213 protein-coding genes, 2 tRNA genes and 3 pseudogenes (1 of these 218 running past the window's edge) are annotated in these 223,673 nt (G+C 61.5%); 129 read left to right on the top strand and 89 right to left on the bottom strand.

All coding sequences use genetic code 11. The annotated features are described in order from the left end of the window. The 9 genes from AB5Y59_RS15680 to AB5Y59_RS15640 all read left to right on the top strand — a co-directional run. On the top strand, nucleotides 1–650 hold the 3' portion of the coding sequence (locus AB5Y59_RS15680) for a helix-turn-helix transcriptional regulator (protein ID WP_368212302.1). Its footprint begins 103 nt before the window's first position; only the last 650 of its 753 coding nucleotides appear in the window; its start codon lies off the left edge, out of view; the stop codon is at nucleotides 648–650. 30 nt (nucleotides 651–680) lie between these two features. Then, the gene (locus AB5Y59_RS15675; RefSeq protein WP_368212300.1) at nucleotides 681–1,892 is read left to right on the top strand and encodes an acyltransferase family protein; all 1,212 of its coding nucleotides are present in this window, start codon (nucleotides 681–683) and stop codon (nucleotides 1,890–1,892) included. Continuing rightward, nucleotides 1,889–2,935 carry a tyrosine-type recombinase/integrase gene (locus AB5Y59_RS15670; RefSeq protein WP_104452397.1) on the top strand — a complete coding sequence of 349 codons (1,047 nt, stop codon included), beginning with the start codon at nucleotides 1,889–1,891 and terminating at the stop codon, nucleotides 2,933–2,935. Before AB5Y59_RS15675 ends, AB5Y59_RS15670 begins: the two co-directional genes overlap by 4 nt. Nucleotides 2,936–3,044: 109 nt before the next feature. Then, nucleotides 3,045–3,512 (top strand): xanthine phosphoribosyltransferase, encoded by a 468-nt coding sequence (gene gpt, locus AB5Y59_RS15665; protein WP_039040347.1) that lies wholly within the window; start codon nucleotides 3,045–3,047, stop codon nucleotides 3,510–3,512. Nucleotides 3,513–3,686: 174 nt separating this feature from the next. After that, nucleotides 3,687–4,955: an esterase FrsA gene (gene frsA / locus AB5Y59_RS15660; protein ID WP_368212299.1), complete on the top strand. Its 1,269-nt coding sequence runs from the start codon at nucleotides 3,687–3,689 to the stop codon at nucleotides 4,953–4,955. Nucleotides 4,956–5,017: 62 nt separating this feature from the next. Beyond that, complete coding sequence (gene crl / locus AB5Y59_RS15655; protein ID WP_042883291.1) at nucleotides 5,018–5,410, top strand: sigma factor-binding protein Crl; 393 nt, start codon at nucleotides 5,018–5,020, stop codon at nucleotides 5,408–5,410. A gap of 145 nt (nucleotides 5,411–5,555) precedes the next feature. Continuing rightward, entirely contained in the window at nucleotides 5,556–6,659 is a 1,104-nt protein-coding gene (gene proB / locus AB5Y59_RS15650) for a glutamate 5-kinase (RefSeq protein WP_010675460.1), read from the top strand. Nucleotides 6,660–6,694: 35 nt separating this feature from the next. Further along, nucleotides 6,695–7,948: a glutamate-5-semialdehyde dehydrogenase gene (locus AB5Y59_RS15645; protein ID WP_368212298.1), complete on the top strand. Its 1,254-nt coding sequence runs from the start codon at nucleotides 6,695–6,697 to the stop codon at nucleotides 7,946–7,948. Between the two features lie 156 nt (nucleotides 7,949–8,104). Further along, nucleotides 8,105–8,740 (top strand): murein L,D-transpeptidase catalytic domain family protein, encoded by a 636-nt coding sequence (locus tag AB5Y59_RS15640; protein ID WP_042016892.1) that lies wholly within the window; start codon nucleotides 8,105–8,107, stop codon nucleotides 8,738–8,740. 157 nt (nucleotides 8,741–8,897) lie between these two features. Here the strand turns inward: AB5Y59_RS15640 and AB5Y59_RS15635 are convergent, their stop codons facing one another. Continuing rightward, a complete protein-coding gene (locus AB5Y59_RS15635; RefSeq protein WP_010675457.1) occupies nucleotides 8,898–9,329 on the bottom strand; it encodes a universal stress protein in 432 nt (143 codons plus the stop codon). Between the two features lie 194 nt (nucleotides 9,330–9,523). On the opposite strand from AB5Y59_RS15635, the gene AB5Y59_RS15630 reads away from it, so the two are divergent. Further along, on the top strand, nucleotides 9,524–10,267 hold the full coding sequence (locus AB5Y59_RS15630; protein ID WP_042016889.1) for a hypothetical protein: 744 nt from the start codon (nucleotides 9,524–9,526) through the stop codon (nucleotides 10,265–10,267). A gap of 105 nt (nucleotides 10,268–10,372) precedes the next feature. Here the strand turns inward: AB5Y59_RS15630 and AB5Y59_RS15625 are convergent, their stop codons facing one another. Further along, complete coding sequence (locus AB5Y59_RS15625) at nucleotides 10,373–10,876, bottom strand: RNA methyltransferase (protein ID WP_323887227.1); 504 nt, start codon at nucleotides 10,874–10,876, stop codon at nucleotides 10,373–10,375. Between the two features lie 285 nt (nucleotides 10,877–11,161). Here AB5Y59_RS15625 and AB5Y59_RS15620 point away from each other — a divergent pair, with 285 nt between their 5' ends. The 11 genes and pseudogenes from AB5Y59_RS15620 to AB5Y59_RS15570 all read left to right on the top strand — a co-directional run. Beyond that, complete coding sequence (locus AB5Y59_RS15620) at nucleotides 11,162–13,786, top strand: molybdopterin-dependent oxidoreductase (RefSeq protein WP_368212296.1); 2,625 nt, start codon at nucleotides 11,162–11,164, stop codon at nucleotides 13,784–13,786. A gap of 28 nt (nucleotides 13,787–13,814) precedes the next feature. Continuing rightward, nucleotides 13,815–14,573, top strand: a complete 759-nt coding sequence (cobA, locus tag AB5Y59_RS15615; RefSeq protein ID WP_010675453.1) for a uroporphyrinogen-III C-methyltransferase — start codon at nucleotides 13,815–13,817, stop codon at nucleotides 14,571–14,573. Between the two features lie 125 nt (nucleotides 14,574–14,698). Then, on the top strand, nucleotides 14,699–15,283 hold the full coding sequence (locus tag AB5Y59_RS15610; protein WP_010675452.1) for an ANTAR domain-containing response regulator: 585 nt from the start codon (nucleotides 14,699–14,701) through the stop codon (nucleotides 15,281–15,283). A 344-nt stretch (nucleotides 15,284–15,627) separates the two neighbouring features. Next, nucleotides 15,628–16,983, top strand: a complete 1,356-nt coding sequence (locus AB5Y59_RS15605) for a CmpA/NrtA family ABC transporter substrate-binding protein (protein ID WP_368212294.1) — start codon at nucleotides 15,628–15,630, stop codon at nucleotides 16,981–16,983. A 14-nt stretch (nucleotides 16,984–16,997) separates the two neighbouring features. After that, nucleotides 16,998–17,957 (top strand): ABC transporter permease, encoded by a 960-nt coding sequence (locus AB5Y59_RS15600; RefSeq protein WP_049636599.1) that lies wholly within the window; start codon nucleotides 16,998–17,000, stop codon nucleotides 17,955–17,957. A gap of 31 nt (nucleotides 17,958–17,988) precedes the next feature. After that, on the top strand, nucleotides 17,989–18,810 hold the full coding sequence (locus AB5Y59_RS15595) for an ABC transporter ATP-binding protein (protein ID WP_257707368.1): 822 nt from the start codon (nucleotides 17,989–17,991) through the stop codon (nucleotides 18,808–18,810). Nucleotides 18,811–18,836: 26 nt separating this feature from the next. Then, complete coding sequence (nirB, locus tag AB5Y59_RS15590) at nucleotides 18,837–21,419, top strand: nitrite reductase large subunit NirB (RefSeq protein WP_368212292.1); 2,583 nt, start codon at nucleotides 18,837–18,839, stop codon at nucleotides 21,417–21,419. Continuing rightward, nucleotides 21,416–21,775, top strand: a complete 360-nt coding sequence (gene nirD / locus AB5Y59_RS15585) for a nitrite reductase small subunit NirD (protein WP_010675447.1) — start codon at nucleotides 21,416–21,418, stop codon at nucleotides 21,773–21,775. The genes nirB and nirD overlap by 4 nt, the downstream gene beginning before the upstream one ends. Before the next feature lie 144 nt (nucleotides 21,776–21,919). Beyond that, a complete protein-coding gene (locus AB5Y59_RS15580; protein WP_319869585.1) occupies nucleotides 21,920–23,011 on the top strand; it encodes a PfkB family carbohydrate kinase in 1,092 nt (363 codons plus the stop codon). Further along, on the top strand, nucleotides 23,005–23,913 hold the full coding sequence (locus AB5Y59_RS15575) for a pseudouridine-5'-phosphate glycosidase (RefSeq protein ID WP_039040336.1): 909 nt from the start codon (nucleotides 23,005–23,007) through the stop codon (nucleotides 23,911–23,913). The genes AB5Y59_RS15580 and AB5Y59_RS15575 overlap by 7 nt, the downstream gene beginning before the upstream one ends. Nucleotides 23,914–24,030: 117 nt before the next feature. Next, nucleotides 24,031–24,129 (top strand): annotated as a pseudogene (locus AB5Y59_RS15570) (pseudouridine-5'-phosphate glycosidase); the annotation flags it as partial. Nucleotides 24,130–24,202: 73 nt separating this feature from the next. Here AB5Y59_RS15570 and AB5Y59_RS15565 read toward each other — a convergent pair. Next, nucleotides 24,203–24,928 (bottom strand): carbonic anhydrase, encoded by a 726-nt coding sequence (locus AB5Y59_RS15565; RefSeq protein ID WP_039040335.1) that lies wholly within the window; start codon nucleotides 24,926–24,928, stop codon nucleotides 24,203–24,205. Between the two features lie 643 nt (nucleotides 24,929–25,571). Here AB5Y59_RS15565 and AB5Y59_RS15560 point away from each other — a divergent pair. Continuing rightward, on the top strand, nucleotides 25,572–26,327 hold the full coding sequence (locus AB5Y59_RS15560) for a DNA/RNA non-specific endonuclease (RefSeq protein ID WP_368212290.1): 756 nt from the start codon (nucleotides 25,572–25,574) through the stop codon (nucleotides 26,325–26,327). A gap of 207 nt (nucleotides 26,328–26,534) precedes the next feature. After that, nucleotides 26,535–26,882: a DUF2541 domain-containing protein gene (locus AB5Y59_RS15555; protein WP_368212309.1), complete on the top strand. Its 348-nt coding sequence runs from the start codon at nucleotides 26,535–26,537 to the stop codon at nucleotides 26,880–26,882. Nucleotides 26,883–26,913: 31 nt separating this feature from the next. Here AB5Y59_RS15555 and mog read toward each other — a convergent pair whose 3' ends face one another. Next, nucleotides 26,914–27,444 (bottom strand): molybdopterin adenylyltransferase, encoded by a 531-nt coding sequence (mog, locus tag AB5Y59_RS15550; RefSeq protein ID WP_041212474.1) that lies wholly within the window; start codon nucleotides 27,442–27,444, stop codon nucleotides 26,914–26,916. A gap of 407 nt (nucleotides 27,445–27,851) precedes the next feature. Here mog and AB5Y59_RS15545 point away from each other — a divergent pair, with 407 nt between their 5' ends. The 8 genes from AB5Y59_RS15545 (at nucleotide 27,852) to proX (ending at nucleotide 34,255) form a co-directional block, all read left to right on the top strand. Continuing rightward, nucleotides 27,852–28,190, top strand: coding sequence for a DUF3135 domain-containing protein (locus tag AB5Y59_RS15545; protein WP_010675440.1), 339 nt, complete (start codon nucleotides 27,852–27,854; stop codon nucleotides 28,188–28,190). A gap of 232 nt (nucleotides 28,191–28,422) precedes the next feature. Beyond that, nucleotides 28,423–29,220, top strand: a complete 798-nt coding sequence (locus AB5Y59_RS15540) for a threonine/serine exporter ThrE family protein (protein WP_042014428.1) — start codon at nucleotides 28,423–28,425, stop codon at nucleotides 29,218–29,220. Beyond that, nucleotides 29,217–29,342 (top strand): hypothetical protein, encoded by a 126-nt coding sequence (locus AB5Y59_RS15535; RefSeq protein WP_263639559.1) that lies wholly within the window; start codon nucleotides 29,217–29,219, stop codon nucleotides 29,340–29,342. The genes AB5Y59_RS15540 and AB5Y59_RS15535 overlap by 4 nt, the downstream gene beginning before the upstream one ends. 118 nt (nucleotides 29,343–29,460) lie before the next feature. After that, nucleotides 29,461–29,928, top strand: a complete 468-nt coding sequence (locus AB5Y59_RS15530) for a threonine/serine exporter family protein (RefSeq protein WP_010675437.1) — start codon at nucleotides 29,461–29,463, stop codon at nucleotides 29,926–29,928. 23 nt (nucleotides 29,929–29,951) lie between these two features. Then, nucleotides 29,952–30,443 carry a type 3 dihydrofolate reductase gene (folA, locus tag AB5Y59_RS15525; RefSeq protein WP_039040330.1) on the top strand — a complete coding sequence of 164 codons (492 nt, stop codon included), beginning with the start codon at nucleotides 29,952–29,954 and terminating at the stop codon, nucleotides 30,441–30,443. Nucleotides 30,444–30,915: 472 nt separating this feature from the next. Continuing rightward, nucleotides 30,916–32,112: a glycine betaine/L-proline ABC transporter ATP-binding protein ProV gene (gene proV / locus AB5Y59_RS15520; RefSeq protein WP_010675435.1), complete on the top strand. Its 1,197-nt coding sequence runs from the start codon at nucleotides 30,916–30,918 to the stop codon at nucleotides 32,110–32,112. Next, nucleotides 32,109–33,257, top strand: a complete 1,149-nt coding sequence (gene proW / locus AB5Y59_RS15515) for a glycine betaine/L-proline ABC transporter permease ProW (RefSeq protein WP_368212288.1) — start codon at nucleotides 32,109–32,111, stop codon at nucleotides 33,255–33,257. Before proV ends, proW begins: the two co-directional genes overlap by 4 nt. After that, a complete protein-coding gene (proX, locus tag AB5Y59_RS15510; RefSeq protein WP_368212286.1) occupies nucleotides 33,254–34,255 on the top strand; it encodes a glycine betaine/L-proline ABC transporter substrate-binding protein ProX in 1,002 nt (333 codons plus the stop codon). Before proW ends, proX begins: the two co-directional genes overlap by 4 nt. A 96-nt stretch (nucleotides 34,256–34,351) precedes the next feature. Here proX and AB5Y59_RS15505 read toward each other — a convergent pair whose 3' ends face one another. From AB5Y59_RS15505 to AB5Y59_RS15495, 3 genes are read right to left on the bottom strand one after another with little or no spacing between them, the layout of a single operon-like run. Further along, the gene (locus AB5Y59_RS15505) at nucleotides 34,352–35,158 is read right to left on the bottom strand and encodes a phosphoadenylyl-sulfate reductase (RefSeq protein WP_045525747.1); all 807 of its coding nucleotides are present in this window, start codon (nucleotides 35,156–35,158) and stop codon (nucleotides 34,352–34,354) included. Beyond that, on the bottom strand, nucleotides 35,148–36,860 hold the full coding sequence (gene cysI, locus AB5Y59_RS15500; RefSeq protein WP_039040326.1) for an assimilatory sulfite reductase (NADPH) hemoprotein subunit: 1,713 nt from the start codon (nucleotides 36,858–36,860) through the stop codon (nucleotides 35,148–35,150). Before cysI ends, AB5Y59_RS15505 begins: the two co-directional genes overlap by 11 nt. Beyond that, a complete protein-coding gene (locus tag AB5Y59_RS15495; protein WP_268451395.1) occupies nucleotides 36,860–38,647 on the bottom strand; it encodes an assimilatory sulfite reductase (NADPH) flavoprotein subunit in 1,788 nt (595 codons plus the stop codon). The genes cysI and AB5Y59_RS15495 overlap by 1 nt, the downstream gene beginning before the upstream one ends. Before the next feature lie 197 nt (nucleotides 38,648–38,844). On the opposite strand from AB5Y59_RS15495, the gene AB5Y59_RS15490 reads away from it, so the two are divergent. Further along, entirely contained in the window at nucleotides 38,845–39,657 is an 813-nt protein-coding gene (locus AB5Y59_RS15490; protein WP_268451346.1) for a PhzF family phenazine biosynthesis protein, read from the top strand. Nucleotides 39,658–39,763: 106 nt separating this feature from the next. Here the strand turns inward: AB5Y59_RS15490 and lysS are convergent, their stop codons facing one another. Together lysS and prfB are read right to left on the bottom strand one after the other, a co-directional pair. Next, a complete protein-coding gene (gene lysS / locus AB5Y59_RS15485; RefSeq protein ID WP_223302609.1) occupies nucleotides 39,764–41,242 on the bottom strand; it encodes a lysine--tRNA ligase in 1,479 nt (492 codons plus the stop codon). 77 nt (nucleotides 41,243–41,319) lie between these two features. Further along, nucleotides 41,320–42,418 (bottom strand): peptide chain release factor 2 gene (prfB, locus tag AB5Y59_RS15480; RefSeq protein ID WP_368212284.1). Its coding sequence is split into 2 segments (ribosomal slippage): nucleotides 41,320–42,342 and nucleotides 42,344–42,418, totalling 1,098 coding nucleotides; the frame shifts between segments, so codons are not numbered across the junction. Nucleotides 42,419–42,670: 252 nt separating this feature from the next. Between prfB and AB5Y59_RS15475 the strand changes: the two genes are divergently transcribed. After that, the gene (locus tag AB5Y59_RS15475) at nucleotides 42,671–44,542 is read left to right on the top strand and encodes a methyl-accepting chemotaxis protein (protein WP_139738049.1); all 1,872 of its coding nucleotides are present in this window, start codon (nucleotides 42,671–42,673) and stop codon (nucleotides 44,540–44,542) included. 174 nt (nucleotides 44,543–44,716) lie between these two features. On the opposite strand, the gene gltS is transcribed toward AB5Y59_RS15475, so the two are convergent. Next, complete coding sequence (gene gltS, locus AB5Y59_RS15470; RefSeq protein ID WP_041215692.1) at nucleotides 44,717–45,916, bottom strand: sodium/glutamate symporter; 1,200 nt, start codon at nucleotides 45,914–45,916, stop codon at nucleotides 44,717–44,719. A gap of 489 nt (nucleotides 45,917–46,405) precedes the next feature. Here gltS and ansA point away from each other — a divergent pair, with 489 nt between their 5' ends. Then, the gene (gene ansA / locus AB5Y59_RS15465; RefSeq protein ID WP_010675424.1) at nucleotides 46,406–47,413 is read left to right on the top strand and encodes an asparaginase; all 1,008 of its coding nucleotides are present in this window, start codon (nucleotides 46,406–46,408) and stop codon (nucleotides 47,411–47,413) included. A 224-nt stretch (nucleotides 47,414–47,637) separates the two neighbouring features. Here ansA and AB5Y59_RS15460 read toward each other — a convergent pair whose 3' ends face one another. Next, nucleotides 47,638–47,931, bottom strand: coding sequence for a YeaC family protein (locus AB5Y59_RS15460; protein WP_010675423.1), 294 nt, complete (start codon nucleotides 47,929–47,931; stop codon nucleotides 47,638–47,640). A 60-nt stretch (nucleotides 47,932–47,991) separates the two neighbouring features. Continuing rightward, nucleotides 47,992–49,425 carry a glyceraldehyde-3-phosphate dehydrogenase gene (locus AB5Y59_RS15455; RefSeq protein WP_139738048.1) on the bottom strand — a complete coding sequence of 478 codons (1,434 nt, stop codon included), beginning with the start codon at nucleotides 49,423–49,425 and terminating at the stop codon, nucleotides 47,992–47,994. A 211-nt stretch (nucleotides 49,426–49,636) separates the two neighbouring features. Here AB5Y59_RS15455 and AB5Y59_RS15450 point away from each other — a divergent pair, with 211 nt between their 5' ends. Continuing rightward, nucleotides 49,637–50,440 (top strand): DUF2989 domain-containing protein, encoded by an 804-nt coding sequence (locus AB5Y59_RS15450; RefSeq protein ID WP_139738047.1) that lies wholly within the window; start codon nucleotides 49,637–49,639, stop codon nucleotides 50,438–50,440. Continuing rightward, complete coding sequence (locus AB5Y59_RS15445) at nucleotides 50,437–50,994, top strand: NUDIX domain-containing protein (RefSeq protein ID WP_103243631.1); 558 nt, start codon at nucleotides 50,437–50,439, stop codon at nucleotides 50,992–50,994. The genes AB5Y59_RS15450 and AB5Y59_RS15445 overlap by 4 nt, the downstream gene beginning before the upstream one ends. A gap of 62 nt (nucleotides 50,995–51,056) precedes the next feature. Here AB5Y59_RS15445 and sppA read toward each other — a convergent pair whose 3' ends face one another. After that, the gene (gene sppA / locus AB5Y59_RS15440) at nucleotides 51,057–52,901 is read right to left on the bottom strand and encodes a signal peptide peptidase SppA (protein ID WP_103243630.1); all 1,845 of its coding nucleotides are present in this window, start codon (nucleotides 52,899–52,901) and stop codon (nucleotides 51,057–51,059) included. Between the two features lie 320 nt (nucleotides 52,902–53,221). Here sppA and AB5Y59_RS15435 point away from each other — a divergent pair, with 320 nt between their 5' ends. From AB5Y59_RS15435 to AB5Y59_RS15425, 3 genes are all read left to right on the top strand, one after another. Next, nucleotides 53,222–55,249, top strand: coding sequence for an FAD-dependent oxidoreductase (locus tag AB5Y59_RS15435; protein WP_368212282.1), 2,028 nt, complete (start codon nucleotides 53,222–53,224; stop codon nucleotides 55,247–55,249). A 107-nt stretch (nucleotides 55,250–55,356) separates the two neighbouring features. Then, on the top strand, nucleotides 55,357–55,905 hold the full coding sequence (locus tag AB5Y59_RS15430; protein WP_010675416.1) for an NAD(P)H nitroreductase: 549 nt from the start codon (nucleotides 55,357–55,359) through the stop codon (nucleotides 55,903–55,905). A gap of 538 nt (nucleotides 55,906–56,443) precedes the next feature. Further along, on the top strand, nucleotides 56,444–57,523 hold the full coding sequence (locus tag AB5Y59_RS15425; protein WP_368212280.1) for a methyl-accepting chemotaxis protein: 1,080 nt from the start codon (nucleotides 56,444–56,446) through the stop codon (nucleotides 57,521–57,523). 20 nt (nucleotides 57,524–57,543) lie between these two features. Here AB5Y59_RS15425 and AB5Y59_RS15420 read toward each other — a convergent pair whose 3' ends face one another. The 3 genes from AB5Y59_RS15420 to AB5Y59_RS15410 all read right to left on the bottom strand — a co-directional run bounded on the left by AB5Y59_RS15420 (nucleotide 57,544) and on the right by AB5Y59_RS15410 (nucleotide 60,946). Next, a complete protein-coding gene (locus AB5Y59_RS15420) occupies nucleotides 57,544–58,092 on the bottom strand; it encodes a sugar O-acetyltransferase (RefSeq protein ID WP_368212279.1) in 549 nt (182 codons plus the stop codon). A 427-nt stretch (nucleotides 58,093–58,519) separates the two neighbouring features. Continuing rightward, a complete protein-coding gene (gene prmA, locus AB5Y59_RS15415) occupies nucleotides 58,520–59,398 on the bottom strand; it encodes a 50S ribosomal protein L11 methyltransferase (protein WP_221436636.1) in 879 nt (292 codons plus the stop codon). Nucleotides 59,399–59,929: 531 nt separating this feature from the next. Continuing rightward, entirely contained in the window at nucleotides 59,930–60,946 is a 1,017-nt protein-coding gene (locus tag AB5Y59_RS15410; RefSeq protein ID WP_368212277.1) for a zinc-binding alcohol dehydrogenase family protein, read from the bottom strand. A 100-nt stretch (nucleotides 60,947–61,046) separates the two neighbouring features. Here AB5Y59_RS15410 and AB5Y59_RS15405 point away from each other — a divergent pair, with 100 nt between their 5' ends. Further along, entirely contained in the window at nucleotides 61,047–61,919 is an 873-nt protein-coding gene (locus AB5Y59_RS15405) for a LysR family transcriptional regulator (protein WP_042014452.1), read from the top strand. On the opposite strand, the gene AB5Y59_RS15400 is transcribed toward AB5Y59_RS15405, so the two are convergent. The 11 genes from AB5Y59_RS15400 to AB5Y59_RS15350 all read right to left on the bottom strand — a co-directional run bounded on the left by AB5Y59_RS15400 (nucleotide 61,920) and on the right by AB5Y59_RS15350 (nucleotide 73,482). Beyond that, the gene (locus tag AB5Y59_RS15400) at nucleotides 61,920–63,344 is read right to left on the bottom strand and encodes a PTS transporter subunit EIIC (protein ID WP_104452427.1); all 1,425 of its coding nucleotides are present in this window, start codon (nucleotides 63,342–63,344) and stop codon (nucleotides 61,920–61,922) included. It lies immediately after the preceding gene. Nucleotides 63,345–63,431: 87 nt separating this feature from the next. After that, nucleotides 63,432–64,889 (bottom strand): sodium/pantothenate symporter, encoded by a 1,458-nt coding sequence (panF, locus tag AB5Y59_RS15395; protein ID WP_042883223.1) that lies wholly within the window; start codon nucleotides 64,887–64,889, stop codon nucleotides 63,432–63,434. Beyond that, a complete protein-coding gene (locus AB5Y59_RS15390; protein ID WP_039040309.1) occupies nucleotides 64,879–65,127 on the bottom strand; it encodes a YhdT family protein in 249 nt (82 codons plus the stop codon). Before AB5Y59_RS15390 ends, panF begins: the two co-directional genes overlap by 11 nt. A 269-nt stretch (nucleotides 65,128–65,396) precedes the next feature. Further along, nucleotides 65,397–66,737 (bottom strand): acetyl-CoA carboxylase biotin carboxylase subunit, encoded by a 1,341-nt coding sequence (gene accC, locus AB5Y59_RS15385; protein WP_039040308.1) that lies wholly within the window; start codon nucleotides 66,735–66,737, stop codon nucleotides 65,397–65,399. A 15-nt stretch (nucleotides 66,738–66,752) separates the two neighbouring features. After that, nucleotides 66,753–67,214 (bottom strand): acetyl-CoA carboxylase biotin carboxyl carrier protein, encoded by a 462-nt coding sequence (accB, locus tag AB5Y59_RS15380; protein ID WP_010675405.1) that lies wholly within the window; start codon nucleotides 67,212–67,214, stop codon nucleotides 66,753–66,755. A gap of 36 nt (nucleotides 67,215–67,250) precedes the next feature. Further along, complete coding sequence (aroQ, locus tag AB5Y59_RS15375; protein ID WP_039040307.1) at nucleotides 67,251–67,700, bottom strand: type II 3-dehydroquinate dehydratase; 450 nt, start codon at nucleotides 67,698–67,700, stop codon at nucleotides 67,251–67,253. 283 nt (nucleotides 67,701–67,983) lie between these two features. Beyond that, nucleotides 67,984–69,930 (bottom strand): acetate--CoA ligase, encoded by a 1,947-nt coding sequence (gene acs, locus AB5Y59_RS15370; protein ID WP_180911416.1) that lies wholly within the window; start codon nucleotides 69,928–69,930, stop codon nucleotides 67,984–67,986. A gap of 175 nt (nucleotides 69,931–70,105) precedes the next feature. After that, on the bottom strand, nucleotides 70,106–71,893 hold the full coding sequence (locus AB5Y59_RS15365) for an EAL domain-containing protein (RefSeq protein WP_368212274.1): 1,788 nt from the start codon (nucleotides 71,891–71,893) through the stop codon (nucleotides 70,106–70,108). Between the two features lie 106 nt (nucleotides 71,894–71,999). Next, nucleotides 72,000–72,368 (bottom strand): hypothetical protein, encoded by a 369-nt coding sequence (locus tag AB5Y59_RS15360; protein WP_045525778.1) that lies wholly within the window; start codon nucleotides 72,366–72,368, stop codon nucleotides 72,000–72,002. A gap of 7 nt (nucleotides 72,369–72,375) precedes the next feature. Beyond that, the gene (gene torD, locus AB5Y59_RS15355) at nucleotides 72,376–73,044 is read right to left on the bottom strand and encodes a molecular chaperone TorD (RefSeq protein WP_167824688.1); all 669 of its coding nucleotides are present in this window, start codon (nucleotides 73,042–73,044) and stop codon (nucleotides 72,376–72,378) included. A gap of 150 nt (nucleotides 73,045–73,194) precedes the next feature. Then, nucleotides 73,195–73,482, bottom strand: coding sequence for a hypothetical protein (locus AB5Y59_RS15350; RefSeq protein ID WP_010675399.1), 288 nt, complete (start codon nucleotides 73,480–73,482; stop codon nucleotides 73,195–73,197). A gap of 341 nt (nucleotides 73,483–73,823) precedes the next feature. Between AB5Y59_RS15350 and glyA the strand changes: the two genes are divergently transcribed. The 14 genes from glyA (at nucleotide 73,824) to AB5Y59_RS15280 (ending at nucleotide 88,060) form a co-directional block, all read left to right on the top strand. Continuing rightward, entirely contained in the window at nucleotides 73,824–75,077 is a 1,254-nt protein-coding gene (gene glyA / locus AB5Y59_RS15345; protein WP_010675397.1) for a serine hydroxymethyltransferase, read from the top strand. 87 nt (nucleotides 75,078–75,164) lie between these two features. After that, nucleotides 75,165–75,599 carry a hypothetical protein gene (locus AB5Y59_RS15340; protein ID WP_214002476.1) on the top strand — a complete coding sequence of 145 codons (435 nt, stop codon included), beginning with the start codon at nucleotides 75,165–75,167 and terminating at the stop codon, nucleotides 75,597–75,599. Nucleotides 75,600–75,733: 134 nt separating this feature from the next. Next, nucleotides 75,734–76,183: a transcriptional regulator NrdR gene (nrdR, locus tag AB5Y59_RS15335; protein WP_010675395.1), complete on the top strand. Its 450-nt coding sequence runs from the start codon at nucleotides 75,734–75,736 to the stop codon at nucleotides 76,181–76,183. A gap of 277 nt (nucleotides 76,184–76,460) precedes the next feature. Next, on the top strand, nucleotides 76,461–77,570 hold the full coding sequence (gene ribD, locus AB5Y59_RS15330; protein WP_039040300.1) for a bifunctional diaminohydroxyphosphoribosylaminopyrimidine deaminase/5-amino-6-(5-phosphoribosylamino)uracil reductase RibD: 1,110 nt from the start codon (nucleotides 76,461–76,463) through the stop codon (nucleotides 77,568–77,570). 55 nt (nucleotides 77,571–77,625) lie between these two features. Then, nucleotides 77,626–78,279, top strand: a complete 654-nt coding sequence (locus AB5Y59_RS15325) for a riboflavin synthase (protein ID WP_041212973.1) — start codon at nucleotides 77,626–77,628, stop codon at nucleotides 78,277–78,279. Nucleotides 78,280–78,415: 136 nt separating this feature from the next. Then, nucleotides 78,416–79,525: a bifunctional 3,4-dihydroxy-2-butanone-4-phosphate synthase/GTP cyclohydrolase II gene (gene ribBA / locus AB5Y59_RS15320; protein ID WP_039040299.1), complete on the top strand. Its 1,110-nt coding sequence runs from the start codon at nucleotides 78,416–78,418 to the stop codon at nucleotides 79,523–79,525. A gap of 133 nt (nucleotides 79,526–79,658) precedes the next feature. After that, nucleotides 79,659–80,129, top strand: a complete 471-nt coding sequence (ribE, locus tag AB5Y59_RS15315) for a 6,7-dimethyl-8-ribityllumazine synthase (protein ID WP_010675391.1) — start codon at nucleotides 79,659–79,661, stop codon at nucleotides 80,127–80,129. A 14-nt stretch (nucleotides 80,130–80,143) separates the two neighbouring features. Further along, complete coding sequence (gene nusB / locus AB5Y59_RS15310) at nucleotides 80,144–80,557, top strand: transcription antitermination factor NusB (RefSeq protein WP_010675390.1); 414 nt, start codon at nucleotides 80,144–80,146, stop codon at nucleotides 80,555–80,557. Nucleotides 80,558–80,614: 57 nt separating this feature from the next. After that, nucleotides 80,615–81,574, top strand: coding sequence for a thiamine-phosphate kinase (gene thiL, locus AB5Y59_RS15305; protein WP_039040298.1), 960 nt, complete (start codon nucleotides 80,615–80,617; stop codon nucleotides 81,572–81,574). Next, nucleotides 81,571–82,059, top strand: a complete 489-nt coding sequence (locus AB5Y59_RS15300; RefSeq protein ID WP_010675388.1) for a phosphatidylglycerophosphatase A — start codon at nucleotides 81,571–81,573, stop codon at nucleotides 82,057–82,059. The genes thiL and AB5Y59_RS15300 overlap by 4 nt, the downstream gene beginning before the upstream one ends. Nucleotides 82,060–82,704: 645 nt before the next feature. Then, a complete protein-coding gene (locus tag AB5Y59_RS15295) occupies nucleotides 82,705–84,429 on the top strand; it encodes an ABC transporter ATP-binding protein (protein WP_010675387.1) in 1,725 nt (574 codons plus the stop codon). 58 nt (nucleotides 84,430–84,487) lie between these two features. Next, nucleotides 84,488–86,044, top strand: a complete 1,557-nt coding sequence (locus AB5Y59_RS15290; RefSeq protein ID WP_010675386.1) for an ABC transporter substrate-binding protein — start codon at nucleotides 84,488–84,490, stop codon at nucleotides 86,042–86,044. A gap of 96 nt (nucleotides 86,045–86,140) precedes the next feature. Beyond that, nucleotides 86,141–87,115 carry an ABC transporter permease gene (locus tag AB5Y59_RS15285; protein ID WP_039040297.1) on the top strand — a complete coding sequence of 325 codons (975 nt, stop codon included), beginning with the start codon at nucleotides 86,141–86,143 and terminating at the stop codon, nucleotides 87,113–87,115. Nucleotides 87,116–87,118: 3 nt separating this feature from the next. Next, nucleotides 87,119–88,060, top strand: coding sequence for an ABC transporter permease (locus AB5Y59_RS15280; protein WP_029314771.1), 942 nt, complete (start codon nucleotides 87,119–87,121; stop codon nucleotides 88,058–88,060). Nucleotides 88,061–88,280: 220 nt separating this feature from the next. Here the strand turns inward: AB5Y59_RS15280 and dxs are convergent, their stop codons facing one another. From dxs to xseB, 3 genes are read right to left on the bottom strand one after another with little or no spacing between them, the layout of a single operon-like run. Further along, the gene (gene dxs, locus AB5Y59_RS15275; protein WP_183148836.1) at nucleotides 88,281–90,146 is read right to left on the bottom strand and encodes a 1-deoxy-D-xylulose-5-phosphate synthase; all 1,866 of its coding nucleotides are present in this window, start codon (nucleotides 90,144–90,146) and stop codon (nucleotides 88,281–88,283) included. A gap of 21 nt (nucleotides 90,147–90,167) precedes the next feature. Further along, entirely contained in the window at nucleotides 90,168–91,058 is an 891-nt protein-coding gene (gene ispA / locus AB5Y59_RS15270; RefSeq protein WP_041215676.1) for a (2E,6E)-farnesyl diphosphate synthase, read from the bottom strand. Next, a complete protein-coding gene (xseB, locus tag AB5Y59_RS15265) occupies nucleotides 91,059–91,310 on the bottom strand; it encodes an exodeoxyribonuclease VII small subunit (RefSeq protein WP_010675381.1) in 252 nt (83 codons plus the stop codon). A gap of 234 nt (nucleotides 91,311–91,544) precedes the next feature. On the opposite strand from xseB, the gene pomA reads away from it, so the two are divergent. From pomA to greA, 3 genes are all read left to right on the top strand, one after another. Then, nucleotides 91,545–92,303, top strand: a complete 759-nt coding sequence (gene pomA / locus AB5Y59_RS15260; RefSeq protein ID WP_029314770.1) for a flagellar motor protein PomA — start codon at nucleotides 91,545–91,547, stop codon at nucleotides 92,301–92,303. 10 nt (nucleotides 92,304–92,313) lie between these two features. Beyond that, nucleotides 92,314–93,207, top strand: coding sequence for a flagellar motor protein MotB (locus AB5Y59_RS15255; protein ID WP_042878323.1), 894 nt, complete (start codon nucleotides 92,314–92,316; stop codon nucleotides 93,205–93,207). A gap of 145 nt (nucleotides 93,208–93,352) precedes the next feature. Continuing rightward, nucleotides 93,353–93,829 carry a transcription elongation factor GreA gene (gene greA / locus AB5Y59_RS15250; RefSeq protein WP_010675378.1) on the top strand — a complete coding sequence of 159 codons (477 nt, stop codon included), beginning with the start codon at nucleotides 93,353–93,355 and terminating at the stop codon, nucleotides 93,827–93,829. Nucleotides 93,830–93,876: 47 nt separating this feature from the next. Here the strand turns inward: greA and AB5Y59_RS15245 are convergent, their stop codons facing one another. Both AB5Y59_RS15245 and yhbY read right to left on the bottom strand, forming a co-directional pair. Next, the gene (locus AB5Y59_RS15245) at nucleotides 93,877–94,470 is read right to left on the bottom strand and encodes a PilZ domain-containing protein (RefSeq protein WP_139738036.1); all 594 of its coding nucleotides are present in this window, start codon (nucleotides 94,468–94,470) and stop codon (nucleotides 93,877–93,879) included. A 105-nt stretch (nucleotides 94,471–94,575) separates the two neighbouring features. Continuing rightward, on the bottom strand, nucleotides 94,576–94,872 hold the full coding sequence (yhbY, locus tag AB5Y59_RS15240; RefSeq protein ID WP_010675376.1) for a ribosome assembly RNA-binding protein YhbY: 297 nt from the start codon (nucleotides 94,870–94,872) through the stop codon (nucleotides 94,576–94,578). 97 nt (nucleotides 94,873–94,969) lie between these two features. Between yhbY and rlmE the strand changes: the two genes are divergently transcribed. The 16 genes from rlmE to AB5Y59_RS15160 all read left to right on the top strand — a co-directional run bounded on the left by rlmE (nucleotide 94,970) and on the right by AB5Y59_RS15160 (nucleotide 111,748). Next, nucleotides 94,970–95,599: a 23S rRNA (uridine(2552)-2'-O)-methyltransferase RlmE gene (gene rlmE / locus AB5Y59_RS15235; RefSeq protein WP_048207067.1), complete on the top strand. Its 630-nt coding sequence runs from the start codon at nucleotides 94,970–94,972 to the stop codon at nucleotides 95,597–95,599. A gap of 45 nt (nucleotides 95,600–95,644) precedes the next feature. Beyond that, a complete protein-coding gene (gene ftsH, locus AB5Y59_RS15230) occupies nucleotides 95,645–97,597 on the top strand; it encodes an ATP-dependent zinc metalloprotease FtsH (protein ID WP_010675374.1) in 1,953 nt (650 codons plus the stop codon). Between the two features lie 84 nt (nucleotides 97,598–97,681). Then, the gene (gene folP / locus AB5Y59_RS15225; RefSeq protein ID WP_368212272.1) at nucleotides 97,682–98,527 is read left to right on the top strand and encodes a dihydropteroate synthase; all 846 of its coding nucleotides are present in this window, start codon (nucleotides 97,682–97,684) and stop codon (nucleotides 98,525–98,527) included. Between the two features lie 18 nt (nucleotides 98,528–98,545). Further along, nucleotides 98,546–99,880, top strand: coding sequence for a phosphoglucosamine mutase (glmM, locus tag AB5Y59_RS15220; protein WP_039040289.1), 1,335 nt, complete (start codon nucleotides 98,546–98,548; stop codon nucleotides 99,878–99,880). 131 nt (nucleotides 99,881–100,011) lie between these two features. Continuing rightward, nucleotides 100,012–100,776 carry a triose-phosphate isomerase gene (tpiA, locus tag AB5Y59_RS15215; protein ID WP_368212270.1) on the top strand — a complete coding sequence of 255 codons (765 nt, stop codon included), beginning with the start codon at nucleotides 100,012–100,014 and terminating at the stop codon, nucleotides 100,774–100,776. Continuing rightward, nucleotides 100,777–101,103: a preprotein translocase subunit SecG gene (gene secG / locus AB5Y59_RS15210; RefSeq protein WP_010633113.1), complete on the top strand. Its 327-nt coding sequence runs from the start codon at nucleotides 100,777–100,779 to the stop codon at nucleotides 101,101–101,103. It begins immediately after the preceding gene. Nucleotides 101,104–101,110: 7 nt separating this feature from the next. Then, a tRNA-Leu gene (locus tag AB5Y59_RS15205) sits at nucleotides 101,111–101,195 on the top strand. A gap of 91 nt (nucleotides 101,196–101,286) precedes the next feature. Then, nucleotides 101,287–101,363, top strand: a tRNA-Met gene (locus AB5Y59_RS15200). Between the two features lie 166 nt (nucleotides 101,364–101,529). Continuing rightward, a complete protein-coding gene (rimP, locus tag AB5Y59_RS15195) occupies nucleotides 101,530–101,988 on the top strand; it encodes a ribosome maturation factor RimP (RefSeq protein WP_010675370.1) in 459 nt (152 codons plus the stop codon). 14 nt (nucleotides 101,989–102,002) lie between these two features. Beyond that, nucleotides 102,003–103,505 (top strand): transcription termination factor NusA, encoded by a 1,503-nt coding sequence (nusA, locus tag AB5Y59_RS15190; RefSeq protein WP_039040286.1) that lies wholly within the window; start codon nucleotides 102,003–102,005, stop codon nucleotides 103,503–103,505. 20 nt (nucleotides 103,506–103,525) lie between these two features. After that, nucleotides 103,526–106,228 (top strand): translation initiation factor IF-2, encoded by a 2,703-nt coding sequence (gene infB, locus AB5Y59_RS15185; RefSeq protein ID WP_043153231.1) that lies wholly within the window; start codon nucleotides 103,526–103,528, stop codon nucleotides 106,226–106,228. A 55-nt stretch (nucleotides 106,229–106,283) separates the two neighbouring features. Next, the gene (gene rbfA, locus AB5Y59_RS15180; RefSeq protein WP_010675366.1) at nucleotides 106,284–106,718 is read left to right on the top strand and encodes a 30S ribosome-binding factor RbfA; all 435 of its coding nucleotides are present in this window, start codon (nucleotides 106,284–106,286) and stop codon (nucleotides 106,716–106,718) included. Nucleotide 106,719: 1 nt separating this feature from the next. Further along, nucleotides 106,720–107,670 (top strand): tRNA pseudouridine(55) synthase TruB, encoded by a 951-nt coding sequence (gene truB, locus AB5Y59_RS15175; RefSeq protein ID WP_010675365.1) that lies wholly within the window; start codon nucleotides 106,720–106,722, stop codon nucleotides 107,668–107,670. 135 nt (nucleotides 107,671–107,805) lie between these two features. Next, nucleotides 107,806–108,075, top strand: coding sequence for a 30S ribosomal protein S15 (gene rpsO, locus AB5Y59_RS15170; protein WP_010675364.1), 270 nt, complete (start codon nucleotides 107,806–107,808; stop codon nucleotides 108,073–108,075). A gap of 180 nt (nucleotides 108,076–108,255) precedes the next feature. Continuing rightward, entirely contained in the window at nucleotides 108,256–110,394 is a 2,139-nt protein-coding gene (gene pnp / locus AB5Y59_RS15165) for a polyribonucleotide nucleotidyltransferase (RefSeq protein WP_103243615.1), read from the top strand. 142 nt (nucleotides 110,395–110,536) lie between these two features. Further along, a complete protein-coding gene (locus AB5Y59_RS15160) occupies nucleotides 110,537–111,748 on the top strand; it encodes an MFS transporter (RefSeq protein ID WP_045525802.1) in 1,212 nt (403 codons plus the stop codon). 3 nt (nucleotides 111,749–111,751) lie between these two features. On the opposite strand, the gene AB5Y59_RS15155 is transcribed toward AB5Y59_RS15160, so the two are convergent. Next, on the bottom strand, nucleotides 111,752–112,105 hold the full coding sequence (locus AB5Y59_RS15155) for a DsrE/DsrF/TusD sulfur relay family protein (protein ID WP_010675361.1): 354 nt from the start codon (nucleotides 112,103–112,105) through the stop codon (nucleotides 111,752–111,754). 160 nt (nucleotides 112,106–112,265) lie between these two features. Here AB5Y59_RS15155 and AB5Y59_RS15150 point away from each other — a divergent pair, with 160 nt between their 5' ends. Next, on the top strand, nucleotides 112,266–112,658 hold the full coding sequence (locus AB5Y59_RS15150) for a DUF1090 domain-containing protein (RefSeq protein WP_039041125.1): 393 nt from the start codon (nucleotides 112,266–112,268) through the stop codon (nucleotides 112,656–112,658). Between the two features lie 308 nt (nucleotides 112,659–112,966). Here AB5Y59_RS15150 and AB5Y59_RS15145 read toward each other — a convergent pair. From AB5Y59_RS15145 to yegQ, 3 genes and pseudogenes are all read right to left on the bottom strand, one after another. After that, nucleotides 112,967–113,062, bottom strand: a pseudogene (locus AB5Y59_RS15145) (ferredoxin); the annotation flags it as partial. 14 nt (nucleotides 113,063–113,076) lie between these two features. Then, on the bottom strand, nucleotides 113,077–113,325 hold the full coding sequence (locus AB5Y59_RS15140; RefSeq protein WP_010675358.1) for a YfhL family 4Fe-4S dicluster ferredoxin: 249 nt from the start codon (nucleotides 113,323–113,325) through the stop codon (nucleotides 113,077–113,079). Between the two features lies 1 nt (nucleotide 113,326). Beyond that, nucleotides 113,327–114,691, bottom strand: a complete 1,365-nt coding sequence (yegQ, locus tag AB5Y59_RS15135) for a tRNA 5-hydroxyuridine modification protein YegQ (RefSeq protein WP_010675357.1) — start codon at nucleotides 114,689–114,691, stop codon at nucleotides 113,327–113,329. Between the two features lie 443 nt (nucleotides 114,692–115,134). Between yegQ and AB5Y59_RS15130 the strand changes: the two genes are divergently transcribed. Next, nucleotides 115,135–116,061 carry a L,D-transpeptidase family protein gene (locus AB5Y59_RS15130; RefSeq protein WP_041212511.1) on the top strand — a complete coding sequence of 309 codons (927 nt, stop codon included), beginning with the start codon at nucleotides 115,135–115,137 and terminating at the stop codon, nucleotides 116,059–116,061. A 72-nt stretch (nucleotides 116,062–116,133) separates the two neighbouring features. On the opposite strand, the gene AB5Y59_RS15125 is transcribed toward AB5Y59_RS15130, so the two are convergent. The 6 genes from AB5Y59_RS15125 to fldB all read right to left on the bottom strand — a co-directional run bounded on the left by AB5Y59_RS15125 (nucleotide 116,134) and on the right by fldB (nucleotide 120,843). Then, nucleotides 116,134–116,439: a type 1 fimbrial protein gene (locus AB5Y59_RS15125; RefSeq protein ID WP_174219044.1), complete on the bottom strand. Its 306-nt coding sequence runs from the start codon at nucleotides 116,437–116,439 to the stop codon at nucleotides 116,134–116,136. A 223-nt stretch (nucleotides 116,440–116,662) separates the two neighbouring features. Beyond that, complete coding sequence (locus AB5Y59_RS15120) at nucleotides 116,663–117,040, bottom strand: VOC family protein (protein ID WP_043153219.1); 378 nt, start codon at nucleotides 117,038–117,040, stop codon at nucleotides 116,663–116,665. A 142-nt stretch (nucleotides 117,041–117,182) separates the two neighbouring features. Further along, the gene (locus tag AB5Y59_RS15115) at nucleotides 117,183–118,523 is read right to left on the bottom strand and encodes a TldD/PmbA family protein (protein WP_368212268.1); all 1,341 of its coding nucleotides are present in this window, start codon (nucleotides 118,521–118,523) and stop codon (nucleotides 117,183–117,185) included. After that, the gene (locus AB5Y59_RS15110; protein ID WP_010673741.1) at nucleotides 118,523–118,630 is read right to left on the bottom strand and encodes a hypothetical protein; all 108 of its coding nucleotides are present in this window, start codon (nucleotides 118,628–118,630) and stop codon (nucleotides 118,523–118,525) included. The genes AB5Y59_RS15115 and AB5Y59_RS15110 overlap by 1 nt, the downstream gene beginning before the upstream one ends. After that, nucleotides 118,630–120,030, bottom strand: a complete 1,401-nt coding sequence (locus AB5Y59_RS15105) for a TldD/PmbA family protein (protein ID WP_103243612.1) — start codon at nucleotides 120,028–120,030, stop codon at nucleotides 118,630–118,632. Before AB5Y59_RS15105 ends, AB5Y59_RS15110 begins: the two co-directional genes overlap by 1 nt. Nucleotides 120,031–120,324: 294 nt before the next feature. Beyond that, a complete protein-coding gene (gene fldB / locus AB5Y59_RS15100; RefSeq protein WP_049636563.1) occupies nucleotides 120,325–120,843 on the bottom strand; it encodes a flavodoxin FldB in 519 nt (172 codons plus the stop codon). 183 nt (nucleotides 120,844–121,026) lie between these two features. On the opposite strand from fldB, the gene xerD reads away from it, so the two are divergent. Further along, nucleotides 121,027–121,926, top strand: a complete 900-nt coding sequence (gene xerD / locus AB5Y59_RS15095; protein ID WP_042014490.1) for a site-specific tyrosine recombinase XerD — start codon at nucleotides 121,027–121,029, stop codon at nucleotides 121,924–121,926. A gap of 72 nt (nucleotides 121,927–121,998) precedes the next feature. On the opposite strand, the gene mscL is transcribed toward xerD, so the two are convergent. After that, nucleotides 121,999–122,409: a large-conductance mechanosensitive channel protein MscL gene (mscL, locus tag AB5Y59_RS15090; protein ID WP_010673746.1), complete on the bottom strand. Its 411-nt coding sequence runs from the start codon at nucleotides 122,407–122,409 to the stop codon at nucleotides 121,999–122,001. Between the two features lie 259 nt (nucleotides 122,410–122,668). Here mscL and AB5Y59_RS15085 point away from each other — a divergent pair, with 259 nt between their 5' ends. The 6 genes and pseudogenes from AB5Y59_RS15085 (at nucleotide 122,669) to nqrE (ending at nucleotide 128,344) form a co-directional block, all read left to right on the top strand. Further along, a complete protein-coding gene (locus tag AB5Y59_RS15085; RefSeq protein WP_039041117.1) occupies nucleotides 122,669–123,373 on the top strand; it encodes a disulfide isomerase DsbC N-terminal domain-containing protein in 705 nt (234 codons plus the stop codon). Further along, nucleotides 123,339–125,069: a single-stranded-DNA-specific exonuclease RecJ gene (gene recJ, locus AB5Y59_RS15080; RefSeq protein ID WP_139737768.1), complete on the top strand. Its 1,731-nt coding sequence runs from the start codon at nucleotides 123,339–123,341 to the stop codon at nucleotides 125,067–125,069. The genes AB5Y59_RS15085 and recJ overlap by 35 nt, the downstream gene beginning before the upstream one ends. 151 nt (nucleotides 125,070–125,220) lie before the next feature. Next, nucleotides 125,221–126,398 (top strand): annotated as a pseudogene (locus AB5Y59_RS15075) (MerR family transcriptional regulator). A gap of 39 nt (nucleotides 126,399–126,437) precedes the next feature. Next, nucleotides 126,438–126,941, top strand: a complete 504-nt coding sequence (locus AB5Y59_RS15070) for a GNAT family N-acetyltransferase (RefSeq protein ID WP_139737766.1) — start codon at nucleotides 126,438–126,440, stop codon at nucleotides 126,939–126,941. 306 nt (nucleotides 126,942–127,247) lie between these two features. Then, entirely contained in the window at nucleotides 127,248–127,541 is a 294-nt protein-coding gene (locus AB5Y59_RS15065) for a hypothetical protein (protein WP_010673751.1), read from the top strand. A 203-nt stretch (nucleotides 127,542–127,744) separates the two neighbouring features. Beyond that, the gene (nqrE, locus tag AB5Y59_RS15060) at nucleotides 127,745–128,344 is read left to right on the top strand and encodes an NADH:ubiquinone reductase (Na(+)-transporting) subunit E (protein WP_052816016.1); all 600 of its coding nucleotides are present in this window, start codon (nucleotides 127,745–127,747) and stop codon (nucleotides 128,342–128,344) included. 33 nt (nucleotides 128,345–128,377) lie between these two features. Here the strand turns inward: nqrE and AB5Y59_RS15055 are convergent, their stop codons facing one another. From AB5Y59_RS15055 to leuS, 15 genes are all read right to left on the bottom strand, one after another. Next, nucleotides 128,378–128,866 (bottom strand): GNAT family N-acetyltransferase, encoded by a 489-nt coding sequence (locus AB5Y59_RS15055; protein WP_167824706.1) that lies wholly within the window; start codon nucleotides 128,864–128,866, stop codon nucleotides 128,378–128,380. A 146-nt stretch (nucleotides 128,867–129,012) separates the two neighbouring features. Next, nucleotides 129,013–129,978, bottom strand: a complete 966-nt coding sequence (gene lipA, locus AB5Y59_RS15050; RefSeq protein ID WP_214002485.1) for a lipoyl synthase — start codon at nucleotides 129,976–129,978, stop codon at nucleotides 129,013–129,015. An 85-nt stretch (nucleotides 129,979–130,063) separates the two neighbouring features. Then, entirely contained in the window at nucleotides 130,064–130,756 is a 693-nt protein-coding gene (lipB, locus tag AB5Y59_RS15045) for a lipoyl(octanoyl) transferase LipB (protein ID WP_010673755.1), read from the bottom strand. A gap of 93 nt (nucleotides 130,757–130,849) precedes the next feature. Then, nucleotides 130,850–131,113 carry a DUF493 family protein YbeD gene (ybeD, locus tag AB5Y59_RS15040; RefSeq protein ID WP_010673756.1) on the bottom strand — a complete coding sequence of 88 codons (264 nt, stop codon included), beginning with the start codon at nucleotides 131,111–131,113 and terminating at the stop codon, nucleotides 130,850–130,852. A gap of 279 nt (nucleotides 131,114–131,392) precedes the next feature. Then, nucleotides 131,393–132,622, bottom strand: coding sequence for a D-alanyl-D-alanine carboxypeptidase family protein (locus tag AB5Y59_RS15035; protein ID WP_010673757.1), 1,230 nt, complete (start codon nucleotides 132,620–132,622; stop codon nucleotides 131,393–131,395). 165 nt (nucleotides 132,623–132,787) lie between these two features. Then, nucleotides 132,788–133,717, bottom strand: a complete 930-nt coding sequence (locus tag AB5Y59_RS15030) for a septal ring lytic transglycosylase RlpA family protein (protein WP_219596688.1) — start codon at nucleotides 133,715–133,717, stop codon at nucleotides 132,788–132,790. Next, nucleotides 133,659–134,657, bottom strand: coding sequence for a lytic murein transglycosylase B (mltB, locus tag AB5Y59_RS15025; protein ID WP_268451327.1), 999 nt, complete (start codon nucleotides 134,655–134,657; stop codon nucleotides 133,659–133,661). The genes AB5Y59_RS15030 and mltB overlap by 59 nt, the downstream gene beginning before the upstream one ends. Further along, complete coding sequence (gene rodA, locus AB5Y59_RS15020) at nucleotides 134,657–135,760, bottom strand: rod shape-determining protein RodA (RefSeq protein WP_010673760.1); 1,104 nt, start codon at nucleotides 135,758–135,760, stop codon at nucleotides 134,657–134,659. The genes mltB and rodA overlap by 1 nt, the downstream gene beginning before the upstream one ends. Next, nucleotides 135,757–137,670 (bottom strand): penicillin-binding protein 2, encoded by a 1,914-nt coding sequence (gene mrdA, locus AB5Y59_RS15015; protein ID WP_010673761.1) that lies wholly within the window; start codon nucleotides 137,668–137,670, stop codon nucleotides 135,757–135,759. Before mrdA ends, rodA begins: the two co-directional genes overlap by 4 nt. A gap of 64 nt (nucleotides 137,671–137,734) precedes the next feature. Continuing rightward, nucleotides 137,735–138,202 (bottom strand): 23S rRNA (pseudouridine(1915)-N(3))-methyltransferase RlmH, encoded by a 468-nt coding sequence (rlmH, locus tag AB5Y59_RS15010; protein WP_005298242.1) that lies wholly within the window; start codon nucleotides 138,200–138,202, stop codon nucleotides 137,735–137,737. Nucleotides 138,203–138,223: 21 nt separating this feature from the next. Further along, on the bottom strand, nucleotides 138,224–138,565 hold the full coding sequence (rsfS, locus tag AB5Y59_RS15005; RefSeq protein ID WP_010673762.1) for a ribosome silencing factor: 342 nt from the start codon (nucleotides 138,563–138,565) through the stop codon (nucleotides 138,224–138,226). 212 nt (nucleotides 138,566–138,777) lie between these two features. Next, nucleotides 138,778–139,431, bottom strand: coding sequence for a nicotinate-nucleotide adenylyltransferase (nadD, locus tag AB5Y59_RS15000; protein ID WP_268451326.1), 654 nt, complete (start codon nucleotides 139,429–139,431; stop codon nucleotides 138,778–138,780). Beyond that, complete coding sequence (holA, locus tag AB5Y59_RS14995; RefSeq protein WP_342040911.1) at nucleotides 139,425–140,459, bottom strand: DNA polymerase III subunit delta; 1,035 nt, start codon at nucleotides 140,457–140,459, stop codon at nucleotides 139,425–139,427. Before holA ends, nadD begins: the two co-directional genes overlap by 7 nt. A 27-nt stretch (nucleotides 140,460–140,486) precedes the next feature. After that, the gene (gene lptE / locus AB5Y59_RS14990) at nucleotides 140,487–140,969 is read right to left on the bottom strand and encodes an LPS assembly lipoprotein LptE (protein ID WP_043153202.1); all 483 of its coding nucleotides are present in this window, start codon (nucleotides 140,967–140,969) and stop codon (nucleotides 140,487–140,489) included. A 112-nt stretch (nucleotides 140,970–141,081) separates the two neighbouring features. Continuing rightward, the gene (gene leuS / locus AB5Y59_RS14985; RefSeq protein WP_268451323.1) at nucleotides 141,082–143,658 is read right to left on the bottom strand and encodes a leucine--tRNA ligase; all 2,577 of its coding nucleotides are present in this window, start codon (nucleotides 143,656–143,658) and stop codon (nucleotides 141,082–141,084) included. Between the two features lie 251 nt (nucleotides 143,659–143,909). Here leuS and AB5Y59_RS14980 point away from each other — a divergent pair, with 251 nt between their 5' ends. Next, nucleotides 143,910–144,398, top strand: a complete 489-nt coding sequence (locus AB5Y59_RS14980; protein WP_103243597.1) for a zinc ribbon-containing protein — start codon at nucleotides 143,910–143,912, stop codon at nucleotides 144,396–144,398. Nucleotides 144,399–144,483: 85 nt separating this feature from the next. On the opposite strand, the gene lnt is transcribed toward AB5Y59_RS14980, so the two are convergent. The 5 genes from lnt to miaB form a co-directional block, all read right to left on the bottom strand. After that, complete coding sequence (gene lnt / locus AB5Y59_RS14975; RefSeq protein ID WP_042014505.1) at nucleotides 144,484–146,013, bottom strand: apolipoprotein N-acyltransferase; 1,530 nt, start codon at nucleotides 146,011–146,013, stop codon at nucleotides 144,484–144,486. A 180-nt stretch (nucleotides 146,014–146,193) separates the two neighbouring features. Continuing rightward, complete coding sequence (gene corC, locus AB5Y59_RS14970) at nucleotides 146,194–147,075, bottom strand: CNNM family magnesium/cobalt transport protein CorC (RefSeq protein WP_010673769.1); 882 nt, start codon at nucleotides 147,073–147,075, stop codon at nucleotides 146,194–146,196. 95 nt (nucleotides 147,076–147,170) lie between these two features. Then, nucleotides 147,171–147,635: an rRNA maturation RNase YbeY gene (gene ybeY, locus AB5Y59_RS14965; protein WP_039041101.1), complete on the bottom strand. Its 465-nt coding sequence runs from the start codon at nucleotides 147,633–147,635 to the stop codon at nucleotides 147,171–147,173. Beyond that, nucleotides 147,632–148,690, bottom strand: coding sequence for a PhoH family protein (locus AB5Y59_RS14960; protein WP_128344219.1), 1,059 nt, complete (start codon nucleotides 148,688–148,690; stop codon nucleotides 147,632–147,634). The genes ybeY and AB5Y59_RS14960 overlap by 4 nt, the downstream gene beginning before the upstream one ends. Nucleotides 148,691–148,740: 50 nt before the next feature. Next, nucleotides 148,741–150,174: a tRNA (N6-isopentenyl adenosine(37)-C2)-methylthiotransferase MiaB gene (miaB, locus tag AB5Y59_RS14955; RefSeq protein WP_010673772.1), complete on the bottom strand. Its 1,434-nt coding sequence runs from the start codon at nucleotides 150,172–150,174 to the stop codon at nucleotides 148,741–148,743. A 224-nt stretch (nucleotides 150,175–150,398) separates the two neighbouring features. Here miaB and AB5Y59_RS14950 point away from each other — a divergent pair, with 224 nt between their 5' ends. After that, on the top strand, nucleotides 150,399–151,562 hold the full coding sequence (locus AB5Y59_RS14950; RefSeq protein WP_368212266.1) for an FAD-dependent monooxygenase: 1,164 nt from the start codon (nucleotides 150,399–150,401) through the stop codon (nucleotides 151,560–151,562). A gap of 139 nt (nucleotides 151,563–151,701) precedes the next feature. Beyond that, on the top strand, nucleotides 151,702–152,277 hold the full coding sequence (locus AB5Y59_RS14945) for a cysteine hydrolase family protein (RefSeq protein ID WP_039041100.1): 576 nt from the start codon (nucleotides 151,702–151,704) through the stop codon (nucleotides 152,275–152,277). Nucleotides 152,278–152,313: 36 nt separating this feature from the next. Here the strand turns inward: AB5Y59_RS14945 and AB5Y59_RS14940 are convergent, their stop codons facing one another. Continuing rightward, entirely contained in the window at nucleotides 152,314–153,195 is an 882-nt protein-coding gene (locus AB5Y59_RS14940) for a LysR family transcriptional regulator (RefSeq protein WP_368212264.1), read from the bottom strand. Nucleotides 153,196–153,309: 114 nt separating this feature from the next. Here AB5Y59_RS14940 and AB5Y59_RS14935 point away from each other — a divergent pair, with 114 nt between their 5' ends. Both AB5Y59_RS14935 and AB5Y59_RS14930 read left to right on the top strand, forming a co-directional pair. Next, nucleotides 153,310–153,534, top strand: a complete 225-nt coding sequence (locus AB5Y59_RS14935; protein ID WP_010673776.1) for a hypothetical protein — start codon at nucleotides 153,310–153,312, stop codon at nucleotides 153,532–153,534. Beyond that, nucleotides 153,531–154,196, top strand: a complete 666-nt coding sequence (locus AB5Y59_RS14930; protein WP_368212262.1) for an HAD-IA family hydrolase — start codon at nucleotides 153,531–153,533, stop codon at nucleotides 154,194–154,196. Before AB5Y59_RS14935 ends, AB5Y59_RS14930 begins: the two co-directional genes overlap by 4 nt. A gap of 21 nt (nucleotides 154,197–154,217) precedes the next feature. Here AB5Y59_RS14930 and AB5Y59_RS14925 read toward each other — a convergent pair whose 3' ends face one another. Beyond that, nucleotides 154,218–155,678, bottom strand: coding sequence for a diguanylate cyclase (locus AB5Y59_RS14925; RefSeq protein ID WP_368212261.1), 1,461 nt, complete (start codon nucleotides 155,676–155,678; stop codon nucleotides 154,218–154,220). A gap of 107 nt (nucleotides 155,679–155,785) precedes the next feature. After that, nucleotides 155,786–156,388 (bottom strand): nitroreductase family protein, encoded by a 603-nt coding sequence (locus tag AB5Y59_RS14920; RefSeq protein ID WP_010673779.1) that lies wholly within the window; start codon nucleotides 156,386–156,388, stop codon nucleotides 155,786–155,788. Between the two features lie 290 nt (nucleotides 156,389–156,678). Here AB5Y59_RS14920 and AB5Y59_RS14915 point away from each other — a divergent pair, with 290 nt between their 5' ends. Continuing rightward, on the top strand, nucleotides 156,679–158,223 hold the full coding sequence (locus AB5Y59_RS14915) for a diguanylate cyclase (RefSeq protein ID WP_368212259.1): 1,545 nt from the start codon (nucleotides 156,679–156,681) through the stop codon (nucleotides 158,221–158,223). Nucleotides 158,224–158,464: 241 nt separating this feature from the next. Further along, nucleotides 158,465–158,938, top strand: coding sequence for a YMGG-like glycine zipper-containing protein (locus AB5Y59_RS14910; protein ID WP_039041096.1), 474 nt, complete (start codon nucleotides 158,465–158,467; stop codon nucleotides 158,936–158,938). An 87-nt stretch (nucleotides 158,939–159,025) separates the two neighbouring features. Here the strand turns inward: AB5Y59_RS14910 and AB5Y59_RS14905 are convergent, their stop codons facing one another. Beyond that, on the bottom strand, nucleotides 159,026–159,982 hold the full coding sequence (locus AB5Y59_RS14905) for a D-2-hydroxyacid dehydrogenase (RefSeq protein WP_368212258.1): 957 nt from the start codon (nucleotides 159,980–159,982) through the stop codon (nucleotides 159,026–159,028). 119 nt (nucleotides 159,983–160,101) lie between these two features. Then, complete coding sequence (locus AB5Y59_RS14900) at nucleotides 160,102–160,872, bottom strand: DUF3530 family protein (RefSeq protein ID WP_368212256.1); 771 nt, start codon at nucleotides 160,870–160,872, stop codon at nucleotides 160,102–160,104. Nucleotides 160,873–161,181: 309 nt separating this feature from the next. Between AB5Y59_RS14900 and AB5Y59_RS14895 the strand changes: the two genes are divergently transcribed. Genes AB5Y59_RS14895 through AB5Y59_RS14880 form a run of 4 tightly spaced genes read left to right on the top strand, consistent with a single transcriptional unit; the run spans nucleotide 161,182 to nucleotide 164,503 of the window. Next, on the top strand, nucleotides 161,182–162,222 hold the full coding sequence (locus AB5Y59_RS14895) for an isopenicillin N synthase family dioxygenase (protein WP_368212255.1): 1,041 nt from the start codon (nucleotides 161,182–161,184) through the stop codon (nucleotides 162,220–162,222). Nucleotides 162,223–162,243: 21 nt separating this feature from the next. After that, nucleotides 162,244–163,056, top strand: a complete 813-nt coding sequence (locus AB5Y59_RS14890) for a MetQ/NlpA family ABC transporter substrate-binding protein (RefSeq protein WP_010673785.1) — start codon at nucleotides 162,244–162,246, stop codon at nucleotides 163,054–163,056. Then, a complete protein-coding gene (locus tag AB5Y59_RS14885) occupies nucleotides 163,053–163,847 on the top strand; it encodes a methionine ABC transporter ATP-binding protein (protein ID WP_128273433.1) in 795 nt (264 codons plus the stop codon). Before AB5Y59_RS14890 ends, AB5Y59_RS14885 begins: the two co-directional genes overlap by 4 nt. After that, a complete protein-coding gene (locus tag AB5Y59_RS14880) occupies nucleotides 163,832–164,503 on the top strand; it encodes a methionine ABC transporter permease (protein WP_323917356.1) in 672 nt (223 codons plus the stop codon). The genes AB5Y59_RS14885 and AB5Y59_RS14880 overlap by 16 nt, the downstream gene beginning before the upstream one ends. Before the next feature lie 94 nt (nucleotides 164,504–164,597). Here AB5Y59_RS14880 and efp read toward each other — a convergent pair whose 3' ends face one another. From efp to AB5Y59_RS14865, 3 genes are all read right to left on the bottom strand, one after another. Further along, nucleotides 164,598–165,164, bottom strand: a complete 567-nt coding sequence (efp, locus tag AB5Y59_RS14875; RefSeq protein WP_010673788.1) for an elongation factor P — start codon at nucleotides 165,162–165,164, stop codon at nucleotides 164,598–164,600. 45 nt (nucleotides 165,165–165,209) lie between these two features. Continuing rightward, a complete protein-coding gene (earP, locus tag AB5Y59_RS14870) occupies nucleotides 165,210–166,406 on the bottom strand; it encodes an elongation factor P maturation arginine rhamnosyltransferase EarP (protein WP_368212253.1) in 1,197 nt (398 codons plus the stop codon). A gap of 92 nt (nucleotides 166,407–166,498) precedes the next feature. Further along, nucleotides 166,499–167,542 carry a GMP reductase gene (locus tag AB5Y59_RS14865; protein ID WP_039041089.1) on the bottom strand — a complete coding sequence of 348 codons (1,044 nt, stop codon included), beginning with the start codon at nucleotides 167,540–167,542 and terminating at the stop codon, nucleotides 166,499–166,501. A gap of 409 nt (nucleotides 167,543–167,951) precedes the next feature. Here AB5Y59_RS14865 and AB5Y59_RS14860 point away from each other — a divergent pair, with 409 nt between their 5' ends. Beyond that, the gene (locus AB5Y59_RS14860) at nucleotides 167,952–168,413 is read left to right on the top strand and encodes an ATP-dependent zinc protease (protein ID WP_368212307.1); all 462 of its coding nucleotides are present in this window, start codon (nucleotides 167,952–167,954) and stop codon (nucleotides 168,411–168,413) included. Nucleotides 168,414–168,480: 67 nt separating this feature from the next. Here the strand turns inward: AB5Y59_RS14860 and AB5Y59_RS14855 are convergent, their stop codons facing one another. From AB5Y59_RS14855 to AB5Y59_RS14825, 7 genes are all read right to left on the bottom strand, one after another. Further along, nucleotides 168,481–169,920 carry an ATP-binding protein gene (locus AB5Y59_RS14855; RefSeq protein ID WP_368212251.1) on the bottom strand — a complete coding sequence of 480 codons (1,440 nt, stop codon included), beginning with the start codon at nucleotides 169,918–169,920 and terminating at the stop codon, nucleotides 168,481–168,483. Then, nucleotides 169,917–170,609: a response regulator gene (locus tag AB5Y59_RS14850; protein ID WP_201894349.1), complete on the bottom strand. Its 693-nt coding sequence runs from the start codon at nucleotides 170,607–170,609 to the stop codon at nucleotides 169,917–169,919. The genes AB5Y59_RS14855 and AB5Y59_RS14850 overlap by 4 nt, the downstream gene beginning before the upstream one ends. Before the next feature lie 81 nt (nucleotides 170,610–170,690). Further along, the gene (locus AB5Y59_RS14845) at nucleotides 170,691–171,338 is read right to left on the bottom strand and encodes a tetratricopeptide repeat protein (protein ID WP_052814486.1); all 648 of its coding nucleotides are present in this window, start codon (nucleotides 171,336–171,338) and stop codon (nucleotides 170,691–170,693) included. Nucleotide 171,339: 1 nt separating this feature from the next. Continuing rightward, on the bottom strand, nucleotides 171,340–172,188 hold the full coding sequence (locus tag AB5Y59_RS14840) for an SDR family oxidoreductase (RefSeq protein ID WP_052814487.1): 849 nt from the start codon (nucleotides 172,186–172,188) through the stop codon (nucleotides 171,340–171,342). Further along, nucleotides 172,185–172,841 carry a TenA family transcriptional regulator gene (locus AB5Y59_RS14835; RefSeq protein WP_368212250.1) on the bottom strand — a complete coding sequence of 219 codons (657 nt, stop codon included), beginning with the start codon at nucleotides 172,839–172,841 and terminating at the stop codon, nucleotides 172,185–172,187. Before AB5Y59_RS14835 ends, AB5Y59_RS14840 begins: the two co-directional genes overlap by 4 nt. Continuing rightward, complete coding sequence (locus AB5Y59_RS14830; RefSeq protein ID WP_182935359.1) at nucleotides 172,838–174,319, bottom strand: AMP-binding protein; 1,482 nt, start codon at nucleotides 174,317–174,319, stop codon at nucleotides 172,838–172,840. Before AB5Y59_RS14830 ends, AB5Y59_RS14835 begins: the two co-directional genes overlap by 4 nt. Beyond that, a complete protein-coding gene (locus AB5Y59_RS14825; protein ID WP_368212248.1) occupies nucleotides 174,316–174,981 on the bottom strand; it encodes a thermostable hemolysin in 666 nt (221 codons plus the stop codon). The genes AB5Y59_RS14830 and AB5Y59_RS14825 overlap by 4 nt, the downstream gene beginning before the upstream one ends. A 187-nt stretch (nucleotides 174,982–175,168) precedes the next feature. On the opposite strand from AB5Y59_RS14825, the gene AB5Y59_RS14820 reads away from it, so the two are divergent. Next, nucleotides 175,169–175,810 (top strand): class I SAM-dependent methyltransferase, encoded by a 642-nt coding sequence (locus AB5Y59_RS14820; RefSeq protein WP_279989865.1) that lies wholly within the window; start codon nucleotides 175,169–175,171, stop codon nucleotides 175,808–175,810. Nucleotides 175,811–175,884: 74 nt separating this feature from the next. After that, nucleotides 175,885–177,105, top strand: a complete 1,221-nt coding sequence (locus AB5Y59_RS14815; protein ID WP_223955683.1) for a winged helix-turn-helix domain-containing protein — start codon at nucleotides 175,885–175,887, stop codon at nucleotides 177,103–177,105. Nucleotides 177,106–177,115: 10 nt separating this feature from the next. Here AB5Y59_RS14815 and AB5Y59_RS14810 read toward each other — a convergent pair whose 3' ends face one another. Further along, the gene (locus AB5Y59_RS14810) at nucleotides 177,116–177,757 is read right to left on the bottom strand and encodes a TetR/AcrR family transcriptional regulator (RefSeq protein WP_319892490.1); all 642 of its coding nucleotides are present in this window, start codon (nucleotides 177,755–177,757) and stop codon (nucleotides 177,116–177,118) included. Nucleotides 177,758–177,850: 93 nt separating this feature from the next. Between AB5Y59_RS14810 and AB5Y59_RS14805 the strand changes: the two genes are divergently transcribed. After that, on the top strand, nucleotides 177,851–178,549 hold the full coding sequence (locus AB5Y59_RS14805; RefSeq protein ID WP_368212246.1) for a hydrolase: 699 nt from the start codon (nucleotides 177,851–177,853) through the stop codon (nucleotides 178,547–178,549). 109 nt (nucleotides 178,550–178,658) lie between these two features. Here AB5Y59_RS14805 and frdD read toward each other — a convergent pair whose 3' ends face one another. The 7 genes from frdD to mscM form a co-directional block, all read right to left on the bottom strand. Beyond that, complete coding sequence (gene frdD / locus AB5Y59_RS14800; protein WP_010673803.1) at nucleotides 178,659–179,015, bottom strand: fumarate reductase subunit FrdD; 357 nt, start codon at nucleotides 179,013–179,015, stop codon at nucleotides 178,659–178,661. 112 nt (nucleotides 179,016–179,127) lie between these two features. Then, nucleotides 179,128–179,526, bottom strand: a complete 399-nt coding sequence (locus tag AB5Y59_RS14795; protein ID WP_049636550.1) for a fumarate reductase — start codon at nucleotides 179,524–179,526, stop codon at nucleotides 179,128–179,130. 16 nt (nucleotides 179,527–179,542) lie between these two features. Then, entirely contained in the window at nucleotides 179,543–180,277 is a 735-nt protein-coding gene (locus AB5Y59_RS14790) for a succinate dehydrogenase/fumarate reductase iron-sulfur subunit (protein ID WP_042065016.1), read from the bottom strand. Further along, the gene (gene frdA, locus AB5Y59_RS14785; protein WP_010673806.1) at nucleotides 180,270–182,054 is read right to left on the bottom strand and encodes a fumarate reductase (quinol) flavoprotein subunit; all 1,785 of its coding nucleotides are present in this window, start codon (nucleotides 182,052–182,054) and stop codon (nucleotides 180,270–180,272) included. The genes AB5Y59_RS14790 and frdA overlap by 8 nt, the downstream gene beginning before the upstream one ends. A gap of 516 nt (nucleotides 182,055–182,570) precedes the next feature. Then, nucleotides 182,571–184,448, bottom strand: coding sequence for a methyl-accepting chemotaxis protein (locus AB5Y59_RS14780; protein ID WP_010673807.1), 1,878 nt, complete (start codon nucleotides 184,446–184,448; stop codon nucleotides 182,571–182,573). 156 nt (nucleotides 184,449–184,604) lie between these two features. Next, nucleotides 184,605–185,282, bottom strand: a complete 678-nt coding sequence (locus tag AB5Y59_RS14775; RefSeq protein ID WP_368212244.1) for a glycerophosphodiester phosphodiesterase — start codon at nucleotides 185,280–185,282, stop codon at nucleotides 184,605–184,607. A gap of 29 nt (nucleotides 185,283–185,311) precedes the next feature. Beyond that, nucleotides 185,312–188,587 carry a miniconductance mechanosensitive channel MscM gene (gene mscM, locus AB5Y59_RS14770; protein WP_045525588.1) on the bottom strand — a complete coding sequence of 1,092 codons (3,276 nt, stop codon included), beginning with the start codon at nucleotides 188,585–188,587 and terminating at the stop codon, nucleotides 185,312–185,314. Between the two features lie 153 nt (nucleotides 188,588–188,740). Here mscM and AB5Y59_RS14765 point away from each other — a divergent pair, with 153 nt between their 5' ends. Next, nucleotides 188,741–190,075 (top strand): MATE family efflux transporter, encoded by a 1,335-nt coding sequence (locus AB5Y59_RS14765; protein ID WP_368212243.1) that lies wholly within the window; start codon nucleotides 188,741–188,743, stop codon nucleotides 190,073–190,075. A gap of 87 nt (nucleotides 190,076–190,162) precedes the next feature. Here the strand turns inward: AB5Y59_RS14765 and AB5Y59_RS14760 are convergent, their stop codons facing one another. After that, nucleotides 190,163–190,990 carry a M23 family metallopeptidase gene (locus AB5Y59_RS14760; RefSeq protein WP_039039573.1) on the bottom strand — a complete coding sequence of 276 codons (828 nt, stop codon included), beginning with the start codon at nucleotides 190,988–190,990 and terminating at the stop codon, nucleotides 190,163–190,165. A gap of 137 nt (nucleotides 190,991–191,127) precedes the next feature. Between AB5Y59_RS14760 and AB5Y59_RS14755 the strand changes: the two genes are divergently transcribed. Then, nucleotides 191,128–191,442, top strand: coding sequence for a hypothetical protein (locus tag AB5Y59_RS14755; RefSeq protein WP_368212241.1), 315 nt, complete (start codon nucleotides 191,128–191,130; stop codon nucleotides 191,440–191,442). 40 nt (nucleotides 191,443–191,482) lie between these two features. Beyond that, nucleotides 191,483–192,265, top strand: a complete 783-nt coding sequence (locus AB5Y59_RS14750) for a BPSS1780 family membrane protein (RefSeq protein ID WP_368212239.1) — start codon at nucleotides 191,483–191,485, stop codon at nucleotides 192,263–192,265. 61 nt (nucleotides 192,266–192,326) lie between these two features. Here the strand turns inward: AB5Y59_RS14750 and AB5Y59_RS14745 are convergent, their stop codons facing one another. Further along, nucleotides 192,327–193,241, bottom strand: coding sequence for a LysR family transcriptional regulator (locus AB5Y59_RS14745; protein ID WP_041215629.1), 915 nt, complete (start codon nucleotides 193,239–193,241; stop codon nucleotides 192,327–192,329). 120 nt (nucleotides 193,242–193,361) lie between these two features. Here AB5Y59_RS14745 and AB5Y59_RS14740 point away from each other — a divergent pair, with 120 nt between their 5' ends. From AB5Y59_RS14740 to oxyR, 3 genes are all read left to right on the top strand, one after another. Next, nucleotides 193,362–194,219 carry a Vmh family MBL fold metallo-hydrolase gene (locus tag AB5Y59_RS14740; protein WP_368212237.1) on the top strand — a complete coding sequence of 286 codons (858 nt, stop codon included), beginning with the start codon at nucleotides 193,362–193,364 and terminating at the stop codon, nucleotides 194,217–194,219. 75 nt (nucleotides 194,220–194,294) lie between these two features. After that, the gene (locus AB5Y59_RS14735; RefSeq protein ID WP_368212235.1) at nucleotides 194,295–194,939 is read left to right on the top strand and encodes a DsbA family protein; all 645 of its coding nucleotides are present in this window, start codon (nucleotides 194,295–194,297) and stop codon (nucleotides 194,937–194,939) included. 129 nt (nucleotides 194,940–195,068) lie between these two features. Continuing rightward, on the top strand, nucleotides 195,069–195,965 hold the full coding sequence (gene oxyR, locus AB5Y59_RS14730; protein WP_010673817.1) for a DNA-binding transcriptional regulator OxyR: 897 nt from the start codon (nucleotides 195,069–195,071) through the stop codon (nucleotides 195,963–195,965). Nucleotides 195,966–196,033: 68 nt separating this feature from the next. Here the strand turns inward: oxyR and AB5Y59_RS14725 are convergent, their stop codons facing one another. Then, nucleotides 196,034–198,523: a penicillin-binding protein 1A gene (locus AB5Y59_RS14725; protein WP_039039577.1), complete on the bottom strand. Its 2,490-nt coding sequence runs from the start codon at nucleotides 198,521–198,523 to the stop codon at nucleotides 196,034–196,036. Between the two features lie 298 nt (nucleotides 198,524–198,821). On the opposite strand from AB5Y59_RS14725, the gene tapM reads away from it, so the two are divergent. The 26 genes from tapM (at nucleotide 198,822) to AB5Y59_RS14595 (ending at nucleotide 223,576) form a co-directional block, all read left to right on the top strand. Further along, entirely contained in the window at nucleotides 198,822–199,883 is a 1,062-nt protein-coding gene (gene tapM / locus AB5Y59_RS14720) for a PilM family type IVa pilus assembly protein TapM (RefSeq protein WP_041212565.1), read from the top strand. Then, entirely contained in the window at nucleotides 199,871–200,440 is a 570-nt protein-coding gene (gene tapN, locus AB5Y59_RS14715) for a PilN family type IV pilus biogenesis protein TapN (protein WP_010673820.1), read from the top strand. The genes tapM and tapN overlap by 13 nt, the downstream gene beginning before the upstream one ends. Then, on the top strand, nucleotides 200,437–201,033 hold the full coding sequence (tapO, locus tag AB5Y59_RS14710) for a PilO family type IV pilus biogenesis protein TapO (protein WP_041212566.1): 597 nt from the start codon (nucleotides 200,437–200,439) through the stop codon (nucleotides 201,031–201,033). The genes tapN and tapO overlap by 4 nt, the downstream gene beginning before the upstream one ends. Before the next feature lie 2 nt (nucleotides 201,034–201,035). Next, complete coding sequence (locus AB5Y59_RS14705; RefSeq protein ID WP_201984985.1) at nucleotides 201,036–201,563, top strand: pilus assembly protein PilP; 528 nt, start codon at nucleotides 201,036–201,038, stop codon at nucleotides 201,561–201,563. Nucleotides 201,564–201,579: 16 nt separating this feature from the next. Further along, on the top strand, nucleotides 201,580–203,805 hold the full coding sequence (locus AB5Y59_RS14700) for a type IV pilus secretin PilQ (protein ID WP_368212233.1): 2,226 nt from the start codon (nucleotides 201,580–201,582) through the stop codon (nucleotides 203,803–203,805). A 191-nt stretch (nucleotides 203,806–203,996) separates the two neighbouring features. Next, nucleotides 203,997–204,515, top strand: coding sequence for a shikimate kinase AroK (aroK, locus tag AB5Y59_RS14695; protein WP_010673824.1), 519 nt, complete (start codon nucleotides 203,997–203,999; stop codon nucleotides 204,513–204,515). Between the two features lie 17 nt (nucleotides 204,516–204,532). Then, on the top strand, nucleotides 204,533–205,615 hold the full coding sequence (aroB, locus tag AB5Y59_RS14690) for a 3-dehydroquinate synthase (RefSeq protein ID WP_323913724.1): 1,083 nt from the start codon (nucleotides 204,533–204,535) through the stop codon (nucleotides 205,613–205,615). Further along, on the top strand, nucleotides 205,605–207,161 hold the full coding sequence (locus AB5Y59_RS14685) for an SPOR domain-containing protein (RefSeq protein WP_368212231.1): 1,557 nt from the start codon (nucleotides 205,605–205,607) through the stop codon (nucleotides 207,159–207,161). The genes aroB and AB5Y59_RS14685 overlap by 11 nt, the downstream gene beginning before the upstream one ends. Before the next feature lie 70 nt (nucleotides 207,162–207,231). After that, on the top strand, nucleotides 207,232–208,104 hold the full coding sequence (locus AB5Y59_RS14680) for a Dam family site-specific DNA-(adenine-N6)-methyltransferase (RefSeq protein WP_029314124.1): 873 nt from the start codon (nucleotides 207,232–207,234) through the stop codon (nucleotides 208,102–208,104). Nucleotides 208,105–208,306: 202 nt separating this feature from the next. Next, entirely contained in the window at nucleotides 208,307–208,981 is a 675-nt protein-coding gene (gene rpe / locus AB5Y59_RS14675) for a ribulose-phosphate 3-epimerase (protein WP_041212569.1), read from the top strand. Next, nucleotides 208,968–209,633 (top strand): phosphoglycolate phosphatase, encoded by a 666-nt coding sequence (locus AB5Y59_RS14670; RefSeq protein ID WP_049636543.1) that lies wholly within the window; start codon nucleotides 208,968–208,970, stop codon nucleotides 209,631–209,633. The genes rpe and AB5Y59_RS14670 overlap by 14 nt, the downstream gene beginning before the upstream one ends. 39 nt (nucleotides 209,634–209,672) lie before the next feature. Next, nucleotides 209,673–210,677: a tryptophan--tRNA ligase gene (gene trpS / locus AB5Y59_RS14665; protein WP_010673830.1), complete on the top strand. Its 1,005-nt coding sequence runs from the start codon at nucleotides 209,673–209,675 to the stop codon at nucleotides 210,675–210,677. A 119-nt stretch (nucleotides 210,678–210,796) separates the two neighbouring features. After that, nucleotides 210,797–211,012, top strand: a complete 216-nt coding sequence (locus tag AB5Y59_RS14660) for a hypothetical protein (RefSeq protein WP_010673831.1) — start codon at nucleotides 210,797–210,799, stop codon at nucleotides 211,010–211,012. 321 nt (nucleotides 211,013–211,333) lie between these two features. Next, nucleotides 211,334–211,915: an aminodeoxychorismate synthase component II gene (locus tag AB5Y59_RS14655; RefSeq protein ID WP_041215622.1), complete on the top strand. Its 582-nt coding sequence runs from the start codon at nucleotides 211,334–211,336 to the stop codon at nucleotides 211,913–211,915. Between the two features lie 278 nt (nucleotides 211,916–212,193). After that, complete coding sequence (locus AB5Y59_RS14650) at nucleotides 212,194–213,411, top strand: aspartate aminotransferase family protein (protein WP_039039586.1); 1,218 nt, start codon at nucleotides 212,194–212,196, stop codon at nucleotides 213,409–213,411. Nucleotides 213,412–213,486: 75 nt separating this feature from the next. Continuing rightward, complete coding sequence (gene astA, locus AB5Y59_RS14645; protein ID WP_039039587.1) at nucleotides 213,487–214,506, top strand: arginine N-succinyltransferase; 1,020 nt, start codon at nucleotides 213,487–213,489, stop codon at nucleotides 214,504–214,506. Between the two features lie 67 nt (nucleotides 214,507–214,573). Further along, nucleotides 214,574–216,043, top strand: a complete 1,470-nt coding sequence (gene astD / locus AB5Y59_RS14640) for a succinylglutamate-semialdehyde dehydrogenase (RefSeq protein WP_368212229.1) — start codon at nucleotides 214,574–214,576, stop codon at nucleotides 216,041–216,043. Between the two features lie 69 nt (nucleotides 216,044–216,112). After that, nucleotides 216,113–216,910: a DUF1338 domain-containing protein gene (locus AB5Y59_RS14635; RefSeq protein ID WP_368212228.1), complete on the top strand. Its 798-nt coding sequence runs from the start codon at nucleotides 216,113–216,115 to the stop codon at nucleotides 216,908–216,910. 226 nt (nucleotides 216,911–217,136) lie between these two features. Continuing rightward, the gene (locus AB5Y59_RS14630; RefSeq protein ID WP_368212226.1) at nucleotides 217,137–217,559 is read left to right on the top strand and encodes a hypothetical protein; all 423 of its coding nucleotides are present in this window, start codon (nucleotides 217,137–217,139) and stop codon (nucleotides 217,557–217,559) included. A gap of 234 nt (nucleotides 217,560–217,793) precedes the next feature. Continuing rightward, nucleotides 217,794–218,660: a leucine-rich repeat domain-containing protein gene (locus AB5Y59_RS14625; RefSeq protein WP_342040879.1), complete on the top strand. Its 867-nt coding sequence runs from the start codon at nucleotides 217,794–217,796 to the stop codon at nucleotides 218,658–218,660. Between the two features lie 546 nt (nucleotides 218,661–219,206). Then, the gene (locus tag AB5Y59_RS14620; RefSeq protein WP_139737942.1) at nucleotides 219,207–219,866 is read left to right on the top strand and encodes a hypothetical protein; all 660 of its coding nucleotides are present in this window, start codon (nucleotides 219,207–219,209) and stop codon (nucleotides 219,864–219,866) included. A gap of 140 nt (nucleotides 219,867–220,006) precedes the next feature. Beyond that, nucleotides 220,007–220,375 carry a hypothetical protein gene (locus tag AB5Y59_RS14615; protein WP_139737943.1) on the top strand — a complete coding sequence of 123 codons (369 nt, stop codon included), beginning with the start codon at nucleotides 220,007–220,009 and terminating at the stop codon, nucleotides 220,373–220,375. A gap of 105 nt (nucleotides 220,376–220,480) precedes the next feature. Next, nucleotides 220,481–220,726 (top strand): hypothetical protein, encoded by a 246-nt coding sequence (locus tag AB5Y59_RS14610; RefSeq protein ID WP_139737944.1) that lies wholly within the window; start codon nucleotides 220,481–220,483, stop codon nucleotides 220,724–220,726. A gap of 570 nt (nucleotides 220,727–221,296) precedes the next feature. Beyond that, nucleotides 221,297–221,962, top strand: a complete 666-nt coding sequence (locus AB5Y59_RS14605) for a hypothetical protein (protein WP_319859109.1) — start codon at nucleotides 221,297–221,299, stop codon at nucleotides 221,960–221,962. A 323-nt stretch (nucleotides 221,963–222,285) separates the two neighbouring features. Further along, on the top strand, nucleotides 222,286–222,933 hold the full coding sequence (locus AB5Y59_RS14600) for a hypothetical protein (protein ID WP_139737946.1): 648 nt from the start codon (nucleotides 222,286–222,288) through the stop codon (nucleotides 222,931–222,933). A 292-nt stretch (nucleotides 222,934–223,225) separates the two neighbouring features. Beyond that, complete coding sequence (locus AB5Y59_RS14595; RefSeq protein ID WP_342040877.1) at nucleotides 223,226–223,576, top strand: hypothetical protein; 351 nt, start codon at nucleotides 223,226–223,228, stop codon at nucleotides 223,574–223,576. Nucleotides 223,577–223,673 lie beyond the last annotated feature (97 nt).

Below are 223,673 nucleotides of genomic sequence, written 5' to 3'. Positions count from 1 at the left end.
GCGTGAGTGATGCGGTTGTCAGGAAATATTGTCTAGGTGAAACGATGCCCTCCATCGGGCTGGTTTCTCAAATCTGCGGGCACGAACCGCGGCTGTTCCTCTGGCTCTGCCTTGGTTTGGGAGAGCAACCTGAACAGGCGACAGAGCACCCCGAAGTCCCCATCTATGCACGTGCAGCTCAGGGTGACGATACGACTGGGCTCGCAGAATCCAGCGCTGCTTACCACCAGATGCAGGATTACACCCTGGTCGACTGCTACCAGGTGTTTGCTTCGGCCGGGTTCGGCGCCACCGTCTCCGACGAGCTGAAAACCGAGCCCATGGCGTTTCGCACCGACTGGCTCAAGAAAGAGGGGTTGGCACCGGAGCGGCTGGCGGTCATCCGGGCCAAGGGCGACAGCATGGAGCCCACCATCAGCAATAACGACATCATCCTGGTGAGCCTGTGCAACGGCGATGCCCTGCGCGATGGCCTCTATGTGCTGCGCATTGGCGACAGCCTGCTGGTTAAGCGGCTGCAATTCGACGTGCTCGGCGGGATCAAGGTCATCTCTGACAATCCTGGCTATGAAACCCAGGTGGTGACCAAGGACCAACGGGCCGATGTGCATATCGTCGGCCGCGTGGCATGGGCAGGGAAGAAGTTTTGATTCAAACCAACATATGGAATCACTGAGTCGATGAAATATGAATTGAGTGCAGCAACATTTTACCTATCATTGCTTATACCATTTTTATTTTATTTTTTGCTGTCTAAAACAAAAGTTGCAAAGAAAGACTTAGGCGCTACTGAAAAATACAAATACTTAGATGGTTTGCGGGGGCTGGCTGCGACAGCTGTGTTTATACATCATTCAAGAATGATCTATAACTATCACTTCAATGGTTCCTTTAGTCCAAACGGACTGTTTGAGTATGGGCACTCTGTAGCTTCAAAATTATATGTGCATGCTGGGCAGTCATCAGTGCTATTCTTTTTCATGATTACTGGTTTTCTATTTTATGGGAAACTGGTTGATTCAAAGGGGATTATAAATTCGATAAGCTTTTATACGGGGCGCCTGCGTCGAATCGTTCCCGGATATATTACATGCGTTGTCTTGGCGTTCATAATTGGTATAGCATCCGGTACTAATGATGGATGGGGCATTAAGAATATTGCTGCATTCCTCACATCATCTATCAGCTTTGGCTATTTTGGCTTTTATAGTGTCGGCGTGATACCCGGGTGGGTTATCGTTTCTGGAGTCCTGTGGACTCTTACCTTAGAGTGGTTCTTCTATTTTCTAGTCCCATTTATGGGTGTCTTTTCCACCTCTAGGAGGAAATCTTTTGTTTTCATTGTCTGTTTAATATCGTGGCTGTTTCTTGCAAATAAGTTCGGATATATCACTGTAAAAACTCTTGCCATATCACTTTCATTTGCGCTTGGGTTCATTATTGCCGAACTGGTTAGATCTGAAAGCAAAATAATAACTTCTTTCTTGAAAAACCCATTTGTCGGCATCATCCCCCTTGTTTTATTTGGGGTGTATATTTGCGACTACGCGACCTCTTATGAGTTAGTCCCAGTTCTGCTAATTTCGCTTGTTCTTTTGTTTATATGCTCAAACAACTCGATTTATTCCTTTTTATCTCTTCGGTTGTTCAGGCTAGGTGGGAAGGTAAGTTATAGCGTTTACATTCTTCACGGGGTGGCATTGAATTTAGTTGGGTTGATGTTTTCATCTGCGCCATCTTACCCACTTTATTTTGTTATCTCATCGCTCTTAATGGTAATGCTAAGTTTCTGTAACTACTTTCTTGTGGAAAAAACGTTTATAAAAAAACCAGTGCAAATTAATTCAGATGAAACCTCCAAAGAAATACTATTAACAGCTAACTTAAAATGACCGTCCGAAAACTCGACGACGGCAAGCCACGCCTCTGGCTTGCCGAAGTCTACCCCCAAGGCCGTGAGGGTCCGCGCAAGCGCAAGCGCTTCGCCACCAAGGGCGAGGCGCTGGCCTGGGAAAAGTGGTTGCTGGAAGAGAGCAACAGCAACCCTTGGCTCACCGCCAACAAGGTGACCGAAGACAAGCGGCGCTTGTCCGACGTCATCGACCTCTGGTTCCGTTTGCATGGGCAGACACTGGTCTCTGGCGAACAGGTCAAGCGCAAACTCGACTTGATGGCCGAGGCGATGGGCAACCCCTATGCGGTCGATCTCAACAAGGGGCATTTCGCCACGTACCGGGAAGGGCGGCTCACTGGAGCCATCATCTTCCCTGGTCGCTGCCGTGACCGGGCCGCTGGGCCCAAAACGGTGAACGACGAACAGCGCTTGCTGAATGCGGTGTTTGGGGAGCTGATCCGATTGGGGGAGTGGGTGAACCCCCACCCATTGACTGGCTTGCGGCAGGTCAAAACCCATGAATCGGAGATGACCTACCTCACGGCAGCGCAAATCGACATGCTGCTGGCCAGTTGCGCGACCTCCCGGGTGCCGGCATTGACCACGGTGGTCAAACTCTGTCTGGCCACCGGGGCGCGTTGGTCTGAGGTGCAGGGGCTGACCAGCGCCCAGGTGAGCAAGTATCGGCTGACGTTCACCCAGACCAAGAGCAAGCGCAATCGCTCGGTCCCCATCTCGCCAGAGCTCTATGAACTGATCCCCAAACGCGGCATCCATGAAGGCAGGTTGTTCCCTCCCTGCTATGACGCATTTGAGTATGCCGCGCAAAAATCCGGGGTGAACCTGCCGGAGGGACAACTTTCTCATGTGCTCAGACATACGTTTGCCAGCCATTTTATGATGAATGGTGGTAATATCCTTGTCCTACAGCGAATCCTCGGTCACAGCACCATCACCATGACCATGAGGTACGCCCATTTTGCCCCCGAACATTTGGATGACGCGGTCAGATTAAACCCTCTGATCAGCCCTCACTCATAGGTGAAAAATGGCGGCAAAGTGGCGGCAGAGCTCCGCATGGAATGCGTGATACCGCGTGATGTTGCGCGCTAACCCTTTGTTTTAACTGTAAGTCGTTGAGCCAATTACTATGCCTAAGAAATTCTATGTATCGTGGGATAACCTGCAACGCGAAGCGCGCCGTCTGGCCCGTCGTCAACTGCCTGTCAGCCAGTGGAAAGGGATCATCGCCGTCAGCCGCGGTGGTCTGGTGCCTGCGGCCCTGATGGCCCGCGAACTTGGCATTCGCAATGTCGAAACCCTCTGCATCTCCAGCTATGACCACGACAACCAGCGCGAGCTGGTGGTGGTGAAGGCTGCCACCACCGCAGGTGACGGCGAAGGCTGGCTGGTGGTGGACGATCTGGTGGACACCGGCGGCACCGCCAAGGCGATCCGCGAGCTCTACCCCAGAGCCAAGTTCATCACCATCTTCGCCAAGCCCATGGGCGAACCCCTGGTGGACGACTTCGAAGTCGCCATTCCGCAGGACACCTGGATTGAACAGCCCTGGGACATGGCGCTGGAGTTCGCCAAGCCGATCTGCGACGAAGCGTAATCGCCGCACCGGTCGCGACCAGTGACTCCCCGGCATTTGGGAGCGGACTGATCCGTCGTGATGCAAGGTTGACCACATTGAGCCCCTTTTGGGGCTCAATGCGTTTCTGGTGTGGCTGCTCGATGTGAAAAGTGGTTAAGATGGGACATTGTTTGAGACAGAAGAGCCACTATTTTGGAACCAAACGACGATACCAATCTGACGGAAAAGCTGTTTACCCGGGTCAAAAAGGTATTGGAAACTTCCGAAGTCTCCAACTCGAGCCCCGTCGACGAGCAAGACAGCGCACTGTCTGACAGCTTCATCGATGGCGCCCTGTCGCCCCGCTGGTATCGCCTGCTGCGCAGACCGACCTGGGCCTGGCAGGGGGCCGATCCCGTCGAGGTGGAGCAGACCCTGGCGCACATCGCCATGGGGCAGGGGGAGCGCAGTCACGAACGCTATCTGGACACCATCAAGGGCTATGTGCCCGGCAACTGGGTCTATGAGTGGAGCCAGCTCGCCGGCCATTATTTCAATACGGGGCGGATGCTGCTGGGGGAAGGGGATCGCGCCGCGGCACTGAAGAGCCTGCTCAAGGCCGTGCGCTACTACTCCATCGCAAGCTACCCCCACCTTAAGCACGACGAGCTGGCGGATCAGGCCCAGTTGCTTGGCAACATGGCCTATCGCGAGGCCGGACGCCTGTTCAAGGTGCCCCTCAAGGAGTTGCAGGTCCCGTTTCGGGGCAAGACCATCCAGGGCTATCTGCATCTGCCCACCACCGAGAAACCTGTGCCCCTGGTCATCGTCAGCGGTGGCATCGATTCGCTTCAGGTGGACTTCCTCAACTTCTATTTCAAGTGTCTCGAGCCCCACGGCATCGGGATGCTCTCACTGGACATGCCGGGCACCGGCTATGCCGAGCACTGGCCCCTGGTGCAGGACACCAGCCGCCTGCACCAGGCGGTGCTCAACTACCTCTCGGAGGTGGCCTGGGTCGATCACCAGCGCATCGCCATGGTGGGGTTCCGCCTCGCCGGCAATGTGGCGGCCCGTCTCGCCTTCGTCGAGCCATTCAAGCTTCGGACTGTGGTCTGCATCGGTGCCGGCATCAACCAGGTGTTCACCAATCAGGAGATGTTCGCCCGCTGCCCGCGCATGATGCGCGACGGGCTGGCGAACCGGCTGGGGGCGGACGCGGCCCAGTGGGATCTGCTGCGCACCAAGTGTCAGGTCTTCTCCCTCAAGACCCAGGGATTGCTGGGGAGTCGCACTTCCGTGCCGATATTGAGTATCGGGCACAAGAAAGATTTTATTTGTCCCGAGCAGGATGTCCGGGCATTGGCCGCTGCGAGTCGCAACGGCAAGGCGGTGGTGTTTGACAAGCAGCCACTGCTCGAGGTCTATGACGAGGCACTGAAAGAGACGGTAGATTGGCTCAAAAAGCACTTATGTACATGATATAAAACTAAAAATGTAACATCACCATGTGATGGTATGGCTTGTTCAACAGGGAGGTTAGCATGTCAGAAAGAGTGACTTACAAGCGATTGCTGCGGCAGTTCGCGGCCATTGGCCCCTATTTGCGTGAAGACCTGTGCGAGGAGGGCCGCTACCGCTTTGACTGCCTGTCCGTCTGTGTCAGCGCCAAGCCTGCCCCGGACAAGCGGGAGTTCTGGGGCTGGTGGCTGGTGCTGGAGCAGGAGGATCACAGCTTCAGCTACCACTATCAGACGGGGTTCTACAACGCGGACGGGGAGTGGATCGACAAGGCGCTGCCCAAGAAGCATCAGGCGGAAGTGGAACGCACCCTGCAACATTTCTACAAGCTCATCAGCGGCAAGTTGACCCAGCTGGAGTGTACTCTCTCCCCCGCGAAGCAAGTGACTGCCGAACTGAGCGTGACGGCAGCCTGATCCCCAAGCCCCGCATCTTCCCGGTGCGGGGTACCCCGATGCTTTGTCACCGAGCCCGCAACTGCCTGGCGAGGCTTAATTGCCTTGCAGGGCAGGGGGGCCGTGGGTATAAAGGGATTCCTTACTTTTCTAACCCTTCGTTCCCATGGAAAACAGAACCATAGTCGTCAAACTGGGCACCAGCGTGCTCACCGGGGGATCTGCCCGCCTCAACCGTGCCCACATGGTCGAGCTGGTCAGACAATGTGCCGCCTTGCATCGACACGGGCACCGTGTCGTGCTGGTCACGTCGGGGGCCATCGCCGCCGGTCGTGAGCATCTGGGCCACCCTCCGCTGGCGCCTACCCTGCCGAACAAACAGATGCTGGCGGCGGTGGGTCAGACCCAGCTCATCCGGGTATGGCAGGACCTGTTCAACCTCTACGGGCTGCACATCGGCCAGATGCTGCTGACCCGCGCCGACCTGGAAGACAGGGAGCGCTACCTCAATGCCCGCGACACCCTGCGCACTCTGCTCGATCACCGCATCATCCCCGTCATCAACGAGAACGACGCCGTGGCCACCGCCGAGATCAAGGTGGGGGACAACGACAACCTCTCCGCCCGTGCCGCCATCCTGGCGGATGCGGACTTGCTGATCCTGCTCACGGATCAGAAGGGGCTCTTCACCGCCGACCCGCGCACCAACCCGGATGCCCAGCTCATCGAAGAGGTGCAGACCATAGACGACACCCTGCGCTCCCTTGCCGGTGACAGCGTGAGCGGCCTTGGCACCGGTGGCATGGCCACCAAGCTGCAGGCGGCCGACGTGGCGCGCCGGGCCGGGGTGGACGTGGTGATCGCCACCGGCCAGATCCCGGAAGTGATCGGCCGACTCGCCGCCGGGGAGCGGGTGGGGACCCTGTTCCCGGCCCTGGCATCTCCCCTGGAAGGGCGCAAGAGCTGGATCCTGGCAGGGCCCCCTCCTCACGGCGAAGTGCAGGTGGATCAGGGGGCCGTGGCCGCCATGCAGGAGAAGGGCTCCAGCCTGCTGCCCAAGGGCATCGTCGCGGTGAAGGGTGATTTCGTGCGTGGCGACGTGGTGCGTATCCTGGATCCCAAGGGGAGCGAGCTGGCTCGCGGTATCTGCCGTTACGACCATCTGGAGCTGGATCGGCTGCGGGGTGTCCACTCGGATCAGATTGAACAGGTATTGGGTTACGGCTATGGGGCCGTGGCCATCCACCGTGATGACATGGTGCTGCTCTGAAGAGGGCGGCACCGCATGAACAAAAGGGAACTGTGATGAGTCTGGAGAAAATGGGGCAGGCGGCCCGTGAAGCCGCCTATCAACTGGCCACCGTCAGCACGGCACAGAAGAACCGGGCGCTGGCGGCCATCGCCGATGAACTGGAAGCACGCAGTGCCCAGATCCTGGCGGCCAACGAGAAAGACATCGCCGCCGGGCGCGAGGCGGGGCTCACGGAAGCCATGCTGGATCGCCTGCTGCTCAACCCGGCGCGCCTTGCCGGCATCGTGGCGGATGTGCGCAAGGTGATCACCCTGGATGATCCGGTCGGGGCCGAAATCGACAGCCGGGTGCTGGAGAATGGCCTGCGCCTTTCCCGTCGCCGGGTGCCCATCGGTGTCATCGGCGTCATCTACGAGGCGCGCCCCAATGTCACCATCGACATCGCCAGCCTCTGCCTCAAGACCGGCAACGCCAGCATTCTGCGCGGCGGTCGCGAGACCTTCCACTCCAACCTGGAGCTGGTGCGGGTGATCCAGCATGCCCTGGCAGCGTCCGGCCTGCCCGAGGCGGCGGTGCAGTACATCGACAATCCGGACAGGGCGCTGGTGGCCGAGTTGCTGCGCCTCGACCGCTACGTGGACATGATCATCCCCCGCGGCGGCGCGGGTCTTCACAAGATGTGCAAGGAGAACAGCTCCATCCCCGTCATCATCGGCGGGTTCGGTATCAGCCATATCTTCGTGGACGAGAGCGCCGATCTGGCGCGTTCCCTGGCGGTCATCGAGAACGCCAAGGTGCAGCGCCCCTCCGCCTGCAACGCCCTCGATACCCTGCTGGTACACGAGAAGGTGGCGGCTACCTTGCTGCCGCAACTGGTGGCTCTGATGAACGAGCGCAAGGTGACTCTGGTGGGGGCGCCCAACGCCATGGCGCTGCTGGCTGGCAGCGACAACCTGTGCGACGCGGGGCCGGAAGATTTCGACACCGAGTGGCTGGGGCTGACCCTGGGGGTCAAGGTGGTGGCGGACGTCAACGAGGCGCTCGCCCATATGCGCGAGCACAACGCCGGCCACTCCGATGCCATCCTGACCAACTCCCTCACCAATGCCGAGCGTTTCGTCAACGGGGCCGGTTCGGCGGCGGTCTATGTCAACGCCTCCACCCGCTTCACCGACGGCGGCCAGTTTGGCCTCGGGGCCGAGGTGGCGGTCTCGACCCAGATGCTTCACGCCCGTGGCCCCATGGGGCTGACCGAACTCACCAGCTACAAGTGGGTGGGGCAGGCGGATTATCTCAGCCGTGCCTGATCCAGGCACGCTCAGCAAGCAGGACAATGCCGACTCAGGTCGGCATTTTTGTGCTTTTTTATTGCTCGCAATCAATGGCTTGCATATAACTATCCAGCAGGATGCGGTGTCACCCGGGGCATCAGGCCAGCGACAGCAAGGGGAGCAACTTCAAGGATGAAGGGACAGGATAGGAGTGCGTGGTGGGGCAGCCTCTGGCTGAGCCTGCCACTGCTGCTGGGGGCGCTCTGTTTCAGCGGCGCCAGCCACGCCAGCTGGGACCAGGATCTCTATCGTCAGCTCGGGCTGGCGGGCAAGCTCGACAGCCGCGTGTTTCGCAAGGCCCTGGACGGTTACCAGAGCGTGCGCCACAAGCGAAAACCCATTCTCACTATCATCGACTACAGCAAGCCCTCGACCATGCGCCGGCTGTTCGTCATCGACGTCAAGCGCCACAAGCTGCTCTACCACACCTGGGTCAGCCACGGCCGCAATTCGGGGGAGCTGGCCGCCCGCCAGTTCTCCAATCAGATGAATTCCCGGCAAAGTTCCCTGGGGGTCTACCGCACCGCCGAGACCTATCAGGGCAAGCACGGTTACTCCCTGCGTCTCGACGGCCTCAGTCCCGGCAAGAACAGCAATGCCCGCAAGCGCGCCATCGTGGTGCACGGGGCGGATTATGCCAGCCCCAGGCATCTGCAGAAGTTTGACAAGCTGGGGCGCAGCTGGGGATGCCCGGCCCTGCCAAGGGAGCAGTCCAGGGCGATCATCGACACCATCAAGGGAGGGAGCGTCATCTATGCCCATGGCTGAGACCCTGCTGCTAGGGCGTTACCAGGGCTGGTGGGTGGCGCTCTACCTTGCCGACGACCTCTCGTTATCCCTCGTGCACCGGTTCTGAGATGAGCATCCCATGGCAATCAACAGCAAAAAGGCCAGCATATGCTGGCCTTGGCGCATCAGGCGGGGATTATTTGCGGACCACCAGCACGGGGCAGGGTGCGTGGCGCACCACGGATTCTGCCACGCTGCCCACCAGCAGGTGGCTGATGCCGGAGCGGCCATGGCTGCCCATGACCACGAGATCCACCTTGTCTTCCTTCGCCTGGAGGACGATTTCATCGGCGGCGCGGCCAAAGCGGACCTCGAACTTGGCCGGAATGGGCAGGCAGGCGACCAGTTCCTTGAGCTGACTCTTGGCCTGGCGTTCCATCTCGTGGGTGATCTCGATGGCCGTCATGTGCAGGATCTTGTAGCTGTCGAAGCCGTGCAGCTGATCCACCACGTGGACCAGTTTGAGCTCGGCCTGGTGGGTGTTGGCCATGAAGACGGCGTAGTCGAGTACCGCTCTGGACATCTCGGAGAAATCGACGGGGCAGAGCAGGGATTTGATGGTTGGCATGAGAATCTCCCCTCAAGTTGGGCTACTAATGAATCTTGTTTGCCATGATACGCTGTGGGGCGACAATAACCCTCGACCCGCTCGCAAAATGGGGAAAATGTCGGCCGGGACTCTGTTTTTCTATGCTATCTGTATGCCTGAACGGGCCGTCCGGCGGTGAGCATCTGCCGAGTGCCATATCACTGAGGATATTCATGGTTCGTCTTTTTCTGTTCTGTTGCCTGCTGATCACCTCGTTCGTGCGGGCAGACACCATACACGTCTATTGCGACGACTGGCCCGGCTTCTGTCACCGGGACGGCAAGGGGGTCTATCTGGATGTGGTTCGAGCCATCTATGAACCCCTGGGGCACGAGGTGAAGCTTCACATGGTGCCTTACAAACGGGCACTGGCGGTGGTGTCGCAAAAGGAGGGGGACATGGCGATGGGGGTCTATCGGGGAGAAGTGCCCGGGGTCCATCAGCCCGACTACCCCGACTCGGCGGACTACGTGAGCGTGGTGATGCAAAAGCGCTGGCTGCCGCACTGGGCAGGGGAGCACAGCCTCAAGGAGCAGGAGGTGCTCTGGCTGAGGGGGTGGGCCTTTGACAAGTTCATCCCGGAGCCGATGCGCTGGTTCGAGATAGACAGCCACGAGATGGCGCTGCAATTGCTGATCAAGGGGCGTTACCGCTACTACCTGACCGACGGCGCCCTCTACCCCGAAGGCTCCCTTCCCCCCGAGCTGGTACAGGTATTCCTGCGCTGGATCCCGACCTACCCCATCTTCGCCGATACCCCGAAGGGCAGGGAGTTGCACGGGCTCTGGGATCCCGGCATGCGTACCCTGATAAGGCAGGGCAAGCTGGCGGAGATCTATCGGCAGAACAAGCTCTACGACTACTACCAGGACTTTCTCAGGGAGCAGGTGGTGCGGGCGAACAAGCCACAGCCCTAGCTGTCGGGCCTGATGCCGTCATCGGGCCCCTCTTGCCCCGCCCTTAGTCTTTGGCTCTGAGCGTCTTGGCCAGCCGGTCGTAATAGATAACGTCTTGCCCCGCCCTTAGTCTTTGGCTCTGAGCGTCTTGGCCAACCGGTCATAGAGGATGACGTTGACCGAGGCGGCCAGGTTCATGCAACCCTGAGTCGGCACATAGATGACCTCCTTCACCGCCGCGAAGCGGGCGGGTTCCAGGGTGCCATCCTCCGGGCCGAAGATGTAGAAGGCTCTCTCGGGGTGCACGTAATCCGGCAGGGGCGTGGCCCCCTCGATCAAATCCACCAGCACAGGGATGCAGCCCTCGGGCACGAAGTCCAGCAGCTCCTCGACCCCGAGCAGGGGGATCTTCTCCACCATCTGCTTGGTGTCGGTGACAAAACGCCTCGCCAGCTCGAAGCGCTGCCCCGTGTAGTAGACTTCGTCCGCCCCGTAGCAGCCGGCGGCCCGCATCACGGCACCCACGTTCTCCGGGGATTTGGGATTGACCAGCCCGATGGCGCAATAGTCCCCTCTCTCCCGGGCATCTGCCCGGTGCTGCCCGGCAGCGTCTTCATCTGACACTTTCATCTCTCTCTCCTGTGTGGCGGCGCATTATACCCCCGGTGGGCCCCTTGCCCAGTGTGCGGGGCGGATTCCCGCAAGGCGGGCCCAACAAGGGGGCGGCTGCACCGTGGCGGCGCAGCCCGACACCCTGATACGCAATGGCGGCGCCCCTTGCATCCTGGCGCGGGGTTTGCAGTCACTTCCCCATACAAGACGATGAGGCATCCGGACAAAGGCGTCCGTCCCCGCAGGGGGGCGGACGCTTTTTTTTATGGGCCCCTCGTCAGACACATGACAAGGAGCAAGGGAATGAAGACCACCTGTGCCTATTGCGGAGTGGGGTGCGGCATCCGGCTGAGCCGGGAGGGTGACAACTGGCAGTTGCAGGGGGATGAGCAGCATCCGGCCAACGGCGGCGCCCTGTGCGTCAAGGGGGCCAGCCTGCTGGAGAGCCTGGCCTTTCCCGACCGCCTGCTCTATCCGCGCTGGATGGGGCAGCGCATCGGCTGGGAGGAGGCCCTGGACACCCTGGCGGAGCGCTTTGCCGCCATCCTGGCCGAGTCCGGGCCGGATGCCATCGGCATCTATCTGTCGGGCCAGCTCACCACCGAGGATTACTACGTCGCCAACAAGCTGATGAAGGGGTACCTCGGCAGTGCCAACGTGGACACCAACTCCCGGCTCTGCATGTCGTCGGCGGTGGTGGCCCACCAGCGCGCCTTCGGGGAGGATCTGGTGCCCGCCTGTTACGAGGATCTCGAGCTCGCCGATCTGGTGGTGCTCACCGGTGCCAACACCGCCTGGACCCATCCCGTGCTGTTTCGCCGCCTGCAGCAGGCCAGGGCGCGGCGCCCCGAGCTCAAGCTGGTGGTGCTGGATCCTCGCCGCACCATGACGGCGGAGCAGGGGGATCTGCATCTGGCGCTCAAACCCGGCAGCGACGTGACGCTCTGGAACGGCCTGTGCCGCTACCTGCTCGATGTAGATGGCTGGGACAAGGCCTATGTGGCGCAGCACGTGAGCGGTTTCGAGGAACTTGCGGGCGCGCTGGACGACCCCGCCTGGCAGTTGGACGAGGTGGCCCGCAGCTGCGGCCTCTCCCGCAGCGATCTGCTCGGTTTCTACCAGCTCTTTGCCCGTACCCCCAAGACCGTCACCCTGTTCTGCCAGGGGATCAACCAGTCCAACCAGGGGGTGGACAAGGCCAACGCCATCATCAACGCCCACCTGATGTGCGGTCGCATCGGCAAGCCGGGGGCGGCTCCCTTCTCCATGACGGGGCAACCCAACGCCATGGGAGGGCGTGAGGTGGGAGGGCTCGCGACCCAGCTCGCCGCCCACATGGGCTTTGGCGAGGCCGAGTGCGATCGGGTACAGCGCTTCTGGGGAAGCCCGACCATGGTGCGCGGGCCGGGGCACAAGGCCGTCGAGCTGTTCGAGGCAGTGCACCGGGGGGAGATCCGCGCGCTCTGGGTGCTCGGCACCAACCCGGCGGTCTCCCTGCCGGACGGCAACCGGGTGCGCGAGGCCCTGAGCCGCTGCGAGCTGCTGGTGGTCTCCGAGGTGACGGCCAACACCGACACGGCGCGCCTCGCCCACCTGCTGTTGCCTGCCGCCGCCTGGGGGGAGAAGAGCGGGACCGTCACCAACTCCGAGCGCACCATCAGCCGCCAGCGCGCCTTCCTTCCCCTGCCGGGGGAGGCCAGGCCCGACTGGTGGGCCCTGACCCGGCTCGCCCGTCGGCTCGGCTTTGGCGAGGGGTTCGCCTATGAGCACGAGCACGAGATCTTCTGCGAGCATGCCGCCCTCTCCGGGTTTGAGAACGACGGATCCCGCCAGTTCGACATCTCCGGGCTGGCGGGTCTCACCCGTGCCGAATTCGAGGCGTTGGAACCCCTGCGCTGGCCCGTCAACGCTGACTGGCCCCAGGGGAGGGCCCGCCTGTTTGAGGATGGGCGCTTTGCCACCCCGGATGGCCGGGCCCGCCTGCTGGCCCTGGCCCAGCGCTTCCCCGAGCAGCCAGAAACGCTCCCGCTTGCAGGGGCTGTCTCCCTGCTCCTCAACAGTGGCCGCCTGCGGGATCAGTGGCACACCATGACCCGCACCGGCCATGTACCCCGGTTGCAGGAGGCCGAGCCCTGGCCCAGGGTGCGGATGGGAGCCGCCAGCCTGCTGGCGCTTGGCGTGAAGGAGGGGGATCTGGTGCGCCTTTGCAACGGGCTCGGGGAGGCGCTGCTGCTGGTGGGGCTGGATGAGGGGCTCAGGGAGGGGGAGGCCTTCCTGCCCATGCACTGGACCGACAGCCAGTGCAGCCAGGGGGCGGTCAACCGCCTCATCGCCCCCGTGGTGGATCCCCTTTCCGGCCAGCCGATGTTCAAACAGGGGCGTGTGCAGGCCAGGGCGCAGCTCACCCGCTGGCAAGGGATCTGGTGTGGCCGTGGTGAGTGGCGCGAGCCGGTGGACTGGTGGGCCAGGCGTCCCCTGCCCGAGGGGAACTGCACCCTGCTGGCCTCCTGGTCAGAGAGCACAGAGAGCCTGTGGCAACGGCTGGGGGCCGAGGGGCACTGGCTCAGGCTGCCCATGAAGGAGGGGTGGCTGGCCGTGGCCCTGGCCGGAGATCGTATCGAGGGGATCCTGCTGGTGGGGGTGCGGCGCCCGGACATCAAGGTCGACCTGCTGGCCAGTCTGCTCGGCACGCCGCTCCAGGCGGGGGCCCTGAGCCAGACCCTGAGCCAGGCCCTGGCCGGGGAGAGCCGGCTGGTCTGCTCCTGCCTGCGGGTCTCGGAGCAGCGCATCGTCGATGCCATCACCCGGCAGGGAGTGAGCGAGCTGGCGGGGCTGCAGGCCCTGCTCGGCTGTGGCAGCAACTGCGGCACCTGTCTGCCCGAAATCGACAAGCTGTTGATCAAACATGTTTTCCTGGCATCCGCTTAGTGCGGTGCCAGGACACAAGGAGCCTGAGATGAGCCAAATCAGTCTGGTGGGAGCGGGCCCCGGGCCCCTCGAATTGTTGACCCTGCGCGCCCTGCACCGTCTGGAGGCGGCAGAGGTCGTGGTCTATGACCGCCTGGTGGGGAGCGAGATCCTGGCCCGCATTCCCCACGGGGCGGCCCGCTTCGACGTGGGCAAGCGCTGTGGTGAGCCGAGCCCGACCCAGGAGGAGATCAACGCCCTGCTGCTGGCCCTGGCCCGCACGGGCAAGCGGGTGGTGCGCCTCAAGGGAGGGGATCCCCTGGTGTTCGGGCGCGGTGGCGAGGAGGCGCTACACCTGGCCCGGCACGGCATCGAGGCCGAGCTGGTGCCGGGGATCACGGCGGCCCTGGGGTGCGCCGCCAGCAGCTTCATTCCCCTGACCCACAGGGGGCTGGCCCGCTCCCTGACCCTGGTGACGGGGCACCTGATGGACGAGCGCGACTATCAGGGCTGGCAGGGGCTGACCCGGGCGGGCCACACCCTGGTGTTCTACATGGGGCTGGAGCGGGCGGCCCGCATTCGGGAAGGGATGTTGAGGGCTGGGGCTCCGGGCGCGCTGCCGGTGGCCCTGGTGGTGGCTGGCTGCAGCCCCCGCCAACAGGTGCACGAGGCCACGCTCGATGGCCTGGAGCAGGCCGCCCGTGCCCTGCTGGGCCAGAGCCCGGTGCTGATCATCATGGGGGAGGTGGTGCGGCTGCGCGCCGAGCTGCAGGGGCTGCTGACGGAGGCCCTGGAACGGGTCGCCTGAGGGGCGATTTTCCCTCTACCCCCACTACCTCCTGATAGATAAAAAGGAGGTAGATTCAAAGAGTTGGCCTTCATGTTGCGGCATTTTCGCCAGACAGAACGCGATCGTCGCCGGCAAGGAGCGCCATGACCACTTTTTCCACCCGGGGCCAGGACGGCCCCGCTTCCCGGCTGTTGATCCACGCCGATGACCCGGGCCAGGCGAACCGCCTGGCCCTGCTGGTCAGTCACTACGGCCATCAGCCCGGGATCCTCGATACCCGCCAGTTGCTGACGCCGACGCAGAGGGGGGATGCCCTGCTCGTCAGTTGCCGCCAGTTCAGCGCCGAGGTACGCCTTGGCCTCTCCCTTTGGCCCGACATGCCGCGCCTCTTGTTCTGCGAGCGGCTGGGGGGCGATACCCAGCTCGCCCTGTTGCAGCAGGGGGTGTTGCTGGTGCCCCACCCTTGCGGCGAGCGTGAGCCGGTGGAGCAGTGGCTGCGCCTGGCCCGCAGTCAGCTCGCCATGGTGCAGGCCCTGATGCAGACCGAGAGCGAGCTGCGCCAGAAGCTGGAGGATAGGCGGCTCATCGAGCAGGCCAAGGGACGCCTGATGCGCCATCAGGGGCTGGACGAGGACGAGGCCTATCGCCTGATGCGCAGCACCGCCATGAGCCGTCACCTGAGCCTGGGGGAGCTGGCGCGGCAACTGCTGCAGGCTTTGCCCGCCTGAGCGCTCCCGTGGCCAACCGTTTTGGTGCAACTGCGCCTAATTGAGGCAAATTTGAGGGAGGATCAGGGCACCACAGACCGCAAAGGGCCGCCTGATGCACCCTGGACGAGCTGGCACGGAAAGTGAATAACAAAAACACGATAGCAATGAAGTAACGATGCGCAGTGAGGGGCCGGTCAGGTCACTCACCCGCAACAGGGCAAAGAAGCCCCGCCGATCCCGGATCGGCGGGGCTTTTTTTTGGTCGCGACGCACCTTGGGTCGCAGCGCTGCAACGAGGTGGCACTGCGATTCCAGGCAGCCTGGCGCCATGGCCCTGACCCGGAACCGAGGGAGGAGATGCAATGAACGGACGACAAGGATGTGCGGGGATGCTGCTGGCGGCGCTGTCGCTGCCGGTGCTGGCACTGGGAGCCCCGGAGCAGGAGGAGCTCAGGCTCGGCTTCATCAAGCTGACCGACATGGCGCCGCTGGCGGTGGCCTACGAGCGTGGCTATTTCGAGGATGAGGGACTCTACGTCACCCTCGAAGCCCAGGCGAACTGGAAGATCCTGCTGGATCGGGTGATAGACGGCGAGCTGGACGGTGCCCAGATGCTGGCGGGCCAGCCCCTGGCGGCCCACATCGGTATCGGCACCCAGGCCGAGCTGGTGACGGCGTTTGCCATGGATCTCAACGGCAACGCCATCACGGTGGCCAACAGCGTCTGGGCCGCCATGGCGCCCCAGTTGCCCAGGCCGCAGGCGGGCCAGGTGCCGCCCCCGGTGAGCGCCGCCGCCCTCAAGCCCGTGGTGGCGGAATATCGTCAGGAGGGCAAGCCCTTCAACATGGGAATGGTTTTCCCCGTCTCCCCCCACAACTACGAGCTGAGGTACTGGCTGGCGGCAGGTGGCCTGCATCCCGGTTTCTATGCGCCCAAGCTTGGGGACAACTCGGGCCAGCGCCAGGCGGACGTGCTGCTGTCGGTGACGCCGCCCCCCCAGATGCCCGCCACCCTGGAGGCGGGCACCATCGCTGGCTACAGCGTGGGGGAGCCCTGGAACCAGCAGGCGGTCGCCAGGGGCATAGGGGTGCCCGTCATCACGGATAACGAGATCTGGCGCAACAACCCGGAGAAGGTGTTCGGCGTCACCCGGCAGTGGGCCGAGCGTCATCCCAACACCCATGTGCGGCTGGTGAAGGCGCTGCTGCGGGCGGCCTGGTGGCTGGATGCAGACGACAACGGCAACCGGCGCGCGGCGGCCAAGCTGCTGGCCAAACCCGAGTACGTGGGGGCGGACGAGCAGGTGATCGCGAACTCCATGACGGGCACCTTCGAGTACGCCAGGGGGGACAAGCGCCAGGTGCCGGATTTCAACGTCTTCTTCCGCCACCACGCCACCTATCCCTACTACTCCGACGCCATCTGGTATCTGACCCAGATGCGGCGCTGGGGCCAGATCCCCGAAGCCAGGCCGGATGCCTGGTTCGAGCAGGTGGCCAAGGCCGTCTATCAACCGGACGTCTATCGCCAGGCCGCCGAGGCCCTCATCGCCGAGGGCAAGCTCAAGGCCAGTGACTTCCCAGACTTTGCCAGCGAGCAGGGCTATCGCGGCCCCCAGGATGGCTTCATCGACGGCCTCATCTACGACGGCCGCCACCCCAACGCCTACCTGCAACAGTTCGCCATCGGCCTCAAGGGCGATGAGCGGGTGCAATGAGCAAGGAGATCCCGATGAAACGACACACATGGCCCCTCATCCATTTAAAAGCCATCAACTGGAAAATCATGGTGCAGCCCCTGCTCGGCGTGCTGCTCTTCCTCGGCCTCTGGCAGTGGGGGGCGAGCCAGGTGCAGACCAGTCTGGGCACCCTGCCGGGGCCGCTCGCCACCGCCAGCCAGCTCTGGTCCCTCGGGCAGGAGCATCTGCAGGAGCGGGAGAAGGCGGCGGCTTTCCTCGAACGCCAGCAGGTGCGCAACGCCGAGCGACTAGCGGCGGATCCGGCGGCCGAGGTGAAGCTGCGCCCCTACACAGGACGTCCCACCTTCTTCGATCAGATAGCCACCAGCCTGCTCACCGTGCTGTGCGGCTTCGCGCTGGCGACTCTGATCGCCATTCCGTGCGGGGTGCTGCTCGGCATGAATCAGGGGCTCTATCGCGCCGCCAACCCGGTGATCCAGCTGCTCAAGCCGGTGTCGCCGCTGGCCTGGCTGCCCCTCATCACGCTAGTGGTGAGCGCCCTCTACGCCAATCCCGCCCCCTGGCTCGCCAAGTCCTTCCTCACCTCGGCCCTGACGGTGACCCTCTGCTCCCTCTGGCCGACCCTGATCAACACGGCGGTGGGGGTGGCGGGGCTGGATGGGGATCTGCACAACGTCAGCCGGGTGCTGCGCCTCTCCTTTGTGACCCACGTGCGGCGCATCGTGCTGCCCGGGGCCCTGCCCATGATCTTCACCGGGCTGCGGCTCTCACTGGGGGTGGCCTGGATGGTGCTGATCGCGGCGGAGATGCTGGCCCAGAACCCGGGGCTCGGCAAGTTCGTGTGGGACGAGTTCCAGAGCGGCGGCTCTGCGTCTCTGGCCCGCATCATGGTGGCGGTGATCACCATAGGCCTCATCGGCTGCGCCCTGGACAGGGGCATGCTGGCACTGCAGCAGTGGTTGTCCTGGGACAAGCGCCAGGTGCTGCGTTAATCACATTTCTATTCAGGCAGGAGAAGAGCCAATGAAGAGTTATCTGGAGATAAGCGACGTCGGCATCTCGTTCGAGACGGAGCAGGGCAGCTTCGAGGCCTTGAGCCGGGTCAACCTGCGCATCGAGAAGGGGGAGTTTGTCTCCCTCATCGGTCACTCGGGCTGCGGCAAGAGCACCGTCCTCAACCTGGTGGCCGGGCTGCTGGAGCCGACCCTGGGCGGCATCATTCTCGATGGCCGCGAGGTGGCGGGCCCGGGGCCCGAGCGCGCCATGGTGTTCCAGAACCACGCCCTGCTGCCCTGGCTCAGCGTCCAGCAGAACGTGGCGCTGGCGGTGGCCCAGGTGGAGTCTGACAAGCGGGTGGTGGCGGAGCGGGTGGACTACTACCTCTCCCTGGTGCAGATGGATCACGCCAGCCAGAAGATGCCCCACGAGCTGTCGGGGGGCATGAAGCAGCGGGTCGGCATCGCCCGTGCCCTCTCGCTCTCCCCCAAGGTGTTGCTGATGGACGAACCGTTCGGCGCCCTCGATGCCCTGACCCGGGCCCATCTGCAGGACGCGCTGATGGCGATCCAGGCGGAGCTTGGCAACACCGTCATCATGATCACCCACGACGTGGACGAGGCGGTGCTGCTCTCCGATCGCATCGTCATGATGACCAATGGCCCCAGCGCCACGGTCGGTGAGATCCTGACCGTCGACCTGCCAAGGCCCAGAGACAGGGTCGCCCTGGCGGACGATCCCCACTACCACAAGCTGCGTCAGCAGGTGCTGCGCTTCCTCTACGAGAAGCAGCGCAAGGTGACCCCCCTCAAGGCAGCCGGGCAGGTGCGCAGCAAGCTGCGCGCCTGAGCCCGCCGGATTCAAGGAAGAGAGACATGACTGACAAAGAGCAACAGTGGGTGACAGAGGACGGCATGGGCCTGCTCGGTTGCCAGAACAGTGGTTCCGCCGAACAGACCGCAAAGCAACGGCTGCTGGTGGTGGGCAACGGTATGGTGGGTCACCACTTCGTCGAACAGCTGGTGGCGGCCGGTGGCCTGAGCCGGTTCGAGGTGACGGTGTTTGGCGCCGAGCCTGATGCCGCCTACGACAGGGTACACCTCTCCGAGGTATTCGGCGGCAAGGCGCCCCAGGCCCTGCGCATGGCGGATCCTGCCTGGTATGAAGAGAGCGGCATTGCGCTGCGGCTGGGGGCCGAGGTGGAGGTGCTCGACCGGGCCACCCGCACCCTGACGCTGGCCAACGGCGAGCAGTTCCCTTACGACCGTCTGGTGCTGGCGACCGGCTCGGTCCCCTTCGTGCCCCCCATCCCCGGTCATCAGCGAGAGGGCTGCTTCGTCTATCGCACCCTGGGAGATCTCGCCGCCATCCGCGATGCCTGCGCCCAGGCCCGCAGCGGCGTGGTCATCGGTGGCGGCCTGCTGGGGCTGGAGGCGGCCAACGCCCTGCGCTTGCTCGGCCTCAAGACCCAGGTGGTGGAGTTCGCCCCAAGGCTGATGCCGGTGCAGCTCGACGAGAGCGGCGGCGCCGTGCTGCGGGACAAGATCCAGGCCCTCGGGGTCGAGGTGCTGGTGGAGAAAGCCACCGAGTGCATCGAGCAGGGGGAGCAGGCCCGTCATCGCCTGCGTTTCAAGGACGGTTCCCACATTGAGACCGACGTGCTGCTGTTCTCGGCGGGGATCCGCCCCGCCGACACCCTGGCCCGGCAATCCGGGCTGGAGGTCGGGGAGCGCGGCGGCATCTGCATCGACGACGGCTGCCACAGTTCGGATCCCGCCATCCTCGCCATCGGCGAGTGCGCGCTCTGGCAGGGGCGCATCTTCGGCCTGGTGGCTCCCGGCTACCAGATGGCCCGGGCCGCAGTGGCCAGTCTGTGCGGCGGCGAGACCCGCTTTATCGGGGCCGACATGTCCACCAAGCTCAAGCTGATGGGGGTGGACGTGGGCTCCATCGGCGATGCCCACGCCAGCACCGCCGGCGCCCAGGAGTTGCTGCTGCTGGACAGGGTCAACGGCATCTACAAGAAGCTGGTGACCGACGGCGAGGGCAATCGCCTGCTCGGCGCCATCCTGGTGGGGGACGGGGCCGATTATGAGCGGCTGCTGCAGTACTACCAGAACGGGGTGGCGCTGCCCCAGCCGCCGCTCTCCCTGCTGGTGGGGGAGGTCGGGGCCGCCCCCGCGCCCCTGGTGCTGCCGGACAGCGCCATCCTCTGCTCCTGCCACAACGTGAGCAAAGGGGACGTGGTGGCCGCCGTTCGGGCGGGCAATCACGAGCTCTCGGCGGTGAAGAGCTGCACCAAGGCCGGCACGGGTTGCGGCGGTTGCAGCAACCTGCTCAAGCAAGTGGTGGATCAGACCCTGGCGGATCTTGGCGTCGAGGCGGACAAGGGGTTGTGCGAGCACTTCGCCTACGGCCGTCAGGAGCTCTATCACCTGGCCCGGGTGGGCGAGCTGAAGAGCTTCGAGGCGCTGCGGGACAAGCACGGCCAGGGGCTGGGGTGCGACATCTGCAAGCCGACGGTGGCCTCCATCCTGGCGTCCCTCTGGAACGAGCACGTGCTGGAGAAACCGCACCGCGCCCTGCAGGACACCAACGACGCCTTCCTTGCGAACCTGCAAAAGGACGGCACCTATTCGGTGGTGCCGCGCATCCCGGGGGGGGAGATCACCCCGGAGGGGCTCATCACCATCGGCGAAGTGGCGCGCAAGTACGGCCTCTACACCAAGATCACCGGCGGCCAGCGCATCGATCTCTTCGGCGCCCGGGTCGACCAGCTGCCCGCCATCTGGGGCGAGCTGGTGGCGGCGGGCTTCGAGACCGGTCAGGCCTACGGCAAGTCGGTGCGCACCGTGAAGTCCTGCGTGGGCTCCACCTGGTGTCGTTACGGGGTACAGGACTCCATGACCCTGACCCAGACCCTGGAACACCGCTACAAGGGGCTGCGGGCCCCCCACAAGCTGAAGTTTGCGGTCTCAGGCTGCACCCGGGAGTGCGCCGAGGCCCAGAGCAAGGACATCGGCGTCATCGCCACCGAGCGGGGCTGGAACCTCTATGTGTGTGGCAACGGCGGCATGCGGCCGCGCCACGCCGACCTGTTCGCCACGGATCTCGACGAGCAGACCCTGATCCGCTACATCGACCGGCTGCTGATGTTCTACGTGCGCACCGGGGACAGGCTGCAACGTACCTCGGTCTGGATGGAGAACATGGAAGGGGGGCTCGACTACCTAAAGTCGGTGATCATCGAGGACAGGCTCGGCATCGGTGCCGAGCTGGAGGCCATGATGGAGGGGATCGTCGGCACCTGGCAGTGCGAGTGGAAGAGCACATTGGCGGATCCGGACAAGCTCAAGCTGTTCGAGGCCTTCGTCAACCGGCCCGAGGACGAGACGCCGCCGCGCCGTGAGGAGCGGGGGCAATGGGTGCCGGATATCGCTATCAAGGAGGTGGTATGAGCGACATAAAAGAAGAGACCTTACAGTCAGAACCTGGAGCCTGGCATAGGGTATGCGAGCTGGCGGCGCTGCCGGAGCAGGCCGGGCGCAGCGCCTGGCTGGAGGGGCGGGTGCTGGCGCTGTTTCGCCTCGGGGAGCATGTCTATGCCCTGGACGGGGTGGATCCCCTGGCCGGCGTGGCGGTGCTGGGGCGTGGTCTGGTGGGGGATGCCGGTGGGGAGCCCGTGGTCGCCTCGCCCCTTTACAAGCAGCGCTACGCCCTGATGGACGGTCGCTGTCTGGACGATCCTGCCCTGAGCGTCGCCTGCTGGCCGGTGCGACTGGAGGGGAGCGAGGTCTGGGTACAGCTGGGGTGAGTGGCCCATCTGAAAACCATGTTGTGATCGCCGGGCACTGCCCGGTGATTTTTTGTGCGCGACCCGACATTTCTTGTACGAGAGGATGGCGGGAAAACGTTTTTCGGAAATAATGGACAAACGTTTGCAACTGGATGTTTGTCTATGACGGAACGTGAGCAAGAGATCCTCGCCCTGCTGCGCCAGGATCCCATGATTGCCCAGCAGGAGCTGGCGGACAGGCTCGGCATTAGCCGCTCCGCGCTGGCGAGCCACATCTCCAGCCTGATGCGCCAGGGCTATGTGCAGGGGCGCGGCTATGTGCTGCGCGAAGGCCCCTACGCCGTGGTGATCGGCGGCGCCAACATGGATATCTGTGGCTGCAGCCACGACAACCTGCGCATCGGGGATTCCAACCCGGGCCGGGTACGCACCTCCGCCGGCGGGGTGGGGCGCAACATCGCCGAGAACCTGGCGCGCCTTGGCACCGATACTCGCCTGCTGACTGCGGTGGGCAACGATCAATACGGCCACCACCTGCTGGAGGTGAGCCAGCGCGCCGGGGTCGACGTGCGCCAGGTACTGGTACTGGAGGGTCAATCGACCTCCTGCTACCTCAGTCTGCACGATGGCAGCGGCGAGATGAGCTGCGCCGTCAACGACATGGGGATCATCGAGCAGCTCACCCCGGCCCGGCTCACCCCCCTGATCGGTTTTCTCGGTGCGGCCCGGCTCTGGGTGCTCGACACCAACCTCGCCACCCACACCCTGGACTGGCTGTTCGAGCGCCAGGGGGAGCACATCATCTTCGTGGACACCGTGTCGGTGGCCAAGGTGGAGAAGATCCGCCCCTGGCTGCACCGCATCCACACCCTCAAACCCAATCGCACCGAGGCGGAGCAGCTGTGCGGCTTCACCATCGGGGGGCCCGACACCTGGCCCATGGCGGCGGCCTGGTTCCACCGCGCCGGGGTGCAGCGGCTCTTCCTGAGCCTCGGCGATCAGGGGATCTTCTATAGCGACGGGGCCTGCCAGGGCCATCTGCCCGTGCTCGGCAGCCCGGTCGTCAACGTGACCGGCGGCGGCGATGCCTTCATGGCAGGGCTGGCCCACGCCTGGTTGCAGGATCAGGGCATCATGGAGACAACCCGGTTCGCCCTCGGTTGCGCCGCCCTCACCGTCAATTGTTCCGATACCGTCTTTTCCGGCCTATCCAAGGCCGCCGTTGAACGCATGCTGGAGGAGTACCCATGTTGAACGCTTACCTCGATATCCAACCTGAAGTTGCCGCCGCGCTGGCTGCCGGCAAGCCGGTGGTGGCCCTGGAGTCCACCATCATCTCCCACGGCATGCCCTATCCGCAGAACGTGGAGACGGCGCGCCAGGTCGAGCAGGTGGTGCGGGACAACGGCGCCGTGCCGGCCACCATCGCCATCATCGATGGCCGCCTCAAGGTGGGTCTGGATGCGGGGGCCCTGGAGGCGCTGGGCCGGGCCGGTCATGCCGCCACCAAGTGCAGCCGCCGCGACATCCCCTTCGTGCTGGCCAACAAGGGGCTGGGGGCGACCACGGTGGCCTCCACCATGATAGTGGCCGCCATGGCCGGGATCCGGGTGTTCGCCACCGGCGGCATCGGCGGCGTGCATCGCGGCGCCCAGGAGACCTTCGACATCTCCGCTGACCTGCAGGAATTTGCCCAGACCCCGGTGGCCGTGGTCTGCGCCGGCGCCAAGTCGATCCTCGACATCGGTCTGACTCTGGAGTACCTGGAGACCCAGGGGGTGCCGGTGATCGGCTACCAGACCGAGGAGCTGCCCGCCTTCTACACCCGGGAGAGCGGCTTCAAGGTGGATTACCGCCTGGAGAGCCCGGCGGCGATCGCCGAGGCGCTGCGTCTGAAGTGGGAGCTGGGGCTGGCCGGGGGCGCCGTGGTGGCCAACCCGATCCCGACCCAGTTTGCCATGCCCAAGGCCGACATCGACGCCGCCATTGCCCAGGCACTGCGTGAGGCGGACGAGCAGGGGGTCAAGGGCAAGGCGTCCACCCCCTTCCTGCTGGCCCGGGTGTGCGAGCTGACCGGTGGTAACTCCCTGGCAGCCAATATCCAGCTGGTGCTGAACAACGCCGCGCTGGGGGCGCGCATCGCTGCCAGCCTGTGATCGGTTGTCCGGGTGTGCGAGCTGACCGGTGGCAACTCCCTGACAGTTAATAGCCAGCGGGTGCTGAGCAACGCCGCGCTGGGGGCGCGCATCGCTGCCAGCCTGTGATCGGTTGTCAGGGTGTGCGAGCTGACCGGTGGTAACTCCCTGGCAGCCAATATCCAGCTGGTGCTGAACAACGCCGCGCTGGGGGCACGCATCGCTGCCAGCCTGTAAACACCTTTGCGAAAGATGCAAAAGAGGGCCAACAGGCCCTCTTTTTATTGCGCTAATCGGTGAGATAACCCCCTTATTCCAGCACCAGTCGCCCGTTGAGAGGCTGGACGGGGCGGTTGTTGGGGTGGTGCATCACCGCCTTGAAGGCATCGATCTGGGCCTGGCTGGCCTGGACCGGCTCCTTCATCACCAGCCAGCGCACTCCTTCCGAGCAGGGTGGGGTGGTGAGGGACCCGCTGAAGCGGTAGTAGTCGTGCTGGGCGGGCAGCAGTTGCTCTGCCGAGATGGGTTCCTTGAAGGCATGGATCTCCCCCGCCTTGGCTGGCAGCACCTGCCAGGCCTGGCTCAGGGCCCCATTGGCCTGGCCCGGCTCGAACATCACGGCGACCACCGCCAACTCCCCCTTGTCATTGGCATGGACCAGGTGACCCTCCAGGGGGTAGGACCTGCCCTCGATGAGGTTTTCGCTGGGGGCGTGGAAGTGGAACTGCTTGAGTTCGAAGTGCATGCCGTCGAGCTCAAGGGTGCTGCCGGGGGCATAGTTGACCTGCACCGTGTGGCCGTTGTTGACCAGCGTCTTGCCACCCGCCTGATAGTGGAACTGCAGGGGGGCCAGATCGGCCTTCACCAGACCCGAGAGGTTGACCGGCGACTGGTTGCTGCCGGCACACTGGCCATATTCCGGGGTCAGGCTGGCCCATTTCGCCGGGCCGGCCTCGCCGCTGTATTCCCAGTGTGTGGTGGCGGCAAAGGCGGCAGGGCAGAGCAGCAGGGCGCCAGCCAGCAGGGACTTTTTCATCATGCATCCTTATCCTGATTGAAAAGCACGACCATTCCTGGCCTTCCGGCAGGAAGGCCAGGAATGGCATCGTTGGAAACGCAGGGTACGCGGTGCCAGACCGGATTAATTGTTATGAAAGGTCTGTCGTCATCGTTATTTGAAGCGTGGCATGAGGCTGCGTCATGATGTATTCCGGCAACGGGGCACGCTTATTCATGAAGGAGAAATCCTGCGGGCATTTTCGCAATGAACGGCCCCCTTTCATGGCGCCCCAAATAGATGACGGGCTGATTCTAGAGGGCTTTTCATGGCTCCGTTTGATCTCGAGCAAACAAGCGCGGACTAATTATCGGGCTTGAGGATCCCTTATTTCGTTGGGATTTTTTCGATATTCCCTGACCCGGCCAGGGGCGTGCGTGGCGGGAGCCGGGCGCTGCGCTGACAGAGTGCCTCGGTGTTGACCCCTTATCTCTCTGATAGTGCTGGAGAAATTCCCCCCTCAGCACAGTGACGGCGGGATGACAATCCCCCGGTTGGCGGCGCCTTGTTTGCGGTTTTGCCGTCCTCTTCACATTTCCGGATTGCTCGCTATTTGTGCGATTGCCTTACTCATCCGACCTGGTGTCAAATCACTCCGCCTAACACAAGGAGTGGCATAATAATGAATAATATCAATAAATTAGTTCTGGCTATCGGATTCACTCTCACCACCTTCCCGAGCCTGGCGGCGGGCTTCCAGTGCGGGGAGCACGTCACCCTGGGGGTACCCGGTCAATCCAGTCAGCTGTTGTGCCGGGAGGGCTATGCCGCCGGGTACAACTACGACACCAAGGTCTCTGACTGGGTCTCTTACCGGATGACGGCCGCCAGCGCCCAGGGCCAGGTGCCGCGCAAGGATGCCTTCGCCGAGGACAAGGAGGTGCCGGTGCAGTTTCGCGCCACCCTGTCGGACTACAAGGGCTCGGGCTATGACCGCGGCCACCAGGCGCCGGCGGCGGACATGCGCTCCACCGCCAACACCATGAAGCAGAGCTTCCTGCTGACCAACATGACCCCGCAACTGCCGGCGCTCAACCAGGGGGCCTGGCGCATCCTGGAGGAGAAGACCCGGCAGTGGGCCATCACCTACAAGAGCGTGCAGGTGATCACCGGCCCCATCTTCACCTACTCCGATGGCGCCATCGGCAACGGCGTGACCGTGCCCCACGCCTACTACCGGGTGGTGATGGATCTGGCGGGCAAGCGGGCCATCGCCTTCATCCTGCCGCAAGAGAACGTCTCGGCCAGTCGGCTGGCGGACTATGTGGTGACGGTGGATGAGGTGGAGGAGCAGACCGGACTCGACTTCTTCACCGAGCTGCCGGATGAGCAGGAAGAGGCCATGGAGTCGCGGCTGTCGGCCATGTGGGGCGGTTAGCGCGTCCGGCAGGGGTAACGGGGGCCCAGGCCCCCGTTACCCACACGGGCCTCCTGCCATTGTCATGGCCCCTGGTACAGGGCCAGTACAGCTTGGGTCTGGCATCGGGCCCTTATCATGACTCCTTTTTCAGGAGGCATCATGTCAGCGCTGTTTTCCCTTTACTCCTTGTCCACTCTTGCCCGCGCGTTGCGCATCTGCGTACCCATGGTGCTGCTGGGGGCTGCTGTTCCCCCCGCCATGGCAGACGAGGATATCCGCTTGGGGCAGACCATTCTGCTCGGGGTCGGCGATCATCCCGCCATCATTCCCATGCTCGCCTGCCGACCGACCAAATCCATCATGGTCAAGGCAGGGCGGGAGTTGACCCTGGAGCGGGTCAAGGTGTTCTACGGCAACGATCGCAGCAAGACCCTCTATTTCGACAAGGTGTTGAGAGAGGATCAGGAGTCGGGGTGGCAATCCCTCGGCAGCCGACTCTGCATCAAGCGCATCGAGGTGTACGGCAATTCGGAAGGGAGCAGGGCGGGGGTCAAGGTGTACGGGCGCAAATGAGCAAAGGGCGGGGGAAATCCCCGCCCAGTGCTTATTTCTTCGGGCGGAACGGTTTGATGATGGCCTCGTCGCACTCGAGATAGGGCCCTTCCATCAGGTCGATGCAGTAGGGAATGGCGGGGAAGACCGCATCCAGGCACTCGCGGATCGATTTGGGCTTGCCCGGCAGGTTGACGATGAGCGAGCTGCCGCGCAGGCCGGCGGTCTGGCGCGACAGGATGGCGGTCGGCACGAACTTGAGGGACTCGGCCCGCATCAGCTCGCCAAAGCCCGGCATCATGCGATCGCACACCGCCTCGGTGGCCTCCGGGGTCACATCCCGCCTGGCCGGCCCTGTGCCCCCCGTGGTAACGACAAGGCAGCACTGCTCATCGTCCACCAGCCGAACCAGGGTCGCCTCAATCTGATCCTGCTCGTCGGGGATCACCTGATAGACGGGCTCCCATTCCGAGGTCAGGTAGGCGTTCAGGGTGTCGATGATGGCCTTGCCGGAGAGATCTTCGTAGATGCCTGCACTGGCGCGATCGCTGACGGTGACGATACCGATTCTTGCCTTGCTCATGGTCTGCCCTTGGTTGCCGCAATAAAGTGGTAAATAAAATAACATAATCAGTGAGATATGTTAAACCGCAGGATGAGGCAAGGGGAGGGCGTCGAGCCAGGGAGAGAGTCGAATGAAAAACAATTTTGAGGAAAGTCCCTTAATAAGGCATAAGGCCGATAAAAATGGTGCTGAAATTTTATAAAAAAACTGACGCAGACCGGATTCGGTTAATTTCATGAATCATAAGGAATAAATGATTTTTTCCGCCAACGATGCGCAATCCGTGCCAAAAACCGGACTCCTGTGGCTCGGCGGTGAATGGCCCAAAATCGCCACCATCCTATATAACCTTCCCTAGGGACAGTGAAATAGTGATGTGCCCGGCGTCGTTCCATTCCATGGGCGAGGTCCGGCCAGGAGGGTATATGGAGCTGCCTGATTTCGATACCCTGAAGTACTGGGCGCTGGCCGAGCCGGAGCGACTCGACGCGCTGCTGCACCAGCAGATAGAGACCCTGATCGCCCAGGTGGGGCCAGAGCGGCAACGTCGGTTGCGAGGTCTGCAATTTCGCATCGACTGCCAGCGCCGCCTGGCAAGAAACAACCTCGACAGCTGCATCCGGATAGCCAACATGATGCATGACTCCGTCTACGCCATGCGCCAGCACATTCTGGATCTGCAGAACGAATCTTGTCAGGAAATGGCAGAGCCCCCGCTGCCGGATAATGTGATAGCGTTTTCCAGTTATCTGAAACGGAAATAATTCACGGCCCTGTTCAAGGTATAAAAAAACAGGGTATTTATTAATTTGTTTCACCCCTTCTCAAACAAGTTGTTAAGCAAGTTGGGTGAATTGTTTTTTATTTGCTGCAAATATTCCCCGGGCGGCTGAATAATAGTGACCAGTGCCCGCAGTCCGATAGAGATGGATGAAGGTGTATTTATTTTGGGGTAATATCCAGACACATTTCATCTTGCTATGACTCAAAGGGATCATGAGAAGCATCACACCAGGAAGGGTGCTGTCGCGAGAGCAGCAGACGGAGATCACCCGGATCATCGTCAAGGCGGGCCAGATGCTGGCCCAGTTTGGGGCGGAGAGCCGCATCATCGAGCAGACCACGGTCCGCCTGGGCATGGCGCTCGGGCTGGAGAGCGTCGAGATGGCCATCTCTTCCAGCGCCATCGTCCTCACCAGCCTCTACCAGGGCAGTTGCGTCACCACCACCCGCCGGGTGCGGGAGCACGGCATCAACATGCAGGTGGTGTGCGAAATCCAGCGCATCTGCATCATGACGGAAAAGTCGCTTATCGGCGCACGCGAGGTACGTCAGCGCCTCGAGGCCATCACGCCGTTCCACTATCACCCCTGGCTGGTGGTGCCCATGGTGGGGCTCTCCTGCGGTGCCTTCAGCCTGCTGTTTGGCGGTGACTGGCCCATCTTCCTGGTGACCTGCTGCTCGGCCTCGGTCGCCATGCGGGTGCGCCAGCTCATTGCCCGCCATCACCACAGTCCCCTCATCAACTTTGCCGCCACCGGTTTCATCGCCACCCTGCTCGCCTCCAGCGCCACCTTCTTCGGCTGGGGCGAACAACCCTATCTCGCCATGGCCGCCAGCGTGTTGCTGCTGGTGCCGGGGTTCCCGCTCATCAATGCGGTCTCCGACATGGTGAAGGGTTACTTCAACATGGGGCTGGCCCGCTGGGGCACGGCGACACTGCTGACCATCAGCGCAGCCATAGGGATCATTCTCGCCATGTCGGTGACCGGCATCTGGGGGTGGAAAGTATGAAGATCTTTGACGTTGTATCGACCCTGTTGATCGGGGCAAACCGGCTATCCATCAGCGCGTGGAACCATATCGGGATCATGCTCGCCATGTCGGTGACCGGTATCTGGGGGTGGAAAGTATGAAGATCTTTGACGTTGTATCGACCCTGTTGATCGGGGCAAACCGGCTATCCATCAGCGCGCGGAACCATATCGGGATCATGCGCGCCATGTCGGTGACCGGTATCTGGGGGTGGAAGGTATGATGGAACTGCTCTGGCTGCTGGCCAAGGATGCCTTCTGGTCGGCCATTCCGGCGGTGGGCTTTGCCATGCTGTTCAACGTGCCGCCACGGATGCTCAAATATTGCGCCATGGGGGGCGCGCTGGCCCACAGCCTGCGTACCCTGCTCATCCACTACGGCATGCCCATCGAGTGGGCCACCCTGGCAGCGGCGACCACGGTCGGTTTTGTCTGTGTCTACTGGTCGCGCCGCCTGCTGGCACCGCGCCCGGTGTTCAGCGTCGCCTCCATCATCCCCATGATCCCGGGCAGCTATGCGTTCAAGACCATGATCGCCATCGTGGAGCTCAATATCTCCGGGGTGACCATGGAGCTGCTTCAGAGCGCGGTGGAGAACGGCCTCAAGGCGCTGTTTATTGTGGGGGCCCTGAGTTTCGGTTTGGCGATCCCCTCTCTGGTCGTGTACCGTAACCGCCCCATTATCTGACGACGGTGCGAGAGGTTGACCCCATGATGATTTCCATGATTGCCGCCATGGCCCAGGATAGGGTGATCGGCCTGGACAACCAGATGCCCTGGCACCTGCCGGCGGATCTGGCCCACTTCAAGCGGGTCACCCTGGGCAAGCCGGTGCTGATGGGGCGCAAGACCTTTGAATCCATCGGACGACCGCTGCCCGGGCGCCGCAACCTGGTGATCAGCCGCAACCCCGACTACCGGGCCGACGGCGTGGAGGTTATCGACTCGGTGGAGGCCGCACTGGCCCTGCTGGCGGATAGTGACGTCGCGGAGCTGATGGTGATCGGGGGCGGTCATCTCTACGGCCAGCTGCTGCCACGGGCCGACAGGCTCTATCTGACCCGCATCGATCTGGCGGTGGAGGGGGATACCCGTTTCCCGGCCTTCGACGAGGGCGACTGGTCGTGCATCGAGCGCGAGTTACATCAGCCTGACGAGAAGAATCCCCATCCCTACTGTTTCGAGACCTGGCAGCGGCGCTGAGCCCTCTGATGCCATGAAGAGCCCCTTGCGACAGCAGGGGGCTTTTTTGTGCCCTGTTGCTGCAAAGAGAAGGGGGCTGAACCGGCATGGTTGAAGGTGCCTGAAGCAATACCGGGATGCGTGACATCAAAATAGTTAGTTATGTAATGAATTGGCCATTCATTGCTCCGATGGGCGCAGTCATCCCCTTCCTCTCTTTTTGCCTGCTGCTAACGCCTTTTAATCATTAATGAAATGTGCTGAAAGTGCATCGATACTGTGGTGGCCCTGTCTGTTATAGGCGTTTTTATCGTGATTTAATGGATTTTTATGAATAAAAATAACTAATAAAAATCAATGGCTTAAATTTAATCTTTCCTGCTCAGCTTCAATTGGTTCTTTTGTTTGGGTGTGAAATTGCTTAGTGTTAAAAGTAATTGGCTCACGTTCGACGGTTTGCCAGGCAAGGCGTCGGCCAAGAAAAAAGGACAATATGACAGTCAAACTCGAGGTCAAATCCCTCTACAAAATCTTCGGCGATCAGCCGGATAAAGCGTTCAAATTGCTGGCGAAAGGGCATGATCGCGCCAGTATCCTGAAAAAGACCGGACAGACCCTGGGGGTCCAGGATGTCAATCTGGCCATCAACGAAGGGGAGATCTTCGTGGTGATGGGCCTCTCCGGTTCGGGCAAGTCCACCCTGGTGCGTCTCTTCAACCGGCTGATCGAGCCGACCCGCGGCCAGGTGCTGATCGATGGCGAGGACATCGCCGCCATCTCGGAGCGCGAGCTGCGCCGGGTGCGCCGCAAGAAGATCAGCATGGTATTCCAGTCCTTCGCCCTGATGCCGCACCTGAGTGTGCTGGAAAATACCGCCTTCGGGCTGGAGCTGGCCGGTGTACCGCTGGCGGAGCGCCAGCAGAGCGCCCGTCAGGCGCTCCATCAGGTGGGGCTGGGACAGTGGATAGAGGCTTATCCGGATGCCCTCTCCGGCGGCATGAAGCAGCGGGTCGGGCTGGCCCGGGCCCTTGCCAATGACCCCGACATCCTGCTGATGGACGAAGCTTTCTCCGCGCTGGATCCCCTGATCCGCACCGAGATGCAGGATGAGCTGCTCAAGCTGCAGGCCAGCCAGCAGCGCACCATCGTCTTCATCTCTCACGATCTGGACGAGGCGATGCGCATCGGCGATCGCATCGCCATCATGCAGGATGGCCAGCTGGTGCAAGTGGGCACCCCGGACGAGATCCTGAACCAGCCCGCCAACGACTATGTGCGCGCCTTCTTTCGCGGGGTGGATCTGGCCCATGTGTTCAGCGCCCGCGATGTGGCCAGCCGCAAGCAGGTGCCCCTCATCAAGAAACACACCACCGACGGGCCGGGCAACGCCCTGCGCCAGCTCAAGGAGCTTGAGCGGGAGTTCGGCTACGTGGTGGATCGCAGCCGCCGCTTCCTCGGGGTCGTCTCGGTGGAGTCGCTCGGTCAGGCGGTCAGGGCCAAAGGCAGCCTGGAGCAGGCGTTGCTGGCGGACATCCAGCCCATCCTGGCGGACACCGCCCTCAATGAACTGATCAGCCAGGTGGCGGCCGCCCCCTGTCAGGTGCCCGTGGTCGAGGAGGATGGCACTTACCTCGGCCTCATCTCCAAGGCCAATCTGCTCAACACCCTGGACAGGAGTACTCCGGCATGAAGCTGATGAATCCCCATTTGTTGCTGAGCGGGCTGCTGGCCCTGGTGCTGCTGGCGAGCCCTTCCCTGCGGGCCGATGAGGTGGCGGCAGATCCCTGGAGCGCGCCTGCGTCCACCGAGGTGTCCGATCCCTGGGGCAGTATCGACACCCAGGCCACCTACTGGCAGAACCAGATCGAAGCCGCCGACACCACAACCGCCATCGACTGGCTGGATCCTTTCCAGCAGGCGCTGGTGCCGCTGGATACCTGGGTGGAAGGGGGCATCGGCTGGCTGGTGGAGAACCTGCGGCCGCTGTTCCAGCTGATCCGCGCACCGGTGGAGCTGACCCTGAACGCCATGACCCATCTGCTGCAGACGGTGCCCTCCACCCTGATGATGGGGCTCCTGGCCATGCTTGCCTGGCAACTGGTGAACGGCCGCATGGCGCTCGGTACGCTCGCGTCTCTTGTGGGGATCGGGCTCATCGGGGCCTGGTCCGATGCCATGGTGACCCTGTCCCTGGTGCTGACCTCGCTGTTCTTCTGCGTGCTGCTGGGGTTGCCCACCGGCATCCTGCTGGCCCGCAGCGAGCGGCTCTCCACCTGGACCCGGCCGCTGCTGGATGCCATGCAGACCACCCCGGCGTTCGTCTACCTCATCCCCATCGTGATGCTGTTTGGCATCGGCAACGTGCCCGGGGTGGTGGTGACCGTCATCTTCGCCCTGCCGCCCATGATCCGGCTCACCATGCTGGGTATTCGCCAGGTGCCCACGGATCTGGTGGAGGCGGCCCACTCGTTCGGTGCCAGCCCCTCCCAGTTGCTGTTCAAGGTACAGCTGCCGCTCGCCATGCCCACCATCATGGCCGGGGTCAACCAGACCCTGATGCTGGCGCTCTCCATGGTGGTGATCGCCTCCATGATCGCGGTGGGGGGCCTCGGCCAGATGGTGCTGCGCGGCATCGGCCGGCTCGACATGGGGCTCGCCTCCATCGGCGGCCTCGGCATCGTGCTGCTGGCCATCGTGCTCGACCGCCTCACCCAGGCGATGGGGCAACCGGATCGCACCCGTACCGGCCGCTGGTATCAGCACGGCCCCGCCGCCCTGCTGCTGCGCCTGGCCGGTCGTGACAAGAAAATCGATTACAAAGGAGTAAATGCATGAGACAGATCACCAAAGGATTGACCCTGGGCACATTGCTGCTGAGTACCCAACTGCTGAGCCCGCTCGCCATGGCCAGCGCCGAGTTGCCGGGGGAGGGGGTGCGCGTTCAGCCCCTGCAGAGCTCCTTGCCGGAAGAGGCCTTCCAGAGCCTGCTGGTGAGCAAGCTGATGGCGCGTCTGGGTTACGATGTCCAGCCCGCCCAGGAGGTGGACTACAACGTGGCCTATGCCTCGGTTGCCCAGGGAGACGGCACCTTCCTCGCGTTCAACTGGGTGCCGCTGCAGGACAACAAGTACGAGCAGGCGGGGGGGGACAAGGTGTTCTTCCGTGAGGGCACCTATGTGGCCGGTGCCGCCCAGGGGTACCTCATCGACAAGCAGACCGCGACCCAATACGGCATCACCAACCTGGGCCAGCTCAAGGATCCCGAGGTGGCGGCGCTGTTTGACGGGGATGGCGACGGCAAGGCCGACCTCATCGGTTGCAACCCCGGCTGGGGCTGCGAGGGGGCGATCAACCATCACCTCGACGCCTTTGGTCTGACCCCCACGGTGGCCCACAAGCAGGGCAACTACGCGGCGCTGATCGCCGATACCCTGGCTCGCTACCAGGCCGGCAAGCCGGTGCTCTATTACACCTGGACCCCCTACTGGCTCAGCAGCGAACTGGTGCCGGGCAAGGATGTGGTGTGGCTGGAAGTCCCCGCCGACGCCCCGGATGCGGCCAAGACCCGTTTGCCGAACGGCAAGAACTACGGCTTTGCGGTGAACACCATGCACATCGTTGCCAACAAGCGGTTTGCCGAGGCCAATCCGGCCGCCGCCAAGCTCTTCTCCATCGTCAAGCTGCCGCTCAATGACATCAACGTGCAGAACGGCCTGATGAACAAGGGGCAGAACAAGCCGGCGGACGTGGAACGTCATGCCGATGCCTGGCTCAAGGGCCACGAGGCGCTGGTGAACGACTGGCTGAATCAGGCGCGCGCCGCCGCCATGTAATGAGGGGTACGTCGCCCTTCTGCACAAAGAAAAACGCCCGGCAGTTGCCGGGCGTTTTTTTGTGGGCGGGGCGCAGCACATGGCCGGACCGGGGGATCAGATGCCGGAGCCGTCGCTCTCGCCACCTTCCTCATGCAGGCCACACTCGCGCTTGAGGCCGAAGAAGCGGGTCTGCTCCTCGCTCATGCCGGGCTCCCACTTGGCGGTGGTGTGCACGTCGCCGACCGAGAGGTAACCCTGCTCCCACAAGGGGTGGTAGGGGAGGTCGAACTCCTTGAAGTAGTAGAAGACGTCCTTGTTGCTCCAGTCGATCACCGGCAGGAACTTGAAGCGACCGCGCTGGATGGCCAGCACCGGCAGCTTGCCCCGGCTGCCGGACTGCTCACGGCGCAGGCCCGAGAACCAGGTGCGGGCACCCAGCTCGTTCAGGGCGCGGTCCATGGGCTCCACCTTGTTGAGCTGGTTGTAACGGGTGATCCCCTCCACCCCCTGCTCCCACAGGAGGCCGAAGCGGGCCTCCTGCCAGGCCGGGCTGAGTTCGGCCCGGTAGATCTTGAGGTTGAGCGCGAGACGCTCGGTCAGCTCGTCGATGAAACGGTAGGTCTCGGGGAAGAGATAACCGGTGTCGGTCAGCACCACGGGCACGTCGGCCCGCTCGCGGCTCACCAGGTGCAGCATGAGCGCCGCCTGGATACCGAAACTCGACGACAGCACATGCTCCCCCGGCAGGTTGGCCAGGGCCCAGCGCACCCGCTCGGGGGCGCTCATGGCGTCCAGCGCCCGGTTGAGGGGGGCCAGCGCCTCGACCTGCTCCTCCCGGCCCAGGGCCAGGAGGGCGTCGAGGTCGAGCCGGCCGTCGGCGGTGCGCGCCAGCCGGGCTGTATCAGTCTGTTCAGGCTGCATAGAAGTCCCTCGCGGAGTCGATAACCGGGGCGATGATGCCGGCGCGAATGACAAAATCGCCGAAGCACTCGTCCGGGTTGCGTTCGCTCGCCCAGCGGCCGATCAGGGCGTCCAGTTCGGCCAGGATCTGCGGCTCGGTGATGTTCTCCAGGTGCAGGCGCGGGATGCGGGTCCCCTCGAGGTTGCCCCCCAGGTGCAGGTTGTAGCGACCCGGCGCCTTGCCCACCAGACCCACTTCCGCCAGCATGGCGCGGCCGCAGCCGTTGGGGCAGCCGGTGACCCGGAAGATGATGGCGTCATCCGCCAGGCCGTGCTTGGCCAGCAGCCCCTCGATGTCGGTGACGAAGGCAGGCAGCATGCGCTCGGCCTCGGCCATTGCCAGGGGGCAGGTGGGCAGGGCTACACAGGCCATGGACTGCTTGCGCTGCTCGCTCACGCCGTCATCCAGCAGACCGTACTGGCGTGCCAGCGCCTCGATGCGTGCCTTCTCGCCGGCAGGCACGCCCGCGATGATGAGGTTCTGGTTGGCGGTGAGGCGGAAGTCCCCCTGATGCACCTTGGCGATCTCCAGCATGCCGGTCTTGAGGGGCTTGCCCGGGAAGTCCAGCAGGCGGCCGTTCTCGATAAACAGGGTCAGGTGGTGTTTGCCGTCGATCCCCTCCACCCAGCCGAAGCGATCGCCACGACTGGTGAATTCATAGGGGTGAACCGGCCCGAACTGGATGCCGGCGCGGTTCTCCACCTCGGCCTTGAAGGCCTCGACCCCCACCCGTTCAAGGGTGTACTTGGTCTTGGCGTTCTTGCGGTTGACCCGGTTGCCCCAGTCGCGCTGGGTGCTGACCACGGCGGCCGCCACCTCCAGCACGTGGGAGAGCGGAATGAAGCCAAAGTCGCTCGCTTTGCGCGGGTAGGTGGTGGTGTCGCCGTGGGTCATGGCCAGACCGCCCCCCACCAGCACGTTGAAGCCCACCAGCTTGCCGTGATCGGCAATGGCCACGAAGTTGAGATCGTTGGCGTGGATGTCCACATCGTTGTGGGGCGGGATGACCACGGTTGTCTTGAATTTGCGCGGCAGGTAGTTGGAGCCCAGGATCGGCTCCTCGTCACCCCCCAGCTTCTCGCCATCCAGCCAGATCTCCACGTAGGCGCGGGTCTTGGGCAGCAAGTGTTCGGAGATCTTCTTGGCCCACTCGTAGGCCTCCTGGTGCAACTCGGACTCCACCGGGTTGCTGGTGCAGAGCACGTTGCGGTTTACGTCCCCCGCGGTGGCGATGGAGTCGATACCTGTGCTGTTGAGGGTCTGGTGCATCAGCTTGATGTCGCGCTTCAGTACCCCGTGGAACTGGAAGGTCTGGCGGGTGGTCAGGCGGATGCTGCCGTACATGCTGTGTTCTTCGGCGAACTTGTCGATCACCTGCCACTGGGCCGGGGTGATGATGCCGCCGGGCAGGCGGGCGCGCAGCATGACGTTGTGCAGGGGCTCCAGCTTCTGGGCGGCGCGCTCCGGGCGGATGTCGCGGTCATCCTGCTGATACATGCCGTGGAAGCGGATCAGCTGGAAGTTGTCGCCGTTGAAGCCGCCGGTGAGCGGGTCCTGCAGATCTTCGGCGATGGTGCCGCGCAGGAAGTTGCTCTCGCGCTTGAGGCGTTCGTTGTCAGCCAGCGGCCCTTCGACCGGTCCCGGAATAAGTTGTTTGCTCATCAATAGACATCCCTTTGATAACGTTTGGCACGACGCAATTCGCTCAGATACTCTTCTGCTTCCTCACGGCTCTTGTGGCCGTGTTCCGCAATCACTTCCAGCAGGGCTTCCTGCACATCCTTCGCCATGTGGTTGGCGTCGCCACACACATAGAAGTGAGCGCCTGCTTCCAGCCACTGGTAGAGCTCAAGCCCTGCCTCGCGCAGGCGGTCCTGCACATAAATCTTGTTGGCCTGATCCCGGCTGAAGGCCAGGGAGATCTTGGACAGCAGGCCCGATTTCACATAACGCTGCCACTCCACCTGATAGAGGAAGTCCTGGGTGAAGTGGGGGTTGCCGAAGAAGAGCCAGTTCTTGCCCTCTGCCCCCTGTGCTTCCCGCTCCTGCAGGAAGGCGCGGAACGGGGCAATGCCGGTGCCCGGGCCGACCATGATGACGGGGGTGTCGGGATTGGCGGGCAGGCGGAAGTTGTCGTTGTGCTCCACGAACACCCGGACCTCGGCATCTTCCGGCAGACGGTCCGCCAGATAGGAGGAGGCGCCGCCGCTTCGCACTGTGCCATCTTCCTGGCGGTAGCGCACCACGCCGACGGTCAGGTGCACCTCTTCTTCCACCTCGCTCTGGGCGGAGGCGATGGAGTAGAGGCGGGGGGTGAGGGGGCGCAGCAGTGCGATCAGTTGATCGGCACTCAAGGAAGCCGGGAAGCGTTTCAGTACGTCCACCACTTGAGCAGAGGCGACCAGGGCGTTGACCTGGGCCTTGTCACCGGCCAGATCCTTCAGCGCCGCGTTGTCCGTGATCTCGGCGAGGCCAGTGATCAGGCCCCCGTGCAGCCGGGTCAGCTCGTAGTGACGGGTCAGCGCCTCACGCAGGCTGCCATGGGGGGTGGCCTCGTCACCGGTCAGACCGGTCAGGGCCAGCACTTCCCCCACGAGATCGGCGTCGTTGTCGAACCAGATACCGAGCGCATCCCCCGGTTGATAGGTGATGCCGGACTCTTCCAGGTTGATCTCGATGTGACGGATGTCCTTGGTGGAGTCGCGGCCGGTGATCTTCTGGTTCACCGAGAGTCTGGCCGGGAAGGGGTTCTCCTTGTTGTACTGGCTGTGGCCGACGGCGGCCTGCACCGAGCCCGCCACGCTGGCGGTCGCGGCGCCGGCAGAGAGGGTGGCGGCGACCGCCGCAACGGCCTGCTCGCCCCAGGCCTTGGCGGCATCCTGATAATCCACATCGAGGCTAGCTAGCTCATGGATGCGCTCGGCCCCCGCTTTGGCGAGGAAACCATCGAAATCCTTGCCGGTCTGACAGAAGAACTCATAGGAGCTGTCACCCAGCCCCAGCACGGCAAACTTGAGGCCCTCGAGTTTGCCAATCTTGCCTTTTTTAAGCTGCTCGAACAGATCGACGGCGCTCTCGGGGGGCTCCCCCTCCCCGTAAGTGCTCACTACCACCAGCAGGTGGCTCTCTTTCTTGAGCTGCTTGGGTTTGTAGTCCGCCATGGAGGTGAGGGTCACCGGCAGGCCGCGGGCCTCGGCCTGGGCCTTGATGGCGCTGGCCACGCCCTTGGCATTCCCGGTCTGGGAGCCGTAGAGAATGGTCAGGCTGCCGCCGGGTGCCGCGGCTTCTGCACCTGCGCTCGCCACGGGTTGGACGCCCGCCTGGGAGAGGCCGTAGAGATAACCGCTGACCCAGGCCAGTTGCTGGGTATTGAGGGTGGTGAGAACTTGGTTGAGCTGGCGCTGCTGTTCGTCAGAGAGCGGGCTCAGGGTGGGGGCTGTCAATGGCATCACACATGTCTTCCATGGTCTGATTTTTGGTCAGGGTAAGGGGTGTAATGAATAACAACAAAGAATAAAAATATCTTCTTTATGCGATTTATGAATTTATAAAGCCAAAATCCATCTCAGCCCCGGGGCGCCCGTGATATAAAAATGGCCTTGCCGAGCCCCTGTCCCGGGGATCTCTCATGCCCCAAGGAGCAACCATGTCCCGTCTCTATCATGTCAACGCCTTCAGCCATCACCCCTTCGGAGGCAACCCCGCCGTGGTGGTGCTGGGGGAAGCGCGGCCCGACGCCGAGCTGCAGGCCATGGCAGCGGAGTTCAACCTCTCTGAGAGTGCCTTTCTGACCCAACTGGGGGAGGGGCATTACGGGTTGCGCTGGTTCACTCCGCAAGTGGAGGTGGACTTGTGCGGCCATGGCACCCTGGCGGCGGCCCATGTGCTGTGGCAGACGGGGGAGGTGTCAGGGGAGCTCCCCATCCGCTTCGCGACCCGCAGCGGCGAGCTGGTGGCCCGGCGGGAAGGGGAGTGGATCTGGCTCGATTTTCTGCGCATTGCCCTGGCGCCCCTCGAGCTGGACCCTGCCTATGGGGCTGCTCTTGGCTGCCAGCCGCTGCAAACCCTGGCGGCCGGGGCCAAGTTCCTGCTTGAGCTCGGTAGCGAGGAAGAGGTCCGCGCGCTCACCCCCGATTTTCACGCCCTGCGGGCGCTGCCGGGCCGGGGGATCATGGTGACGGCGCCATCGAGCCGGAAGGAGGACGACTTCGTCTCCCGCTACTTCGCCCCCTGGGTCGGGGTGGACGAGGATCCGGTGACCGGCTCCAACCACTGCGCCCTGGTGCCCTTCTGGGCCGAGCGGCTCGGCAAACGGCAATTGCGGGCCCGCCAGATCTCGGCCCGAGGCGGGGATCTCAGGCTGGAATTGCAGGAGGAGCGGGTGCTGATGGCGGGCCGGGCACTGACCCTGTGGCAGGGGGAGTGGCTGCTGCCGCCTGTCGCACCAGCGGACCGATGACCGTTCGTCACTGTGTGACTTCTGCATAAAAAAACGCCCCGCAATTGCGGGGCGTTTTGATTGCCATGGACGGCAGCGTTTTGCTACGGCCCTGTTTCTGCGGCGCTTACTTTTGTGGACGCAAGGCCGGGAACAGGATGACGTCGCGGATGGTGTGGCTGTTGGTGAACAGCATCACCAGACGGTCGATGCCGATACCTTGACCGGCGGTCGGCGGCAGACCGTGTTCGAGCGCGGTGACGAAGTCGGCGTCGTAGAACATGGCTTCGTCGTCCCCTGCGGCTTTCTGGTCAACCTGGGCCTGGAAGCGCTCGGCCTGATCTTCCGCATCGTTCAGCTCGGAGAAGCCGTTGGCCAGCTCGCGGCCGCCGATGAAGAACTCGAAGCGGTCGGTGACGTCCGGGTTCTGGTCGTTGCGACGGGCCAGCGGGGAGACGGCGGCCGGGTACTCGGTGATGAAGGTCGGTTGCAGCAGCATGTGTTCCACGGTCTCTTCGAAGATCGCGGTGATCACGTGGCCCAGCTCCCAGCTCTTCATCAGCTCGATCTTCAGACCCTTGGCGACGGCGGTGGCCTTCTCCAGGGTGGCCAGATCGTCACGGGTCACACCCGGGTTGTACTTCAGGATGGAGTCGACCATGGAGAGGCGCTGGAACGGCTGACCGAAATCGATGGTCAGGCCCTCTTCGCCCTCTTTGGCGTAACGGATCCTGGTGTCGCCCAGGATGTCTTGCGCCAGAGTGCGCAGCATCTCTTCGGTGAGATCCATCAGATCGATGTAATCGGCGTAGGCCATATAGAACTCGAGCATGGTGAACTCGGGGTTATGGCGAACGGAGATGCCTTCGTTGCGGAAGTTGCGGTTGATCTCGTAGACACGCTCGAAACCACCGACCACCAGACGCTTCAGATAGAGTTCCGGAGCGATACGCAGGTACATGTCGATGTCCAGCGCATTGTGGTGGGTGATGAAGGGACGTGCGGAGGCGCCACCTGGGATGACTTGCATCATGGGGGTTTCCACTTCCATGAAGCGCTTGTCGTTCAGGAACTTGCGAATGCCGGCCACCACCTTGGTGCGGGTCACGAAGGTCTTGCGGGACTCTTCGTTGGCGATCAGGTCCAGGTAACGCTGGCGGCAGCGGGCTTCCTGGTCGGTCAGACCCTTGTGCTTCTCGGGCAGCGGGCGCAGGGCCTTGGTCAGCAGGCGGATGGTGGAGACGTGTACGGAGAGCTCACCGGCGTTGGTGCGGAACAGGGTACCCTCGACACCGACGATGTCACCCAGATCCCACTTCTTGAACTGCTCGTTGTAGAAGCCTTCCGGCAGATCGTCACGGGTCACGTAGATCTGGATCTTGCCAGCCATGTCCTGCAGGGTCGCGAAAGATGCCTTGCCCATGATCCGGCGGGTCATGATGCGACCGGCAATCTTCACCTGTTTACCCAGGGCGACCAGCTCGTCATTGCTCTTGTCGCCGAATTCGGCGTGCAGATCGCCGGAGAGGCTGTCACGACGGAAGTCGTTGGGGAAGGGGTTGCCCTGGGCGCGCAAGGCGGCCAGCTTGGAGCGACGCTCAAGCATCTCGTTGTTCAGTTCGAGAGTCTGGTCGACTTCCGGGGTGGTGGTTTGTTCAGACATGGTGATTCCTGCTGCTCTGTTTACAGGCCTGATTTCAGGCTGGCTTCGATAAACTTGTCCAAGTCGCCGTCGAGTACCGATTGGGTATTGCGGGTTTCGACGCAGGTGCGCAGATCCTTGATACGGGAATCATCCAGTACGTAGGAGCGGATCTGGCTGCCCCAGCCGATGTCGGACTTGGTCTCTTCGAGGGCTTGCTTCTCAGCGTTCTGCTTTTGAATTTCCAGCTCGTAGAGCTTGGCCTTCAACTGCTTCATACACTGATCTTTGTTCTTGTGCTGGGAACGGTCGTTCTGGCACTGCACCACCACGCCGGTCGGCACGTGGGTGATACGCACCGCGGACTCGGTCCGGTTGACGTGCTGACCACCCGCACCGGAGGCTCGGTAGACGTCGATGCGAAGATCAGCCGGGTTGATCTCGATCTCGATGTCATCATCGATCTCGGGGTAGACGAACACGGAGCAGAACGAGGTGTGGCGACGGCCGCCGGAATCGAACGGCGACTTGCGTACCAGACGGTGCACGCCGGTCTCGGTGCGCAGCCAGCCGAAGGCATACTCGCCGGTGAACTTGATGGTGGCGGACTTGATGCCGGCCACGTCGCCCTCGGAGCATTCGATGAGCTCGGGCTTGTAGCCGTGGGCATCGCCCCAGCGCAGGTACATGCGCAGCACCATGTTGGCCCAGTCCTGGGCCTCGGTGCCACCGGAACCGGACTGGATGTCGATGTAGCAGTCGGAACCGTCGTGCTGACCGGAGAACATGCGACGGAACTCGAGATCCACCAGCTTGGCCTCCAGCTCGTCCGCTTCGACCACGGCTTCGTTGAAGGTCTCTTCGTCTTCACCTTCGACGGCCAGGCTGACCAGCATCTCGACGTCATCGACGCCCTGGGTCAGGGTATCGATGGTGCTGACGACGTTCTCCAGGGAGACGCGCTCCTTGCCCAGCGCCTGTGCGCGCTCGGGTTCGTTCCAGACATCCGGCTGTTCCAGCTCGGCATTGACCTCTTCTAGACGCTCTTTCTTGGCGTCATAGTCAAAGGTACCCCCTAAGCAGCTCGGTCCTCTCAGACAGCTCCTTAAGCTTGTTTAATACAGGATTGACTTCAAACATCGTGAAAACTCTCGGGGTCGATGTGATTTAAAAACGGGATATTCTAGCCAATTGCAGAAGGAATAAACAGGGTTGGCTGGCCCCGCTCTTTTTCCTGCTCCAATTTTCCGCAGCATTTTTAAAATTTCCGCGTAAAATATCGTCACTCACGCCATTCTCCGCTTCAGTTTTGCGCGGATTGGCCGCTAACAACACACAGTGCCACGCACTCCCGATTGATCCTGTTCCCGACCCCCACAAGAAGAAAACACGATGAAAAACCTATCACTCAAGCAGAAGATACTGTTGTCTGTGGTCATCGCCTTGTCACTGGTGATCCTGCTGCTCTCCTGGCAGAGCTACACCAGCCAGAAGTCCATGCTGCTGCAAGGCAGTCAGGAACAGGTGCAGCGCCTCGGCAGCCAGCAGGCCGCCAGCGTCAGCGACTGGCTCGCGGCCCGTCGTGACGTCATCCAGGCCCTTGGCAACAAGGCCGGTGCCGAGCCCCTCAACGCCCTGCAACAGGCTCAGGTGTCCGGCCGTTTCCAGCTCACCTATTTCGGTGAGGGCAGCGGCAAGATGAACGACTCCGACCCCTCCATCAACCGCGACGGTTACGATCCCCGCTCCCGTGGCTGGTATCAGGAAGCCATGGCCAAGGGCGGCATGATCGTCACCAAACCCTACCTCGACGTGGCCTACAACATTCTGGTGGTGACCCTGGCCCAGCCTGCCCAGGGCGGCGTGGTGGGGGGGGATCTCTCCATTGCCTCCCTGGTGGATGACATCACCAAGATGAAGCTGCCGGCGGACGGCTTCGCCATCCTGATGCACAAGGATGGCACCGTCATCGCCTACAAGGATGCGGCCAAGGCGATGAAGCCGGCCAGCGAGATCGACAACGATCTGACCAATGCCCTGATCGATCAGAGCAAGGCGAGCAACAGCCTGGTGCCTGCTTTCTTCGACAGCGAGGGGCGTGACAAGCTGCTGTGGGCGACGGACATTCCGGACACCGACTGGGAGCTGGTGCTGGTACTGGACAAGAGCACCCTGGAGGCGCCGCTCTCCTCCCTGCTGATGACCCAGCTCGGCCTGGCCCTGCTGGTGCTGGTGGGCAGCATCCTCGCCATCTCCTGGCTGGTCAGTCTGCTGCTCGGCCCCCTCACCAAGGTGTCCCAGGCCCTGGCCCGCATCGCCGACGGTAACGGCGATCTGACCCAGCGCATCAAGATCGACGCCAATGACGAAGTGGGCCAGCTCGCCGGCAGCTTCAACCGCTTCGTGGGCAGCCAGCATCAGCTCATCGCCAACATCCGTCAGCTTGCCAACGAGCTGAACGCCGATGCCGAACGCAGTCTGGTGACCAACCAGGCCGCGGTGGAAGAGCTGCAACGCCAGCAACAGGAGGTGACCATGGTCGCCACCGCCGTCACCGAGATGGCGAGTGCCACCATGGAGATCGCGGGCAACGCCGAGAACACCGCTGCCGCCGCCCAGCAATCCGCCCAGAGCAGTGAACAGGGCAAGATCCTGGTGAACCAGACTCGCCAGTCCATCAACAACCTGGCCGAGGAAGTGGGGCAGGCGACCGGCGTCATCGGTGAGCTGAGCCGTCACGCCCAGGCCATCTCCGGCATCCTCTCCACCATCCAGGGCATCGCCGAGCAGACCAACCTGCTGGCGCTGAACGCGGCCATTGAAGCGGCCCGTGCCGGTGAACAGGGTCGCGGTTTCGCCGTGGTGGCGGACGAGGTGCGGGTGCTGTCACGCCGTACCCAGGATTCCACCCAGGAGATCCAGTCCACCATCGAAACCCTGCAACAGACCACGGCCCGCGCGGTGAGCCTGATGCAGACCAGCCAGGGGTTGGCGGACAACAGCGTGAAGGATGCCGACGCTGCCGCTGCGGCTCTGGAGGAGATCACCCAGGCCGTCAGCCTCATCTCCGACATGGCGGGCCAGATCGCCACCGCCGCCGAGGAGCAGACCCAGGTGACCGGTGAAATCACCCAGAACACCACCGCCATCAAGGATGTGAGCGACGAGATCACCGCTTCCGCCATGCGCGACCTGGATCAGGCGCACAACCTCAAGGGGCGTGCCACCAACCTGAACCAGCAGGTGTCGACCTTTATTTTGTAAGGAAGGTCAGGCCGCAGTTCTACCGTGGCGTCAGTAAAAAGCCCCGCACCTTGGTGCGGGGCTTTTTGTTGCCTGCAGTCGGCCCCTTGGTGAGGGTCGGGGCAGCGTCCAGGGGCCAGCAAGCAAAGAGCCCACCGCAAGGTGGGCTCTGTCATACGGGGCCTGCGTCCGGGATCACAGGAAGGGCAGGGCCAGGAACAGCTTGATCACCACAGCGTTGATGATGTCGATGAAGAAGGCTCCGACCATGGGCACCACCAGGAAAGCCAGGTGGGAGGGGCCGAAGCGCTGGGTAATGGCCTGCATGTTGGCAATGGCCGTGGGGGTGGCGCCGAGGCCGAAGCCGCAGTGACCCGCCGCCAGCACGGCCGCATCATAGTTGCGCCCCATGACCCGGAAGGTGACGAAGATGGCGTAGAGCGCCATCGCTACCGTCTGCACGGCCAGCAGGATGAAGATGGGCAGGGCCAGGCTTGCCAGCTCCCACAGCTTGAGGCTCATCAGCGCCATGGCGAGGAAGAGCGACAGGCTGACGTTGCCGAGCAGGGAGACCTCACGGTCGCTCACTTCGTGCCAGTTGAGCAGGGTGAGCAGGTTGCGCAGCAGCACGCCGACGAACAGCACGCAGACGAAGATCGGCAACTCGAAGACGCCGCCCTTGAGGTAGAGGGCCAGCATTTCGCCCCCTTTCAGGCTGATGGCGATGAGTGCCAGGGTCTCGATCAGGCTGAAGGTGGTGAGCGGGCGCTCCATGTCCGGCATCTCGAAGCCCTGGGGGGCGCCGTCACGGTTGTGCTCCTCACCGGGCACCTGCACTTTCTTCACCAGATAACGGGCCACCGGGCCGCCGATGAGGCCCCCCAGCACCAGGCCGAAGGTGGCACAGGCAATCGCCAGCTCGGCGGCGGATTGCACGCCGTATTTCTCGGTGAAGATGGAGCCCCAGGCCGCCCCGGTGCCGTGGCCGCCGGAGAGGGTGATGGAGCCGGCCAGCAGCCCCATGTGGGGATCCAGCCCCAGCAGGGTGGCCAGACCCACCCCCAGGGTGTTCTGCACCAGCAGCAGGCCGGTGACCACCAGCAGGAAGGTGGCCACCGCCTTGCCGCCGCGCTTGAGGCTGCCCAGATCGGCGGAGAGGCCGATGGAGGCGAAGAAGGTCAGCATCAGGGCCGTCTGCAGGCTGGTATCAAATTGCAGTTCGATCTGCAGGGTGGAACGCAGCACCAGCAGCACCAGGGCAACCACCAGGCCACCGGCCACGGGTTTGGGGATGTTGAAAGTGCGCAGGGGTCCTATCTTGTTGACCAGCAGGCGGCCAAGCAGCAGCACCAGGGTCGCGGCGACCAGGGTGGCGTAGGCATCAAGTTGTAGCATTCAGTGCTCCCATGTTGATCGGCTGTGTCTTTGGCGAGAAAGACTCACGGATCCAGCCGGGATGAAACAGAGTGGCGAACGCGCCAGTGACAGAGGGGCCGCAGCCCCGTCCCTCTGCAAAAGAGGGGGTCGACACGAGCCCGTGTTCGTCGGGCGTCCAGATGAGATTTGTGAAAAATCCGCCGGATACTAGCAAAAAACACCAAGTACATCCACATATGTCACATTAATGATTAAAACATGGTGTTAACATGGCATTTAAAACTGCCTTGCCGAGTGTGCTCCGGATCGCAACAATGCTGCTGCGGCTGTCATTTGCAGCGGCACTCTTTATAATTCGCCCGGTTCCGCCCCCACGGGAGGACACAGACCCTCAAGAGGTCTGCTGATGACCGATATTGAGCCCGCCCGCACCATCTGAAGGACGGGGGCTGTATCGGTTGAGCCCTGTTTGATTTGCCGGTTTCCAGTCCAGAGAGAGGAGAGGGTGTGAAGAAGTCCATCTACATTGCCTACACAGGCGGCACCATAGGGATGCAGCGTTCCGACCACGGTTATGTACCGATGGCGGGCTTCATGGAGGACTGTCTGGCACGGATGCCCGAGTTCCATCGACCGGAAATGCCCGATTACCATATCCACGAATATGCCCCCCTCATCGACTCTTCCGACATGACGCCGGCAGACTGGCAGCGCATCGCCGAGGATATCAAGGGCAACTACGACAAGTACGACGGTTTCGTCATTCTGCACGGCACCGACACCATGTCGTTCACCGCGTCTGCGCTCTCCTTCATGCTCGAAGATCTGCACAAGCCGGTCATCATCACCGGCTCCCAGATCCCCCTGGCCGAGCTGCGCTCGGACGGTCAGCAGAACCTGCTCAACGCCCTCTATATCGCGGCCAACTACCCGATCCACGAGGTGACGCTCTTCTTCAACAACCAGCTCTATCGCGGCAACCGCAGCAAGAAGGTGCATGCCGACGGCTTCCACGCCTTCGACTCGCCCAACTACCCGCCCCTGCTCAATGCCGGTATCGCCATCTCCCTGGAGGCAGGTGAGCTGGGCGTGCCGTGCGATCGCCCCCTGGTGCTGCACGACATCACCCCCCAGCCCATCGGGGTGGTGACCCTCTATCCGGGGATATCGGCGGAGGTGATAGCGAACATCCTGCAACAGCCGGTGCGTGCGCTGATCCTGCTCTCCTTCGGGGTGGGCAATGCGCCCCAGAACCCGGCCATGCTGGCGCTGCTCTCCGAGGCATCTGCCCGAGGCGTCATCATCGTCAACCTGAGCCAGTGCCTGCACGGCAAGGTCAACATGGGGGGCTATGCCACCGGCAACGCCCTCTCCCGTGCGGGAGTCATCTCGGGCTTTGACATGACCGCCGAGGCGGCGCTCACCAAGCTGCACTTCCTGCTGAGCCAGGATCTGCCGGCGCCGCGCATCCGCGAGCTGATGCAGCAGTCTCTGCGGGGTGAACTGACCCCCTGAGAAACTGTCCACGACCTTACTGCGAAGCCGTGGTCAAGGCTCATGTGCTGCTCGGAATCCTCACGTATATCTATACGCTCCGGTTCCTGCGCTGCTCTTCACCTTGCTGACGTCTTCTCGCGACAGGTCGTGAACAGCTGCTGACCTCCCTACCATGGGGGAGAGGGGAAAAGAGAGGGGAGCCATACTGGCTCCCCTTTTTAGTCGTGGCGGGCGGGTCAGTCTCAGTGGCTAAGGTCTACCCGTACTATCTCTTCCTCATCGCGATACTGGCGCTTGAGCTCGCTCTTGCTCTTCATCACGATCTCGCCGTCACGGCCGATGTTCATGTGCTCGGGGTTCTCAAGGTGCATCGCCTGCCAGGCCATCACGGCCTGCAGGGAAGTGGCCTTCTGCTCCTCGGTGAGGGGCTTGCCATCCGGCCATTTGCCGAGCTCGACCGCAGTCTTGAGCCGCTCGTACACCTCTTTGGGCATCTGCGCTATCGCTTGTTGAAACGTCACTTGCTGAGACGACATCCGGCCTCTCCTTGAAAATTGAGCCATGAACACGGGTTCCGGCGGGCAGATCCTGTCGGACTATACCGGTAGATCCTGGCGGACTACGCCAGCCATCTGCTCCATCACCCGTACTACCTGACAACTGTACCCGAACTCGTTGTCATACCACACGTAGAGCACGCAGTGATCCCCCTCGGCGATGGTGGCCTGGGAGTCGACGATGCCCGCAAAACGGGAGCCCACCATGTCGGAGGAGACCAGCTCGGTGCTGGCGCTGAAGTCGATCTGGCGATGCAGGGCCGAGCTCAGCGCCATCTGCTGCAGATAGGCGTTGAGGCTCTCCCGATCGGTGGTCTGTTCCAGCGACAGGTTGATGATGGCCAGGGACACGTTGGGTGTGGGCACCCGGATGGCGTTGCCGGTCAACTTGCCCTTGAGCTCCGGCAGCGCCTTGGCCACCGCCTTGGCGGCACCGGTGCTGGTCATCACCATATTGAGGGCTGCGCTGCGACCGCGGCGCTCGCCCTTGTGATAGTTGTCGATGAGGTTCTGATCGTTGGTGTAGGAGTGGACCGTCTCCACGTGGCCATGGCGGATGCCGTACTTGTCCTGCATCACCTTGAGCACCGGGGTGATGGCGTTGGTGGTGCAGGAGGCGGCGGAGACTATCTTGTCATCCGGACCTATCACCTCGTGGTTGACCCCGAACACCACGTTCTTCATCTCCCCCTTGCCGGGGGCGGTCAGCAGTACCCGGGCGGCGCCGCGGGCCCTGAGGTGCTCGGACAGGCCCGCCTCGTCACGCCAGACGCCGGTGTTGTCAACGATCAGCGCATTGTCGATGCCGTAGGCGGTGTAGTCGATGTCGGCCGGGCTGTTGGCGTAGATCACCTGGATGAAGGTGCCATTGGCGATGATGGCGCTGCGTTCCACATCCACCTCGATGGAGCCGTTGAAGGGGCCGTGCACCGAATCGCGGCGCAGCAGGCTGGCACGCTTCTCCAGATCCCCGTCGCGACCGCCGCGCACCACGATGGCGCGCAGGCGCAGGGAGTTGGCGGCGCCGGTGCGCTCGATGAGCAGACGGGCCAGCAGGCGGCCGATGCGACCGAAGCCGTAGAGCACCACGTCGGTCGGGGCGGGCACGGCACTGCGGTTCAGGGCCGGTGCCAGCTTGGCGCGCAGATAGTCCTCGATGCCGGCTTCATCCTGGTGATCCTGCCAGTAGCCCACGGCCAGTTTGCCGAGATCGACTTCGGCGGCGGTCGGGTTCAGGGCCAGGATGGCTTGCAGCAGGGGAAAGCTCTGTTGGATAGGGAGGGGGGCTCCCTGGTGGCGGCGAACGACCCGGTGGGCCTTGAGGATATCGATGGTGGAGGCGTTTTGCAGGGGGCGTCCGTAGAGGGTGATCTCTATCCCTTGCTGTCGGTAGAGGCGACCTATCAAGGGTTGCATGGCTTCGGCGAGCTCCTGGCTCTCCTGCCACGCCTGCAAGTAGTGCTCGTGGGTCATTAACCAGATCCTTTTATTTCACGTTGTTGAAGCAAGTTGCCTGGGCAAATTGAAATTCGTCGAAGGCAGATCAGTGTAGGGCTGATGGTTTCGTTATATTATTCTGCAATCGCGGCCTTATACGGCGCGCGCATTGTAATGGATATGTAGCCTGTTTGCTAGTTGGCGGTGGCCGGTGCGGGTTGCGATTGTTATCAACCAGATGTGAACCATGACCCTATTCTCACAGCGTCCGTTACTGCTTTCCCTCGCTTGTTGCCTGACGTTGACGGCCTGCGACGACGACAGGATCCACAACATCTGCTCCCAATATCCCGCCCTGTGCGCGGACCTGGTGGACGACGGCTGGTGTCGCTATGAGCGCAGCGACGTCATTCGCGGTCGTTACTATCTCCAGGAAGAGGGGACGGACAGGCGCAAGTACGATCTGATGCGCGGCCTGGAGCGTTATCTGCAGTGCGCCGAGCACTCCACCAACATCGAGTACAAGCGGGCCAGGGAGCAGAAGAGCCCCAGAGTGGAAGGGATGCTGGCCGCCGGCCGTCAACTGGAACAGCTGGATGCGCAAACCCGGAACTCCCGGGATCCCTACCTGCTGCTCTGGCACTGGACCAACAACACCAGTCCCGAGGCCCGCGCCAGCTTCCTCGCGCAGGAGGGGACGCCGAGCCTCGAGGAGCCCGAGCTGCAACTGGCGCTCGGCGGCATCTATGCCAAGAGCGAGCCCGAGAAGGCCATCAGGCTGATGCACCATGCGCTCTCCCTCTATCGGGAGGGGGACAAGGTCAACAGCCGGATCCTCACCGCCCTCAGCACCCTCTACATGGGGCAGAAGCGATTTGATCAGGCCTATCTGTGGGGCAAGGTGAGCGAGTCATTCCAGGAGAGCCCCGAGGTCTCCGCCACCCGGCTCGGCATTTACCATGCCATCGGCAAGGAGGAGCAGGAGACGCTGGACGACCAGGCGGCCACCATCGTCGATGCACTCAGGCAGGGGAGCTACCGCACACCATGAATTCGACCCTGACAGAGGTCCGGGAGTGGGCCCATCCCTTCGATATCCGTCTCGTGCACGGCCAGATCCGCGGCGAGGACAGGGTGCTTGAACGGGCCACGGTGAGGGCCGTGGTGATGCGTGGTGATCGACTGCTGCTGGTGCACTCCCGCGTCAACGGGGATCTCATGTTCCCCGGTGGCGGCATCGAGCACGGGGAGGCGCACGATGCGGCCCTGGCCAGGGAGCTGCGGGAAGAGTGTGGCGCCGAGCTGGTGGCCGTGGGCCCCCTGCTGGGAGAGACCCGGGAGTATCGTGCCGCGCGCGAGCCGGATTACGATGCCTACTGCATCCGATCGTCCTATTACCTCTGCCGGGTCGGGGAGGACTGGAGTGCGCCGCGCCCCCAGCCCTACGAGATCCGCCTCGGCTTCACGCCGGGCTGGTTCCCCCTGGCCGAGGCCCTGCAGACCAACAAGACCCAGCTGGCGGGTCCCTGTCCCCAGTGGACGGCGCGAGAGACCCGGGTGCTGGCAGAGTTGCACCGCTGGCAAGCGTCCGGCTTGCTGACCTGACAAGGCCGCTTGCCCCATAAAAAAACCGCCTGTCGGCGGTTTTTTTATGGCTGTCCCCGGCGTCAGGGGAGACAGACCGGGCAGAAGGCGTAGGTGCCCTGGGGATCGTTGAAGCGGGTCAGCGGGTCCAGACCGCGGTTCATCTCCAGCAGCGCCTTGCCAAGCCCGGCGGGCAGCCAGCTTTGCAGGTGCGGGGCCAGCGCCTGGGCGCTGCTGTCAAACAGCTCGCGCAGGAACTTGTCCCTGGCCGACTCTTCCGGTGCGATGGGGGTGACCTGCCAACTTTTGAGGTTGGCGAGATCGGCGGCCGCCTTGAGGGCGTCATCCAGATTGCCGAACTCGTCCACCAGCCCCAGTGCCTTGGCATCCTGCCCGGTCCAGACCCGGCCTTCGGCGGCTTTTTCCGCCTCTTCCGGGCTAAGGCCCCGGCCCTTGCCCACCAGGCCGACAAAGCGCTGATAGGTGTCTTCCACGCTCAGTTGAATGGCTTCACCCACGTGATCCGGCAGGGCACGGGTCAGCCCGACCCCCACGAAGTCGGTGGTGCCGACGCCGTCGGTGTGTACCCCGTACTGGGAGAGCGCCTTGTCGATGGTGGCGAACATGCCGAACACCCCGATGGAACCGGTGAGGGTGGTGGGGGAGGCGAAGATCTTGTCCGCATCGGCGGAGATCCAGTAGCCACCGGAGGCGGCGTAGCTGCCCATGGAGATGACCACCGGCTTGCCTGCCTGTTTCAGGGCCAGCAATTCGGCGCGGATCTGCTCGGCCGCAAAGGCGCTGCCGCCGGGGCTGTCCACTCGCAGCACCACGGCTTTCACCTGATCGTCACGGCGGGCCTCGGCCAGCAGATCGGCAAGGCTGTCGCCGCCAATGGTGCCGGCAGGCTGGACGCCATCCATGATGGCGCCGCTGGCGGTGATGAGGCCTACCTCATCCTTGCCGCTCTGGGGGTACTGTTCCGGGATGGCGGCCAGATACTCTTTCAGGCCCACGCCCTTCCAGCCGTGATCATCGGCCTCGCCCACTTCCTTGATCACCGCCTGGGTCATCTCGTCGCGGGTGGCGAGCTGATCCACCAGACCGTTGTCGAGGGCGTAACTGGCCGCATTGCCGCCGGCCTTGCGCAGCAGTTCGAGGAAGTGATCCTTGTTCGGTGCGACGGCATCCGGCTCGATCTCCCGCTGCTCCGCCACGTCGGCCACATAGGATTGCCATAGCTGATCCAGCCAGCGCTGGTTCGCCTCCTTGCTCTCGGGGGACATCTCGTCCCGGGTGTAGGGCTCGACGAAGGACTTGTAGGTGCCGACCTTGAAGACGTGCGGGGTGATATTGAGCTTCTCCAGCGCCGACTTGAAATAGGTCTGGTAGACACCCAGCCCCTCGATCAGCACGGCACCACTCTGGTTGAGCAGCACGTGGTCGGCGTGGGCGGCGAGCAGATAGGCCCCCTGGCTGTAGTAGTCCGCCATGGCGATGACCGGCTTGCCGCTCTCCTTGAAGGCGTCGATGGCGGCCGTCACCTCCTGCAGTTTGGAGAGGCTGGCCCCTTGCAGACCCTGGGGCTTGATCACCAGTGCCTTGATGCGATCGTCATTCCCCGCGCTCTTGATGGCCCACAGCAGATCGGAGAGGACGATTTCGCTTGGCTGCTCGTCCCCCTTGTCCATCTGCCTGAGCAGTTGCACCGTGGGATCGGTCTGGGTGCGCTGTTCTACCAGCACACCGGAGAGATTGAGGGTGAGCGCCCCCTCGATGGGGGTGCTTGGGGTCTCGCTCTGGCTGACGCTGAAGACAATGACCAGCACGACGAGAAGAAACAGCAGGTTGACCAGCATCAAGCGGGTAAAGTTGAGCAGGCGCCAGAGGCTGCGAAAGAGCCATCCCAGACCTTTGAAAATAGACATAGCTGCGTTGTCGCCCTGTTAATGGGTTGAGAGCAGCCATTATTAACCAGTTGCGCAGCCAATTGCCATTTCCCCTTGAGTCGACTGCCCCCCGCCACTTCGGAACACGGCTGTTCGCTGAAAAAATGTCCAAACATTTGTTTGAAAAAGAGTTTTCGATTCTTTACTCTAGCTCCAGTTTGATAACAAAAAATTAACTGAAAGGCCCGATGAGCCGGCCCCACCTCCACCTACCCCTTCTTTTTACTGCCCGTCACCCGAGGCAGCCAGGAAGGCTGGAGCATGACCCCGTGCACATCGACCTCGACAAGGAGTGCATCATGAGCCGTTATCCCACGCTGCTGACCCCCCTCGATCTGGGTTTTACCCAGTTGCGCAACCGCGTACTGATGGGGTCCATGCACACCGGCCTCGAGGAGGAAAAGGGGGGCTTTGACAAGCTGGCCGCCTTCTATGGTGAGCGGGCCCGTGGCGGGGTCGGTCTCATCGTGACCGGCGGTATCGCCCCCAATTTGCGGGGGCGGCTGGTGCCCCACGGCTCCCAGCTGAGCTTTCCCTGGCAGGTAGCCAAACACCGCAAGGTGACCGAGGCAGTGCACCGGGAAGGGGGCAAGATAGCGCTGCAGATCCTTCATGCGGGCCGCTACGCCTACCATCCGTTCAGCCTGGCGCCGAGCGCCCTCAAGGCTCCCATCTCCCCGTTCAAGCCGCGGGCCATGAGCGAGCGGCAGATCCGCGGCACCATCCGCGACTTCGCCGCCACTGCGGCGCTGGCCAAGGCGGCCGGTTATGACGGGGTCGAAGTGATGGGGTCGGAAGGCTATCTCATCAACCAGTTCATCTGCGAACGCACCAACAAGCGCACCGATGGCTGGGGCGGCAGCAGCGAAAACCGCATGCGCTTCCCGGTGGAGATTGTCCGCGCCATCCGTGAGCGGGTGGGCACGGATTTCATCATCATCTTCCGCCTCTCCATGCTGGATCTGGTGGAGCAGGGCTCCTCCCTTGAGGAAGTGATCGCACTTGGTCGGGCACTAGAGCAGGTGGGGGTGACCCTCATCAACACCGGTATCGGCTGGCACGAGGCGCGCATTCCCACCATCGCCACCAGCGTGCCGCGCGGTGCCTTCAGCTGGGTGACCGCCGAGCTGAAAAAGCACCTCAAGGTGCCCCTCATCACCACCAACCGCATCAACACCCCCGAGGTGGCGGAGCGCATCCTGGCGGGCGGCGAGGCGGACATAGTCTCCATGGCGCGCCCCTTCCTGGCGGACCCCGAATTCGTCATCAAGGCGGCTGAAGACAGGGCGGACGAGATCAACACCTGCATCGCCTGCAACCAGGCCTGCCTCGACCACGTGTTCAAGCAAAAGCGTGCCTCCTGCCTGGTCAATCCCCGCGCCTGTTTCGAGACCGAGTTGACGTTTGGCCGGGTGCCCCAGCCCAAGAAGCTGGCGGTGGTGGGGGCGGGTCCTGCGGGGCTGGCGTTTGCCTGCTACGCCGCCGAGCGGGGCCATCAGGTAAGCCTGTTCGATCAGGCGAGCGAAATCGGCGGCCAGTTCAACTTTGCCAAGCAGATCCCGGGCAAGGAGGAGTTTCACGAGACCCTGCGCTACTTCGCCAAACGGCTTGAGAAGTGCGGCGTCGAGCTCTATCTGGGCCAGCGCCAGAGTGCTGAGAGCCTCTTGGGCGGCGGTTTTGACGAGGTGATCCTCGCCACCGGCATCCGCCCGCGCACTCCCAACATTCCGGGTATCGAGCACCCCAAGGTGTTGAGCTACCTCGATGTCTTACGTGATCACAAGCCGGTGGGCGAGAAGGTGGCGGTGATCGGCGCCGGCGGTATCGGCTTCGATGTGGCCGAATACCTGGTGGAAAAGAGAGGATCGCCGGATGCTGAAAACCATCGCGATCACTGGCTCAAGGAGTGGGGTATCGACAAGCAACTGGGTGAGCGCGGCGGCCTGACTACCCCCGAAATCGATGCCCCCGAGCGCCAGATCTGGTTGCTCCAGCGCAAGGAGAGCAAGGTGGGCGACGGCCTTGGCAAGACCACCGGCTGGATCCATCGCACCGTGCTCAAGAATCGCAAGGTGCAGATGCTCTCCGGCGTCCAGTACCTGCGTATCGACGATGCCGGGCTTCACATCCAGGTGGGCGACCAACAGCAGTGCCTGCCGGTGGATCAGGTGATCATCTGTGCCGGACAGGAACCCCTCAAGGAGTTGCAGGCTGGTCTGCAGGCTGCTGGCAAGCCGGTGCACATCATCGGCGGTGCCGACGTGGCCGCCGAGCTGGATGCCAAACGCGCCATCCGGCAAGGGGCGGAGCTGGCTGCCGTCATCTAGCCTCCCGACCCTTTCGTATCCTGACAAACCCCTGAACCCCAGGGGTTTTCTTCATCCAGTGCTGTGCTAAGGTAGCTCCATCATCGCCTTTGACAAGGAACTGCCCCATGGATGCCCTCCATCTGTTACTCAATCGCCACTCCTGTGGTCGTCTGGCCGAGCCTGCCCCGAGTGGCGAAGTGCTCGACAATATCCTCAAGGCCGGGCTGCGGGCGCCGGATCACGGCACTCTGACCCCCTGGCAGTTCATCCTGTTCGAAGGGGAGGGGCGTGAGCGCCTGGGGACATTGCTGGCCGATGCCGCCCATGCCCGTGGCGAGGATGCGGACAGTGTCGAGAAGTGCCGCGCCGCGCCACTGCGTGCTCCCCTGGTGATCGCGGTGGCGACCCGTTATCAGGCGCACCCCAAGGTACCGAAACTGGAGCAGGAGCTCTCTGCCGGTTGCGCCCTGATGGCGATGCAGATGGCGGCCCAGGCCCAGGGCTTCAACGGCATCTGGCGTTCCGGCTGGTTCATCTTCGACGAGCAGATCCATGGTGCACTGGGGCTGGCACCGGAGGATCAACTGGTGGGCTTCCTCTACCTTGGCACCCCCATGCTGGAGGCCCGCAAGCTGCGCGAGTTGCCCATTCAGGACTTCGTGCGCAGCTTCTGAAGCACAGAACGCCAAAAGCCCTGATTATTCAGGGCTTTTTTGTTTTCTGACAAAGCCGTCAGGCTGTACTGATAAATACGCACTTGCCAAGAGGGTAGAAGGGGGTTGGCCGGACATTTTTTGAATTGTGAGAGATTCTTCTCACTCCTGGTTTATTACGCTATGTAAAACGTTTGCGCCACGTTATTATCCCACTGCCAGTTTAGAAGGTGACCCCTTCTAATTTTCTGCGATGAGAGTCGCAATTCCGTAGCACCTTTTTAGAGCCCAACGTCTTGATGACATTGGGCTTCATTTTTTGCGGGATCGGCACGTCAGCGTTCTTTCTCCTCTGCCTCTTCTCTACCTCACCCGGCCTCTTTGTGGCGATCTTTTGCACAGTCATTGATGTGGCCTCGATTGGAATCAGGATCAGGTTCAAATATCCTGCATTTGTAGGTGAAATCCGGCCCGGGATCCGCCAGCATCGGCAGAGACAAGAGAGTCAGAGGCTTCCCTTTGACATCGACTGTCCGCACCTTTGCCATCCGGAGGCCATATGTGGTTCAACCGCAAGCTTGAAAAAGAGAATCAACAGCTCAGGGAGGCGATGCTTCTCAAAGAGCAGCAGCACCAGAGCGAGCTGGCCGAATTGCGTGCCACCATCGGTGAATACGAGCACATGCAGCGCACTAGCCGGGAACGTGGCGATCTCTTCAATCAGGTGATCTCCTGCCAGAATCAGGGAGGTGAGATGCTGCAGAGCGTGCGGGAAGCGCTGGCCGGCAGTGCCGAACACCTGATGGCGGAAAAGGGAGCGCTCTGCGAGCTGGATCAGCTCTTTGCCCAGACCCGTGGCGCCATCACCCGTCTCTCCGATCGCGCCCATGCCATCACGGATGAGGCGGCTCGCAGCCTCGCAGCCGTCCATCAGCTCGATGCCAGCACATCCGCCATCAACCAGTTCGTGACCGCCATCCAGGGCATTTCGGATCAGACCAACCTGCTGGCACTCAATGCGGCCATCGAGGCGGCCAGGGCCGGTGAAGCTGGTCGAGGATTCGCCGTGGTCGCCGATGAGGTGCGTCAGCTGGCGAGCAAGGCTCATGAAGCCAGCAGCCAGATCGAGGTGCTGGTCAGGCAGATAGTGGCCCAGGCGCAGGAGATCAAGTCCATCATCGATGACAACCAGGCCAGTGCCGCCGAGGTGGCGACCTCCTCCTCCCAGATCGATGTGGTGGTGACCCAGGTGCTGGCACAATCAGGCCGGATGCAGCAGGTGATCCACAGCGCGGCCTCCACCTCCTTCCTCAATACCACCAAGCTGGATCACGCCGTCTGGAAGAACACCATCTATCGGCTCATCGATCAGCAGCATTTTCACGAGCCGGTGAGCGACCACGCTCAGTGCAGGCTGGGCAAATGGTATTTCGAGGGGCAGGGTGCCGAGCTCTTCGCCCACAAGCCGGGCTTTCGTGAACTGGACGGGCCCCACAAGCGGGTCCATGAGAGCGGCAAGGCCGCCCTGCACGCGCGCGAGCAGGGGGATATCAAAAGCATGGTCGAGCAGCTCAAGACCATGGAAAACGCCAGCATGCAGGTGGTGCACTGGATCGACCGCTTGCTGGAAAGCGCCTGAGCGAGCCTCGGGCCTTCCGCTCAACCTTTGACTGGCAGCAGCCGTGCCGGGTTGCCTGCCACCCTGGCACCGGCCGGTACATCTCTGGTCACGACCGAGCCCGCACCCACGACGGCTTCCCGCCCTATGGTGACGCCGGGCAGCAGAATGGCGCCGCCGCCTATCCAGACCCTGTCTTCGATGGTGACCGGCAGCGCCGTCTCAACCCCCTGAATGCGCTCATTGGCGTCCAGCGCATGGGCGGCGGTGTAGACCTGCACGTTCGGCCCAATCATCACCTCGGCACCGATGTGAATGGGGGCATTGTCCAGCAGGGTGGCCCCCATGTTGATGTAGCTACCCTTGCCAAGGTGGATGTGGCGGCCATAGGTGCAGTAGAAGGGTGGGCAGATGAAGGCACCCTGTGCCAGCTCGCCGACGATCTGCAGCAGCAGCGCCAGCTGTTCATCCTCCTCGTCGCTACGATTGAAGCGGCGGTACAGGCGGGCCGTCTCCCGGCGCAACAGCTCCAGCTCTGGCGCTATGCAGTTGTAAGGCTGGTTGGCGATCATCTTCTCGTATTCGGTCATGGCTGGGCCTCGATGGGGTGGAGGAAGAGAGGATAAGCCATCGGGGGGCAGAGAAGCGTGAGGCTCTCCCCAGAGTGGGCAGAAGGAGAACGGCGTCCGGAAACGACAAGGGCACCCTGGGGTGCCCTTGTCGTTCAGCGACCTAAGTGTTGCCGCCGTGGCTTGTTGTTTATCAGCCGAGTTTGCGGCCGATGGGTTGGTTGCCACAGTAGCTTGTTGCTTATCAGCCGAGTTTGCGGCCGATGGGTTGGCAGCCACCGTGGCTTGTTGCTTATCAGCCGAGTGTGCGGCCGATGGGTTGGCAACTGCCGTGGCTTGTTGCTTATCAGCCGAGTTTACGGCCGATGGGTTGGCAGCCACCGTGGCTTGTTGTTTATCAGCCGAGTGTGCGGCTGATGGGTTGGCAACTGCCGTGGCTTGTTGCTTATCAGCCGAGTTTGCGGCCGGAGAGGCGGCACCACTCTTCCTTCACCGCAGTCGGGTCCATCTCGAACCACTGGCCATAGATGGTCTCCAGCTCTGGCGCCTGGCTTTCCAGCACGCCGGAGAGGGCCATCAGGCTGCCCGCCTTGCCGTGGCCGGCGATAAGCGGCGCCAGCTCCCGCAGCGGGCCGGCCAGGATGTTGGCGACCACCACGTCCGCTTCGACGTCTTGCGGTTGATCCTCCGGCAGGTAGAGTTCAATTTGGTCGGCTACGCCATTTCGCTCGGCGTTGTCACGGCTGGCCTGGATGGCCTGAGGATCGATGTCGATACCGATGACACGGGCGGCCCCCAGTTTCAGGGCGGCGATGCCGAGGATGCCGGAGCCGCAACCAAAGTCGACTACGGTTTTGCCGGCCAGATCCAGCCCGTCCAGCCACTGCAGGCAGAGCGCCGTGGTGGGGTGGGTACCGGTACCGAAGGCCAGGCCCGGGTCCAGCATGACGTTGACCGCATCGGGGTTCGGCACGTCGCGCCAGCTCGGACAGATCCAGAGCCGCTCGCCGAACTGCATGGGGTGGAAGTGATCCATCCACTCGCGCACCCAGTCCTTGTCTTCCAGCTGTTCGACCTTGTAGCCCACGTCTTCACCGAAGATCTGCTGGAAGAAGGTGATGGTGGGAGCCGGATCGGTTTCGGCATCGAACAGTCCCATTACTTCGGTCTCGCCCCAGAGCGGGGTTTCACCGGGCATGGGCTCATAGACGGGCACATCCTTGGCATCCATAAAGGTCACCGCCTGGGCCCCACGCCCCAGCAGCATGTTGCTCACCTTGTCTGCGGTCTTGGCAGTGGCGTTGATTCGAATTTGTATCCAGGGCATGGCGTCGGCTCTTCATAAATGTGAAACCGCGGGATTCTATCATCATGGGCCCGTGCTGTCGTGGTTTGACCATGGCCTCATGGGGAAGGGAGGTAACTCTGCCAAGTTGGCACGGTTAATGTATTCCTTCATGGGTGACGGGAAGCAACTTGTTCCCGCTGAATGCTTTGCTCTATGAAGTTCCGTCATCTTTTTTCAGCCACCTTCGGGTGGCTTTTTTTATGCCGGTGCGCTGAAAAGCGGTTAATTGGGAGGGAAAAGCAGAGATTGGCACGCTATCTGCAAAGTTACAGATGTCCTGCATAAGGATATGTGTGTGATTGTTACCCCAACGTTCAGGTTTTTAGGGCCATCCCGACGGGATGGCCTCTTTTTTATGGTTTTTTCGGGAGAGATGCCCCGTCAGGGACAAAGGTCACCTGCGGGGCTGTGCACTCTTGGGGCTTGTCACTGGTGATTTCACCCCATGATGGTGCATTTATTTACCTACAAGGGAATAGTCAGGACGACGATACCCGCTCTGGCGGCACCTCAGCGATGGAAACCGCTCATGTCGATCACCAGCTTGCCCACCATGCGACCCGCTTCCAGTTCGGCATGAGCCCGGGCCAGGGTGAGGGGCGTCAGTTCGGGCACCACCTTGCTGAGGGTGGTCTTGAGCACCCCTTCATCGATCAGGGCCGCGACCCGGCCGAGCAGGTTGTGCTGCTCGATCATGTCCGGGGTCTGGAACAGGGAGCGGGTAAATATGAACTCCTGGCTGAAGGTGACGCTCTTGGGTTTGAGCAGACCCAGATCCCAGGGGTCACTGGACTCGGCGATGGTGCAGATGTGGCCAAACGGACGGATGAGGCTGGCCATGGTGTTCCAGTGCTGCTCGGTGGCGTTGGTGCAGAAGATGGCATCCACCTCGCTGATGCCGAGCGCCTTGAGCTCCGCCTGCAGATGGTGATGGCTCACCACCTGGTGGGCCCCCATGTCCAGGCACCACTCCCGTGTTTCGGGGCGCGATGCGGTGGCGATCACCTCCATGCCGGTGAGCTGGCGGGCGAGCTGGATGGCGATGGAACCGACTCCACCGGCGCCCCCGATGATCAACAGTCGCCCGGTGCTTTCGCGGGTGAGGCTCATGCGCTCGAACAGGGTTTCCCAGGCGGTGATGGCGGTGAGCGGCAGGGCGGCAGCTTCCAGATCGGTCAGGGTGACTGGGGCGATGGCGGCAATGCGCTCGTCCACCAGTTGCAGGGCGCTGTTGCTGCCCGGGCGGCTGATGTCGCCGGCATACCAGACCCTGTCACCGGCCTTGAACAGGGTGACGTCGCTACCGACGGCGATCACCTCGCCCACGGCGTCCCAGCCCAGCACGCGGGGGCTGCTTTCGACCTTGTCCTTGGGGGCGCGTACCTTGGTGTCGACCGGATTGATGGAGGTGGCGTTGACCCGTACCAGCAGATCCCGCGGGCCCGGTGTCGGATCGGGCAGATCGCTCTCGATGAAGCAGTGGGGGTGGTTGCTTGGCAGATAGTGAGTCAGGGCGATGGCTTTCATGGCTTCTCCTTTCAAATAGCAGTGTTCGGGATTGCCACTCACTCTAGTCTGGATGATTATCAAGATTAAGATGGGTAATTGGTAAAGACTGTTTGAATATATGAACAATGTCGAACTGGAGTTGATGGGACTGTTCGCCACCGTGGTGGAGCAGGGGAGCTTCACCGGAGCGGCCGAGGTGCTCGGCATGCCCAAGTCCTCGGTGAGCCAGAAGATCTCGCGCCTCGAATCCCGGCTCGGGGTGAGGTTGCTGCAACGCACCACCCGCAGGCTCAGCCTGACGCCCCAGGGGGAGGTCTATGTGGCCCATTGTCAGGAGCTGCTGGCACTGGCGCGCAGCGCCAATCTGGCGATGGCGCGGTTGCGCGCGGCTCCTGGAGGGCGGGTGCGGATCACTGCTCCCGAAGCCACGGGAACCTTGCTGCTTGGTAGGATACTGGCCGAATTTCGCGCCCTCTACCCCGAGGTGGTGCTGGAGCTGACCCTTTGCGATGAACAGCTGGATCTGGTGGGGGAAGGTTACGATCTGGCGCTGCGGGCGGCGCCGCTGAAAGATTCCAGCCTCATCTGCCGGCGCATCGGCCAGGTGGCGCGCCATCTGGTGGCATCTCCCGGTTACCTGGCGGCCAACGGGACGCCGCTCCAACTCTCGGAGCTGGCCGGACACGCCTGCCTGGTACATGGCTCCTTGCCGGTGTGGCCATTGCAGGAGGGGGGCTGGCGCCCTCGCGGGGCCTGCCAGAGCAACAGCCTGTTGGCGCTGCGGGAGCTGGCACTCCATGACGGGGGGATTGCCCTGCTGCCGGCCCATGTCTGCGGCGACGATCTGGCGGCGGGGCGACTGCTCAAGGTGCTGCCGGATCTCCTGGTTCCGGTGAACCCCTTCTATCTCATCTACCCGAGCCGGGAACACCTGGCCCCCGCCCTTCGCAGCCTGATGGACTTCGTGGCCGAGCGTCTTCCCTTTGCCTGATCACTGGTGCTGGCCAAGGGGAGCCTGAGCCGGTTCGAGACCGAGCGGGACCGACTGGCGTTCCGCCAGCATGCGGATCTGCCCTTCGATGAGGCCGGCATGGGGGCCGAGCACCAGCACCAGCTGATGTTCGTTGAGCACGACCCAGGAGAGGCAGCCCAGTCTGGCCAGGCAGGATTGATCCACCAGGGCCATGTCGCGAACCCGCAGGCTGAGGCGGGTCAGGCAGACGCTCATGGCCTGCAGGTTGTCCATGCCCCCCAGCATCTTGAGGTACTGGATAGCCAGCATCTGGGGATCGGTGGGGGCCACGGTCGCGAGCCGGGAGAGATCCTCGGCGATGGGCTTGCCCGGCAGACTGAGGGGGGCGTGTTCCAGCAGCCGGGAGAAGAGCAGGGCATAGACGACGAAGAAGAGGATGCCCAGGGGGATGAGCCAGAAGCTGTGCAGACCGGCGTGGTAGCTCAGCACCAGATCCAGCAATCCGGCAGAAAAGTAGCTGCCCACCTGGATGTCGAGCCCGCTGCAGATGGCCAGCGACAGCCCGGTCAGCAGGGCATGGGCCAGAAATAGCCAGGGAGCGGTGAAGGCAAACAGGAACTCGATGGGCTCCGTGATGCCCACCAGTGCCGAGGTGAGCGCCAGGGTGAGCAGCAGCCCTCCCTGGGGCAGTTGCTGCATCCGCTGGCGATGGATCCAGATGGCAAAACAGGCACCGGGCAGGCCGAACATGATGACCGGATAGAGCCCGGCCACATAGCCTTCATGCAGTGGCTGGGCGGTCGAGAGGGCTTGCAGGTTGCTCTCCCCGAGCCCGATGAGGCTGCCCAGCACCTGGTGCAGACCGAGGGGGATCAGCAGCCGGTTCAGCACGCCGTAGCAGAAGGCGCCAAATGGCGTGGTGAGCAGATCGGAGGCGAGCAGGGTGAGCCCCTGTTCCAGCAGCGGCCAGAGGATGGAGAGGGGGATCACCAGCAGCAGGCAGGCCAGCGCCGAGAGCAACATGCCCGGCAGATCTTCCTGCAGGGGGCGCAACCAGCCCGGCAGCCGCAGAGCGCGGGCCCGGGAGCAGACCATGGCGGTGACGAGCCCGGCCAGCAGGCCGCAGATCATGTCCGCATGCAGCCCGGGCACCAGGGTGCCCAGCGCCGAGCTCAGCAGCAGGAAGTTGACCGCACCGGCGAGCGCCTGAGCTCCTTGCCCCTGGCGACTCAACCCGAAGGCGATGGCCACCGCATAGATGAGCGGCATCTGGCTGAACAGGGCGCGACCGGCGAGGGAGAGCACGGCGAGATCCAGCACGTCCGGCTGGCCGAGCCGGTGGAGCAGGGCGGCCAGGGGCAGGATGGAGACGGGCAGCAACAGGGCATAGCCGAGGCGCTGCAAGGACTGGGTCAGGATCTTTCTGGCGTTCTGGACTGGCATGGGGGCACGGTATTTGTGACGTGGCGCACATTTTACCCGTGAGCCCCCATTTGGGAATAGGCGAGCCTTCCTTTATTGATCCTTTTCTTAATTTTGATCAAACAATCGACGGACACGCTGATCCGGGGCAGGAGTGAGCAGGCTGACCAGGACAAAGGCTGCCAGGCCAAGGGTCAGGCTCGGGACGATGGCGTGCAGGCCGGCCACCTTGATCCCCCACTGGCTCAAGGTACCGTAACAGAGGATGCCGCAGACCATGCTGGCCAGGGCTCCCGGGCCGTTGGCCCTGGACCAGTAGAGGCCGAGCACCAGGGGCCAGAGGAAGACCGCCTGCAGGCCGCCGAAGGCGAGCAGGTTGAGCCAGATGATCATCTCGGGGGGCTGGAGCGCCGCCAGCAGCACCAGGGTACCCAGGATCAGAGTGCAGAGCAGGGAGAGGCGCGGCACCCGGACCTCCAGCTTCTCCTGCCTGGGGTTGAGGTAATTGAGGTAGAGATCTTTCACCAGGGTGGCGGAGGCCTGGATCAGCTGGGAGTCGATGGTGGACATGATGGCCGCCATGGGGGCGGCCAGGAAGACCCCGGCCAGCCAGGGGGGGAGCACCTCCATCATCAGGGAGGGCATGATCTTGTCCGGGCTGTCCATGCCGGGCAGGATGGCGCGGCCCAGTGCCCCGGCCAGGTGCATGCCGAACATCAGCAGGGCGCAGACGATGGTGCCGATGAGGATGCCCCGGTGCAGCGCCTTGCTGTCCCGGTAGCCAAAGCAGCGCAGCGCCGAGTGGGGCAAGCCCACCACCCCGATGCAGACCAGCACCCAGAAGCTCAGCATGAAGGGCTGGGTCAGCATGTCGCCAGCCCCCTGGGGGCTCACCAGCTTGGGATCTATCTCCTTGAGCTGGTGGACAAGATTCGGCAACCCGTCACCGGCGATGAGGATGCCCGCCAGCAGGGCGCCAGTGCCGATGAGCATGACGATGCCCTGCAGGGCATCCGTCATCACCACGGCGCGAAAGCCGCCGATCACCGTGTAGAGCAGCACGCAACTGGCAAACAGGAAGAGCCCCTGCTGATAGCTGAGGCCGGTCGCCGTTTCCAGCAGGCGGGCGCCGCCGATGAACTGCACCACCATGGTGGCGATGAAGGCGAGGATGATGGTGACCGAGCCCAGCACGACCACCGCCCTGCTCTGGTAGCGGGCCCACAGCATGTCGTTGATGGTCACCGCGTTGACCCGGCGGGCGATGATGGCGAACTTCTTGCCAAGCACCCCCAGAGTGAGCCAGACGGTGGGCAACTGGATCATCGCTAGCAATACCCAGCCGAGGCCGACCTTGTAGGCGGCACCCGGCCCGCCGATGAAGGACGATGCAGAGGTATAAGTGGCCACCAGGGTCATGGCGAGCACCAGCCCCCCCATGCTGCGGTTGCCGATGAAGTACTCCTGCATGAAGTTGCCGCCGGTCCGGTGGCGACTGGCCCAGAAACCGACCCCCAGTACCAGCACCAGGTAGATGCAGAGCGGCAGCATCAGCTCAAGATTCATGGGGTGGTACCTCGCTATCCAGGGGAATATCGACAAACAGGCGATCCACCATGAGGGCGCAGAGGCCGATGAACAGCAGCGGCATCAGGATGCAACTGAGCAGGAACCAGAGAGGCAGGTCCCACAGCTCGAGATCCTCGGGGATGAAATAAGCCGAGCCATACCAGGCGACAAAGTAGAGCAGGGTCAGCAGCAGGCAGAAGGCTGCTTCCCGACGGGCGAGTGCGAAACGGTTCACTGTGGCCTCCGACGAGTGAGCGGGGCGCAAGAATAACAAAAAAGGGCCATGTCGCCATGGCCCTTTTTTACGTTGGCGATCCGGGTGGATCACGCAATATCCCGATGAAAGGGGTCTTTGCAGACCCGACTTCTTGTGCAGGTAGTGGCTGTTCTGTGTTGCCACCGTGCTCAATGGGTCGGGCCTCAAGCCATTACAGACCCAACTTCTTGTGCAGGTGGTGGCTGCTCTGTGCTGCCACCGTGCTCAATGGGTCGGGTCTCAAGCCATTACAGACCCAACTTCTTGTGCAGGTAGTGGATGTTGGTGCCACCGTGCTGGAAGTTTTCGTCCTTCATGATCTCTTTTTGCAGGGCGATGTTGGTCTTGATCCCTTCCACCACCAGCTCGTCGAGGGAGTGACGCATGCGGGCGATGGCCACGTCGCGGTTCTCCCCGTAGCAGATCAGCTTGCCGATCATGGAGTCGTAGTAGGGGGGGACCTTGTAACCCGCATAGATGTGGGATTCCCAGCGCACGCCCAGGCCGCCCGGCGCGTGGAAGCGCTGGATGAGACCGGGAGAGGGCAGGAAGGTGGCCGGATCTTCGGCATTGATCCGGCACTCGATGGCGTGGCCACGGATGCGGATGTCCTGCTGGGTGATCGACAGGGGCTGACCGGCGGCAATGCGCAGCTGCTCCTTGATGAGGTCGACGCCGGTGACCATCTCGGTGACCGGATGTTCCACCTGGATACGGGTGTTCATCTCGATGAAATAGAACTCGCCGTTCTCGTACAGGAACTCGAAGGTACCCGCACCGCGGTAGCCGATCTCGAGACAGGCGCGCACACAGCGCTCACCGATGAACTTGCGCATCTCCTCGGTGATGCCGGGGGCCGGCGCCTCTTCCACGACCTTCTGGTGACGGCGCTGCATGGAGCAGTCCCGCTCACCCAGATAGAGGGCGGTACCCTGACCGTCAGCCAGCACCTGGATCTCGATGTGGCGCGGATTCTCCAGGTACTTCTCCATGTAGACCATGTCGTTCTTGAAGAACTGGCCCGCTTCGGATTTGGTCAGCGCGATGGCGGAGGCCAGTTCGGCCTCGTTGCGCACCACGCGCATGCCGCGACCACCACCGCCACCGGCGGCCTTGATGATCACCGGATACCCGATCCGCTTGGCGATGGCGGCGTTGCGCTTGGCATCGTTGTCCACCGGGCCGTCGGAGCCGGGTACGCAGGGCACGCCCGCCTTCTTCATCGCCTCGATGGCAGAGACCTTGTCACCCATCAGGCGAATGGTCTCGGCGCGCGGGCCGATGAAGATGAAGCCGGATTTCTCGACCACTTCGGCGAAGTCGGCATTCTCGGAGAGGAAGCCGTAGCCCGGGTGGATGGCGACGGCACCGGTCACCTCGGCGGCGGCGATGATGGCCGGCACATTGAGGTAGGACTCACCGCTGGCAGGTTTGCCGATGCAGATGGTTTCGTCCGCCAGGAGCACATGCTTGAGCTCCCGATCGGCAGTGGAGTGAACGGCCACTGTCTTGATCCCGAGCTCTTTGCAGGCGCGCAGGATCCGCAGGGCAATTTCACCGCGGTTGGCGATGACAACTTTGTCCAACATGGGTGGCATTTTCCCTTATTCGATGATGAACAGCGGCTCGTCAAACTCGACGGCCTGACCATTTTCAACCAGGATCGCTTTGATCACGCCGGCCTTGTCAGACTCGATTTGGTTCATCATTTTCATGGCTTCGACGATGCACAGGGTGTCGCCGACATTGACGTGCTGACCGACTTCCACGAACGGCTTGGCTTCCGGGCTGGAGGAGCGGTAGAAGGAGCCCACCATGGGGGAGCGCATCAGATGACCGCTCGGGGCGGCATCGGCAGCAGGCGCAGCGGCTGCTGCCGGAGCAGCGGCAACCGGTGCGGCAACCTGAGCTGCGGCCTGGGGCATGATCATCTGCGGGGCAACGCTAACCTGGCCGGAGAAATTACGGCTGATGCGAACGGACTCTTCCCCTTCGGAGATTTCCAGCTCGGCGATGCCGGACTCTTCAACCAGTTCAATCAGCTTCTTGATTTTGCGGATATCCATTAGCATTCTCTTTCTTCTTTATCTGATCAGTGATTATCAAGCCGCGCGCAACTGATGCACGGCCGCGGTTAAAGCGAATTGGTAACCATCGGCACCCAACCCGCAGATCACCCCCTTGGCGACATCAGACAGATAGGAGTGATGGCGGAAGGGCTCCCTGGCATGAACGTTTGACAGGTGAACCTCGATAAAGGGGATGGCCACACCCAGCAGGGCATCGCGCAGGGCAACGCTGGTATGGGTGAAGGCGGCGGGATTGATGATGATGAAATCCACCTGGCCCATGGCCTGATGGATGCGGCCGATCAGCTCGTGCTCGGCATTGGATTGCAGATGTTCCAGGGTGACACCGAGTTCGCTGGCGCTGCGCGTCAGATCGGCGACGATCTCATCGAGCGTCTTGCTGCCGTAGATTCCCGGTTCCCGCTTGCCCAGCAGATTCAGATTGGGGCCGTTAAGCAGGAGGATTCGGTGATGTTGCGACATATTGAGTACATCCTCGATGATTATGCTGCTATCTATCAGCTATCTTTGGACTACCAAAAATCTAGCCAATTTTTGCACAAATCGGTGTGCCCTGACACACAGATTTCGCAATTATATTGATTTCGTGAAAATTAGCAGCATTTTACTGGTCTAATCTCTACATCTGGCTATTTATTGGCCTTGTTTGCCCGCAAGCCCTGCCTACCACCGAACTCTGCCCTGTCCGGATCCCGAAGACAACAAAGCCGGCACGTGGCCGGCTCTGTTGACGTGGGGAAGAGACTCACGCAGCTTCCGACTTCTCGCGGATCAGCTTGTCCACGACCCCCGGATCCGCCAGGGTGGAGATATCCCCCAGGCTGTCGGTTTCGCCGGTGGCGATCTTGCGCAAGATGCGGCGCATGATCTTGCCGGATCGGGTCTTGGGTAGCCCTTCGGCCCAGTGGATCACGTCCGGGGTCGCGATGGCGCCAATCTCCTTGCGCACCCACTCCTTCACTTCCTTGTGCAGCTCGCGGCTCGGCTCTTCCCCGGCGATCAGGGTGACATAGGCGTAGATGCCCTGTCCCTTGATCTCGTGGGGAACACCCACCACCGCCGCTTCGGCGATCTTCGGATGGGCCACCAGAGCGGACTCGATTTCGGCGGTGCCCATGCGGTGGCCGGAGACGTTGAGTACATCATCCACCCGGCCGGTGATCCAGTAGTAGCCGTCCTCGTCGCGACGGGCACCGTCGCCGGTGAAGTAGCGACCCGGGAAGGTGGAGAAGTAGGTCTGCTCGAAGCGCTCGTGATCTCCGAACACGGTACGCATCTGGCCGGGCCAGGAGTCGGTGATCACCAGGTTGCCCTCGGTGGCGCCCTCCAGCGGCTCACCCAGGTTGTCCACCAGAGCAGGCTGTACTCCGAAGAAGGGACGGGTGGCCGAGCCGGGCTTGAGGGCGGTGACGCCGGGCAGCGGAGTGATGAGGATGCCGCCGGTCTCGGTCTGCCACCAGGTGTCGACGATGGGGCAGCGCTCGTCGCCGATGGTGCGGTAGTACCACTCCCAGGCTTCCGGGTTGATGGGTTCACCCACCGACCCCATGATGCGCAGGCTGGTGCGGGAAGTGCCTTCGACAGCCTCCTTGCCCTTGGCCATCAGTGCGCGAATGGCGGTGGGGGCGGTATAGAGGATGGTGACCTGATGCTTGTCAACCACCTGGCTCATGCGGTTGGTAGCCGGGTAGTTGGGCACCCCTTCGAACATGACGGTGGTGGCGCCGTTGGCCAGCGGCCCGTAGACCAGATAGGAGTGACCGGTGACCCAACCCACGTCGGCGGTACACCAGTAGATGTCCTCTTCGTGGTAGTCGAACACGTATTTGAAGGTGAGGGCGGCATAGACCAGATAGCCGCCCGTGGTGTGCAGCACACCCTTGGGTTTGCCGGTGGAGCCGGAGGTGTAGAGCACGAACAGGGGATCTTCGGAGCCCATGGCTTCGGGCGGACAATCCGGGCTGGCGGCGTTGACCGCATCATGCCACCAGATGTCTCTGTGCTCGTGCCAGGCCACGTTGCCACCGGTGCGCTTGAGGACGATCACCTTGCTGACCTTGGTATCCGGGTGGGTAAGGGCCTCATCCACGTTCTTCTTGAGGGGGATGGGGCGACCGCCTCGCAACCCCTCATCGGCGGTGATGACGACGGAGGCGCCGGAGTCGATGATGCGGCCCGAGAGCGCCTCCGGCGAGAAGCCGCCGAAGACGATGCTGTGCACGGCCCCGATGCGGGTACAGGCCAGCATGGCGATGGCCGCCTCCGGCACCATGGGCATATAAAGGCAGACCATGTGGCCACGCTTGACCCCCTGGGCTTTGAGCACGTTGGCAAACTTGCATACTTCGGCGTGCAGTTCGCGATAGGTGATCTTGCGATCTTCGGCCGGGTTGTCCCCTTCCCAGATGATGGCGACCTTGTCGCCGCGCTCGCTCAGATGGCGGTCCAGGCAGTTGGCCGAGACGTTGAGCAGGCCATCCTCATACCACTTGATGGAGACGTGGCCCGGATCGTAGGAGGTGTTCTTGACGCGGGTGTAGGGGGTCATCCAGTCGAGGATCTTGCCCTGCTCCCCCCAGAAGGCGTCCGGATCCTGCACCGATGCCTGATACATGGCTTCATAACCTTCCTTGTCCAGCAGGGCGCCGTTGCCGATGTGGGCCTTGACCGGGTAGACCTTGCTCTCGCTCATCTCTCACTCCTGTGAATACATTTTCTTAATGATTGAGTAACAACTTATACCTTTGGTTCCCGAGGGCAATTAGACTTTTGGATAGCGACGAAGATAGCGGGCGGGAAGCCATGATGATGAAGCAGAAGGGAGCCATGGGCTCCCTTCTTTGCTTGCGTGGTGGCGCGGCCAAGGCTCAATGGCGGAGGGGGAGCAGGGGAGGCAGGCTGGGTTCTGGCAGGGGATGGCTGAACAGGTAGCCTTGTCCCTCTTCGCAACGCAGGGATTGCAGGAACTGGCGCTGGGGCTGGGTTTCTATGCCTTCCGCCGTGACGGCCATGCCGAGGGAGCTGGCCAGCTGGACTATGGTACGGCACAGCTCGCGGCTGTGCTTGTCGTCGGGCAACGCCTGGACGAAGGCTCTGTCTATCTTGATGCGATCGATGGGCAGGCTCCTGAGCAGGCTCAGGGAGGAGAAACCGGTGCCGAAGTCGTCGATGGCGATCTGCACCCCCAGCGCCTTGAGACGGGTGAAGAGCCGCAGACTGTGATCCACGCTCTGGATGATGCTCTCGGTCACCTCGATCTCCAGCCGTTCGGCAGGAAAACCGGTCTCGGCCAGAATGGCTGTCACCCGCTCCACGTAGTCGTGGGAACGCATCTCCCTGACCGACACATTGACCGAGAGCCGGGGCACGGCGAGCCCTTCGGCTAGCCACTGCTGCCCTTGCCGGCAGGCGGTGCGCATCACCCATTCGCCCAGTGGTTCGATGAGACCGCACTCCTCTGCCACCGGAATGAAACGGTCCGGGGATATCATGCCAAGGCTGGGATGCTGCCAGCGGATCAGGGCCTCCAGGCCGCTGAGATGACCATCCGCCAGATCCGTCATGGGTTGGTAGAGCAGGCGAAACTGTTGCTGCTCAATGGCCTTGAGCAGTCCCTGCTCCAGCAGCATCCGCTCCCTGGTCTGTGCCGTCATGTCGGGGGAGTGGAACAGATAGCCGTTGCGGCCACGGCGCTTGGCTTCATGCATGGCGTTGTCCGCCGCGCTGATGAGGCTGTCCGGGGTCTGGCCATGCTCCGGATAGAGGGAGACGCCGATGCTGGCGGAGAGCCTCACCCGCTCCTGGCCGATGTCGGCGGGATCGTGCAGCCTGCGTTGCAACCCCTCGATGAGACCCAGCAGATCCTGGGTCTCCCTGATGGCGGGCAGCAACACCAGAAATTCGTCTGCCCCCAGCCGGATGGCGATGTCTCCGGGGCGCAGACAGTGGCGAATGCGGTCTGCCGACAGCTTGAGCAGCAGATCGCCGGCACTGTGCCCCAGGTTGTCGTTGATGAGCTTGAAGCCGTCGAGATCGATGAACAGCAGCGCCAGGACGTGGTGGTTCACCCTGGCCGTCTCTATCTCCAGGGTGAGGCGCTCTTGCAGCAGATGGCGATTGCCGAGATCGGTGAGGGGATCGTAATAGGAGAGGTGCTGCAAGCGGGCTTCGGCCTGATAGAGACGCAGTGCATGGCGGTGGGTCATCTCCTGCAGGCCGGGTGACGCGGGTGCGTCGAGGTGGGGGCCTGTCTGCGCGGATTCCCTCATCACGAGGAAGATGCCGCTGAAGGTGCCCTCCTCATCCAGCACGGAGCTGACGCTCACTTGCCAGCGTGCCGGGGAGGCCGCGCGGGAGAGACCGACCATTTCCACCTCAAATGTGCATCGGGGGGGACCTTGCCGCAGTTGCTGAAACAGCGGGAGCAGCTGGGGAGTCTGGGCAGGGACAATGTCGAACAGCGTCTTGCCCGGGTGCTCTGCCCGCGCGAGGCCGGTCAGTTCGGCAAAGCGTCCGTTGACGTCGCGACACCTGAATTCGTGATCGAAGACCCCAATCCCGACGGGCGCCTGGGCGAACAGCTGTTGCAACTCGTGGGGAGAGAGCGGGCCTGACAAATGCCGTGTCGGAACCGATTCGGGTAGCACTTTTTCCATGGAGGCTCCTGAATTGATTGCTTTGTCATTTGGACGACTGTGTCAGTATGGCAGGAAGTGTCAGGAGAGAAAGAAAGTGTGAGAAGGGTGTGAAATCAACGAGATGTCAGCCTTTCTGGCGGCCAAACGCCTGGATCCCGCGAACAAATACCAGCCAGCCCACCAGATGAAACGGCAACGCCATGGCGTAGAGCACCAGCCAGTGGCTCTCGGTGCCGCTGCTGTTGATGAAATCTGTCCAGGCGGCGAGCAGGGCCAGCATGCCCGCTATCTGGAAGCGGCGACGCAGCACCACTTCCACCCCGAGATTGGCGAGGTAGAGGGTCAGCAGGATGCCGGCAAAGCCGGTGAGCTGGGCGGTGCCGTAGAGCGCGCGGTCCGGGTTGAACAGCAGCGTCACGAGGGGAGTGAGACCCTGATCCAGCGGGATCAGGGCCAGCAGCCAGCATGCGATAAGAAGCAGGGCTGTCTTCATGCCGGGCTCAGTCGGCGGACGGTGCCGGTTTGACCAGGGAGAGGTAGTTGGCGTCCATCTTGAGGAACACCCCCAGCAGGCGGGCACTGGCACCGTAGAAGCCAAACTTGTCGGCGGCCCGGCAGGCCTGCTCGAAGCGCTCGAACCAGCCCAGCAGGTGGCCGTGCAGCAGGGACTCCTGCTCGCCAAGCCACGCCTCGCGCTGGTCGGCGGTGGTCGACTCGGCGGCGCGGATGATGAGGCTGCCCATCAGGTCCAGCTCGATGGCCAGATGATCGGCAGGCTCATTGTATTTGTCGCTGACATTGATGCCGAGGCGATCGAGGCGTGCCTGCATCTCGGTCATGGGTGCCTGCATCAGCTGCTTGTCTTCGCCCCGGTAGAGGGATTCGTAGGGCAGGGCACCCTGCCCGGGAGCGCTCAGGAACAGGCCGGCGAAGTCGGCGGCCAGGGCCGTCTGGCGCTCGGGGCGCACCAGCAGGCGGGCGATGGCGTCGTTGAGCTCGGCCACGGCTTCGCGCATGGGATCGAGGGTGGAGAGGCTCTTCAAGAAGCTGCGCACGTCATAGGTGTCGTATTCAGCGATCTGTGCATCACTGAGTTCGGCAGCAAACAGGGTGGAAAACCACCAGTAAAGCTCGGCCCGGCGTTCGCTGGTCGCCATGAATTCCTGCATTTTTCCTCCGTGGATGACAATCGGGAGCCTTGATGGCCCCCGATTCTAACGACTTTAAAAATAAAGGAAACTCATGGGGCCTTTTGGCCGGATAGCGCCAGGAGAGGGGGGCGCTATCGCGGGATCGCCGTGGGCGACGAGGAGGCCGACCTACTCCTCGACGCGATAGAGCACCTGCTTGCAACGGGGGCAGATGTGCTGGCGGCGGTAATCCATCTGGTGCACCAGGCCGACCTCCCGCTGCTGATGATGACCGCAATGGATGCAGAAAATGAGATCCCCGTCGGCGGCGCCGGGATGGGCCGCCAGGTACTGCTCCCGGGTGGGAAGTGTCTCCCAGTTGGCGGTGCAGGCACCCTTGCGGCTGGCGGTGTAGTAGACCCAGTAGAAGAGAGCGAAGACCGCGACAATCACGAACAGCATCAGATGATCCATCATGGCGTTTCCCCTTGTGTTCCGGGATGGCAGGGAGCGACACCCGCTCGTGCAGATGTCCCATGGCCTAAAGATGTTATCTGTTAGTAAATGCTATATCCATGATCTGGCTCTGGTTTTCATCGCCTTGCCCGGGAAGCGGGGACGATGGCTGGAGCCGGATTGCTGGTGTGGGGAGGCCGGGGGGATGAGCGAAGCCAGGGGGCGGGATTCGAAATTTGCGACGTATTTTACATTTTATAAACAATTTTTTGGGTGGTTGGACTGTCTCTTTGATCCAGCTCACGTTACAATGCGCGGGCCCACTTCACCTATCGCGCAAACGATTTTCAGGAGATAAACGGATGTTGAAACGTGACATGACCATCGCCGGCTATGATCCAGAGCTGTGGCAGGCCATCACAGACGAGACCCGTCGTCAGGAAGAGCACATCGAGCTGATTGCGTCCGAGAACTACACCAGCCCCCGCGTCATGGAAGCCCAGGGCTCCCAGTTGACCAACAAGTACGCCGAAGGCTACCCGGCCAAGCGTTACTACGGCGGTTGCGAGTATGTGGATGTGGTTGAAACCCTGGCCATCGAGCGCGCCAAAGAGCTGTTCGGTGCCACCTACGCCAACGTGCAGCCGCACTCCGGCTCCCAGGCCAACAGCGCCGTCTACATGGCCCTGCTGCAACCAGGCGACACCGTGCTCGGCATGAACCTGGCCCACGGCGGTCACCTGACCCACGGCTCCCCCGTCAACTTCTCCGGCAAGCTGTACAACATCATCCCCTACGGCATCGACGAGTCCGGCAAGATCGACTACGACGAGATGGAGCGCCTGGCCGTTGAGCACAAGCCGAAGATGATGATCGGCGGCTTCTCCGCCTACTCCGGCATCGTCGACTGGGCCCGCATGCGCGAGATCGCCGACAAGATCGGTGCTTACCTGTTCGTGGACATGGCCCACGTAGCCGGTCTGATTGCCGCCGGCGTCTACCCGAACCCGGTGCCCCACGCTCACGTGGTCACCTCCACCACCCACAAGACCCTGGCCGGTCCGCGCGGTGGTCTGATCCTCTCCGCCGCCGACGACGAAGATCTGTACAAGAAGCTGAACTCCGCCGTCTTCCCGGGTGGTCAGGGCGGCCCGCTGATGCACGTCATCGCCGGCAAGGCCGTGGCCTTCAAGGAAGCGCTGGAGCCCGAGTTCAAGACCTACCAGGCCCAGGTCGTGAAGAACGCCAAGGCCATGGCGGCGACCTTTATCGAGCGCGGCTACAAGATCGTCTCCGGCGGTACCGACAACCATCTGATGCTGGTTGACCTGATCGGTCGCGAGCTGACCGGCAAAGATGCTGACGCAGCCCTCGGCAAGGCCAACATCACCGTCAACAAGAACTCCGTACCGAACGACCCGCGTTCCCCGTTCGTGACCTCCGGCGTGCGTATCGGCACCCCGGCCATCACCCGCCGCGGCTTCAAGGAAGCCGAGTCCATCCAGTTGGCCAACTGGATCTGCGACGTGCTGGACAGCCACGACAACGAAGAAGTGCTGGCGACCGTGCGCGAGAAGGTGCTGGACATCTGCCGCCGCTTCCCGGTCTACGCATAATCAGCCTGACCTTCAGGTTGAAGACCAATGCCACCCTCGGGTGGCATTGTTTTTTGCAGCGTCTGGCAAGATGAGACAGAGGTGATCATGTGCGATGACATGGAAGAGGACGTGCTGGAGGCGTCACTGCGGCAGACGGTTCGCGCCCAGTACCACCTTCGCGCCAGCGAACAGGGGCTGCTGGCCTGGGATGTGCGCCGCTTGATCCGGCTGAGCCGCAACCTGCCGGTGCAGGCGGTGCCGCTTGGCGAGATTGCCGAGCTCGATCAGGTGCACTGGTACGGCCATAACGCCGCCAGTCCCACGGTGCGCAGCGTGGTGGCGCATTGCCAGCTCATGATGGCGGCGGATCTCGCCTATCCCATCCTGCTGGACAGCGCCGGTCGGGTGATGGATGGCATGCACCGGGTGGGCAAGGCGCTGATGCTGGGTCACAGCCATGTGGCTGCTCGCCGGTTCGCGGCGGATCCTGCCCCCGATTACCAGGATTGCGACCCCGAGGCGTTGCCCTATGACGACTGAGTCCTGCCCGAAGGTCTGTCTGGTTGTCCCTTGTTTTCATGGGCTTTTACCGGTTCTGGATGGCCGTGTTACACTGGCCGGCCTAGCGCCAGCCCCCGGGGCTCGCGCCCATTTTCATCCACGCCGGAGGTCAGATGCATTGCCCTTTCTGTAGTGCCGTTGATACCAAGGTGATCGATTCCCGTCTGGTGGCCGAGGGCCATCAGGTGCGCCGCCGTCGCGAATGCCTGCTCTGTCACGAGCGTTTTACCACCTTCGAAATGGCCGAACTGGTCATGCCCCGCGTCATCAAGTCCAACGGCTCCCGCGAGCCCTTCAACGAAGACAAACTGCGTGCCGGCATTCTGCGGGCGCTGGAGAAGCGGCCGGTGAGCATGGAGGCCATCGAGAAGGCGGTCAACCACATCAAGTCCCGCCTGCGGGCCACCGGTGAGCGGGAGGTGGCCTCCCAGCTGGTGGGCAATCTGGTGATGGATGAGCTCAAGAGCCTGGACAAGGTGGCCTACATCCGCTTTGCCTCCGTCTACCGCAGCTTTGAAGACATTCGCGAATTCGGGGAAGAGATCGCCAAGCTGGAGAAGTAACGCCGGCCTGTCGCTCCCTATGTGAATAAGAGAGGGCCTGCCGTCGCGGCAGCGCCAGTTGTTACACCAGTGAGATATCTAGATAGCGCATCGTTGCACTGGTGAAAAAGTATGAAGGCGTGCGGCCGCATCCTGCGATGTGTGTGCCCGTCGCCATGGCGTCAGATGCCATGGCCGATCTGCCCGAGAAGGCGTGCTGCAAGCGCGTACACCCTATTTTCTTGTCCCATCGGATGGCCGTGCCACGGGGGACAGGTTGCTGGACACAGGAGCCCGGATGTTTAGTCAAGACGATTACCAATGGATGAGCCGGGCCCTCGAACTGGCCCGGCGCGGCCGTTACACCACGGCTCCCAACCCCTGCGTCGGCGCCGTGCTGGTGAAGGCCGGCGTGGTGGTGGGGGAGGGCTGGCACAAGCGGGCCGGTGAGCCCCATGCCGAGGTCTATGCCCTGCACGCGGCAGGGGAAGAGGCCCGCGGTGCCACCGCCTATGTGACCCTGGAGCCCTGCTCCCATCATGGTCGCACGCCGCCCTGCGCCGAGGCGCTCATCAAGGCCGGGGTGACCCGGGTGGTGGCTGCCATGGTGGATCCCAATCCCCAGGTGGGCGGGCGCGGCCTGCGGATGCTCTCCGAGGCGGGGATCAAGACCGATTTCGGCCTGCTGGCCGCGGAAGCCGAGGCCCTCAATCCCGGTTTCTTCAAGCGGATGCGCACCGCGTTTCCGCTGGTGACGGTCAAGCTGGGGGCGAGCCTGGATGGTCGCACCGCCATGGCGAGTGGCGAGAGCCAGTGGATCACCTCTCCGGAGGCGCGCCGGGACGTGCAGCGGCTGCGGGCCCGTCACGATGCGGTCCTCTCCAGCGCCGAAACCGTGCTGGCGGATGGTGCCTCCCTCACCGTGCGCTGGGACGAGCTGCCCCCCTCGGTCAAGGCGGTCTATCCCAAAGAGACCCTGCGCCAGCCACTGCGGGTCATCGTGGATTCGCAAAACCGGCTCACCCCGGATCTGCCCCTGTTCCAGAGCGAGAGCCCGGTACTGCTGGCCCGCCACAAGGCATCCGGTGAGTGGCCCGCCTGGGTGCAGCAGTTGGAAGTGCCGCTGCTGGATGGCAAGCTGGATCTGGTCAGTCTGTTCATGCTGCTGGCCAAACAGAACGTCAACTCGGTACTGGTGGAGGCGGGGCCGCGGCTGTGCGGCGCCCTGCTGGAGAAGGGGCTGGTGGACGAGCTGGTGCTCTATCAGGCGCCCAAACTGATGGGGGATGAGGGGCGCGGCCTGTTCCATCTGCCGGGGCTGACCCGGCTGTTCCAGGCCCCCAAACTCAACCTCAAGGATGTGCGCATGCTTGGCCAGGATATTCGCATCACTGCGAAAATAGCCTGATTTTTCAATGTTCACGGGGGCATCCATCGCCCCCGTCATCAGCAAGGTGATCTGCATGTTTACCGGAATTATCGAAGCGGTGGGAACCCTGGCCGAGCTGCGTCGCCAGGGGGAGGACATGGCCCTCACCGTGCACGCGCCGACCCTGGACTTCAGTGACGTCAAGCTGGGCGACTCCATCGCCACCAACGGCGTCTGTCTCACCGTGGTGGCGCTTGGGGATCACAGCTACACCGCCGACGTCTCCCTGGAAACCCTCTCCCGCACCGGTTTTTCTGCCGCCAAGGTGGGGGATCCGGTCAACCTCGAGAAGGCGTTGATGCCCACTTCCCGCCTCGGCGGCCACCTGGTCTCTGGCCACGTGGACGGCATCGGCGAGGTGAAGAGCAAATCGTCCAGCGGCCGCGCCATCGAATACTGGATCAAGGCGCCGGGGGAGCTCTCGCGCTACATCGCCGAGAAGGGCTCCATTGCGGTGGATGGCATCAGCCTCACCGTCAATGCGGTTCAGGGGGATCTGTTCCGGCTGACCATTGTGCCCCACACCGCCCAGGAGACCACCATCGCCCGCTGGAAACCCGGCTACCGGGTCAATCTCGAGGTGGACCAGATAGCCCGCTATCTGGAGCGGCTGATGACGGGCAAGCGCGAGCAGAGCAGTGCCTCTACCCTGACCCTGGAAAAGCTGGCCCAGTCCGGATTCTTGTGAGCCGTTTTACGGGAAAACGCGGTTCTGTGATCCCGCGCGGATTGAAACGGGGCCGCGTGCCCCCATCTAGAGCACAATACGCAGTATCAAGTCGAGCCGACTGGCTCAATCCCCAAGCATGTTGATGGAGTAGCCCATGGCGCTGAGCACGACCCAGGAAATCATTGCCGATATCAAGGCTGGCAAGATGGTGATCCTGATGGATGACGAAGACAGGGAGAACGAAGGGGACCTGATCATGGCCGCCTCCTGTGTCCGCCCGGAAGACATCAACTTCATGGCGCGCTACGGTCGTGGCCTCATCTGCCTGACCCTGACCCGGGATCGCTGCAAGCAGCTGGCGCTGCCGCTGATGGTCGATCGCAACAATGCCCAGTTCTCCACCGCCTTCACCGTCTCCATCGAGGCGGCGGAAGGGGTGACCACTGGCATCTCCGCCGCCGACCGCGCCGTCACTGTACAGGCCGCGGTGGCGCCCCATGCCAAGGCCGCTGATCTGGTGCAGCCCGGCCACATCTTCCCGCTGATGGCGCAGGATGGCGGTGTGTTGACCCGCGCCGGCCACACCGAAGCGGGCTGCGATCTGGCCCGGCTGGCTGGCTTCGAGCCTGCCTCCGTCATCGTCGAGATCCTCAACGAAGACGGCACCATGGCCCGGCGCCCGGATCTCGAGATCTTCGCCGAGCAGCACGGCATCAAGCTCGGCACCATTGCCGACCTTATCGAATACCGCAACCAGCACGAGACCACGGTAGAGAAAGTGGCCGAGTGCAAGTTGCCCACCGAATACGGCGAGTTCGACCTCGTCACCTTCCGCGACACCATCGACAACCAGGTGCACTTCGCCCTGAAGAAAGGGGACGTGAAGGCCGACCAGCCGACCCTGGTACGGGTGCACCTGCACGACGTGCTGAGCGATCTGCTGCTCACCGACCGCCACAGCGCCCGCAGCTGGCCGCTGCCCAAATCCATGGCCCGCATCGCCGACGAGGGCGGGGTGCTGGTGATCCTGGGGGCGGAAGCCCATGGCGCCGAGCTGCTGGCCAGGGTCAAGGGTTTTGAAGCCGCCGACAAGGGGCTGGCACCGGAAGGGGCCAAGTGGCAGGGTACCTCGCGCCGGGTCGGCGTCGGCTCCCAGATCCTCAAGGCGCTGGGGGTCGGCAAGATGCGCCTGTTGAGCTCTCCCAAGAAGTACCATGCCCTCGGTGGCTTTGGTCTGGAAGTGGTGGAGTACGTCGGCGAGTAAGCGCTGCGTACGGTTGAATTCATCACCATGGCCGCCCGTTGCGGCCATGGTTTTTTGTCGCGGCTCTGTTGTGCTAGAATGCGTGCACTTTTGAGCCCGGCCCCTAATTGATTGCACAGAGACAGGATTTCCAATGAAGATTATCGAAGGAAATATCGCCGCTCCCGAGGCGCGTGTTGCTATTGTCGTTGCCCGTTTCAACAGCTTCATCAATGACAGCCTGGTGAACGGCGCGCTGGACGTGCTGAAGCGTCAAGGTCAGGTCCAGGAGAGCAATCTGACCCTGGTGCGTGTACCGGGGGCCGTCGAAATTCCCCTGGCGGCCAAGAAGCTGGCCAAGAGCGGTCAATACGACGCCATCGTCGCACTCGGCACCGTCATCCGCGGCGGTACCTACCACTTCGAACTGGTAGCGAGCGAGAACGGCAAGGGTCTGGCCCAGGTAATGATGGAATACGACATTCCCGTTGCCTTCGGCGTGCTGACCACCGAAAACATTGAACAAGCCATCGAACGCGCCGGTACCAAGGCGGGTAACAAGGGTGCAGAGGCTGCACTGAGCGCGCTCGAAATGATCAACGTCCTGAAACAACTGGACGTGTAACGAGGAGAAATGCATTGAAACCGTCCGAGCGCCGTAAGGCCCGCCATTGCGCCACCCAGGCCATCTACCAGTGGCAGATGACCCAGGCCAACGTGGGCGACATCGAAGAGCAGTTCAAGATCGATCAGGACACCAAGGGTGTGGACCTGAACTATTTCCGCGATCTGCTGTTCGGGGTAGCGGTCCACTGCAACGAGCTGGACAAGGTGTTCGCGCCTTTCCTCTCCCGTCCGCTGGAAGAAGTGGACATGGTGGACAAGGCGATCCTGCGTCTGGCGACCTACGAGCTGACCCGTCGTGAAGATGTGCCGCCGCGCGTGGTGATCAACGAAGCGATCGAGCTGGCCAAAGCCTTCGCCGCCGATGACAGCCACAAGTTTGTCAACGGCGTCCTGGACAAGGTGATCAAGACGCTGCCCAAGCGCTGATCCTGCTGTCCGTCAGCAATTAAGAGAGGAGCCAGCTTATTGCTGGCTTTTTACTGTATGGGTGAATTTGAGCTGATTGAGAAGTACTTCAAGGTCCCCCACGCCCGCAAGGACGTGGTGATGGGCCCTGGAGATGACTGTGCCCTGCTGACCCTGCCCCCCGACGCCCAGTTGGCGGTGAGCACGGACACCCTGGTGAGCGGCGTGCACTTCTTCCCCGACATGGATCCGGTGGATCTCGGCTACAAGGCGTTGGCGGTCAATCTCTCCGATCTGGCCGCCATGGGTGCCGAGCCGCGCTGGGTCTCCCTGGCCCTGACCCTGCCCGCCATCAACGAGCGCTGGGTCGCCGGTTTCGCCGAAGGGTTCCTCGAGCTCGCCGAGTACTACAACGTGGCGCTGGTGGGGGGAGACATGACCCGCGGGCCCCTCTCCATCACCGTCTCGGTGAAAGGATCGGTCCCGGCAGGTCGCGCCCTGATGCGCAGCGGCGCCAAGGCCGGTGACGGGGTCTACGTGACCGGTACCCTGGGAGATGCCGCCCTGGCGCTCTCCCACCTGCTGGGCAAGCGCACCCTCAACGAGAACCAGCTGGCGGCCGTGTTGCCGCGCCTCGACCATCCCCATCCCCGCATCCTGGCCGGTCAGGCCCTGCGCGGGCTGGCCAGCAGCGCCCTGGATCTCTCAGACGGCCTGGCGTCCGATCTCGGCCACATCCTCAAGGCGTCCGGTGTGCGGGCCCAGATCGATCTCAATCTGCTGCCCCTCTCCCCCGTGTTGCAGGATGCGGTGCCGGCCATGGATGCCTGGCAGCTGGCCCTGGCCGGGGGCGACGACTACGAGCTCTGCTTCACCGTGCCTCAGGAGCATCACGGCGCCCTGGACACGGCGCTGGCCAATTGTGGCGTGAAGTTCACCCGCATCGGCCGCATCCTGGCCGGGGAGCCTGGCATCGACTACCTGCAGGACGAACAACCCGTCGAACTGCACCTCAAGGGCTGGGATCACTTCGCATGATGTCTTTCAAGATAAAGCCCGAACTGACGCGGCTGAACCTTAAAAACCCGCTCCACTTCCTGGCGGTGGGCTTTGGCTCCGGTCTCTCCCCCAAGGCGCCGGGCACCATGGGGACCCTGGCAGCCATCCCGCTCTATCTCTTGGTGAGCGGGCTGCCGACCTCCTGGTTCATCGCCCTGCTGGTGGTGGGTTTCGTGGCGGGCATCCGCATCTGCCAGAGCGCCACCGACGCCATCGGGATGCCGGATCACGGGGCCATCGTCTGGGACGAGGTCATCGGATTCGGGGTCACCATGATTGCGGCCCCGGCCGGCTGGGAGTGGGTGCTGGCGGGCTTCGTGCTGTTTCGCCTGTTCGACGTGCTCAAGCCCTGGCCCATCTCCTGGTTCGATCGCCGCATTCACGGCGGGCTTGGCATCATGCTGGACGATCTCATCGCCGGCCTGTTCGCCCTGGCCTGCATGCAACTGCTTGCCCACTGGTGAGGGGAGGCGGCTCCCGAACGCCCGTCTCGTTGTTTTTCACTCCTCTCCCTTGCAAAGAGGTCGGATATACCGCACACGCAGGCCCTGAGGGGCCTGCGTTTTTTTGTATGCAATCCCTCCCGGCTTGCCGTGCCGGCGGGTCTGTGGCCCAGGTTGATCCTTCTGCATTGTCCCTATTTAGCTCTGCCTATTTTTCCTTACTCCGGATATGCTGCCGTCAAAAAATCATTTCACATAAATATTCACTACTCATTCGAAGCTGGTCAGCATAATGCTGATAGTGAATAAGATGGTTTGTTGCTATTTTGTTGAAACATAATTGGTTGATGGTCTCGCAATGCCAGCGTAATCTCTGGTAATGTGACTTTTATCGACATTTTAACCCCAGGGTGTCGGCATTCTCTGGGCAAAGTATTGCGAAATTGTATAACTGGATCATTTACACCCGCGGGCAAACCGACTAACTTACTCGCGGGTTATTCCAAAAAAATGCAAAAAACCCGCCCGGATCGCTGGTTTGGCTGCCTCATGGATTGAGCGTTAATTACACAACAACGGCTCTCGAGCAGTACCAAGGCACAACCAGCATCTGCGGCTGATTTACGGACGAATTATTTGGGACGGATGTCCCCCGCAGAGGTAACCATGTCCTTGCTTGAAGTCAAAAACTTGCGGATCGAGTACCCCTCCCGCTACGGGGTGCTTGCCGCGGTCAAGGATCTCTCTTTTTCTGTTGAAAAGGGCGAGATCGTCGGCGTCGTCGGTGAGTCCGGCGCTGGCAAATCCACCATCGGCAACGCCGTCATCGATCTGTTGAGCCCGCCCGGTCGCATCGCCCGTGGTGATATCTACCTCAACGGCGAGCTCATCTCCGGGAAGAGCCAGAACGAGATGCGGGCCATTCGCGGCTCGCGCATCGGTTTCATCTTCCAGGATCCCATGACCTCCCTCAACCCGCTGTTCACCGTGGAGCAGCAGCTGGTGGAGACCATCCTCGCCAACACCGACCTGTCCCGCGAGGCGGCCTTTGCCAAGGCCCTCGAGCTGATGGGGGCGGTGGGGATCCCGAACCCGGACGTGCGCATCAAGCAGTATCCTCACCAGTTCTCCGGTGGCATGCGCCAGCGGGTGGTGATCGCCATCGCCCTCTCCGGGGATCCCGAGCTCATCATCGCCGATGAGCCGACCACGGCGCTGGACGTCTCCATCCAGGATCAGATCCTCCAGCTCATCCGCAACCTGTGCAAAGAGCGTCAGGTCGGCTGCATGCTGGTGACCCATGACATGGGGGTGGTCTCCAACGTCACCGACAAGGTGGCGGTGATGTACCGCGGCGATCTGGTGGAGTTCGGCACCACGGAACAGGTACTGGGCCGCCCCAATCACCCCTATACCCGCAGCCTCATCTCGGCGGTTCCCCGCTCGGATGTCAAGCTGGTGCGCTTCCCCCTGGTCTCCTATATCGAGGATGCCGGTGCGGCGGATACCAGCATCGATCTCAAGACCCACTGGCTCGGCCAGAGTCAGGACGAGCGCACCTATGAAGGCGCGCTGTTGCGGGTGGAGAACGTGGATCTGAAGTTCGTCACCAAGGATTCCATCTTCCCGAGCCGCCGCCAGTACGTGCGCGCCTGCAACAACATCAGCTTCGAGATCTTCGAGGGTGAGACTTTCGGTCTGGTGGGGGAGTCGGGCTCCGGCAAGTCCACCATCGCCCGTGCCATCACCGGGCTCTATCCGCCCGACACCGGCAAGATTGTCTTCGAGGGGATCGATCTCACCGCCCTGAAAGGGGAGCACGAGCGTCGCCCCCTGCGCCGCCAGATGCAGATGGTGTTCCAGAATCCCTACTCTTCGATGAACCCGCGCATGAAGGTGCGTGACATCATCGCCGAGCCGATCCGCTTCCACCGCCTCGCCGAGAGCGAGCGGCAGATAGAGCAGATCGTCGGGGACCTGCTGGATCACGTGGGCCTGGGCCGCGGCGCCGGGGTCAAGTATCCCCACGAATTCTCCGGTGGTCAGCGCCAGCGCATCTCCATTGCCCGCGCCCTGGCGACCCGCCCGCGCTTCCTCATCTGCGACGAGCCGACCTCGGCGCTGGATGTCTCGGTGCAGGCCCAGATCCTCAACCTGCTCAAAGACTTGCAACAGGAGCTTGGGCTCACCATGCTGTTCATCAGTCACGATCTGCCGGTCATCCGCCAGATGTGCGACCGCATCGGTGTGATGCAGCACGGTCATCTGGTGGAAGTGGCCGAGACCGAGAAACTGTTCACCAATGCCGAGCATGAGTACAGCCGCAAGCTGATCTCCCTCATGCCGGAATTCAAGGGAATGTCCCGCGAGGGGCTGGAAATCGCAAGCTAGGAAAGCACCGGTTCGCCGGTTTGTCTGTCAATAAAAAGCCAAAAGCATGGAGAAAGACATGAAGAAAGGATTATCCAAGATCGCCATGGCGCTGTTCGCCGCTGGTCTCGCGTTCAACGTTTCTGCTGCCGACATCAAGGTCGCCGTCGCGTCCGACGCCACCTCGCTGGACCCGCAGGAGCAGCTCTCCGGTCAGACCCTGGAGATGTCTCACCTGGTGTTCGACCCCCTGATGCGTTACACCCAGGATCTGCAGTTCGAGCCGCGTCTGGCCGAGAAGTATGAGCGCATCGACGACAAGACCGTCCGTTTCCACCTGCGCAAGGGTGTGAAGTTCCACTCCGGCAACGACTTCACCGCCGATGACGTGGTATGGACCGTCAACCGTCTGAAGGCCTCCCCGGACTTCAAGGCGATCTTCGACCCCATCGCCGAAGCCAAGAAGGTGGATGATTTCACCGTGGATCTCGTCACCGCCAAGCCGTTCCCGCTGGTGCTGCAGACCGTCACCTACATCTTCCCGATGGACTCCAAGTTCTATAGCGGCAAGACAGAGGCGGGCAAGGACAAGGCCGAGATCGTGAAGAACGGTGACTCCTTCGCCTCTACCAATGTCTCCGGTACCGGTCCGTTCAGCGTCAAGTTCCGCGAGCAGGGCGTGAAGCTGGAATACGTGCGCAACGCCAACTACTGGGACAAGGCCTCCAAGGGCAACGTCGAGAACCTGACCGTGGTACCGATCAAGGAAGACGCCACCCGTGTTGCAGCCCTGCTGGGCGGCGACGTGGACATGATCTACCCGGTTGCCCCGAACGATCTGGAGCGCGTGAAGAACGGCAAGGATTCCCAGCTGGTCACCCTGTCCGGTACCCGTGCCATCATCATCGAGCTGAACCAGAACACCAACCCTGCGCTGAAAGACAAGCGCGTGCGTCAGGCGATCAACTACGCCATCAATCAGGTGGGCATCGTCGACAAGATCAACAAGGGCTTCGGTACCCCGGCCGGCCAGCTGAGCCCGAAAGGCTACGCAGGCTACAACGAGGCCCTCAAGCCCCAGTATGATCTGGCCAAGGCCAAGGAGCTGATGAAGGAAGCCGGTTACGAGAAGGGCTTCAAGATGAGCTTCATCTCCCCGGCTGCCCGCTACGTCAACGACGTCAAGATTGCCCAGGCCGTCTCCGCCATGCTGTCCAAGATCAACATCAAGGTGGATCTGAAGACCATGCCGGTGGCCCAGTACTGGCCGGAGTTTGACAAGTGCGCCGCTGACATGCAGCTGATCGGCTGGCACTCCGACACCGAAGACAGTGCGAACTTCTTCGAGTTCCTGACCTTCACCAAGGATGCCAAGACCGGCATGGGTCAGTACAACTGCGGCGGTTATGCCAACGCGGAAGCTGACAAGATGGTGATGGAAGCCAACACCGAGACCGATCCTGCCAAGCGTGCCGCCATCCTGCAGAAGGTGGAAGCCATGCTGATCGACGACGCTGCCTATGTGCCGCTGCACTGGGAAGACCTGGCCTATGGCGCCAAGAAGAACGTCGACATCAAGCCGGTGGTCAACGTGATGAACTTCCCTTATCTGGGTGACCTGGTGGTCAACAAGTAAGCGAAGCGTTTAAGGAAGGACCCGGCGGGGCACCCATGGTTGCCCCGCCATTAACAGAAGCCTGTGCCAAGACACAGGCCACGTAGAAGGACAAGCATGTTTACATTCCTGCTGAAACGGTTCTATCAGGCCGTGATAGTGATGTTCGTCATCAGCCTGGTCGCCTTCTCCATCCAGGACAACCTGGGGGATCCGCTGCGCGAACTGGTGGGACAATCCGTCTCCGAGTCCGTGCGCCAGGAGCTGCGCGACAAGATGGGACTCAATGATCCCTTCCTCGTGAAATACAGCCGCTTCTTGAAGAACGCGGTACACGGGGATCTGGGCACTTCCTATTTCTTCAAGCGACCAGCCCTCGAGGTTATCCTCGACAAGCTGGTGGCTACCCTTGAGCTGGTGTTTGCCGCCGCGCTCATCATCGTCGTGGTCTCCATTCCGCTGGGGGTTTATTCGGCGATAAGACCGCGCAGCATCCTCACCAAGGTCATCATGGCGGTGAGCAGCATCGGCATCTCGATCCCGGTCTTCCTGACCGCCATCATGCTGATGTACCTCTTCTCCATCCAGCTGGGCTGGCTGCCGGCCTATGGCCGTGGCGAGACCTACAACCTGCTGGGCTGGGAGTCGGGCTTCTTTACCTGGGACGGTATCCTGCACCTGGTGCTGCCTGCGGTCTCCCTCTCCTCCATCATGCTGCCGCTGTTCATCCGGCTGGTGCGCTCGGAGATGCTGGAGCAGCTCTCCTCCGAGTACGTCAAGTTTGCCCGTGCCAAGGGGCTGGACAACAACAAGGTCTACTACCAGCACGCCCTGAAGAACACCATGCTGCCGGTCATCACGGTGGGCGGTGTGCAGATCGGGACCATGGTGGCCTACACCATCCTGACCGAGAGCGTGTTCCAGTGGCCGGGGACCGGCTTCCTCTTCCTTGAGGCGATCCACCGGGTCGATACGCCGCTGATCACCGCCTACGTCATCTTCGTGGGCCTGATCTTCGTGGTGACCAATACCCTGGTCGACCTGCTCTACGGGCTGATCAACCCGACCGTCAACCTGACCGCCAAGGGGTAACAGATGACTAATGCTGTAACTGCAAGCCCAAGCCGTTGGGCACGCTTCAAAAATTCCGACATCGTCTACTACTTCCTGCGGGACAAGGTAGCCATGTTCAGCTTTGCGGTGTTTGTGGTCTTCGTGCTGGCGGCTCTGCTGGCACCCTGGATCGCACCGCACAACGTCTATGACCAGACCAGCTTCGATCTGATGGATGCGGAGCTGCCCCCCTCCTGGCTGGAAGGGGGCGAGGCCCGCTTCTGGCTCGGGACCGACAACCAGGGACGCGACATCTGGAGCACCATCCTCTATGGCGCCCGCATCTCGCTGACCATTGGTCTGTTCGCGGTGGGGCTGCAGCTGGTGCTCGGTATCGTCATCGGTCTGATGGCCGGTTACTTTGGTGGTCGCATCGACAACCTGCTGATGCGCTTTGCCGATGTGCAGCTGTCGTTCTCCACCATGATGGTGGCGATCATCATCTCCGCCATCTTCCAGGCGACCTTTGGCTCCGAGTTCTACTCGAAGTTCGCCATCCTGATGCTGGTGGTGATCATCGGTATCGCCGAGTGGCCCCAGTATGCCCGGACGGTGCGCGCCTCCGTGCTGGCGGAGAAGAAGAAGGAGTATGTGGAAGCCGCTCAGGTGATGGGGTTCCGCGCCCCGCGCATCATGTTCCGCCACATTCTGCCGAACTGCCTGTCACCCATCTTGGTCATCTCCACCGTGCAGGTGGCGAACGCCATCATGAGCGAGGCGGCCCTCTCCTTCCTGGGTCTGGGGATGCCGGTGGATCAGCCGTCGCTGGGGTCGCTCATCAGCGTGGGCTTCAACTACATCTTCTCCGGCTCCTGGTGGATCACCGCCTTCCCGGGCCTCTGCCTGGTGGTGCTGGTGCTGGTGATCAACCTGCTGGGTGACTGGCTGCGGGATGTGTTCAACCCGAAGATCTACAAGGGCTGATAAACCTCTCCACGAACTGGCTGCGAGGCCGTGATCAAGGTTCATGTGCTGCTCACTTATGTGGAATCAGGAGTGCTCATGTATGTCTCGGTTCCTGAGCGGCTTGTAACCTTGTTGACGGCTTTCTCGCGACAGTGTGTGAGCAGGTTTGGTTTGGCACAGTGAATAACAAAAAAAGGGCGCCATCAGGCGCCCTTTTTATTGCTTGCAATAACCCTTGTCAGGCCTGCAGCCAGCTCTCGATGCGGGTCTGAATGCCCACGCTGTCCAGCCCCAGCAGGGCGTAGATCTCATCCTGGGTGCCCTGCTCGATGAAGCGGTCCGGCAGGCCGAGGTTGAGCACCGGTTTGCACTGCTTGCAGCCCATCAGCAGCTCGTTCACCGCAGAGCCTGCACCGCCCATGATGGCGTTGTCCTCAAGGGTGACGAACTGATCGTGGGAGGCGGCCAGAGAGAGCACCAGCGCCTCGTCCATGGGTTTGACGAAGCGCATGTCCACCAGGGTGGCATCCAGCGCCTCGGCGGCTGTTCTGGCCTGTTGCAGCAGGGTGCCGAACGCCAGGATGGCGGTCCCCTTGCCCTCACGAACGACACGTCCCTTGCCGAGGGGCAGGGCCTGCATCTCGCTCTCGGCCTGGATACCGGTGCCGCTGCCACGAGGGTAGCGCACCGCCGCTGGCCCGTTGCACAGATAGCCGGTGTAGAGCATCTGGCGGCACTCGTTCTCGTCGGACGGGGTCATCACCACCATGTTGGGCACGGTGCGCAGGAAGCTGATGTCGAACGCCCCCTGATGGGTCGGGCCGTCGGCCCCCACCAGACCGGCCCGGTCGATGGCGAACAGCACCGGCAGGTTTTGCAGCGCCACGTCGTGGATAAGCTGGTCATAGGCCCGCTGCAGGAAGCTCGAATAGATGGCGACCACGGGTTTCTGGTCGGCGATGGCGAGACCGGCGGCGAAGGTGACCGCATGTTGCTCGGCGATGGCCACGTCGAAGTAGCGATCCGGATATTGCTGGCTGAATTTCACCAGACCGGAGCCTTCGCGCATGGCGGGGGTGATGCCGACCACGCGCTCGTCCTTGGCGGCGATGTCGCACAGCCACTGACCGAAGATGGCGGAGAAGGTGGGTTTGCCACCGGCGCTCTTGGGCAGGGCACAGTCATCCGGGTTGAATTTGGGGACGGCGTGATAACCGATGGGATCTTTTTCCGCCGGCTCGTAGCCCTTGCCCTTCTTGGTCTTGACGTGCAGCAGCTGGGGACCCTTGAGGTTGCGCATGTTGCGCAGGGTTTCGACCAGGGCGTGGATGTCGTGACCGTCGATGGGGCCGATGTAGTTGAAGCCGAACTCCTCGAACAGGGTGCCCGGTACCACCATGCCCTTGAGGTGCTCCTCGGCCCGCTTGGCGAGCTCCTTGACCGGCGGCAGCCCCGCCAGCACCTTCTTGCCCCCCTCGCGAATGGTGGTGTAGAGCTTGCCGGACATCAGCCTGGCGAGGTGATTGTTCAGGGCTCCCACGTTCTCGGAGATGGACATCTCGTTGTCGTTGAGCACCACCAGCATGTCCTTGTGGACGTCGCCGGCGTGATTCAGGGCCTCGAAGGCCATGCCGGCGGTGATGGCGCCATCACCGATGACCGCGACCACCTTGCGGCCAAGCCCTTCGCTCTCGGCCGCCACCGCCATGCCGAGCGCTGCCCCGATGGAGGTGCTGGAGTGGCCCACGCTGAGCACGTCGTACTCGCTCTCTTCCCGCCAGGGGAAGGGGTGCAGGCCATCTTTCTGGCGAATGGTGTGAATGCGCTCCCGTCGTCCGGTCAGGATCTTGTGGGGATAGGCCTGGTGGCCCACGTCCCACACCAGCCGATCGAAGGGGGTGTTGTAGACATAGTGCAGGGCGACCGTCAGCTCGACAGTGCCAAGGCCGGAGGCGAAGTGGCCGCTGGAGCGGCTCACCGAGCGCAGCAGATACTCGCGCAGCTCGTTGCACACCACGGGCAGCCGCTCGAAGGGGAGGGATCGCAAATCGACCGGCGTGTCCGCGAGGGCCAGGTTGGGGAAATCGCTAATATCAACGCTCATATTGTTACTGTTATCCAGCGTTTAGTGGGTTCGCTCGATGATGTAATCGGCAAACGCTTCCAGAATGTCGGTATTGTAGGGCAAGGATTGCAGGGCTGTTAAGGCCTTGTCATGCAGTTCGCGAGCCAGCTCACGGGCATTGTCGAGTCCGAGCAGGGCCGGATAGGTACTCTTTTCCAGCGCCAGATCCGAGCCTTGCGGCTTGCCCAGGGTGGCGGTATCGCCCGTGATGTCGAGGATGTCGTCCTGCACCTGGAAGGCGAGTCCGATGGCGGCGGCATAGGTTTGCAGGGCGGTGAGGGTGGCGGGTTCCACGTCAGCCTTGCACAGGGCGCCGAGGGTCACGGCGCACTCGATGAGGGCCCCGGTCTTGTGGCGGTGCACCTGCTCCAGCTCGGCGAGGCTGATCCGGCGCCCTTCGGCGTCCAGATCCAGTGCCTGACCGCCGCACATGCCGAGATAGCCGGACGCGCGGGCCAGGGCACTCAGCATCCGCACCCGGTTGGCCATCAATGTATCGGGCATGGGGTGGTCGGCCAGAATGGAAAACGCCAGGGTCTGCAGGGCATCGCCCGCCAGGATGGCTGTGCCTTCATCGAAGGCCTTGTGTACGGTGGGCTGGCCACGACGCAGGTCGTCGTCGTCCATGGCGGGCAAGTCGTCGTGCAGGAGGGAGTATGCGTGAATGCACTCCACGGCGGCGGCGGGGCCATCCAGCAGTTCGCTCTTGACGCCCAGCATCTCGCCAACGGCATAGACCAGGAAGGGGCGCACCCGTTTTCCACCGAGCAGCAGGCCGTATTTCATCGCGTCCCGCAAACGTGGCGCCATGGCGGGCAGGGCGTCAAGCTGTGCCGAGAGGCAATCGTCGATGCGGCGCCGATGCAGGCGGGAGAAATCGTCCAGGGTCACTCACTCCTCTCCTTGTTCTGCTCGAAAGGGGACCGCTTGCTCGCTGCCATCGGCCTGGGTCAGGAGGATCTGGATCTTCTGTTCGGCCTGTTCCAGCTTCTGCTGGCCGGCGCGCACCAGATGGATGCCCTGTTCGAATTGTTTGAGTGCCTCCTCGAGGGGGAGCGAGCCCTGTTCGAGTTGATGCACTATGGTTTCCAGCTCTTCCAGGGTGGCATCAAAACTCAGACGGTCGATTTTTTTACTGGCCATGTCCATCCTCGGGGATTGAAAAAAACGGCTCATCTTAACATCGACCGGCCACAGGGGGGAGGCAGAAAAACGCGGCGTCCTCAAACTATCCTGACCCTGGCCGATAAGAACGGGCATGCAACCACGCATTGCCGATCGGCGATTGCGGTGTACCGGGCTTGCTGCCGGGGACGCAATAGCAGAAAATTCAACGCAATATAATGAGACGGCACGTTCGGCGACAGGAGTAGGGATGTGGATTTAGGGAGTCTGATAGGCTTGGTGCTGGGGTTCGGGGTCGTAGTGTACGGCATGTTGCTGGGCGGCCCCATGAGCATGTATGTGGACATGCCATCGGTCTACATCACCATACTGGGGTCCGTGTTCATCTGCATGATGAAATTCAACCTCGGCCAGTTTCTGATGGCCTTCAAGGTCGCGGGCAAGGCCTTCATGTACAAGGGGGACAAGCTCGACGATCTCATCACCAAGGCGGTGGAACTGGCGGATGCGGCCCGCAAGGGGGGCTTTCTGGCTCTGGAGGCGGCGGAGATCCCCAATACCTTCATGAAGAAGGGCATCGACATGCTGGTGGACGGTCATGATGCCGACGTAGTGCGTGCGGTGATGGAGAAGGACATCGAACTGACGTCCGAGCGTCACGCCACGGCCATCAAGGTGTTCCGCTCCCTGGGGGATCTCGGTCCGGCCATGGGCATGATCGGTACCCTGGTGGGGTTGGTGGCCATGCTGGCCAACATGAGCGACCCCAAATCCATCGGTCCGGCCATGGCGGTGGCCTTGCTGACGACCCTGTATGGCGCCATCGAGGCCAACATGATTGCCATCCCCATCGCGGACAAGCTGGAACTGCGCAGTGGCGAGGAACAGTTGAGTCGCACCCTAATCCTCGACGCCATCATGGGGATCCAGGATGGACAGAACCCGAGGGTGATCCAGGCCATGTTGCAGAACTACCTGAATCAGTCCAAACGCAACAACGGGACCGAATAGGAGCGCACAGATGGCAAAGTGCAAGTGCCCGCCTCCCGGATTGCCCGGTTACATGGGAACCTTCGCGGATCTCATGTCTCTGCTGATGTGCTTCTTCGTGCTCTTGCTCTCCTTTGCCGAGATGGATGTGCAGAAGTTCAAGCAGATCGCCGGTTCCATGGAGAAGGCGTTCGGGGTACAGAACATCCTGGAGGTCAAGGATATTCCCAAGGGAACCTCCGTCATCGCCCAGGAGTTTCGTCCTGGTCGCCCCGAGCCGACGCCTATTGACACCATCATGCAGCAGACCATCGACATGACCCAGACCGAGCTGGATTTCCAGCCTGGGGATGCGGACAAGGCGGGTGGACATGACAAGACCGAAGGTCAGCAGAGCGGCGGCGATACCGCCCAGGAAGCCCAGAAGGCGCAGGAACAGTCCAACACCCTGGCCAAGGCACTGGCGGAGCAGATGCAGGCCCAGATCCAGGATGGGGCCATCGAGATAGAGGCGCTGGGTCAGCAGATCATCATTCGCATTCGCGAGAAAGCGGCGTTCCCGGCGGGATCCGCCTTCCTGCAACCCCAGTTCTGGCCGGTGATCCGCAAGGTGGCTGCGCTGCTCAAGGATGTGCCGGGGGAGATCACCGTCTCCGGCCACACCGACAATGTGGCCACCGAGGACGAGTTGTTCCAGTCCAACTGGGAGCTTTCATCCCAGCGGGCGGTAGCGGTTGCCCACCAGATGATCAAGGTGCCCGGTTTTGACGGCAATCGTCTGGTGGTGCAAGGGATGGCGGATTCTCAGCCGCTGGTGCCCAACAACAGCCCGGAGAATCGGCGCATGAACCGACGTGTCGAGATCGCCATCATGCAGGGCAAACCGACGGTATCGGCTCCGCTTGGCGTCTCGGAATCCAAGTAACGCTGGCCCAAAGCGGGATCCCGCTCGCAGGGGCTGACATGGATTTTGTGGCGGCTTCATATTAAGATGCCCCATCCGAACCGATAGCTGCGGCTCTCTTTTGATTGCCGCAGCTTCTCTTTATAAAGCAACCCAGGTTTCGACTATGAATCATACTCCGATGACTGTTCGCGGCGCTGAAAAGCTGCGTCAAGAGCTCGATTATCTCAAGACCGAGCTGCGTCCCCAGATTATCGAAGCGATTGCTGATGCCCGTGAACATGGCGATCTGAAAGAAAATGCCGAATACCATGCCGCCCGCGAGCAGCAGGGTTTCTGTGAAGGCCGCATTCAGGAAATCGAAGGCAAGCTCTCCAATGCCCAGATTATCGATGTCACCAAGATTGCCAACAATGGACGCGTTATCTTCGGCGCAACCGTGACCCTGCTCAAAAGTGAAACGGAAGAGGAAGTGGTCTACCGCATCGTGGGAGACGACGAGGCGGACATCAAGCAGAACATGATTTCTGTGAACTCCCCCATTGCCCGTGCCCTGATCGGCAAGGAAGTGGATGACGTTGCCATCGTCAAGACGCCGGGTGGCGATGTGGAGTACGAGATCCTGGAAGTTGCCTATCTCTGATTGAACGTCGGGGAAAGAGACAGGGGAGCCGGGCTCCCCTGTTGTCTTTAGTCACCCTGATAGGCCTGGACGAAGGCGTCCTGGTGGCGCTGGAAGAGCCAGTCCCGCAATTGTTCCTGATCCTCCTTGCCCAGCCGGAACTGGACGGCCCAGTCATGGTGATGTTGATTGGCATCCACGTGCCTGATGAGGGTGCCTGTCATGGCCAGGGGAGGGAGACCCTCGATGCGAAGGTATCCGCCAAGTGGATCTCCCTTGGCAGAGGAGTCCGGCAAGCCGGCCACGATGAGACCGCCAAGGGAGAGGCTGTATACCTCGTACTCCGCGTCTTCGGTGCAGAGCACGGCCGTTTCGTCGAGTCGCCAGGCGCGCAGATGGGGCGAACCCAGCTCGGTAATGGTCGGTGCGGCGATGCGCAGCTCGGCGTGGCCCTCCTCTGCCTGGGTGCAGTGGAGCGGGAAACGCAATTGGTAGCCGGCAATGCGGGCTTCGAGTGTCAGAGGCTTGGCTCGCTGCAACAGGCTTTGGAGAGGAAGGGGCAGGGTGCCGCGCAGGTATTGGCTGGTGGCAATGTCTTCATCGTTTCCCAGGTCCCGCAGCATGGCCAGTTCTTCATCGGTGAGGAGCTGATGCTTGTCCATAGTGGGTGTCCACGGCTATTCATCGCAGGTTAAGGGCCTGGCAACTATTTTGGCAAGCGACTTGGGAAGAAGGGAAATGAAGGAAAGAGCGAATGCTCTTTCCTGTTACTTGCGCGGCAACTGGATCTTGGGCTCTTTGGCCTGACGGTAGATGGTCAGTACATGGCCCATACTCTGTACCTTGATGGCGCCGGTCTCGCGAACGATGGCATCCATCACCAGCTGTTTCATCTCACGATCTTCAGACGCAACCTTAACCTTGATCAGCTCGTGGTGGTTCAGCGCCAGATCGATCTCGGCCAGCACCCCTTCGGTCAGACCGTGTTGTCCCAGCAGGACGACCGGCTTCAGACTGTGGGCCAGGCCCTTGAGGTACTGTTTCTGTTTATTGTTGAGAATCATGGCAATTTCTTCATAAGTCAGGGTTGAAAGGGGCGTATTCTACCCCCACTTAGCCCTTAATACTAATAACCCTTGTGGTTTTTTAAAGTCGACAATCATGACCCAGAAAAAACGTTCCCCCAGTTCAACCCGCTGGTTAAAAGAACATTTCGACGACCAATACGTCAAGAAAGCCCAGAAGTTGGGACTGCGCTCTCGCGCCGTTTTCAAGATCGACGAGATCCAGGGCAAAGACCGGCTGCTCAAGCCGGGGATGACGGTAGTGGACCTGGGGGCTGCTCCCGGTGGCTGGTCCCAATTTGCTATCGACCAGGTCGGTGACAAGGGGCGCGTCATTGCGTGTGATATTTTGCCGATGGATTCCATTGCCGGTGTCGATTTCCTGCAAGGGGACTTTCGGGAGGAAACTGTACTCGGCACCTTGCTGGAGCGAGTCGGCCCCGACAAGGTGGATGTCGTCATGTCCGACATGGCGCCCAACATGAGCGGTACCCAGCAGGTGGATCAAGCACGTGCCATGTACCTGGTGGAACTGGCGCTGGACATGTGCAATCAGGTCCTGAGCAGTAATGGCAGTTTTGTAGTCAAGGTGTTCCAGGGGGAAGGGTTTGATGCCTATCTCAATGAAATACGTAGACTTTTCTCTGTCGTCAAGATTCGAAAACCAGACTCGTCCCGTGCCCGTTCACGAGAAGTCTACATTGTGGCTACCGGTTTTAAACTGTAGTACCCTAACCCTCATCGTTAACTGTCAGTCTGCGAGGTCATTGATTTGAGTGACATGGCGAAAAACCTAATCCTGTGGCTGGTCATCGCCGTCGTGCTGATGTCGGTGTTCAATAGCTTCAGCCCCAGCGATACTACCAGTCGCCAGCTGGACTATTCCAGCTTCGTGAAAGAAGTGACCCAGGAGCAGATCCGTGAAGTGCGGATGGATGGCAAGGTCATCAATGGCGTCAAGCGCACCGGTGAACGTTTCACCACCATCATTCCTGCGCCGGATCCCCAACTGCTCAACGACATGCTCAACCATAACGTCAAGGTGATGGGTGAGAAGCCGGAAGAACCATCTCTGATCACGTCCATCTTCATCTCCTGGTTCCCGATGCTGTTGCTGATCGGTGTCTGGGTCTTCTTCATGCGTCAGATGCAGGGCGGCGGCGGCAAGGGTGCCATGTCGTTCGGCAAGAGCAAGGCTCGCCTGATGAGCGAAGATCAGATCAAGACTACCTTCGCCGACGTAGCCGGTTGTGACGAGGCAAAGGAAGAGGTCAAGGAGCTGGTCGACTATCTGCGTGACCCGACCAAATTCCAGAAGCTGGGTGGCAAGATCCCGACCGGCGTCCTGTTGGTAGGTCCTCCCGGTACTGGTAAGACCCTGCTGGCCAAAGCCATTGCAGGCGAGGCCAAGGTGCCGTTCTTCACCATTTCAGGTTCGGATTTCGTGGAAATGTTCGTGGGTGTCGGTGCCTCCCGGGTGCGTGACATGTTCGAACAGGCCAAGAAATCCTCCCCCTGCATCATCTTCATTGATGAGATCGATGCGGTCGGTCGCCAGCGTGGCGCCGGTCTGGGTGGTGGTCACGACGAACGTGAGCAGACCCTGAACCAGATGCTGGTTGAAATGGATGGTTTTGAAGGCAATGAAGGCATCATCGTCATCGCCGCCACTAACCGTCCCGACGTACTGGATCCTGCTCTGCTGCGTCCAGGTCGTTTCGACCGCCAGGTCGTGGTCGGCTTGCCGGATGTTCGCGGTCGTGAGCAGATCCTGAAAGTGCACATGCGCAAGGTACCGCTGGCGGATGACGTCAATCCGGCGCTGATTGCCCGTGGTACCCCTGGTTTCTCCGGTGCCGATCTGGCCAACCTGGTGAACGAGGCTGCCCTCTTCTCTGCTCGCGAGAGCCGCCGAGTGGTCTCCATGCTGGAGTTCGAAAAGGCGAAGGACAAGATCATGATGGGGGCGGAACGTCGCTCCATGGTGATGAAAGAGTCCGAGAAGGAGATGACGGCCTATCACGAAGCGGGTCACGCCATCATTGGTCGCGTGGTGCCGGATCATGACCCTGTCTACAAGGTCTCCATCATTCCGCGCGGCCGTGCGCTGGGTGTGACCATGTACTTGCCGGAGCAGGACCGCTGGAGCCACTCCAAGCAGCATCTGGAGTCCATGATCTCCAGCCTGTATGGCGGTCGTCTGGCGGAAGAGTTGATCTACGGTGCCGAGAAGGTATCGACCGGTGCATCCAACGACATCGAACGTGCCACCGACATCGCTCGCAAGATGGTCACCCAGTGGGGCATGTCCGAGCGTCTCGGCCCCATGCTTTACGCAGAAGAGGATGGTGAAGTCTTCCTCGGCCGCAGCATGGCCAAGGCCAAGCACATGTCTGACGATACCGCCCGCATCATCGATGCAGAGGTCAAGCAGGTCATCGATCGCAACTACGATCGTGCCAAGCAGATCCTGCTGGACAACATGGATGTGCTGCACACCATGAAAGATGCATTGATGAAGTACGAGACCATCGATGCCAAGCAGATCGATGATCTGATGGCGCGTCGCGAGGTCCGTGCTCCCAGCAACTGGCATGATGAGCATGGTGACACCCCGCAAGGTGGTGCCAGTGTGAACAACGGGCCGGAGGCCACGGCGCCGGCTGAAGAGGGCAGTGCACCTCTGAGTGACATCGACAAGGCGAACGATGTCCCGGCCAAATAAGTTGTCATGATACAAACCCCGGGCTTGCCCGGGGTTTTTCTTTGCACGAAGAGTTTGCCGCTCTTGTTGGAGGTAGTTGAAGCAATGCAGTTAATCAGCAAGGGACGTCCCCTTTCTCTCGACCGTCCCCATGTCATGGGCATTCTCAATGTGACGCCGGACTCCTTTTCAGATGGTGGCCGCTTCAAGCAGATCGATCTGGCGTTGGGTCATGCCCGCGACATGGTGGCCGATGGGGCCACCCTTATCGATATAGGTGGCGAGTCGACCCGCCCGGGCGCCCCCGACGTGAGCGAGCAGGAGGAGCTGGACAGGGTCATCCCCGTGGTGGAGCGCATGGTCGCCGAGCTGGATGTGATGATCTCCCTCGATACCTCCAAGGCGATTGTCATGCGGGAGGGTTGTGCTGCAGGTGGTCACCTCATCAATGATGTCCGCGCCCTGCAAGAGCCGGGAGCGCTGGGCGCGGCGGTCGAGGCTGGCGTACCGGTATGCCTCATGCACATGCAGGGGCAGCCCCGTACCATGCAGGTGGAGCCGCACTATGACGATTTGCTGGGGGAGGTGAGAGCCTTCTTTGACGAGCGGATTGCCGCTTGTCTGGGGGCCGGTATCCCGCGTGAGCATCTGGTACTGGATCCAGGCTATGGCTTTGGCAAGACGCTGGCGCACAACTATCAGCTGCTGGCACAGCAGGCGTCACTGCTCGATTACCAACTTCCGCTCTTGGTGGGCATGTCACGAAAGTCTATGATAGGCAACCTGCTTGACCGCCCGGTAGCCGAGCGGTTGGCTGGTAGTCTGGCCTGTGCCCTGATCGGGTTGCAACATGGCGCCAGGATCATCCGGGTGCACGACGTGCGGGCCACCATGGATGTCTTGCGTACAGGCTGGATGACCATGACGGGACAAGATTTCATATCCAAATAGAAAAACGAGAAACAGACAATGACCAGAAAGTACTTCGGCACCGACGGCGTGCGCGGCAAGGTGGGTGAATACCCGATCACCCCGGATTTCGTCATGAAACTGGGCTGGGCCGCCGGCAAGGTGCTCTCCAAGAAAGGGACCAAGAAGGTGCTGATCGGCAAGGATACCCGTATCTCCGGTTATATGCTGGAGTCGGCACTGGAGGCGGGGCTCTCCGCCGCCGGTCTCAAAGCCATACTGATGGGACCCATGCCCACCCCGGCGGTTGCCTACCTGACTCGCACCTTCCGTGCCGAAGCCGGCATCGTCATCAGTGCATCCCACAACCCCTATTACGACAACGGCATCAAGTTCTTCTCCGCCGACGGCACCAAGCTGCCCGATGATGTCGAGCTGGCCATCGAAGCCGAGCTCGACAACGAACTCAAGTGCGTGGAGTCCGCGGAGCTTGGCAAGGCGCAGCGCATCGATGATGCGGCTGGTCGCTACATAGAATTCTGCAAGAGCACCTTCCCCTCCAATCTGAGCCTGGAAGGGCTGAAAATGGTGGTGGATTGCGGTCATGGTGCCACCTACCACATCGCCCCTTCCGTCTTCCGCGAGCTGGGTGCCGAAGTCATCGCCATCGGCTGCAGCCCGGATGGGCTCAACATCAATGACGGCGTCGGTTCCACCGCACCGGAGGCGCTGGCCGCCAAGGTCCAGGAATGCAAGGCAGATCTCGGCGTCGCCTTCGACGGTGATGGCGACCGTCTGGTGATGGTGGACAGCACTGGTTACATCATCGACGGGGATGAGATCCTCTACATCATCGCCCGGGATGCCCTGCGCCATGGCCGCCTCAAGGGTGGTGTGGTGGGCACCCTGATGGCTAACATGGGGTTGGAGCTGGCACTTCAGACCCTGGGCATCCCCTTTGCCCGTGCCAAGGTGGGTGACCGCTACGTGCTTGAGATGATGAACGAGAAGGGCTGGCGCATCGGGGGCGAAAACTCCGGTCACATCATCTGCCTGGATCAGACCACCACGGGGGATGGTATCGTCGCCGCTCTGCAGGTGCTGACGGCCATGCGCAGTGCCGAGATGCCGCTGGCCAAATTGCGTTCGGGCATGAGCAAGTTCCCGCAAGTGCTGGTCAATGTGCGCTTCGCCGAAGGCAAGGATCCGCTGACCTCCAGTGCCGTTCAGCAGGAAGTGGCGGCAGTGGAGCAGGAACTGGCCGGCCGTGGCCGGGTGCTGCTGCGCAAATCCGGCACCGAGCCCCTGATTCGGGTCATGGTCGAAGGTGAACACGAACAGCAGGTGCGCGATATGGCAGAGCGCATCGCCAAACAGGTCGAATCGGCGTTTTAATGAACAACCAAGGCGGCTTTTTAGTCGCCTTGGTTGTATCTTGTTCAAACGATTCGAAAATTTGAAAATAGCACTTGTCAGCTGAGCATCCTCTGGATATTATCAGCCCCGCTTTCGCAAGGGAGTTGCCGATGGGACATCGCAAGCTGTTTGTAGCAGCCAACTGGAAGTTACACGGTAGTAGGTCGCAGTTAGAGCAGTTTACGAGTCAGTGCACAGAGCGCATTGATGAAGACGTAGATGTGGTCTTGTGTCCATCCCATGTGCATCTCGGTTTCACAGCCGAACTGCTCGGTGAGCAGGGAAGAGTGAAGCTGGGGGCTCAGAACGTGAGCCAGCACAGACAGGGCGCTTATACGGGTGAAATCTCGTGTGAGATGCTGGTCGAGGCAGGTTGCCGATATGTACTTGTTGGCCACTCCGAGCGCAGGCGTCTCTTTGGTGAGACCAGTTTTATCGTCGCAGAGAAGTTTGCGGCAGTCAGAGCAGCAGGTCTGATACCCATACTTTGTCTGGGTGAGTCAGGTGCGGCGAGGCAGGCAAGAAGAACCTTTGAGGTGATTGCCGAGGAACTGGACATCGTCATAGAGAAAAATGGCGCGATGGCTTTCGATAATGCTATCATCGCCTACGAGCCAATCTGGGCTGTAGGTACAGGTAAATGCGCCACACCCGAGCAGGCACAAGAGGTTCATTCCTTTATCCGCGGTCGCTTGGCGGAGGATACTCCGGTAATAGGTGAGAAAGTCAGAATCATCTATGGTGGGAGCGTGACACCGGCCAATGCACAAGATTTGTTTGCGCAGCCCGATATTGATGGCGGTCTGATAGGCAGGGCAAGTCTTGATGGCGAGGCGTTTTTAGGAATAGTTGAAGCGGCAAAGGGTGCAAGTTAAATGTACGAGATTCTTTTGGTCGTTTATCTGCTGGTATCGCTGGCTCTGATTGGTCTGGTGATGATTCAGCAAGGTAAAGGGGCTGATATGGGCGCCTCCTTCGGCGCAGGGGCATCGAATACTGTATTCGGCTCCGGTGGTTCAGGCAGCTTCCTGACCCGCACAACAGCGATTTTGGCTACTCTGTTTTTCTTGATTAGTCTGGTTCTGGGTTCCATGTCCAGCAACAAGGTCAAACAGGGTAGTGAATGGGAAAATTTGCAACAGACTCAACAAGTTGAGCAGAGCAAAGCGCCAGTGAAGAAAGATACTGACGTTCCCGAGTAAGAGTTTTGCCGTGGTGGTGGAATTGGTAGACACGCTATCTTGAGGGGGTAGTGCTCTAGGGTGTGCGGGTTCGAGTCCCGCCCACGGCACCAATTAAGCAGTGAACCCGGGTAACCGGGATGTTATAGCCGCAGAGTCTTGTCTCACGAGAGTGAAGTGGCTATAATCTCGCACGATTTCGGACGCGGGGTGGAGCAGCATGGTAGCTCGTCGGGCTCATAACCCGAAGGTCGTCGGTTCAAATCCGGCCCCCGCAACCAAATTTCACGCATTTCCTACGCTCAGGAAGGCGGTCGCTGCGAGGCGACAATCAGGGTAAAGCGCCAAGCCCCGATTTGACATCGGGGCTTTTTGTTATGTGCAATTTACTCTGAATCTATTTCTATCTGGGCTATATGCCCTTTTTTCGTTTTTCGGAGGGTGACTTTGGCTACGTTGGAACAACGTTTGACCGATCTGCTCGAGGCTCCGGTCGTTGCCTTGGGTTTTGAACTGTGGGGTATCGAGTTTATCCGTGCGGGTAAGCACTCGACCTTGCGCGTTTTCATCGACTCGGAGCAAGGCGTGACGGTGGAAGACTGTGCCGAGGTGAGCCGCCAGGTCGGCGCCATCATGGATGTCGAAGATCCCATCACCGAGGAGTACTACCTTGAGGTGTCTTCCCCGGGTCTGGATCGTCCACTGTTCAAGGTCGCCCAGTTCGAAAAATACGTTGGCCAGGAGGCGGCGGTAACGCTTCGGATGGCAACAAACAACCGCCGCAAGTTCAAAGGCGTAATCAAAGCCGTGCAGGGGGACATGATCACTCTGACGGTAGATGGTAAGGACGAGGTGTTGGCTTTCACCAATATCCAAAAAGCGAACATAGTGCCGAACTTTGGTTAACGAGGCTATCGGATATGAATAAAGAGATTTTGCTGGTCGTTGACGCTGTGTCCAACGAGAAGGCTGTCCCCCGCGAGAAGATTTTCCAGGCTCTGGAGACTGCGCTGGCGACTGCGACCAAGAAAAAATACGAAGGCGAGATTGAAGTGCGTGTCGAGATCGATCGCAAGACCGGTGACTATGACACCTATCGTCGTTGGGTCGTGGTGGCCGATCAGGCTTCCATGGAGAACCCGTACGGGGAAATCACTCTCGAAGCCGCTCAGATCGAGCAGCCGGATATCCAGATCGGCGACTATGTTGAAGACCAGATTGACTCTGTGACCTTCGACCGTATCACCACCCAGACCGCCAAGCAGGTCATCGTGCAGAAAGTGCGCGAGGCAGAGCGTTCCCAAGTCGTTGACCAGTTCAAGGACAAGGAAGGCACCATCATCAGCGGCGTGGTCAAGAAGAGCAATCGTGACAACGTGATCCTGGATCTGGGCAGCAATGCCGAAGCCGTGATCTTCCGTGACGACATGCTGCCCCGTGAGACCTTCCGTCCCGGCGACCGTATCCGTGGCCTGCTGTATGCCGTGCGTCCGGAAGCCCGTGGTTCCCAGCTGTTCGTCAGCCGCTCCAGCCCGGACTTCCTGAAAGAGCTGTTCCGCATCGAAGTGCCGGAAATCGGCGAAGAGATGATTGAAATCATGGGCGCCGCCCGTGATCCGGGTTCCCGCGCCAAGATCGCGGTGAAGACCAACGATCGTCGTATTGACCCGATCGGTGCCTGTATCGGCATGCGTGGTGCCCGCGTTCAGGCCGTCTCCGCCGAGCTGAGCGGTGAGCGTGCCGACATCGTGCTGTACGATGACAACCCGGCCCAATACGTGATCAACGCCATGGCGCCAGCCGATGTGGCCTCCATCATCGTCGATGAAGACAACCACACCATGGACATCGCCGTGGAAGCAGCCAACCTGGCCCAGGCCATCGGCCGCAACGGTCAGAACGTGCGTCTGGCCTCCCAGCTGACCGGTTGGGAACTGAACGTGATGACCGTCGAGGACATGCGTGCCAAGCACCAGGCCGAGAACGACCGCATCCTGACGCTGTTCACCAGCACCCTCGATATCGACGACGATTTCGCTGGCCTGCTGATGGAAGAGGGCTTCTCCACCCTGGAAGAGATCGCCTTCGTCCCGGTCAACGAGCTGCTGGCCATCGACGGTCTGGATGAAGACATGGTCGAAGAGCTGCGCAAGCGTGCCAAGGATGCCCTGACCACCAAGGCCCTGGCCAAAGAAGAATCCTTTGAAGGCGTCGAGCCTTCCGAAGAACTGCTCAATCTCTCCGGCCTCGGCCGTGAAATGGCCTATGCCCTGGCCGCTCGCGGCGTCGGCACCCTGGAAGATTTGGCAGAGCAAGGTATCGATGACCTTGCCGACATCGAAGAGTTGACCGCCGAGAAGGCAGGTGAGCTCATTATGGCTGCTCGCAATATCTGTTGGTTCGGAGAAGAGCAGTCTGAATAAGGTCAAACGGAGGAAAATGAATGGCAGAAGTATCAGTTAAGCAACTTGCCACTGACATCGACACGCCGGTTGATCGTCTTCTCCAGCAGTTTGTCGATGCCGGCATCGTGAAGAGCAAGGCCGACGACATGGTCAGCGAGTCTGAGAAACAGACTCTGCTGGCACATCTGAAGAAACAGCATGGAGGTGACGAGGTCACCGCACCTGCTCGCATGACCTTGCAGCGCAAGACCAAGAGCACTCTGAGTGTTCAGGGGACTGGTGGCAAGAACAAGGAAGTGCAGGTAGAAGTGCGCAAGTCTCGCACCTATGTAAGACGCTCGGCGCTGGAAGATGAACAGCGCCAGGCGGAAGCCGAGGAAACAGCGCGTTTGGAAGCAGAAGAAAAAGCTCGTCGCGAGGCCGAAGAGAAGGCCCGCCTCGACGCTGAAGAGAAGGCTCGCCGTGAGGCTGAGCAGGCTCGTCGTGAAGCTGAGGAAAAGGCGCGGATCGAGGCACAACAGAAGGCTCGACAGGCTCAACAGCCCGCCAAAGCAGCCGGTAGCACAGCTCAGCAAGAGGCAGAAAAGATGGCCAAGCGCGAAGCAGAAGAACTGAAGCGCCAACAGGAACAGACAGCTTTGCAAAAAGCTGAAGAACTCGCCGCGAAGAAAGCCGAAGAGGCTCGCATCATGGCGGAACAGAATGCGGCCCGCTGGGCTGAAGAAGAAGCGGCTCGCGCCAAAGAGAGCAGCGATTACCATCTGACCACCAACAAGCACGCGCAAGCGGCCGAAGATGAGTTGGATCGTAAGGAAGAGACCAGCCGTCGCACGGCTGCCGCTGCCAAGGCGCCGAAGAAAGTCGGCCGTCGCGAAGACGACCGCAATGACCGCAACTCCCGCGATCCCCGTGCCCGCAAAGGCAAGCGTGGCAAGATGGCCATGCCGAACGCCATGAAACACGGCTTCAACAAGCCGGCTGCCGTGGTCAACCGTGACGTCGTCATCGGCGAGACCATCACAGTGGCGGAGCTCGCCAACAAGATGGCCGTCAAGGGCGTTGAAGTCATCAAGGTGATGATGAAGATGGGTGCCATGGCCACCATCAACCAGGTGATCGACCAGGAGACCGCTCAGCTGGTCGCCGAGGAGATGGGTCACAAGGTAGTGCTGCGCCGTGAGAACGAGCTGGAAGAGGCGGTACTTAGCGATCGTGACGAGACCTCCGAAGCCAAGCCGCGTGCGCCGGTCGTGACCATCATGGGTCACGTCGACCACGGCAAGACCTCGCTGCTGGACTATATCCGTAAAGCCAAGGTCGCCGCGGGCGAAGCCGGTGGCATTACCCAGCACATCGGTGCGTACCACGTACAGACCGACAGCGGGATGATCACCTTCCTGGATACCCCGGGTCACGCAGCGTTTACCTCCATGCGTGCTCGTGGTGCCAAGGCGACCGACATCGTTGTGCTGGTTGTTGCAGCTGACGACGGCGTGATGCCGCAAACCATCGAAGCTATCCAGCACGCCAAGGCGGCCGGTGTGCCGCTGGTTGTTGCGGTGAACAAGATCGACAAGCCTGAAGCGGATCCGGATCGCGTCAAGACCGAGCTGGCCCGTTACAACGTCATGTCCGAAGACTGGGGTGGTGATTGCCAGTTCGTGCACGTCTCCGCCAAGTCTGGCGAAGGCATCGACGACCTGCTGGAAGCCATCCTGATCCAGGCCGAAGTCCTGGAGCTGAAAGCGGTGGTTGACGGCATGGCCAACGGCGTCGTGATCGAATCCTTCCTGGATAAAGGTCGTGGTCCGGTTGCCACCGTGCTGGTACAGGAAGGTACTCTGCGTCAGGGCGACATCGTGCTGTGTGGTCTTGAGTACGGCCGGGTGCGCGCCATGCGTGACGAACTGGGTCGCGAGATCAAGGAAGCAGGTCCCTCTCTGCCAGTGGAAATTCTGGGTCTGTCCGGCGTTCCCTCTGCCGGTGACGAAGCCACGGTCGTGCGTGACGAGAAGAAAGCCCGTGAAGTGGCGCTCTACCGTCAGGGCAAGTTCCGCGAAGTCAAGCTGGCTCGCCAGCAGAAGGCCAAGCTGGAAAACATGTTTGCCAACATGACCGAGGGCGAAGTGTCCGAAGTGAACGTGGTGATCAAGGCCGACGTACAAGGCTCTGTGGAAGCGATCTGCGATGCGCTGGTCAAACTCTCCACCGACGAAGTGAAGGTGAAGATCGTGGGTTCCGGCGTAGGTGGCATCACCGAAACCGACGCGACCCTGGCCGCGGCTTCCAGCGCCATCCTGGTGGGCTTCAACGTCCGTGCCGACGCTTCTGCGCGCAAGGTCATCGAATCCGAGAGCCTGGATCTGCGTTACTACTCCGTCATCTATGACCTGATCGACGAAGTGAAGCAGGCCATGAGCGGCAAGCTGGCTCCTGAGTATCGTCAGGAGATCATCGGTCTGGCTGAAGTGCGTAGCGTCTTCAAGTCGCCGAAGTTCGGCGCCGTTGCCGGCTGTATGGTCACCGAAGGTGTGGTCAAGCGTTCCAACCGCATTCGCGTTCTGCGTGACAACGTGGTTATCTATGAAGGCGAGCTGGAATCCCTGCGCCGCTTCAAGGATGACGTCAACGAAGTTCGCAACGGCTACGAGTGTGGTATCGCGGTCAAGAACTACAACGACGTGCGCGAAGGCGACCAGATCGAGGTGTACGAGACTGTTGAAATTCAACGGACTCTGTAAGCCGAGCGTTAGACAAAATAGGGGGCCGCGGCCCCCTTTTATCGCAGGATAGAATATGGCCAGAGAATTCAGCCGGACCCGTCGGGTCGGGCAGCAGATCCAGCGTGAAATCGCGCTGATCCTGCAGCGCGAGGTGAAAGACCCGCGCATCGGCATGGTGACCGTCTCCGACGTGGAGGTCTCCAAGGACCTCAACTATGCCAAGGTTTATGTCACCTTCTTGCAACTGGAGAATGACGCCGAGCGCATCAAGGAAGGGCTCAAGGGCCTGACCGAGGCTGCCGGTTACATCCGCAGCCTGCTGGGCAGCGCCATGCGTCTGCGGGTGGTGCCCGAGCTGCGTTTCTACTACGACCAGACCCTGGTCGAGGGGATGCGCCTCTCCAACCTGGTGACCAACACTGTGCGTGAAGACAAGCGTCGCATGACTGAAGCCGGTCGTGACGAAGAGCAATCCGCACCGGATGACACGACTGAGGATAACGCCTGAGATGTCTCGTAGACGTCGTTTCAAAGGCCGTGACGTACACGGCATCCTGCTGCTGGACAAACCGACCGGCCTGACTTCCAACGATGTGTTGCAGAAGGTCAAGCGGATCTACAACGCCGCCAAGGCTGGCCATACCGGCGCCCTGGACCCCCTGGCCACCGGCATGTTGCCGATCTGCCTCGGGGAGGCCACCAAGTTCTCCCAGTATCTGCTGGAAGCGGACAAGCGCTATGAGGTGACCGCCAAGCTGGGCGAGCGCACCAATACCAGCGACTCCGACGGCGAGGTGGTCTCCACCCGCCCGGTGAACGTGGCCGTGGGTACCCTGATCGAGGCGCTGGATCAGTTCCGCGGTCCCATCATGCAGGTGCCGTCCATGTATTCCGCCCTCAAGCACAACGGCCGCCCGCTCTACGAATATGCCCGTGAAGGGATCGAGATCGAGCGGGAAGCCCGTCCCATCACCATCTTCGAACTCAAGCTGCTCGGCTTCGAGGGGGACGAGGTGAAGCTGGAAGTGCATTGCAGCAAGGGTACCTATATCCGTTCCCTGGTGGACGATCTGGGGGAAGTGCTGGGCTGTGGCGCTCACGTCACCCAGCTGCGTCGCACCCAGGTGGCGAGCTACCCCTACGAGCGGATGCTGACCCTGGAGCAGCTCGAGTGTATCTTCGAGCAGGCCAAGGCCGAAAGCATTCCGCCACGGGAGCAGTTGGATCCCCTGTTGCTGCCGATGGACACCGCCGTGGCCTCTCTGCCCGAGGTGAACATGCTGGTCGCCGTGGCCGCCTATGTGAACCAGGGTCAGGCCGTGCAGGTGGCAGGTAGCCCCCAAAGTGGCCAGGTCCGCATGACGGTTGGCCCGGAGCGCGAATTCATCGGGGTTGGCGAGATCGATGACGAGGGGCGCGTGGCGCCCAAGCGTCTGGTTCGCTACCACGACGAGGAGTGATCCTCAGGCGGTATCGGTCTGTCACGCGTCTTTCCCGTTGCGAAAAGGGGCGGGGACGATTATGATACCGCCCTCATTTCACGGCTGAATTAGAGATTGGCTGTGAACCTTTAAACACTCTACTGGAGTAATACCATGTCTCTAAATGCTGAGATCAAAGCTCAAATCGTTGCCGACAACGCTCGTGGCGCCAACGACACCGGTTCCCCCGAAGTGCAAGTTGCCCTGCTGACTGCCCAGATCAACCATCTGCAAGGTCACTTCAAGGAGCACGCCAAGGATCACCACGGTCGTCGCGGTCTGCTGCGCATGGTTTCCCAGCGTCGTAAGCTGCTGGACTACCTGAAGCGTAAAGACGTTCAGCGTTACGCTGCTCTGATCGCCAAGCTGGGTCTGCGTCGTTAATCGACCATCAGATTTCGCAAAAAAGGGGAACCGCGAGGTTCCCCTTTTTTATTGCCCGTTTCAAACAGGATGCAGGCCGTTGCCTGCCTCACAGAATTGACGTCCGCGCTTACCTTTTGATGCGAATCAAGTATACTTGCACGCGAATTTAAAGCGCCAAATTGTTAAAAGGAAATTCACGTGAATCCTATTGTAAAGTCATTCCAGTACGGTCAACACACCGTCACACTGGAAACCGGTGTGATGGCCCGTCAAGCCACTGCGGCCGTCATGGTCAGCATGGACGATACCTGTGTCTTCGTGACTGTCGTTGGCAAGAAAGAGGCCGATCACGGCCGTGATTTCTTCCCGCTGACCGTCAACTATCAGGAGCGTACCTATGCTGCTGGTCGTATCCCGGGTGGTTTCTTCCGTCGTGAAGGCCGTCCGAGCGAGGGTGAGACCCTCATCTCCCGTCTGATCGACCGTCCCATCCGTCCGCTGTTCCCGGAAGGCTTCCTCAATGAGGTTCAGGTGGTTGCCACCGTCATGTCCGTGAACCCGGCCGTTTCTCCCGACATCGTTGCCATGATCGGTGCCTCCGCGGCCCTGGCCATCTCCGGCATCCCGTTCGGCGGCCCGATCGGTGCAGCCCGCGTGGGTTACATGAACGGCCAGTACGTGCTGAACCCGACCACCACCGAACTGCCCCAGAGCGATCTGGATCTGGTGGTTGCCGGTACTGCCAATGCGGTGCTGATGGTGGAATCCGAAGCGGCCATCCTCTCCGAAGAGGTGATGCTGGGCGCCGTGGTCTACGGTCACGAGCAGATGCAGACCGTGATCAGCGCCATCAACGAATTCGCTGCCGACGTCGGTACCAAGCCCTGGGACTGGACCCCGCCTGCCGTCAACGAAGCGCTGAAAGCCAAAGTTGCCGAACTGGCCACCGCTGAGCTGGGTGAAGCCTACCGCATCACCGAGAAGGCTGTTCGCTACGAAACCATCGCAGCCATCAAGGGCCGCGTGGTCGAGCAAGTCATCGCATCCGGCGTGGAAGAAGATGCCAAGAAGATCGGCGAAGAGTTCCACAGCCTGGAGAGCCGCATCGTCCGTGGTCGCGTCGTACGTGGTGAGCCGCGTATCGACGGTCGCGATCCGGAAATGATCCGCGCCCTCTCCGTCGGTACCGGCATCCTGCCCCGTGCCCACGGTTCTGCCCTGTTCACCCGTGGTGAAACCCAGGCCATCGTGGTGGCCACGCTGGGTACCGAGCGTGACGCCCAGAACATCGACGAGCTGACCGGCAACCGCGCCGATCGCTTCATGCTGCACTACAACTTCCCGCCCTACTGCGTCGGCGAGACCGGCATGATGGGCAGCCCGAAGCGTCGTGAAATCGGTCACGGCCGTCTGGCCAAGCGCGGCGTTGCTGCCGTGATGCCGAGCGCCGCCGAGTTCCCGTACGTGGTGCGCGTGGTCTCTGAAATCACCGAATCCAACGGTTCCTCCTCCATGGCGTCTGTCTGTGGTTCCTCCCTGGCGCTGATGGATGCCGGTGTGCCGATCAAGGCCTCCGTTGCCGGTATCGCCATGGGTCTGGTGAAGGAAGAAGAAGGTTTCGTCGTGCTGTCCGACATCCTGGGTGACGAAGATCACCTGGGCGACATGGACTTCAAGGTAGCCGGTACCAGCGAAGGTGTGACCGCGCTGCAGATGGACATCAAGATCGAGGGCATCACCAAAGAGATCATGGAGATTGCGCTGAAGCAAGCTCGTGGCGCTCGTCTGCACATCCTGAAGGTGATGGACGAAGCTATCCAGGCTCCCCGTGCCCAGATCTCCGATTTCGCACCGCGCATCCACACCATCAAGATCAATCCTGAGAAGATCAAGGACGTGATCGGCAAGGGTGGTTCCGTGATCCGTGCCCTGACCGAAGAGACCGGCACCAACATCGAGCTGGATGATGACGGTACCGTTCGCATCTCCGCCGTGGCCAACGAAGCCGCCATGGAAGCGATCCGCCGCATCGAGGCCATCACCGCCGAGATCGAAGTGAACCGCATCTACGAAGGCAAGGTCGTGCGCCTGGCTGACTTCGGCGCCTTCGTCAACATCCTGCCGGGTAAAGACGGTCTGGTGCACATCTCCCAGATCACCGATGCCCGCGTGCAGAACGTGGCCGACTTCCTGAAAATCGGCGACGTGGTGAAGGTGAAGGTACTGGAAGTGGACCGTCAGGGCCGTGTGCGTCTCTCCATCAAGGAAGCGAACGCACCGACCGAAGCGGCTGCTGCTCCTGCTGCCGTTGCCGTCGAAGAGCCGGCTGCCGAATAAGGCTGCCGTATGTGAAAGAGCCGACCCTTGGGTCGGCTTTTTTGTGCCTGTCGCCCGGCATGGCGCAGATTGTCTCCTTGTTCCTTTTGGCGCCCCTTGATATAAGGGACGACCCCGCTTCGTTGGCAAAAGGAATTGCAGCATGTCATGGGCCTACCTCAGGCAGTTTCCTTCCCTGGTCTGGATCGTCATCCTGGGCACTTTCATGGTGCGTACCACCTTCTTCATGGTCTGGCCCTTTCTCTCCATCCTGCTCTACCGTGACTACGGACTTTCGGCGACCCTGATAGGCCTGATCCTGGGGGCCACGGCGGCGCTTTCCACTCTCGTCAGCTTCTATGGCGGCTGGCTCTCGGACAAATGGGGGCGGCGCAACATCCTGCTGTTCGGCTGCCTGGTTTCCGCCGCCAGCGTGGCCCTGCTCGGCCTCTCCCACCAGGTGGGCTGGCTGGCACTCGGGGTGATCGGCAGCGGACTCTCCTACGGGCTCATCGACTCACCGGGCAAGGCACTGATGGCCGACAATCTGGCCGAGCCCAAAGCCCGTGAGCTGGCGCTGCACCTGCGTTATTTCCTGCTCAACCTGGGGGCGGCCATCGGTCCTCTGCTCGGCGTCACCTATGGCCTGAGCGCGCGTCAGGAGACCTTCCTGTTGCTCAGTGCCAGCTATCTGCTGCTTGGCATCGTCTTTGTCATCGGGTTCAGGCTGGCGGGTTGCCACACCAGCCAGGCGGCCGGGCCCGGCATGCGCGCCGTGCTGCGGGTGCTCTGGCAGGACAGGGGGTTTCTGCTGCTGATCATGGCCAATCTGCTGCTGATGCTGGTCTATGCCCAGTTCGAGTCGCCCCTCATCCAGTATCTGACCCGCGCGGGGACGCCGGAGGTGGAGCGGCTCATCGGCTGGCTGGTGACGACCAACGCGCTGACCATAGTGATGCTGCAGTTCCCCCTGCTGCACCTGACTGCCCGCTGGTCCACGCGGCGCAAGCTGCAACTCGGGGTGGCGCTCTTTCTCGGCGCCCAGTTGCAGTTTGCGCTGGGGGATACCGCCATCTGGTGGCACTGGATAGTGGCGGTGATCCTCTTGAGCGTCGGGGAGTGCATCCTCTTCCCCTTGCTCAATGTGCTGATCGATCAGATGGCGCCTGGTCATTTGAAGGGGAGCTATTTCGGGGCGGCCTCCATCTCCGGACTCGGGGTGGCCATGGGGGCCTTGCTGGGAGGCTGGGTGCTGGCCCACTGGGGCGGGAGCTGGCTTTACGCCCTGATGGCGCTGCTCTGCCTGGTGATCCTGATGCTCTATGGTCTGAGTACCCGGACCTCGCGCACTGCGCTGGTCCGGGCCGGGCCCTGACGGCTAGAAGGTCAGCACCTTGTCGGCGGCCAGAGTCCATTGAGCCAGCAAGGGGAGGGTGCCTATCTCTATGCCCTCGACAAGGGGTAGCGGGGTGATGCCGCGCGCATCGGTGCAGCTCTTGCAAAGCCGGATCCGGGTGCCCTGAGCCAGCAGTATCTCCAGCATCTGGCGCAGGTTGTAGCCCTCGGCCGGAGCCTGCCCGGCCAGAGCAGCAGTGACGGCATCCGACATCAGGAAGAGGTTGAGGTCTACCTTTCCCTCCTCTTTGAGGGCGATGCCGAGGCGCAGGGCATTGAACAGGGACTCGCTGCCATAGGGGGCGCCGTTGGCAATGATGAGAATGTGTTGGGTCATGTGGCTCTCCTGATTGAAAGGGCCATTGTAGCCTCGGTGAAAGCGGCCCGGCATGATGCAGAGCACACTCTGTCGTAGCCCGGCCCCATGTGTCTTGACCTCACACAGGGAGTCAGGTCTCATGGACGGCCATCCAGTATGACAGAACAAAGAGGTTGTTATGTGGAAGATCGCCGGAATAGGCTTATTGTTGTTGGCCGGACAAGCCTATGGTAGTGAAAACATCGGCTGCAAGGCCAGACAGCAGGCCGTGACGGATCAGCTTGCGTTCGCCAGGGCGCACAACAACCAGGAGCAGGTAGCCGGCCTTGAGCGGGCACTGCGCAACCTGGAGGCCCATTGTACCGATGCCGGGCTCCTTGAGGAGCAGCAACGCAAGGTGGTCAAGCAGAGGGAAGAAGTGGAAGAGCGGCTGGCCGAGTTGCAGAGCGCACGGGTATCGGGCAAGCCGGACAAGATTGCCAAGAAGCAGTCCAAGCTGGAGGAGTCCCAGGCCGAGTTGCTGGAAGCCCAGCGCGAACTCGAGGCGCTGCAAAAACTGGTCAAACCCTGAGGGAAGGGCAGCGCAATAGAAAAAGCCGGGCATGCCCGGCTTTTTCTATTTCTGGATAATGCACCCGCGAGTGTCAGACGCTGACTGCCTGTGCATCCGCACGAACTTCTCCATCAACTGATCTTCGGTTTCCACCCTATGGACGGGATCCCGGAGGATGCCGTCCATGGGGCGCAGACGCTGATACAGGCTTACTGCCTGTACATCTGCACGAACTTCTCTATCAACTGATCTTCGGTTTCCACCCTATGGACGGGATCCCGGAGGATGCCGTCCATGGGGCGCAGACGCTGATGCAGGTGCTACAGCTACTGCCTGTGCATCCGCACGAATTTCTCCATCAGCTGATCTTCGGTTTCCACCTTATGGACGGGATCCCGGAGGATGCCGTCCATGGGGCGCAGACGCTGATACAGGTTTACTGCCTGTGCATCCGCACAAACTTTTCCATCAGCTGATCTTCGGTCTCCACATGGGCGGGATCCCAGATGATGCAGTCGATAGGGCAGACGCTGATGCAGGTGGGCTTCTCATAGTGGCCGACGCATTCGGTGCAGCGATCCGGGTCTATCTCGTAGATCTTGCTCCCCAGGGTGATGGCCTGGTTCGGACACTCCGGATCGCACATGTCACAGTTGATGCACTTGTCGGTGATGAGCAGTGCCATCTTAGGCCGCCGAGTGAGGTTGACGGGTATCCTCGCGCTCGCCGAGGTTGCGCAGCAGGATGCCGTAATTCACGTCGATCTCCTTGGGTACCGGCACGTAGACCACGTGGCCGTTGCCCGGTGCGGTGTCGATGAGCTCGCCCTTGCGGTTCTGCATCTGCTCCAGGTTGAAGCTGAGGTTGCCCTGGGGGGTCATCAGCTCCAGGCTGTTGCCCAGCAGGAACTTGTTCTTCACCTCGACCTCGACCATGTCACCGTTGCGACCGGTGATCTCGCCGACGAACTGCTGGGTGTCGGAGACGGAGTAACCGTAGTCGTAGTTCTGGTATTCGCTGTGGTTGTGACGGCGCAGGAAGCCCTCGGTGTAGCCGCGGTGGGCCAGGTTCTCGAGGGTGCCCATCAGGGTCGGATCGAACGGACGGCCAGCCACCGCATCGTCGATGGCCTTGCGATAGACCTGGGCGGTACGGGCGCAGTAGTAGAAGGACTTGGTGCGGCCTTCGATTTTCAGCGAATGAACGCCCATTTTGGTCAGGCGCTCGACGTGCTCGACGGCGCGCAGATCCTTGGAGTTCATGATGTAGGTGCCGTGCTCGTCTTCAAACGCGGTCATGAACTCGCCCGGGCGGTTGGACTCTTCCAGCAGCACCAGGGCATCGGTCGGCTTGCCTGCGCCCAGGGTCGGATCCACCTTTTGCACGGCGATGGGCTCCTGGCGGTGGACGATCTGGCCCACGTCATCTTCCTTGCCCTCGTGCACCTTGTATTCCCAGCGGCAGGAGTTGGTGCAGGTGCCCTGATTGGGGTCACGCTTGTTGATGTAGCCGGAGAGCAGGCAGCGGCCGGAGTAGGCCATGCACAGTGCCCCGTGGACGAAGACTTCCAGCTCCATCTCCGGCACCTGCATGCGGATCTCCTCGATCTCGTCGAGAGACAGCTCGCGGGAGAGGATGGCACGGGTCAGGCCCATCTGATGCCAGAATTTCACCGTGGCCCAGTTGACCGCGTTGGCCTGCACCGAGAGGTGGATAGGCATGTCCGGGAAGGCTTCGCGCATCATCATGATGAGGCCGGGGTCGGACATGATGAGTGCATCCGGCTTCATATCCACCACGGGGCGCATGTCGCGGATGAAGGTCTTGAGCTTGGAGTTGTGGGGCTGGATGTTGGCCACCACATAGAACTGCTTGCCGAGGGCATGGGCCTCGTTGATGCCGAGCTGCAGATTCTCGTGATCGAATTCGTTGTTGCGTACCCGCAGGCTGTAGCGCGGCTGGCCCGCATAGACGGCGTCTGCGCCATAGGCATAGGCGTAGCGCATGTTCTTGAGGGTCCCGGCAGGGGAGAGCAATTCTGGTCTGAACATGTTGGACTCTTTTATCTGATTGCAAATCAGGACGGCGCCACCTGATGGCGTCGTGTGGGTTCATAGGTGGCGCGACCGTCTTCGACGCACGCCCATCCGATGGGGGTACATCGGAGCAGGAGGTGACTCGATACTCCGGATATACGGGGTGCGAGATTGTACTCGTGACCGCCTCGTCATGCAATTTGGGACGGCCTTGGCATGCCTGCGCCATGTTCATTTTACGCTCAGACTGGGGTTGCTAGAGTGCAAGGGGTGAAAGATGCCCCTGAGTTGGCGGTGAAATGGATCTTTTCGGCGAAAAAGACCATCTCCAAGTTGAAATTTTGCCCTGCTCGGGAAAGAATGCGCGCTCGGTTGTTGGTCCCCGGTGACGGGCCCACAAGAGACCGATGATGAGCAGGGCAAAGGCCCACAGGAACAGGAAACCATACAGGAATTTTATGAATCCCCTTCGCATTGCCGCTTCGGCTCTTTTATGTACGCTGGCGCTGGTCAGCCAGCAGGCCGCCGCCGTTGAATACCAGCTGCCTGCAGCCAACAGCCGCCTGATCGGTGAGAACCAGGAATACGTGGTGCCCGCAGACAACCGTCCGCTGGAGCAGATCGCCTCCGACTTCCAGCTGGGTCTGACCAACATCATGGAAGCCAACCCGGGCGTCGACCCCTACCTGCCCAAGGCGGGCAGCACGCTGATCATTCCCCATCAGCTGATCCTGCCCAACGCTCCCCGCGAAGGGATCGTCATCAACGTGGCGGAGATGCGTCTCTACTACTACCCGAAGGGCAAGAACGTAGTGCATGTGCTGCCCATCGGCATCGGCCAGCTCGGGGTCAACACCCCGGAGAACTGGATCACCAAGGTTGAACGCAAGCGTGCCAACCCGACCTGGACCCCGACCGAGAATATCCGTCGCCGCTACGCCGCCCAGGGCAAGACCCTGCCCGCGGTCTGGCCGGCCGGCCCGGACAACCCCATGGGCCTGCACGCGCTCTACATCGGCAACCTGTACGCCATCCACGGCACCAACGCCACCTTCGGTATCGGTTTGCGGGTGAGCAGCGGCTGCGTGCGCCTGCGCGCCGATGACATCAAGTACCTGTTCGATCACGTGCCGGTCGGCACCCGCGTCCAGTTCGTCAACCAGCCGGTCAAGACCACGGTCGAGCCGGATGGCGGTCGCTACATGGAAGTGCACGAGCCGCTGTCGCGCACCGAGGAAGAGTTCAACTCCACCGCCTCCGTGCCGCTGCCCATGACCCCGGCTACCACCCGCTTCATCGCCCATGCTGACAGCGATTCCAACGTGGTCAAGCAGGTGCTGGAACAGCGTACCGGCATCCCGACCCGCCTCAATCCAGAGGCGTAATGGCCGGCAAGTGCAGTTAAACAACAACGGCGACCATCAGGTCGCCGTTGTTGTTTCTGGGATTGGTGAGGTTCATTCGTAGCTGATTGTGATAATCGCCATGGTTTGGCGCGAGTCAATCCACCGATAGGAAACCTGGTTGGTGGCGAGACGCTGTGGCGACTGTTGTGCCAACTGTCTCAGATTGAGGGTATCTGTCGTTTGCTGTGGACCCGAGAGACAGGTGACCTGCACCCGATCCTGTTGCTGCTTGATGTGGCAGGCATCTTCAACGATTGCTCCGCTGAAGGTAATGTGCCCAGTACTGGTTGCCGACCTCGCCTGTGCCATCGATATACCCAAGCTGGCGCAGGTGAGTGCTACTACGATTGGCTTCATGCAGACCTCCAAATTGTCTTGCTCGCAGGTAGAAACCACTTTTCATGGCCTGTACTGCCAATATCGACCCGGTCAGTGAGAATGTGAGTGTTATTTGAGTGGCTGCAACGCAGCCCGACTCTGGTGGGTTAAATGACAAAACAGGGCAACCCAGGGATTGCCCTTGCTATGGCCGGCTGCGAGTGACCAGGCAGAGGGTATCCCGAGGAAGCTTTCATCTTCCTCAGGTGGTCGGTGGGGCATAGAGGGCCAGCCAGTTGCCTTCGGTATCCTCGATGATGACCCGGGATCCATGACCACTGCCGATGCTGTGCAGGGGTTCGAGCACCCGCCCGCCGAGCCGGGGGACCAGCAGCTCTGCCTCCTGCAGCCTGTCACCGAGGGAGAGATAGATGAGGGGACCGGCACCGCCGGGCTGGTGATATTTGTCCATGGGGCCGAGACAGGCCGCCGCGTTGCTGCCGTCGTGGCGCAGCATGGCAAAGCGCATGGTCTCTTCCTGGATGGGGGTGACCTGCACATCGAGCAGGGCCGAGTAAAAGTCCATGGCGCGATCCAGATCCCGTGTCGGAATATCGGCCCAGACCAGGGTGTTGTCCATCGTCGTATTCTCCAGAGTTCCCGGCCAACGCGGTCGGTGGCTCTTTGAGGTTAGAAGTGGCCGTCTGGGGGCGCCATGGATAAAAAAAGCGGCGCCTGATGGCGCCGCTTGAAGGGGGAAGAGCCGAGTAAGGCTCCCCCTCTTATTTGCCGGCAATGCTGAGCCCGCCAAAGCGGATCAGCGGGGCATAGAAGTCCTTGCCATCGTCGTGGTGCAGCTGGTTGCCGACCGCTTCCAGCTCCCCGAGCAGACGATAGAAGTTGCCCGCCACCGTGATGCCGCGTACCGGCGCCACTCGCTCGCCATTTCGGCAGAGGAAGCCGGAGGCGCCGAACGAGAAGTCACCGCTTACCGCATCGGCCCCGGAATGCAGGCCGTCCAGCTTGACCAGCTCCAGGTACTCACCGCTTTGTACCTCGGCCTCGCCGTGGGGGCCGAGCCCGAACACCAGGTGACGAGGGGCCACGTCCAGGGCACTACGGGCACTGCGGGCGGCTGCACCGTTGCTCGTCACGCCGAAGTGGCGGGCGGTGGCGCTGTTGTGCAGCAGGGTCTTGAGCTCCCCCTCGCCGATGAGCAGGAGATCCGAGGTGGCGGCTCCTTCGCCGTCAAACGTCTTGATCTTCATGCCCCCCGGCATATAGGCACGGCTCTCCAGGGTGAGCCAGCGAGACGCCACGCTTTGGCCCAACTTGTCGCGCCAGGGGTTGATCCCCTGCTGGGCCCACTTGCCAGACAGGGCGGACTGGAAGCAGCCAAACAGGCTGGCAAAGCAGTGGGTGCTGAAGATGACGCTGTAGCGACCGCTCGGCACCGCCTCACCCATCAGCAGGCCATCGGCCACGGCGTGGATCTGGCGGATGAGAGGCTGGCTCTCCAACTCGTCGAAGCGCCGTGCGTACTGTCCCTGGTAGTGCATGGACTGGCGGCCCTCCCGCTCGATGAGAGCGGAGCTGTGGCAGCCGACGCTGAATTCCTGATGTTCGCAGAGGCTGCCCTGGCTGTTGGCAAGCCAGAGGCGGCTCTCCCCCTCGCAGAAGCCGTTGTAGGGGGCGCCGGTCACGTCCGGCAGGGCCAGCATGTCGGACTCGAGGCGCAGGGTCAGGGCAATCTTCTCTTCCACCGCCGTGGTGTCGGCCTGATGTATCTCGGCGCAGTCGGTGATGAGCCTGCTCTGCTGCACTGTGATGCGCTGATCCGGGTCCACCTTGGCGAAGCGGCTCGCATCGAGCGCATCCTGCACCATGGCGTCCAGGGCCGACGCGTCGAGGGACTCGGAATAGGCGATGCCGACCCGGCCTTCCTTGATGAGGCGAATGCCGATCTGCTGGCTGCTGGTGACCTTGTATTCACTGAGTTCGCCCTTGTCGGCCTTGAGGGAGAAGGCCTTCTCCTGATTGGCGATGACGTCCGCCTCGGCACCCAGATCGGCGACCTGGTCAAGCAGACGGGCAAGCAGTTGGTTCATGTCGAGCTGGCTCATCAGGCGTTCCCTCCGACCAGGATATTGTCAACCTTGAGCGGTGGCTGGCCGACTGAAACGCGAATGAGGCGGGAGATGGAACCGCACAGAGTGTCATGGATGTTCATCAGGCGTTCCCTCCGACCAGGATATTGTCAACCTTGAGCGGCGGCTGGCCGACCGAGGCGGGAATGGATCCCGAGACCGAGCCGCACATGCCGGCGGAGAGGGCCAGATCGCGCCCCACCATGGAGATCTCCTTCAATACCTGCGGGCCGGTGCCGATCAGGGTGGCTGACTTGAGGGGTCGGGTGATCCTGCCCCCCTCGATGAGGTAGGCCTCCTGCACGTTGAAGTTGAACTCGCCGGTACCGGGCTGCACAGAGCCCCCCCCCATCCGCTTGGCATAGATGCCGTGCTCCACGGTTGCCAGCATGTCGTCGAGGCTGTGGTTGCCCGGTTCGATATAGGTGTTGCGCATGCGGGAGGCGGGGGCGAACTTGTAGGATTCCCGGCGCCCGGAACCGGTGCGGGCGTAGCCGGTGCGAAGGGCCCCCATTCTGTCCACCAGGAAGCCGGTCAGCACGCCGTCCTTGATGAGCTGGGTGTGCTGGGTCGCCATCCCCTCGTCATCGACGTTGATGGAGCCCCAGGCGTTGCCCTGCAAGCCCTCGTCCACCGCGCTGACCGCCGGGTTGGCGATGAGCTGACCCATCTTGTCGTGGAACACGGATGCCTTTTTGGCCACCGAGGTGGTCTCCAGCAGGTGACCGCACGCCTCGTGGAAGATGACGCCGCCAAAGCCGCTCTCCATGATGACCGGCAGCTTGCCGCTCGGGCAGGGGGCGGCTCCCAGCTTCACCAGTGCCTGGCGGGTGGCGGTGAGAGCCAGCTCGCGGGGATCGATGCTCTCGGCATGTTCCCATCCCTTCATGGCACCGGGGGCTTCATAACCTACGCTCTGCTCGCCCCCGTCCAGGGCGATGGTCTGGGCCATGATGCGGTTGTAGTGGCGGCGATCGCTCACCTGGACCCCTTCGCTGTTGAAGATCTCCACCTCCTGCTCCCAGCCGAGCACGTTGCCCGAGAACTGGCTCACCTTGTCGCTCTCGGCGCGGGCCGCAGCGTCCATGGCATGCAGGTAGGCGATCTTCTGCTCCAGCAGCTTGTCGGCCGACAGCGGCAGAGCGATCGGGTTGCGGTCGGTCAGGCGGGTGAAGTCAAAGGCGGTGGCGGTGACCACGGGGTCACGCCTGTCCTTGGCCGCCAGCAGGGTAACGATGCGCAAGAGCTCGTTGCGATCGGCCAGGTTGGTGTAGCCGTAGAGCACCTTGTGGCCGTAGCACAGGCGAACGCCGATACCGAAGTCGAGACCACCGCTGATGTTCTCTATCTGGCTGGAGAGCAGGCTGAGCTGGCTGCGGCGCTTGCGCTCCACAAACAGCTCGGCGAAGTCGGCACCCAGCGCCAGCGCGTGATCGAGCACGTCGCGGGCGATGGCGGGGGCCAACAGGGAGAATGAAGTCATAGAATATCCTTTTCTGGTCTGTCCGTTTGCTTCCGACACCCGGCGTTGTGTTGTTATGGGGTGTCGACCTCATTGTTGCAGACCAGAAGCAAAAAGTCGCTATAGCGTCAGCCGATGATACCGAACGAGAAAATCGGTGCGATTTATGCGCCCGGCAGCCCGAGCGCAGGCTACCGACAGGGGAGGTTGGCGCCGCTCATGGCGCTCGCTTGATATCTGGTCGACCCACTGCTCGATGCGGGGTCGGTCTGGTCGTCCATTGGCTGGCGTCGTCGAACATCCAGGCGATCAGGATCAGAGCAGTTCGTGGATCTCGTTCAGGATCTGGTCGACCCACTGCTCGATACGGGACTCGGTCTGGTCGTACTGGTTGGCGTCATCGAGGGCCAGCCCGACGAAGTGGCGGCCATCGTCGATGAGCGCCTTGGAGGCGTCAAACTCGTACCCCTCGTTGGGCCAGTAGCCCACCAGCTTGACTCCCTTGGGGACCAGCTGATCGTGCAGCAGGCCGAGGGCATCCTGATACCACTCCCCATAGCCCAGCTGATCGCCCATGCCAAACAGGGCGATGATGCGTCCCTCCAGATGCAGGTCGGCGATGTCTTCCCAGCGGGATTCCCAGTCCTCCTGCAGCTCGCCGAAGTCCCAGGTGGAGATGCCCAGGATCAGGATGTCGTACTCCTGCATGCGGGCGAGGGGCACATCCTTGATGTTGTGGAGATCGACCAGCTCGGGGCCGATGAGGGCGCGGATCTTCTCGGCGGCCATCTCGGTGTAGCAGGTGGTGGAGCCATAAAACAAACCTATCTTCATCGCTCTTCTCTTGATCGCAGTCGGCAAGGGGCGTGACCGGCACAGCGGCGCCCGGGGGGAGGGCGCCAGTCTAGCAGATTGCGCCGGGCTCTTCACCGCCTGAGGGGATGTGCAGCCTTGCCTTGCGGCCCGGGTGGGTCGGCACGTTACAATGGCGACCTGTTTCCCTGAGCGCGGCGCACCATGAGCAAAGCAGAATCCCATCCCCTGATCGAGCCGTTTCTCGACGCCCTCTGGCTGGAGCGGGGGCTTTCCGACAACACGGTCAGCTCCTATCGCACCGACCTGGAAAAATTTGCCCTCTGGCTCGATGAGCAAGGCGGTTCCCTGCTGCTGGCGGGGCTGGACGACATCCAGCACTACCTCGCCTGGCGGGTGGACCATCAGTTCGCGGCCAGCAGCACGGCCCGTTTCCTCTCGGCCCTGCGCCGCTTCTACCAGTACCTCAATCGCGAGAAGCTGCGCAGCGACGATCCCACCGTGCTGCTGGAGGGGCCAAAGCTCCCCAAAAAGCTGCCATCGGATCTGAGCGAAGCCGAGGTGGAGGCGCTGCTGCAAGCGCCCCTGGTGGACGACCCGCTGGAACTGCGGGACAAGGCAATGCTCGAGCTGCTCTACGCCACCGGGCTGCGGGTGTCCGAGCTGGTGGGGCTGACCGCCGAACACGTCAGCCTGCGCCAGGGGCTGGTGCGAGTGGTGGGCAAGGGCAACAAGGAGCGCCTGGTGCCCATGGGGGAGGAGGCGGTGCACTGGCTGGAGCGCTACTACCGGGAGGGGCGCACCCTGCTGCTGGGTGGCACCAGCTCGGACGTGGTGTTCCCCTCCAAGCGGGCCCGGATGATGACCCGCCAGACCTTCTGGCACCGCATCAAGCTCTATGCCCTGAGAGCTGGCATCAGGGGGGAACTCTCTCCCCACACCCTGCGTCATGCCTTCGCCACCCACCTGCTCAATCACGGCGCCGATCTGCGAGTGGTGCAGATGCTGCTGGGCCACGCGGATCTCTCCACAACCCAGATCTATACCCACGTGGCCAACGAGCGGCTCAAGGCACTGCACGGCCAGCACCACCCCAGAGCCTGATCGCCTCACCTGCCTTGCAACAAAAAACCGCCCGAAGGCGGTTTTTTTCAGCACACGACAGGGAGGAAACGGTTATTTCCCCTGCTGGGATTTCAGCAAGTCGCGGATCTCGGTCAGCAGCTCCTGATCCTTGGTGGGGCCGGCCGGGGCAGCGGCTTCCTCTTCCTGCTTCTTCTTCAGGGTGTTGATGGCCTTGAGCCCCATGAAGATGGCGAAGGAGATGATCAGGAAGTCGATACAGGTCTGGATGAACTTGCCGTAGGCGATGACCACGGCAGGGGCATCCCCTTCGGCGGCCTTCAGGGTCACGGCGAGATCGCTGAAATCCACGCCCCCCAGGATCAGCCCGATGGGGGGCATGATCACGTCTCCCACGAAGGAGGAGACAATCTTGCCAAAGGCGGCACCTATGATGATACCGACAGCCATGTCGATCACATTGCCCCTGGATGCAAAGGCCTTGAACTCTTGAATCAGACTCATTTTTCCCCCTATAAATGGACGACGTGCCACCTGAGCGCACGTCGATTTGAATAATAAAACATCAGAAAAACAGAGGGATGACTAAAGATGTCTCCCGTCGTCCTGATTAGCTTGCGGGGCTCAAGCCCGATTGGCAACCTGTCATCCCGTGATTTTTTCTTGCGGACGTTATTAATCGATCACTAATTAAGGTCTTTGGGAGAGGGAATTGTCTGGGTTACCTTATGAGACCCTTAAATCATGCCAAGTGAATGAGCTGATGCGATATTTACTGCTGGGAATGATGCTGCTGTGCGCTTTTGCGGCCAGCGCGGGGATGGACCCCCATGTGTTGAAACAGACCATAGAGCAGCGCCTCGGTGTGCAGGTCTACCTGGTGGACGAGACCCCCATGCCGGGCCTCTATCTGCTGGGCACGGCCCAGGGACTGCTCTACAGCGATGCCAGGGGAGACTATGTGCTGCAGGGCTCCATGCTGGATCTGGCCCACGACATGAGAAACCTCACCCGGCTCAGCCAGCAGCAGCAACGCAGGCTGGCGCTCTCCCAGATAGGGGAGGCCCGGCTCTGGCTCAAGGCCACCCCTGAACGCCACCGCCTCACCCTGTTTACCGATCTCGCCTGCGGTCCTTGCCGCATCGCGCTGGAGGAGTTGCCCCGCTTGCAGGCGAGGGGCGTGAGCGTGCAACTGCTGCCTGCGCCTGTCGCCGCCTCGGATCAGGCTAGCTGGTGCGATCCCGGGCTGCTGCGCGAACTCAACTTCAGCGATCGTTTGCCTGAGAGCGGTTGTAATGCGATCCTTGCCCATCATATCGGCCTGAGCCAATGGCTCGGGATCAAGGCGTCACCGAGTTGGGTCCTGCCCAATGGCGACCTGGTGCGCGGTTACCAGAGCCCCGAACAACTGCTCAAGATACTGGATCACATCAATGCCCCTGCAAATCCGTCGTCGTCCGCGAGTTGATGATTCCCATCTGCCCGCCACCCTGCACCCGCTACTTCGCCAGATCTTCGCCAGCCGCGGGGTAGAAGACCCTGCCCTGCTGGAGCGCAGCGCCAACCAGCTGCTGCCGCCCCAGCGTCTGTTCGGCATGGCGCAGGCGGTGCCGCTGCTGGCCGAGGCGCTGACGGCGCAAAAACGCATTCTCATCGTCGGTGACTTTGACTGCGACGGCGCCACCAGCTCGGCGCTGTGCGTGCTGGCCTTGCGCGCCATGGGGGGGCACCACATCGATTTTCTGGTGCCCAACCGCTTCGAGTTCGGCTATGGCCTCACCCCGGAGATCGTCGAGCTGGCGGTGGCCCGCGGCGCCGAGTTCCTGATCACGGTGGACAACGGCATCTCCAGCATCGCCGGGGTGGCGGCGGCCAAGGCGGCAGGCATGCAGGTACTGGTTACCGATCACCATTTGCCGGGTCAGGAGCTGCCTGACGCCGACGCGATAGTGAACCCCAACCAGCATGGCTGCGACTTCCCCTCCAAGTCCCTGGCCGGGGTCGGGGTCGCCTTCTATCTGATGGCGGCCCTCAACACCCATCTGCGCCAGAGCGGCTGGTATGAGCGCCAGGGGCTGCGCGCCCCCAACGTGGCGGATTACCTGGATCTGGTGGCGCTCGGCACCGTGGCCGACGTGGTGGCGCTCGATGGCAACAACCGCATCCTGGTCCATCAGGGGTTGCAGCGGATCCGGGCTGGCCGTTGTCGCCCCGGCATCCAGGCGCTGGTGGATGTGTCGGGTCGCGACGGTCGTCGCCTGTGCGCCGCCGATCTCGGCTTTGCGCTGGGGCCGCGCCTCAACGCGGTGGGCCGGCTCGACGACATGTCCCTCGGGGTCGCCTGCCTGCTCTGTGACGACATCAACCTGGCGCGCCAGCTCGCCTCCGAAATGGACAGCCTCAACCAGGAGCGCAAGGAGATCGAGCAGGGGATGCAGCAGGAGGCGCTCGCCACTTTGGAGCAGATCCGTTTTCGCGACGGCGAGGTGCCCTCCGGCATCGTGCTGCACCGAAACGAGTGGCATCAGGGGGTGGTGGGGCTGGTGGCCTCCAAGGTGAAGGAGAAGTACTACCGCCCGGTCATCGCGTTTGCCGAGAGCAGCGAGACCGAGCTCAAGGGCTCCGGGCGCTCCATCCCGGGGGTGCATCTGCGCGATGCGCTGGAACTGCTCGACACCCGCCACCCCGGCTTGATGGGCAAGTTTGGCGGCCACGCCATGGCGGCCGGGCTGACCCTGCCCAAGGCCAATATCGAGGCCTTCGGTCGGGCCTTCGAGGCGGTCATCGGCGAGCTGGTGACCCCTGAGCTCTTGACCGGGGTGCTGCTCACCGATGGCGAGCTGCTGCCCGATGAACTGAGTCTGGAGCTGGCGGAGCTTATTCGCGCCTCCGGCCCCTGGGGTCAGGCCTTCCCCGAGCCGCTGTTTGACGGGGAATTCGTGCTGGTGCAGCAGCGGCTGGTGGGGGAGAAGCACCTCAAGATGATGCTGACCACGGATTCCGGCCACGCGGTGGATGCCATCGCCTTTGGCGTCGACTTGCAGCGCTGGCCCGATGCCTCGGTGAAGCGGGTGCGGCTGGTCTACCGGCTCGACGTCAACGAGTGGCGCGGCAACCGCAGCGTGCAACTGCTGGTGGAGCATCTGGAGGCCGCCGGCCTCTGACGTTCGTGAGTTTCTTTTGCTGCCGATGACGGCCACCTCAGGGTGGCCGTTTTTTTATGGTGTTAACCCGGATGTTGTCGTTGACCCGTCTATTGCTTCACAGTTTAAGCTTCCCTTCATCGGGTCACGGACCTCACTGCGAGTCGCTGTCATGAAAATATCCGAACTGGCCCGGCGCTGCGGCCTGGCCCGCTCCACCCTGCTCTATTACGAGAAGCTGGGGGTGATTACGGGCACGAGGGGCGCCAACGGCTATCGCCACTACGACGATGACGATCTGCAGCGGCTGCGGATGGTACAGGCCCTGCAGGCCGGCGGGCTCAGCCTCAAGCAGTGCCTCGCCTGCCTGGCGGGCGAGCTGGAGCAGGCAACGCTGGCAGCCCGGGTCAGGGAGCTGGATGAAGAGCTGGCGCGGATGCAACGCGCCCGGGATCTGCTGGCGGATCTCGCCGGTTTGCGTGCGCACTCCGGCGACGAGTTCAAGGCCTGGCAGCGGCAACTGCAGCATCAAGCCCCGCAGGCTTACTTTGCCTGGGTGATGAAGCAGGGATTCAGTGAAAAAGAGCGTTACCACCTGCAGTGGCTCAGCAAAGACATGAATGAACATGAACGTTATATCCGGGATTTCAAGCTGCTGCTGGATGGCATGAGCTATTGGGGGCCGGGTGATAGCCTTTTCACCCAGCAGCAGTTTGCCGCGCTGCCCAGCCAGCCTCGCCGGATCTTCGACATGGGTTGCGGGCGCGGCGCCGCCACCCTGGCGCTGGCACAGGTGACGGACGCCACCATAGTGGCCATCGATCTGGACGAGGAGGCGCTGGCCGCCGTGGCCCGCAGCACCAGTGCGGCGGGGCTGAGTCAGGTCACTACCCTGTGCGCCAACATGGCGGCGCTGCCGGCAGATCTTGCCCCCGCCGATCTCATCTGGGCCGAGGGGAGCGCCTACACCATCGGGGTGGCCAACGCCTTGCAGGCATGGCGGCCGTACCTTGCCGGTCCTGCTGCCTGGTGTTGAGCGACCTGGTGTGGCTGACAGACACGCCGCCAGAGGAGGCGTTGGCGTTCTGGCAGCGGGATTATCCCGCCATGCAGACCCTGGCGGGCCTGCTCAAAACGGTGAAGGAGGCGGGTTATCGCTGCCTGTGGCACACCCCGTTGCCGCAAAGGGCCTGGGACAACTATCTGGATCCCATCGAGCGCAATCTGGCGCGCCACAGTGCCGAGCTGGGGGATAACCCAGCCTGGCAGGATCTGAGCCGGGAAGTGGCCATCCACCGCCAACACCTGGGCAGCTACGGCTATGTGATCTGCTGCCTGCAGACAGTCTGATCAGGCCATCCATTGCAAGATAACAAACGGAGAAAACCTATGAACATCATCATTCGGCCCGAAACAGGCGCCGATCACGACGCCATTGAAGCGCTGACCGTGGCCGCGTTCCTCAATGCCCCCCATACCGATCACAACGAGCAGCTGATCGTGCGTGACCTGCGCCAGGCTGGGGCACTCAGCCTGTCGCTGGTGGCGGAGCAGGAGGGACGGATGGTCGGCCACCTCTGCTTCTCGCCGGTGACCATCAGCGATGGCAGCCCGCACTGGTATGGTCTTGGTCCTATTTCCGTCTCTCCCGAGCTGCAAGGCAAGGGGCTGGGGTCACGGCTGATGGAGGCGGGTCTGGCCGAGCTCAAGGGGATGGGGGCGGCTGGCTGCGTGGTGCTGGGGGATCCCGGCTTCTACGGCCGTTTCGGTTTCGTGTCCGAGCCGGGGTTGACGCTGCCCGGCGTGCCGCCCGAGTACTTCATGACACGCTCGTTCGGCGCTGCCATGCCCAGTGGTGAAGTGCGCTACCACCAGGCCTTCCAGCAGGGGTGAGCCCTCACCTTGAGGAAGATGCAAGTCGCTTTCTCAAGGTGGTGCAACCTTGTCGGTTTTAGGGAATGGGGCGGTGTTTAATATCAACCTTTCTGATATCTCATGGTGGAAAATGCAATAAGTGACGGTATTGTGATATATTCCACCTGTAATTTTTCTTGACGGACAGCCCCCTTGTCATCCTCTCGCCGCCCCTCGTCATGGCCGATGGTGCTTGCCATCGCCTGCCTTCTCTGGCTTGCCGCTGCGGCGGCGGCAGGGGTCGTTGCAACGCCGGGAATGGAGACGCAAGGGCAGGAGCGGCCGATGCTGTTCCATGAGCCAGCGAACCCGGGGCTTGCCGACAACGTCAGCCTGCCGCCCGCCTCCCAGTGGCGGCTCGGTTTCGAGCAGGGACGGCGACTGGAAGGGGCCGCTCATGCCGAGCTCTACCAGATGCTGCTGGCCTGGTTCCAGCACGAGATCCTCGGCCTGCTCTGTGGCCTGCTGTTCTTCCTGCCCCTCATCTACCTCAGGCAGCGGCCCGACTACTTCGGCGCTCTGCACACACGGCGGCTTCGCTGCCACCACCTGCAATATCGCTTCTGCCAGGGCGACTAGGTTCACCAGCCGGGCGCCCGCCCGTTTGATCCCCGTCATTGAGTACCGCTGACCGGGCTGCTCGGCAGTCTGGCGGCTGCCGTGGTCATTACCGGGTGCTGCGCCAGCTCTCTCTGTAAACGTCATCCGTGACGTCATCTTCGCGATTGGCCGTTGGCCGGGCGCGGACGTGCTCTTATTGCAACCAAGTGGTGAACTCATTCATGGACTATTACGTCAATCTCTTCATCCAGTCGATCTTTGTGGAAAACCTGGCGCTGGCCTTCTTCCTTGGCATGTGCACCTTTCTGGCCGTCTCGAAAAACATCAACACCGCCTTCGGTTTGGGCATGACGGTGCTGGCGGTCATGGTGATCGCCATCCCCCTCAACAACCTGATCTACCGCCATATCCTGCGTCCCGAGAGTACCTTCCTCGGGGAGTTTGATCTGGGCTTTCTCGATTTCATCGTCTATATCGGGGTGCTGGCGGCGCTGGTGCAGGTGATGGAGATGGTGCTGGACAAACATTTCCCGGCGCTCCATCACGCGCTCGGTATCTATCTGCCGTTGCTGACGGTGCACTGCGCCATCTTCGGCGGGGTGATGTTCATGGCCCAGCGGGATTACGACTTCATCGAATCCGTGGTCTACGGGGCGGGCTCAGGGCTGGGCTGGCTGCTGGCCATCGTCGCCATTGCGGGATTGCGCCAGAAGATGAAGTATTCGGATGTGCCAGAGGGGCTGCGGGGTATCGGCATTACCTTCATCGTGGCCGGGCTGATGTCCCTCGGCTTCATGTCCTTTTCCGGCATCTCGCTCTGAGCCATGGGCCGGGTGGTGGCCCAATGAAGGTGCTCAATCCAGACGCTTTGCCATGTTGTAGCCCGTGATGGTGAAGCCCAGCGCCTGATAGAGCGCCAGTGCCCTCGGGTTGTCATGGGCCACCCTCAGCTTGATCTGGTGGATGCCTAGGGGGGCGAGCTGCGCTTCCAGGGCGGCCATGGCTGCCTTGCCGAGGCCGCGACCACGATGGGGCGGTGTCACATAGAAGTCGTAGATGAAGGTGGTGCCGGCGGCGCCGTCGATGGCGTGCCAGAGATAGCCCAGAGGCTCGCCCGGCGCGTTCGGGGCTTCAGGTACCATGGCGAGCAGGTGATGACCCGGGGTGGCGACACCCAGTGGCAGGAGCTGCTGCAACGAGGCGTCGGCCTGACGGTGGGCGTCAGGCAGCGCCATCCCGTGGTTGCTGGCAAGATCCTGGGCGTAATCCTCGATGAAGTAGTCGCGATAGGCGGGAAAGTCTGCGTCACGCAGGGGGATCAGGCGAACGGTGAGAGTCGGCATCCGGCACAGCACTCCAGAGAAGGGGAGTGGCCACGTTACGCCAGAACGGCGCCAATCACAAAGGGACAACCGCTGCCTGCGAGGTGACGGCGATAAAAAAAAGAGCGCCCAGAGGCGCTCTTTTTTCTGCCAGCAGGAAAAGAGGCTTATTTGACCTCTTCCCCCTTGGCTTGCAGGTCTGCGTGGTAGGAGGAACGCACGAAGGGACCGCAGGCGGCGTGGCTGAAGCCGAGATCCATGGCCACATCCTTGAGTTCGTCGAACTCTGCGGGCGGCACATAACGCTTCACCGGCAGGTGGTGGCGGCTCGGTTGCAGGTACTGGCCCAGGGTCAGCATGTTGACGCCGTGCTCGCGCAAGTCCTTGAGTACCTGCACGATCTCTTCGTTGGTTTCGCCCAGACCCATCATGACGCCGGACTTGGTCGGCACGTGGGGGTGCATCTCCTTGATGCGGCGCAGCAGCTCCAGAGACCACTTGTAGTCGGCACCCGGACGGGCAACCCGGTACATGCGCGGGGCGGTTTCCAGGTTGTGGTTGAAGACGTCAGGCGGGGTCTCGCGGAACACCTCCAGCGCCTGCTCCATCCGGCCACGGAAGTCCGGGGTCAGGATCTCGATGCGGGTCTGCGGGCTGTGCTCGCGGATCTGCTTGATGCAGTCGGCGAAGTGCTGGGCACCGCCGTCCCGCAGATCGTCGCGGTCCACCGAGGTGATCACCACGTATTTGAGCCCCATCTCCTTGATGGTCAGCGCCAGCTTCTTCGGCTCCTCCGGATCCAGCGGCAATGGACGGCCGTGGGCCACGTCGCAGAAGGGGCAGCGGCGGGTACAGATGGCGCCCATGATCATGAAGGTCGCGGTGCCGTGGTTGAAGCACTCCGCCAGGTTGGGGCAGGAAGCCTCTTCACACACAGAGTGCAGCTTGTTTTTGCGCAGGGTGCTCTTGATGTGCTCGATCTTCTGGCTCGACGGCGGCAGCTTGATCCGCATCCAGTCCGGCTTGCGCAGCACTTCCTCGTTGGGATCCGGCATGAATTTCACCGGGATCAGGGCCATCTTGTCGCCATCGCGCAGCTTGACGCCCGGCTCCATACGAACGGGTTTGCTCATGATTCACTCTCGGTGTTTGTTATTGTCTGGTTGATAGCCACCAGGGTCATCTCTGTGCCCTCATGGCCAGGCAGCATGGGCTTGCTCATGCCGCCTCTTCGGTATTCGTGATCTCTTGGTAGCCAATCAGGCGGGCCAGCTCCGTCACCAGCAGGGACTGTGCCTCGGCGACGCTCTGCGGGCCGCCCAGGGCGCTGGTCTGGGTCATGGCCATACCCGCATAGCCGCACGGATTGATGCGCAGGAAGGGGGTCATGTCCATGTTGACGTTGAGAGCCAACCCGTGGAACGAGCACCCCTTGCGAATGCGCAAGCCCAGGGACGCCAGCTTGGCCTCCATGCCCAGATCGCTCTTCACGTAGACGCCCGGGGCATCGGCCTTGGCGTAGGCCTCGATATTGCTTTTGGCGAGCGTGTTGATGATGGCGGTTTCGAGGCAGGTCACCAGCTCCCGTACAGAGAGCTTGCTGCGGCGCACATCCACCAGCACGTAGAGCACCAGCTGGCCCGGGCCGTGATAGGTCACCTGGCCACCGCGATCACTCTGCACCACCGGGATGTTGCCGGGGGCGAGCAGGTGTTCGGCCTTGCCGGCCTGACCCTGGGTGTAGACGGGGTCATGCTCCACCACCCAGAACTCGTCCGGGGTGTCGGGGGTGCGATTGTCGGTGAACGCCTTCATGGCGTCCCACACCGGCTGGTAGGGGCGACGGCCCAGCTGTCTGACGAGCAGTTGGCCGGCTGACGGTTGTGGCTCGGCGGGCGTTTCGAGTGACATCTTTCCTCACTGGCGGCGCGGTGTCGGTACGGTCGCCGCTGCGACCGGGCGGCAAATAATCAGTCGCCCCGGTGGCGGGGCGAGAGAGGCAACTTACAGGACGTAACGAACCAGCTCGATCTTGCCAAGGGCGGTATACATGGCCTCGATGTGTTCCTTGCTCTGGGCGGTGACCGTCACCCGTACCGAGTGATAGTTGCCCTTGGAGCTCGGTTGAACGGTCGGGCTGTAGGTGCCGGGAGCATGTTGCTGCAGCACTTCCACCACCATGTCGGGCAGGGCGGGATCGGCCACGCCAAGCACCTTGAACGGGAACTTGCAGGGGAACTCCAGCAGTTCATCAAACTTGGTATTCATCTACTTCACCTTTCTGGGTCGCCGGGACGCGGCGTCATCTTTACGTCTTTGAGGGCCGCCGAAACGGTCCCCTCATCTGCCCCCAGGGGACAGTTCCCAGTCTATATGGGCATGAGCCGCCTCGGGATCAAGACCCGGCGGTGCGGCAAGACGTGGAAATGCTGCTTTTTACCACAAATCGTCAGTCGGCGGAACCTGCAGATTACAGGGTTATTGACTGGACAGACCGCAAAAGACAGCAGCGGCGCCTGTTGGCGCCGCTGCTTGAGGAAGGGTCTGTTACTTGAACCAGCTGGAGACCAGCATGACCAGGTAATCCCACAGGCGGCTCATCAGGCCACCTTCCTGCACCTCTTCCAGGGCAACCAGGGGAACCTGCTTGATCTCCTTGTCCCCTTGCTTGAGGTACACGGTGCCGACGCGCTGGCCCTTGGCCAGGGGCGCCTTCAGCTCGCTCTCCAGCTGGAAGTCCGCCTTGAGGTTGTTGCCCTGGCCACGGGTGACCAGCACGGAGACGTCCTTGTCGACCCCCAGCTTCACTTCCGGCTTGTCGCCCATCCAGATCTTCTGGGTGACCAGTTCGGTGCCCGCCTTGTAGGGGGTCAGGCTCTGGAAGAAGCGGAAGCCGTAGGTGAGCAGCTTCTTGCTCTCGGCAGCGCGTGAGGCCTCGCTGTTGGCCCCCATGACCACGGCGATCAGGCGCATGCCTTCGTTGTTGGTGGCGGAAGAGACCAGGTTGTAGCCGACCTGGCTGACGTGACCTGTCTTGATGCCGTCAACCTGCAGGGATTGGTCCCACAGCAGGCGGTTGCGGTTGTGCTGGGTGATGCCGTTGAACACGAAGGACTTCTGGGAGTAGATCTTGTACTCCTCCGGCTGATCGTGGATCAGGGCCTGACCCAGGCGGGCCATGTCGCGGGCGGTACTGTAGTGGCCCTCTTCATCCAGGCCGTGGGGGTTCTTGAACTGGGAGTCCTTCATGCCGAGCTTGGCGGCCCAGGCGTTCATCAGGCTGGCGAAGGAGTCGGTGCTGCCTGCCAGGTGCTCGGCCATGGCGACGCAGGCGTCGTTGCCGGACTGGATGATGATGCCCTTGTTGAGATCATCGACGGAGACCTGCTTGCCCACCTCGATGAACATCTTGGAGGAATCGGAGTAGTTCTTGGACCAGGCGTTCTGGCTGATGGTCACCATGTCGGTGCCCTTGATGTTCCCCTTGTGCAACTCGTCGCCGACGATGTAGGAGGTCATCATCTTGGTCAGGCTGGCGGGGGGCAGACGCTCGTCGGCGTTCTGCTCGGCCAGCACCTGTCCGGAGAAGTAGTCGATCAGGATGTGGGCCTTGGCGGAGATTTCGGGCGCGGCAGGCACCACCATGGGGGCGCTGTTCAAAGTGGGGACCGGCTGGGCACTCGGCAGGGCCGAATCCGGGGTCGGAACAGGCTGGTTGGCCTGAGCGGTGGCGCTTAACAGGGAGGCCAGAATAACGGAGCGGGCAAATTTGGACATCTTGAAATTCCTGGTGCCTGGATGGGATGTACCCAAGTTGAAAAAAAGCGGGCCCCACTATACCAGATGTGCGTGTCGGTCATAGTCCGAGATGCGACCTGGACGGGATTTTATGGGATGGTCCCCGACCTCGCGTCGTATCCCGGCGCGAGGTCGGGGCGGGTATCAGGGCACGATGAAGGCCTGCTCCAACCCACCCTGGCGGATCTGCTCGAGCAGAGGGGCCTGCTTGTCGCTGGCCACGGGTCCGAGCAGGACGCGGAAGACGGCGCCATGTGCCACCACCTGGTACGGCACGCCATAGCGCTGGGTCATCACCTTGCCCATGGCCTCGGCCCGCGCCTGCGAGCCGCTGGCGAGCACCTGGATCATCTTGCCCTGGGTCGCACCTGCCTTGGGGGGGGAGACGGTGGTGGTTGCCGTGGCGGCAGGAGCAGGAGCAGGCGCGGCCTTGGCCGGTGCCGTGGGGGCCGGCGTCTCGTTCACGAAGGAATTGGCTGCTGGCGCCGCAGGCTCCATGGGCGTCATCGGGGTCATGGGCACCATCTCCACCATCTGATCCGGCTGATCGGTGATGAGTTCGAGGCGCACCCGGGCCTCACCCCCTTCCACCATCTCCAACTGCGCGGCGGCGGCGTGGGAGAGATCGATCAGGCGATCGCTGCCGAAGGGGCCGCGATCATTGACGCGTACTATGGTCTCCAGACCGTTGTCCAGATTGGTGACCCGCACGTAGCTTGGCAGGGGCAGGTTGCGATGGGCGGCGCTGAACAGGGTGCTGTCCTGCACGTCGCCGTTGGCAGTCTTGTTGCCGTCCAGATCCCGGGAGAGCCAGCTGGCAGTGCCTTCCTCGCTGTAGTGCTTGATGTCGCGCCACACCTCAAACTTCTGCTTTCCGATCCAGTAGTCCCGGTTGCCGCTCTCGCTCATGGGTTCGGGGCGGGGAATGGCGCCGGTCGCCTGGGGGATCTCGATGACCTGGGGCTTCTCCTGGGGGACGGGCTCCGGGGGCAGCGGCTGGGGTTCGGGTTGGCTGCTACAGGCGGCCAGCAACAAGGTCAGGCTGAGGGGAAGAAGTTTGTGGCTGTAATGCATAAGCGTCCTGGATTGCTTGACTGAGTTGATGCACCGCCATCGCATAGAGAGGGCTGCGATTGTAGCGGGTGATCACGTAAAAATTGTGGCGCGCGACCCAGTATTCCGGTCCTTCGGCCTGCTCCATCGCCAGCAGTTTTACCGGCGTCTCGGGTGACGGCGGTGTGGCGACTTCTATGCCCGCAGCGGCCAGCTCTGCCCAGCGGTGTCTTAGCTCGGGCTCGGGTGCAAGCAGGGTACCTACTGGCGCCAATCCGATCAAGGCGGGCTCCACCACCGGCTCGCCCCAGCGCCAGTGGTGCAGGGCGAAGTAGTTGGCCACGCTGCCGATGGCATCTGCCGGGTTGGCGAAGAGATCCCGCTTGCCGTCTCCGTCGAAGTCGACCGCGTAGTGGCGGTAGCTGGAGGGCATGAACTGGCCCATGCCCATGGCGCCGGCATAGGAACCCTTGAGACTGGTGAGCGGCCACTTCTCTTCCCGGGCAAGCAGCACCAGCTGGGCAAACTCCTTGGCGAAGAAATCCTCCCGTTCTGGGTAGTGGAATCCCAGGGTGTAAAGGCTGTCGAGCACCGGATGGCGGCCCATCTGTCGACCGTAAAAGGTCTCGATGCCGATGATGGCGACGATGAGGGAGGCGGGGACCTGGTAGGTCTGCTCGGCCCGTGCCAGGGTGGCGGCATGGCGCTGCCAGAATCCCACTCCGTCCCGGATGCGCTCCGGGGTGACGAACAGCGGCCTGTAGCGGTGCCAGGGCTTGGCTTCCCAGGGGCGGCGGATGGTGTCCAGCACCTCCTGGCGCAGGCTGGCCTGGGCGGCGGCGGCCTGCAACTCTGCCAGCGGCACCTGCTGCTGCTCGGCCAGCAGGCTGAGCCGGGCCGGCGAGACGGCAGCACTCGCCGTCAGGGTGCATAGAGATAGAGCCAGCCAGCCGAGCCGCATCAGGCGAGCAGCCGCCTGTGGGTCTGGATGGACATCAGAACGCCGAAGCCCGCCATCAGGGTCACCATGGAGGTGCCGCCGTAGCTCACCAGTGGCAGGGGAACCCCTACCACTGGCAGGATGCCGCTTACCATGCCCATATTGACGAACACATAGACGAAGAAGGTCAGGGTCAGGGCGCCCCCCAGCAGGCGTTCGAAGCTGTTCTGGGCCTGCATGGAGATAAACAGGCAGCGGCTGATGATGTAGAGGTAGATGACCAGCAAGAGGGCCACTCCCACCAGACCGAACTCCTCGCTGAAGACGGCGAAGATGAAGTCGGTGTGGCGCTCTGGCAGGAATTCGAGCTGGGACTGGGTGCCTTGCAGCCACCCCTTGCCGAACACGCCGCCGGAGCCGATCGCAATCTTGGACTGGATGATGTGATAGCCGCGACCGAGCGGGTCCTTCTCCGGGTCCAGCAGCATCAGCACCCGCTGGCGCTGGTAGTCGTGCATCAGGAAGAACCAGAGTACCGGCATGAAGGCGCAGATGAGCAAGACCGCGAGCCCGATGAGCCACCAGCTGATCCCCGCCAGGAAGATGACGAAGAAGCCGGAAGCGGCCACCAGGATGGAGGTGCCGAGATCGGGTTGGGCCGCGATCAGCAGGGTGGGCAGCAGCACCATCACCAGGGCGATCATCACATGGCTGAACTTCGGCGGCAGGGAGTGCCGGCTGAGCCAGGCGGCCACCATGATGGGCATGGAGAGTTTCATCACTTCGGAGGGCTGGAACTTCATGAAGCCGAGATCGAGCCAGCGCTGGGCCCCCTTGCCGATATGGCCGAACACGTCCACCGCGATGAGCAGCAGCACCACCACCGCAAACAGTGGCACCGACCAGCGGGCATAGAGGGAGGGTGGCAGCTGGGCCATGCCGATCATCAGACCGAAGGCCAGGGCGCCGCGCACCAGCTGGCGCACGATGGAGTCGAGATCCTGGCCCGAGGCGGAGTAGAGCACCACCATGGAGAGGGCCATCAGGGTCAGCAGGCCGAGCAGCAGCGGCAGGTCGATGTGCAGCTTGTACCAGATGCTCTGCTGGCGGGCAGAATTACTCATTGGGAAACGACCTCACTCGGTTGGGACGGCTTTTCCGGTGCCGGTGGCAACTGGGGTTCCGGCGGCAGCAGATAGGCATCCAGCATGTGGCGGGCGACCGGTGCCGCCATGGCGCTGCCGCCCCCGGCGTTCTCCAGCACCAGGGCGACCACTGCCTTGGGTGCCTCGAAGGGGGCGAAGGCGACGAACAGGGCGTTGTCGCGGTGCTCCACCTTGGTGGTGGCCGCGTTGTAGACCTGGTTCTCCTTGAGGCCCACCACCTGGGCGGTGCCGGACTTGCCCGCCGCCTTGTAGGGGGTATTGGCGAAGGCGCGGCGCCCCGTCCCTTCGTGGCCGTTGATGACGCGCCACATGCCGTCCTTGGCCACCTGCCAGTAGGTATCGCTCTTGGCGGCGATGGCCACGTTCGGGTTGATGGGGGCGTTGACCACGCCATCGGAGGAGGCGGTGCTCTTGAGCAGGTGCGGCGTCACGTCGTGACCGTTCTGGGTCAGGATGCTGATGGCCTTGGCGAGCTGGATCGGGGTGGCGCTCCAGTAGCCCTGGCCGATGCCGATGGAGATGGTGTCCCCCTGATACCAGGGTTGACGCCAGCGGGCCATCTTCCAGTCCCGGGAGGGCATGACGCCCCGGGTCTCTTCATAGAGGTCCACGCCGCTGTACTGGCCGAAGCCGAACTTGGTCATGTAGCTGTTGATCTTGTCGATGCCGACCCGGTAGGCGAGATCGTAGAAATAAGTGTCCGCAGACACTTCGATGGCGCGATAGACGTCGAGCCAGCCGTGGCCCCAGCGGCGCCAGTCCCGGAACTTCTTGGTGGTGCCCGGGATGGAGAAGCTGGGCCCGCCGAAGTAGCGGTAATTGGGGGTGATGGCCCCCTCGTTGAGCCCCATCACCGCCATCATGGGCTTGACGGTGGAGGCGGGGGCATAGATGCCCTGGGTGGTTCGGTTCACCAGCGGCCGGGCGGGATCGTTGAGCAGCGCCGAGTAGTTGGCGCTGGAGATGCCGGTCACGAACAGGTTGGGGTCGTAGCTCGGGCTCGACTCCATGGCCAGGATGGCGCCGGTGTTGGGCTCCATCATCACGATGGCGCCCCGGCGGCCGGCCAGCAGCTCCTGGGCCTTCAACTGCAGGCGGATGTCGATGTTGAGGTAGATGTCCTTGCCGGGCTCGGGGGGCTGGAATTTCAGGGTGCGCACCACCCGGCCGCGGTTGTTCACCTCGACCTCCTGATAACCCGCCACGCCGTGCAGCTGATCCTCGTAGTACTTCTCCACCCCCTGTTTGCCGATGTCCTTGGTGGCGGCATAGTTGGCGAGCTTCTCCTCCTTCTCGAGGCGCTCCACGTCACGGGTGTTGATCTTGGCCACGTAGCCCAGGGCATGGGTGAGGGTATCGCCGAACGGGTAGTAGCGCTTGAGGTAGGCCTCGATGCTGGCCCCCGGGTAGTTATGCTGGTTGACCGAGAAGAGGGCGACCTGGTATTCGGTCAGCTTCTCGAACAGGGGCACGGGCTTGAAGCGGCGCTGACGCTTGACCTCGGCCAGGAACTTCTCCTTGGTCCCCTCCGGCAGGGCCAGCAGGGTGATGAGGTCGTCCGCGGTCTTCTCCAGGTTCTCGGTCTCTTCGGGCACGATCTCCAGGCTGTAGACCGGGCGGTTTTCCGCCAGCAGGACACCGTTGGCGTCGTAGATGAGGCCACGGGGCGGCGCCACCGGCACCACACGGATGCGGTTGTCATTGGAGCGGGTCTGGTAGGTTTCGTAAGACTCTACTTGCAGGTAGTAGAGGTTAGCCAGCAGCACCAGCATGAGGGTGACCATGCCGATGTAGGCGACCAGGGTGCGCCGGAAGAACAGACGTCCCTCGGCACTGTGATCGCGCATTTCAATGCGATTCTTCAGCATGCCGTTACCTTGTGGCTGACGTGCGGGTGAGAGAGGAGAAATGCATGCTCAGGGTCGGCATGGGTCACTCTCTGTGATAAGGGTGATTGGTGGTGATGCTCCAGGCGCGGTAGAGGCTCTCGGCCACCAGTACCCGCACCAGGGGATGGGGCAGGGTCAGGGGCGAGAGCGACCAGCTCTGTTCCGCGGCAGCCTTGCACTCGGGGGAAAGCCCCTCCGGGCCACCCACCAGCAGCGCCACATCCCGGCCATCCAGCTTCCAGGCTTCCAGTTGCACGGCGAGCTGCTCCGTGGTCCAGGGCTTGCCCGGAATGTCCAGGGTCACGATGCGGGAGCGGCCGGCGGCGGCCAGCATGGCTTCCCCTTCCTTTTGCAGGATGCGGGGAATGTCGGCATTCTTGCCGCGCTTGCCTGCGCCGATCTCGACCAGCTCGAACGGCATGTCTTTGGGGAAGCGGCGACGGTACTCTTCGAAGCCATGCTCTACCCAAGCAGGCATCTTGGTGCCCACGGCAATCAACTGGATCTTCATCTTTGGTTACGCTGTCGCCCTTTATTGCGAATTGACCTGGGCGGCGCCGCTCCAGAGCTTTTCCAGCTGGTAGAAGTCGCGGTACTCATCCTGCATCACGTGGACGATGACCGACCCCATGTCCACCAGCACCCACTCACCGGTGAGTTCCCCTTCCACGCTCAGCAGGTCGAGCCCCGCATGACGGGCCTCGCTGGCGAGGTTGTGGGCGATGGCACTGACGTGACGATTGGAGTTGCCGGAGCAGATGATCATGGTGTCCGTGATGCTGGATTTGCCGCGCACATCGAGGGTGATGATGTCGCGGCCTTTCATGTCATCGATCTTGTCGACGATAAAGGCGAGCAATTCTTGGCCTTGCAATGTCTTCTCCTATCTTCCGGCGCCAGAGGGCGGCGGATTATATCATGGTCACTCCCGTTTCCCAGCCTGGCAAAGGGAGCATCGCCCGGGGAGCCGTCCCGTAGGGGAGGGGCCCCTTGACGATCACTATAGTGTGCAACCCGGCCTGGCAATAGTCAGGGCCGGGCCCGGTGCGCCCGGACGTGTCGGCTGACCCGCCTGCGTGACGCCGTTTACTGCGTTGCCGATGAGCGGTAGAGCCCGTGGCGCCGGATATAGTCGGCGACCGGGTTGGGCAGCAGGTATTTGGGATCCTGGCCTGCCGCGAGCAGGGCACGCAGGCGTGTGGCCGACAGCTCGACGGGCAGGTTGTCACAAAGCCAGACATGACCGTGGCGCTGGCGATGGAGATCCTGAATGTCCCGGGTCTGGTGGTGGGCCAGCAGCTCGGCAACCTGGACGGGATAATCCGGTTGCCAGCCTGGGCGGTAGCTCACCACCAGATGGGCGTAATCGAGCAGCTCCTGCCAGCGGTGCCAGCTCGGCAGGCCGATCAGGGAATCCATCCCCATCAAAAAGCAGAGCGGGGTGTCCGGCAGCTCGCTCCTCAACGCGACAAGGGTGTCGATAGTCCAGGAGGGAGTGTCGCGCCTGAGCTCCCGCTCATCCACCACGAATCCCGGGTTGTCCGCTGCAGCGAGCCGGACCATGGCGAGCCGCTGCTCGCTGGAGCAGAGCGGATTGGCCCGGTGGGGCGGGATATGGTTCGGGAGCAGGCGCACCTCGGCCAGACCCAGGGCATCCCGTGCCTCGATGGCGGGCCTCAGGTGGCCGATGTGAATGGGATCGAAGGTGCCGCCGAGGATCCCGATGGGCGGTGTCAGCATGATTCCGTCTCCAGCAGGAGGAGCGGGGTACCGTCACGAAAGCCGAGGGCGATGGTTTGCAGCATCAGCCAGGCCTGCTCGGTGTCGAAATGGCGCTGGGCATCGTCCAGCCGGGCCATCAGTTGCCAGAGCTGCCGGATCTTGGGGAAGGGAAGCCGGGTCAGCGCCTGCTGGATGAGCTGCTGGCGACTCTGCCAGATGCGCAGGCGGCTGAAATGCTCCACCAGGGGCTGTCCGGCGCGGGCGGCCAGCGCCAGCTCGGTGAGCTGCTCCAGTTCGCGGCACAGGGTCCAAGCCAGCATGCCGGGTTCGGTGCCTTCGGCGCGCAGGGCCAGCAGGATGCGCTGGGCCCGGTTCACCTTTCCTTCCAGCAGGGTATCGACGAGCTGGAAGGGGGTGAAGTGGGCGTGGCGGATGATGGTCTCTTGCAGATATGCGACGCTGATGGGCTGGGGCGGCGAGAGCAGGGTCAGCTTCTCGATCTCCTGGCTCGCGGCCAGCAGGTTGCCCTCGTAGGCGTGGCACATGAAGTTGACCGCATCCGGCAGTGCCTTGAGGCCGAAGCGCTGAAAACGGGCGCTCATCCAGCGCGGGAAGAAGCGGGGCTCGGGGTGGTTGACCGGCACATAGGTGCCGCTCTGGCTCAGCTTGTCGAACCAGGACGCCTTCATCTGGGTCTGGTTGAGGCGGGGGCCCGAGAGCACCAGCAGCATATCGGGGTGGAGCTGCTTGCCAATGTCGCTGATGCGGGCGGCGAGATCCTTGTCGATCTTGGCGGGCAGCTCCAGCTCGATGATCTGGCGGGCCGAGAACAGGCTCATGGCCTGGCAGGCATCGTAGACCTGGTTCCAGTCCAACCCCTGTTCCACCACGAAGCTGTGGCGTTCATCGAAGCCCTGTTTGCGTGCCACCTGACGCACGGCGTCGACAGCTTCCAGTTTGAGCAGGGGCTCGTCCCCAAAAATGAGATAGCAGGGCTTGAGCCCTGCCTTGAGATGATCCGCAAACTGCTCGGGATAGACTCTCATCAACACCCTCTCATCAAGATACGCGCATCAGAACTTGACCTGACTGAGCTGGCGAATAACCAGGTTGGCGGCCTGCTCCTGCATCTCCTTGCCCAGCTGCTCCTGCTCGCGGGAGGAGGCGAGTGCCGCATCCGGCTTGTTCAGGAAGCTGCGGTTGAAGGTGATGGGGAAGACCTGGGTCGGTTTGCCCGGCATGACCACGGTGAACTGGGTGCTGTAACTGAGCAGGTATTCGCGGTCCTGGCCGATGGAGTCGACGGAGGCGACCTGGCTGCGGCTACGTACCCCGGCCAGGGTCAGCACCGGGATGCCCTCCTTGTCGGCGAGTTCGACGCCAGCGGCCTTGAGACGGGTGGTGACCAGTCGGTAGAAGTCGCTCTTGTTGTCACCGACCACTTTCATGGTCATCAGCTCTGGGGGAATGGCGGTGCCCCGCATCTGAAAACCGCAGGCCTGCAGCAGCAGTCCTGCCAGCACGATGGCCATCCAGCGCGTGAAGATGGTGCCCATAAAAAATCCTCTTTGCATGAAGGGAAGAGCGGCGGGCGCAGGGCCCGCCGTCATCATCCGTGTGTCGTCAGCCCCTGGCCCGGACCGTCGGCCGCCGCCAGGGGAGGCGTCATCAGTTGGCCACGATGTTGAGCAGCTTGCCCGGCACGTACACGACTTTGCGCACGGTCAGACCGTCAGTGAACTTCTGTACGGACGCATCGGCCATGGCCAGCTTCTCGACGTCGGCCTGGCTTATCTCGGCCGGTACGGTCAGTTTGCCGCGCATCTTGCCGTTGATCTGCACCACCACCAGCTTCTCGGTCTCGACCATGGCCGCTTCGTCAGCCACCGGCCAGGCCGCGACATCGATGTCCCCTTCCTTGCCCAGCATCTTCCACAGCTCGAAGCCGATGTGCGGGGTGATGGGGTAGAGCATGACCACGACCGCTTCCAGCGCTTCCTGCATCAGGGCGCGATCCTGAGCGTCACTGCCCAGTTTTGCCAGGTTGTTCATCAGCTCCATGATGGCGGCGATGGCGGTGTTGAAGGTCTGACGGCGACCCACATCGTCGCTCACCTTGGCGATGGTCTTGTGCAGCTCGCGGCGCACGGCTTTCTGGTCGCTGGTGAGGGCGGCGACGTCCAGTGCGGCAACGGCGCCACCGGATACGTGCTCGAAGGTGATGCGCCACAGGCGACGCAGGAAGCGCTGGGCACCTTCCACGCCGGAGTCGGACCACTCCAGGGTCATCTCGGCCGGAGAGGCGAACATCATGAACAGACGGACGGTATCGGCGCCGTAACGCTCCACCATCAGCTGCGGGTCGATGCCGTTGTTCTTGGACTTGGACATCTTGGTCATGCCGGAGTGCATCACTTCACGACCCTCAAGGTCGACAGCCTTGGTGATGCGGCCCTTGTCGTCGCGCTCAACCTTGACGTCGAGGGGGCTGACCCAGACGTTGCCGCCCTTCTCATCCTTGTAGTAGAAGGCGTCGGCCAGCACCATGCCCTGGCAGAGCAGGCGCTTGAACGGCTCGTCGCTGTTCACGAGGCCCGCATCACGCAGCAGCTTGTGGAAGAAGCGGGCATAGAGCAGGTGCATACAGGCGTGCTCGATGCCGCCGATGTATTGATCCACCGGCAGCCAGTGGTTGGCAGCCGCCGGATCCAGCATGCCCTTGTCGTAGTCCGGGGAGCAGTAGCGGGCGTAGTACCAGGAGGACTCCATGAAGGTGTCGAAGGTATCGGTCTCGCGGAACGCTTCCTGGCCGTTATACGTGGTCTTGGCCCACTCGGCGTCGGCCTTGATGGGGCTCTGGATACCGTCCATCACCACGTCTTCCGGCAGCAGTACCGGCAGTTGATCTTCCGGGGTCGGCACCACGGTACCGTCCGCCAGGGTCAGCATGGGGATGGGAGCGCCCCAGTAGCGCTGACGGGAGACACCCCAGTCGCGCAGGCGGTAGTTGACGGTGCGCTTGCCCTTGCCGAGCCCTTCCAGCTTGTTGGCGATGGCATCGAAGGCACCCTGGAAGTCGAGACCGTCGAATTCGCCGGAGTTGAACAGTACGCCCTTCTCGGTATAAGCCGCTTCGCTCACGTCGACGTCGCCATCAACCGGCTTGATGACAGGCTTGATCTCGAGGCCGTACTTGGTGGCGAATTCGTGGTCACGCAGGTCGTGACCCGGTACTGCCATCACGGCGCCGGTGCCGTAGTTCATCAGCACGAAGTTGGCGACCCAGACGGGCACCTTGCGGCCATCCAGCGGGTGAATGGCGTAGAGGCCGGTGGCCATGCCCTTCTTCTCCATGGTGGCCAGTTCAGCTTCGGCCACCTTGGTGCTCTTGCACTCTTCGATGAAGGCGGCCAGCTCCGGATTGTTCTGGGCTGCTTGCAGCGCCAGCGGGTGACCGGCGGCGATGCCCACATAGGTCACACCCATGAAGGTGTCCGGACGGGTGGTGTAGACCTCGAGGTGCTCGGCCTGACCGTCGATATTGAAGCTGATGTTGACCCCTTCGGAGCGGCCAATCCAGTTGCGCTGCATGGTCTTGACCATTTCCGGCCAGCCTTCCAGATTGTCGATATCGTTCAGCAGCTCTTCGGCGTAGTCGGTGATCTTGATGAACCACTGAGGGATCTCTTTCTGCTCCACCGGGGTGTCACAGCGCCAGCAGCAGTTGTCCACTACCTGCTCGTTGGCCAGTACGGTCATGTCGTTCGGGCACCAGTTGACGGAGGAAGTCTTCTTGTAGACCAGGCCCTTTTCGTAGAGCTTGGTGAAGAACCACTGCTCCCAGCGGTAGTAGTCCGGCTTGCAGGTGGCCAGCTCCCGATCCCAGTCATAGCCCAGACCCAGCATCTTCAGCTGGTTCTTCATGTATTCGATGTTTTCGTAGGTCCAGGGGGCCGGCGCCGTGTTGTTCTTGATGGCGGCGTTTTCTGCCGGCAGGCCGAAGGCATCCCAACCGATGGGTTGCAGCACGTTCTTGCCATTGAGCCGTTGATAACGGGAGATCACATCACCTATGGTGTAGTTGCGAACGTGCCCCATGTGTAGACGACCAGACGGATAGGGGAACATGGAGAGGCAGTAGAACTTTTCCTTGTCTACTTTCTCCACCGCCTTGAAGGTTTTCTTGGCATCCCAGTGCTTCTGCACTGCTGGTTCTATGGATTGGGGAACGTATTGCTCTTGCATTGGTGACATCCGGATCTGTGAAATGAATAGATAAAACGGCTGGGAAATCCCGATAGAATACCCATATCCTGCGGCGGCAACAACCGCCAGCATCCGCCCGGTCTCGGGCCAGGTCCGGTACCCGCGAGGATTTGCAGAGCCGCAAGAGCCGCGAGAGTCGCAACGAAGTGAGAATGGCAACCGCCGCCCGTATCCGCCGAGCCCGAGGTCAGGGTCTGGCTCGATCGGGATTCAGCAGAGGAGTGATGGCCATGGACAAACGTCGACAAGGGTATGAAGCCTTTATCGCCCAGCTCAAGAAGCAGTGGGAAGAGACGGAAGCGTTTCAGGGAGAGCGCCTCAACCGGATGATCGCCAAGGTGCAGGCCTATCTGGAGGCGGCCGGGGATCTGACCCAGGACGAGCTGGCGCTGATCGCCGAGTATGTGAAGCGGGATCTGGGCAACTATGACGAAGGGCGCAAGGATGAGCAGGTGGAGGAGTCCGCCTTCATGCTGGCGCTCAAGGACACCGCCTGGTCCTGGTTGGCAGACGTGACCGACCGCACCCAGGTGGAGTGGCAGGAGTTGGCGGACGAGCTGGAACACAAGGGGGTCTACCGGGCGGGGGACTGGGTGGGACTCGGGGTGCTGGTGTGCGATCACTGCGAGTGGCGCCATACCGTGCTGCACCCGGAGCAGCTTGACACCTGCCCGGAGTGTGGGGCCGATGAATATCATCGCGAGCCGCTGTCTCCTTGAGCCGCCAGACTGTGCCAAGCCATAAGCCAAACCATAAAAAGAGGCGCCCAAGGGCGCCTCTTTTGTTTATCGGCGTTGTGTGGTCTTAGCCCTTGCGTGCCCAGGGGTGGGCACGTGGGCGCAGCCACAGGGCCAGCCCCAGCAGGGCGGCGGCCAGGCCATACATGGGCCAGCTGCCAAAACGCAGATAGGGGGTCTGGCCGTGGGCGGGGCGTACCTCGGCACGCAATACTCCAGCCTCGAATTGCGGGATCTGGGCGATGATGCTGCCGTCTATCTCGGTGACGATGGTGATGCCGGTGTTGGTGTCGCGCAGCAGCGGGCGGGCCAGCTCGAGGGCGCGCATGCGGGCGATCTCCATGTGCTGCCAGGGGCCGATGCTGGTGCCGAACCAGGCGTCGTTGGAGACGGTCAGCAGAAAGTCGGTATCCGGCTGCACATTGCGGCGCACCTCGTCCGGGAAGATGATCTCGTAACAGATGGCGGCGGCAAACTTGAGCCCCTTGGCGATCAGGTTCGGCTGCACCTCGTCACCCCGGCTGAAGGAGGACATGGGGAGGTTGAAGAAGGGGGCGATGGGACGCAGCAGATCTTCAAAGGGTACGAACTCGCCGATGGGCAGCAGATGGTACTTGTAGTAGCGGTTCTTGTGCTCGTAGTAGTAGGACTCCTTGCCTTCTGCATCCTGCACCCCCATGCCGAGCACGGTATTGAAGAAGCGCTGCTGTTTCAGATCGTAATGGATGATCCCCGCCAGCAGGCCGGTGTCGTTCACCTTCATCGCCTTGTCCAGGCTCTCCAGATAGGTACCCATCTCCTTCTCGATGGCCGGGATGGCGGACTCCGGCCAGACGATGATGTCGGCATCCTGGTTCTCGCGGCTGAGATCCTGATACTTGCGCACCGTCGGCACCAGGGCCTCCGGATCCCACTTGAGGGACTGCTCGATGTTGCCCTGCACCAGCGCGACCTTGACCGGCTCACCCCGGGTCACCCAGTTGAGCTGCATCAGCCCCTGGGCGGCGCCCACCAGGGCGACGGGGAGCAGCAGCCAGGCCGGCTTGCGGTGCTGCCATACCAGCCAGAGGGCGGAGGCGGTGAGCAGCAGGGCGAGGGTGATGCCCTGCACCCCGAGAAGGGGAGCGAAGCCCTTGAGGGGGCCGTCTATCTGGGTGTAGCCGAACCAGAGCCAGGGGTAGCCGGTCATCACCCAGCCCCGCAGCCAGTCGGCCATCAGCCAGAGCGCCGGGAAGGCGAGCAGCCAGCGGCTCCAGTGGCGGCCGGCAAAGAAGCGGGCGAAGAGCCAGCAGGCCAGGGTCGGGTAGAGGGAGAGATAGGCGCAGAGCCCGGCCAGCAGCACGAAGGCGGCCGGCAGCGGAATGCCGCCAAACTCCGTCATGCTGACATGGATCCACCACTGCCCGGGCAGGAACAGGCCCATGGCGTAGCCGAAGCCTCGCCAGGCTGCCTGTTTGGGGGTGGCCTTGTCCAGCAGGGCGTAAAGGCCGAGCAGGGAGGGGATCACCAGGGGCCAGTAGCCGAAAGGGGAGAAGGCCAGCACGGCGATGGCGCCGCTGGCAATGGCAAACAGGCTGGTCAGGAGTTTCGATTTCACGGGGGATCGGGGCTCGAATTGGACTGAATGGAAACACAATGGCCGACATCTTAACCGCAAACCGGGTCAACGGCGAGCCTCGCGGTCGGCGTGGGCCCAGGGGCGGTCGCGCGGCGGGAGAGAGGTAAAAAAAGCGCCCCTGACGAGAGGGGCGCGGGATGTGCATGGTGCTGGGCGGGATCAGGACTCCGGCTGCGCCGCCGCATGATGCTCGGGGATCTTCACCTGCAACTGTTGCAGGCGACGGCGATCGGCGTGCATCACCTTGAACAGGTAGCCGTCGAGTTCGATCTCTTCCCCCTTCTTGGGCAGGTGGCTGAAGGCGTGCATCACCAGACCGCCGACGGTGTCCACCTCTTCATCGCTGAACTGGGTGCCGAAGAAGTCGTTGAAGTCCTCGATCTCTGTCAGCGCGCTCACCGAGAAGACCCGCTTGCTGATGCGGCGGATCTCTTCCGGCTCGTCCTCGATGTCGTCGAACTCGTCGTCAATCTCGCCGACGATGAGCTCCAGAATGTCCTCGATGGTCACGAGACCAGAGACACCGCCAAACTCGTCCACCACGATGGCCATGTGGTAGCGCTCTTCCCGGAACTCCTTGAGCAGGCGATCAACCCGCTTGCTCTCCGGCACGATCACCGTGGGACGCAGGATCTTCTCCAGCTGGAGCGGCTCGCTGGCATGCTGGCCGCCAAAACCGAACGGCAACAGATCCTTGGCGAGCAAGATGCCCTCCACGTGATCCTTGTCTTCGTTGATCACCGGGAAGCGGGAGTGGCCGGATTCGATGATGACCGGCAGGAACTCGTCCACCGGCTGGGACTTCTCGATGGTCACCATCTGGGAGCGGGGGATCATGATGTCACGCACGCGCAGCTCGGCAATTTCGAGCACGCCCTCGATCATGTCCTTGGTGTCCTGATCGATGAGGTCCCGCTCTTCGGCATCGGCGATGACCTCTACCAAATCGTTGCGGTCTTTTGGCTCGCCCTGGAAGAGTTGGCTGAGTTTGTCGAGCCAGGTTTTCTTCGGCGAGCCGGTACTAGGGTGATCGTCGGTCATTTTCTCTCTTGGTTACTCGTATGAACACACTTGAAATCGTTGTGGCTATATGAGGATGGGCATCGGCTGTTTCAAGACGATGACCATCCGGTTCGTTACTCTTCGTCGTTCAGATAAGGATCGGCGAAGCCCAGTTCCTGCATGATGTCGCGCTCGAGCTGCTCCATCTCTTCGGCTTCCTCGTCCTCGATATGGTCATAACCTAGCAGATGCAGACTGCCATGCACAACCATGTGAGCCCAGTGGGCCATCAGGGGCTTGCCCTGTTCGACGGCTTCGGCCTCGACCACCTGGCGGCAGATCACCAGATCCCCGAGCAGGGGCAGCTCGAGACCCGGTGGCGCCTCGAAGGGGAAGGAGAGCACGTTGGTGGGTTTGTCCTTGCCGCGATAGGTGTGGTTGAGCTCGCGGCTCTCCGCCTCGTCCACCAGGCGCACCGTCACCTCGGCCTCGGGCTGGAAGCCCAGAATGGTGCCGTCGAGCCAGCCTTGCAGCTGGGCCTCGGTCGGCAGGCCGTCCGGGCTGGCGCAGGCCAGTTGCAGATCCAGGGTCACGCTCATTGGACACTCTCTTTGCTGGTGTTCTCGTTTCGGGGAGTGGCTGCGCTCTTCTCGGCCGCCTGCTGGGCATCGAATGCCTCGTAGGCCTGCACGATGCGGGCCACCACGGGATGACGCACCACGTCCTTGGACTCGAAGAAGTTGAAGGAGAGGCCATCGACCCCCTGCAACACCTCCAGGGCGTGGCGCAGACCGGATTTGGTGCTGCGGGGCAGGTCCACCTGGGTGATGTCGCCGGTCACCACTGCCTTGGAGTTGAAGCCGATGCGGGTCAGGAACATCTTCATCTGTTCCGTGGTGGTGTTCTGGGCCTCGTCCAGGATGATAAAGGCGTCATTCAAGGTTCTGCCTCGCATGTAGGCAAGCGGCGCCACCTCGATGACGTTGCGCTCCATCAGCTTCTCCACCCGCTCGAAGCCCAGCATCTCGAACAGGGCGTCGTAGAGGGGGCGCAGGTAGGGGTCCACCTTCTGGGAAAGATCGCCGGGCAGGAAGCCGAGCTTCTCACCGGCTTCCACCGCCGGGCGGGTCAGCAGGATGCGGCGGATCTCCTGGCGCTCCAGGGCATCCACGGCGGCGGCCACGGCGAGATAGGTCTTGCCGGTCCCTGCCGGGCCTATGCCGAAGCTGATGTCGTGGCGCACGATATTGGCGATGTACTGGGCCTGGTTCGGGCTGCGGGGCTTGATGAGACCGCGCTTGGTCTTGACCGTGACCTCCTTGCCGTAGGGCAGGGAAGGGGCGGGTTCGTCGTCCTGCTCCAGCACGCGGGACTCCTGCACCGCCAGGTGCACCATCTCGGGGGTGATGTCGCTCACCTTGCTCCCCTTGAGGGGCTGGGTTTCCACATAGAGGTGCTTGAGGATGACGGCAGCCGCCTCCACCTGGGCCTGCTTGCCGATCACTTGGAAGTGGTTGTCCCGGTAGCTTATCTCGATGCCGAGACGGCGCTCCAGCTGCTTGAGGTTGTCGTCAAAGGGTCCGCACAGGCTGGCGAGGCGCTGGTTGTCGGCGGGTTCAAGGTGCAGATTCAGGGTGGAGATGTGTCGGCTCAAGGTGTCCTCTTATCGGTTGTTCCCCCGCCAGGGGGCGGGGGAGAGAGTCATCAATGGGGTCTGAAGGCCGCAACGCCCAGATCATCGGGCACGTTGTCAGGACGACGGGCGAGGATCTCGCTCGGAGCCGTGGCGATGCGCAGGTTCATTTCGTCCTCGCCGCGGATGAAGCGGCCGCGCAGGGAGTAGGGGCGTACGTCGGTGATCTCCACGTCGGCGAAGCCGCCGATGAGGCGGTGCGGCCCCTCGAAGTTGACCACCCGGTTGTTCTCGGTGCGGCCACTGAGCTGCATGGGATCCATCTTGGAGGGCCCCTCCACCAGGATGCGCTGCACCGAGCCCAGCATGGCGCGGCCGATGAGCATGGACTGGTGATTGATGCGGTTTTGCAGTCGGGTCAGACGGGCCTTCTTCACTTCCATGTCAACGTCATCGGGCAGGTCTGCGGCCGGGGTGCCGGGGCGCGGGCTGTAGATGAAGCTGAAGCTCATGTCGAAGTTGATCTCCTCGATGAGTTTCATGGTGGCCTCGAAATCTTCGTCCGTCTCGTTCGGGAAGCCGACGATGAAGTCGGAGCTCATGGTGATGTCGGGACGCACGGCGCGCAGGCGGCGGATCTTGGACTTGTACTCCAGCACGGTGTGCGGGCGCTTCATCATGGTCAGGATGCGATCCGAGCCGCTCTGGATGGGCAAGTGCAGGAAGCTGACCACCTCGGGGGTATCACGATAGACCTCGATGATGTCGTCGGTGAACTCGACCGGGTGGCTGGTGGTGTAGCGAATGCGGTCGATGCCGTCGATGGCAGCCACCAGGCGCAGCAGTTCGGCGAAGGTGCAGACCTCCCCGTCGAAGGTCGGCCCCCGGTAGGCGTTGACGTTCTGGCCGAGCAGGTTCACTTCGCGCACCCCTTGCTGGGCGAGCTGGGCGATTTCATAGAGCACGTCATCCAGCGGCCGGCTCACCTCCTCGCCACGGGTGTAGGGCACCACGCAGAAGGAGCAGTACTTGGAGCAGCCTTCCATGATGGAAACGAAGGCGGTCGCCCCCTCGGCACGGGGTTCGGGCAGGTTGTCGAACTTCTCGATCTCGGGGAAGGCGATGTCCACCTGGGCACCGCGCCCCTCCTGCACCTGCTTGATCATGGTCGGCAGGCGGTGCAGGGTCTGGGGTCCGAAGACGATGTCCACATAGGGGGCGCGGCTGCGCAGGTTTTCCCCTTCCTGGGAGGCGACACAGCCGCCCACCCCGATCACCAGCCCCGGTTTTTTCGCCTTGAGCTTCTTCCAGCGACCGAGCTGGTGGAACACCTTCTCCTGGGCCTTCTCGCGGATGGAACAGGTGTTGAGCAGCAGCACATCTGCCTCTTCCGGCTCCTCGGTAAGCGTGTAGCCATTGCTGGCATCCAGCAGGTCCGCCATCTTGGACGAGTCGTACTCGTTCATCTGGCAGCCCCAGGTCTTGATATGAAGTTTCTTGCTCATTGCTTCTCGTGACTGGTTTTGAAATCGGCAGGGTCAAAGGACCGGCCATTTTACTCCGCAATCCCGGTGCTGACCAGTCTGGGGCCGCCCGTCGCCATCAGGGCCGGCTTGTCGTCGGCAATTGCGCATCCCCCTCACTGTTTCTGCCGCCTCCTTGCGTTATCATGCCCCATTCGGTTCGGCCCTTGCCCCTTATCGCGGGGACTCCTTGCAGGAATCAAGTTATGGAACAGTGTGATATCTCCATCGTCGGCGCCGGCATGGTGGGCGCCGCCACCGCCTGCCTGCTGGCGGCAGAGGGGCTCTCGGTGCGGGTCATCGAGACCCGGTTGCCCGAGCCCTATGCCCCGGAGCAGCCGCTGGATCTGCGGGTTTCCGCCATCAGTCAGGCCTCGGTGGCGCTGCTGACCCGGGCCGGTGCCTGGCAATATCTGCAGCAGATGCGGCTGTGCCCCTATCGCCGGCTGGAGACCTGGGAGCTGGACGGCTTCGCTACCCGCTTCGACGCGGTGGATCTCGGGCTGCCCCAGCTCGGCTACATCATCGAGAACCGGCTGATCCAGCTCGCCCTGCTGAAAAGGATGGAGGATTTCCCGACCATCCAGACCCATACCCCGGCGGCGGTGACGAGCCTGCGCCAGAGTGCGGATGACGCGGTGCTGACCCTGGATGACGGCACCGAGCTGCAGGCGCGCTGGGTGCTGGCCTGTGATGGTGCCGAATCCCACACCCGGCGATTGGCCGGTATCGGGGTGTCGCGTTTCGAGTACCGCCAGCATTGCATGCTGATCAACATCGACACCGATTTTGCCCAGGAAGACATCACCTGGCAGCAGTTCACCCCGAGCGGCCCGCGGGCCTTCCTGCCGCTGCCGGGCTGCCATGGCTCCCTGGTCTGGTATGACAGCCCGGCCCGCATCCGGGCGCTGGCCGCCATGAGCAACGAGGCCCTGGCCGTCGAGGTGCGCCGCCACTTCCCGAGCCGCCTTGGCGGTTTCACCGTGACGGCCAAGGGGAGCTTCCCCCTGGTGCGCCGCCATGCCAACGACTATCACGCCGGGCGAGTGGTGCTGCTCGGGGATGCGGCCCACACCATCAATCCGCTGGCGGGGCAGGGGGTGAACCTCGGTTTCAAGGACGTGGCCTGCTGGGCCGGGTTGCTCGGCAAGGCGGGGGCGCAGTGGCACGAGCTGGCGCTGGCCGGGCGTTACGAGGGGCGACGCCGCCCTGACAACCTGCTGATGCAGTCGGGGATGGATCTCTTCTACGGGGTCTTCAGCAACGAGATAGGCCCCCTCAGGCTTGCCCGCAACCTGGCGCTGAATCTGGCGGACAAGGCGGGCCCCCTCAAGGAGATGGCGCTACGCTATGCGCTTGGGCTGGTATGAGGCAGTGCGTGGCACTGCCAGGTGCCAATCGGATGGCATATCAATCCGTGTGATGGTGCCAGCCGGTTTTTATATGGCCGCGAGGAGTGATCCTGGCGGCGCAGGGGCAAAACGGCCTCAGGCAAGGGGGGAGCACACCATGAACAAGGCATTGCTGGTGATCGATTTCATCAACGACATCGCCCACCCGGACGGGCGCATCGCCGCCTCGGCGGCCCAGGTGATCGAGCAGGACGCCATTGCGCACGCCAATCAGGCGCTCGCTCATGCCCGCGCTCACGGCTGGCTGGTGGTGCTCATCAAGGTGGGGTTTGACGAGGGCTATCTGCTGCAACCCAAGGGCTCCCCCATGTTTGGCCGTGCCCGGCAGTTCGGGGCCCTCTCCCTGGCGGACAGCGGCACCGACTTTCATCCGGATCTCGATGTGCAACCCGGGGATCTGGTGCTGACCAAACCCAGGGTCAGCCCCTTCTACGGCACGGCGCTGGAGCCTGCGCTACGGGCCAATCGCATCGAGCATCTCTATGTGTGCGGCGTGAGCACCAGCTGGGCCATTCAGGGGGCGGTGCGAGATGGCCACGATCGGGACTACGCCATCACCATCCTGGAGGATGCCTGCGCGGCGGCGGATGCCGCAGAACACCAGGCTTCCCTGCGCATGCTCGGTCGCATTGCCGAGATCATCAAGGTCGCGGAGCTGGCGGAGCGGGACTGAGCCCGGCCATCCTCTCCTGCAGGCATCTCATGCACCTCATGCGGGCTCGGGGTGCGTTTCTCTCACCATGGCGAGGAAGCGATCCCGGATGGGATCGGCAAATTCCGGGTTCCACACCAGGCTGATTTCCCATTCCGACCAGGGGCCGGAGAGGGGGTAGAGGGTCACCTCCTTGCCCGCGATGAATCCCACGCTGCGCGGCAGGATGGCGTTGCCGATACCGGCGGCCACCAGGGCGACCAGGGTCTGGATGTCTTCCGCCTCCTGGATGAGACCGGTCAGCCGGTTGGCACCGAGGAAGCGGGCGATCTGCTGGCTGAGGCCCGGGCAGCGATGGCCCACCATCTGCAGCAAGGGATCGCGGATCAGCGCCCGCTCCAGGTCGAAGTCCGGCCCTACCACCTGGGTGGGGACGGCCAGGACCAGTCTGTCCGTCAGCAACCTGTGTTCCCTCAGTTGTGGCGCATCAGGCCGTCGCATGAAGCCCAGTTGCAGCCGACCCGCCAGCAAGTGCTCCTGCTGGATGGCGGAGGTGGTGTCCCGCAGGTGAACCAGCACGTCGGGGGCCTGCTGTTTGAAACGGGCCACCAGGGAGGGGGCCAGTGCGAAGCTGGAGAGCCCGAACCCGATATTGAGGCGTCCGGCGGCACCGCTTGCCAGCGCCAGGGCATGCCGCTCGAATCCCTTGCCGTGATCCACCAGAGCCTTGGCCTGGGGCAGCAACTGGAGGCCGATGGCTGTCAGCTCGGCCCCGTGGCGGCCCCGGTTGAACAGGGTGCTGCCGAGGGCCTGCTCCAGCCCCTGGATCTGCTTGGTCAGGGCCGGTTGCGTCACAAAAAGCCGGCTGGCCGCCTCCCGGTAGTTGGCACTCTCGGCCAGCATGACGAAGGCCTGCAATTGTCTCAGGTCGAATCTCATTCCATTTGGTTATTCAATGTGGCGATTTATTGATTATAAATTATCTAATCTCCTTGTTCTAATGGTCTCGAAACGGGCCTGCTTGCCCGCTGTTCAGCCACAAGGAGTCATGTCATGTCGAGCGAACGCTATCTGTTCTTGATCAAGGGGAGCCTGGTGATGGCTCAGCCGCTGGCCGCACCGGAGACCGGGGAGCTGCTGACCAGCCTGTTGCAGCAGGGGTTCGTCGTCGCCCCCTTGCCGGTGTGGGCCAGCAATGCGGAGCAGGCGCTCGCCTGTTACGAGGCCGCTGCCCAGCGGCAGGTCTTCGCCGATGCGCTGGCGGGGAGAGCCCTGTGAGCGCGGTGCGCGTGAGGGCCGCGGCCCTGCTGCTGGACATGGACGGGACCCTGGTCCACTCCACCGGCGACGTGGAAGTCGTGTGGCGGCGCTGGTGTCAGCACCATGGGCTGGATCCCGTTCCCGTGCTCGCCATGTGTCACGGCGTGCGCTCACGGGAGGTGATAGGGGCCCTGGCTCCCCAGCTGGACATGGCGGTGGAGGTGGCCCTGCTCGACGATCTGGAGATGGAATACGCTGCGGCGCCGATGCCCCTGGACGGTGCCCGGCGACTGCTCGAACAGCTGCCGCCGACGCGCTGGGCGCTGGTGACCTCCGCAAGCCGGAGGGTGGCAGAGCACCGGCTGCTGCACGCCGGATTGCCGCTGCCCCGTCTCCTGGTGTGCGCCGGGGATGTGGTACGGGGCAAGCCGGATCCCGAGCCTTATTTGCTGGCTGCCAGCCGGTTGGGACTGGCTCCGGCCGATTGCCTGGTGTTCGAGGATGCGCCAGCGGGCATCGCCAGCGCCCTGCAGGCGGGTTGCCAGGTGGTGCAGATGGGGGGAACAAGGCGGTATGACGACAGGCTCAAGGGCTGGCTGCGGGACTGGCGCGGGATCGAGGTGGCATCGGACGGGCTCCATCTTCATCTGCCCGCCCCGCAGCCGGCAGAGGCCGGATGATGACGACAAGAGCCACGCCATTCAGGTGCCGCAAGATTGCCCGACGCTGGGGGAAGCCTGCTCGGCCGAGTAGCGTTCCACCCGGTTGCGGCCATTGTGCTTGGCCTGATAGAGCGCCTGATCGGCGCGAGAGAGCAGCTCGTCCAGATTGAAGGGGCCCTCTCTCTGGGAGGCGATACCGATGCTGACCGTGATGCAGACGGCGGGCTCGGCTCCCTTTTCTTCCCCTGGCTGCGCGACGATTTTTCGCAGCCGCTCGGCCACCGCCATGGCCTGCTCCTCGCTGAGGCCGGGCAAGATGGCCACGAATTCCTCTCCCCCCAGGCGACAGAAGAGGTCCCCCGGTCGAAGCTGGTCGCGCACCCGGGCCGCGAAGCCGCTCAACTGGTTGTCCCCCTCTTCGTGACCGTGCCGATCATTGATGCGTTTGAAATGATCGATGTCCAGCATGCAGACCGCCACAGGGTAGCGCTGCACCGTGAGGTGCTGGAGCAGTTCGTTGGCGGCCGACCAGAAGCCGGCCCGGTTCAGCGCACCGGTCAGGTGATCGTGGTGGGCCAGGTGTCTCATCTCCCGCAGCAGGCTGTTGCGGGCCGCCATGATGCTGGCGGCGGTCAGGGGGGTGAGAGCGATCAGCATGACCCCTATCCGGACGGAGAACATCCAGTACTGGGTCTGGACATCGTGATTGATGACGAGGTGGCCGTTTGAGAGGGCGATCAGGATCAGGGTGCTGTAACCCAGGGTCAGCAGGCTGGTGGCGAAGACGGAGTAGGTGACGGCGCACCAGAGCAGCGCCGGTACCGGGAAGGCGATGGATCCCGGCCCCTCGACGAGCAGGGTGAGCAGCAGGGAGGCCACCAGGCTCAGCAGCGGCATCAATCTGGCCCAGGTGAACTCGGTGCGGTAGAGGAGGGTGCGCCAGGGGGGCACACTGTCATGGGGAGGCAGTGTCAGGAGCACCGGCAGTATGGTCATGTAGTTCACCAGCTCGCTGGCAAACCAGAAGCCCAGCCCGTAGAGCGGGGGGCCCAGAGACAGGATGGGATTGATGATGGCGCCGACCACGCCGGCGGCGAGGGAGGCGGCCAGGGTGTTTCGCAGCAGGAGCACGAGGGAGGTGGGGAGCCTGAGGAGCTTGTCGGCAGGCGCGAGCCGATGCATCAGCAGATACCCGACGCCGATGCCGGCCAGGTTGCCGCAGGTCAGCAGGATGGTTTTGAACAGGGGCTCGCCGGTGAAGAGGGCGGCGAGAAAAAAGCCCAGTATGCCGCCGGCCCAGCCCGCCGGGGTGGCCAGGCGTGGATAGCGCACCATGCAGCCGAGCAGGACCGCATTGGCAGGCCAGAAGGCCGCCAGCAGGTTGGGGGGGCGGGTGAAGATGCCGATCAGCGAGAACAGCAGTACCAGGGCGGCGACACACAACAGAGCGGACAAGGGCGTCAATGTGCATGAGGTACGTTGGCGTGCGATGTCCCCCATGGGGACCTCCTGACAAGAGAGCGTTTGTTCAGAGTATGGCTGGCACGTGACAAGGGTGAACGAGGGGGAGAGAAGAAAACGCCCCCTGGTGGAGGGGGCGTGAAGGCTTACTTGAAGACCCGGAAACGCACGTCGTCGTCGATGAAGGTCTTGTCGCCGGCAGGTTGCTCTATGCTGCCAAAAGGCATCTGGGCACGGAGCAGCCAGCTGGCGGGCAGGTCCCACTCCTTGCGCACCGCATCGTCGATGAGCGGGTTGTAGTGTTGCAGGGAGGCGCCGATGCCCTCCTGGGCCAGGGTGGTCCAGACCGCGAACTGGGCGATCCCGGTGGCATGTTCGGACCAGATGGGGAAGTTGTCGGCATAGAGAGCGAATTTCTGCTGCAGATCCTCGATGACGGCGGTGTCTTCGAAGAAGAGCACGGTGCCAGCCCCGGCGCGGAAGCTGCCGTTGATCTTGGCTTCACTCTGGGGATAGGCCTCCGGCGGCACTATCTTCTTGAGCTCCGCCTTGACGATGTCCCACAGCTTGTGGTGCTGCTCGCCGAACAGGATGACGGCGCGGGAACTCTGGGAGTTGAACGAAGAGGGGCTGTGCTTGACGGCATCCTTGATGAGGGCGGTCAGCTGGGCCTCGGAGTGGGTCACCCGGTTGCCCAGGGCATAGATGGTACGACGTGCTTTGATCTGTTCGATAAACGGACTGCTCATAACATCTCCTTGGTTGATGAATCATCACCGCCAGCGTTGCCGACAAAGGTCATCTGGCTCCGATTTCTCGAGTCATCGACTATAACACCTTGCGGGCAATAAACCGTCAACGACGAGTAATGACTGTTTCTACTTTTTATGGATATTCACATGACGGATGTGAATATGGCCGTGAGACACCTTGATATCTTTTTTATCATTAGCAGTGGATGTTAATGACTTCAATCAATATATTTTGCAGATTTTTAATCTATAAAATTAATAAAATATGACATTTTATAGAGGGTGGCATGACGGCGGCGCTGATCAAGGAACGCTATTACATACTGACTCCGCTGTCGCTTCTCCTGGGAGGGCTGGTGCTGATCGCCACCCTGTTGCTGGCGGCAGCCAGCTACTTGAGCAGCATCGACAAGACGGTGGCGGGTTACGGTCACATGCTGGCCGCCCTCGACGCCACCCTGTTCCAGGACATGGCGCAGGACAACCGCCGCCAGCTTGGCGTGCTGGAGGCGTCCCTGGACAAGCAGGCCATCGCTGCCGGGGCATCGGCCATCAATCCCATCTGGCCCATTGCCCATCAGTTCAAGTACGACGCCCACTTCCTCTATTTCTACAATGCGCGCACCCATCGGCTCGACGGCTATCCCGACTGGCAGCAACCGGAGGGCTACAGTGCACAGGCGCGGCCTTGGTTCCAGACCCTGTCCGGCGAGGGCGACGAGCTCGTCTGGTTCGGTCCCTACCCGGCGTTCGATTCGGCCCGGCAGGTACTGACTCTCATCAAGCGGGTCAAGGATGATGAGGGGCAACTGCTTGGGCTGCTGATGGTGGACATGTCGTTCAGCGCCTTGCAGGGGGCGTTGCACCGGGCGGTGGGTGAGGATCCGGTGGCTCTCTACATCACCGAGCGCAAGGGGGGCAAGCTGGTGGTGGGGCACAATTTGTCGCTGTTGCCGCCCCGTCTCGAGCGGGAGACGCAGGCGGTCGGCCTGGACGGGTTCTGGGAAGGACGCCACCTGCAACACGCTCTGGAGGGGATGGAGTGGGATCTCAACGTCTATCTTCCCCCCTCCCATTTTCATGAAAACCTGCAAGACACCCTGCTGATGGTGGTGCTGCCCGCCCTGGCATTGCTCTGCATCTGGCTGTGCAGCCTGTGGTTTCTGGTGCGGATCTTTCGTCAGGAGCAGGCGCTGGTGCAGGGCTCGCTCAGCGGCCTCATCCGGGATGAGGCGAGAAAGGAGATCCAGCGGCGTCAGCGAACCTGGTTCGTGCACGGCAGCCTGGGAGAGATAGAACAGGTGCGAAACAGCCTGCTGCAAGGGCAGGATGCCCTGCTCCACGACCCTCTCACCGGCATCCTGAACCGGCGAGCCTTCGATCAGCAGCGGGCGGGGCTGGAGCAGGCGGGGACACCCTACTGGCTGGTGCTGTTCGATGTGGACAACTTCAAGCGCGTCAACGACAGCTGGGGACACGGTGTGGGGGATGCGGTGCTGTTTCGGGTGGCCACCATCATGGCGAGAACCCTGGGGGATGAGCGGGTCTACCGCATCGGGGGCGATGAATTTGCGGCCTTGCTGCCCTGGGAGCAGGCGGAGGTGGAATGTCGCCTGACCCACCTGCTCGGTCGGGTGAAGGCCCTGAAATGGCGGGAGTTCGCCGACGCCATCACCCTGAGCGCCGGCGGCGCGCGCTATCCGGATGATGCCCTGACGCTGCTCCAGCGGGCGGATGCCTGCCTGTACGAGAGCAAGCACCAGGGGCGGGATTGCTGGCATCTGGCGGCGTCGTCGCCCGTTGACGGGGAGGTTGTGACAGTATCTGTCTGACGGTGATCGCTGCAAAAAAGGGCCTTTGGGCCTAGAAAAGGGTCATGACGGGGATGATTTCTCGTGTGACCTTTTTTTTTGATGTGGTTTCAGGTGGTTAGCCTGCTTTCTTGCATCGTGTCGCGAACCGGAGACAGGGAGGGCTGGCCGTGAGGTGCCCCTTGCGGCAGTGGCGCAGGTCAGGGGGCTTTGTATAGTGCAGGGAAAAATAATCAATCATCAGGTTTGACAGGAGTACCCCATGAAAATGAAACCGTTTGGCATGAGCGCACTGGCGCTGCTGGGGGCGTTGCTGTTGGGCACAGGACAGGTGCAGGCATCCGAGACCCTCAATACCATTCTCGGCGGCGGAGCCGGCGGGGTGGCGGGCACCATGATCGGCAAGGAGCTGGGTGGCGACACCGGCGCCCTGGTGGGGGCAGCCCTGGGGGGCGCGGCCGGTGGTGCGGCCACGGCCAATAGAGGCAACAAGAACGAAGCTGCGCTCGGCGGCGCCGTTGGTGCCCTGGGCGGGGCTGCCATCGGCAAGAGCGTCGGTGGCAGCACGGGCCAGCTGATCGGCGCCGGTATCGGTGGTGCCGGTGGCTCCGCCATCGGAGCCAGGACTGGGGATGGTCACGAGAGCCGCGGCGATCGCTATTACGATGACAGGCGCTATCACAAGCACCACAAGAAACACAAAAAGCACCGCAAGCACAGATGGCATGACGACTGATGCCGCGGCAAGCTGACCGACAAAAAGGGGCCTTTGGCCCCTTTTTTTGATCCCGCTGCCGGCCCGTGAGGGGCGGCGAGCGGCCTCTTACACCAGCCGGTGCTGGCGCCTGCCAAGGGAGAAGGCGTTGATGTTGTCGATGAGCTGATCCGCGAGGCGCTGCATCGACTCTTCGCTGGCCCAGGCCACGTGGGGAGTCAGGATGAAATTGGGGTAACGCAGGGCCTGCATCAGGGGGTGATCCGGAGGCGGCGGCTCGACACTCGCCACATCGAAACCGGCGCCCCCCAGACGGCCGTTGCCGAGGGCTTCTAGCAGCGCCTGCTCGTCCACCAGGCCGCCACGGCCCACGTTGATGAGCAGGGCGCCCGGTTTCATCAGGGCCAACTCCCGCTCCCCGATGAGATGGCGGGTGTAGGGGGTGAGCGGGCAGTGCAGGCTGATCACATCCGAACTTTGCAGCAGGGCATCCAGGGGCAGCCTGTCGTCATCCCCCGGGGAGCCGACCTGGCTCTGGGCATAGTAAACCTCCATCCCGATGGCGCTGGCCCGCTGTCCCAGCGCCTGTCCCAGGGTTCCCTTGCCGATGATCCCGAGGCGCTTGCCATGCAGATCCGTGATGGGGTGGTCGAAGAAGCAGAACTGGCCGCTTTGTTGCCAGCGCCCCTCCAGCAGGGACTGGCGCCAGGCGAACAGGTTGCGCGACAGGGCGAGCATCAGGGCCATGGCGTGCTCGGGGACGGAAGGGCCCGAGTAGTTGCGGATATTGCACACGGCAACATTGGCGGCGCGGCACGCCTCCAGATCCAGGTTGTCGCTGCCGGTGGCGGCGAGGGCGATCAGGCGCAGTTCGGGCAGCTGGGCCAGTTCATCGGCCCCGATGTGCACCTTGTTGATGATGGCGATGCTGGCGCACTTGAGCCGCTCCACCACCTGATCCGGCGCCGTGGTCGGGTAGCTTTGCCAGTGATGGGGAAAATCGGGGCGGCGCAGATTGATGCCGGTGTCCAGGGTGTCGCTGTCGAGAAACACGATTTGCTGCATGAAGCCTCCTGCCATTGGTTTGGACATGATGCCAAACATGGAGGGCGGCTGACCAGCGCGGTGGCATCGGGCCAAGTCCGATGGGGAAGGTAAAGGCGGGGGCTGTGCCTCGGAGGGCCTCAGATCCAGCCAAGGTGCGTCAGCCAGCCCTGGATGCGCCCCGGCGTCTCCTCCAGATCCATCAGGGCATAGGGGCGGTAGTTGAGCTTGTGGCTGCGGCGGCTCTCGCTTCTGCGGGCTTCGGCCGCCAGCAGGGGCCAGCGTCCTCCCTCCTCCTGATAGAGATCCAGGGTAGGGATGCTGCCCTGGGCTATCTGCTTGGCGAGGGTCTGGTTGCTCAGCTGGTTGGGGAAGAAGCCGTCGAGCAGCACCAGGGCATCGGGGGCGGGCAACTGCTCGCTGGCGATGAGGTTGGCGGCCCAGGCGGCGCTGGTACCCTGGGCCAGCAGCAGCTTGAAGCCCCCCTCCTGCAGCTTGGCATCCCCCAGCTTACTGATGCGGGAGGCAAACTGCTTGCGAAAATCGTCGATGACCTGCTGTTTCTTCTCGGCGGCGGGGTCGAGCTCGGTCTGCTGCGGCGAGGGGAGCAGCAGCAGGGTATCGAAACCGAGGCGCCCCAGCTCCCGGGTCAGTTGCCACAGCTGGCCGCTGCGCTGCCAGTCGGGCAGCAGGATGACCAGACCCACGTAGTTGTCGCTGTCGTGCTTGGCAAACAGTACCTGTTGCTTGTCCACCCTGGTGCTGTCGGGTATTCCCTGCCAGTCGCTGCTCTGCCAGTAGTCGGGGGGAACCAGGGGGGCTGGATCCGGGGCGGCGCCTGACGTTGCCTGCCCGGCGCCGTGGGCGGCAAAAGCAAGCAGGGTCAGCAGCAGATAGGGGCGAAATGTCATGGGGGATCCTCCAGCACTCCCTCATAGCGGCCTCGCCGGGGGTTTCTTTAGGGCAAGGGGGCACATCGGCATCGGCGGTGGCGAAGAGGGTCTGACCGGCGGGCCGGACACGGGCCCGGGATTGTTCCAAATGGCAAAGCATTCCCGGTTTTGATTGTTCCATCCCGTGACCCATACATGGTTCAGTAAGGGCAGACAGACAGGGGGCCGGGGCATGTCGCCACTGGCCGCAGGCGGAGAATTCTCCCCCCTGTCTCGTCAGAACGAGAGGTTCACCCTCACTTTCCATCGACAGGGAGCGTTATCGCCATGAGCACCTTGGTTCACTTGCCCATCCTCGACCTGAGGCAGCTGGATGCCTTGCCCGACGCCCGGGCCGATTTTCTGGCATCGTTGCGCGATGCCGCGAGAGAGACGGGATTTTTCTACCTGACCGGCCACGGCATCGATCCCGAGCTGCAACAGGAGGTGCAGCAGCTGTCGCGGGCCTTCTTTGCGCTGCCTCTGGCGGCCAAGCAGCAGGTCGCCATGATCCACTCTCCCCATTTTCGTGGCTACAACCGACCGGGGGCGGAGCTGACCCGGGGTCAACCCGACTGGCGAGAGCAGTTTGATATCGGTGCCGATCGCCCAGCCTTGCCGCGAGCGGCGGGCGACCCGCCCTGGTGGCGGTTGCAGGGGCCGAATCAGTGGCCGGAGGCGCTGCCGACACTGCAACCCGTGCTGACGCGCTGGCGTGGGCAGATGACCCGCATGTCCCGTACCCTGCTCGGGGCTTTTGCCGAGGCGCTCGCACTGTCGCCAGATGCCTTCGATGCCCTGCACGGAGAGCGTCCCAACGAACATATCAAGCTGATCCGCTATCCCGGTGAGCGGGGCGCCACCCAGGGGGTCGGTCCCCACAAGGATTCGGGCTTCCTGAGCTTCCTGCTGCAGGATGACCAGCCCGGCCTGCAGGTGGAGGTGGCGCCGGATCACTGGATCGACGCGCTCCCGCTCCCCGGCACCTTCGTGGTCAACATCGGTGAGCTGCTGGAGCTCGCCAGCAACGGCTACCTGCGGGCGACCGTGCACCGGGTGGTGCCGTCGGCGCCGGGGCAGGAGCGTCTCTCCATCGCCTTCTTCCTGGGGGCCCAGCTCGACGCCGTGGTGCCCGTCTATCCGCTGCCCGAGGCACTGGCCCGTGAAGCCAGGGTGCCTGCCACCGACCCGCACAATCCGCTGCTGCGGGAGGTGGGCTGGAACTACCTCAAGGGGCGGCTGCGTTCCCACCCTGACGTGGCATTGCGCCACCATGCCGATCTGTTGCCGGCGCCCCGGGCGCTGGCGGTCGGCGAAACCACCCATTGATTGCATGGCAAGGAGCACAAGATGAACAAGCACGGACTGTTTTCCCTGAGCGGCCTGGTATTGGCCCTCGGACTCTCTCTCTCCGCCCAGGCAGCCCAGGCGCTGCGGGTTGCCGCGGATCCACTGCCCCATGCGGATATCCTCGGCGAGGTGAAACGCCAGGACCCTTCGCTGGATCTGCAGGTGATCGAGCTCAGCGGCGGCATCAATGCCAATGCCCTGTTGGTGGCGGGTGATGTGGATGCCAACTATTTCCAGCACGTCCCTTACCTGCGGGATCAGGAGAAGGCGCTCGGCACCGAGCTGGTGGTGGCCGCGACCGTACACGTGGAGCCTCTTGGCATCTATTCGAAGAAGTTCAAGCACCTGAGGGAGGTACCGGAAAAGGCGGTGATCGCCCTGCCCAACAATGTCACCAACCTGAGCCGGGCCCTCTATCTGTTGCAGCACGAGGGGCTCATCACCCTCAAGGCCGGCCATGAAGATCCGGCGCGGGATCTGGCGACGGTGCACGACATCGCCACCAACCCCAAGGCGCTCAAGATCCTGGAGATCGAGGCGCCGCAGCTGCCGCGCTCCCTCGACGACGTGGATCTGGCGGTGATCAATGGCAACTATGCCCTGGAGGCGGGGTTGGAGCCTGCTCGCGATGCCCTGGGGCTGGAGAGCGCCCAGAACAATCCCTACGCCAACATCCTGGTGACCACCCCGGCGCTCAAGGATGATCCGCGGATCCGCCAGTTGGCGCGGGACCTGGAGTCCAGGGCGATCGCCGACTTCATTCGCAAGAGCTACAAGGGGTCGGTGATCCCGGTGGCCGGGCGGCAGTCATGATAGTGCTGGAGGGGCTCGGCAAGCAGTACCCGGGGCACGGGCAACCCGCTCTGGAGGGAGTGTCGCTCGAGATTCCGGATGGGGCCATCTACGGCATTCTCGGGCGCAGCGGCGCGGGCAAGAGCACGCTCATTCGTTGCCTCAATCTGCTGGAGCGGCCAAGCCGGGGCCGCATCCTGTTCGATGGCCGCGACATCACGGCCCTGGAGGGGGCGGCCTTGCGCCGCCACCGTCAGGGGACCGGCATGATTTTCCAGCACTTCAATCTGCTGCACGCCCGCAGCGTGGAGGAGAACGTGGCGGTCCCGCTGGAAATCGCCGGAGTGGCGCGCCGGGAGCGGGCGGCCCGGGTCAGCGAGCTGTTGGAACTGGTGGGGCTTGGCGAGCACCGTCGCGCCTTTCCCTCCCAGTTGTCGGGGGGACAGAAGCAACGAGTGGGCATCGCCCGCGCCCTGGCCGCCAATCCGCGCCACTTGCTCTGTGACGAGGCGACCAGTGCCCTGGATCCGGAGACCACGGAGTCGGTGCTGGCGCTGCTTGCCGACATCAACCGCCGCCTCGGGATCACCATAGTGCTCATCACCCACGAGCTGGAGGTGGTCAGGGCCATCTGCGATCACGCGGCATTGCTTGAACAGGGTCAGCTGGTGGAAAGCGGTGCTCTGGGCACCCTGCTGGCCAACCCAGACTCCCGCGTGCGGCAGGCCCTGTTGCCGGATCCCGAGATCCTGCGGCGTTTCATGGCGCGTCACGGAGTCACAGAGGAGGTGCGTTTATGCAGAGTCGCCTGAGTGCCGATGCCTTGCTCGAACTGATGTATCAGGGGTCGCTTGAAACGCTCTACATGGTGGGAGTGGCGGCCGTGTTCACCCTGCTGCTGGGGCTGCCGACCGGGGTGCTGCTGGTGGTGACCCGTCCCGGGGGCGTGCTGCCCTTGCCCCGTCTCAACATGGTGCTGGGGATCGGTATCAACATCGGGCGGTCGCTCCCCTTCGTGGTGCTCCTGATCGCCCTGATCCCCCTGACCCGGCTGGTGGTCGGCACCTCACTGGGCAGCACCGCCGCCATCGTCCCCATCACCCTGGGGGCCTTCCCCTTCTTTGCCCGGGTGGTGGAGAGCGCCCTCGATGAGGTGGACAAGGGGCGCGTCGAAGCCGTGCTCGCCATGGGGGGCAGCGGCTGGCACGTGGTCATCAAGGCGCTGCTGCCCGAGGCCTTGCCAGCGCTGCTGGCCGGACTCACCCTGACGGTGGTGATGCTCATTGGCTTCTCCTCCATGGCGGGGGTGGTCGGTGGCGGCGGGCTCGGGGATCTGGCGATCCGCTACGGCTACCAGCGCTTTGATGACAAGGTGATGGCAGGGACCGTGGTCATGTTGCTGCTGCTGGTGCAACTGGTACAGGGGGTGGGGGACAGGCTGGTGCGGGCACTGGCCCATCGCCGCTAGGGGCACGGCTTCTCATCAGGCCGGCCGTGAGGTGCCAGCCAATAAAAAAGCGAGCCTTGGCTCGCTTTTTTTGCAATCACATCAAGGGGTCAACTTAGTTGACGCGACGCTTGAATTCACCGGTACGGGTGTCGATTTCGATCTTGTCACCGATCTCCACGAAGGCGGCAACGGCCAGCTCGTAGGAGGTGCCCTTCAGGCGGGCAGGCTTGGTCACTTTACCGGAGGTGTCGCCACGGGCGGCCGGCTCGGTGTACTCGACTTCACGCACGATGGTGGTCGGCAGTTCTACGGAGATGGCTTTCTCGTTGTAGAAAGTCACTTCGCAGAGGTCTTCCATGCCGTCTACCAGGTAGTTCAGGGCATCACCCAGGTTGTCTTTCTCGACGTCGTACTGGTTGTACTCGGTGTCCATGAAGACATACAGCGGGTCGGAGTAGTAGGAGTAGGTGCACTCTTTACGCTCCAGCTGAACGACTTCCAGCTTGTCGTCGGCCTTGAAGACGGTCTCGGTGGCGCTGCCGTTCAGCAGACCCTTCAGCTTCATCTTGACCACGGCGGAGTTACGGCCGGATTTGTTGAATTCAGCCTTCTGGACCACCATCGGCTCGGTGCCGATCATGACTACGTTACCAGCGCGGATTTCCTGTGCGGTTTTCATGTAAAAAATTCCTGTTCGTGAAACGGACGGATAAAAACTGCCAGATTATATACGGCTTTCTAAAAATTTCACCAACCTCGTGACGAGATCCCCGTCCGCCAGCAGCCTCTGTGGCCAAGTGTGCCCATGTTGCTGCCATATGGCCGCGTATTGCGGCCATTGTGCCCAGAGTTCACCGGTGTGTTTCCCCCGGTTGAGGGCATGGTTGAAGCGGCGCAGCCACTGACCGGCCGGCGCTGGCAAGGGGGAGAGGTAGTGGTCGAGAAAACCGTCCAGCTTGACCATGTGGGCATCCTCTTCCTGCTGGTAGATATGCCAGAGGAAGGGGCGCCCCGCCCACTGGGCCCGCACGAAGGAGTCCTCCCCGCGCACCAGGTTGAGATCGCAGCTCCACAGCAGGCGATCGTAGCCCCTCTGATCGGTCATCGGCAGCAGCTTGATGGTGAGGTTGCCCGCCTGGAGCAGATCTCCGGCCCGGGCTCCGGGAATGGCCGCTGCCAGCCCTGCGCCGATAAGCACGTCGTCGAGGGAGCGCCCCAGCGGCAGCAGCAGGGTGACGGGGGTGACGCTCTGGCGCCAGCCCTCGACCAGGCTCCTGAGCGCCTCGCTCTCGTAGGTAAAGAGGCTGACCCGCAGCTCGTCTTCTCGTTGGGGTGGCAGGCCGAGTCTGGCCCAGTAGGCGGCCAGTCCCGCTTCATCCTGTTGCCAGCGCTCGCGCTCGACGATAAGGCCGTGCTCGCACAGCAAGCCGCCCGTTTTCTGCGTGAAACCCGGGAAGAAGAAGTACTTGTCGAGGCGCTGGCTGCCGACCTGCTGGGGCGAGGCGAGGCCATGGCAATCCTCGACCCAGCTCTCGGCCGAGAGGTATTCGAGGTTGATCCAGCAGGGGGGCATGGTCTGCTCGGCCATGCGTTCGATAAAGGGGGCGGGCAGCTCGCAGGCAAACGCCTCGATGACCACCCTGGCCGGGGTCATGTCGGCGGGGAGGCGCTCGTGCCAGTGCTGGACATAGATGCCATCGACCCACTGACCGTCCTGTGCGGGGTCGAGCGCCGGGCAGATGCGGGCGAAGCTAGCCAGATCGTCCACCCAGAGCCGCACCTGCACCTCACTCTTCTGCGCCGGGAGCGCGCCTTCCTGTTTGAGCTGGCGGGCGAGTCGCCAGGTGACGCCGATGTCACCGAAGTTGTCGACGACGCAGCAGAAGATGTCCCAGTCGAAGGGGGGGAGAGGGCTTGTCATGGCGCAGGGTCCCAGATGCAAAAAAACCGGTGCGCAGGGTAGCACACCGGTTGGCTGGCTTCTAACGGTCGGCTCGGGGCCTAAGGAGGAACTTACTCCTTGCCGTAGACGTTGTTCTCCTGCTCGCGCACCCGGATGAAGGTGGTGCGTTTGGTGAGCTCTTTCAGCTGGCTGGCCCCCACATAGGTGCAGGTGGATCGCACCCCGCCCAGGATGTCGCGCACCGTGTTCTCCACCGGGCCGCGGTAGGGCAGCAGCACGGTTTTGCCTTCGGAGGCGCGATACTCGGCGACGCCGCCGGCGTGCTTGTCCATGGCGCTGGCCGAGCTCATGCCGTAGAACTTCATGAAGGGCTCGCCATCGACCTCGACGATTTCACCGCCGCACTCTTCGTGAGCGGCCAGCATGCCCCCCAGCATCACGAAGTCGGCGCCGCCGCCAAATGCCTTGGCCACATCCCCCGGGCAGGTGCAGCCGCCGTCACCGACGATCTGGCCACCCAGGCCGTGGGCCGCATCGGCACACTCGATGATGGCGGAGAGCTGCGGGTAGCCGACCCCGGTCTTGACCCGGGTGGTGCAGACCGAGCCCGGGCCTATGCCCACCTTGACGATGTCGGCGCCGGAGAGGATCAGCTCCTCCACCATCTCGCCGGTGACCACGTTGCCCGCCAGGATGACGTGGTTCGGGCAGGCCTCGCGGATCTTGCGCAGAAACTCGACGAAGTGCTGGGAGTAGCCGTTGGCCACGTCCACGCAGATGAAGCGCAGGGCGCTGGACATCGCGAGGATCTGGCGGGTTTTGGTGAAGTCCTCCTCCGAGGTGCCGGTGGAGACCATCACATGGCCCAGCAGGGCTGGGTCGGTCTCATTGACGAAGGTTTGCCACTGCGCAAGGCTGTAGTGCTTGTGCACCGCCGTCATCATCTCGAAGCTGGCCAGGGTACGCGCCATGGCGAAGCTGCCGACGGTATCCATGTTGGCGGCGATGACGGGCACGCCCTGCCATTGGGTCTGGGTGTGCTTGAAGGTGAACTGGCGGGTCAGGCTGACTTGGGAACGGCTCTTGAGAGTAGAGCGCTTGGGGCGAAACAGGACATCCTTGAAACCGAGCTTCAAGTCTTCTTCGATACGCATTGCGAATTCCTTATTGAGCCTTGTGTGAGAGCTCACTTTGCAGTGGCAACTTTTCGGCAGGCGCAAAAAAACCGGTGGTTTTCAGGCCCTCCGGTTTACAGCAGTGTAGGCAAAAATCCCGTCAGAACAAGACTGATAATTCACGCACCGCTGTGGTAGCCTTTGGCGTCACAACCTGAGGATGGCCGCCAGCGTCATCCAGCACCCTGTTCTCCCCTCGTTTTCCTGCTGCATTCCCCACTCACGCGCCGTGCCCGGCATGGATTGTCGCCTGTTGGCACCGGGTCCATAGCCCGCTCCCCTGCACGCCAGAATCCGGTTGACCCGGCAGTTGGCTGTGATACATCTGGGCGCAAGACTGACAAGGCGAGAGAGCAAGATGGGCAAGAGAATGGTGGCGGCTGCCATGATGTGGGTGCTGTGCGGCAGTGCGATGGCGGCCCAGACCAGCTATGGCTGGATCGAGAAGGGGGTGCTGATGCCCTACGGAGTGGCGGTCAAGATGAAGCTCGATACCGGTGCCCTCACTTCGTCGCTGGATGCCCGCGACCTGAAGCATTTCAAGAAGGATGGCAAGCCCTGGGTGCGCTTCAACCTGGTGCTGACCGATGCCAATACCGACAAGGTGGTGCGCCGGAGCGTGGAGCGACCGGTGGAGCGCAGCGTGACGGTGCGAGGGGCGGGCGGCATGGAGGAGCGCCCGACGGTGACCATGTCCGTCTGCGTCGGGGACCAGGTCTACAAGGAGTGGTTCACCCTGCGGGATCGCAGCAAGATGATCTACCCGGTGCTGCTGGGGCGCCGTCTGCTGGCGGAGCTGGGACCGGTGGATTCGAGCCGGACCTTCACGGTACAGCCCACCTGCGACTAGGGTGGTGCAGCCATGAAAAACGGGGGCCTGGCCCCCGTTTTTCATGGCGTGCGCAAAGGCTGACCCCTCATGCCTGGCGCGAGGCGGGCAGCAGCACGCTCACTTCGAGCCCCCCTTCAGGCCGGTTGTGGATGTCGAGATCCGCTCCGTGAAGCTGGGCGATGCGCGAGACGATGGCCATGCCAAGGCCCACGCCATCCCCCTGCTGGGGATTGACCCGGAAGAAGCGCTCGCACAGCCGGGAGAGGGCGGCGGTGGGGATGCCGGGGCCGTTGTCCCGCACATCCACCCGGATCCGGTTGCCCACCTGGCTCACCACCACGGCGACCTCGCCGCTCACCTGGGTGTAGCGCAGCGCATTGTCGATGAGGTTGCCGAACATCAGCTCCAGCAACATCGCCTGTCCCATTACCTGCACCTGTTCGGCGCCCTCCAGGGACAGCTGCTGATCCTTTTTCAGGGCGATGGGGGCCAGGGTCGCCAGGGTGCCCTGCAACAGGGGTAACAAGGGAAGGGCGGTGAGGGCCGGGCTCTGCTGGTTGTCGATGCGGGCCTGGGTCAGCAACTGGCGGATCAGCCGATCGCTGCGATCGAGGGCCAAGAGCATCTTGCGCAGTGCCTGCTCCCGGCTCTGATCATCCTCGGCCGTCATGGCGTTCTCGCTGTGGATGCGCAGTACCGCGAGGGGGGTGCGCAGCTCGTGGGCGGCCTCGTTGGTGAACTGTTTCTCCCGATCCAGAGTGTCAGCGAGGGCGTGCATCAGCCGGTTGATCTCCCCCACCAGCGGCGTCAGCTCCTCGGCCTTGATGGCGAGATTGAGGGGGCTCAGGTTGGCGGGATGGCGCTCGCCGATGGCTTGCGCCAGCTGGTGCAGCGGTGACAGCCCCCGGGTGATCAGCCACCACAGCAGACCGAGCAGGAAGGGCAGGGTGATGAAGAGGGGCAGCATGGTGAGGGTGGCCATCTTGCTGGCCAGCTCGCTGCGTTCGTCATCCCGCTCCGCCACGATGAGCCAGGTCTGTTCACCTTCGTTGTAGAGGGTAAAGGTACGCCACTCGTGGTGATCCTTGGTCTCGCTGTTGAAGCCCCGCTCCAGGGTGGTCAACGGTTGGGCCGGGGCATTGGGCGAGCGCAGCAGCACGGCGCCCTGCTCGCTCAGCAACTGGAAGTAGAGGTTGTGCTCGAATTCATGGCCATAGGGGGTGAACTCGTTGTCCTGGCCGAACTGGAAGAAGCCGCCCTTCTCGATGTGGGGCGTCTCGGGGACGGCCTGCACCCACTCCTGGTACACGGTGCCGTTGCGCGGCAGCTCGCCGCTCTGCTTGAGATAGCGGCTGAGCAACTGGTTGGTGATGCGGGCGGACTGGGCGAGACGGGCATCAAACAGCTCTTCCATCTCGTGGTTGGCCTGCAGGTAGCCGATAAGGCCGCTGATGGCGAGGCTGAGGCTGACCAGGGCCAGGATGCCGGAGAGCAGGAAACGGCGGATGGAACGGACACGACTCATGGGGCGGAGGCTCCTCTTGCGCCCTGGACGTCGAGCTGGGGCACGATGTAACCGACGCCGCGAATGTTGCGGATGAGCTCGGGGAAGAATTTCTTGCGCAGGTGGTGAATGTGCACCTCCACCGCGTTGCTCTCTGCCCCCTCGTCCCAGCCGTAGAGGCTCTGTTGCAGTTGATCCCGGCTCAATACCCGGCCGCTCTGGGTGATGAGCTCCTGCAACAGCTTGTACTCATGGGGGGTGAGCTTGACCGGCTCGCCCCGATAGGTGACCTGTTGTGACGCGGGGAAGAGCTGCAGCTCCCCGTACTCCAGCACCGCCTGGGCCTGCCCCTTGCTGCGCCGCACCAGGGCGCGCAGCCGGGCGTTGAGCTCCTGCAGGGCGAAGGGTTTGACCATGTAGTCGTCGGAGCCTGCATCCAGCCCCAGTACCCGGTCGTCCAGGGCATCACGGGCGGTCAGGATGAGCACGGGCAGGGTCAGCCCCTCCCGGCGCAACTTGCGCAGCAGGCTGATGCCGTCGATGTCCGGCAGGTTGAGATCCAGGACAAGGGCGGCAAACTCCTCGCTCTTGAGCGCCGAGAGGGCCGGCATCCCCTGCTGGAGCCAGTCCACCGTGTAGCCGCTGCTGCGCAGGGCATCCACCATGCCGTCTCCCAGCATCACATCATCTTCCACCAACAGGATCCGCATTGTTCTCTCCCTCAAACGACACTGCCCACCAGTATGCTAGCTGGTGGGCAGAGTTGAAATAGCACACTGTGCTGCTTGTATTTACAGCTTGGCGAGACGCTCGCGAATTTCCATTCTGCGGCCCTCGTCCGCCACCTCGCGGCCAGGGCGCGCCGGGGCGGCCAGGGCCTTGTCCAGATAGATCTTCGCCTGTGCCTTGTCACCCTGATCCAGCAGGAAGTCGCCGTAGAAGAAGTTGGGGTCGATGCCGGTGGGATTGATGGCCAGCGCCTGCTTGAGCAGCTTCTCCGCCTTCTCGTCGTCTCCAAAGCCCACCGGCCAGCCCGGTACCTGGTAGTAGAGGGAGCCCAGGCTGGTGTAGGCCGAGCCTTCCAGCGCCTTGGGATCCTGCTTGATGGCGATCTCGAGCTTGGCCTTGGCCTCCTTCACCAGACCAAGGGCGCCGAGGCCGCCCTTGGCCCCCGCCCAGGTGCTCTTGACGATGGCGGACCAGATCAGCAGATCGGTGCGAAATGCCTCCTTGGCACTCGCCTCATCGGCCTTGGCACTCAGGCTCTCCAGGCAGCTCTCCTTGGCTTTTCCGGTCTGCTGGTACTGGCAGTGGGCCCACTCCTGCTGAATGGTGGGCAGGGCATCGGCGGCCTGGGCCAGACCGCTTGCCAGCAGGCCTCCCAGGGCGAGCAACAGGGGGCCGTGACCAAATCGGGGACGGAAAGTGGCGTGCTTCATCTCAATGTTCCTTCTCGTTTGTCGCACAGGCGGGATCGCTCCTGTGATCGGGGGCTGGGGAGGCGGTGCGGCGGGCGTGGCGCTCGATGATCGGGCGCTGCTTGGCCAGGGCCATGTCCACCAAGGCGGGCAGCAGGCCGTTGAGCCGCACAAAGAGCTTTTCCGGCCAGCCGAGCCAGCGGCGGCGTGTCTCGTTGCACAGGGCGATGACGGCCTCCTCGGCCACGTCCTGTGGGCTGTCGGTCCGGGTGCCGAGCTCGGCATTCATGGCATAGGCCGCCTCGGAGTTGAGGTGGGTGCGGGTGGCACGGGGGGCAAAGTGCAGCACCTTGATGCCGGTTCCCTCCAGCTCCCGCCCCAGGGACTCGCTGAAGCCGCGTATGGCGAACTTGCTGGCGCAATAGACGCTGTAGCCGGCAAAACCGATGGCCCCGAGGCTGGAGCCGATGTTCATGATGATGGCGGGCTTGCGCAGCCGGGGCAGCAGGGCCCGGGTGAGCTGGATGGGCGCCTCGACGTTGAGCAGCAACTGGCGTGTCACCTGCTCGCTGCTCTGATCTTCCAGCCAGGCGAACTGGTTGCAGCCCGCACTGTTGATGAGCACGTCCAGCCCCTCGTCCAGGGCCGGATGTTGCAGCAGCTGCGCCCGCTCATGGGGAGAGCCAAGATCGGCCGTCACCGTCTGGTGGCGATCCGGATGAGGCAGCTCCCGGCGCAGGCGCTCCAGGGCGCTGGCCCGACGACCGTGCAGCAGCAGATGGGCACCCTGGGCCGCCAGTTCATGGGCCAGGGCTTCACCAATGCCGCCACTGGCGCCAGTCAGCAGTATGCGTTTGCCTTCAAGCTTCATTGGCAGGATCCCGTGAGCTGATAGAGCATGTCGCCATAGAGGCGGTAGACCACCTTGGCGGCGTGAATGATGGCGGCCTGATCGGCGGCATCTTCCACCCGGTTCATCAGGGATTCGAAGAATTTGAGGTGCTCCTGGTCCAGGGCCCCGTGGGAGCTCAGGTAGCTCATGGCTTGAGGCGGCAGACCCAGACCGCTCTTGAGCTGGTCGGCGACGGTCAGGGCGATGGCGACGCTGGTGCCTTCCAGCACCTGCACCATGCCGAAGAAGCCCATGGGGTTGCCGCGCTGGATCTGGTCGTAGAGGAAGGCCACCATCAGCTCGATGGGCAGGCCCGGCTGGCCGTGGCGCACCGCCTCGGCATCACCGCCGCAGGCACGGATGTCGTTCAGGATCCACTCCTGATGGCCGTACTCCTCGTCGATGTACTCCCTGATGGCGCCACGCACCCATTCGTACTCCTGCCCCAGCTTGCCGCCGGTGGCCATCAGGAGCGGCACCGTGTGGCGCACGTGGTAGTAGGCCTGTGCCAGGAAGGCGAGGTAGGTGTCACGTCTGATGTCGCCGCGGCGGCAGGCCTCGATGATGGGGGCGTTGAACAGGCGTTCGCGCTCGCAGGCGGTGGCTTGTTGCAGGGTCTGGTAGAAGCTCATGAGGTCTCTCCTGTGAGGCATTGGCTGATCTGCCGGGAAAAATGGTGATAAATCTCGTTGCGACGGGGGCGCCCGTTGGCCGTCAGGAGGCCAGGGAGCTGATCCAGGGCGACCGGCAACCAGTGATGGATGCGGGCGTAATCGGGCAACTGCTGGTTGAGCCGGGCAATCTGCTCTGGCAATTGGGACTGGCTGCCCGGCAGCGGCTGGATAAGGGCCACGTTGGCGGGCTGACCGTCACCGAAGATGACGATGCGGGCGATGGCCGGGCAGAGCTGGGCCTGGGCTTCCACCCACTCCGGGGAGAAGTTGCGGCCAAAGGCGGTGATCTGCACGTTCTTCTTGCGCCCCGTGATATGGAGATAGCCCTCCTCGTCGAGCCGACCCAGATCCCCTGTGGCGATCTGGCTGCCCGTCTCGCCCTCTTCCCCCAGGTAGCCCAGCATGGCGCTGCCGCTGACCATGACTTCGCCGTCTGCGGCGATCGTCACCTGGCAGTGGGGCAGAGGCAGGCCGACGCTGCCGGGACGATCCCCGTGGGGGCCGTTCAGGGCGACCACGGAGCCGCATTCGGAGAGACCGTATCCCTCGTAGACCGGCAGCCCCGCCGCACGGGCGTGAGCGATGAGTTCGGGGGCGACCTTGCCTCCGCCCACGGCGACGAAGCGCAGGGTGCCGAGCTGTGTCGCCAGGGCAGGGGTATTGAGGCACAGGGCCAGCAGCAGGCGCAGCAACTCGGGTACCAGCACCAGGCTGTGGCTGGGCCAGCGCAGCAGTGCCTGGGCCAGGGCCGCAGGATCCAGCTTGCTGGAGCCCGAGAAACCGAGTTCCCCCAGGGAGGGGATGCGGCTGCAGGCGCCGGTCAGCAGCGGTACATACAAGCCGGTCAGGTTCTCCAGCAAGGTGGTGAGGGGCAGCAGGGTCAGGTGTTTCTCAACCCGGGCAGGGGCCACCCGCAGGGCAAGGGATCCGCAGACCGCCGTCATCTGTTCCAGCGACAGGCAGACGCCCTTGGGTTGCCCCGTGGTGCCCGAGGTATAGGTGATCTTGGCGGTGCCCGCAGGCAGCTCGGGGAGGCGGGCCGGGATGCGGCGCCACAGGGGCACGGCCTGCTCATCGGGCCTGCCTGCCATGAGCACGAGGGGTGAGGCGGCTTGCCACCCCTGGTGCTCCGGGCCGACCAGGGCGTCTGCTCCGCTGCTTTCCAGCAGCCACGTCTGCTGCGCCGGACTGAAGAAGTGGGGAACCGGGATGACCACGATGCCGGCCCAGGTGCAGGCGAGATCGATCAGTGCCCAGGGCAGGCCGTTGTCGAGTTGCAGGGCCAGGCGGCGGATGCCGGCCCCTTGCAGCACTCCTGCCAGTTGCTGGATCTGCTGCCACAGGCTCTGGTAATCCAGCTCACCCTGGCTGCCTAGCAGCGCAGGCTGGTGCGGGGTCTGGCTGGCATGGTGGGCGATGGTGTCGAACAGCGTCATTGTGCGCACCTCCTGTCGATGTCGGCATGGTTAAAAAGGCGGGGCATGGTCCCCAGCAGGTTGAGCAGCAGGCTGCTCTGTGCGAGTACCTCGCGCCCCTGGTTGATGTCGCCTGCCATCACCTTGGGCTGGCAGCGGTAGTATTCGCCCCAGGCGCTGGCATCCTCTCCCACCTGATGGGCCTGGGCGGGGGCCAGCTCCACCGGGTTGAGACGCAGGCGGGTAAAGCTGTTGCGCAGCTTGGCGGTGCCGGTGAACACCACGTAGTCCAGGGCGTTGTCACACAGCAGACGGCACAGCGCGGCAAACATCAGGCGGGCGTGACCCGGTTCGCTGCAGGCAAGATTGCCCACTTCGATGATGCGGTGGCGGGCCGGACGTACCCCGAGACGGGTCTCGATGGCGGCCTCGACAGGCTGCTCCAGATATTGCTCCAGATAGAGAGGTTGCTCGTGCTCGCCATGGCAGGCCTGGTTAAGGCCGCAGGCACCGACCAGCACGCCATCAGCCCGGTATAGCCCGAGCAGGCAGGGCAGAAAATGGGGAATGCGGGCGTTGAACTCGAGGGTGTAGGCGGCCTGGATATAGGTTTGCAGCGCCATGACCTGCTGCGGGGATTCAGCCAGGATCAACCGGTAGGGGGCTTGGATCTCGATGGTCATGGTTGGCTCCTTCTCTTGCGATGGGATGAGAGTAAAAGGGCAAACTTAAGAAACCCTTAAGGCGCAAAAAAAGACGAAAAAAACTGGCGGGGGGTGAACGGGGGTCGATGGGGGCTCCAGACAAAACAGTTGCCAGCAGCGGGCGTGGCAGGCAATCTGCCCCGCTGTCGCCACCCGAGGAGCTGCCATGTCATCCCCTGTTCACTGTCCCCTGTGTCTCTCCCCTCGGCACCATGCCCTGCCGGTGGCGGGCAAGGGCTATTACCGCTGCCTGGCGTGCGAGCTGGTCTGGATGGACGAGGCGGACCACCTGGACGAGGGAGCCGAGAAGGCGGTCTATGACGGGCACGACAACCGGGTGGACGATCCCCGCTACCGGGCCTTTCTGATGCGTGCCTTTGGCGAGGTGCTGGCCCGGGTGTCGCCTCCTGCCAGCGGCCTCGATTTTGGCTGCGGCCCCGGGCCTGCCCTCATCGCCATGGGGCGGGAGGCGGGCTTCGAGATGGCGGGCTACGACAAGTTCTATGCCGACGACCCAGAGTGCCTGACAAGGCAATACGACTTCATCACCAGCACCGAGGTGATAGAGCACATCGCCACCCCCCGCGCCGTGCTGGACACGCTCTGGGGCTGTCTCAAGCCCGGCGGGGTGCTGGTGTTGCAGACCCAGCGGGTGCTGGGGGACGAGCGCTTCAAGACCTGGCGCTATCGCCACGATCCCACCCACATCGTCTTCTTCGCCGAGGCCTCATTCCGTGCCCTGGCGGTCCGCTGGCAGGCAGCGGTCGAGTTTCCTCATGCGGATGTGGCGCTGTTCACCAAACCCTGAGCCGGGCGTTTTCATTTGGCCATGAGTTGGGCATGCTGGTGGCCTGATACTCAGGAACGGATGCGCCTATCTCCATGTCGATCCCCCACCTCTCATTGCAAGACGCCCGCCACCTGCAACTGGCGGCCCAGGGGCTGCTGACCCCGCGCCGCGCCAGAGCAACCCCCGCCGACCTGCTCGCCTGCATTCGCCGTATGGCGTTGCTGCAGATAGACACCATCTCCGTGGTGGCCCGCAGCCCCTATCTGGTGCTGTTCAGCCGCCTTGGCCACTACGATCCGCGCTGGCTGGAACAACTGCTGGCCGATGGTGATCTTTTCGAATACTGGGCCCACGAGGCCTGTTTCGTCCCCCGGGAAGATTACCGGCTGCTGCGCCATCGCATGCTGGATCCCGCCGCCATGGGCTGGAAGTTCTCCGCCCAGTGGCTCAAGACCCACGGCGGCGAGATAGCGCAGATAGTGGAGCGCATTCGCCAGGATGGCCCGGTGCGGGCGGCAGACTTCGAGCGCAAGGGGGACAAGGGCAACGGCTGGTGGGACTGGAAGCCCGAAAAGCGCCACCTGGAGGTGCTGTTTACCGCAGGCCAGCTGATGGTGCGCGAACGGCGCAATTTCCAGCGGGTCTACGATCTCGCCGAGCGGGTCATGCCGGAGTGGAATGACGAGCGGGATCTGCCGAGTCCTGATCTCGCCCGGCGGGACATGGTGCGAGCCAGTTGCCGGGCGCTGGGGCTGGTCAAGACCGGCTGGGTGGCGGATTACTATCGCCTTAAACGGGGGAAATACGACGCCCTGCTCCACCAGCTGGCGGACGAGGGGGAGCTGTTGCCGGTACGAGTGGAGGGGTGGCAGCACGGAGCCTTCGTTCACGCCTCCCTGGCCGATGAACTGGTCCGGGCCCAGGCGGGCTCCCTCAAGGCGAGCCACACCGCCGTGCTCTCGCCCTTTGACCCGCTGGTGTGGGATCGCAAGCGGGCCAGCGAGTTGTTTGGCTTTGACTATCGCATCGAGTGCTATACCCCGGCCCCCAAGCGCCAGTACGGTTATTTCGTGCTGCCGTTGCTGCATCGCGGCAAGCTGGTGGGCAGGATGGACGCCAAGGCCCATCGCAAGGAGGGGGTGTTTGAGGTCAAGAGCCTCTATCTGGAAGACGGGGTCAGGGTGACCCGGACCCTGGCCCAGGATCTGGGCAAGGCCATCCAGAAGCTGGCGCAGTGGCACCAGACCCCGCTGCTGCGTTATGGCAACGTTCCTGCTCCCTTGTTGGCTCAATGGCAGGAGGTGGCACGCTGAGGAAGGACGCCTACCCTCGCATCAAGCCGGGCAGCACCAGCGCAACGGCCGCGGTGATGCGCTCGCGAATGTCGCTGCCCGGCGCCAGCAAGCCGAGCGCCATCTGGCGCAGCGGCTCCGCCATGGTCATCGCCAGCAGCAGATCGCTGGTCTGGGCGGCGTCCAGCTCGTGCAGCCAGCCCAGTTGCTGCTGGCGCTGTAGCCACGCCGCCAGCGTAGCTCTGCCGCGGGCAATGCCGTTCTCCTGATAGGCCGCCAGCAGGGTATCCCGCCCCGCGAATTCATGTTGCAGTAGCCGGAACATGCCCACCGCCGGTGCGCTCAGCACCTGATCTGCAATCGCCTGCAAGCCCTGCTCCAGCATCTCTCCCAGTGCCTCGGGGTGGGTTGCATCCTGCTCGAAGGCCGGCTGGAAGGCATCGGTCCAGCTGCGCACCGCCTGCGCTACCAGCTCGTCGCGATTGGCGGCGAAGCGGTAGAGGGTCTTCTTGGCAACCCCCGCCTCTTTGGCCACCGCATCCACGGTCGCAGCGCTGTAGCCCCCCTTGAGCAACAAGGTCAGCGTCGCTTCGGCAAGGGCGGCGCGCAGGTCGGCTTCCGGGGTGACCGGACGGCCTCGTGAGCGTGTCTCTTCATCGGTTTGCTGTGACATGATTGGCTCCTGTAAAGCATTGACAGACCCAGCATACAGGCATAGCTTAAATTAGGAAACGAATTTCGTTTCGTAATTTATTGGAGTCTCATCATGGATACTTCCCCGTTGTTTGCCCCCTGGGGCGTCAATGACATCAACGAGTTGCTCAGGCCGCAGCCGCTGCGCCTGGAAATGGGTCTGACTCGCAGCACCGACGGCCTGCTGACGGTCGCCATCCGCACCGATCTGCACGGCTGCAAGGGGCGCATGCTGGATTGGTGGTTCACCTTCTTCGAAACGACCCAGCACATCAGGTGGTGGCACCCCCACGATCATGTCGAGCACCGGGGCTGGGATCATCACTGGAAAAAAGGGGAGCGCTTCGTGGGAGCCAGCATAGAGGCGGTGGAGTGGCTTGCCGAGCTGCCGCCGGTGGCAGCTCGCCTCAAGTTCCACGGTGCCGAAGAGGTGTTTGCCCCGCAGCCGCTGCAGGAGGCGCGGGAGACGCAGGCTCTCTCTGCCGCCATCTGCGCCCGTATCGGCTTTGGCGACGAGGTGGCGCTGGATGAGCAGGGGGCGCCGCTGGATGGCGAGATGCTGCACCTGGCGCGCGATACCCCATACGGCTGTGTGCTGCGCAGCCGCTTCCTGCTGGGCAAGGCCTGCACCAATCCGCTTGACGAGGTGCCGGACGAGATAGGCTTCAACCTGATGCGCCACTGCTACAGCGAATTCAGCTATCTGGCGCAGTTTCTGCCGTCGCTCTACTACGCGGAAAACGGTCGTGAGCCGGCACCGAGGCTCTGGTGAAGGATGCCGAACGAGTGCGCAGGCCAGCTGCCGGATGGAGATGAGCCGCGGAAGATGGTCATAAAAAAACCGGGCACTGGGCCCGGTTTGTTATGCAGTCAGGATGTGCTTACTGGAGCACCAGTACCATCAGCAGGCCGACGGTGATGGCGGACACCAGGAAGGCGAAGCCATAGAACACATAGTGGTGCAGCTTGGTGGTGTGGATCCCCAGATCATGCAGGCCGTGGTAGATGCGGTGCATGCCGTGCCAGACGGGCAGGGCGATGATCACCAGCAGGATGCAGGCACCCCACCAGGAGCTGGCGAATGCCAGCACGCGCTCGTAGCTCATGGTCTCCACGTCCATGATGCCCATGGGCACCAGCAGACCTGTGATGAGGACAATGACCGGCAGCAGCATGGCAACCACCATGCCACCCGCACCAAACAGACCCCAGTAAATTGGCTCGTCAGAACGTCTCATATTTTTTCCTCAAATCATGATTGAGTGATCGTGGCCAACGTTTCTGAGTGAGAGCCCGGTACCAAACAGACACCAATAACCGGGTTCGTCAGAACGTCTTATGGTTTTCTCCTCAGGCCACGATGATCAGGACAAGCAGGGATACCGCCGCCAGCGCCACATACTGGGCGATGACGATCGGCTTCTCCGGCACCAGGTCTTCGCCACGGAAGATGCGCATGGCTTTCGGGGCCAGTGCGAACCAGGTCTTGGCGTGGAACAGGCAGGCTGCCAGGGCGATGACGTGGAACAGAATGGCAATGGGGCTCTGCAGGGATTCCAGCCAGCCGTTGAATGCCTCCTGACCCTGTACCAGGCGCAGCAGACCCCACATCAGCACGACGGCGTAGATGGAGACGAAGATGCTGGTGCCTTCGCGGATCATGTAACCGGTGTAGAAGGCATTCTTCAGCCACCAGTCTTTCTTCATCTCGCGCACGTAAGGCTTACGTTTGCTTTGGGTGTTGTTCATGGTCTCACTCCTGGTCTCAATCCGGCTTGAACATGGCGATCATGTAGTCCTTGGCGCTCTCGACCTTGCCAAGCTGGATGGCGGCGGCCGGATCCACGCCTTTCGGGCACACTTCGGAGCAGTAGCCCACGAAGGTACAGCCCCAGACGCCTTCGTCCTGGCTGATGATCTTCATCCGCTCCCTGGACGCGCTGTCGCGGTTGTCGGCGTTGTAGCGATAGGCCAGCGCCAGTGCTGCCGGACCGGTGAACTTCTTGTTGATGCCATATTGCGGGCAGGCCGCGTAGCACAGACCGCAGTTGATGCACATGGAGAACTGGTGATACTTCGCCATGTCAGCCGGCGTCTGGGTGTACTCGCCGTCGCACAGGCTGCGCGGCTCGGACGGGATGATGTAGGGCTTGATGCTCTCCAGCTTCTCGATGAAGTCGGACATGTCGACCACGAGATCGCGCTCGATCGGGAAGTTGTTGAGGGGCTCTATGGTCATCTTGCCCGGCAGGTAATCCCGCAGGAAGGTCTTGCAACCGAGTTTCGGAATGCCGTTGACCATCATGCCGCAGGAGCCGCAGATCGCCATCCGGCAGGACCAGCGGAAGCTCAAGGTGGAGTCCAGATGATCCTTGATGTATTGCAGCGCATCCAGCAGGGACATCTCTTTGAGGTAGGGCACCTGGAAGGTCTGCATCCAGGGCTCGTTATCCTGCTCGGGACGGTAGCGCAGGATTTCAATTTCGATCATCTCAGCCATTCTTCTTAGCCTCGTCTTGTTTCTCACCCTCGGAACCGTACACGCGCTTGGCCGGTTGGGATTTAGTGATCTTCACATCGGAATAGTCGATGGTCGGGGCCCCTTCGCCGTTGTAGAAGGAGAGAGTGTGCTTGAGGAAGTTGACGTCATCGCGCTCCTCGTAACCGTCCAGACGCTGGTGGGAACCGCGGGACTCTTTGCGGTTGATGGCGGAGTGCGCCATGGCTTCCGCCACGTCCAGCATGTAGCCCAGCTCGATGGCGTACAGCAGGTCGGTGTTGAAGACCGAGGACTTGTCGTTGATCTTGATCTTCTTGTAACGGGCTTTCAGCTCGTTGATCTTGTCGATGGTGCCCTGCATCAGCTCTTCGGTACGGTAGATACCGACACCGGCTTCCATGGACATGCCCAGTTCGTTGCGGATATCCGCCGGGTTTTCGGTGCCGTCGATGTCCAGCAGGGAGAGGTGCTGCTTGATGAGCGCCTCGGCCTTGGCGACCAGCGCCTGGGTGTTGCCGTGTTGCTGGGTGGCGGCAAACTCGGCTGCCTGCTCACCGGCCACCTTGCCGAAGACCACGATCTCGGACAGGGAGTTGGAACCCAGACGGTTGGCGCCGTGCAGACCGACGGAGGCACATTCGCCAGCGGCATAGAGACCGGCCAGACGAGTGGCGCACTTGCCGTCGGTTTCGATGCCACCCATGGTGTAGTGGGCGGTCGGACGTACCGGAATCGGCTCTTTTACCGGATCCACACCCACATAGGCCTTGGCCAGTTCGCAGATGAAGGGCAGACGCTCTTTCAGGTACTTCTCGCCAAGGTGGCGCAGGTCGAGGTGAACCACGTCGCCCATGGGGCCCTGGATCACGCGGCCTTTTTGCTGCTCCTGCCAGAAGGCCTGGGAGAGACGGTCGCGCGGACCCAGCTCCATGTGCTTGTTCTTCGGCTGGCCGACCGGGGTTTCCGGGCCCAGACCGTAATCTTGCAGGTAGCGATAGCCATCCTTGTTGAGCAGGATGCCACCCTCACCACGACAACCTTCGGTCATCAGGATGCCGGTGCCCGGCAGACCGGTCGGGTGATACTGGACGAACTCCATGTCCCGCAGCGGTACGCCGTGGCGGTAGGCCAGGGCCATGCCGTCACCGGTGACGATGCCGCCGTTGGTGTTGTAGCGATAGACACGACCTGCGCCGCCGGTGGCCAGCACCACGGACTTGGCCTGGATGAAGCGGGTGATGCCGTTCTGGATGTCAAAGGTGACGACACCCTGGACGCGGCCATCTTCCACGATGAGATCCAGACAGAAGTGCTCGTCGAAGCGCTTGATGGTCGGGTACTTGATGGAGGTCTGGAACAGGGTGTGCAGGATGTGGAAGCCGGACTTGTCGGCGGCGAACCAGGTGCGGGGGATCTTCATCCCGCCGAAACGGCGAACGTTGGCCTTGCCGTCCGGTTTGCGGCTCCAGGGGCAACCCCAGTGCTCCAGCTGGATCATCTCGTTGGTGGCGTTGTTGACGAAGTACTCGACCACGTCCTGCTCACACAACCAGTCACCACCGGAGACGGTGTCGTTGAAGTGGTTTTCCAGGGAGTCGTCATCACGGACGACGCCTGCGGCGCCACCTTCGGCGGCCACTGTGTGGCTGCGCATCGGATAGACCTTGGAAATCAGGGCGATTTCCAGCTCCGGGTGGGCTTCTGCAATGGCGATTGCGGCACGCAGGCCACCGCCACCGGCACCGATGATGGCAACATCGGTCTTGATAATATCCACATCTGCCTCCTTAGGGATAGATTTGCTGGGCACGATTTTGCTCTATGAAAAAAATTCAGGCTTGATGCAAGTCAAACTGCTTTGTTTTAGTGCTTGGCAACGGTGATTTTTATTACAACCACCCCATTCCTTGGATGAAAATGCCGTCATTATCGCCATCCATCAGTGATCTGGATCAGCCGTACTCGCTACTCTGGTGATTTTAACTCCAAGATTATACGTAGTTTTCTTTCAAAAAAATGAGAAATGCCTCTCTTTTTGGGTATTGCCCATAAAGTTTTTAAGTTTTTTATCAAAACAGTTTAATGATAACTATTATCACGATGACATATCGAGGTTAGGCATCAAAAAAGTAATGCGAATATAGCCATGACAGATTGGGCCCGTCTCCCACACATGGGCAAAAGGAGATGTCGATCACAGGGTTGAGGGTCTCGAAAGGGGATTATAACCGTTGAAACAAAAAGGGTTTATAAAAAAAAGGGGCCTGAACGGCCCCTTTCTTCCCATGGTCGATCAGATGCGGAACATGCCGACCTGATTATTCAATTCACCTGAAATATTTTTAAGCTGGGCCGACAGATTGCGGGAGCTGTCCGCATCCACTGCCAGCTCGTCCGAGACATCCTTGACCGCCTGGATGTTGCGGCTCACCTCGTCGGTGACGGCACGCTGTTCCTCGGCGGCGCTGGAGATCTGGGTCGCCATGTCGGAGATCTGGTTGATGGAGGTGGTGATCTGCTCCAGCGCCTGGGTCGCATCGTTGGCATCTTCCACGCTGTTCTGGGCCAGCAACTGACCCTCGTGCATGGTACTGACGGCGCCCTGGGTGTTGCGCTGCAGGGTCTCGATCATGCTGCGGATCTCGACGGTGGAGCTGTGGGTGCGCTGGGAAAGCACCCGCACCTCGTCGGCCACCACGGCAAAGCCGCGTCCCTGCTCGCCAGCCCGGGCGGCCTCGATGGCGGCGTTGAGCGCCAGCAGGTTGGTCTGCTCGGCGATGCCCTGGATGGTGGAGAGGATGGTGTTGATTTCCTGGGCGTTCTTCTCCAGTTCCTGAATGATGCCGGAGGCCTGCTTGACCTGGGTGGCGAGATCCGTGATGGAGCGCTGGTTGCGGGCAATCACCTGCTTGCCGTGCTCGCAACTGCTGGAGGAGCTGCGGGCCGCTTCCGCGGTCTGCTCGGCGTTGCTGGCCACTTCGACGGCGGTGGCGGACATCTCGTGTACTGCGGTCGCAATCTGGGAGATCTCGTTTTGCTGGCGGGCCAGCCCCTGGTTGGATTTCTCCGCCATGTCGTGGGAAGACCTGGCCTGCTGGTTGAGCTGGGTGGAGGAGTTGGAGATGTCCTGCACCATGACGTGGATGCGCTCGATGAAGGTGTTGACGTGCTTGGCGACGGTACCGACCTCGTCTTCACGCTCGATCTTGATGCGACGGGTGAGATCGCCGTTGCCGCGGGAGAGATCGGCAATTGCCTCGCCCAGGGTTTTCAGCGGCGCCAGGGAGCCGTTGATGGCGACATAGGAGAAGCCCGCCACGATGAGGATGGTCAGCAATCCCTGGATGAGGGCGGAGGTGACCATGCGGGAGACGGACTGGTAGGCGACCGCTTCGTCCACCACGATGCCGAAATACCAGTTGGTGTTGGGGATCTCGGTGAGGTCGAACACGCTCGCCTTGCCGCTGATATCCATCTCGGAGATGGTGTTGTCATGGGCCAGCTCGTTGACCTTGGCTGCCGTCAGTTCCGGGGAGATGGCGGTGGCGGGTTTGAGGGTCAGATCCTTGTCCGGGTGGGCGATGATGGTGCCGTTGCTGTCCACCAGAATGGCATAGGTGCCTTCCGAGTTCATGGCGAGCACGTCTTTCACCAGGCCGTCGATGGAGACGTCACCGGCGATGACGCCGTCGGTGTTGCCGCGACTGAAGGGCTCGGCGATGGTGATGATGAGCTGGCCCGTGGTGATGTCGGCATAGGGAGCCGTGATGGCGAGCTTGCCGGCGGCCATGGCGTCTTTGTACCAGGGGCGCTGGCGCGGATCATAGCCGGCCGGCAGATCGGTCGGCTTGCTCTGGATCATCCGGCCATCCTTGGTGCCCACGTAGACGAGATCGAAGTTGCCCGCATTCATGGACTGGGCCAGGTGGCTGAGGGGCTCGTCTTCCTTGGCGAAGGCTTCCTTGGTGGCGGTGACGAGATTGATGCGGGCGTCGAGCCAGCGGGAGATCCCCTTGACGTTGGCGACCGAGCTGTCGTCGATGAAGCTCCAGATCAGCCGCTGGGTTTCACTGCGCAACTGGGAGGTGTTGTACCAGACCTGCAGGCCGGTGATGACCAGAATGATGGCCCCGATGGAGAGGACCAGCTTGTTCTTGATGGATAGGTTCATGTTTACATCCTTGTGAGCGTCAGTCAGAGATCCATGGTGTTTGTTATTGTTATGAGCCAACTCTGTATCGGCTGGCTATGGACTTTATGTATCCCGGTGCACCGCATTTTTTCAATTCTTTTCACCTCCTTGTGGCCTGCCAGGGCGCGCCGATACTCAGCTGAATCGATCTGGCCGGTTGGTGAAGATGCCATCGACACCCATGCTGGCGAGGGCGATCCCATCACTCACTTCGTCGACTGTATAGACCAGGATCTTGAGCCCCCGGCGATGGGCATCCGCCACCAGGGTCTCGTCGACGAAATCCACGTCGCAGTTCAGTGACCAGGCCCCCAGCGTCTCGGCGAAGGCGGCGCCGTCGAGGGGCAGGCTGGCCGTGAGGGCGCCGATCCTGATTTCCGGTCGCAGTCCCTTGAAGCGTAACAGCTCGGGATGATGAAAGGAGGAAACGATCCAGTGCGCCTGGGTAAAGCCAAGCTCGGCCTCGGCCCGCCTGGTCAGGGCGGCCACCGGCTCGGCGGTGTGGGCGCCCTTTAGCTCGATGTGCAGTTCGCAGCGCCCCGCCACCAGTGCCATCACCTGCCACAGGGTCGGGATCCGCTTCCCGTCCCCCGCATCCAGGCTCGCCAGGTACTCCCGGGATTGCCCGGTCAGCACACCCTGGCCGTTGGTGCAGCGCTCCAGCCGCCGGTCGTGGAAGACCCAGAGCTCTCCGTCGGCCCACTGCACGTCCAGTTCGATGGCTTTGGCACCCAGATCCAGCGCCAGGCTCATCGCCTTGAGGGTATTCTCCGGGGCTAGGCCGCTGGCACCGCGATGGGCAATGATCTGCATGATGGCTCCTGTTGTCGTCTTTGGGGGCTTCATCCCCGGCTCATCCGGATGTCGATCTGCTGATGTGGCAGATGCATGCCGACCTGGCCGAGTTTCTCCAGGATCAGGGAATGCACCTCGTGTGTAATGGGCATCCGGTGATCCATGTTGTTGACGTAGAGCCGGATCTCGTAGATGAGGGCCGAGTCGGTGAACTCGATGAGGAACACCTCCGGGGCGGGCGTATCCAGCACCAGGGTGGACTCGCGCACGCTCTGCTCCAGCAGTTGCTGTACCTGCTTGGGATTCTGGGTCAGGCCGATGCGAATGCGCAAGCGGACCCGGGTGATGGCATCGGACAGGGACCAGTTGATGAACTGCTCGGTGATGAAGGCCTTGTTGGGGACGATGATCTCCTTCCTGTCCCAGTCCACTATGGTGGTGGCGCGGGTCTTGATCTTGGTGACGGTGCCGGTGAGATCCCGGATGGTGACGGTGTCACCCAGGCGGATCGGTTTTTCGAACAGGATGATGAGGCCGGAGACGAAGTTGGCGAAGATCTCCTGCAACCCGAAGCCCAGCCCCACGGAGAGTGCCGCCACCAGCCACTGGGTCTTGGACCAGTCGATGCCGAGCATGGAGAAGCCGGTGAGAGCGCCAATCAGCAGTACCAGGTACTTGCTCACCGTGGTGAGGGCGAAGCCGGTGCCGGGGGAGAGGCTCAGGTGCTGGAGCAGGGTGAGCTCCATCAACCCTGGCAGGTTGCGGGCGGTGACCACCGTCAGGATGAAGGCGAAGACGGTCAGCATCAGATCCTGCAGGGTGATGGCGGAGAGCTGCTCGATGCCGGCCACCTTGCTGCTCACCTGCCACACCTCGATGCTGCTGAGGAAGCTGAATGCCGAGTTGAGATCCGACCATTGCACCACCACCAGCATGGTGAAGCCCAGCATCAGCAGGGTGCGCACCAGGCCGAGGGACTGGGCGCTGATGGTATCCAGATCCAGTTCGGGCTCCTCCACCACATCGGGGATCTCGGAGCTGAGATCGTCCTCTTCCCGCTCCCGCTGCGCCAGGATCTCGGCCCGCTTCTGCTTGGCGCGATCGAAGGCGAGTCGGCGGCGCTGGATCAGCATCCAGCGGTGGGCCAGATAGTAGACGAGCAGGCAGCCGAGCCCCGCCAGCAGGCTCAGCTCCAGCTGGCGCAGCAGGGTGCGGGAGGTGTAGAAGTAGCCGAACAGGGCGCCCAACACAGCCAGCAGCGGGGCCAGCATCAGGCTGTTCCAGATGAAGTGGTGCAGCAGATGGGGCTTGGTCATGTCTGCCTGACCCCAGGTGAGGGGCAGTTTTTCCCGGTTGAGGCGGGCAAAGAAGAGCAGCAGCCAGAGGGCCCCGATGATGAAGGCGAGGCGTCCCAGGGAGTCGTAGAAGGCGTGCTCCTGATAGCTGCTCGCCATGCCCTGTACGAAGAAGCTCGGGATCAGCACCAGCAGCAGGGTACGAAACTGTCCCCACACTCGCTGCACCCGCTCCTTTTGCCAGCGGAAGTGGAGGATGAGGATCCCCTTCTCCAGGGTGAGGTGGCGCGCCACCAGCAGGGCCAGCAGCAGGAACCAGATTTCACCCAGGCCCCGGGCCACCGCCACCGCGAAGGGATATTGCCAGGCGCCGTCCAGCAGGCCGTGCACCATGAGCACCATGGCGGGCAGCGGCAGGGCGGCGAGCACGGAGCGCACCAGCAACCGGCTGGTGAGGCTGAACTTGTCCTGGGTTACCTTGCCGATGCGCGGGGCAATGTACTGGCTGTATTGAATGAGGTGGCGGGCCAGTTTCAGCCAGCACCAGGCCAGCCCCAGCAGCCCGAGGCCAGCCAGGGTCAGGCTCAGGGGGTTGTTCTCGGCGATGGCCCTGGGCAGTTGCAGCCAGTTGGCCGGGTTGAAGGCAAGGCCGAGGGCGGCCGGGACGCCGAGCAGCACCGCCGGGCTCAGGGGGCGCACGTCCGGCATCCAGAACAGATGGCTGGCGCTGAGTTCGCGGATCTCGTCGATCTTGCTGTTCTGACGGCTGTAGAGCAGCTTGAGGCGGGTCTGCTCCTGAATGAGGGTGTCGGAGGCATCGTTGAGCCGGGTCAGCAGTTGCCGCCTTGCCTTGAGCAGGTTGTCCAGCACGGCGCGCTGGGCCCTGTCCAGGGTGATGCCGTCTCCACTGAGCAGGCTGTTGCGCAGCTGGACCGGATCCTTCAGGGCATCCTGCTCGGTCTCGTACTGGTATTTGGCCATACGCGCCTTGACGATGGCGGACTCCAGCCGCTCCAGCGGGAAGTAGGCGGGCAGATCGGCCAGCTTGCTGCGCAGGTTCTCGCCGTAGGCGTTGCTTATCTGCAACCACTCCAGCTGTTCGCGCACCGAATTGACCAGCTCGTTGAGCCCGGAGAGGGAGGTGTCCACCCCCCGTTGCTCGTCCTGCACCCGTTCAATCTGGTCCTCGAGAGCCCCCAGTTGGAGGGAGAGGGCCTGGTTTTGCTGCTGTTGCTCCTGCAAGAGGGGGAGGTCAGAGGTGAGCTGGCGGCGCAGGCGTTCGCTCTCGGCCAGGGCCTGCTCGGTCTTGTCCCGGCGCAGCTGGTTCTGCTGGGCAAGCAGACTGGTCTGCCACTCATCCTCGTCGGTGATGGCGAGGTTGAGCTCCTGCAGCTTGAGCTTGCCCAGATCGTTGCGCTGCTGGGCGGAGAGCTGCTCCAGCTCCAGCATCTGGATCCGGTCGGAGAGGCTCTGCTCTTTGAGTCGGGTGGCCAGTTGCTGGGCCTCCTGCAACCTGTCCGACTCGTTGCTGAAGCTCAGGCGATCGAGCAGGGAGCGGGTCTGGAGCAACTGCTTGCGCAACTCGTCGACCCGCAGGTGATACTCCTGGCCCGTGCTCTCAAGCTGGTTGAGGCTGTCGGTCACCGCCTGACGCTCCTTGCGCAGGTTGAGCTGGCGGTTGCTGCTCAGGCTGATGGCCTGGCGCAGGGCATCCTCCTTGAGGGAGGAGAGGGACGGGCGGGACTGGGGCTGATAGTTGTGCAGCCCCTCCTTGAGACGGGCGGACTCCTTTGGGTAGTCGATGAGGATCTGCTGGTAGGCCTTGCCCTGTTCCCGGTAGCGCTGGGCATCCCGGGCATATTGCAGCGCCTGCTGGTAGCTCTCCCGCAGTTGCTGGTTTTCCGGGGTATCCGTCTTGGGGATGCTTTGCAGCAGCTCCTCTACCTGAGTGATGGCATCATCAGCCTGGACAGCGGAGAAGGGGAACAGGCTGAGACAGAGCATCAGACAGAGCAGGCGTTGCAACATGGCGCACGTTTCCGTTCAGGAGAAGTCGCCCTAGCCTAAAGCAGGGGCCGGGGCGGGTAAAGCCCTCAAGATGAATGATCCACGGCACAAATAACGGGTGATCCGGGTCTTGTTTGGCTATTATTCTGGCCGTTCCCCTTCATTGAGCAATTTATGTCCTCCGTCGATCTGGGCACGGCCCCCCTTTCCCGCCTCTTCTTGCGTTACGTCACCCCCACGGTGGCCGCCATGCTGGTCACCGGCATCTATGTCACCATAGACGGCATCTTCGTCGGCCATATCCTGGGCCAGGACGGGCTGGCCGGCATGATGCTGGCGTACCCCATCTGCGCCGTGCTCTACGCGGTGGGTGCCCTGATCGGCATGGGATCCTCGTCGCTGGCCTCCTTCTATCTGGGCAAGGGGGAGCAGGCCAGGGCGCGCCACATCGTCGGCAATGCCCTGGTGATGGTGCTCATCGCCTCCGCGCTGCTCGCCTTCATTGGCATTCGTTACGGCGAGGCCATGCTTGTCTGGATGGGGGCGCAGGGGGTCATCTTCGACGCAGGCTTTGCCTATCTGCAGTGGTACGCCTGGCTCGGGGTGTTCGCGGTGCTCTCCATGGCCTTTACCGCCCTGCTGCGCAACGACGGGCGACCCGGCCTCACCACCTGGATCCTGGTGGGGGGCGGCGTGCTCAACGTGCTGCTCGACTACCTGCTGATGGCGGTGATCCCCTGGGGGCTGGCGGGGGCCGCCATCGCGACCATGCTCTCCCAGGCGGTCACCGGGGGCCTGTGCCTGTGGCACTTCTTCACCCCCCGCAGCCAGTTGCGCATTCGCTGGGACACCCTGGTGCCCGACTGGCGGCTGATGGGGGAGACGCTGCGACTCGGGGTGTCGAGTTTTCTGATGTACCTCTACCTCTCGGTGGTGCTGGCGCTGCACAACAAGGCGCTGCTCTCGGTGGGCACTTCGCTGCACGTGGCCGCCTATGGGGTCATCAGCTACAGCGAGGCCTTCTTCTATCTCATCTTCGAGGGGATCGCCATGGGCATCCAGCCTATCGCCAGCTTCAATGCCGGGGCGGGCAACTGGGCACGGGTGCTGCGGGTACGCAACCTGGCATTGGGAGTGACCATGGCGGTGGCACTGTGCGGGATGATCCCGCTGTATCTGTGGCCGGAGGCAGTGGTTTATCTGTTTGCGGGGGACAATGCTGCCCTGTTGCCGGTGGCCAGCCTCGGTATCTGGCTCTACTTCTGGGGACTGCCCATGGAAGGCTTGCTGCTGGTGGGGGCCACCTATTTCCAGGCCATCAACCGGGCCCGCATCGCTTCCCTGCTCACCGGCGGCAAGCTGGTGCTGATCGGCGGTTTCCTGTGGGGCTTCTCCTCCCTGTGGGGAGTGGCCGGTGTCTGGCTGGCGCTGCCCACTTGCAGCACTCTGCTGGTCCTGATGATGTGGCGGGCGATGAACAGGGAGGGGCGCCAGCACAGCGCTGCCTGAGATGTGGTCATGCGTCCATGAAAAAGGCAGCCTTGGCTGCCTTTTTCATTTTGAGTGCCCCTGCCTGTGGGCGGCAGGTCGCCGGCCTCAGGGCTTGAAGGCGCCGATAAAGATGGCGGGGTCGACGCGGGCGTCGTTGAGGCTGACGTTCCAGTGCATGTGGGGACCGGTGGCGCGGCCGGTGGCGCCGACCCGGCCGACGATGCCGCCGCGGGGCAGGCTCTGGCCCAGCTTCACGTCCACCTTCGACATGTGACAGAACATGCTGATGAGGCCCTGGCCGTGGTCGACGAACACCGTATTGCCGTTGAAGAAGTAGTTGCCGATGAGGATGACCTTGCCAGCGGCTGGTGCCTTGATGGGAGTGCCGGCTCCGACCGCGAAGTCGAGGCCGGAGTGGGGGTTGCGCTCCTCGCCGTTGAAGAAGCGGCGCAGCCCGAAGGGGCTGGAGAGCGGGCCCTGGACCGGCTTGTCAAACAGCAGGTTGCTCGGCTGAGCCGGGCTGAAGGTCTGGTAGGCGCGGGTCTGTTCGGCAAGCTCCCGGTTGATGCGGGTCATGTCTTCGGCCAGCGGATTGACCTGGCGGCTGTTCTTGAGCTTGATGTGCTGCTCACGGTAGTGCTTGGTGCCGACCGTGAAACTCAAGGTGCGGCCATCGCTGGTGGTCACCTGATGGGGGCCGGGTGCGCTCTTGAGCGGGATGCCGACGATGGCGATCCACGTCTTCCCGTCTTCCTGTACCACCAGCACAGGCTTGTCCTGATAGCGCACTGCGGGCGCCTTGGCCCCGCTTCCCAGTGGTACCACGGCCACGCCCCCCGGCACCGGGTGGTTGAGCAGGCGGCTGATAAACCCCGGTTCGGCGTGAAGCGCAGGGCTGCCGAGCAGCAGGAGAAGAAAGAAGAGGCGGCGCATGATGGCTCCATCGGATCAGGGGGAAAGCAAGAGGGGGGAGATGATGCCACATTCTGGCGGTGCTGTCCGTCAACCGTGGCCGATAAACTCATCGGCTGCGGCCCAGAAGGACGCAACGGACACGCCATTGCAGCGAGGTGAATGCTCTGGTTGCGGGTGCCCGCCTTCCCTTCGACCTTGCCAGCCTGAGCAGGGGCCGCTGCGCTACCGCATCTTGGGGGCGCTCGCGAGCGACAACAGCTTCACCACCAGCCAGGCCGGGTCGCGGTGGGCATGGCCGGACAGGTGCCCTGACCCCTATTCCATTCGATACCGCCATCGCGGTACCCTACTCGGCGGCGACCCAGGCCACCGACTACAAGGTGAGGCTCTACCCGACCCGGCTGCCGGGCCAGGTAGTACGCACCGGCCCCTACACCGGCACCATCATGGTAACGGTGAGCGTGCCCTGAGGAGACGCCGCTTCGCCCCTATTTTTCGACGAGGTCAATGATGAACAGTGACAGGGCCCTGCGCCACGAACCCAAACGCTATGGCATAGGACAGGGCTGGATCTGGATCCGCACCGGATTCGACATCTTCAACAAGGGGATGGGTGCCAGCGTGGCCATGATAGTGCTCTGGTTTGTGGTAGGCATCGTGCTGGATCAGCTGCCGGCGGGGGGCTTGATCTCCCAGTTGCTCTACATGGTGTGGGGGGCTGGCTGGGTGGCGGTGGCGCGGCGGGGTCACCATGGCGAGGCGCTGCAATTTGGCGACTTCTTTGCCGGTTTCCGCCATCGGTTGACCCCCTTGATGCTGGGGGGCCTGATGGTGCTCGGCCTCATCATGGGGATCCTGATGATCTGCGTGTTCCTGCTGCACCAGTGGGGACTCACCGGCCTGTTGTCCGCGGATCCGGGCTCCCTGGCGCTGACCCCGGAGCAGGCACAGGGCTTCCTCGTCTGCGCCCTGGTGGGATTGGCACTGTTCGTTCCCGTGCTGATGGCCATCACCTTCGCCCCCGCCCTTATCCTCTTCCATCAGGTCGGGGTCTGGCAGGCAGCCAGGCTCAGCTTCAAGGGATGTCTGCGCAACATGTGGCCCTTCCTCTGGTGGGGGCTGCTCGGGGCCGTGCTGATCTTCTTTGGCGCACTCCTGATGCTGGTGGGCCTGCTGGTGGTGCTGCCTGCCATCAACTACTCCATCTATGCCGCCTATCACGACATCTATCTGGAGGATCAGGAGGCCGAGGAGGGAGAGACCCCGGTCAAGGCATTCGGTTTCGAAGCCTGACCGGGCACAGGATGGAGCAAAGAGGGGCCGCGAGGCCCCTTTTTTGTGCGGCTAGCAGGGATCAGAGAGAGGGAGGGGCTTCCTGCCACAGGGGATCGTCCGCCATCCGCTCCACGAGAAAGTCGAGGAAGCTGCGCAGCAGGGGGGACATCTGTTTGCGGGTGCCATAAACGGCATAGACGCCGAGGCGCTTGGGCTGCCAGGGGGTGAGCAGGGGGACCAGGGCGCCGCTTGCCAGATGGGGGTGAACCGAGTAGGCGGGTTGCAGGCTGATCCCCGCCCCGTCCAGGGTGGCGGCCAGCAGCAGGTTGGAGATGTTGGCGCTGAGGTTGCCGCTCACCGGGACGGATTCGGGACCATCGGGCCCCAGAAACTCCCACAGGCTCTTGCCGAAATAGGTGTAGGTGAGGCAGTTGTGCAGTGCCAGGTCCTGTACCTGCTGCGGCGGAGCATGGCGGGCCAGGTAGGCGGGGCTGGCGCACACCACCGAGTGGCAGGTGCCGAGCCTGCGGGCCACCAGGTTGGGATCGAGGTCGTTGGTGATGCGCAGGGCGAGATCGATTCGCTCCTCCACCAGATTGACCGTCCGGTCCAGCAGCAGGATGTCGATCGCCGTGCCGGGGTAACGGGCCAGGTAGTCGTTCGCCGCCCCGACCAGCAGGGCTTCGGAGAGAGAGTAGCTGCTGGTGATGCGCAGTTGCCCCTTGGGGGCCTCGTCATGGCGGATGGCCAGGTGCTCCATCTCTTCCCCCAGGGCCAGCATGGCTCTGGCCCGGTTCAGCGCCTCTTCTCCCGGCCCGGTCAGGCTCAGCCGGCGGGTGGTGCGGTGCAGCAATCTGGCCCCCATCCAGCGTTCCAGCTCGGCCAGGTAGCGCGACACCATGGCGCGGGACATCTCCAGTTTCTCCCCGGCGCCGCTCAGGCTGCCCTGTTCCACCACGCAGACGAAGACCCGCAATGCGGTCAGCCTATCCATCTTGTGCCCCTATATGCTCGATTTGTGCAACAGTGATGCGCCTATTATGCGGTATTTGTATCGATGGTGATGCAATAAACTGCGCTCATTCCATTAATCCACACCGATGAGCGTTATCTGATGAACAACACACTGCGTACCCTGACCCTGACCAGCCTCCTGATGACGGGTTCCGCCCTGGCGGCCCCCCTGACCGTGACCGTCTACAACCCCGGCGAGAAGGCCATCTTCCCCGTCTCCTCCTCACTGGTAGCCGGTGACAAAGAGGCCATCCTGATCGATGCCCAGTTCGACGTGCAACATGGTCAGGCGCTGGTGGACATGATCAAGAAGAGCGGCAAGAAGCTGACCACTGTCTATATCAGTGCCGGTGACCCCGACTTCTACTTCGGTCTGGAACCCGTCATGGCGGCGTTCCCGGATGTCAAAGTGCTGGCCGACCAGCATGTGGTCGACCATATCAAGCAGACCAAGGATGCCAAGCTGAGCTACTGGGGCCCGATCCTGGGCAAGGATGCACCCAAGAGCCTGACCGTGCCGCAAGTGATGACGGCCAGCCACCTGACGCTGGATGGCGAGAAGATTGAAATCAAAGAGATGAACACCTCGAATGCCTACCTCTGGGCTCCTTCCATCAAGACGGCCTTTGGTGGTGTGCCGGTCTACAGCGGCGTGCACGTCTGGATGGCGGACAGCCAGTCCAAGGCCGCTCGCAGCAACTGGGTCAAGGCGCTGAACAAGCTGCTGGCCCTGAAACCCGAGCGTGTGGTGCCGGGTCACTTCCTGGGGACTGCGCCCAAGGGTACCGAAGCCGTGACCTTCACCCGTGACTACGTGCAGCGTTTTGAGCAGGAGCTGGCCAAAGCCAAGCACTCCGGCCAGCTGATTGAAGCGCTGAAGAAGGCTTACCCCTCCCTGCCGGTCGACGATGGCCTGGCCATCGGTGCCAAGGTCAATACTGGCGAGATGAAGTGGTAACTCCCTGACGCCTACTTCCCTGTGTTTTTTTACCGGGCCCGAGTGCCCGGTTTTTTATCCAGCCTTGAAGCGAGAATGATGATGAACGAAGCGCAAACAACCCTCCATTATGTCTATGACCCCCTCTGTGGCTGGTGCTATGGCGCCGCCCCCCTGCTGAAAGCCGCTGCCGAGATCCCGGGCCTTCGCATCGAACTGCATGGGGGGGGGCTCTGGATGGGCGCCAGGCGCCAGACCATGGGCCAGCCCCTGCGGGACTATGTGCGCCCCCATGACGAGCGCATCCACGCCCTCACCGGACAGCGCTTTGGTGAGCGCTACTTCAACGAGCTCCTGCTCAACGAGTCACTGCTCCTTGACTCCGAGCCGCCCATTCGCGCCGTTCTGGCGGTGAGCGAGCTTGGCGGCGACGGCCTTGCCTTGTTGCACCGCATTCAGGAGACCCACTACCGGGATGGGGAATGGGTCGGTTCCCCGACGCGGCTGGCGGCGCTCGCGCGGGAGCAGGGGCTGACACCGGAAGCATTCGCCCTGGCCTTTGGTCGGGTCGATCTTGTGGGCCATCTGGCCACAAGCCAGGCGTGGCTGCGCCGGCTCGGCGGGCAGGGGTTCCCGACCCTGGGATTGATGCAAGGGGAGCGCGTCGTTGCGCTGCCTGTCTCCTCCTATCTGGGAGAGCCATCGGCGTTCGCGGATCACATCGTGTCACTGATGGGGTGAGTCTCTCGCCCATCGCCTTCGGCTTGTCAAAGGAGAGGGAGAGGGCAGACCCGTCTGTGCGCCTCCCTTGTCCCCCGCACCGTTCTTGTGCATGCTATCGGCCTCATTGAACGGCAGGATGCAGTACCTATGAACCTTCGCGATCTCGAATATCTGGTAGCGCTGGAAGAGGAGAAACACTTTCGCAAGGCGGCGGAGCGCTGCTTTGTCAGCCAGCCGACCCTGAGTGGCCAGCTGCGCAAGCTGGAAGATGAACTGGGAGTGATCCTCATCGAGCGCACCTCCCGCAAGGTGCTGTTCACGCCCGCCGGCGATGCCATGGCCCGTCAGGCGCGCAAGGTGCTCAAAGAGGCGCGAGAGCTCAAGAGCATAGGCCAGCACTTCGCCGAGCCCATGTCCGGCGAGATCCACATCGGTTTCATTCCCACCGTGGGCCCCTACCTGCTGCCCCACATCATCCAGGATCTGCGTGAACACTTCCCCAAGCTGGAGTTCTACCTCTACGAAGATCAGACCCAGGTGCTGCTCAAGCGGCTGGAGGAGGGGGAGCTGGATTGCCTCGTGCTGGCGGAGCTGGAAGGGATGGAGGGGTTTGGCGCCATCCCCCTCTATCAGGAGCCCATGTGGCTGGCCGTGCCTCAGCATCACCCGGAGGCGAGCGCCAAGGCGGTGCCCCTGCACAATCTCAAGGGCAAGAAATTGCTGATGCTGGCCGACGGTCACTGCCTGCGGGATCAGGCGATGGGTTTCTGTTTTGCCGCGGGCATCGGTGAGGATCAGCGCTTCAAGGGTACCAGTCTGGAGACCTTGCGCAACATGGTCGCCGCTGGCAGCGGCATGACGCTGGTGCCCAGGCTCGCCGTGCCCGCCAACCCGGAGGAGGGGGGCGTCAGCTATCGCCCGGTGATCAACCCCGTGCCGGGGCGCACCATCTCCCTGCTCTATCGTCACTACTCGGTTCGCCGCCCCTGCTTCAATGAGCTGGCGGCCCGCATCTCGAGTCTGATGAAAGCCCTGCTGGGCTGACGCAGCCCGCTCGTCATCCCGAAACAAAACCGGCGCCTGGGCGCCGGTTTTGTTGTTTCCAGGGGGACCTAGAAGATGTCGTCGGTGGAGACGGGACCGTCTGTGGTCGCATCGTCACCGCCATACACCTGGTTGCCATCGGAGATCTGGCTCGCGTAGCGGGTGGGCTCTGTGCCCTCTTTGAAGAACTCTTCTGTGGTACTGCCATCGGCGCGATTGGTCAGCAGACCGGTTTCACGATCGATGCGGACCTGCATGATCCCTTCGGGGACCGGCATCTTGCGCTCGGGCACCTGGTGCAGAGCCGTCTTCATGAAGTCAATCCAGATGGGCTGGGCGGCACCGCCGCCAAACTCGGCCCGGCCCAGACCGCGCTGGTGGTTGTCAAAACCGATCCAGGAGGTGGCCACCAGATTCGGGGTATAGCCGGAGAACCAGGCATCCCGGGATTCGTTGGTGGTCCCCGTCTTGCCCGAGATGTCGTGACGCTTGAGGTCACGGGCTGCCCGCCAGCCGGTACCACGCCAGCCATTGCCACCCCAGATGGCGGTGGTCAGGGTGTCGGTGATGAGGAAGGCGCTCTGGGCACTGATGGTCTGCGGTGCCATGTTGTTGGGCACGACAGGATCGATGGGGCACTGGGCCTTCCAGTCTGCCGTGGTATTGGCATAGGCATCCGCGCTGTCGAGACCGGCGGCGGCCAGCACGCCGCAGTCGCGGCAGGCGGCGGCCGGGTTGGCCTCGAAGAGGGGAGTGCCGAAGCTGTCGGTCACTTCGGTGATGAAGTAGGGGGTGACCTGGAAGCCGCCATTGGCCAGCACCGAGTAGCCACGCACCACTTCCAGCGGGGTAAACTCCGCCGCACCCAGCGCCAGGGATTCGTTGGCGGAAATGTGATCACGGGCGAAGCCGAAGCGGGTCAGGCCGTCGATATAGGTATCCAGCCCGATGGCGCGCATCAGCCGGACCGACATCACGTTCTTGGACTTGGCAAGACCGAGGCGCAAGGTGGTCGGCCCTTCATAGATGGCGGGCGAGTTCTTGGGCTGCCACATGGGGCCCTTGGCAGGATCCCACTGGTTGATCGGTGCATCGTTGATGAGGGACGCCAGGGTATAGCCCTGCTCCAGCGCGGTGGCATAGAGGAAAGGCTTGATGTTGGAGCCGACCTGACGACGGGCCTGATCGACCCGGTTGAACTTGGAGAGCTCGAAGCTGAAGCCGCCGACCAGGGCCTCGATGGCGCCGTCTTGCGGGTTCATGGCCACCAGGGCGGCGTTGACGTCGGGGATCTGGGAGAGCAGCAACTCTTCCCCTTTCTCCCTGACCCAGATCTGGGCGCCGACTTTGAGTACATCCCGCGCCGATTTCGGGGCAAAACCCTGGCGATCGTCGGTGATGAAGGCGCGCGCCCACTTGATGCCATTCCAGCCCAGTTCGGCCTGTTTGCCATTCTTGAGCACCAGGGTGGCGCTCTTGTCGCCGAGCTGGGTGACCACGGCGGCCATCAGGGGCTGATAGGTCGGCTGCTTGGCCAGATGGGCCATGATCTGCTCGTAGTCCCAGGCCGTTTCACCGGCTTTCCACAGCAAGGCGGTCGGGCCACGGTAGCCGTGGCGGGTGTCGTAGTCGAAGACACCGTCCAGCAGCGCTTGATGGGCGGCGCGCTGACGCTTGGCGGTGACGGTGGTGTAGACGTGCAGCCCCATGGTGTAGGCATCTTCACCAAACTGCTCCACCATCTTCTGGCGTACCATCTCGCTCAGATAAGGGGCGTTCAGCGTAGTTTCGGCACCGTGAAAACGGGCCTTGACCGGCATCTTGGAGGCTTCGTCATACTGGGCCTGGGTGATCTTGCCGGTTTCCAGCATGCGACCCAGTACCACGTTGCGGCGAGCGAAGGCGCGCTCCGGGGAGCGGATCGGGTTCAGCATGGAGGGGGCCTTGGGGAGACCCGCGATGATGGCGATCTCGTCCAGGGTCAGATCCTTGACCTCCTTGCCGAAGTAGACCTGGGCGGCCGCGCCGACCCCGAATGCCCGGTAGCCGAGGGGGATCTTGTTGAGATAGAGGGTGAGGATCTCGTCCTTGGAGAGGTTCTGCTCGATACGCCAGGCGAGGAATACTTCCTTGATCTTGCGTACAAGAGTCTTCTCGTTGCTCAGGAAGAAGTTGCGGGCCACCTGCTGGGTAATGGTACTGGCGCCCTGACGCGCCTGGCCGGAGACGGCCCAGACGGTGGCGGCACGGATGATGCCGATGGGGTCAATGCCCGGGTGCTCATAGAAGCGGGCATCTTCGGTGGCGAGTACGGCATCGATCATGGACTGGGGAATTTCGTCCAGCCGCAGGGGGATGCGACGAATTTCGCCAAACTGGGAGATCAATTCCCCGTCCCGGCTGTAGACCTTCATGGGGGTAGCCAGTTTGACATCGCGCAGGGCGCTGACGTCCGGCAACTGGGGCTTGATGTAGAAGTAGATGCCGATGAGGCTGGCAACGCCCAGCACAGCACCCAGCATCATGACAATAAACAGGCGAACGAGCCATTTCAGCATGGAAGAACTACCAATCGTCTTAAAATTAGCCAACGGGCGCAGAGTATAGCCTTTTTACCCTCGCGGATTCGAGGTTTTCCTGTCCGCAAACAGGCGACCCCGAGAAGAGGCGGGAGGGTAGCACTCTAGGGCACAATTACCAAGGGGGCCGCAATCAAGGCCGAAAGGAGAGGGGCGTCAACTTTTGACATAAACTTTATGACATTGATAGATAGAGCATTATATTGAGTTAAGCCGTCACATCATGACGCGCTGTCCTACAATAAGTCCGAAAACCCAATAACGCATGGATGTGTATATGTTTGGGCTATTAAGTAAGGGATCCCTCGTCTCCATGGCGGGCATTGATTTTGGCAGTCAAACCATCAAGGCCGTCACCATCAGCGGACGTCCCGGCAAGGTGCACCTCGGCTCGGTTGCCGAGATCCCCATGCCAAGAGGAACGCTGGTCGACTATCAACTTCAGGACATTGAACGGGTCAGTCAGTCTCTCAAGTCGCTCAAGCGGCTCGTGCAAGGGGATTGCCAGAACGTGGCCACGGCCGTGACCGGTTCCAACGTCATCACCAAGATCATTCAGGTCGATACCAACATCAACGAGAGTGAGCTGGAGAACCAGGTTCACCTGGAGGCTGAGCAGCTCATCCCCTTTCCCCTTGATGAAGTGAGCCTGGATTTTGAAATCCTCGGCATGGCGGGCGACAACGGGCGTCAGGAGGTCCTGCTCAGTGCCGCGCGGACCGAGAGCGTCAGTGGCCGGGTCAGTGCCCTGACGGAGGCAGGCATGACGACCATGGTGGTGGATGTGGGGGCCCATGCGCTCGGACGCGCCGTGCTGGCCTGCCTGCCCGACCTGCAAACCTCGGAGAAACCGGTTGGCATCGTCGACATCGGTGCCAGCGCCCTGACTTTCGCCGCCCTGCTACGGGGCCAGGTCATCTATTCCCGGTTGCAGAATTTTGGTGGTGATCAATACAGCCAGGCATTGGCCTCTTTTTACAGCATGAGTATGGAAGAAGCGGAACTGGCCAAGCTCCAGGGCTCCCTGCCTGCGGATCATGAGGTGGATGTCCTGTTGCCTCACCTCAGCACCCTGGTGTTGCAGATACGGCGCAACGTGCAGCTGTTTTGCAGCTCTTCGGGGAACAAGGAGCTCTCCAGGCTGGTGCTGACCGGAGGGGGGAGCCTGCTGCCGGGGCTGGCCGGACAAATCGGCAGCGAGCTCAACTGCGAGGTGCTGCATCCCGATCCCTTTGCACTCTTTGGCAAGCCGCAGGGAGAGGGGGGGCTGACTCATGGAGCCAAGTACATGACGGCGCTCGGGCTGGCACTGAGGAGCTTCACACCATGTCAAATATAAACCTTCTGCCCTGGCGGCAGGCTCGGGCGCAGCGTCAGAAGAAACAATTCGGCATCCTGTTCGGTCTGTTCCTGGCGGGGACGGCAGCCATCGCCTTTGCTGCAGACTGGCTGGTGCAGCAGCAGATCGGTTACCAGCAGCAGCGCAATCAGCGGTTGCAGCAGGAGATGGCAACCCTGGACACCCAGCTTGGGGAGATCAGGCTTCTCAAGGAGCGGCGCAAGGAGTTGATTGACCGCATGCAACTCATCGAGCAGTTGCAGATGCGCCGCAACATCCCTGTGCGTCTGTTCAATCAGCTGCCGGTGCTGGTCCCCAACGGGGTGTATCTTGATAGCCTTGCCTTGCAAAACAACAAGATAGACGTGAAGGGAAAGACCGAAGCCTATGGCAGGGTTGCCAGCATGATGCGCCGAATCGACGGTTCCGGCTGGCTGACACAATCCCAGCTCAGCACCATTTTCACGGCCGAGGTGGCTCCCATCGCCCTGAGCCAGTTCTCCATGATGTTCCAGATTGCCACGGCGCTACCCAACGCGGCTAAGGGGCAAAAATGAACCTGCAACAACTCAACGACCTGGATCTCAATGACATTGCCCGCTGGCCGCCGATCGCCAAGGGCATCTTTGTCTTCTTCTGCTGTGCTCTGCTTGGCGGGGCACTCTATTACTACGTGATTGCCAATTCCCTGGCGGCCCTGGGTCGTGAAGCCGCAAAAGAGACCGAGCTCAAGGGACAATTCGAGAGCAAGGCCATGCTGGCCGCGAACCTGGAAGCATACAGAAAGCAGATGGTCCAGCTGGAACATCTTGTCGACACCCAGCTCAAACAGCTGCCCAACACCCACGAAGTCGCCGGTTTGCTGGATGACATCAGCTTCATTGCCACCGACAACGGTTTGACATTGAACAGGATCAACTGGGAGCCAGAGGTGAAACACGAGTTCTCCACCGAGCTGCCCATGCGCATCGAGGTCGTGGGCACCTATCACGAACTTGGCAAGTTCACGGCGGACATGGCTGCTTTGCCCCGCATCGTGATCCTGGATTCTTTCCAGCTCAGCCAGGGGAAGGGGGGTGAGCTGATCGGTATGTCCATGCAGGCCAAGACCTACAAGTACAACGGCAAAACCGTGGAGAAAAAGCCATGAGCATGAGAGCGGACGTACTTCTCTTGTCGGCGCTGCTGTTGACGGCCTGTGGGGGACAGGAGGACATGGATGAGTATGTCAAACAGACAAAGGCCAGAAAGCCGGTACCGATCGAACCTTTGCCGGAGATAAAGCCCTTCTCTCCCATGGTCTATCAACGCAGCGACCAGCGTAGTCCGTTCATTGCACCCCAGCCGGAAACCAGTTCCAGGCTGGATGCCAAGGCCAAGCCGGACTGTGCCCAGATAGTGGCCAATCGGGAAAAGGAGGTGCTGGAACGCTACTCGCTTGCCAGCCTGAGCATGAAAGGCTCCATCGGCAAGCAGGGGCAGTTGTGGGCATTGATCAAAACCCCGGACGGGCAAGCCGTGCGCGTCGGGCTCAACCAGCACATGGGGCTGGATCAGGGCAGGGTCATCAAGATAACGAACACGCATGTTGACTTGATGGAGACGGTACCGGATGGCAAAGGATGCTGGGTCACCCGAGAAACCCAGCTGGCCATGGCCAATCTCGACGCAAAACTATGATCAGGGATGAGCAGAGATGAGAACAACAATAAGAAGGATGACCGGTGTGGCGCTGCTGTGGCTGGGCGGATGCACTCAGGTGTGGGCAGTACCCGCGTTGCAGGAGGTCAAGGTGAATCCCCTGCTGGCCGATCAACTCCTGCTGGAGCTCAGCTTCAGCGAACCGGTCAGCGGTTTTACGGACAGGTTGACCTATGAACCCAATCAGCTTCTGCTGCACGTACCCGGGGCCATCGGTGCCCTGAGGGTCAATCCCCTGCCCATCAAGCAGCAAGGGGTGAACAACCTCCTGGTGGAGGGGAAGGGGCAGGGGCTCGACATCAAGATCGCCCTCGATCAGCTCACCCCCTATCAGGTCCATCAGCAGGGCAATAAATTGCTGGTGGCGCTGGGAGACAAGGCAGGGCAGCCGGTCGCTTCCTCGGCGACGCCTGTTGCAGCCAGCCAGTCTGCGCTCGTCAGAAGCCAGCCGGTGACTCAGTCTGCATTGATTGACACCCAGCGAGTTGCCCAGAACCAGTCCCAGTATCAGGCTCAGCCTGCCGTGGCTGCCACGCCTACCGTGGCTCCTTCGCCCGTTGCCCCCGGCAAGCCGGTGTTGTCCGTGTCTCAGGCAAACATGGGGGGCGCCTACTTCAACTCGGTCAAGGGCGTGGATTTTCGCCGTGGCAAGGAGGGGCAGGGGGAATTCCTCGTGACGCTGGACAACAGTTCGGCGGCGGTGGATGTCAGCAGCCGTGGTCAGAAAGTGCTGGCCAAGTTCCACGGTACCCGGGTGCCTGATGATCAGCTCAACCTCATCAATGTGCAGGACTTTGCTACCCCGGTCTCCCAGGTGGAGGTGTTCCGCCAGGGCAATGACACCCTGTTCGAGCTCTCGGTGAACGGCCAGTTTGACTACCGTTATGATCAGGCCGACAAGATGTTCATCATCGAGGTGAAAAAACGGGTGGCCACCACGGCGGCGAAGCAGTACCAGGGCAAGCCCATCTCATTGAACTTCCAGGATATTCCTGTTCGTACCGTGTTGCAGATCATCGCCGATTTCAACAATCTGAACCTGGTGACCACAGACTCGGTCTCCGGCAACATCACGCTGCGTCTCGATGGCGTGCCCTGGGAGCAGGCGCTGGACATCATCCTCAAGGTCAGAGGGCTGGACAAACGGCTGGACAACAACATCCTGCTGGTGGCGCCGGCGGACGAGATTGCCGCTCGCGAGAAACAGCAGATGGAGAGCCGCAACCAGGTGGCGGATCTCGCACCCCTCTACACCGAGTATCTGCAGATCAACTATGCCAAGGCATCGGAAGTGGCGGCCCTGCTCTCCTCCGAGAGTACCAAGCTGCTCTCCCCCAGAGGGGCGGTCAGCGTGGATGAACGTACCAACGTGCTGGTGGTCAAGGACACGGCGGATGTCATCAGCAACGTCAAGCGGATGCTGGATATCCTCGATATCCCGGTCAAGCAGGTGGTGATCGAGGCGCGCATGGTGACCATTGATGATGGTTTCGATGAGGCACTGGGGGTGCGCTGGGGTGTGACCAAGACAGACGGTCATGGCAACGGCACCTCGGGCACCATAGAGGGTAATGATGGCGCCGGAAACAATGATGGCAGTTCCACCATCACTCGTCCCAACGTAGAAGACAGACTCAACGTCAACCTGCCGGTGACCAACGCGGCCGGCACCCTGGCGTTCCAGGTTGCCCGTCTTGCCAATGGCACCCTGCTGGATCTTGAGCTCTCGGCTCTGGAAAAGGAGAGCAAGGCCGAGATCATCGCCAGTCCGCGTGTCACCACGGCCAACCAGAAGCCGGCCCTGATCGAGCAGGGGACCGAGATCCCCTATGTGGAGTCCTCTTCGAGCGGGGCGACCTCGGTCACCTTCAAGAAGGCGGTGCTGAGCCTCAAGGTCACACCGCAGATCACCCCGGACAACAGGGTGATCCTGGACTTGACCGTGACTCAGGATACCAAGGGTGAAACCGTGCCGACCGGGACCGGGGATGCGGTGTCCATCAACGCCCAGTCCATCACCACCCAGGTGTTGGTCAACAACGGTGAAACCCTGGTGCTTGGCGGCATCTATCAACAGACCATCAAGAGCGATGTCAGCAAGGTGCCGCTGCTGGGGGATATCCCCGGGTTGGGCTATCTGTTCAAGAAAACCACCAGTGAAAACAAGAAGCGTGAACTGCTGATCTTCGTGACCCCGAGGATAGTGACCGACGCCCTCTGAAAACTTTACTTGTGAGAGTAAAACACATATAACCTTACGCCCCGATGAGGCTGGGGCGTAAGGGCTGCGGTTGCCAGTCCTGGTTTCTACTGAGATAATCCCCCTCCTGATCCAACGCAAGATAAGGTTCATAGGTACCCCGGTCGAGTGTTTACCGGGGCCATACAGTTTGTAATTACTAACGAAAAGACATGGCTGAGAAACGCAATATTTTCCTGATAGGTCCCATGGGTGCGGGCAAGAGCACCATAGGTAGACATCTGGCAGAACAACTGCACATGGAGTTTTTCGACTCAGATCATGAGATTGAGCGCCGCAGTGGTGCCGATATCGGCTGGGTGTTCGATGTTGAAGGCGAAGAAGGCTTCCGGATCCGCGAAGAGAAGGTGATCGGTGAGCTCGCCGAACAGCAGGGTATCGTGCTGGCAACGGGTGGCGGTGCCATCAAGAGCCGTGAAACCCGCAACAAACTCTCCGCACGCGGCATCGTGGTCTACCTCGAAACCACCATTGAAAAGCAATTGGCGCGAACCCAGAGAGACAAGCGTCGTCCCTTGCTGCAAACCGAAGAGCCGCCCCGTGAAGTGCTTGAGCGTCTTGCGCAAGAGCGCAACGCCCTGTACGAAGAGGTTGCCGATTTTGTCATCCAGACGGATGACCAGAGTGCCAAAGTTGTCGCTAATCAAATCGTCAAGTTGATTGGTATGTAATTCATTAGAGGACGTCCATGGAAAGGTTGAAGGTCGAACTGGGTGAACGCAGCTACCCGATAGAGATAGCTGCCGGTCTGCTGCAACGCCCCGAGGTACTGGCGCAGACGATCAAGGGCAAGCGGGTCATGATAGTGACCAATACCGTGGTCGCGCCCCTGTATCTTGAACAGATCATTCAGTTGCTGTCCGGTTTTCAGGTGGAACACCTGATCCTGCCCGATGGCGAGGCCTACAAAACCCTGGCGACCTTCGAGCGGATCATGTCTGCTCTGCTGGAAACCAGCCATGGTCGTGATACCACTCTGATCGCTCTGGGGGGTGGTGTGATAGGCGATGTTGTCGGCTTTGCTGCGGCAAGCTACCAACGAGGCATTCCGTTTATTCAGGTGCCTACCACGCTGCTCTCCCAGGTTGACTCTTCCGTCGGCGGCAAGACCGCCGTCAACCATCCCCTCGGCAAGAACATGGTGGGGGCCTTCTATCAGCCCAAGCATGTGATCATCGATACCGACTGCCTCAAGACCCTGCCTGCCCGGGAATTTGCCGCCGGCATGGCCGAGGTGATCAAATACGGCATCATCTGGGATGCCGCCTTCTTCTCCTGGCTTGAAACCAACATGACTCGCCTGCAGCGCCTCGACGGTGATGCACTCTCCTATGCCATTCGCCGCTGCTGCGAGATCAAGGCCGATGTGGTCGGTCAGGACGAGACCGAGCACGGCGTGCGCGCCTTGCTGAACCTGGGACATACCTTCGGCCATGCCATCGAGGCGGAGAAGGGTTATGGCAACTGGCTGCACGGTGAAGCCGTGGCGGCGGGAACCATGCTGGCGGCCGAGACGGCCCTGGCCCGTGGCGACATGACGGCGCAAGAGGTGGCACGAGTCCGCGAGCTGCTGTTGGCCGCCGATTTGCCGGTCAAGGCACCGTCCGATATGGATTTTGCCGCCTTCATTCGCCATATGCGCCGTGACAAGAAGGTGCTGGAAGGCAAACTGAGGCTGGTGCTGCCGATCGGGATCGGACAGGCCCAGGTCGTGGCCGATGTGACAGACGAGCAATTGATGGCGGTGATCGAGTCTGGTCGTGACCACTAATAAATTGCTCAAACTGCCTTCTCAGCGGCAGTTGGTTGACCGGCTGCTGCACCTGATCGAGTTCAACCACCCCTTTGTTTTTCTCTCCGGCAAGCCAGGCAGTGGCCGTGGCACATTGTGCGAGTCGCTGCTTGCCCAACTGCCCGATGCGGTGCGGGTGGCCAGCCTCATCGGCAGCCCGTCCATGAAGATGGCGGATGTGCGCCAGTTGCTGCTGCAGCAGGTAGTGGTACGTCCCCTGTTCAACGCGCAGGATGCCCTGGCGGACAGCTTCTTTCGCATGGTGGGTGACAAGCCTGCCAGACTGCTGCTCATCATCGAACGTGCCGATACCTTGCCTGCCGAGCTGGTGGGGGAGTTGTGGGCGCTCTGTCGTCACAACGATACCCTGGCATCTCCTCATAAACTGGCCATCCTGCTCTCGGGTGATGACGCCTGGTGTCGCAACCAGAAGGCGCTCCTCAAGGGACGAGCCATGCCAGCCCTCGAGCTGGAGGTCGCGCCACTGAGCGCTCCTGAGCAACGTATCTTCTTGTATGAGAAGGCCAAAGAGCTCAAGATCCCGACAGCCCTCTTGCCCAAGCCGAAAGTGGAAGAGATCCTGAATGGGGCGGGCGGACATCCGTCAGCCATCATGCAGTTACTGGAGGATACCATGACCGACAGAAGGCCCAAGAAACGTCAGGCCGAGTTGCCCGTCAAGAAGATAGCGATCGTGCTTGCCCTGGTGGCGGGCGGGTTGCTGGCCCTGAGCTATCTGCCCCTGTTCGACAGTGCAGGCCAGGACCCCGCCCAGGCTCCGTCCCAGGGGATGGCGTTGCCCGATCCCGTCTCAAGCGATCCTGTGAACGTCGGTGCGGCGAGCGGGGCCTTGAGTACTCAGGCGAACAGTGGCGCCGCTGCCATCCCGTCAGGGAATCAGGTTGCCCGCGATTGGCAGTCCGATGCCAAGCCCTTGCCCAAGAAGGTCGAGAGCGAGACGGTCACCACGGAGTCAACCAACTATGAGGGGCGCCGGGTCGTCATCTCCGACGAAGTGGTCGAGAAATTGATGAACCAGCCGAACGTCAGCGGCGCCTTGCCCACGGCCGTGGTGGATGAGCTGGTGGGGAGCGGTTCCCGTGCGGTCCCGACCGGAACGACGGCCCAGGTCAAGAATCCGGCCCCTAACAGTGTCCCGGCCCGGACAGAGGCTCAACCGGCCAGTGGCGCGCAGACAGCGCCGGTAGCGGCCCCGGCGGCCAAGGTGGCGTTGACGCCGGTGGCGACTCTCAACAAAAAGCCGAAGAATCACTACAGCATCCAGTTGATGGGGGCGAGCAACACCAAGGCGGTAGACAGCTTTGTGGCCGAGCATGGCTTGGCGGGCAAGGTGTGGGTTTACAAGACCCGCTTCCGTGGCAGTCCCTGGTATGTGGTGGTGCAGGGAGACTACGCCAGCAGTGCCCAGGCCAAGGCGGCCATTCGCAAGCTGTCGCCTGCCTTGCTCAAGGGACAACCCTGGCCCAAGTCATTCGCCCAGATACAAAAAGAATTGAAGCAATAGCCAGCCACCCGAAGAAGGGGGTAGAATCACCCCCCTTTTTTGGGCATAGCCTTGTCAACACCGGACTTCCATGAAAAAAACACGCGCGTTTTTAAAATGGGCCGGGGGAAAATACTCCCTGGTCGAAGAGATCGCCGAGCGTTTGCCGGCCGGGCGTGTGTTGCTGGAGCCCTTCGTCGGGGCGGGATCCGTGTTTCTCAACACGGATTACGACGCTTATGTGCTCAACGACATCAATCCGGATCTCATTGGCCTCTACAACCACCTCAAGCAGCAGCCGGACAGCTTCATCAGCGAGGCCCGCAAGCTGTTCGTGGCCGAGCACAACCACAAGACCGCCTATTATCGGCTGCGTACCCAGTTCAACCAGACCGCTGCCGGGTTTGAACGGGCTCAGTTGTTCCTGTTTTTGAATCGCCATGGTTTCAACGGCTTGTGCCGTTACAACAAGAAGGGGGGGTTCAACGTTCCCTTCGGTTCCTACAAGAAACCCTACTTCCCGGAGAAAGAGCTGTGGGCGTTTGCCGAGAAGGCGCAGAAGGCGACGTTCATCTGCGAAAGCTATGCCGACGCCATGGCCCGTGCAGAGGAAGACTGGGTGATCTACTGCGATCCGCCCTATGCCCCCCTCTCCACCACGGCGAGTTTCACCACCTATTCGGCAGGCGGTTTCACCCTGGACGATCAGGCGCTGCTGGCCAGGCTGGCTCGCCACACCGCCGCCCATAAAGGGGTGCCCGTGCTCATCAGCAACCATGACATCGAATTGACCCGCGAGCTCTATCGTGGCGCCCGGCTCGACGAAATCCTGGTCAAGCGTACCATCAGCCGCAACGGCGGTGGTCGCAACAAGGTGGCCGAGCTGCTGGCGCTCTATCCGCCCGGCATCGAGCCCGAACAGGGCTATTATCCCGGTGAGGCGGAGCTGGTTGCCGTCGGCTGAGTGAACAACGGTCCCTGAGGGGGCCGTTGTCATTTCTGATGCGGCCTCTGGTGATCCCGCTGGCATTTCGTGAGCCGCGCCTGGCATCGTGTGCCATCCATGGTGCTGGAGCGGCGTGTTCTGTAGATGCGGGTCGTTTTCATCGCCCTTTTGCGATAAAATTGCGCCGTTTTTTCTGCCACGCTGCCAATGGATGACGCTGATGAAAGACTTTCTGATTGCCCCCTCTATCCTCTCCGCCGACTTTGCCCGTCTGGGTGAGGATGTGGCCAAGGTGCTGGCCGCCGGGGCCGACGTGGTCCATTTCGATGTGATGGACAACCATTATGTCCCCAACCTGACCATAGGCCCCATGGTCTGTCAGGCGCTGCGCGATTACGGCATCGAAGCGCTCATCGACGTGCACCTGATGGTCAAGCCGGTGGATCGCATCGTGCCTGATTTTGCCAAGGCCGGTGCCAGCCTGATCACCTTCCACCCGGAAGCCTCCGATCACGTGGATCGCACCCTGGGCCTCATCAAGGAGCAGGGTTGCCAGGCTGGTCTGGTGCTGAACCCCGCGACCCCGCTCAGCTGCCTGGAGTACGTGATGGACAAGCTGGACGTGATCCTGCTGATGTCGGTCAACCCGGGCTTTGGCGGTCAGAGCTTCATCCCCGGCACCCTCGACAAGCTGCGCCAGGTGCGCCGCCTGATCGACGAGAGCGGCCGCGACATTCGCCTGGAAATCGATGGCGGGGTCAAGGTCGACAACATTCGCGAGATTGCCGAGGCGGGTGCCGACATGTTCGTGGCGGGCTCTGCCATCTTCGGCAAGCCGGATTACAAGGCGGTGATCGACCAGATGCGCGCGGAGCTTGCCCATGTCCGTCGCTGATCGCCCCTTTGACCTGGTGCTGTTCGATCTGGATGGCACCCTGATTGACAGCGCCCCGCAACTGGCGCTGGCGGTCAACCGTACCCTGGCGGAGCTGGGGTTGGCCGAGGCCGATGAGGCCGTGGTGCGTACCTGGGTCGGCAACGGCGCCGACAAGCTGATCCAGCGGGCTCTCGATTACCGCGACGCCCCGGAGCAGTTTGCCAAGGCCCGCCCCCTGTTCGACCGTCACTATCAGGCCTGTCTGCTGGAAGGCCTGGCCATGTATGACGGAGTGGCCCGGAGCCTGCGCCGTCTGCAGGGGCTGGGTTACCAGCAGGCCGTGGTGACCAACAAACCGAGTCACTTCGTGCAGCCCATTCTGGAGGCCCTCGGCATCAGCGACTGTTTCGCACTCTGGCTCGGGGGCAACTGCGTACCCGTCAAGAAGCCGAGCCCGGAGCCGCTGTTGCACGCCTGCCACGAGCTGGGTGTCAGCCCGTCCCGCACCCTGATGGTGGGGGATTCCGAAAATGACGTACTGGCCGCCCAGGCCGCCGGCATGAAGGTGGTGGGGCTCACCTATGGCTACAACTATGGCCGCCCTATCGCAGACTCGCGCCCCGACTGGGTTTGCGAGCAGTTTGCCGAACTCGACGCCCTGCTGGTCTGATCCAGACCGGGCTGGCGGATAACAAGGATTACTACTCTGATGACTAAACCAATCGTATTGAGCGGTGCCCAACCCTCGGGCCAGCTGACCATCGGCAACTACATGGGCGCCCTGCGTCAGTGGGTCAGCATGCAGGATGACTTCGACTGCCTCTATTGCATCGTCGATCTGCACGCCATCACCACCCGCCAGGATCCGGCCGCCTTGCGCAAGGCGTGCCTCGACGCAGCCGCCCTCTATCTGGCGGTGGGCATCGACCCGGCCAAGAGCACCGTCTTCATCCAGTCCCACGTGCCCCAGCACGCCGAGCTCGGCTGGATCCTGAATTGCTACACCCAGATGGGCGAGCTATCGCGTATGACCCAGTTCAAGGACAAGTCCGCTCGTTTCGAGAACAACGTCAACGTCGGCCTGTTCGGTTATCCGGTGCTGATGGCGGCCGACATTCTGCTTTATCAGGCCAATCAGGTGCCGGTTGGCAATGACCAGAAGCAGCATCTGGAGCTGACCCGCGACATCTGCACCCGCTTCAACAACCTCTATGGCGAAGTCTTCACCCTGCCGGAACCCTTCATTCCGACCGAAGGGGCCCGGGTGATGAGCCTGCAGGACCCGACCAAGAAGATGTCCAAGTCCGACGACAACGAGGCCAACTTCATCGGCTTGCTGGAAGATCCCAAGCAGATCGTCAAGAAGATCAAGCGGGCGATGACCGACTCGGACGAGCCGGCCGTGGTGCGTTTTGATCCCGAAAACAAGCCGGGGGTCTCCAATCTGCTGACCCTGATGTCCGGTGTGACCGGCCGCTCCATCCCGGAGCTGGAGCAGCACTTCGAAGGCAAGATGTACGGCCACCTCAAGAGTGAAACGGCCGATGCCGTGGTCGCCTTGCTGGAACCCATCCAGGCGCGCTTCCGCGAGCTGCGTCAGGATGAGGCCCATCTGCAGGCCATTTTGGCGGCTGGCGCACAAAAGGCGCGTGAAAGGGCTGAAAAAACCCTGATCAGCGTATATGATGTCGTCGGCTTCGTTCCTCGAGCCTGACATACTGGGAAGGTGTAGTAGAAGAGAGCTGGGTGGATGCCTGGCTTTCTTTGTTTTACACCTTCCGGTTTGTCGCAACCTCCCCAATGTCAAACACGGGCTTTGCCCCAAGAGAAAGCATGTCTGTCGAATCACAAACCCTGAGTGAAGAGTTGGGTGACAAGGGTCACTGGCTGCGCAAGTTTCGCAAGGCCAAGAGCCTCAATACCTTGCAGTTGATGGTCTCCAACGCCATCGACAAGCACCACAAGACCCCGGCCATCGCGGCTGCCATCTATCTGGCCGAGTGCCAGCGGGAACGGGAACTGGAACAGGGCCGTTATCTGGACCGCTGAGGTTCGTTGCCAGCCCTTGCCAAGGTGACTCCTTCCCATCTGCCTGTCACGTCCTGTACCCTTTTCCCGGTCGCCTCCCGTCTCTTTTACCTTGCCATCCTGACATGGAGCTGCTGATGCTGCCCGGTCGGGGACAGGCCCACCGCCGGGTGGGGTCGACAGGCCCGGATCGCCATTGAAGAGCGAACAGACTGCACAGCAGGTGAGGTGACCGCCGGTTTATTAACGCAAAGAGACATGCCAGAATGCGCGGCGTTTGTCTGCCCGCCCTCGCAACGGGTTGTCCGATCACCGTCTCTGTCTTATTCCCAGGGTGTTTGCATGCTGCTACTCATCGACAACTACGACTCCTTTACCTGGAACCTGGTGCAATACTTCGGCGCTCTGGGGCAAGAGGTGGTGGTCAGGCGCAACGATGAGCTGAGCCTGGAGGAGATAGCCCGGCTTGCCCCCCGTCATCTGGTGATCTCTCCCGGCCCCTGCACGCCAAACGAGGCGGGCATCTCTTTGGCCGCCATCTCCCGTTTTGCCGGCGAGATCCCCATCCTCGGCGTCTGTCTCGGCCATCAGTCGCTGGCACAGGCCTTTGGTGCCCGGGTGGTGCGTGCCCGTCAGGTGATGCACGGCAAGACTTCTCTCATCCGTCACAAAGGGGAGGGGGTGTTCAAGGGGCTCAACAACCCGCTGCGGGTGACCCGCTATCATTCTCTGGTGGTGGAGGCGGCGTCGCTGCCCGACTGTTTCGAGGTCACCGCCTGGAGCGAACATGCCGACGGCAGCCAGGACGAGATCATGGGGCTGCGGCATAAAACGCTGGCGCTGGAGGGAGTGCAGTTCCATCCGGAGAGTATTCTGAGCGAACAGGGGCACCAGTTGCTGGCCAACTTTTTGGCCGTTTCCTGAAAAAATTGCGATGTTTGTCTCAAAACCGTCATGAGGCAAAAAAAAATTTCCCTGAGACTTTATTCACCCTCCTCCCTGTCCAAATTATCTCTTGCCAACACCCCCTGAGCCGTTATGCAATGCGGTTGCCTAAAATCTCAAAGGCAATCGAACATTGTTCCTTATAGGCGGTTAAGTTACAGACTTTTTACTTTTTTTCTGTGATAATTCCGCCACGTTTACACGGATTTAACTTTTGGGCGGTGGATTATTCTGCCGCGAGATAGCAGGAGAGCAATATGTCAGAGTTGTTGGCAGTGACACGTGAAGTGTTTGATGAAGTGATGGTTCCCAACTATGCGCCGGCCAAAATCATCCCGGTGCGCGGCGAGGGGTCACGTGTCTGGGATCAGGAAGGCCGCGAGTATGTGGATTTCGCGGGCGGGATCGCGGTCAATGGCCTGGGCCATTGCCATCCCAAACTGGTCGAGGCCCTGAAATCCCAGGGTGAGAAGCTGTGGCACCTCTCCAACGTGATGACCAACGAGCCGGCCCTGCGCCTGGCCAAGAAACTGGTCGCCGCCACCTTCGCCGAGAAGGTCTATTTCTGCAACTCCGGCGCCGAAGCAAACGAAGCGGCCCTCAAGCTGGCCCGCCGCTACGCCATCGAGAAGTTCGGAGCCCACAAGACCCAGATCATCGCCTTCCACCAGGGCTTCCACGGCCGTACCTTCTTTACCGTCAGCGTCGGCGGCCAGGCAGCCTACTCCGATGGCTTCGGTCCCAAGCCTGCCGACATCACCCACGTCGCCTACAACAACCTGGAGGAGCTGGCTGCCGTCATCTCCGACAACACCTGCGCCGTGGTGATGGAGCCGCTGCAGGGCGAGGGTGGCATCATCAGCCCCACCGACGAGTTTGCCAAGGGGGTGCGCGAGCTGTGCGACAAGCACAACGCCCTGCTGGTTTATGACGAGGTGCAATCCGGTGTCGGTCGTACCGGCGAGCTGTTTGCCTATATGGGTCTGGGCATCACCCCGGACATCCTCACCAGCGCCAAGGCGCTGGGCGGTGGCTTCCCCATCGGGGCCATGCTGACCACCACCGAGATCGCCTCCCACCTGAAAGTGGGCACTCACGGCTCCACCTACGGCGGCAACCCGCTGGCGTGTGCCGTAGCCGAGGCGGTGATCGACGTGGTCAACACCCCGGCAGTGCTGAGCGGCATCAAGCAGCGCGAGCAGCTGTTCCGCGAAGGGCTGGAAGCCATCAACGCCAAGTACCACTGCTTCAGCGAAGTGCGCGGCAAGGGCCTGCTGCTGGGCGCCGTGCTCAACGATGACTTCAAGGGCCGCTCCCGCGACTTCCTGCTCGCCTCCATCGATCAGGGTCTGATGGCGCTGGTTGCCGGTACCAACGTGGTGCGTTTTGCTCCCTCCCTGGTGATCCCGGAAGCGGACATCAAGGAAGGGCTGGCACGGTTCGAGAAAGCGGTCGCTCAGGTGGTCAACGCCTGATCCAAATTGAGGTGGGGAGCCCTCCCGGCAGGAGCCGGGACCCCACCTGTCGTCAATGAAAGGGAGTTGTCATTTATGTTGGTTATCCGTCCTATCGAGCAGCGCGACTTCGCCGGCCTCAAGACCTGTGCCATCGAATCCGGCACCGGCATGACATCCTTGCCGGTCAACGACGAGCTGCTGCAACGCAAGATCGATGCCTCGACCCAGACCTTCCTGGACAAGCCCGCTGGCAAGGGCGAGTGCCTCTATTTCTTCGTGGCCGAGGATCTGGAGACCGGGGAGATGGTCGGTACCTGCGCCATCGACGCGGCGGTCGGCCTGTCCCAGGCGTTCTACAACTATCACATCGGCAAGGTGGTGCACTCCTCCCCCAAGCTCGGCATCTACAATGTCGTGGAAACCCTCACCCTCTCCAACGACTACACCGGCAATTCCGAGCTCTGCACCCTGTTTCTGCGTGAATGCGCCCGCGAGGGGCTCAACGGCCGTCTGCTCTCCAAGCACCGTTTCCTGTTCATGGCCGAACACCCCGAGCTGTTTGACAGTACCGTCTTTGCCGAGATGCGTGGTGTCTCCGATGGCAACGGCCACAGCCCCTTCTACGAGTGGCTGCAAAAACATTTCTTCTCGATGGATTTTCCCACCGTCGACTATCTGACTGGCATCGGCAAGAAGCGCTTCATCGCCGAGCTGATGCCCAAGTACCCCATCTACGTCAATCTGCTGAGCAACGAGGCGCGCGCCGTCATCGGCAAGACCCATGAAAAGACTCGGCCTGCCCTCAAGATGCTGCAGGATGAGGGGTTCGTGAATCGCGGTTATGTCGACATCTTCGACGCCGGCCCCACCGTCGAATGCGAGGTGAAGAACATTCGCAGCGTGCGCCGCAGCCAGAAGCTGGCGGTGCTGGTGGGTGAGCCCATCGGCGGCCATACCTACCTCATCTGCAACACCAGGTTCGAGCAATACCGCGCCTGCTACGGCAACATCCGGGTCGATCTGGACAAGCACGAAGCCATCATTCCACCCAAGATGGCGGCCGCCCTCAAGGTGGAAAATGGCGACATGGTGCGCGTCGTCGATCTGGATTGACCCGCCCCGCAGCACAGCATTGAGACAGGCTGCCGAGGCGGCCTGCGTACCCACAGGGAGTGAATTGATGATGTCTTTAGTCCAGTTTATCGATGGCCAGTGGCTGGCCGGTGAAGGCAAGCCGTTCGAATCCATCGACCCGGCCAAAAACGAGGTGATCTGGCGGGGTGAGGCGGCAAGCCAGTCCCAGGTGGATGCGGCCGTCAAGGCGGCCCGCACGGCCTTCTACCATTGGTCCGATCTGGCCCTTGAAGAGCGCCTTGCCATCGTGCGCCGCTATGCCGACCTGCTCGGCGAGCACAAGGAGGCGCTGGCCCTGACCATCGCCCGTGAAACCGGCAAGCCCCTGTGGGAGACCCGCACCGAAGTGGCGGCCATGCAGGGCAAGATTGCCATCTCCATCCGTGCCCATGACGAGCGTACCGGCACGGTGGAAAACCCCATGCCGGGCGCCAAGGCGTTTGTGCGCCACAAGCCCCATGGCGTCGTGGCCGTGTTCGGCCCCTACAACTTCCCGGGCCACCTGCCCAACGGCCACATTGTGCCAGCGCTCATCGCCGGCAATGCGGTCGTGTTCAAGCCTTCCGAGCTGACCCCCATGGTGGCTGAAGCCATGGTCAAGGTGTGGCAGGAGGCGGGGCTGCCCAAGGGGGTGCTCAACCTGGTGCAGGGGGAGGTCGACACCGGCAAGGCGCTGGCCGGCAACCCGGACATCGACGGCCTCTTCTTCACCGGCTCCTCCCGTACCGGCCACTTCCTGCATCAGCAGTTTGCCGGCCAGCCGGGCAAGATCCTGGCACTGGAGATGGGGGGCAACAACCCGCTGATCGTGAAAGATGTGAGCGACATCGACGGCGCCGTCCATGCCATCGTGCAGTCCGCCTTCATTACCTCCGGCCAGCGTTGCACCTGCTCGCGCCGTCTGTTTGTCGAGCGCGGCGAGCGGGGCGATGCCCTAGTCAAGCGCCTGGTGGAGGTGGTCGGCCAGATCAAGGTCGGCTTCTATGACGCCGCCGAGCAGCCGTTCATGGGCGCCATGATCAGCGAGAAGGCCGCACTCGGCATGGTCGAGGCGCAAGCCAACCTGCAGCGCCTCGGTGGCGAAAGCCTGCTTGCCCTCAAGCACCTGGAAGCGGGCACCGGCTTTGTCTCCCCGGGCATCATAGACGTGACCGTGGTCAGCGCGCTGCCGGATGAAGAGTACTTCGGCCCGCTGCTGCAGCTCATTCGCTACGACGACTTCGATGCGGCCATCGAGAAGGCGAACGCCACCAGTTTCGGTCTCTCGGCCGGCCTGCTCGGTGACAACGAAGCGGACTGGAACCACTTCTTCAAGCGCATCCGTGCCGGTATCGTCAACTGGAACAAGCCCATCACTGGCGCCTCCAGTGCCGCCCCCTTCGGCGGCATCGGTGCCTCTGGTAACCACAGAGCGAGCGCCTACTATGCCGCCGACTACTGTGCTTACCCGGTCGCCTCCGTCGAAGACAGCAAGGCTGCTATGCCGGATCAGCTGTCTCCCGGTCTGACCTTCTGATAACAAGAAAATAAAAGAGGGGCACTGAACAGGTGCCCCTGTCTGTACCCGCAATCAAAGGAAAGAGAGATGCAAAAGGATATCGACACCCTGTTTGGCCATCTGTGGGACAACTACATTCAGGTCACCCCCAGTGCTCACAAGGTTCATCAACTGCTGGGCGGCGGTGCCCCCATCATCAACGATCACGTGGCGTTTCGGACCTACAACCTGCCCAAGCTCGGTCTCGAGAAACTGGCGGCCCACTTCCGCGCCCTGGGGTACGAAGAGAAGGGCGAGTATGTATTCAAGGCCAAGAAGCTCTATGCCAAACACTTCGAGCATAAAGATCCTGATGCGCCCAAGGTGTTCATCAGCGAGCTGAAGGTGGAAGAGCTCTCCGAAGGTGCCCAGGCCATCATCAACAAGCTGGTGGATCAGGTACCCGATCACCTCACCGACACCCCGGCCTTCCTCTACGCCGGCGCGCCCTGGCAGGTCTCTCACACCGACTACCAGACCCTGCTGGCAGAGAGCGAGTATGCCGCCTGGATGGCCGCCTGGGGTTATCGTGCCAACCACTTCACCGTCAACATCAATCGCCTGAAGGACTTCGACACCATCCAGCAGGTGAATGCGGCGCTCAAGGCGGCAGGCTTCGTGCTCAACACCGTTGGCGGCGAGGTGAAGGGCGATCCCGAGGTGATGCTGGAGCAATCCTCCACCATGGCAGACAAGGCCGAGGTGCCCTTCAGCGACGGCGTGCGCACCATCCCGAGCTGCTTCTACGAGTTTGCCCTGCGCTACCCGCAGGCCGACGGCGTGCTCTACCCTGGCTTCGTCGAAGCGTCGGCGGACAAGATCTTCGAATCCACCAACGCCATGTAATGGCCGCCATGAAAACAACGCCCCGCCTGGGGCGTTTTTATTTTGGATTAAATACGGTCAAATTATTGCTGTGGTGTAGTGCCCTGTCGGGCTAAGCGCTTGCCCAAAAGAATGAATAAAGTCATTTGATATGCATCATTGAAATACTCCATTAAACATTTGATGCCAAAACGAAATGCTGAACTATGTCTGTAGCATGTGACTGATTTTTAAGTGAGAGTATTTTATGCGATTTTTAATTTCCCCCTTTGTGGGGGCAGGGAAAATCAAGTTTGGCATGACTCCTGACCAAGTGAGATTATTATTAGGGGGAGTGTTTGACTCTTTTAAAAGAGCGGAGGAGTCTGTCTTCCCATGTGATTACTTTGAGAATTTGGGCGTGTTCGCATATTACAACGCCTCTGGCGTTTTGGAGGCGATAGAGTTTACTGAACCAGCGGTTCCAGAGTTCGAAGAAATGGACTTGCTAAAAATTCATTTCAAGGACTTGATCACGTATCTTTCAGATAAAGACAAGGGCCTAGAAGTAGAGTCTGATTCGCTAACATCCCATGTGCTGGGGATTGGCGCATACGCTCCTGATGCGGATGACAACACATCATTACCTGCTGAAAGTATTATCGTCTTTGAAAATGGCTATTATGATTGATTCGAGTCAGTTGATATTTCGATAAGTATTTGTTAAGTCCTATGATTATTAAGATAAGTATAAAAATTAGCTAGGCTGTAATCAATATGTTCATGTTACAGAATTTTACTTGGAAGATAGATGAAGAGTAGGCGGAGGAACATCGAATTAAGAACCATGGGTGGTATGCTTGCCCATTTCTCCAAAACGTATCAAACAACATTTACCCCATTGGTATAAATAGGAGGTAATTCCTTGATAAATAATGAAAAATATTTTATCGATGAGGTTGAAAATGGAATGGGACGTTGCCTTGTCTTGACAGCTCCTTGGTCGGATAGTTTTAAATCAATAATCGATAAAGAAAATATTTCAGTGCTCCGTTTAAGTCAATCCGCAGGCTGGAATGGAAATGACATTTCATTTATAAATTACTTGCCTTCTCTTTCTGGCGTTGAAATTTATTCTTGTGGTGTCAAGGATATCACTCCATTAGAGTCTATCAGTAATCTTTATTATTTAGGATTACAGTGTGAGTTTACGAAGGCTCCTGATTTTTCCAAACTAAAAAAATTAAAAGTACTTAAGCTTTTTTGGAGGCCTAAAGCGAAGACGATTTTCTCTTGTGATGAATTGAATCTGCTAAATATTGTTAACTATCCTTCAGAAAACTTGAAAGAACTTAATAGAATGTCTTTATTAAGACGTCTACAACTAACCTCCAAAAAAATAAAATCATTGTCAGGAATAGAGGAACTTAGCTCGTTATCCATTCTAGATTTGGCCGACTGTCCTAAGCTAGAAGATCTTTCAGGCATAGATAAGTGTCAGCAGATAGAGATTGTAGAAATTGAAAACTGTAAAAGAGTTTATGATATAGCTATTTTGAGTGAGCTAAAAAACCTCAAAGAGATTGTATTAACTGACTGTGGGGCAGTTAAATCTTTGAGGCCACTTGCACACAGCCAATCATTAGAAAGTATCATCTTTATAGGGGACACAACCATTGAAGATGGAGAATTAACGTCCTTGTTGGACATTCCCACATTAAAGAAAATGTTGTTTGCTAATAAGCGTCACTACTCCCATACCCGAGAGGAGGTGATGGAAGTGTTATCTTGAGTAATCAATCATGAATGATATTCATGCATTTTTTTGAGGGTAGCTTACAACCCGGAAGAAAAGTTATGTATGTCAAGATTGCTCACAATCTTATCTTGCCGATTATCTGCTGAGCATGTTGCCAACACTCGAACTGGTATCAGAAATCTTGTCAATGACGTTGTTCGGAAAATAAGAATAACCGTGATGATGCCAGCCCCCTTCGTACCTGCTTGCTGGGGAGGCTACTAGTGTTGCAGTCAAGGAAGAGAAATCAGCTGAGTTGAAAAGAAGTACACTGAGATGCGACTATGAGTACTTAAAATCAGTTTCTCTATCTGATTCAGGATACAGACATCGATAGTGAAAAGAAAGACATCAGCGATCAGTGACTTAATGAAAGTAGTGCTTCCCATGGAGTCAATTATCAACTTGAAGATGATGGCTCATCAATTGAATTTGGAGCAATATCGAGGGAAGGAAAAATCCACTTTGAAGAAGGCATTCGCCAACCAGAGTATGAACTGCCATATCAAAAAAGGCCAAACAATATAGGTTTGTATGGATATGAAACTGACAGAATTTAGTTTGTGGGCATTTAAACTTGAACTTGGTTTGGCACGAAAATTCACGCTGTTCAGCAGATGTGTTTGTGCCCATTTTGAGCGCCACTTTGATCCTATAGAAACAGATGGTGTTTATAGGGTTGTTGTAAAACTTTGTGGGCCAGATGAAAGAGTTGGTACCACTGAGTTAAGTAGCTCAGTGATTAAGTATTATAAGACGTTCGATTTTGACTATTTTGAGGGGTTGAATATAATCGCCAAGAAAAGGTTTCTTCTTGATGCACTATACAGCTCACTTATTTCATTGTGCGATATGGAAGGATGGCCGAAGAGCCCCTTTCATGAAGCGTACGAGATGGTTGTTCGAGAAAATTTTGTGAATTTATACACAATAAAACGTAAGTTAAGTCGGAATAAAAGCATGTCAGCTGAGTTGGTGGGAAGTCATGATGAAGAAGCGTTTAACTGTTTCATTGTGATAAAAGATAATGATGGTAAAGAGCTTCTTAATGAACACCTTTTCTCTGAAGAACCGGATGAGTTTTTATTTAATGCTCGTATTGGTGATATTAGATGGGTTGACAAAACGACTGTTCGGTATCAATCAAAGGATAAGAAAGAATTAGGTCTGTTTGATATTGGAGATGTAACCTCCGATTAAATGACATTGCAAAGAGTTACGATGATTGTGCAGATATAGCTATCACTAAAGTAGTTCACGAAAAGAAAGATCACTGTGATTATGGCAAGATGCCTTCGTTTCCTATTCTAGGAAGCGAGAATCGAGTTGGTTGGGTGTAGTTGAAAATCTGGTTGATGCCTGACTCTATAGCATTCAACGTGATATATGAGTCACTGCTCTTGAGTAGTATCGGCAGAGCTTCGCTCTCGCAGGGCTGGATTCAGGAGCCAAGATGCTTCATATTGGTTTCATCGATAAAGGCTACCGAATCAACGGCGAGTGCTGTTAAAGTTACCACCAAGGCAGAGGAGACTCTGGGGGTTGTAAAGGGGGAAGACGAAATTGGAACAATCTCCACTCGCACCACAAAAAATACAATTCTATTAGGTGGTCAACCAGGTGAGTTTGGAGTTAAGATTACATACAAAGATGGCTCTGAGTTCGATATGACAAAAACTCGTGTTAAAGAAACGGAAGTAAATTCCTAAAAACCAGATCGTACGAGACCTAAACGGAATTAAGATGTTTTAGTACGAAAATAGCCCCAGCCCAGGAAGAACTAGGTTGGTTTAAGAGTATTGATTGGTAAGGCTATGATTGATTCAAAAACAGGTGAGCGAATAGTTGTATTGATCAACGATGATTCAGGTCCATACATCAGAGTATCAACTTGGAATGATGCCGATGGGTTGGAGGATTTATTGTCAGGAAAATATGATGTCCTTTATGAAATGAAAACTCCTGAAGAATTTAAAGCTGACGGAGGAAAAGAGTATTATTTTGGTAATGCTGCTGATCCCGATAAGCTTCAAAGAATTCTTGATGATATTAACCTGTAGTTATTAAAGCTCATATCTTTGATGTTTTTAATATGCAGCTTGCTGAATCACTCTTTCTCACACTTCACTGAAAATCCTGTTGTAAAGGGAGGGGATGGAAAAATACAAGTAATCCCTGATCGTAAATCTCATATCCATATCGCCATATCGCCATATCGCAGAGTTTCCCTCTTCCAAGGCTGGATTCAGGAGCCAAGATGCTTCATATTGGTTTCATCGATATCAAGACTACCGGATCAACGGCGAATGCTGCTAAAGTTGCCACCAAGACAGAAGGTGCTGCGGGGGGAAAAAATTCGACATCCCAAGGATGTAAAGCGGCTTAAGCCAAAGAGACAGACCTTTCGAGCTACTAAAAGAGGTGCAAAAATACCGACATCGCAGACACATTTAACCCATTTAAAGGTCTTCCCGCGGATAAGTTAGGTACGAGAAGAACGGCGATAGAGTATGACTTTGGTGACAGTTATAAAGTTCAATATCATCCCGAAGACCATAATTTATCCGATGTAAATGGATATAAAGAAGCGCATTTAAATAATGGTGGTAAGGGGTTAATGAGTAACTATCATGAATATTAACACTATGAATAAACTTTTTTGTGATCATTGTATGGTGAGTGATGATGACTATGAGTTTAATCGGTTTGACAAGTCGTCTCTGAAAGACACTGTAAGTGTTACTAAAATCTATGTAAACGGTGAGAGTTATTCGGCATGGAAAGACTCTGCATCTATAATATTTAATTATATAGAGGATAAATATCTTTCTAAAAAAATAGATATATACTGTTTTATCGTTAGCCCTTCTTGGAGATTGGACTCTCGTATTGTGCGATACAATGGACTAAGTAGGTCGATAAATAAACTTGTTGATGGACAACCATTGAGCTTTATTCTCGAGAGAACAGTTTTTAGTGATAATTACGTAATCTTTTATGGTGTCGTTAGGCTAACACGGGAAAATGCTAAATTCATATTGAATTTTATATCTGAGAGTGAAAGTGGTATTTTGTTTTCAAAAGAAATCGTTAAAGAGACCGTTCATGATGGTGATTTTACTCTGTTGATAGATGAATTGTCGTCTCTTATATCTAGAGAAACTAAAACATCTACTTTCAACCTAAATGTAGTCGATGCCATAAAAGTAATTTTGAGTCGAGGGAGTCACGCTATTTTCCCTTATGCTTGGGAAGAAACCGGTGACTATCATCTGGATGTATTTAACAATGTTTGATACGGTCTATGTATATTATAGGTGCACATTGGTAATGTCGGATACATCATGATTTTATATATGATCCCTCATAGAGTAATATTCTATTAATGTTGATGTGAGTGTCAAAATCAACACCAAGGCTACCGGATCAACGGCGAGTGCTGCTAACGTTGCCAGCATTACATAGGAGGTGACGAGGGTTGCAAAGAAGGTGCGTTGCAACATGAGATTTAGGCTCTGGAATAAATACCAGAACGGTAAAATCAGTGATAATACTGTAGGTCATGAACAGGACCCATGGCGATCATGAAAATAGATGGCCCACTTGAATGACAAGGCTGGTGAAGACATTGATGACTAATATTAATGTTGTATGCACGTTGGACGTTTCAAGAGAAAACGAAACGTACAATCTCAGTGAAATTTCTCAAATGGTTAATTTGAAGGTAGCTGCCGTTCGATGGCAGATTTCTTCTCGAAATCGCCTTGAAGCGCGAATTATAGTTTTAAGGTTTATTTTTAGTCTTATTGTTAAAAAAATACCTGGATTTAAGTTGTGGTGTGTTGTTGGTGACTCAGTTTGGCAAAGTGATACACGGATTATAAGACACAATAAACTTTTTAAGAGATTAAAGGAACGAGGGGTAGAGATAAGCCACGCAGCTCACTTTTTGGAAGAACTAGTAGAATCAGATGGAAAGTTGAAGTTATTTGGTGCTGCTCAATTATCTGAGTTGTCAATTGAATCAGTGGTGAGTTTGATGGAGGAGGAATCATGCTCCTATCTTATTGCTGTGCCAGAAGAGTTTGAAGTTCATGCGTTAATATGCAGAGGGTGGAATGCTAGTGAATTGATAGATACAAGGTTATTGTGCGAGATTGTTAAAAGTAATGGTCTGGTTCTTAAAATGGTTGGTGCCTTTGATGATCCAGAGTCAGGGTTCGTCGGAATAGGGACGCCAGAGATGGTGAAGGTGTTAGTTGCGTAACTTTATAAGAGAGTCAAGGACGAGAGCAGTGTACTGATATAATAAATAAGAAAGGTATGGTGACGGACTTCGCCTTTGTGGGTACCAGATGTGCGAGTTTTTATACAGAGATATGGGCAGATCTAAAATCTTGACCATGTGGGTAGTCGAGATTTTGTGAAGAGAGTATGCAGAAGTGCATTGATTTATGGTTTAATATTTTCATAAGTATAGATAATGATCTTGGAAGATTTGAACTCTTCTTAAATGTGATGTCAGGATTTTTGGGTGGTGTCAAAATTAGGGGGTGATTATGTCATATCGTGATGCACTGAATGAGGCTATTCAGCATTGGAACTCAGGCTCTATAGAGGATGAGTGGTTTTTTGAAAAGTTTAGAGATGATGCCATCTGCAAAATGAGTCCATCTGAAGCATTTTGTTTTATAAGTGAAACTATCGAATTTTTAATCAGGGAAGATGATGAGTCTACCGCTTGCGAAATATTGCAAACGATTATTGGTCTTGCAAGCAAAAGCCAAACAACTGAAGTGCCGAATGCTCTTGTCGAGAATAGGGAAGTAATTGAAAGCCAGTTTTGTCAGAGAGGTGAGTACTCAAAAGGTAAGCTTGCAGAGTTGTTTAGGTATTATAGAATTTCGTGATGTGTACAGATCTAGTTATCACCTGACACCGGCCTCAAACCGGTGTCTTGTTTACGCTACTTTAGTGCGCACTTCCTTCGGTATCAATTTCAGACCC

The organism is Aeromonas sp. s10 (assembly GCF_040907975.1).
Lineage (GTDB): Bacteria > Pseudomonadota > Gammaproteobacteria > Enterobacterales > Aeromonadaceae > Aeromonas > Aeromonas caviae.
This window is presented reverse-complemented; position numbering and strand designations above follow the sequence as displayed.

What these genes read in the sequence shown, in the direction of transcription:
- accB (WP_010675405.1), bottom strand. Translation starts at nt 67,214, where the DNA reads ATGGATATCCGCAAAATCAAGAAGCTGATTGAACTGGTTGAAGAGTCC.
- recJ (WP_139737768.1), top strand. Translation starts at nt 123,339, where the DNA reads ATGCCCCTGCAAATCCGTCGTCGTCCGCGAGTTGATGATTCCCATCTG.
- AB5Y59_RS15105 (WP_103243612.1), bottom strand. Translation starts at nt 120,030, where the DNA reads ATGACTTCATTCTCCCTGTTGGCCCCCGCCATCGCCCGCGACGTGCTC.
- xseB (WP_010675381.1), bottom strand. Translation starts at nt 91,310, where the DNA reads ATGGCCAGTAAAAAAATCGACCGTCTGAGTTTTGATGCCACCCTGGAA.
- oxyR (WP_010673817.1), top strand. Translation starts at nt 195,069, where the DNA reads ATGAACCTTCGCGATCTCGAATATCTGGTAGCGCTGGAAGAGGAGAAA.
- holA (WP_342040911.1), bottom strand. Translation starts at nt 140,459, where the DNA reads ATGAGAGTCTATCCCGAGCAGTTTGCGGATCATCTCAAGGCAGGGCTC.
- astD (WP_368212229.1), top strand. Translation starts at nt 214,574, where the DNA reads ATGATGTCTTTAGTCCAGTTTATCGATGGCCAGTGGCTGGCCGGTGAA.
- AB5Y59_RS15490 (WP_268451346.1), top strand. Translation starts at nt 38,845, where the DNA reads ATGTCCCGTCTCTATCATGTCAACGCCTTCAGCCATCACCCCTTCGGA.
- ribD (WP_039040300.1), top strand. Translation starts at nt 76,461, where the DNA reads ATGTTTAGTCAAGACGATTACCAATGGATGAGCCGGGCCCTCGAACTG.
- AB5Y59_RS15325 (WP_041212973.1), top strand. Translation starts at nt 77,626, where the DNA reads ATGTTTACCGGAATTATCGAAGCGGTGGGAACCCTGGCCGAGCTGCGT.
- AB5Y59_RS15560 (WP_368212290.1), top strand. Translation starts at nt 25,572, where the DNA reads ATGAATAATATCAATAAATTAGTTCTGGCTATCGGATTCACTCTCACC.
- AB5Y59_RS14860 (WP_368212307.1), top strand. Translation starts at nt 167,952, where the DNA reads ATGTGGGTGCTGTGCGGCAGTGCGATGGCGGCCCAGACCAGCTATGGC.
- frdD (WP_010673803.1), bottom strand. Translation starts at nt 179,015, where the DNA reads ATGAGACGTTCTGACGAGCCAATTTACTGGGGTCTGTTTGGTGCGGGT.
- AB5Y59_RS15155 (WP_010675361.1), bottom strand. Translation starts at nt 112,105, where the DNA reads ATGACCCAACACATTCTCATCATTGCCAACGGCGCCCCCTATGGCAGC.
- AB5Y59_RS15610 (WP_010675452.1), top strand. Translation starts at nt 14,699, where the DNA reads ATGACCACTTTTTCCACCCGGGGCCAGGACGGCCCCGCTTCCCGGCTG.
- thiL (WP_039040298.1), top strand. Translation starts at nt 80,615, where the DNA reads ATGGGTGAATTTGAGCTGATTGAGAAGTACTTCAAGGTCCCCCACGCC.
- AB5Y59_RS14900 (WP_368212256.1), bottom strand. Translation starts at nt 160,872, where the DNA reads ATGACATTTCGCCCCTATCTGCTGCTGACCCTGCTTGCTTTTGCCGCC.
- astA (WP_039039587.1), top strand. Translation starts at nt 213,487, where the DNA reads ATGTTGGTTATCCGTCCTATCGAGCAGCGCGACTTCGCCGGCCTCAAG.
- AB5Y59_RS14905 (WP_368212258.1), bottom strand. Translation starts at nt 159,982, where the DNA reads ATGCAGCAAATCGTGTTTCTCGACAGCGACACCCTGGACACCGGCATC.
- lipA (WP_214002485.1), bottom strand. Translation starts at nt 129,978, where the DNA reads ATGAGCAAACCCGTTCGTATGGAGCCGGGCGTCAAGCTGCGCGATGGC.
- AB5Y59_RS15675 (WP_368212300.1), top strand. Translation starts at nt 681, where the DNA reads ATGAAATATGAATTGAGTGCAGCAACATTTTACCTATCATTGCTTATA.
- AB5Y59_RS15505 (WP_045525747.1), bottom strand. Translation starts at nt 35,158, where the DNA reads ATGCAGCCTGAACAGACTGATACAGCCCGGCTGGCGCGCACCGCCGAC.
- AB5Y59_RS15450 (WP_139738047.1), top strand. Translation starts at nt 49,637, where the DNA reads ATGACCCTATTCTCACAGCGTCCGTTACTGCTTTCCCTCGCTTGTTGC.
- AB5Y59_RS14890 (WP_010673785.1), top strand. Translation starts at nt 162,244, where the DNA reads ATGAACAAGCACGGACTGTTTTCCCTGAGCGGCCTGGTATTGGCCCTC.
- AB5Y59_RS15400 (WP_104452427.1), bottom strand. Translation starts at nt 63,344, where the DNA reads ATGCCAGTCCAGAACGCCAGAAAGATCCTGACCCAGTCCTTGCAGCGC.
- AB5Y59_RS14740 (WP_368212237.1), top strand. Translation starts at nt 193,362, where the DNA reads ATGAACAACACACTGCGTACCCTGACCCTGACCAGCCTCCTGATGACG.
- xerD (WP_042014490.1), top strand. Translation starts at nt 121,027, where the DNA reads ATGAGCAAAGCAGAATCCCATCCCCTGATCGAGCCGTTTCTCGACGCC.
- tapO (WP_041212566.1), top strand. Translation starts at nt 200,437, where the DNA reads ATGAACCTGCAACAACTCAACGACCTGGATCTCAATGACATTGCCCGC.
- AB5Y59_RS14980 (WP_103243597.1), top strand. Translation starts at nt 143,910, where the DNA reads ATGGACAAACGTCGACAAGGGTATGAAGCCTTTATCGCCCAGCTCAAG.
- AB5Y59_RS14895 (WP_368212255.1), top strand. Translation starts at nt 161,182, where the DNA reads ATGAGCACCTTGGTTCACTTGCCCATCCTCGACCTGAGGCAGCTGGAT.
- rlmE (WP_048207067.1), top strand. Translation starts at nt 94,970, where the DNA reads ATGACCCAGAAAAAACGTTCCCCCAGTTCAACCCGCTGGTTAAAAGAA.
- rbfA (WP_010675366.1), top strand. Translation starts at nt 106,284, where the DNA reads ATGGCCAGAGAATTCAGCCGGACCCGTCGGGTCGGGCAGCAGATCCAG.
- AB5Y59_RS15405 (WP_042014452.1), top strand. Translation starts at nt 61,047, where the DNA reads ATGAACAATGTCGAACTGGAGTTGATGGGACTGTTCGCCACCGTGGTG.
- yegQ (WP_010675357.1), bottom strand. Translation starts at nt 114,691, where the DNA reads ATGTTCAGACCAGAATTGCTCTCCCCTGCCGGGACCCTCAAGAACATG.
- AB5Y59_RS15430 (WP_010675416.1), top strand. Translation starts at nt 55,357, where the DNA reads ATGGATGCCCTCCATCTGTTACTCAATCGCCACTCCTGTGGTCGTCTG.
- AB5Y59_RS15540 (WP_042014428.1), top strand. Translation starts at nt 28,423, where the DNA reads ATGAGAAGCATCACACCAGGAAGGGTGCTGTCGCGAGAGCAGCAGACG.
- ybeD (WP_010673756.1), bottom strand. Translation starts at nt 131,113, where the DNA reads ATGAATACCAAGTTTGATGAACTGCTGGAGTTCCCCTGCAAGTTCCCG.
- AB5Y59_RS15625 (WP_323887227.1), bottom strand. Translation starts at nt 10,876, where the DNA reads ATGAAAGTGTCAGATGAAGACGCTGCCGGGCAGCACCGGGCAGATGCC.
- AB5Y59_RS14670 (WP_049636543.1), top strand. Translation starts at nt 208,968, where the DNA reads ATGTCCGTCGCTGATCGCCCCTTTGACCTGGTGCTGTTCGATCTGGAT.
- AB5Y59_RS14660 (WP_010673831.1), top strand. Translation starts at nt 210,797, where the DNA reads ATGTCTGTCGAATCACAAACCCTGAGTGAAGAGTTGGGTGACAAGGGT.
- AB5Y59_RS14920 (WP_010673779.1), bottom strand. Translation starts at nt 156,388, where the DNA reads ATGAGCAGTCCGTTTATCGAACAGATCAAAGCACGTCGTACCATCTAT.
- AB5Y59_RS15285 (WP_039040297.1), top strand. Translation starts at nt 86,141, where the DNA reads ATGTTTACATTCCTGCTGAAACGGTTCTATCAGGCCGTGATAGTGATG.
- nqrE (WP_052816016.1), top strand. Translation starts at nt 127,745, where the DNA reads ATGGACTATTACGTCAATCTCTTCATCCAGTCGATCTTTGTGGAAAAC.
- sppA (WP_103243630.1), bottom strand. Translation starts at nt 52,901, where the DNA reads ATGTCTATTTTCAAAGGTCTGGGATGGCTCTTTCGCAGCCTCTGGCGC.
- nirD (WP_010675447.1), top strand. Translation starts at nt 21,416, where the DNA reads ATGAGCGACATAAAAGAAGAGACCTTACAGTCAGAACCTGGAGCCTGG.
- AB5Y59_RS15580 (WP_319869585.1), top strand. Translation starts at nt 21,920, where the DNA reads ATGACGGAACGTGAGCAAGAGATCCTCGCCCTGCTGCGCCAGGATCCC.
- AB5Y59_RS14680 (WP_029314124.1), top strand. Translation starts at nt 207,232, where the DNA reads ATGAAAAAAACACGCGCGTTTTTAAAATGGGCCGGGGGAAAATACTCC.
- AB5Y59_RS14925 (WP_368212261.1), bottom strand. Translation starts at nt 155,678, where the DNA reads ATGGGGGACATCGCACGCCAACGTACCTCATGCACATTGACGCCCTTG.
- AB5Y59_RS14855 (WP_368212251.1), bottom strand. Translation starts at nt 169,920, where the DNA reads ATGAGTCGTGTCCGTTCCATCCGCCGTTTCCTGCTCTCCGGCATCCTG.
- tapM (WP_041212565.1), top strand. Translation starts at nt 198,822, where the DNA reads ATGTTTGGGCTATTAAGTAAGGGATCCCTCGTCTCCATGGCGGGCATT.
- AB5Y59_RS15565 (WP_039040335.1), bottom strand. Translation starts at nt 24,928, where the DNA reads ATGAAAAAGTCCCTGCTGGCTGGCGCCCTGCTGCTCTGCCCTGCCGCC.
- AB5Y59_RS15595 (WP_257707368.1), top strand. Translation starts at nt 17,989, where the DNA reads ATGAAGAGTTATCTGGAGATAAGCGACGTCGGCATCTCGTTCGAGACG.
- AB5Y59_RS15605 (WP_368212294.1), top strand. Translation starts at nt 15,628, where the DNA reads ATGAACGGACGACAAGGATGTGCGGGGATGCTGCTGGCGGCGCTGTCG.
- efp (WP_010673788.1), bottom strand. Translation starts at nt 165,164, where the DNA reads ATGAAAACCGCACAGGAAATCCGCGCTGGTAACGTAGTCATGATCGGC.
- AB5Y59_RS14840 (WP_052814487.1), bottom strand. Translation starts at nt 172,188, where the DNA reads ATGAAGCTTGAAGGCAAACGCATACTGCTGACTGGCGCCAGTGGCGGC.
- AB5Y59_RS14825 (WP_368212248.1), bottom strand. Translation starts at nt 174,981, where the DNA reads ATGACCATCGAGATCCAAGCCCCCTACCGGTTGATCCTGGCTGAATCC.
- AB5Y59_RS14780 (WP_010673807.1), bottom strand. Translation starts at nt 184,448, where the DNA reads ATGAACCTATCCATCAAGAACAAGCTGGTCCTCTCCATCGGGGCCATC.
- AB5Y59_RS14885 (WP_128273433.1), top strand. Translation starts at nt 163,053, where the DNA reads ATGATAGTGCTGGAGGGGCTCGGCAAGCAGTACCCGGGGCACGGGCAA.
- AB5Y59_RS14595 (WP_342040877.1), top strand. Translation starts at nt 223,226, where the DNA reads ATGTCATATCGTGATGCACTGAATGAGGCTATTCAGCATTGGAACTCA.
- acs (WP_180911416.1), bottom strand. Translation starts at nt 69,930, where the DNA reads ATGAGCGAGAGCAAGGTCTACCCGGTCAAGGCCCACATCGGCAACGGC.
- AB5Y59_RS15120 (WP_043153219.1), bottom strand. Translation starts at nt 117,040, where the DNA reads ATGGACAACACCCTGGTCTGGGCCGATATTCCGACACGGGATCTGGAT.
- lysS (WP_223302609.1), bottom strand. Translation starts at nt 41,242, where the DNA reads ATGCTTGAGCGTCGCTCCAAGCTGGCCGCCTTGCGCGCCCAGGGCAAC.
- ybeY (WP_039041101.1), bottom strand. Translation starts at nt 147,635, where the DNA reads ATGAGCGTGACCCTGGATCTGCAACTGGCCTGCGCCAGCCCGGACGGC.
- AB5Y59_RS15575 (WP_039040336.1), top strand. Translation starts at nt 23,005, where the DNA reads ATGTTGAACGCTTACCTCGATATCCAACCTGAAGTTGCCGCCGCGCTG.
- secG (WP_010633113.1), top strand. Translation starts at nt 100,777, where the DNA reads ATGTACGAGATTCTTTTGGTCGTTTATCTGCTGGTATCGCTGGCTCTG.
- AB5Y59_RS14805 (WP_368212246.1), top strand. Translation starts at nt 177,851, where the DNA reads ATGGATACTTCCCCGTTGTTTGCCCCCTGGGGCGTCAATGACATCAAC.
- AB5Y59_RS14845 (WP_052814486.1), bottom strand. Translation starts at nt 171,338, where the DNA reads ATGAAGCACGCCACTTTCCGTCCCCGATTTGGTCACGGCCCCCTGTTG.
- AB5Y59_RS14635 (WP_368212228.1), top strand. Translation starts at nt 216,113, where the DNA reads ATGCAAAAGGATATCGACACCCTGTTTGGCCATCTGTGGGACAACTAC.
- torD (WP_167824688.1), bottom strand. Translation starts at nt 73,044, where the DNA reads ATGCAGGAATTCATGGCGACCAGCGAACGCCGGGCCGAGCTTTACTGG.
- nusA (WP_039040286.1), top strand. Translation starts at nt 102,003, where the DNA reads ATGAATAAAGAGATTTTGCTGGTCGTTGACGCTGTGTCCAACGAGAAG.
- crl (WP_042883291.1), top strand. Translation starts at nt 5,018, where the DNA reads ATGTCAGAAAGAGTGACTTACAAGCGATTGCTGCGGCAGTTCGCGGCC.
- AB5Y59_RS15140 (WP_010675358.1), bottom strand. Translation starts at nt 113,325, where the DNA reads ATGGCACTGCTCATCACCGACAAGTGCATCAACTGTGACATGTGCGAT.
- AB5Y59_RS14865 (WP_039041089.1), bottom strand. Translation starts at nt 167,542, where the DNA reads ATGCGTATCGAAGAAGACTTGAAGCTCGGTTTCAAGGATGTCCTGTTT.
- AB5Y59_RS15455 (WP_139738048.1), bottom strand. Translation starts at nt 49,425, where the DNA reads ATGACCCACGAGCACTACTTGCAGGCGTGGCAGGAGAGCCAGGAGCTC.
- AB5Y59_RS14915 (WP_368212259.1), top strand. Translation starts at nt 156,679, where the DNA reads ATGACGGCGGCGCTGATCAAGGAACGCTATTACATACTGACTCCGCTG.
- AB5Y59_RS15255 (WP_042878323.1), top strand. Translation starts at nt 92,314, where the DNA reads ATGGCAAAGTGCAAGTGCCCGCCTCCCGGATTGCCCGGTTACATGGGA.
- miaB (WP_010673772.1), bottom strand. Translation starts at nt 150,174, where the DNA reads ATGAGCAAGAAACTTCATATCAAGACCTGGGGCTGCCAGATGAACGAG.
- AB5Y59_RS14725 (WP_039039577.1), bottom strand. Translation starts at nt 198,523, where the DNA reads ATGCTGAAATGGCTCGTTCGCCTGTTTATTGTCATGATGCTGGGTGCT.
- AB5Y59_RS15340 (WP_214002476.1), top strand. Translation starts at nt 75,165, where the DNA reads ATGTGCGATGACATGGAAGAGGACGTGCTGGAGGCGTCACTGCGGCAG.
- yhbY (WP_010675376.1), bottom strand. Translation starts at nt 94,872, where the DNA reads ATGATTCTCAACAATAAACAGAAACAGTACCTCAAGGGCCTGGCCCAC.
- ribBA (WP_039040299.1), top strand. Translation starts at nt 78,416, where the DNA reads ATGGCGCTGAGCACGACCCAGGAAATCATTGCCGATATCAAGGCTGGC.
- AB5Y59_RS15620 (WP_368212296.1), top strand. Translation starts at nt 11,162, where the DNA reads ATGAAGACCACCTGTGCCTATTGCGGAGTGGGGTGCGGCATCCGGCTG.
- mscL (WP_010673746.1), bottom strand. Translation starts at nt 122,409, where the DNA reads ATGAGTCTGATTCAAGAGTTCAAGGCCTTTGCATCCAGGGGCAATGTG.
- gltS (WP_041215692.1), bottom strand. Translation starts at nt 45,916, where the DNA reads ATGCTACAACTTGATGCCTACGCCACCCTGGTCGCCGCGACCCTGGTG.
- AB5Y59_RS14735 (WP_368212235.1), top strand. Translation starts at nt 194,295, where the DNA reads ATGATGATGAACGAAGCGCAAACAACCCTCCATTATGTCTATGACCCC.
- AB5Y59_RS14620 (WP_139737942.1), top strand. Translation starts at nt 219,207, where the DNA reads ATGAAACTGACAGAATTTAGTTTGTGGGCATTTAAACTTGAACTTGGT.
- AB5Y59_RS14950 (WP_368212266.1), top strand. Translation starts at nt 150,399, where the DNA reads ATGGAACAGTGTGATATCTCCATCGTCGGCGCCGGCATGGTGGGCGCC.
- aroK (WP_010673824.1), top strand. Translation starts at nt 203,997, where the DNA reads ATGGCTGAGAAACGCAATATTTTCCTGATAGGTCCCATGGGTGCGGGC.
- leuS (WP_268451323.1), bottom strand. Translation starts at nt 143,658, where the DNA reads ATGCAAGAGCAATACGTTCCCCAATCCATAGAACCAGCAGTGCAGAAG.
- aroB (WP_323913724.1), top strand. Translation starts at nt 204,533, where the DNA reads ATGGAAAGGTTGAAGGTCGAACTGGGTGAACGCAGCTACCCGATAGAG.
- glmM (WP_039040289.1), top strand. Translation starts at nt 98,546, where the DNA reads ATGACCAGAAAGTACTTCGGCACCGACGGCGTGCGCGGCAAGGTGGGT.
- mscM (WP_045525588.1), bottom strand. Translation starts at nt 188,587, where the DNA reads ATGTTGCAACGCCTGCTCTGTCTGATGCTCTGTCTCAGCCTGTTCCCC.
- AB5Y59_RS15630 (WP_042016889.1), top strand. Translation starts at nt 9,524, where the DNA reads ATGGTTCGTCTTTTTCTGTTCTGTTGCCTGCTGATCACCTCGTTCGTG.
- AB5Y59_RS15530 (WP_010675437.1), top strand. Translation starts at nt 29,461, where the DNA reads ATGATGGAACTGCTCTGGCTGCTGGCCAAGGATGCCTTCTGGTCGGCC.
- mog (WP_041212474.1), bottom strand. Translation starts at nt 27,444, where the DNA reads ATGAGCAAGGCAAGAATCGGTATCGTCACCGTCAGCGATCGCGCCAGT.
- rpe (WP_041212569.1), top strand. Translation starts at nt 208,307, where the DNA reads ATGAAAGACTTTCTGATTGCCCCCTCTATCCTCTCCGCCGACTTTGCC.
- AB5Y59_RS14650 (WP_039039586.1), top strand. Translation starts at nt 212,194, where the DNA reads ATGTCAGAGTTGTTGGCAGTGACACGTGAAGTGTTTGATGAAGTGATG.
- rodA (WP_010673760.1), bottom strand. Translation starts at nt 135,760, where the DNA reads ATGAGTAATTCTGCCCGCCAGCAGAGCATCTGGTACAAGCTGCACATC.
- lipB (WP_010673755.1), bottom strand. Translation starts at nt 130,756, where the DNA reads ATGTCACTCGAAACGCCCGCCGAGCCACAACCGTCAGCCGGCCAACTG.
- AB5Y59_RS15085 (WP_039041117.1), top strand. Translation starts at nt 122,669, where the DNA reads ATGCGATATTTACTGCTGGGAATGATGCTGCTGTGCGCTTTTGCGGCC.
- AB5Y59_RS15055 (WP_167824706.1), bottom strand. Translation starts at nt 128,866, where the DNA reads ATGCCGACTCTCACCGTTCGCCTGATCCCCCTGCGTGACGCAGACTTT.
- AB5Y59_RS14790 (WP_042065016.1), bottom strand. Translation starts at nt 180,277, where the DNA reads ATGGCTGAGATGATCGAAATTGAAATCCTGCGCTACCGTCCCGAGCAG.
- AB5Y59_RS14765 (WP_368212243.1), top strand. Translation starts at nt 188,741, where the DNA reads ATGTCCTCCGTCGATCTGGGCACGGCCCCCCTTTCCCGCCTCTTCTTG.
- AB5Y59_RS14655 (WP_041215622.1), top strand. Translation starts at nt 211,334, where the DNA reads ATGCTGCTACTCATCGACAACTACGACTCCTTTACCTGGAACCTGGTG.
- truB (WP_010675365.1), top strand. Translation starts at nt 106,720, where the DNA reads ATGTCTCGTAGACGTCGTTTCAAAGGCCGTGACGTACACGGCATCCTG.
- rpsO (WP_010675364.1), top strand. Translation starts at nt 107,806, where the DNA reads ATGTCTCTAAATGCTGAGATCAAAGCTCAAATCGTTGCCGACAACGCT.
- AB5Y59_RS14820 (WP_279989865.1), top strand. Translation starts at nt 175,169, where the DNA reads ATGTCATCCCCTGTTCACTGTCCCCTGTGTCTCTCCCCTCGGCACCAT.
- trpS (WP_010673830.1), top strand. Translation starts at nt 209,673, where the DNA reads ATGACTAAACCAATCGTATTGAGCGGTGCCCAACCCTCGGGCCAGCTG.
- AB5Y59_RS14850 (WP_201894349.1), bottom strand. Translation starts at nt 170,609, where the DNA reads ATGCGGATCCTGTTGGTGGAAGATGATGTGATGCTGGGAGACGGCATG.
- prmA (WP_221436636.1), bottom strand. Translation starts at nt 59,398, where the DNA reads ATGCCCTGGATACAAATTCGAATCAACGCCACTGCCAAGACCGCAGAC.
- AB5Y59_RS15420 (WP_368212279.1), bottom strand. Translation starts at nt 58,092, where the DNA reads ATGACCGAATACGAGAAGATGATCGCCAACCAGCCTTACAACTGCATA.
- proX (WP_368212286.1), top strand. Translation starts at nt 33,254, where the DNA reads ATGAGACAGATCACCAAAGGATTGACCCTGGGCACATTGCTGCTGAGT.
- AB5Y59_RS14610 (WP_139737944.1), top strand. Translation starts at nt 220,481, where the DNA reads ATGATTGATTCAAAAACAGGTGAGCGAATAGTTGTATTGATCAACGAT.
- rlmH (WP_005298242.1), bottom strand. Translation starts at nt 138,202, where the DNA reads ATGAAGATCCAGTTGATTGCCGTGGGCACCAAGATGCCTGCTTGGGTA.
- mltB (WP_268451327.1), bottom strand. Translation starts at nt 134,657, where the DNA reads ATGCGGCTCGGCTGGCTGGCTCTATCTCTATGCACCCTGACGGCGAGT.
- AB5Y59_RS15295 (WP_010675387.1), top strand. Translation starts at nt 82,705, where the DNA reads ATGTCCTTGCTTGAAGTCAAAAACTTGCGGATCGAGTACCCCTCCCGC.
- tpiA (WP_368212270.1), top strand. Translation starts at nt 100,012, where the DNA reads ATGGGACATCGCAAGCTGTTTGTAGCAGCCAACTGGAAGTTACACGGT.
- AB5Y59_RS15110 (WP_010673741.1), bottom strand. Translation starts at nt 118,630, where the DNA reads ATGAACATCCATGACACTCTGTGCGGTTCCATCTCCCGCCTCATTCGC.
- AB5Y59_RS14760 (WP_039039573.1), bottom strand. Translation starts at nt 190,990, where the DNA reads ATGCGCCGCCTCTTCTTTCTTCTCCTGCTGCTCGGCAGCCCTGCGCTT.
- AB5Y59_RS14830 (WP_182935359.1), bottom strand. Translation starts at nt 174,319, where the DNA reads ATGACGCTGTTCGACACCATCGCCCACCATGCCAGCCAGACCCCGCAC.
- AB5Y59_RS14705 (WP_201984985.1), top strand. Translation starts at nt 201,036, where the DNA reads ATGAGAGCGGACGTACTTCTCTTGTCGGCGCTGCTGTTGACGGCCTGT.
- AB5Y59_RS15245 (WP_139738036.1), bottom strand. Translation starts at nt 94,470, where the DNA reads ATGGACAAGCATCAGCTCCTCACCGATGAAGAACTGGCCATGCTGCGG.
- folP (WP_368212272.1), top strand. Translation starts at nt 97,682, where the DNA reads ATGCAGTTAATCAGCAAGGGACGTCCCCTTTCTCTCGACCGTCCCCAT.
- proB (WP_010675460.1), top strand. Translation starts at nt 5,556, where the DNA reads ATGGAAAACAGAACCATAGTCGTCAAACTGGGCACCAGCGTGCTCACC.
- AB5Y59_RS15495 (WP_268451395.1), bottom strand. Translation starts at nt 38,647, where the DNA reads ATGCCATTGACAGCCCCCACCCTGAGCCCGCTCTCTGACGAACAGCAG.
- AB5Y59_RS15445 (WP_103243631.1), top strand. Translation starts at nt 50,437, where the DNA reads ATGAATTCGACCCTGACAGAGGTCCGGGAGTGGGCCCATCCCTTCGAT.
- proW (WP_368212288.1), top strand. Translation starts at nt 32,109, where the DNA reads ATGAAGCTGATGAATCCCCATTTGTTGCTGAGCGGGCTGCTGGCCCTG.
- AB5Y59_RS15545 (WP_010675440.1), top strand. Translation starts at nt 27,852, where the DNA reads ATGGAGCTGCCTGATTTCGATACCCTGAAGTACTGGGCGCTGGCCGAG.
- AB5Y59_RS15670 (WP_104452397.1), top strand. Translation starts at nt 1,889, where the DNA reads ATGACCGTCCGAAAACTCGACGACGGCAAGCCACGCCTCTGGCTTGCC.
- nrdR (WP_010675395.1), top strand. Translation starts at nt 75,734, where the DNA reads ATGCATTGCCCTTTCTGTAGTGCCGTTGATACCAAGGTGATCGATTCC.
- AB5Y59_RS15635 (WP_010675457.1), bottom strand. Translation starts at nt 9,329, where the DNA reads ATGCCAACCATCAAATCCCTGCTCTGCCCCGTCGATTTCTCCGAGATG.
- aroQ (WP_039040307.1), bottom strand. Translation starts at nt 67,700, where the DNA reads ATGTCGCAACATCACCGAATCCTCCTGCTTAACGGCCCCAATCTGAAT.
- AB5Y59_RS15600 (WP_049636599.1), top strand. Translation starts at nt 16,998, where the DNA reads ATGAAACGACACACATGGCCCCTCATCCATTTAAAAGCCATCAACTGG.
- AB5Y59_RS15410 (WP_368212277.1), bottom strand. Translation starts at nt 60,946, where the DNA reads ATGAAAGCCATCGCCCTGACTCACTATCTGCCAAGCAACCACCCCCAC.
- AB5Y59_RS14880 (WP_323917356.1), top strand. Translation starts at nt 163,832, where the DNA reads ATGCAGAGTCGCCTGAGTGCCGATGCCTTGCTCGAACTGATGTATCAG.
- fldB (WP_049636563.1), bottom strand. Translation starts at nt 120,843, where the DNA reads ATGAAGATAGGTTTGTTTTATGGCTCCACCACCTGCTACACCGAGATG.
- AB5Y59_RS15535 (WP_263639559.1), top strand. Translation starts at nt 29,217, where the DNA reads ATGAAGATCTTTGACGTTGTATCGACCCTGTTGATCGGGGCAAACCGG.
- corC (WP_010673769.1), bottom strand. Translation starts at nt 147,075, where the DNA reads ATGACCGACGATCACCCTAGTACCGGCTCGCCGAAGAAAACCTGGCTC.
- AB5Y59_RS14795 (WP_049636550.1), bottom strand. Translation starts at nt 179,526, where the DNA reads ATGAACAACACCCAAAGCAAACGTAAGCCTTACGTGCGCGAGATGAAG.
- AB5Y59_RS15475 (WP_139738049.1), top strand. Translation starts at nt 42,671, where the DNA reads ATGAAAAACCTATCACTCAAGCAGAAGATACTGTTGTCTGTGGTCATC.
- AB5Y59_RS15460 (WP_010675423.1), bottom strand. Translation starts at nt 47,931, where the DNA reads ATGTCGTCTCAGCAAGTGACGTTTCAACAAGCGATAGCGCAGATGCCC.
- AB5Y59_RS14815 (WP_223955683.1), top strand. Translation starts at nt 175,885, where the DNA reads ATGTCGATCCCCCACCTCTCATTGCAAGACGCCCGCCACCTGCAACTG.
- lptE (WP_043153202.1), bottom strand. Translation starts at nt 140,969, where the DNA reads ATGGGCACCATCTTCACGCGCTGGATGGCCATCGTGCTGGCAGGACTG.
- AB5Y59_RS15035 (WP_010673757.1), bottom strand. Translation starts at nt 132,622, where the DNA reads ATGTCCAAATTTGCCCGCTCCGTTATTCTGGCCTCCCTGTTAAGCGCC.
- AB5Y59_RS15280 (WP_029314771.1), top strand. Translation starts at nt 87,119, where the DNA reads ATGACTAATGCTGTAACTGCAAGCCCAAGCCGTTGGGCACGCTTCAAA.
- folA (WP_039040330.1), top strand. Translation starts at nt 29,952, where the DNA reads ATGATGATTTCCATGATTGCCGCCATGGCCCAGGATAGGGTGATCGGC.
- mrdA (WP_010673761.1), bottom strand. Translation starts at nt 137,670, where the DNA reads ATGCTGAAGAATCGCATTGAAATGCGCGATCACAGTGCCGAGGGACGT.
- AB5Y59_RS15350 (WP_010675399.1), bottom strand. Translation starts at nt 73,482, where the DNA reads ATGATGGATCATCTGATGCTGTTCGTGATTGTCGCGGTCTTCGCTCTC.
- AB5Y59_RS14745 (WP_041215629.1), bottom strand. Translation starts at nt 193,241, where the DNA reads ATGGATAGGCTGACCGCATTGCGGGTCTTCGTCTGCGTGGTGGAACAG.
- AB5Y59_RS15300 (WP_010675388.1), top strand. Translation starts at nt 81,571, where the DNA reads ATGATGTCTTTCAAGATAAAGCCCGAACTGACGCGGCTGAACCTTAAA.
- glyA (WP_010675397.1), top strand. Translation starts at nt 73,824, where the DNA reads ATGTTGAAACGTGACATGACCATCGCCGGCTATGATCCAGAGCTGTGG.
- AB5Y59_RS15030 (WP_219596688.1), bottom strand. Translation starts at nt 133,717, where the DNA reads ATGCATTACAGCCACAAACTTCTTCCCCTCAGCCTGACCTTGTTGCTG.
- AB5Y59_RS15435 (WP_368212282.1), top strand. Translation starts at nt 53,222, where the DNA reads ATGAGCCGTTATCCCACGCTGCTGACCCCCCTCGATCTGGGTTTTACC.
- AB5Y59_RS15555 (WP_368212309.1), top strand. Translation starts at nt 26,535, where the DNA reads ATGGTGCTGCTGGGGGCTGCTGTTCCCCCCGCCATGGCAGACGAGGAT.
- AB5Y59_RS15125 (WP_174219044.1), bottom strand. Translation starts at nt 116,439, where the DNA reads ATGAAGCCAATCGTAGTAGCACTCACCTGCGCCAGCTTGGGTATATCG.
- cysI (WP_039040326.1), bottom strand. Translation starts at nt 36,860, where the DNA reads ATGAGCAAACAACTTATTCCGGGACCGGTCGAAGGGCCGCTGGCTGAC.
- AB5Y59_RS15425 (WP_368212280.1), top strand. Translation starts at nt 56,444, where the DNA reads ATGTGGTTCAACCGCAAGCTTGAAAAAGAGAATCAACAGCTCAGGGAG.
- gpt (WP_039040347.1), top strand. Translation starts at nt 3,045, where the DNA reads ATGCCTAAGAAATTCTATGTATCGTGGGATAACCTGCAACGCGAAGCG.
- AB5Y59_RS15360 (WP_045525778.1), bottom strand. Translation starts at nt 72,368, where the DNA reads ATGAAGACAGCCCTGCTTCTTATCGCATGCTGGCTGCTGGCCCTGATC.
- AB5Y59_RS14630 (WP_368212226.1), top strand. Translation starts at nt 217,137, where the DNA reads ATGCGATTTTTAATTTCCCCCTTTGTGGGGGCAGGGAAAATCAAGTTT.
- AB5Y59_RS14700 (WP_368212233.1), top strand. Translation starts at nt 201,580, where the DNA reads ATGAGAACAACAATAAGAAGGATGACCGGTGTGGCGCTGCTGTGGCTG.
- AB5Y59_RS15645 (WP_368212298.1), top strand. Translation starts at nt 6,695, where the DNA reads ATGAGTCTGGAGAAAATGGGGCAGGCGGCCCGTGAAGCCGCCTATCAA.
- AB5Y59_RS15065 (WP_010673751.1), top strand. Translation starts at nt 127,248, where the DNA reads ATGCTGTTCCATGAGCCAGCGAACCCGGGGCTTGCCGACAACGTCAGC.
- AB5Y59_RS14935 (WP_010673776.1), top strand. Translation starts at nt 153,310, where the DNA reads ATGTCGAGCGAACGCTATCTGTTCTTGATCAAGGGGAGCCTGGTGATG.
- AB5Y59_RS14910 (WP_039041096.1), top strand. Translation starts at nt 158,465, where the DNA reads ATGAAAATGAAACCGTTTGGCATGAGCGCACTGGCGCTGCTGGGGGCG.
- AB5Y59_RS15070 (WP_139737766.1), top strand. Translation starts at nt 126,438, where the DNA reads ATGAACATCATCATTCGGCCCGAAACAGGCGCCGATCACGACGCCATT.
- AB5Y59_RS15640 (WP_042016892.1), top strand. Translation starts at nt 8,105, where the DNA reads ATGAAGGGACAGGATAGGAGTGCGTGGTGGGGCAGCCTCTGGCTGAGC.
- greA (WP_010675378.1), top strand. Translation starts at nt 93,353, where the DNA reads ATGAATCATACTCCGATGACTGTTCGCGGCGCTGAAAAGCTGCGTCAA.
- AB5Y59_RS15130 (WP_041212511.1), top strand. Translation starts at nt 115,135, where the DNA reads ATGAATCCCCTTCGCATTGCCGCTTCGGCTCTTTTATGTACGCTGGCG.
- cobA (WP_010675453.1), top strand. Translation starts at nt 13,815, where the DNA reads ATGAGCCAAATCAGTCTGGTGGGAGCGGGCCCCGGGCCCCTCGAATTG.
- ribE (WP_010675391.1), top strand. Translation starts at nt 79,659, where the DNA reads ATGAAGATTATCGAAGGAAATATCGCCGCTCCCGAGGCGCGTGTTGCT.
- AB5Y59_RS14940 (WP_368212264.1), bottom strand. Translation starts at nt 153,195, where the DNA reads ATGAGATTCGACCTGAGACAATTGCAGGCCTTCGTCATGCTGGCCGAG.
- AB5Y59_RS14775 (WP_368212244.1), bottom strand. Translation starts at nt 185,282, where the DNA reads ATGCAGATCATTGCCCATCGCGGTGCCAGCGGCCTAGCCCCGGAGAAT.
- nirB (WP_368212292.1), top strand. Translation starts at nt 18,837, where the DNA reads ATGACTGACAAAGAGCAACAGTGGGTGACAGAGGACGGCATGGGCCTG.
- AB5Y59_RS15150 (WP_039041125.1), top strand. Translation starts at nt 112,266, where the DNA reads ATGTGGAAGATCGCCGGAATAGGCTTATTGTTGTTGGCCGGACAAGCC.
- AB5Y59_RS15115 (WP_368212268.1), bottom strand. Translation starts at nt 118,523, where the DNA reads ATGAGCCAGCTCGACATGAACCAACTGCTTGCCCGTCTGCTTGACCAG.
- AB5Y59_RS15365 (WP_368212274.1), bottom strand. Translation starts at nt 71,893, where the DNA reads ATGGAAAAAGTGCTACCCGAATCGGTTCCGACACGGCATTTGTCAGGC.
- AB5Y59_RS14605 (WP_319859109.1), top strand. Translation starts at nt 221,297, where the DNA reads ATGAATATTAACACTATGAATAAACTTTTTTGTGATCATTGTATGGTG.
- AB5Y59_RS14810 (WP_319892490.1), bottom strand. Translation starts at nt 177,757, where the DNA reads ATGTCACAGCAAACCGATGAAGAGACACGCTCACGAGGCCGTCCGGTC.
- infB (WP_043153231.1), top strand. Translation starts at nt 103,526, where the DNA reads ATGGCAGAAGTATCAGTTAAGCAACTTGCCACTGACATCGACACGCCG.
- dxs (WP_183148836.1), bottom strand. Translation starts at nt 90,146, where the DNA reads ATGAGCGTTGATATTAGCGATTTCCCCAACCTGGCCCTCGCGGACACG.
- AB5Y59_RS14835 (WP_368212250.1), bottom strand. Translation starts at nt 172,841, where the DNA reads ATGAGCTTCTACCAGACCCTGCAACAAGCCACCGCCTGCGAGCGCGAA.
- panF (WP_042883223.1), bottom strand. Translation starts at nt 64,889, where the DNA reads ATGAATCTTGAGCTGATGCTGCCGCTCTGCATCTACCTGGTGCTGGTA.
- proV (WP_010675435.1), top strand. Translation starts at nt 30,916, where the DNA reads ATGACAGTCAAACTCGAGGTCAAATCCCTCTACAAAATCTTCGGCGAT.
- AB5Y59_RS14750 (WP_368212239.1), top strand. Translation starts at nt 191,483, where the DNA reads ATGAACAGTGACAGGGCCCTGCGCCACGAACCCAAACGCTATGGCATA.
- AB5Y59_RS14945 (WP_039041100.1), top strand. Translation starts at nt 151,702, where the DNA reads ATGAACAAGGCATTGCTGGTGATCGATTTCATCAACGACATCGCCCAC.
- earP (WP_368212253.1), bottom strand. Translation starts at nt 166,406, where the DNA reads ATGACAAGCCCTCTCCCCCCCTTCGACTGGGACATCTTCTGCTGCGTC.
- accC (WP_039040308.1), bottom strand. Translation starts at nt 66,737, where the DNA reads ATGTTGGACAAAGTTGTCATCGCCAACCGCGGTGAAATTGCCCTGCGG.
- AB5Y59_RS15290 (WP_010675386.1), top strand. Translation starts at nt 84,488, where the DNA reads ATGAAGAAAGGATTATCCAAGATCGCCATGGCGCTGTTCGCCGCTGGT.
- tapN (WP_010673820.1), top strand. Translation starts at nt 199,871, where the DNA reads ATGTCAAATATAAACCTTCTGCCCTGGCGGCAGGCTCGGGCGCAGCGT.
- nadD (WP_268451326.1), bottom strand. Translation starts at nt 139,431, where the DNA reads ATGCTGACACCGCCCATCGGGATCCTCGGCGGCACCTTCGATCCCATT.
- AB5Y59_RS15160 (WP_045525802.1), top strand. Translation starts at nt 110,537, where the DNA reads ATGTCATGGGCCTACCTCAGGCAGTTTCCTTCCCTGGTCTGGATCGTC.